The following is a 230,686-nucleotide window of genomic DNA, read 5'->3' on the forward strand; positions in this document are numbered from 1 at the left end:
GCTGCTACCAAATATATTCTTGATGGTGACTGGAAAAAATATATTCTCATTGTTCTGCTTGCATCAACATTTCATCAGAGTGCACTTGTTCTGATACCAATATATTTTTTAATTCGAAGAAAAGCTTGGTCAGGAACAACGTTTATCCTTCTTTTTTTAGCGGTACTTATCGTGATAGGATTTAATCAGTTTTCTGAAGCTTTCTTTGCTGCGATAGGGGATACTCAGTATGGTCATTATAAGGATTTTCATGAAGGTGGTGCCAACATCCTTAGGGTTGCTGTTGATGCTGCACCGCTTATACTTGCGTACTTTGGTAGAGAAAGACTTAGAGAACTTTTTCCAAAGAGTGATTACATTGTAAATATGGCATTATTGGGTGCAGTTTTTATGCTTATTTCAACACAAAACTGGATTTTTGCAAGGTTTGCTATTTATTTTGGCTTGTATCAATTAATATTAATTTCTTGGGTTGTAAAGCTATTTACTGAAAAGGATCAGAAGTTTGTCTACTATGCAATTTTAGTATGCTATTTTATTTATTTTGTTTACGAGCATATCATTACTTTGGGGATTATTTATAAGAGTAATTTTTTATGATTTTATCATTTCTTTATAGGAATCTAAAAGTAATCAAGGGAGGTTTATGTTAAGAGATATGGACAAAATTCCTCGTATTATCCACTACTGTTGGTTTGGAGAAAAAGAAAAACCTGACATAGTTAAAAGATGTATAGATAGTTGGGAAAGGAATTTATCGGAATATGAAATAAAAGAATGGAATGAAAATAACTTTGATATAAATTGTAATTCATATGTAAGCGAAGCTTATAAATCGAGAAAATTTGCGTTTGTCAGTGATTATGTAAGAGTATATGCTCTCTATAAATTTGGGGGGATTTACTTGGATACTGATGTCGAAGTATTCAGACCATTTGGAAATATGCTACATCATGACTCGTTTTGGGGATTTGAGCAAGAAAACTACATTGCTACAAGTACAATAGGGGCAACTAAAGGAAATGAGCTCATAAAAATATTTTTAGACTCATATAAAGAGAAAAGTTTTATTAAAGAGGATGGAAGTTATGATGATTTGACTAATGTAGCTATCGTAACAGAAATATTAAAAGACATGGGATTAAAAACAAACGGAGAATATCAGGAAATAGAGGATATAGGAGCATTTTATCCGCAAACATATTTTTCACCATATGATTATATCAATTGCAGAAAATTTATAACTAAAAACACATATGCTATGCATCATTTTTATAAGAGCTGGTTGCCACCTAAGGCGAGATTGAAAAGTAACATAAAGGTAATAGCATCTAAAGTTATAGGTGGAGAAAATATAGCTAGAATTAGAAAATTAATTTCAAGAACTTAGGAGGCGAAAATGAAAACTGTATTAATAGCCTCTTTTGACATGGAAGTTGGAGGCGTAGAAAGAAGCTTAATAAGCATGCTTGAGAACTTTGATTACAAAAGGTATGATGTTGATTTGATGTTATATAGGCATCAAGGTGATTTCATGGGTTTAGTTACGAACAAAGTAAACTTATTAGATGAAATTTATCAGTATACAACTTTTAGAAAATCAATAGGCGAAATTTTTAAAGATAAACAGTATAGTATCGGAGTAGCAAGAATTTTATCTAGGGTAAATGCTGATTTTACAGGAAAAACAAAAAGAATAACAGAACCAGGATATTATCAGATGCAATTAATGTGGAAGTATGCTTTACCATTTCTTCCAAAAATAGATAAGGAATATGATGTGGCCATAAGTTATTTGTGGCCACATTATTTTGTAGCAGATAAGATTAGAGCTAAAAAGAAAATAGCATGGATTCATACAGATTATTCTACAATAGAGCCAGATATAAATATGGATTTAAAAATGTGGAATAAATTTGATCATATTGTAGCTGTATCAGAAGAATGCAAAAATTCGTTTTTAAAAAAATATAGTAAATTAGAAAATAAGGTTGTTGTAATAGAAAATATTACTTCTCCAGAGTTTATTAGAAAAATGGCTAATGAAAATATAGAGAACCCTATGATTAACGATAACAGATTTAAAATTATCACAGTAGCCAGGTTGTCTCATGCAAAAGGAATTGACAATGCTGTCAGAGCTTTAAGGATGTTAAAAGATAAAGGCTATGACGATATCGCTTGGTATGTAGTTGGATATGGCGGAGATGGAGCAATGATCAAAGAATTGATAAAAGATTTGAAACTTGAGGGTGATTTTATGTTACTAGGGAAACAAACAAATCCATATCCATATATGCAAGAAGCTGATTTATATGTACAACCATCTAGGTACGAAGGAAAGGCTGTTACAGTAGGAGAAGCTCAGATACTTTCAAAGCCAGTTATAATAACGAATTATACAACAGCAAAAAGTCAGGTAAGTGATGGGTTTGATGGATATATTACAGAATTGTCTATTAAGGGTATAGCAAACGGGATCGAAAAGTTGTATAAGGATTCTATTATGAGAAACAAGTTAATGGAAAACTGTAGTAAAACAGATTATGCCAATAATTATGAATTAGATAAGTTGTATGAAACCATGGATAGCTAAAGTGAAACGACGTATTTAAAATTCGAAAATACAAATTCGAAAGGAAGTAAAGATGGCTCCAAAAGTAAGCATTGTAGTACCTGTTTATAATAGTGAGAAGTATTTATCTGAATGTCTAGAAAGTATACTCAATCAAACTCATACAAACATTGAAGTTGTAATTATAAATGACGGCTCAACTGATCAAAGTGAAAAGATAGTTAATAAATATAAAATGAAAGACGACAGAATAGCGTATTACTATCAAGATAATTGTGGACCATCTGAAGCGCGTAATAAGGGGATTTTAAATTCAACAGGAGAGTATTTAACTTTTATTGATTCTGATGATACAGTTGAAAAATACTATATTGAATTTTTACTAAATAAAATGATCAGCTCAGAAGCTGATTTAGTTTGTTGTGGTTATAAAGATATTTCAGAATATGGGGTATTGAATTGTATAGATTTTAATTTCAATACTAATGTCTCTCTATATTCTTTCATAGATATGGTATGTAAAGGAACAGGGGGGGTTTTGTGGGGGAAAATATATAAAAAAGAAATAATTATTAATAGCGATTTGAAGTTAGATAAAAATATATTTATGTGTGAAGATTTAGTATTTGTTCTACAATATGCATCTCAATGTCAGTATTTTTCTTCAATAAAAGAGCCCTTATATAACTACAATAGATGTAATCAAAATAGTATAAGTTCTAACATTTCCATAAGTTATATTCAGAATTATATTACTGTTTGTAAGAGGATAGATGAGATATTTATCTCTATTAATTTAGATGAACAAAAAATAAATGAGATAATTACAAAGAGAATTCAAAATCTTGTAATGACATTAGTGGAGAAACAGAGTATTGAAATAAGAGTTATTGGTATGAAGAATGCCATTGCTAATATAATGAGAATTTTATCTATACCATATATTAAAACACATATAGGTGAATTTTCAACTAATAGTATTTTTTATAAGCCATATATTTTTTTAATTAAAAACAGGCTTATACGGACAAGTATTATTTATGGAATATATCTAAATACGTTAAGAAATGTTAAAAGGAGAATAAAAATAGGAAAGCAAGTGAGGGCATGAAAAAAAAATTATTATTTGTGATTGATTCGCTAACTATTGGTGGAGCAGAAAAAAGTTTAATATCTTTATTGAATTTGATAAATTCTTCAAAGTACGAAATTGATTTACTGTTATTTAAAACAGGTGGGGACCTGGAAAGTTATGTTCCAAAGAACGTAAATATCTTACCAGTTCCAGAATATTTTCGGTATATAAATAATGAAAAAGTCCATCTAAGTAAAAGTGCAATCTATCTTTATTATAGAATAAAAACTTCTTTAAGTTTGAGAGTAAATAATTACAAGAAAAATTTTTTACATAGTGAGCAAGTAGTGTTTAGAAGTATAAAAAAAATAATAGCTCCAATTCAAAAAAAATATGATGTAGCTATAGCTTATAGTCAAGGAATGCCCACATATTTAGTTGCGAATAAAGTCACCGCGTCAAAAAAAATAGCTTGGATTAATACAGATTATATCAATACATTGTATGACAAAGAACTTGACTATGAATTCTATAAGAAGATAGATAAAATCATTGCAGTTTCTCAGAATACTAAAGAGTCATTAATGCGGCTTAGAAAAGAATATGCCGATAAGGTTGATATGGTTTTAGATATAATAGATCCAAATATGATTTATAAAATGTCCGAAGAAAATGACGTTAATGAATTCGACAAATCATTTGTAAATATTTTAACAGTTGGAAGGCTAGTGGCCGTAAAATCATATAGTACAGCTATTGAGGTAGCTGATTTATTAAAGAAATCAGGATACAAGTTTAAATGGTTTGGAGTTGGAGAGGGGCCTGAAAAAAAGAAACTTCAAGAATTAATAGATGAATACCAATTGAATGATTGTTTTATACTACTTGGAAAGAAACTGAATCCATATCTCTATATGAAGAATTGCGACATATATGTTCAAACATCTGTAAAGGAAGGATTTGGTCTTACAGTATGTGAAGCTAAGATATTAAAAAAGCCTATTGTATGTACTAATTTTTTTACAGCTAAAGAAATCATTAATCATAATGTAGATGGTTTATTAGTAGAACATAATATAAATAGTATATACAATGGAATAAAAAAGTATTTAGATGATAGTATTTTTAAAGAAAAAATAATAACAGAATTAAATTCCCAAGAACCTTATAGCTCAGTAAATCAATTAAGTAAATTCTATGAACTGATAGAAAATTAATGAGTGGTGATAATGAAATGAAAAAGATTTTTGTAGATGTCTATTTAATGTTTAATTTAGGAGATGATTTATTTCTAGATATTCTTGCAACGAAATACCCGCACTGTAAATTCACAGTTAATTATCTAGGTAAAGATTACGATCAATTTATTTCTCGATACTGCAACGTTAGTAGAAGAAAGTATACAATTCTTAATAAAATTGGGCAACATCTTAAAATATCCGATTCTATAACGAACTATGATAAGGTAGCAGAGGAGCATGATGCATTACTATTTATAGGTGGTTCTATTTTTAGAGAAGAGAAATATCATAACTCATTATATCAGGATAGAATGAGAATGGTTCAGGAATTTAAGAAAAGAGACAAGCCAGTATTTATATTAGGTGCAAATTTTGGACCTTATGAGACAGAAGAATTTTTGAATGATTATAAAAAATTTTTTAAGCTATGTGATGATGTTTGTTTTAGAGATGTATATTCATATGAATTATTTAAGGATTTATCACAGGTTAGATATGCACCAGATATTGTTTTTCAAATGAATATAGATGAATATAAAACTGTACTAAGTAAATGTACAGTTGGATTTTCAATTATAGACGTTAGACATAAACATGGGTTATCAATTTATTATAATGACTATATAAAAAGTACCGTAAAGACAATAGAGTTATTGGTAAACAGGGGATATCAATGTTATTTAATGTCTTTTTGTGAACAAGAGGGAGATTTAGAAATAATAAATACGATTAAATTATATCTTTCTCCTGAAGCATTAAAAAACATTATTATTTATAACTATAAAGGAAACCTAAAAGAAGCTATCAATCTGATAGCTTCTTTTAAGTTTTTTATTGCTGCAAGATTTCATGCAAATATATTAGCGTTATTACTAGGTACTGGAATTATGCCTGTAATATACAGTGAAAAAACCACTAATATGCTGAAAGATATTAACCTTAATCGTATTTTGATAAATATGGAAGAACTTCATTTGCAGTATGATGAAAATATTATAAATAAATCATTCCATAATAAAGCTAATCTGGAATTTATATCAAACAATGCTAAGAACCAGTTTGAAAAATTAAGTGAGTTTCTAGATATGGAAACATTTAAATTGGAGGGAGTATGAAAAAGAGGATTATATTTGTGATTATAAATATGAATGTGGGTGGAACTGAAAAAGCATTGCTTAATATGATAGCAGAGATACCAAAAGATAAGTACGATATAACGATTTTAATGTTAGAAGAGCATGGTGAGTTTTTAAACTCCATTCCTAGTAAAGTTCATGTTGAATATTTAAAAGGATATAGGAATATAAAAGAGATATTGAATGAGCCTCCTCATATAGTTTCTTTGGATTTTCTTAAAAAAGGAAGAGTAATAAAGGCTTTAAATATAGTATTCTTACATTTACTATCGAAATTTATGAAAGATAGAAGTATTTTCTTTAAATATGTGTTGCGTGATTACCCTGTAATTGATAATGAACATGATGTTGCAGTAGCTTATGCAGGACCCATGGACTTCATAAGCTATTTCGTTGTAAATAAAATAGCAGCAAAAAAGAAAGTTCAATGGGTACATTTTGATATTACAAAAATTTCTTTTAATAAAATATTTTCATCTAAAATATATAATAAGTTTAATAAAATCTTTGTTGTATCAGGTGAGGCTAGAAGTAAGTTAATTAATACGATACCTTCTTTAAAAAATAAAACGGAAGTATTTTCAAACATAGTATCTCCAAATTTAATTTATAACCAAGCAAAAGAAGGTAAAGGGTTTGATGATACATTTACCGGGTTAAGAATATTAACGGTTGGTAGGTTAACAAATGAAAAAGGTCAAGAGTTAGCTATACGAGTATTAGCAAAACTAATTTATGATGGGTATAAAGTGAAGTGGTATTGTGTAGGAGAAGGAGCTTCAAGGAAGAAATATGAAAAGCTAATAGAAGAATATCATCTAAAAGATAAATTTGTTTTATTGGGGTCGGATGCCAATCCATACCCTTATATGAAGCAATGTGATATATACGTACAACCATCCAGGCATGAGGGATATTGTATAACACTTGCTGAAGCTAGGTGTTTACATAAAGCAATTGTAACTACAAATTTTACTGGGGCAAAAGAACAGATAAAAGATGGGAAAACGGGATTGATTGTGAATGTTGACGAAAATGACATTTATAAAGCGGTGAAAAAACTGATAAACAATCATGATCTATGCGAATATTTTTCTGGAAATTTAGCGACGGAAAATTTTGATACGACATTTGAAATGAAAAAACTATATGAGCTGTTTTAAATCAAATTATCAGGGGGGGAATATATGGAATGTTTTAGGAATGAAAAAAGAATTGTATTTGTAACTAGAAGGATGATAATGGGAGGTATAGAGAAGGCGTTAATTTCTATGCTAGAGTTTATGCCGAAAGATGAGTATGATATAACGGTTTTAGTGATGGGAAATGGTGGCGAACTTATAGATGAGATACCTAATCATATAAAGGTGAAATGTTTATATGGTAACGAGAAATCTATTATAGAAAAGATATGGAATTATACAAAGAAGGGTAAATTTATTAATGCATTTAGAATAGGCTGGTATACAGTTTTAGCTAAAAAAGCTAAAACTGTATATGAACAAGAAATGTATCAATCTAAAATGTTACCAATTGCGGAAACTGAATATGATTTTGCAATTGCATATCATACTCCGGCATCATTCCCGGTAGTGTATGTAATGAATAATATAAAAGCTAAAGTTAAAGCTGCATGGATTCATAGTGATATTTCTCAGTATGAAAGAGAATTACAACCATATAAAGATTTTTACCGAAGATATGACAGAATATTTTGTGTATCTAAATTTGCAATGAATAAATTTGTTGAAGTGTATCCTGATTTAAAAGGAAAAGCATCTGTATTTTATAATATTCTTGATCAAAAGAGGCTGAACTTAATGTCAGTTAAAGATGAGGGTTTTAATGATAAATTTGATGGTATACGTATACTTACTGTAGGAAGACTAACATCACAAAAAGGACAAGATATAATACCTAGTATCCTAATGAAATTAAAGTCGAAAAATTATAACATTAAATGGTATTGTATAGGCGATGGTGAAAGTCGTTCAAAGCTAGAAAGTATGATAAAGAAATATGGTTTAGAAGAATATTTAGTTCTATTAGGAACTAAGAATAATCCTTATCCCTATATAAAACAGTGTGATATATATGTACAGCCATCAAGACACGAAGGGTATTGTATTACACTAGCTGAGGCAAGAGCATTTAATAAGCCTATTGTAACAACTGATTTTGTTGGTGCTAGAGAGCAGATTGAAAACGGGCAAGATGGGTTGATAACAAAATTTGATGAAAATGAAATTTATAGTGCAATGGAGAAGTTGATTAGTAATAATGCTTTATGTGACAAGTTTAGAAGTAACTTAAACAGAAAAAGTGTCAATACCATAGAAGAAATTAATAAAATATACGATTGTTTAAGCTAAATGAAAGGTAGTTATTATAATGAAAAGTCAACTTAAAGCAGGTGCAATATTATCATATATAGCATTGTTTGTTAATAGTGCCATATCAATAATATATACTCCTATCATGTTGAAATTGCTTGGGCAATCAGAGTATGGCCTATATAGCTTGGCTACTTCTGCAGCAGGATATGTAGGAGTTTTAAATTTTGGATTAGGTAATGCAGTGATTAGATATACAGCAAAATATAAAACGCTTAAAGATGAGCAAGGGTGCTCCAATTTGTATGGAATGTTTTGTATTATGTATGGTGTATTAGGAATTGTAGCATTACTATCAGGACTAATTTTAACAATAAATGCAGACAGAATATTTTCAAACTCATTAAGTATAGATGAGCTTAGTAAACTTAAAGTATTGATGGGAATCATGGTAATAAATATATCTATAGGGATAGGGTTGGGTTTTTTCAGCGTCGTTGTATTAGCATATGAAAAGTTTATTTTTCAAAAGGTGATAAGTATAGTGAGTTCCATTATAAGTCCTCTCATAATGTTACCCATTCTTATGATGGGATATGGATCTGTGTCTATGACAGTTGTAACTACTATACTTAACTTTATAGTAATTTTAATTAATATATATTATTGCTTTAGAGTTCTAAAAATAAAAATAGCATTTAAAAAGTTCGAAAAAAAATTATTAAACGAGATAATAGTATTTTCAGCATTTATCTTCTTTAATTTAATAATAGATAAGATATATTGGTCTACAGATCAAATTATACTTGGTATATTTAGTGGTACAGCGGCAATTTCTGTATATACAATAGGGGCATCTTTTACTGGCTATTTCTCAGGTTTCTCTACAGCTATATCCAATGTATTTTTAAGCAGAGTTACAGGAATGGTTACTAAAGAGGACTCGGGTACAGAAGTATCAGATTTATTTATCAAGATAGGAAGAATTCAATATATTATATTATCATTTGCTTTAAGTGGATTTATTGTATTTGGACAGGAATTTATCATTTTATGGGTCGGTAAGGAATATAGTGATGCTTTCGTTATAGCTATTATAATTTTAGTTCCTATGATAGTATCTTTAATACAAAGTATGGGAGGAATCATACTTCAAGCAAAAAATATGCAAACATTTAAATCGGTAATTTATGCTATTACAGCTATAGTTAATATTATTATAAGTATAATATTTGCTCAATGGTGGGGAGCTATAGGCTGTGCTCTTGGAACGGCTGTAGCATTTACTATAGGGAATATAATTATTATGAATCTGTATTACTGGAAGAAGATAAATATAGACATCCCTAAATTTTGGATTAATATTTTTTATATGAGTTTTCCTTTTATGATAAGCTTAGTCTTTGGAAGAACAATAAATAAGTTAGTACTTGTTGACAATTGGTTTGTATTTATTCTTAAAATTATTATATTTTCTATAGTATACGCTCTGTTAATGTGGTTTACGGGAATAAATAAATATGAAAAAGATTTGTTTATAGTGCCTTTTAAAAAGGTAATACATCGGCTTGGAAAATGGAAATTGTATAACGCAAGTTAATGAAGTTAATAAATGATGGATAGTTCAAAGATGTGAAAATTTTATTACTTTATATTAGCTATTAATATAGAAATACAAAAACTACTATATTCTTATAAAGTTCGAAAAAAATTGGTTTATTTCTTTGTTCATTTATTTTGGCTAGCATAATGTATTATGTAATTAAGAAGCTAATTATGAAGTTAGGTAGAATTTTGGCTTCTGGAATTAGTATAGATTTAAAGATTAAAGAAGGTAACAAGTAAAGTGTTAAAGAACGTAAAAATGTTGAAGTATATAATTTAAAGTAAAAAAACTAATAGACCATTGCTAATTTGTTCTTTATAGTGAATATAACGATCTTAATAAAGGAGGAAATAGGTAGGATAATTTATGGAGGGATTTTATGAGTAAGGTAAGTATAGTAGTACCTATTTATAATGCTGGGACAAACTTCATAAATGTATAAAATCAATTCTTAATCAAACTTTAAAGGACTTTGAATTAATTTTAGTGAATGATGGTTCAACAGATAAAAGCTTGGCTATTTGCAAGAAATATCAACAAAAAGATAAACGAATAACTGTGATAAGTAAGAAAAATGAAGGAAGTATTCCTATAAGAAGAAAAGGTGTTGAAGCAGCAAAGTCTAAGTATGTAATGTTTGTTGATGCAGATGATATGGTCAATGGATATTTGATACAAGAGGAAGTAATTGACGAGTACTATTACGATACTACAGAAAAAATTACAATGGAATTAGTATTATGCAACTAAATACATTTAAAGTATGTTTATTAAATTTATTTAATAGCAATTTTAATGAATCTGAGATAAAAGATTTAATTCAATCTTATGTTTCAAATGATACTCTAATTAAATGTGTATCTAATGAGGGATCAATAAAATTTTTTCCTAAAGATTATTTAAATGCAATAAGAAATAAGGATTCAGAATATCTATATCAGCTAGGGGGAAATATGTATAAAAGAGAAAGATCAAGAAAATTTCTTAAAAGTATTTTATCTAAATTCTGTTGAAGCAAATCTTTATGAATGTAAAAAAGGTATGTTGTTAAATATCACTTTAAAAATATAAAAAAGTTTTCTCGGCGTTTTTGATGAAAATGTCCAATGAAGTGAATGTTATTGATTCTATTCGGAGTAAGGATAAATTGGCTATTTTATATGTCCATTTATGAATTTTAAAAGGTAGTTTGTGACACCATTCCTCTAAATGTAGCATTTACTATATTATAAAACTTAGAAGGAGTGGGGAATTTTGCCTATCGGGGGTTGTTATATTATTGAACTGGATCGATGGGGTATCAAAAATGATGGAACGCTACCTATAGAAACAACTCAAGGAATCAATAATGCATTTATGTGGGCAGAAAATAATGACTTTCAAATAGTCATTCTACCAAAAGGCAATTATCTTATAGATAAAAATTCGACATTAATACTTCGAAGCAACACATATTATAAGTTTTATGATTGTCTATTTATTAAAGAAGCTAACAATCTTAAAGAATATACTGTAATAGTATGTGATAGCATTAAAAACGTAATAATAGAAGGTGCGACAATAAAAGGTGATAGAGAAACACACGATTATTCAAGTGGTGGTACACATGAATGGGGTCACGGTATCGAATGTAAGAACTCATGTTATAACATCTTGATAAAAGACTGTGAGGTGAGTGAATGCACAGGAGATGGATATGTGACATCTATGGATTTTTCCACAATAGGTGGGGTACAGCACCCAGCCCATTTTGCAAAAGGAGATATTAATAGTCAAGGGAATCTAGACACTACAAGAACTAATTATACAACAGTAACAAAGTTCTTTGATGTTACTGGGGAGTTGGTGAAATCTGTTGGTTATTTTTATTATTCAGGAGACGGATATGGTGGATATGGGAATGGATGTAACTTAAATAAAATTATTATAAAGGTACATTTTTATACAGAAAATGGTTCATATTTAGGCTATAGAAATACAAGGTCTTATGAATTTGTATATCTAGATTCAATGCCTGTAGGGACAACGAAAGTAAGATTTTCATTTCTGCAAAATTATGACTTAATGAATGGTAATTTACATTATGTACTGTGTGCCAAAATTCCACAATATATATACTTTGTTAATTGTAAATCTCACAAAAACAGAAGACTTGGAGCCTCAGTTAATGGAGGAAGATTTATAACGTTTGATAGTTGCGAAATTTTTAATAATAGCAATCCTATGAATAATTCAATAGGTTGCAATCCAGGTTATGGAATTGATATTGAAGATGGATATATGACCAATCAAAAGATAACTATTAGAAACTCTAATATATATGATAATAGAGCTGGAGCGTTTATATGTGTTAGTACTAGAGGTGTTTATATAGAAAATAATAAATTTAAAGGAAATGTTAATTTATCAGGAAGTGGCGATGACTATTTATCCGTAAATAATATGTATTATGGGTCTATTGCAGGTAGATCTATAACAAGTGGAGTTGAGACGGATGGAACATTTTGTGCATTTAGAAATGATTCTATATTTGGTCAAGCTTGTAGTATCACTGGGGGAAACACCACTTTAGATAATTGTGTTTTTTCAAAAAGTACTGTTTCTTTAGATGGAGAAACAGTGAAAGTTAGTAACTGCAAATTTACTTTTGATGACCCTGACAAAGACGGGATATTTGGTTTTAGAAGCAAAAATTTAGAGATACGTGATTCGTTATTTGATATTAGAAGGGCTAAGGGACTAGTATCAGCTAGTTACGCTCAAACTGAGAATGCTATATTTTCTCATGTAAAGTTTCTAACAAATGAATGTAGTGGTGGACATTACGTAGGAGCTAAGAATCTAATTGTAGAAGACTGTGAGTTTATTCATAGTGGTAACGTAGCTAATTATAGTCGTATGATGGCATCTGAATCCATGAGGGTTGAAAATACTATTATTAAAAATCAATCTTTTAGGTTTGATGGAGGCGATATCTATGGTATTGAGAGATTAGCTAAAAATACAGGTTATACCACGCATAGTTTTAGGAATAACCAAATTATTTGGGATGCATCTTACGGACTAGCAGTCCATGAAGCAAGAGGATCGGGAGTTTCATTTATTTATATCCCAAGATTAGAGATTACGGGTAATAAACTTGAAGTTAATGGGAAAATTAATTCTCTTGGTTCTCAGCAAACTCTTAGAGTCTTTACTGAGAATTATTTAAATCTTTCTAATAACACAATTGTTACTACCAATGATACTGGTATTAATACTATAGGGACTATTACTATAGAAGGTGCATATCGGAAACCAGGCTCAACACTAGCAATTCCAAAAACGCTTATAGTGGCACAAAATAATAACAAAATTAATTCAGATATTATATTCACTACAAATGTAAATTCACAATTAGAAAAGAATGTATTAGGAAACACCTTGTTAGCTTCTCTAGTTTCATCAGAGCCTACATTCGGTAAATATAGTCGTGGAGAATTGTTGTACAATAGTACTCCGACTGCCGGTGGATATGTTGGATGGGTTTGCATAAATGCAGGCACAGCAAATAACAACGCGTGGATAGCGAATAAAGGATATTCAATCAATAGTTTGGTGAATAGTAATGGAAAAGTTTATAAATGTATAGTAGCAGGAACTAGTGGTATAATTGCACCTTCACATACTAGTGGTATAGCTACGGATGGTAGTATAACATGGCAATATGTGGATATCTTAGCTATATTTAAAACATTTGGATTAATTTCAAGCTAGAATAAATTTTGTTCTAGCTTTTTTATTTAAAGCAATTTGGTCATTAAAATATTACATACTGTATTCTTACCAATACCACTTTCAAGTAAATCTTGTTGAAATAGGAGATAGTACATTTATATACAGGTATGGAGGAATGTATAAAAACTAAAATATAGACATGAAAGGAGTGCAACTGCTACGGAGATTTCAAAAAATGACACGAAAATGCTAAAAGGAGTAGCTATTTTATTCATGCTGCTCCTTCATTTATTTTGCCAGAAAGAGGTTAATGGATTGTATGAGACCTTTTTAATAGTTAACGGAGTACCTTTAGTTTACTACATAGGATTATTTGGGGATGCGTGCGTTCCGATATATTGTTTCGTAAGTGGATATGGATTATTTATGGTGTACAACAAGGAACAGACATCTAACGTAATGAAGAACTTTACACGTATTTTCAAGCTACTGACTAATTTTTGGATTGTGTTAGTCCTGTTTGTTGCCAGTGGTTTCTTTGCAGGTAAGGCAGAATCTTTCCAAGGCGGCATAGCTGAATTTTTTCTCAACTTTTTTGTATTATCAAATTCATATAATGGTGCATGGTGGTTTTTACAAACATATATTATTCTTGTTTTTTTTGCACCTTTTTTCACTAAATTAGTCAGAAAATATAATTCATTGGGGTTGCTAATCATTCTTGGTGCTATATATTTAATAAGTTATATTCAGCGTATAAAACATGTTTTCGATTTTGGGGATTATATAGTCCTAAATGCATTTGTCAATGCTATGGTGTTGGTTGGTACATCTTTATTACCATTCATTGTTGGTTCCATTTTTGCAAAAGAAAAAATGTATTCGAAATTATACAATATGTGTTACAACTTGTCTTATAAGAATACACTTTGCACTATTGGTATAGTCATGTTGGTAGTCATCCATTCTTTTTATGAATCTATGATCATAGCACCTTTTACAGCTATTGCGTTTATATGTTTCTTCAATCTTATGAATAAGAGCAGATTCATACAAAAGGTATTTACCTTTTTTGGTGATCACTCAACAAACATATGGTTAACTCATATGTTTTTTTATATGTCAATTTTTCCGGAACTTACATTTGCACCTAGATATCCTATCTTAATCTTTGGTTGGTTGATAGTACTGTGCCTTGGTTCATCATATGTAATAAATGTCCTATATAAACCTATAATACGAATTATTGACAAAAAGAGTTTCATTGTGCGTGATAATGAAAAAGCAGTTGGTTAGGATTACTTAACTTAAACTAATAAACTATAAAATTTTTAAATAAGTGTACAGCTCAACAAACGAATTGAGCTGTTTTTTGTTTTTTAATGCAAGAATCTAGGAAGCTTCAGGAAAAGAGGATATTCAAAGAATGATAATAACTTTGGGAGGAAAGAATATATGAAAATTCTAATCACAGGCGGAGCAGGCTATATCGGAACTCATACGTGCGTAGAATTGTTGAATGCTGGATATGAAATCATCGTGGTAGACAATTTTTCAAATAGTAAACCACAAGCTTTAAATCGTGTTCGCGAAATTACAGGAAAAGATTTTCTATTTTATCAGGCAGATTTATTAGATAAGGCTGCATTAGATACTATTTTTTCTGAAAATCAGATTGATGCTGTTATTCATTTTGCAGGATTAAAGGCAGTTGGTGAGTCAGTTTCCTTGCCACTTTGGTATTATGAAAATAATATTACAGGCACTCTTAGACTATGCGAAGTCATGAAAAAGTACAATGTAAATAAAATAGTCTTTAGTTCATCGGCTACAGTATATGGAATGCCGGAGAGAGTTCCGATTTCTGAAGACTTTTCACTTGGAGCAACGAACCCTTATGGGCGCACGAAACAGATGATCGAAGAAATGTTACGTGATCTGTATGTGTCTGACCATGATTGGAGCGTTGCTCTTTTACGTTATTTCAATCCGATTGGAGCGCATAAAAGCGGACGAATCGGAGAAGATCCAAGTGGTATTCCAAATAATCTTATTCCATACATTACACAAGTAGCTGTTGGAAAGCTAAGTGAGCTAAGCGTTTTTGGTAATGACTATTCAACGCAGGATGGTACAGGTGTGAGAGATTATATACATGTTGTAGATCTTGCGATTGGGCATTTGAGAGCTCTTGGAAAGGTATTGGGTTCTAATGGGGTAGAAGCATATAATTTGGGAACTGGTCATGGTTATAGTGTATTAGAAATGGTTACTGCCTTTGAAAAAGCATCAGGTAAGGGAATTCCATATAGAATTGTAGATCGTCGCCCGGGTGATGTAGCTATTTGTTATGCGGACGCAACAAAGGCCAAACTAGAGCTGGGATGGGTTGCTGAAAAAGGAATCGAAGAGATGTGTGAAGATTCATGGAGATGGCAGTCAAATAATCCAAATGGTTATGAGGAAGAAGTCGATACACTAACGGTAAATGGTGTGACAGAATAAAATAATTATTAATGAGGTTTACTTTGTTTAATAGTAGAAAGTAAAAGCTAATTTAATTGGAAACAGCCGAACTTTCTATATTCAATCATATTTTACGAAAGCAGGGTTAAATATGAATATTTCTGAGAAATTAACTCAACAACAATTCCAGGAGATACTTATGCATATATACAAAAGAGGTCAAGAATCAAAAAATGTGGAGGTAAAATGTTTAATAGAAGAAATTAAGCAGCAACTTATTTCGATTATGCATATGAAAAATTAACGGAATATTTCCAAAAGGTGAAATTTAAAATATTCATGAGGCTTATTGTGGAATTATATAACGATAGTCTTTCATATTATTTATCTGTAAAAAGGCATTCACAAGAATCTTAGTTAGGGGTCTGGTCTAATGAAGCGACTTTTTGATTTAGTGGTTTCTTTATTTTTATTATTGTGTTTTTCTTCCGTTATCTTTGTAGTAGCTGTTCTGATTAGATTGAAATTAGGATCTCCTATATTATTTAAACAACAACGTCCAGGGCTACATGGAAAATCATTCTACCTTTATAAATTTCGTACAATGACTGATGCAAGAGATAGTAATGGTACACTCTTACCTGATCAAATTAGGTTAACCTCATTTGGGAAGTTTCTTAGAAAATATAGTTTAGATGAATTACCACAGCTTATAAATGTTGTAAAAGGTGATCTAAGTTTAGTCGGACCACGACCGTTATTAATGGAATACTTACCTTTATATTCTAATGAACAAGCTAAAAGACATCATGTAAAACCTGGAATCACTGGATGGGCACAAGTAAATGGGAGAAATAGCATTTCATGGGATGAAAAATTTAAATTGGATGTATGGTATGTTGAGAATCAAAGTTTTCTTCTAGATATAAAAATTTTATATTTAACCTTTAGTAAAGTCTTAAAATCAGAAGGTATACAAAATGGAAATCACGCAACTATGCCAATTTTTAAAGGGGATATAGAACATGATTAAAAATAATATGAATATCTTGTTTACTAGTTCAGGTAGGAGAGTAGCTTTAATAAAAAAATTTAAGGAAGCTTTTGCGCAAGAAAAAATTGATGGGAACATAATTACTGCTGATTTAAAAGAAACTGCCCCGACTGTTTACTTTGGCGATAAGCATTTTATTGTTCCAAGAGTAACGGAAGAAAATTATGTAGAAGAGCTATTACAAATATGTCAAAAAGAAAATATTAGCCTAATCATTCCATTAATTGATACTGAATTGATTCTTTTAGCAGAAAATAAGCTGATTTTTGAAGAAATTGGTGTGAAAATATTAGTTTCCAGTAAAGCACTAAATGAGATAGCTAATAACAAAGTAAATACTTATAACTTTTTTATTTCTCATAATATTATTACTCCTAAAGTATATAGTGATGAAGAAATTTACAGGAAAGAGTATCAATTCCCGTTATTAATTAAGCCACATGATGGAAGCTCTAGTAAAGGTGTTACAAAAATTAGGAATGAAAATGAATTGAATTTTTTCAAAGATTATATACCTAACGCGATGATACAAGAGTATGTTTCAGGAGAAGAATATACAGTAGATGTAATGGTGGATTTTGATGGTAATATTAAAACCATTGTTCCTAGATTACGTATAGAAACGCGAGCGGGTGAAGTAAGTAAGGGTGTTACTAAGAAAGATCATAAAATTATCAAAGCTGTGGAAAATGTAGTTAAAAATTTGCCGGAGCCTGTTGGCTGTATTACTATGCAGTGTTTTAAAAAGGCAGATGGAGAAATAACGTTTATTGAAATAAATCCCCGTTTTGGAGGAGGAATTCCATTATCAATAGAAGCAGGAGCAAATTTTCCTTTATGGACAATTAAAATGTGTCAAGGAGAAGTTTTTAAAGAAAAAGATTTCAGTTGGAAAGAAAACTTAACGATGCTTAGATATGATGAAGCAGTCTTTACGGAGAGTATACAACATGTTAATTAAGGCGATTGTTTTTGATATGGACGATACTTTATACAAAGAAAAGGATTATGTGATAAGTGGTTTTAAAGCAGTTAGCAATTGGTTTAAAGAAAATTATGAGAAAACTGGATTTTATAATACTGCAATTCAATTATTCGAATCAGGAGAAAAAAAGTTTGTTTTTAATAAAACGCTGGAGAAATTAAATATTCATTATGATGAGAGGTTAATTAGCGATATGTTAGAACACTATCGATCTCATGAACCGGATATCCAATTGTTAGAGGAAGCGGATTGGATACTAAATAATTTAGTAAATACCGTTAAAATTGGACTTATTTCAGATGGATATTTAGTTACCCAAGAAAAAAAGGTCAATGCATTAAAGCTAAAAGAAAAGTTTCATTCAATAATTCTTACTGATAGATTTGGGAAAGAACATTGGAAACCAAGTCAAATTCCTTATGAACAAATAAGTAAAGAACTTCAAGTTCCTCATCATCAGTGTGTTTACATTGGAGACAATTTAAATAAAGATTTTATAACTGCTAAGAAACTGAAGTGGACAACAGTCCATATTGATAGGGAAGATGGTGTCTACTATAACCTTGTAGTTGAACAAGATTATAAAGCTCATTATACAATTGATAACTTAAGAAAACTTTCAAATATACCTGTATTAAAGCATATGTTTTTAGATACGTAAAATCTAAGTATGTATAAAAGGTTGTGATTACGTGCAAACGGTTAAAAATAAAAAACGAATCTATCTCTCTTCTCCGCATATGAGCGGTAATGAACAAAGATATATTCAAGATGCGTTTGATACAAATTGGATTGCGCCTCTTGGTCCAAATGTAGATGCATTTGAAAAGGAACTTGCATCTTTTGTTGGAACAAAGGATGCTGCAGCGGTTAGTTCAGGCACTGCTGCTATTCATTTGGCACTGCGGTTATTAGATGTTCAAAAAGGGGATAAAGTGTTTTGCTCAAGTCTTACTTTTGTAGCAAGTGCAAATCCAATTGTTTATTTAGGAGCTGAACCTATATTTATTGATTCAGAGCCCGAAACATGGAACATGTCACCTCAAGCATTGGAACGTGCGTTATGTGATGCGGATAAAGAAGGGGAATTGCCAAAAGCCGTTATCGTTGTTAACTTATATGGGCAGAGCGCGAAAATGGATGAAATCCTTTCGTTATGCAATGAATATGATGTTCCTGTAATTGAGGATGCAGCAGAATCCCTTGGTTCTACATATAAAGGAAAACCAAGTGGAAAATTCGGAAAATTCGGTATTTACTCATTTAATGGCAATAAAATCATTACAACTTCTGGTGGGGGAATGCTTGTTTCAGATGACGTGGAAGCATTAGAGAAAGCGCGGTTTTTAGCAACTCAAGCAAGGGATCTAGCGCCTCACTACCAGCATAGTGAGATGGGTTATAATTATCGAATGAGTAATATATTGGCCGGTGTTGGAAGAGCTCAATTAGAGGTGTTAGAAGATAGAGTGAGAGCTAGAAGATTCATATTTGAACGGTATTACCAAGAACTATCTAGCATACCTGGATTTTACTTTATGCCTGAACTAGAAAACACTTGCTCGAATCGTTGGCTTACAACTTTAACGATTAATGAAAAAGAAGCAGGTATATCTATAGAATCACTATTGGGATCCTTGGCTGAAGAAAATATTGAAGCTCGTCCTGTTTGGAAACCACTTCATATGCAGCCGCTTTTTGAAGGAATGAAATATTATCCTCATAGCGAAAATAATCATGTGTCTGAACAATTATTTAAAATGGGTATTTGTCTTCCTTCTAGTTCCAACATGACAGAGGAGGATCAACGAAGGGTCATTCAATGTATCAAAAACGCTTTATAAACTAAAGCACCTTTTGAATGGTATGTGTACACTCAGAAGGTGCTTTTATATGAATTATTACTTTTGAAATGGAATTAAATACGAATAAAAGTAGTTGGATGTATCTTCTTCTCGTGATGTTTTCTTTTTTTATAAAACTTTTCCTTTAGTTGAATATCAAGGCAATCTCTATAGAGAATATAATTATAAGTATACATAATCTTATGGTAATTGCTCTTTGTCTTTGTATATGCAAGTGTTAAAAGTGAAAACATAGTGCGGAACCTCCTTGATAAACTTTATGAGCGCAAAGAAGTATGTATTCAATGATGTGTAACTCATTAGCTATTTTGCGTTACTATTTCTTAATAACTTTATTTATGATGATTGTACATTTCTTTTTAAAGAATAGTATTTTTATATTGAGTTTCTTGTTACAAAAATACTTTATGACCATCAGCCTTTTATATCTTAACAGTTTTTAGAAGAAGGGTAAATCTTAGTCTTCCTTATAGGAAATTGTATGATATGAAAAAATGGGGCTAAGGAGGGGTATAAACGAATGATTGGGAAAAATATTTATCGATTTCGAAAAAATAGGGGGCTTACTTTATCTGAACTAGCAGAAAGGGCTGGAATTTCTAAATCCTATTTAAGTAATATTGAAAGAAATATAAACCAAAATCCATCTATCCAAGTGATGGAAAAGATAGCGTTGGTATTGGAGGCAGATCTCAATACATTACTCGAAGCGAAAACATATGTAGAAAAAAAGCAGCAGATTGAAAGAGAGTGGATTGATTTTGTTTATGAATTAAAAAAAGCAGGGATTGATAAAGAGGAGCTTCGGGAATACAAAATTTTAATTGATTTCATTAAATGGCAGAATTCAGGAATAAACAAGTAAGGGAATTGTTCGTTTTTGTTATTGGTAGTTTCGTTATTATTACAGATTTTATGCTATGTAGTGTACTGCAAAACTTATCTCCATACAGAAATTGCAGGCTTCTCCTTATGACAACCCGAAGTTCTTATCCGCCTAAACGTGTCTTACAAAAGTAGTTTCATTATGTTGACAGTAGCACTCTGCCTATTTTTTTACTTCTATCTTTTTAGTTTGAATGTGGTGAATTTTACTTCATGTAAAATTGTAAGCGTTTTTTTTATTGTTAATCTTACCAGTAATACCCCACCTCAAAATTCGGAAGAAAGTAAAGAAGTTAGGTGGGGAGTAAACTGCTGGCGTGTGCTTGATTGGGCGGACTTTGATTCCATAAGGATGGAGCCCTAATGATGAAAGTTTTGCTTTTACAAAATAGAGTTTTTATTGCTTCTCAACTCTCTAACGACATAATATAGTGTGTAAAAAGTTATACCCCCTCTTTTTATATAACCTTACATATTCAAAGAAAAGGTGCCTCTCCTTATTATTTGATCCCAACTCGAAAGAGAGTTCTATTTTGGAAGGAAGTATCCAGTTGTATATCGCTATTAGACGATGTTTAATTGTATCAAAATCTAAAAAGTTGAAGTAAGCAAAATTTATGTATTGCTTAAATGATTTAAAATCTCTGTCTCTGATTGCGTTGTATTCCCACCATAGATTGCCTTTTCTTTTGAGAGGGAGCTGTTTTATATTTTCTAATTGTGGAAACAAAGTATAGACAATCGCTAAAGTTCTAATGAGTCTTTTTAAAGTTTTGTGAGAAGCTGCTTCTTTAAATAAAACGGTATAATCTAGTTTGTCATGCAACATGTATATCATTTGAATCATATCTATAAAATACTTTAAAGAATTCAAATTATGCTTCCAACCATGAAGGCAAATCATATAAAAGGTATGATAATCAGATAGTTCTTTTATATGATTATACGATTTTAAAGATTTTGCTTGATTCCAAAATTCTTCTATTTGAAGATTGGATGTGTTTTCTTTTAATAGATCCCAATGTATCTCAACCGTTAGCGGAATTGTTGATCCAGGCAATGCCTTACTAAAGCTACAATGAAAATGAGAAGGGATATATTCTTCTTCAACTGTAAATCCTAGCGATTTTATGCAATCAATCGCTTTTTTTAGATCGTGTGCTTTAATTAATAAATCAATATCTGATGTAGATCTAGCACCTATGTGACCAAAATATTTTTCTGCAAATACTACACCTTTAATTGGAATAACATCAACTTCAATATCCTCAAATTTGTTTAGAATTTGTTCTGTTTGGTTTTTAATAAATAAATTTAGGTATAATGTTTCATTGTATTTTTGAGTCAACTGTTCTTGAAAAAAAAGGGGTGTTTGATTAAGTATCCCTTGTTGTTTTAATAAATAATAAATTTGGGAGTGAATTTCAAAAAACTCAATATCCTCCATGGCTTGCTTATAAAATTCTTCGTCAGTTGGTACAGGAATTTGTGGATTATATAATGCTTGTATTAAATGAACAATCAAAGATTTCAGCCCCTTTCTGTTTAGATCAATATTAATTTAAGCATTTAAAGTTATAGTATTGTTTTCTTTTAACTGTTGAGAAACTTGCATATAATATAAGTTACGATATAGTCCGTCTTTTACTACGAGTTCCTCATGGCAGCCTGTTTGCACAATTTTTCCCTCGTCCATTACGATAATGAAATCTGCATTTTGAATCGTTGATAATCGGTGTGCGATGACAAGTGTTGTTCGATTCATCATTAATCGATCTAAAGCTGTTTGTACTTGCTGTTCAGTTTTGCTGTCTAGTGCAGATGTTGCCTCATCTAACAAGAGAATAGGTGCATCTTTTAATATGGCCCTTGCTATGGCAATTCGCTGTTTTTGTCCCCCGGACAGTTTTATACCTCTTTCGCCAATTTCTGTGTCATATCTATTCGGCAGAGACATAATAAACTCATTGATGTTAGCAGCCTTTGCAGAATCGATCATTTCCTCCTCAGTAATAGTAGTACCTGGACGTGCTAATAGAAGGTTTTCCTTTATTGTTCCTCCGAAAAGGAAGGTTTCCTGAGGAACATGGGCAATTGAACTTCTTAGTTCAGAAGGAGAGAGGTTTTCAATTGGCATATCATCAATCAAAATGCAGCCAAATTGCGGTTTATAAAAACCTTGCAGTAAATTAAATAGAGTTGTTTTCCCTGCACCGCTTAAACCGACAATTGCAGTTACTTTTCCTGCTTGAATCTGTAAATTAAAATGATTCAATATTTTTTGTTGTTCATCGTAGCTAAACGTGATGTTTTGGAACTGAATTGACTTTATTACCGGTTTAGCTGGGGAATAGGTTGCTACATCCGTAGATTCAGTTGGTAATTCCAAAATCTTTAGGAGCCTTTCTACAGCTGTAATTGATCTTTGGAAGCCTGCCCATTGACCTGCTAGTCCTGTTAACGGATATACTAAATGATTAACTAGATTGATAAAGGTTAATAACGAGCCTACTGACATGACTCCATCTGAAACAAAATATGCGCCTAAACAGAGACTGATAAGAAATGTGAAGGAGCTTACAGCTTGTCCGCCTGCATAAAACCATCCACCTAGTTTTGTGTTATTTAATTCTAGAGAATATAGCTGTTGATTTTGCTTGGTGAATTTTTTATATAGCAATTTTTCCATTGTAAACGAACGAATCACAGAGAAGCCAAGAAAAGTTTCGTTAAGCAGGTTATTCATAGTACCTAGTAGGCTATGTATGAGTCTACTGTTTCGCCGAAGTAGTAGACCGAAAACGATACCTGATAGTGCTGCGAGAGGCGCAACTAATACACTTAATAAAGCTAATTTCCAATTGATATAAACTAAATAAATAAAAACAGTAATATAAATAAGAGGAAGTCTAATCAAGTTAATAAGACTCCTTCCTATAACTCCATTAATGTTATGAATATCATTAGTAAAGTGAGATAATAATTCTCCTGAACGGAGGTTAGAAACATCTTTGGCAGGGAGTAGTAATATATGTTTAAATAATTGTTTTTTTAAATCTCTTTTCACACCGTTTGTTGCGACAGATTCGAAGTAAGTATCAAAAAAAACTGATGTAATACTCATGAATGTTAGGATACATGCTAGCGGAACTAGCCATTTTATACGCTGAAAGTCGCTTCTTACAGCTGCGTCCAAAATATTTCCAAAGAGCCAAGCAAACGTTAAAGTAAGGAAGATATCAATAAATAGCAAGAAAAGGAGAACCATATACGCTGTGCGATGTCTCATAATATAAGGCCTTAATAAGGAAAAGGTTTTTTGTATGTCTTCCATTGTAAAGTATTGTTTCATTGTATTTAGTATCGCCTGTTTTTTTCGTCCGATCATATGAACCTCTAATTTTATATTTTTTTATAAAATGTATTCTCTGTCATAGATATGAAAATTGATAATGTTTATGCCAGAGAATTCAATTGTAAAGATAACAATGAACACTCTGGCAGACATGTATTTATCCCGCATTAACGGGCAGTATGCCTCCCACCTCAAGATTCAGAGAGAAGCAAAGAAGATAGGTGGGGAATAACTGCCTGTAAAAGCCCGATTGGTTCAACTAACCGTCAGTGGGGGATGAAAAAAACTCCCCACTGACGGAAGTTTCACTTTATTATTTAATTGCCTTTTCCACCGCCATGGCCGCCGCCATTCCCGTGATGCGGACCTGTATATGGAGGGTTTGGATAGTGTATTCCTCCATTTCCGTGTCCTGGGTGATCTACATTACCCTGCCCTTTGTTCCAGCTTTGGGCGGTTTCAAAGCGGATAGGTTGACTGCTTAATACCATAGGACGAGAATAGGATTTTTTTCTATTTTGATTCTCTGTCTTCATCGTTTTACCCCCTAAAATAAAATGTAGCGCTTGTTGTTCATTATAAAGAACGAGAGATGCGAAGTAAAGATACATAAAATGATATTTTCTAAATTTTTTATTATATCAATAAGTAATTATTTCCCATATCAAGATTGTCAGGAATCAAAGGAAATATATGTGGAATAGATACTACTGGAATGTACCGCTTTGTCATACTTTTCATCAATAAGGATGAAAAACCACCCATTGATAGAAGTTTCACTTTATACTTGTATTTCATTACTGCAAAATAAAGAATTTGTTCGTGGTGCTAGATTAAAAAAAGAAATGAAGGGACTAAAAAAAGAGTACAAACCATATGGGAATTTTGTAAGTTTCTAAGTTGAAAAGAGTAAGGGATAGCATAGAATGTTTCAGTAGCTATATCTATTTTGAATCATATAAAAATATATTTACAAACAGAATATCGGTGTTTAAAATGAAAATAAATTCATTATATAGAACAAAATAAAGTTTGTTGTTCATCTTAACGAATTAGATGTAAGTTTTTACTAAAGGAATTAAAATTTTGTCACACGTATAAACCAATATAAAATATAGGAGTTCATGCTATGGAAAATATATTAGTTCAAATAGGAGAACATATAGTTTCAATCTATTCTACATCTGAAAAGTTAATGGATTGGATAAAAACACATTTTCAAATTGCTGAAGGAAATCATGTTGCAAAAATTAACTCACCAAATTTATCTATTCGTATTGAAGACAATTATGGAGTTCCTTTTGTGGATTATCATGTAGAAATCTGTTCCGGTTCAGACAAGATTACGTACCGACGTGCTGATTATGTCATAGATGTTAACAGTGTATATAATGAAGCAACGATTTCAGTTTATGATGAACTAGCTTTAAAACACGCTTTACATAATCTATATAGCGCTTTTATCGTCCATAATCGTTGGGGACTGTTAATTCATTCATCTTGTGTGGATCATCAAGGAAAAGCTTATCTATTTAGTGGTCAATCGGGAGCAGGTAAATCGACAGTTGCTAAGTTATCAGCCCCTAGACCGCTTTTATCTGACGAAGCCACTATTGTGAAAATAAATGAGAATGAAATTAAAGTGTTTGATTCTCCATTTCGAAGTGAATTAACGACATCTTATGTTCATCAATCTTGTCATCTTTCGTCAATTTATCTTCTAATTCAATCGTTGGATGTGAAAGCTTTACCAGTGAAAAAGTCAGACGCTATGTTAGGAATAATGGATAAAATTTTTTATTGGCACCATGACTCTTTAGAAACAGCAAAACTATTGGATATGTGTAAACAATTAGTAGAAAAAATTCCAGTTTACAATATGTATTTTCAAAAAAATGATAGCTTTTGGGAGATGATATCATGAATCTAAAATACGAATGTACAAAAAACATAAATATTGTAGAAATTGATAATGAGTGGATTGTCATGGATACAGAAAATTTTACGGTAACAAAAGTAAATGCTATCGGTGCTTATATTCTAGAGGAAGTAAGAGGACAAAGAGAGCTTGAAGACATCATTTGTAATATTGCAGATAACTACGATGTTGATTTAAATACAGCAAGATCAGATGCATTGGTTTTTCTAGAAGAATTAAAAGGGATAGGTTTAATCCAGGATGAAAGAGCATAGCCTTCCAGTTTCAGGTATAAAATATTTGCTTCAAAAGCAAGGGTGGGTTGATATTCCTTCCTCTGGAGTCAGCATGTATCCTCTGATTAAAGAGGGGGATATTTGTAGGTTTATCCCTTTAGGGAGTAAGGAAGTAAAAAAAGGTGAAGTTCTACTATTTGTATCGAATCAAGGACAGTTAATAGGGCACAGATATTACGATAATTTTGTTGAAAAGGGTGTGCTTTACTATGTATGTAAGGGAGATACGAATATTTCCGTTGACTCCCCTATAAAAAAATCTCAATTAATAGGGAAGTTAGTTTTCATTAAAAAAAAGAAATTTCAACTGAATTCCCAAGGTTTCATAGCTCAATTATGGGGAGGTATTGTCTTAACCTTCCCTAGTTTGCCGAGGGGTTGTAAAAAATATCTTGACTTACGGACAAGATTGAGGATATGGAGCAAATAGAAAGTTCACTATAATGAACTTAATACTTGAGAAAATATTATCTAAAAATTCCGTTTATTAATTGACTTAGAAAAGGTAAAGTGATAATTTTATCTTATATAAGTTCTTTTTATAGAACAAAATAACTATATAATAAAAAGTAGATAGTAATATTAATTCGTAGCATTTAATTGGTAATTTACTGAAGAAAAAACTTAAGTTCTTTAAAAAGAACAAAAATAACGTAACACAATGCAGGAATTCAACCACATATTAACGGTTATTTATCTAAATAGGCTTTTATTTACTTGTTGCATAACGGGAGGAAAAAATGAGTGCTATAACAGGGATTTTACATTTTAATGATGAGCCTATATCGATTGAGCACGGTACAAGATTAATGAAGGATTTGCAAAAATATCCTGCTGATGATGTTCAAATATGGCACAAAGATAACGTCTTCCTCGGTTGTCACGCACAATGGATTACACCAGAGTCCATTGGTGAACAAATGCCTTTTTATGATTACGAAAGACAATTAGCAATCACAGCAGATGCCATTATTGATAATCGTGATGAGTTATTTGAAAGGCTACAAGTGGATTATGCCGATAGAAAAAGGATGACAGACAGCGAATTAATCTTGCTCTCTTATCAAAAGTGGGGGGAAGAAACTCCTAAGTATTTAGTAGGCGATTTTGCTTTTATGATTTGGGATGAGAGAAACCGAAAACTATTTGGAGCAAGGGACTTTTCTGGGAGTCGGACTCTCTATTTTTATCGTGGCCAGCAACGATTTGCTTTTTGTACGCTTATAAAGCCGTTATTTACTTTACCATATATCGAGAAGGCCCTGAACGAGCAATGGCTTGCTGAATTTTTAGCCATACCAGTGAATTTCGAATCGGTAGATCCTTCTTTAACAGTTTATAAACATATAGAACAGGTACCTCCTTCGCATATTATCTCGGTGAAGGACGGCAGAGTAACGCTTTTGAGATATTACACACCGGTTGCTGGAGAAATGCTCCGGCTCAAGTCAAATGAAGAATATGAAGAAGCATTTCGAGAGGTATATCAAAGTGCGGTAAAGGCACGTTTACGCACGCACCATCAAGTAGGAGCTCATTTGAGCGGAGGACTGGATTCAGGTTCTGTTGTTAGCTTTGCTTCAGGAGATTTACGCAAGGAGAATAAGAAATTACATACGTTTAGTTATGTCCCGGTAGATGGCTTTGTAGATTGGACACATAAAGGTAGAGTAGCTGATGAAAGACCTTTTATTCAATCGACTGTACAGCATGTAGGAAATATAAAGGATCACTATTTGGATTTTGCAGGAAGAAGTCCCTTATCAGAAGTTGATGATTGGCTTGAAACATTGGAGATGCCATATAAATTTTTTGAGAATACTTTTTGGTTAAAGGGGGTTTATGAAGAAGCACATCAGCAAGGAATAGGTGTACTTCTGAGTGGACAAAGAGGTAATTGGACAGTATCATGGGGCCCTGTTTTAGACTATCAAGCTATGCTTTTGAAAAGGCTGCGTTGGATTCGCTTTTTCCGTGAGCTGCATTTATATAGTAGAAACATAGGGGTAAAAAAATCGAGAGTCTTCGCAGTAGTAAGAAAAAAGGCATTTCCATTTTTAAATCAGGTATTTTCATCTGAAGAACAAAGCCTTTTTCCAGTAATAATCAATCCAGAATTTGCAAAAAAAATGAATGTTTTAGATAAACTCAAAGAGCATGATATCGATATCACTGGTTCCTCTATTTCAACTGCATATGAAATGAAACAGCAACAGTTTGAGCAATTGTATTATTGGAGTATAAATGGGACGTATGGAACGAAATTATCTCTACGTTACTCTTTATGGGATCGTGATCCAACGAATGATTTACGAATGATTCAATTTTGTTTATCAGTTCCGGAAGAGCAATATGTCCAAAATGGTTTAGATCGGGCGCTTATTCGAAGAGCAACAAAAAACTATCTGCCTGATAGGGTTAGGTTAAACCAACGGGTTCGAGGTGTTCAGGGAGCAGATGGAGTGTATCGTATGGCTCCTGCTTGGAATAAATTTATTGAGGAACTTCAACAGCTTAGCACAGATCCTATAATCTCTGAATTTCTAAATGTAGAAGTAATTAAAGCAGCAATTTTAAAGATTCGAGAGGAACCGCGGCCAGAATACGCGTTTGATTTAGACTTTAGAATTTTAATGCGTAGTTTAATCGTTCATCGGTTTATAAAAAACTTTACTTGAAAGGGGGTGATACCATGAAAAAAGAGTGGCAAAAACCAGTACTAGAAGTACTTGATATGAACATGACTATGGCTGGTCCTGGACATAAGGTTCCTGACGCAGTTCAGCCTGATCCTGATGATCCTGTGAAGTATAGCTAAATTATGAAAAATTTTAAAGCCCTTATATAGCTTGAAACCATATAAGGGCTTTAAAAATAACTTTGTTGAAAATGTGGAGTGAACATGATGATAAATACCGTAAGAAATGTGGCATATAAAGCTTTCGGATTAAGAATAGTAAGCGAAATTCCTCTACCAGAATTACCTCAAATGAGTGAACAGAAGGATATGGCAGATATCACAATTGAAATTGCCGATTTATCTGGACAATGGCGTAAATATACTGCAGAGCAACAACAAAGGTTTGTTGTTGAAGAAAATGTAGTGATGTTTCAGGTCCCTCATACTGCTATATTTTCTATACAAGAAGGAAAAAAAATTATTTTTTCACCTATACTGGGGGCGGAAGAAGATAAAATACGGCTTTATATTCTTGGAACTTGTATGGGAGCGTTATTAATGCAGAGAAAAATACTCCCATTACATGGAAGCGCGATAGCCATTGATGGAAAGGCTTATGCTTTGGTAGGTGATTCAGGGGCTGGAAAATCAACTCTTGCTTCAGCATTTTTGTGTAAAGGATATCAACTTTTAAGTGATGATGTGATTGCTGTGTCCCTTTCATATGAAAATTCTCCATTTGTTATGCCGTCTTATCCGCAGCAAAAGTTATGGCAGGAAAGCTTAAATGAATTTGGAATGGAAACAACACACTATCGTCCGTTGTTTGAAAGAGAAACGAAGTATGCTGTACCTGTATCTTCCCAATTTTTTGCTGATCCACTACCTCTTGCAGGTGTGATTGAACTAGTTAAAACGGAGAATGAAAGCATTAAAATTCTTCGAACTGAAGGACTTGAGCGTTTGTACACCTTATTTCGGCATACATTTCGTAACTTTTTAATCCCACGTTTAGGATTGATGGAATGGCATTTTGCAAATTCTGCAAATATGGTAAATAAAATTGATATGTTCCAATTACAACGTCCGACTTCAAGGTTTACAGCTCACGAACTTGTGTCTCTCATTTTAAGTTCTTTAAATAAAGGAGGAATATAGATGATTAATGCTCAAAAGATTTCCTTAGAGTGCCAGGTTGTACAAAGTAAAGGAAACATCGTAAGCGATATGGATGGAGAAAAAGTAATGTTGAATGTTCAAAAAGGAAAGTACTACAATTTGGGTGAAATGGGAGGAGAAATATGGGATCTTATTGAAGAGCCAATCACGGTTGCTCGTTTGGTTACTACGTTAATATCCAATTATAATGTAGAACGAATAGAGTGTGAAGAACAAGTTCTTTCCTTTTTAGAACTTTTATTCAAAGAGAATTTAATTCATATTGAAGATTAGTTTTATATCTTTTTACTAGATTTGTTAGGAAGGGATTCATGAACATTGTGAAAAAGTTAAGAATATTTTTATCGTTGAATACGAAAACAAAGCTTTTATTTTTAGAGGCTTTTATTTTTTTAGGGTGGGCTCGTTTTCTTAAAAGTATACCATTTTCTAAAGTTGCACCTTCTTTAGGCGATCACATGAATGAAACACCTTTTACTCACATTCAGTTACACAGAGAGGTATTAAAGAATGTGTCTCATGCCATACATATTATGAGCCGTTATACGTTTTGGGAAAGCCAATGCCTTGTTAAGGCGATAGCTGGGATGAAGATGCTCGAGAAACGTCAAATTGAAAGTACTCTTTATTTAGGAACCGCTAAGGATGATAATGGAAAATTGATTGCGCATGCCTGGTTACGTAGCGGTCCTTTTTATGTTACTGGATCGGAAGGAATGGAGAAATTTACTGTCGTTGGAAAATTTGCAAAGAGGATAAGCGAGGAAACTACTAAAGGAGAATACAATGAGTAATGATTTTAGTATCGATGTGGAATTTATGTCTAAGGAATTAAAATTCTTGCTTGAGGTTTTGAAATTGAAAGATGACGATGTCATGCCAGTGAACAGCAATAAATGGTTTATAGACATTGATTGGAATAAATTTCTTGAACTAGTAATGCATCATCGCGTCTATTCATTGATTTATTCAAAGGTGAAAAAGATAGATGAAAAATTGATTCCTTCACATGTTGTTCAAACTCTGTATCGATGGTTTAAAAAAAATACGTTTCAAATGCTGCATTTAAGTGCTGAAATGGAACAAGTAAGTAAACTGTTTACCGAAAATGAGATTCGTACCCTTTTTTTAAAAGGACCAGTGCTTGCTTATGATCTGTATGGAGATATCTCTTTGCGGACATCCTGTGATTTGGATATTCTGATTCCTATTCATAAGCTAGAAGAAGCAGAAAGCCTTCTTTTAGAGCAGGGTTACGTGAAAGATGAGTATATTCAAACGATATTAAATGATTGGAAATGGAGGCATCATCATATAACATTTTTCCATCCTCAAAAGCAAATTAAACTTGAAATTCATTGGAGGTTAAACCCTGGTCCTGGAAAGGAACCAAGTTTTGAGGAATTGTGGGAACAAAAACGAAAGAGCACACTTACGAGTTATCCTGTGTACTTATTAGGAAGTGAGGACTTGTTTCTATTTCTTGTTTCTCATGGTGCACGTCATGGATGGTCAAGACTGCGTTGGTTAGTAGATATAAACCAAATGGTGAAGCAAGAGCTCAATTGGAAAAAAATTAACGAACTATTTAAAAAATATCAATGCGGGCATGTAGGAGGACAAGCACTAGTTCTTGCTGCGGAGCTCTTAGATACAAGAATTACGGAAGAAATGAAAATGTTGACAAATCAGAGAAGGTCAAGACAATTGGCGCAAGATGCGCTATTTTATATTAAACAAATGATAAATCTGCATACAGATCCTGTTCCAGATGAAGTAGCTGCGTATCACAGTCGACATTTATTTTCATTAATGTCAAATCGACAAAAGTTTTTATTTATTATGAGTTATCTTTATCCTTATCCCATTGACGCTAAAACGTTACCACTACCTAAACCCCTTCACTTTTTGTATTTTCCTTTACGTCCTTTTTTATGCTTCTGGAGGAAAACAAGGAAACACGCTTTAACATAAGGGGGGATAAAAATGAAACATATTTTATATTTTATGAAGCAATTGCATTCTTTTTCAGGAAGAATTCTTTATGTAAATCTTTTTGGAATGGTTTTGATTAGTTTGCTTGAAGGTATAGGGCTTCTTTTATTAATTCCTATGATAAGTATGAGTGGAATTGTCAATATGGGGGGAGAGGATTCTCCCATTTCGTTTATTTTTAAATTTTTGCAGGAAGCTCCTAAAGCAACTAGTTTATCTTTTATTTTAGGTATATACATTTTAGTAGTCGTTAGTCAAAACCTTTTACAAAGAAATTTAACCATTCGGGATGTGAAAATTCAACAAGGCTTTACTCGGCAGTTAAGATTGGATATTTATAGTGCTATTTTGCAGGTGAAGTGGAGTTTTTTTCTAGAAAAAAGGAAAACTGATCTTATAAACACATTAACTTCAGAATTAGCACGTGTCAGCTATGGGATTAATCTTGTTTTGCAGTTTTTAGCTTCTATCGTTTTTACCTTCATACAGATTTGCATTGCTTTCTGGTTATCTATTCAAATAACTATATTTGTTTTATTTTGTGGTTTGTTCTTTTCAATCGTTTCTCGTATTTTCATTAAAAAAGCCAGAATACTAGGGAGCAAAACATCTGAGTTAGCGCAAAGTTATCTTTCGGGTATAACAGACCATTTTAATGGGATTAAAGATATAAAAAGTAATACTTTAGAAGGGTCACAGTTAATATGGTTTCGCTCCTTAACGAGAAAAATGACTGACGAACAAATTGAATACATGAAAATAAGGTCAGCTTCTCAGCTTTTTTATAAAATTTCATTGGCTGTTCTAATTGTAGTTTTTATTTTTTTATCTGTGACGTTGTTTCACGCCCAATCAGAGCAATTATTGTTAATCATTCTTATTTTCTCTAGACTATGGCCAAGATTTACAAGCATTCAATCCAACCTGGAACAACTAGCTGCAAGTATTCCCGCTTTTAAGTCTTTAATAGAATTGCAGGAGGAATGCAAGAAAGCAGCGGAATTGCAAGATATAGAACAACGTTATAAACATGTAAAACCAATGTCTATAGAAAAAGGGATTGAATGTCGGAACGTATATTTCCGTTACAATCAAAAAGAATCCTTATATGCTCTTCAAAATGTTAACTTACAAATTCCATCTAAATGTATGACAGCTATAGTCGGACGTTCGGGTGCTGGAAAAAGTACATTGATTGATATTTTAATGGGACTCATGCAGCCGGAAAAAGGACAAGTATTAATAGATAGTACTCCTCTCACAAGTGATAATTTATTGTCATTAAGAAGGTCCATTAGCTATGTACCGCAGGATCCATTTCTATTTAATGCAAGTATAAGAGAAAATTTGTTAATGATTGAACCGGATGCAAGCGAAGAACAAATTTGGGAGGCGCTGGAATTTTCAGCAGCAGCTGAATTTGTAAGGAGGCTTCCGCAAGGGCTTGATACATTCATTGGAGACCGCGGAGTTCGACTTTCTGGAGGGGAACGACAGCGACTCGTACTAGCTAGGGCTATTTTACGAAAACCTTCAATTCTCGTTTTGGATGAGGCAACAAGTGCGTTAGATACGGAAAATGAAGCGAAAATTCAAGCTGCACTAGAAAGGTTAAAGGGAACAATGACCATTATCGTTATTGCTCACCGTTTATCAACGATTCGAAATGCCGATCAGGTGATTGTATTAGATGGGGGAGAAATCGTTCAAAAAGGAGCCTTTATCCAATTGGCAAAAGAAAAAAGAGGTATGTTTAGTAAACTGTTAGGAACTCAGACAGAAATGAGTGTCTAAAGATAGGAAGAAGTGAAGGTGATTATTAGCAGCAGGTCTTGACGGAATTAAAAATACACTAGCGGTACCACCTGCAGTAGATCGCAACACTTATGTGATGACACCAAAAGAACGTGAAAAAGCAGGTATCATGGATTTACCAGCTACATTAGCACAAGCACAAAATGAATTAAAATCAAATGAAATCATTTGCGGTGCGTTAGGTGATCATTTACTTGAGCATTTCATCGAAGCAAAAGAAATTGAGTGGGATACGTTCAGAACACAGGTTCACCAATGGGAACGCGATCAATATATGACTCTTTACTAAGAGTTTCAACCCCTTGATACATTAGGTATTAGGGGGTTTTTGGTTGCAAAAAATGGTGTGCTGAAGGTTGAAAAAATTTCTTGGTGAATTGATGTTTTATCATATCTGGCGAGAAGACCCCCACCTCAAGCGCGAAGCGGTAGGTGGGGGTAGTTCAATTACTATTGGTGCATTTCTAGGTATTTGGACAGATTATAAGACAAGCCTTGTATATGATGCGAGAAGAGTGGATGGTCCTTTTTTTAATGTTCTTTATTATAGTAGAAGAAAAGATAGTTTCATTTCTGTATATAGCAGAAGTTAGTATTGTAGCGTTAGTAAGTATAATGATAGGGGAACGAACTAACAAATATTTTACGAGTTTGTTAGTTTTATGAAAGTAAATAGAGTTTAATCATTTAGATTTTACTTTCATCATTTACTTCAATTGATATCAATTTTCTCGTTGGGGGTACCTGTTTTCATTAGGTTGATGAACATGTGGCGAAACTCCTAAAAGCGATTCGCGATAGCTTACGATAAATTATATTTTTTAGACACCTGAAAGAGTGCTTTTCTACGTGAGTTTATACTGTATTATAAAAATAGAAAGATTTAGTTAGGGTCCTCATTTGCCGTTGATACTTTCTCATAATTTTAACAAGTTTCACATAATGTACACAAATTCACTATATGCACTATGATAATATAGAAATTGTAAGCAGTTGGTAAATAATGTGTTATTATGCCCTGTTTTTATATGTCTATCGGCTGATCCAAAATATGAGTTATGTAATAATATTATTTTAGAATGTAACGGAGATGATAAAATATGACGACCTGGTTTATACTTTCGTTGATTCTTTTTTTTGCTATTAAATTAATAGTGACGAGTCTTCCAACCTCTGTTGTGGAATCGTTTGTCAGCAAATTTGAATTGCATCCAAAACTTAATGAAGCTGCTGTCACCGTAACCATCGACGGAAAATGCTTAGAAGGTGAAGATAAAATTCAAGTTATTAATCATTTTAACGAAGCGTTATTTTTAGAGAAATATTATTTTCCTCCACAGAGCAGCGGTACTCCATTGGTCATTGATACTAAGAGGGGCAAAAAAGACGTTAGGTTTTCTATATACAGTTACAACGATCACGTTGATGTGTTCAAACAGAACAAGAAGAAAGTAGTTGCGTATAGCCTGCGTTCCGATAGCCTTCAAAAAAGTCCTATGTTAGTAACGGGAGATGTAGTTTAAAAGGATCGTCAAAGACGGTCCTTTTTAAATAGAAATTTTATTTTCTTTGTTTTGAAGTATTAAACATTTTTGGAAGAGTCACAAAGCGTGCACCTTTAGATGTAAGGTCAGGAATAAATTGATCAAGGGCATTTACAGAACCTTGTAGTTTCCCACCTGGTGCAGAGTGTTGCAAGAGAATACTTCCAGGGAAGGTATTTCCTAATACTGTGTTAGTAATTACCTCAGCGTTTAACCCTTTCCAATCTAATGTATCGACACTCCATTGAATAATCATAAAGTTTTGTTCAGTAGCCCACTTAACTTGATCTTCATTTATAATGCCATAAGGCGGACGGAATAGTTTCGGAGAATATCCTATTAGTTTTTGTAATATGTTTTCTGTTTTTAAAATTTGTTCATGATATTGCTCATCACTTATTTTTGCCAAGTTAGGGTGGTTATAAGTATGATTCCCCACGATGTGTCCCTCGTTAACAATTCGTTTTACAACTTCAGGATATCTTTCGGCATTTTCACCTAGCAAAAAAAATGTAGCTTTTACACCATATTTTTTTAACTTATCTAATACTTGTGGAGTATATAGGAGATCGGGACCGTCATCAAATGTGAGAGCAACTTCGGATTTATTATAAGGTCCTGCAAAAGCGTATGCATATTCTTCAACCCAAGGAAAAGGAGTCCATGATCCTCTCGTTGCTGCTTCTTTGGATTGAATCTGAAAAGGAAACGGGGCTTGTGATGAAACAGGAACTGATTTCATATAATCTAAAGGATAAGATGGGTTATGAATTGATGAATATGAAACCATTGAAGGAAGAACACAAGGCGAAATATGATTGTAGGGAGTGCCCTGAAAGGGAAATATTACTTTGGGTGGATAAAAAGAATACATGATTGAAATACCTCCTTAGAAAAGATAGAAATCTCTCTAAAACTTTTATATGCCAATAATTACAGTTTGGTTAGGGAAGAAAAAAGTGTGAGTAGTTTGTTTTTCACCCATATTTATGGGTGATAAGATTTATATCTCAATGGGGCGGGAGAGATAAAGAACCCCTCAACTACCTAATTTTTACTTTATTTTATAAAAATTGGAATAGTACCTTGTAATATTCAGTACTGAATGGTATATTATGGTTAATTAAGTACCTTGTATTGAATAGTACTGAATTGGGAAGGAGGATTGCCTTTGAACGTTCAATTTAAAAAAGGTGTATTGGAGCTTTGCGTTCTTGCGCTTGTAAGGAAACGAGATTGCTATGGCTATGAATTAGTTCAGCAAATTTCAAATAAGTTTTTAATATCAGAAGGATCAGTGTACCCATTGTTACGTCGTCTGACGAAGGAAGGGTACTTTCAGACATATTTAAAAGAATCATCGGAAGGGCCTCCGCGGAAATATTATCAGTTAACAGATCAAGGTGCAGAGCAACTCTATACGCTTGTGACAGAATGGCGTGATTTTGCAAGGGGAGTACAAGAAATTATTGAAGAGGTGTAGCGAATGACTAAAGAACAATTTTTTCATGAATTATCAGAACACCTTAGAAGATTGCCAGAAGAAGAACGGAACGAAATTTTGTATGATTACGAGGAACATTTTCGATTTGGAATAGAAGAAGGGAAAACAGAAGCGGAAATTATAAAAGCGCTCGGTTCGCCTAAAACAATTGCTAAGGAAACGTTAGCGTCTCATCGCTTAGAGCAGGTGAAGCATAATCCAACTTTTTCTAATGTAGCAAGAGCGATTGTGGCAATCATTGGACTCAGTTTTTTAAATTTAGTTGTTGTATTAGCCCCGTTATTAACAATCGGAAGTCTTATTTTCACACTTTGGACAGTTAGTGCTGTATTTGTTTTATCACCTTTACTTGTGTTAACAAAAATTATTTTTGCTCAAATTTTTATTTTATCTGATGTATTCGTTTCTATTCTACTCTTCGGTATTGGTTTACTTTTAGGGATTGGTGCTTATTATTGTACAGTTTGGTTTAAAACGCTTTTTGTCAAATACGCCAATTGGAATTTAAAAGTAATTAAAGGGGAGTAGATAAAATGAGGAAAATTGTATTCATAGCACTTGTTTGTATTGTGATTGGAGGAATTGGTTTATTTTTTGCAGGATCAGCTTTTTTTATGAAATCTGTGACTGGGTCAGCGGAAACAAAGAAATTGGAACAGAAACAATTTAAAAATGATCAAATTAAAAATATCAACGTTGACACAGATGTAGGAGATGTTGTGATTGAAAAAGGAAAGACTGATTCATTTGAAGTTCGGTATAATGGTAATCAGGAAAAACGAAAGTTAGACGTAAATGAGAAGGGCGAAACGCTACAAGTGGAAGTGAAAACAAAAAAGAAACATATATTTGATTTTTCTTTTTTTTCATTTGGTTTCAAAGGTGAAAGTTTAATAGTCGTTGTACCTGAACGCGTATACAATCAAATTGAAATAGAGACAGAGGCGGGAAATATTCAAGTGCGAGACATTCAAAGTGAAAATGTATCCGCACATACAGCAGCAGGTGAAGTAGAAATGAAGCAAATAAAATCGAATAACGTGAATACTTCATCTAGCGCGGGGGATATTGTTTTGCATAAAGTAGAAGGAAAAGTACTTGCAGAAGCAACAGCAGGAAATATAGAGGTAACGCAGCATAACCCGCAATATAGTATTGAAGCGGAGTCAGCAGCAGGAGATATCAATATTCAGCTACAGGAAGTACCGAAAGATGCCGTTGTAAAGGGCTCTTCTCATGCAGGAGATGTAAAGATTTTCGGGAAAGAAAATAAAGAAATTACATTAGGGAACGGAAAGGTACAGATTAGCGGGGAAACAGCAGCAGGAAATGTAAAAATCAAGACGAATTAAAAACAGACCAGCTCAGCTGGTCTGTTTTTAGTGTAAATGACGATAGACACCAATTACTTTTCCGATAACAGAAACGTTATCTAAAATGATAGGCTCTAAAGAAGAGTTTTCTGGCTGCAAACGGAAATGATCTTTTTCTTTGTAAAAACGTTTTACCGTAGCTTCATTGTCCTCTGTTAAAGCGACAACGATCTCACCATTGTAAGCAGATTGCTGTTGGCGAACAACAACTAAGTCTCCGTCAAAAATACCGGCTTCAATCATACTATCTCCGGAAATGCGTAACATAAATACTTGATCTGAGCCTGAAACGAGGTTTGCCGGAAGTGGGAAATGTTCTTCTACACTTTCAACTGCTGTAATTGGTGAACCAGCTGTAACTTTCCCGACAATCGGTACGTGAACGACTGGTTGTGTATCCGTTTCGATGTTATCGTTTCCTAAAATTTCAATGGCTCTCGGTTTTGTTGGATCGCGGCGAATGTATCCTTTTTCCTCTAAGCGAGATAAATGTCCGTGCACAGTAGAGCTAGAAGCAAGACCGACTGCTTGACCGATTTCACGTACGGAAGGCGGATAACCTTTTTCTTGTACTTTTTGTTTAATGAAGTCGAGAATGTCTTGCTGTCGTTTCGTTAACTTCTCCATGTTTTTCACACCTCGTTTTCTTTAAATTTTCTTACTTGTATTATAACATGTGAAAAAACATTCTACAAACATAAGTTCGAACGAATGCTTAGTTTGTGATACACTATGATGTGAAAAGTGAGATAGAGAAGAGGGTATGAAATGAATGCGATTATTTATGCACGTGTGAGCACGACGAAAGAAGCGCAGGAAACATCATTAGCACGCCAAAAAGATGAATTATTGCATTTAGCTAAGCGGTATCAAATGAATATCGTAAGAGTAGTAGAAGAGAAAGCGAGCGGATATAGCATAGAACGAGATGGTATTTTGGAAGTGTTAGATACTATTCGTGATGAACAAGTTGATGTGCTTCTCATCCAAGATGAAACACGTCTTGGGAGAGGGAATGCGAAAATTGCCTTAATGCATTGTTTACACAAAGAAGGAGTAAAAGTATATACACATGCACATAATGGCGAATTGCAGCTTTCTGACGCAGATTCAATGGTACTTGATATTATTGGTATAGTAGAAGAATACCAGAGAAAGATTCATAATTTAAAGATTAAACGTGGAATGAAGCGAGCTGTAGAAAATGGATTTCGTCCAGAGAAAAACTTAAAGAATCGTCATTTAAGCACAGGGCGGGAGAAAAAAGAAGTACCTATCGAAGAGATTGTTCGTCTGCGCCGCAATGAATTAACATTTGAAGAAATTGCAGCAACGCTTCGTGGTTTTGGTCATGAAGTATCAAAAGCGACTGTACATCGCCGGTATGTAGAGTATACGAAGCAATTGCTTGATAAACAAGAGTAACTATTGTATGATAATAATCAGTTTTTAGTAGAAAGGGGATTCGAGATGCTAAGTCACGAACTCATTGAACGCATTAATTTCTTAGCGAAAAAAGCAAAAGCAGAAGGTTTAACGGAAGAAGAGCAACGTGAGCGTCAATCGCTCCGTGAACAATATTTAAAAGGTTTTCGTCAAAACATGTTAAACGAATTGAAATCAATCAAAGTTGTTAACGAAGACGGTAAAGACGTTACGCCGAAAAAGTTAAAAGAATTAAAAAAACAAAATAAAGCAAAGTTAAATTAAAAGATGGGCGCAGCCCATCTTTTTTAAGTTTGATAGGAAAATTCATTATTTAACAACTTTCCAATTATGATTAGTCATCGCTTCGATTGTTTTTCGTTCTAATATGTAATTTGCAATGAGCTCAGACATATCAATTGGTATATCTTTTATAATGGGCTTATTTTGATACATTACGTAATTTCCGCCACCACTTGCACGATAATTGTTCATGACAACGTCATACTCTTGATGCAAGTGAATAGGAGACCCTTCATATTGTAGGGAAACGACTCTTTCCCCAACTGGTTTTGAAATGTTTAATATGTATGAAATTCCTTCCCACATATCGTAATTATAATGCTGCGGTTTTGGTTTGATATATGCAGGGTTTACAATGATATTTCCATCTGTATCTAACGAGAAATATTCGGCAGATAGTTCAAGGGCCTCTTTTATATCTTTTCCTGTAACACGAATGACCTTTAGGGTATTGGGATAAATATAATTCGAAACAATATCTCTCATTGTAATGCGGTTTGGAAAGCCGGAAGATTCATTATGAAACAAGCTTGTACAAGAAATATTCACTCCAGCTACATCCATCTGTACTTTATTTATAAATTCGATGAAGGGATGATCTTGCAAACGAGTTTGCATCGCATTGCGAATCAGCATATCACCAATAATAGTACCAATAGGTTGATCTAACCAACGCTGAGTTTGATTTTCATATGTAGATGCCAGTGAAAGTACCATTTCGTCTGCTGGAACATTTTCCGCAGATAACAATTCAGAATAACATTCCTCAACAATCCACTCGGTATTATCCTTTTTTAAGGAGACGTGTACTTTTCCTAATGATTTCCCATTGCTGCCCGCCTGTAAGACGGTTACTCCATTTATTTTTGTATGAGCAATATAGCGATGTTGGTGTCCTGTTAACAATACATCGATTCCTTCTACTTCTTGACATATTGCATATCCTTGATTTTCACCAGTTAAAACTTCTGTTGGCTCTCCAGTTTGCAAATCTCGTTCAAACCCTCCGTGATATGACACAATAAGTAAATGAGGTTGTTCCTGTTTACGAATATAAGAAATCCACTTTTTTGTTGATTTTAATGCATCTTCAAAAGTTAAATTTTCAATATGTTGTGGTTGTTCCCAGTTTGGGATGTAGTGAGTTGTAACCCCTAGTATCGCAACTTTTATATCAGGATGTATATGTTTAATGATATAGGGTTTTCCAAAGTAAGGCTCCATTGTTTTTTTATCTAAAATATTAGCAGCTAGGTAGGGCATTTTTGCATTTGTAATTGCTTTGTTTAATATGTCCATTCCATAGTTGAATTCATGATTGCCGATAATTGCTGCATCATAGCCGATATGATTGGCGATGATAGACATTGGGTGTTCTTCATGCTGCATATATTTGGCGTAGTAATAAGTAAACGGAGTTCCTTGAATGAAATCACCGTTATCGATCAAGATTACATGTTCATTTTGGGTACGTTCTTGCGCAATACGTGTTGTAAGTTTTGCTAATCCGAATTCTGCTTTTTCGTTATTTTGATAGTGAATAGGGTAAACCGTACCATGTACATCACTTGTTAGTAAGATAGTTATATTTACTACATGATTCAGATTCAATAGTATCAACCTTCTTTATTGTTATCTTATGATAAATCATAACAAATAATTTTAATAAAATATTTATGGCTATTATTGATTTCATTCTTAATTCAATTCGCAAATAGATTGTATAAATCATTTGTATCCTACTTGAAAAACGTCTTCTATTTTGGGTTAATAACTGAATAGAAAACGTTTTTTATATTTTTTATCTTTTTGTGTTGACTCTAACGTTACGTCATACTTTATCGTATGTACTAAGGGAGGGCAAAATGATGACAATGAAAGTAAAAGAAGTAGCAGATTTAGTTGGTATTAGTGTGCGCACACTACATCACTATGATGAAATTGGGTTATTAACTCCTGAGGAGACGACCGAATCTGGTTATCGCCTTTATTCCAACGATAATTTGGAGACATTGCAACAAATCCTGGTTTTTAAAGAACTTGGCTTCCCTTTAAAGAAAATTAAAGAAATTATCAATGATCCTTCATTTAATCGAGAAGAGGCACTCGTTTTGCATCGTAAAATGCTGCTTGAGAAGCGCTTTAGACTCGATAAAGTGATTGCAACGATTGATAAGACGATTCAACATACGAGAGGAGAAATTCAAATGACGAACAAAGAAAAATTTGAAGGCTTTGATTTTAGTCAAAACCCATATGAGCAAGAAGCACGTGAAAAATGGGGAAATGAAGCTGTTGACAAGGCAAATAAAACAGCAGCAAACATGACGAGAGAAAAACAAGAAGAATATAATGCAATCTATAGGAAACTCGCGGCACTTCGTAATGACTTACCTGAATCAGAGCAGGCCCAAAAAGCAATTAAAGAATGGTATGATTATTTGCAGAACTTTGGTCATTATTCATTGGATGCATTTAAAGGTCTAGGGCAAATGTATGTAGATGATGAACGTTTTACAAAAAATATTGACCAATTCGGTGAAGGTTTGGCTGAGTTTATGCGTGATGCGATGGCAGTGTATGCAGATCGTAATAAGAAGTAAAATGTATGTATACAATTTTAAAGGTCCTATTCTCCATTTGGGAGAATAGGACCTTTTGTTTACGAGATAAGAAAAAGTTGGTTTTTATATTAGGAGATGTAGTGTGGTTATCAATTGTAATCAAAATACGATATTTTAATTCATAAATAAAAAATGCGGGAAAAAATATGTGTATCATTTCGGATGCAATGTTTAAAGATAATGAGGGGTTGTATGTAATTATTGATTAGTGACAAGCAATAAAGAATCCAAGGGTTTAAGAAAGGTTTGGACATAAGAGTATAGCAAATATACATTGTGAATTTTAGTACGTTTTTTGAACAAATCCGAAAAAACATCAACATATTTGTCCGTACATGTTGTATAATCTTGCAAGGAAAGATATCATATAGATGTGTAAAACGAAAACGTTTTCTACTATAAACGAAGGGAAGAATAGCATGTCATATTCAATCGAACAACTTTCTATCAACACGATTCGCACATTATCCATTGATGCGATTGAAAAAGCAAACTCTGGTCACCCAGGAATGCCAATGGGTGCAGCACCAATGGCGTATACAGTATGGACGCAATTTATGAAACATAATCCAAATAACCCAACGTGGTTTAACCGTGATCGTTTCGTATTATCTGCAGGTCATGGTTCAATGTTATTATACAGCTTACTTCATTTATCTGGTTATGATGTAACAATGGATGATTTAAAGAATTTCCGCCAATGGGGAAGCAAAACACCAGGTCATCCTGAGTTCGGTCATACACCAGGTGTAGACGCAACAACAGGTCCACTTGGACAAGGTATTGCAACAGCTGTTGGTATGGCAATGGCTGAAAGACATTTAGCAGCGAAGTACAATCGTGATGAGTATAACGTTGTTAACCACTATACATACGCAATTTGCGGTGATGGAGACTTAATGGAAGGCGTTTCTGCTGAAGCATCTTCATTAGCGGCTCATTTAGGATTAGGCCGTCTTGTTGTGTTATATGATTCTAACGATATTTCATTAGATGGCGATTTAAATCGTTCTTTCTCTGAAAGTGTAGAGGATCGTTATAAAGCATACGGTTGGCAAGTAATTCGTGTTGAAGATGGGAACGATATCGGAGCAATTACGAAAGCGCTTGAAGAAGCAAGGTCTGACGAAAAACGTCCAACATTAATCGAAGTAAGAACAACAATCGGATTCGGTTCACCAAACAAATCTGGAAAATCAGCTTCACATGGTTCTCCACTAGGTGTAGAAGAAACGAAATTAACAAAAGAAACATATGCTTGGGCATTTGAACAAGATTTCCATGTACCAGAAGAAGTATATGAGAACTTCCGTAAAACAGTACAAGATGCTGGACAAACAGCAGAAGCTGAGTGGAACACAATGCTTGATGATTATGCAAAAGCATATCCAGAATTAGCAGCTGAACTGCAAACAGCAATGAAAGGTCTTCTTCCAGAAGGTTGGGATAAGAACTTACCAACATACGAACTTGGTTCAAAAACAGCAACTCGTTCATCTTCAGGACAAATTATTAATGCAATTGCTGAATCTGTACCATCATTCTTTGGTGGATCTGCAGACCTTGCTGGTTCTAACAAAACATACATGAACAAAGAAAAAGACTTCACAAGAGAAGACTACAGCGGTAAAAATATTTGGTACGGTGTACGTGAGTTTGCAATGGGTGCAGCAATGAACGGTATTGCACTTCATGGCGGTTTAAAAACTTACGGTGGTACGTTCTTCGTATTCTCTGACTACTTACGTCCAGCAATTCGTCTTGCTGCGTTAATGCAACTGCCAGTAACATATGTGTTCACACATGATAGTATCGCAGTTGGAGAAGATGGACCAACGCATGAGCCAGTTGAACAGCTTGCAGCTCTTCGTGCAATGCCAAACGTATCTGTTATTCGTCCTGCTGATGGTAACGAATCTGTTGCAGCTTGGAAGTTAGCGTTAGAATCTACAAAAACACCAACAGCATTAATCTTAACTCGTCAAGATCTTCCAACATTAGAAGGTGCTAAAGACGATACGTATGAAAAAGTTGCGAAAGGTGCATACGTAGTTTCTGCAAGCAAAAAAGAAACTGCTGATGTAATTTTACTTGCAACTGGATCTGAAGTAAGCTTAGCAATTGAAGCGCAAACAGCATTAGCACAAGACGGTGTTGACGCAGCTGTTGTCAGCATGCCGTCTATGGACCGCTTTGAAGCACAATCTGCTGAATATAAAGAATCTGTATTACCAAAAGCAGTAACAAAACGTTTTGCAATTGAAATGGGTGCTACATTCGGATGGCATCGTTACGTTGGTCTTGAAGGAGATGTACTAGGTATCGATACATTCGGTGCTTCTGCTCCTGGTGAAAAGATTATGGAAGAATACGGATTCACTGTAGAAAACGTTGTTCGCAAAGTAAAAGAAATGCTTTAATGATTTTGGAAAAATCTCTCCGGCATGGAGGGATTTTTCTATGTAAAAAGATTTATACCGCTACTTTGGGGGCAGTAAGACCTTGATTAGGGAGAGTTTTCCATAAGTAGGGGATGAAGAAAATCTCTTACTGATCGAAGTTTCAATTTATTCGACAGAAAAAGTTTTTTCTTTCTCCGCAGTCAGACAATCATTGCATATTTGTTTCTATATAATGAAAAGAAATAAAGTTGTCCAATGCGGGAGGGAAAATATGAGAACGTATGAACTGTACTTAATTCAAGAAGATGTTACGAAGTCGTATTTCGGTCGTGAGTTTTTATTGTTTGATTTGTTTGCTCGCTTTGCACAGTCTCGTTCCCTTTCAGAAAAGAAAGTGTTGTATAAACAAATGAAGTATATTACATTGCCCTTACAAGTAATGAAATTACATCATAAAATGGAACAGGCACTGCGAACATACGGGAAATATGAAAGAAATGAGCATACGCATATTATATCTAATGGAAATGTGTACGGGGAAGTGAGTATTAAGCCGCAGTATATTCGAATGCATACTTCTGAAAATGTTGAAATGGAAACAGCTATTTTTGAAGTGCTTAGAAAATGTGAATTAACATTTCTTGCGATGGATTATGAGAGTAAACAATACGGATGGTTAAATCCTCTCAAACAAGTGCGTACTTATATATAAAAAATGTCGAATACAATCTTGTCTTATTGAAAAGGTTTTAGTACACTGTAAGGTAGACAACATGAAGGAGGAAAATATATGTCAATTTGGGTAGTTGTTCTAGTGGGCGTATTAGCACTAGTAGCAGGCGTTGCGTTAGGATTTTTCATCGCACGCAAATATATGATGAACTATTTACAAAAAAATCCACCAATTAATGAACAAATGTTAAAAATGATGATGATGCAAATGGGACAAAAACCATCCCAAAAGAAAATCAATCAAATGATGAGCGCAATGAATAAACAACAACTGAAATAAGCGCTATAAAAGGCACTCGATAGGAGTGCCTTTTTATTTTGTTTTCTAAAGTTGTTTTAAACTTTAAAAAATTCAGTAATTTTGATAAACTGAAAACATCGCTCATTTGGGATAGGAGGTATATAATGAAAGTTTTTTTTGACTTAGCATGGTTTTTTAAACAAGAGAAACGAGCGTACATAACTGGTATTTTTTTATTGTTTGGCGTTGCTCTTCTTGAGCTTGTGCCACCAAAAGTGATCGGCATCGTTGTTGATGAAATTAGCAATCATTCATTAACAGCTGAGAAGCTATTACAATGGGCAGGGATTTTAATTGGTGCTGGGGTGACGATGTATATTTTGCGTTATGTGTGGCGCATAATGATTTTCGGTTCTTCTTTAAAGTTAGCCCGTCAATTACGTCAAAAACTGTATAAGCACTTTACTAATATGAGCCCATCATTCTACCAAAAGCATCGTACCGGTGATTTAATGGCACACGCAACAAATGATATTCAAGCAGTTCAGCAAACAGCTGGCGCTGGGGTGTTAACGTTTGTAGACTCATTAGCGGTGGGCGGGTGTGTTCTTGTTGCGATGGGGGTTACGATTAGTTGGAAGTTAACATTACTCAGTTTAATTCCGATGCCAATCGTAGCGATTGCGACAAACTATTATGGAACGTTGTTACATCGTCGTTTTCATAAAGCGCAGCAGGCTTTTTCGGAAATCAATGATAAAGTTCAGGAAAGTATGAGTGGAATGAAGGTAATTCGTTCACTTGGTCAAGAAAAAGAAGATTTACAAGCATTTCGCGATAAATCGGAAGATGTAGTACAGAAAAATATTCTTGTTGCTCGCATTGATTCATTATTTGACCCGACAATTTCTTTAATTGTAGGTTTTTCTTTCTTAATTGCAGTGTGTTATGGTTCTGTATTGGTTGTTCGTGGTGAGCTTACGATAGGAGAACTTATTACGTTTACTTCTTATTTAGGGACGCTCGTATGGCCGATGTTAGCGTTTGGGTGGCTATTTAATATTATGGAGCGTGGGCGTGCTTCTTATGATCGTATTCAAAAATTATTCATGCAAGTATCAGATGTTGTGAATAGAGAAAAGGCAAGCGAAGAAGTAGCAAGTGGTAATATCGAGTTTGATATTGAGGCATTCTCGTACAAGAAAAATGAAGTGATAAATCTACAAGGGATTCATTTTTCTTTACAAAAAGGGGAAACTTTAGGGATTGTAGGACGTACTGGAGCAGGAAAAACAACATTATTAAAGTGTTTAATTCGAGAATATGATCATTTTGATGGAGCGGTACGAGTTGGAGAAACCGATATTCGAGATATGACGTTACATGCTATTCGTTCCGCTATTTCGTATGTACCACAAGATCATTTCTTATTTTCTGCAAATATAGGAGAAAATATCGCATTTGGAAAACCGGATGCTACCTATAAAGATATTGCACATGCAGCTACTATTGCATGTATTCATGAGGATATTACGAAATTTCCAGAAGGATATGAAACAGTGGTTGGTGAACGCGGCGTTTCTTTATCAGGTGGCCAAAAACAGCGTATTTCGATTGCGCGTGCATTATTAACAAATGCTGAAATTTTAATTTTAGATGACTGTTTATCAGCAGTAGATGCAAAAACAGAAGAAACGATTTTAGCGGCGTTAAAGCGTGAACGTGAAAATAAAACGACTATTATTACAGCGCACCGCCTAAGTGCTATTCAGCATGCAAATTTAATTCTCGTTATTGACGATGGGAAGATTGTACAGCGTGGAACGCACGAAAGTTTGATGCAACAAGACGGCTGGTATAAAGACATGTATGAAAGTCAACAATTAGAAGCACTAGTTGAGAAAGGAGGGGTATAATGAACGAGAAAAAACGAAGCGATCTATGGCGTCTATTATCTTATATGAAGCCATATAAAAAACTGCTGACACTAGCGTTTTTATTTTTAGTTGGTGCAACTGTAGCGGAAATGATGGGCCCTTTTTTAATTAAGGAATTTATTGATGAACATTTAGTTCCGAGGAATTTTGAGCAAAATGTATTAGTGACGTTATTTGTTGTGTATATAGTTTTTCATTTATTAAAAGTCCTTTTTACGTATTTGAATTTATTATATTTCCAAAACATTGCCTTCAAAATTGTGCAAGATATGCGTGTAGAAGTATATGAACATGTTCAAAGTTTATCGCTTAGCTTCTTTGATCGTACACCAATTGGAACGCTCGTTTCTCGGATAACGAACGACACAGAAGCGATTAAAGATTTCTTTGTAAGTGTATTATCTACTTTTGTAAAAAATATTGTATTTTTAATCGGTATTTTAATATCTATGTTTCTACTTAACGTGAAGCTTGCCTTATTTTCATTACTTCTTATTCCAACTATGATTACGATTATGGCTTTTTATCGTCGCAAGAGTTCAGTCTTTTATTTAGAGCTTCGCAATCAATTAAGTATATTAAATGCAAAATTGAATGAATCTATTCAAGGTATGAACATTATTCAAGTATTCCGCCAAGAAAAACGGATGCGTAAAGAATTTGAAGAAGTAAATGAAAAACACTACGGAGCAGGACGTCGCAATTTGAAATTAGATGCACTGCTTTTACGTCCGGCGACCGATCTTGTTCATATTTTGGCAATTGTATTGGTGTTGACGTTGTTTGGAATTGATGCAATGCATAGTCCTGTTGAAGTTGGTGTATTATATGCTTTTGTTAACTACATTCATCGTTTCTTTGATCCAATAAACGAAATGATGATGAAATTGTCTTTCTTCCAGCAAGCAGTTGTGTCATCATCGCGTGTGTTTCATTTAATGGATGAAAAAGATTTAGCACCAGTACAACAAGGTAATGGAACTCCTTTCATGACGGAAGGGGAAATTGAGTTTAAAAATGTTACTTTCTCTTATGATGGAAAACGTGACGTACTGAAAAATGTATCTTTTCATGTAAAACCTGGGCAAAATGTTGCTTTTGTTGGGCATACAGGTAGTGGGAAAAGTACAATTATGAACTTATTGATGCGTTTTTATCATGTTAATCAAGGGGAAATTGTAATTGATGGGGTTCGGTTAGAGAACTTTCAAGAGATGGAAATACGAAAACGTATCGGTCTTGTATTACAAGATGCTTTCTTGTTTGCTGGAACAGTTAAACAAAACATTCGCATGTACGATGAAAATATTACAGATGAAGAAGTGGAAGAAGCTGCAAAATTTGTGCAAGCAAATACATTTATTGAACAGCTATCAGATCAATATGATACAGAGGTAGTTGAAAGAGGAGCGGCGTTTTCAAGCGGTCAAAGACAGCTTGTAGCATTTGCGAGAACTGTTGCTACAAATCCGAAAGTATTAGTGCTAGATGAGGCAACAGCGAACATCGATACAGAAACAGAAGAAGCAATTCAAACAGCATTGCAGCGTATGCGAAAAGGGAGAACAACCATTGCGATTGCACATCGTTTATCGACAATTCAAGATGCTGACCAAATCTTTGTGATGCATGATGGTCAAATTGTTGAGAGAGGAACACATCAAGAATTGTTGACGCAACAAGGGTTATATTACAATATGTATTTGTTGCAGAATAAAGGAAGCCTTCAGAAAGCCTTGTAAGAACAAGGTTTTGAAGGCTTTATTTTTGTTGAAATGAGCATATTGAATTTAATACTGGATCTCTAGAGAGTTTTCATCTTATGTTTAAAAGAATTTAAATATTTGTTTTTTGTTCATTCATTACTGAACAATAAGGATTGCATGAAATGGGGTAATTTGTATTTTAATCGAACGCATATTCTTTGGATGGGTTGAAATATGGTATAAGTAACTTAATTATAGGAGGAGGAGAACTTGACGATACATCGTTCACATATGCTATTATTTATTAGTTTTTGGATCGCTTTATTTATCTCAGGAATACAGCCGAAAGATTTGTTTACATGGTGGCTAGAAGTATTACCAGCTATTATTCTTATATTGATTTTAGCAGCGACATATCATCGATTTCGATTTACAACGTTTACGTATGTTTGGATTTGGTTCCATATGCTTATATTACTTATCGGTGGACATTATACATATGCAGAAGTACCTCTCTTTAATTGGTTACGTGATACGTTTCATTTAGAAAGAAATTATTATGACCGCGTAGGCCATTTTGCGCAAGGTTTCGTTCCTGCTCTTTTAACACGTGAGGTTCTCATCAGAGTGGCAGAAATTCAAAAAAGAGGATGGTTATCAGTCCTTGTAATTGCTGTGTGTTTAGCATTTAGTGCGCTATATGAATTGCTGGAATTTTTAGTTGCGAAATTGACAGGAACGGCAGCAAATGCCTTTTTAGGTACGCAAGGAGATTCGTGGGATACACAGTGGGATATGACCTTCGCGCTAATAGGTGCAATTTTAGCTTTATTGTTGTTTAGGAATGTACAAGATAGAAAGATGGAATAAGAGATATTAATATGTATTACATATTAATTATATATGTAATACATATTTCCCATATAAAGAAGATTACTATACTATATTAGATGTAACATTCGAATGTTTGATGTATTACCGGTAATATCCCTATCCCTTTTCTAAAAATGCGAACTAGATTTACCCTTTTTCCGCATAATTTTTCATAGATTGTACGGAAATATTGTTCGATATCCATTATGGAACGTACATAATGGAAAAATCCCGATTTCTTAGAAGATGCCCCTAATCTTCATGTGATAATGTGTACGGAAAAAACATAAATATTTTCTCCGTTTACAATCGGAAAAAAAAGAAAGCTGGCCATTTTGGTCAGCTTTCTTTTTTTTCTGCAATGATTTCCTCTTTTATAATCTCTGTTTTCAATAATAATGCTTTTCCAAAACGGCGCTGACATTCTTCAGTTATTTTTTTAACTGCCAATGTGTTAGAAGAAGCAGCAACAGTTACTAATGTTTGTCGTGTTCCTCGATTTTCCTCACAAAACACACAATCCACAACATACTTAGAAACTTTCACAGAATCCTTCCTTTCTGTTTTTTTAGGAATGCGCTGTCTTTGAAGTTGCTGAAAGTATTCGATAGATTACAAGTTTTTTCCTCTTTTTTCGAGGAGAAGTTAGGTAAAAGACAGAATAATATGTATGGGAGGGATAGAGGATGAAGCGTTGGATTGGAGCAGCAGCAATTTGTATCAATGACAATAAAGAAGTATTAATGGTATTACAAGGAAAACGAGAAGAAGAAAAACGTTGGTCTGTACCCTCAGGTGGATTAGAAAAAGGAGAAACATTAGAAGAGTGTTGTATACGTGAAGTATGGGAAGAAACAGGGTATCATATTGAAGTTATTGAGAAAGTACATGAAAAAACAGGTGTTACATTCGATATTCCTGTACACGTACATTATTATGTTGTGAATGTAGTAGGGGGAGAAAGAAAAATTCAAGATCCGGATGGATTGATTTATAAGATTGAGTGGAAACCACTTCAAGAACTTAAAAATATTCCCCTTTCATTTCCGGAAGATTATGAGTTACTACGAAGGTATGTGAATATTTAGTGTATATGTTAGGAAATGATTGAGGCGAGAAATGTGAAAATGCCTATAGAGATAATTGAATATTGAAAGGGATAAAAGAAAACGTATATTAGAATTCTCTTGTATACGTTTTCTTTTATTTTTACGCATTTCGAAACGTGATAAGAGAGCTGAACTTGTTTCTAATGTTAATAACGTTGATAAGCTTACGATTTATTGGTAAAAGGTTTGGAGATTTTACCGTGGGATTTTTTAAAAATATTTGTCTAATATATAATTCTTATGTTATTAATTTATTATATATATTAATAAAGAAGGGTGTTCTATATGGAATTACGGCATTTACAATACTTTGTTGTTGTAGCAGAAGAGCTTCATTTTGGAAGAGCGGCAGCTCGCTTACAGATGACGCAGCCACCGCTTAGTCAACAAATTCAACAATTAGAACAAGAAATGGGAGTTACACTATTTTCAAGAACGAAACGAAGAGTAGAGTTAACAGAAGCAGGGGAATTGTTTTTAAAAGAAGTGAAAAAAGCTTTTATACAAATTGATAAGGCAGTCGAAGTTGCCCAACGAGCACAAAGAGGAGAAATTGGATCGCTGTCTATTGGTTTTGTTGGGTCAGCAATGTATGATATTTTGCCGCCAATCGTTCGAGAATATCGAAAAAAATTTCCGAATGTATCTGTTGTCCTGCATGAATTATCTACACCAGAACAAGTAGATGCACTTCACGATAATCGAATTGATGTCGGACTATTACGGCCACCTATTACAAGTCAATTATTACAATTGGAAACAATTCAGCATCTTCCTTGTACACTTTGTTTACCGAAGACGCATCCGCTTGCGAATAAACAAGCAATATATATTGAAGATTTGCAAAAAGAATCTTTTGTTTTCATTTCACGAAATGTTTGGCCAACATTATATGATAATATTCTCTCTTTATGCCGTGATGCAGGGTTTAGTCCGCAAATTGTACAAGAGGCAACAGAGTATCAAACCGTGGTAGGACTTGTTGCTGCTGGAATTGGGATAACGGTAATACCAGTGTCTGCAAATAAATTATACCAATCAGAAGTTGTATACAAAGAAATATGCGATTCTAATTTTGTTGCAGAATTAGCAGTTGCGTATCGAAAAGCAAATATAAATCCAGAATTACAAGAGTTTTTGAAAATAGCGAAAGCAAGAGAAACGAACGGATTTACAAAATGACGAGAAAAATGACAAAACTGTAAGAATGTACTGAAGTATGTAAGGAAGTTCGATGTTTTCCTCATTCTTTTTTTATTATAGTAAAAGAGAAGAAAGAATAAGGAGATGTCATGCTCATGATGATACATATGTTTATAAAAATAAAAAAACGTGGGAGGGAAGGTAGATGACATTTTCTCAACTCGCGTTTAAAAATGTTAGTCGAAATATGCGTGCATATGCTGCTTATTTTTTAAGTAGTGCATTTTCGGTTATGATTTTCTTTTTATATGCTTTATTTATTTATCATCCTGATATTTATGAAAGTAAGGAATTTCCAAATGCTGTGCGGCAAGGAATGCTTGTTGCAGAATACATTATTTATTTCTTTTCTTTTTTCTTTATTTTTTACTCTGTTAGTTCATTTTTAAAGGTTAGGAATAAAGAGTTTGGTATTTTTGTTATTCATGGCATTACAAAGCAGCAATTAATTCGGATGATTTTCTTTGAAAATATGATTGTCGGTATAGGTGCTCTCATAAGCGGTATTGCTTTAGGTTTTTTATTTGGAAAGTTATTTTTTATGTTAGCAAGTACAGTGATGAACTTAAAAAGTTTGCCGTTCTATATGCCATGGCAAGCTATGAAATTAACAGCGGTTGTGTTTTTGGTATTGTTTTTCATTGTTGCTTTTATGACAAGTTTATTTGTGCAAAGCAAAAAAGTGATCGCGCTATTAAAAGGGAATAAGAAGCCCAAACCTGAACCGAAAGCTTCTATTCTATTATCTATAGTAGCAGCAAGTTTGATCGCAATTGGATATATTTTATCTATGGCAGCAACTCCTGGTATTATCATGTTTTTATTGTTACCTGTTACAACAATTGTAATTATTGGTACTTATTTTTTATATTCACAACTTAGTGTATTTATCATAAGGTTTTTAAAACAATGGAAACATATATATTGGAAGAAAACAAATTTATTATCCTTTTCTATGTTAGCCTACCGCATGAAAGATAATGCACGTATGTTCTTTATGGTAACGATTGTGTCGACTGTTGCTTTTTGTGCCATTGGAACGTTTGCTGCTTTTTTAGAAACACAAAAGAATGAAACGATGAATAACATACCATTTGCTTTTAGTTTGATGACTTATAATGAACATCAAGCACAGAAAGAACAATATGAAAACGAAATTGAAGCTACTTTTCAAAAGGAAAAGATTATCTATAAAAAGGTCAGTGCGCAGTTGAGTTTTCAAGCGATTTCTAATCAGACGCAACCAGCCGTTATTATGAGCCAGGCTGATTATAATACATTTGCAAAGCAGCTTGGTTATGAAACGGTGGCATTAACAGGGAATGAAATAGCTCGTGTTCCTTCTTTTGGGCAAAGTAATTTTATTGATACTTCTAAAGAATCAGATGTAACGTTACAAGAAAGCGGAACACAACTGTATATTTCTTATGTGGTGCAACATAATATTTTTTCAGGCGGTGTATTTCCAGGTCAAATCTTAGTTGTTTCTAATGAAATGAAACAATTGATTACAGAGGGGCAGAAAACAGTAAGTTATACAGCGTATGAAGTGAAGAACTGGGAAGGAACGACGCAAGTAGCAGCGCAATTAGAGAAACAAATAAACCAAAAAGGGCAATATGAATTCTCATCACGCATTACAACTTATAATGAAATTAAACAAATGACAAGTATTATTTTATTTATCGGTTTGTTTGTCGGAGTGATATTTTATTTATCTGCTGTCAGCTTTTTATATTTTCGTTTATTTACTGATTTAGAAACGGATAAACAATATTATAAATCACTTATGAAACTAGGTATGGACGGGGATGAAATGAAACGAATTATGACCGTACAAATGGGAGCATTATTCTTTATTCCGATTCTCATAGCTGTATTGCATACGAGTGTTGCTTTAATGACGTTGCAAAAATTATTCGTAACAGAGATTTTTCGTTCATCACTTATTGTTATTGGGATATTTTTATTCGTTCATACATGTTACTTTTTACTCTTAAGAAGACGCTATTTTTTACAATTGAAAAAGCAAATTATGCGATGAAAGCAGCGATGTTACTTTGTAACATCGCTGTTTTTAACTTCAATACAATATGTATATACGTGTTCATTTTCTTTGATAAGACGTTGTATAGAACGATCATCTTCAAGAGAAGTTGCAGATCCTTCTATTTTATTTGTGTTAAAAATCCATGCCCCAAGAATAATCTTTTCGTTGTACTTTATTGTTTTTCCTTCACGAATCGATGTGAAAGTAGATGCATTTCTTTCTGGAAATATCTCTTCAAAGAATTTATACGAATCTCCAGAAATATTCATAAACCACTGCTGAACTTCACGTGTGCCGTTCTCATATTGAAATGTTTGCTGCCCGAAAGCAAGTTTTATTTTTTCTTTTTCAAAATGGGATGAAGAAAGTCCGCCGATTTCTTTTACTTTTGTTCCGTCTTTATAATACTCAATGGTTGTACGAATTTCGTCTTGTTTGTTTGGAAGGGTTGCTTCATAGATATATATGTTTCCTTGTTGAATGGGAGTTAAGTTTAAGATTTGTTCTTCTTGTTTTGTTAATTTGTACGGCTTAACAAATGGATGCGTATGATTTGTACAACCGCTAATAAGGAGTATCAGCAGCATGGGAAGAAGAAAGAACCTTTTTTTCATGTCATCACCTCAGCTTAATATATTATACGTACTGTGAAATATTTCCTTTAAATAGATGATAGAGGTGTTGCAATTATTAATACATATATCGAATAAATGTATGTATTTTTCAATCTAAGTCTTAAGGCTTAGATATAATTCCTATTGGAGGTCGATGCGAAGGCATATATCATTTTATATACTAATTTGTGGTATAGGAAGTTGTACGGAGGAGTTGTTATGTCGTTATTTCAATTAGCAAAGAAAAGTATACAGGCACATGCGGCAGAACGGTTACAACATTTTGTTTTTATAGCTTGTAGTGTGATTGTATATTTTCTTTTAGTATCCATTCAATATAATGAAGCAGTTGTAGGGGCAATAAAGCATAAATTATTTTTATATTATGGATCAACAATAGCCTTCAGTTTTTCATGTCTTTTCATACTGTATGTACATGCTCGTTTTATGAAAAATCGTCAAAAAGAATTACAATCGTATCGATTCACTGGTATGAAGCGAAGACAACTAGGTCTTATATTGTGCTATGAACAACTTATGATAGGGGGAGGAGCACTTGTTTTTGGGCTTCTTCACGGTATGTTATTTTTAAAGTTATTTACTGTTATTATTATGAGATTAACGGGTAGTCATGGAATAAGTAGTGCACCGATTACAATATATGGCCTTTTGTATACAGCTATTTTATTTATTATTATGATTTTACTGACGGCGGGGCAATGTTATCGATGTGTGTATCAGTTGACTGTTGTAGATTCATATAACGTGAATGACAAAGTATGAATGCTTTATATGTAAAACATGACATAAAGTGAAACTTCCATCATTGTTTTTTTTCATCCCTACTGATGGTTAGTTGAACCAATTGTTCTTACTGTCCGTTAATGCGGGATAAAATGAAAACCGGACTTCCTAGAGAAGTCCGGTTTTTTATGCTGCCACTTTTTTATGTGTATGCTGCCTTGTGGATCGTCCACGTATTTTATATGCAATTTGAGGAATTGTAATTCCTACAAGGATAAGTGCAACACCAAGCCATTGTGAAGTCATTACAGCTTCTTTTAAGAAAAGCACCGACATAATGGTTGTAACTGGTAGTTCAGCGGCGCCTAAAATTGTTGCTAAACCAGAGCCGATTTTTGGAATTCCAATTGTAAATGTAATGGTGGGAATCACGATACTAAATGTCCCTAATGCTAACCCGTATTTCCATAATCCGTTTGTAAGTGCACCATTGTATATAAACGTTGGTGGGAAAGCAATCATTACTAATGTTAATGCGCCGGCCATAAGCAATACGCCGCGAGGTAATGATGGAACTTCTACTGCCACTCTTCCGCTCACGAAAATATAAAAAGCAAATGCAATTGCTGATAATAATCCAAAGAAGATACCTTTCATATCAAAGCTTCCTGCTGATTGCTCGAGTAATCCGCTTGAAAGAAATGTTCCAGTTAGTAAGAAAAGGACAGAAATCAATTTCTCTCTAGAAGGAAATGTTTTTGTTGCAACTGCTTCAATGATAATCCCGATCCAAACGAATTGGAATAGTAAAACAATAGCGATAGAAGCTGGTACAGTTTGTAATGAACCGTAATAAAAAATACCTGTTAAGCTAGCTGATGTGCCTGCGATAAATAAAATAATCATTTGCTTTAATGGTACACGATGCCTAGAGATTAATAATGTAATCGCAAGTAAAATGAGCCATCCGAACAAATATTGACTTCCGATTACTTCTCCTAGTGTAAATCCTTCACTGTACGCAAATTTAACAAAGATTGCTAAAATACCGTAACTGCATGCTCCTAATAAAACGAGTAATGAATAACGAAGCACCCTATATTCCTCCAATCTATTTTATTAGTAACTATGTTCCAGAACGAACAAATATAGCTAGATGGAAGTATACAAAATTAAAAATGTAGGGTCAACTGAAAGAAAAGTGTGACATTTTATAGAATAATAATAAAAGTATGATATTTATGCATAATGATGAAAAAAGAGGGATATATTGCTTGAGAATATAAGAGGAATATGAATATAACTTTCATTGCAAAAAAATATTTTATAATAATAAATGAAGTGAAATATATAAATCAAAATTAAAAAACGACATAAAAACCTCTTTCTTTTTAGGTGGGCAAGAGCATCTAATGCATAGCAGCGACTTATATGTTGAAAAATCAAAATGGATTTATCCCGCATTAACGGGCAGTAAGCCTCCCTACTGATGGAAGTTTCACTTTATATAAACAAAGCAAATATCAATATAATGAATAGAATTTTATGATATTCATAGTGATAATAGTAAGTTCATGAATTTTTCATGGTATTCGCTGTGAATTTTGCTACAATATAATGAGAAGAGAGGAGGCGGAATATGCAAGACATTAATATCTTTTTAGCGTTTGGGGCAGGTTTTTTATCATTTATTTCTCCATGTTGTTTACCGCTCTATCCAGCATTTTTATCGTACATAACAGGGATGTCTATTTCTGATTTAAAAGAGGAGAATGCCATGCTTCGTAAACGGAGTATGTTGCATACAGCATTTTTCTTAATTGGGTTTTCGATTATTTTTATTGCAATCGGTTTTGGAACAAGCTTTGTAGGGACATTTTTTGTAGATTATCAAAATCTAATTCGCCAATTAGGAGCTATTTTTATTGTTGTTTTCGGTCTCATTATAACAGGAGTGTTTAAACCAACATTCTTAATGCAAGATAAAAAAATTACATTTAAAAGTAGACCGAGTGGTTACTTTGGCTCTACTTTAATTGGAATCGCATTTGCTGCGGGATGGACACCTTGTACAGGACCGATTTTAGTGTCAGTTATTGCACTTGCTGCGACAAATCCACAATCAGCGATGTTATATATGATTGCTTACATACTTGGTTTTGCAATTCCATTCTTTATTTTGTCGTTCTTTATTACAAAAATGACTTGGATTAAAAAACATAGTGCATCGTTCGTTAAAATTGGCGGTTATATTATGATTGCAATGGGTGTATTACTTTATTTTAATGGTCTTACAAAAATCACTATATTCTTTTCGAATTTATTTGGGGGATTTAAAGGGTTTTAGTTTTTTTTATAGAAATGTTGGAAATACTAAAAGTAGAGCATATACTGAGACTATATTTTCGATATTTCCAAAACAAAGGGTGAGTACGAATGAATTTAGCTCTTTTATCAAGTATTATGGCGGTTTGTATGGCTGTCGGAGTCATGTTTATTCGCATAAAAGCAGCAAAAAAACCAGCAACATTGAAAAAAATTGTACTTCCACCAATCTTTATGAGCACGGGAGCAATTATGTATCTTCTCCCAGAATTTCGCCTAACAGCGCAAGAAATATTAGAAGCAATTATTGTAGGGTTAATTTTTTCTATTTTTCTTATTAAAACGTCAAAATTTGAAATACGAGGACAAGAGATTTATTTAAAACGCTCTAAAGCGTTTATCTTTATTTTAATCGGTTTACTTGTTGTTCGCATTGCGTTTAAATCGTATTTAAGTGCGACGATTGATGTAGGACAATTAAGTGGAATGTTTTTCTTACTTGCGTTTGCGATGATTGTATCATGGCGCATTGCAATGTATCGTTCGTTTACGAAATTACAAAAGGAAATGGAAAAACAATCTGATTTTTATAATGAAAAAGATATAAAATTAACGTAAAAACCTCAAGAATTCTTGAGGTTTTTTATCATATCTGGCGATTCATCACCCCCCACCTCAAACGCGAAGCGGTAGGTGGGGATAGTTCAATTTGCTAGCAATGATTGATAACGTGAGTAGTCAATTTGCTTTTCTTTTAATTTTTTTATTAAAAACTTATGATCCCGTTTTGGTGTTGCTAAAATATATCCTTTAATGATTAAATCTTCTGTTATTTGTGATGCTTGTTCTTCTAAAGCAAGTGCACCAATTTTACCAGCAATTTTAGACCGAGCGACGTCGCGAAATAGCTCTGGAACAGGGCTGACAAGTTCTTCTAATAAAGCTTTTTGCTCAGCTTTCCATAAATGTCTCGTTTCATCGATATAATGTTGTTCCCAATCTAAAATGGACATGCCATCTTCTTTTGGTAGTCGTTTTAAGAATTTTCGGAACATAAAATATCCACCAATGGACATGAGTCCTAGTAAAATAACTGTCCATATGACAATAAACCAACTGAACCATCCTTCAAGCAACATAATTCCCCCTTTATGTTATTAGAAACCGATTCTTTTATGCTTATTATAAGCAGTGAGATTCATAGAAAGCAAGAAGGCTTGACCTATTGGCCAAGCTTTCTTATACAAAGTATAATTGTTCAATTCGGAATGTTTCTGTATCATCTTCGAAATATTCGATGATTAGCGTGCCAACTTTGCGATTTTTATCCTCTGTAGTGAAAATAGAATAAGAAGTAAAGCGTGCTGTTGATAAGCCGCTAATATGTGTAGGAAGGGCAATGTATTCGTTGTTTTGAAAGAAAGTCATAAGTTCAATGTCTTCAAACTGCTTGCGATTTTCAACCGCTGCTCCAGTATAACGCTTTTGCAATTGTTTCAATGTTTCGTTCCATGATCGTACCTTTGTGTCGTATACCATTGTTCAAGCTCCTTACTGTATGTAGTAAAAAGAACATATGTTCCTATATAGTATACTCCTTTTAAAAGAAAAGGAAAAGCAAAAAATAATGTAAGCTTGGTTTTTCAAGCTTACATAGCGGAAAAATACGTTCAATTTAATCTCTGTTTTTTATTATAAGACAGATAGAAAAAGGAAACAAGGAGAGATGTGTTTTGTTGATTGTTTTGAAAATTATGTATAATTTAATAATAAAAGATTTATAGGGGGAGTAAATTATGAAAATAATTGGCCTTATTGGAGGAATGAGTTGGGAGTCATCTGCCCAATATTATCGACTTATTAACGAAGAAGTAAAAAACAAATTAGGGGGGTTACATTCAGCAAAGTGTCTTTTATATAGTGTTGATTTTGAAGAAATTGAACGCTATCAATCAGAGGGTGATTGGAAACAAGCTGGTGAAATGTTGGGGGAAGCTGCATTTTCATTAGAAAAAGGTGGAGCTGATTTCATTGTTATATGCACAAATACGATGCACAAAGTTGTAGATGACATACAAGAAAAAATCAATATTCCTATTTTACATATTGCCGATGCTACAGCTAATCAAGTAAAAAAGAGAGGAATTATCACGGTAGGTTTACTTGGGACAAAATATACGATGGAGCAAGATTTTTACAAATCACGATTAGAATCCAATGGTATAAAGGTTTTAGTACCAAATGAAAATGATAGAAAAATTGTAAATAAAGTAATTTATGAAGAATTGTGTTTAGGAAAAGTGTGTCAAAAATCAAGAGATTACTACAAAAAAGTAATTGAACGCTTAGTTTATAACGGAGCTGAAGGAATTATATTGGGTTGTACAGAAATTGGATTGTTAGTAAAACCAGAGGATTCTGGAGTTCCATTATTTGATACGACTTTCATACATGCCGTTGAAGCTGTTAATAAATCTTTAGAAGATTGAGTGAATCTAACTCCAATGAAAGGAGGGATTGGATTAATGATTGAACAAAAGGAGTATTGGAATAATAGGTTTAAAGAATGATAAACAATTTTGATAAAAAGGATGAAGGAAATGAGAAGTATTATATCATTACAAGGATTTATGGCGAGTGGAAAAACAACGTTAGCAAAAAGGTTAGAACAAAGGGGAATGCGAATCATATACGAAAACCCATATCCAATTGTCAAAAAGAGAAAAGAACTGCGGTTAGATATTGGTACAAAAGAAGGATTTATCGCAAATCAGAAGCTTTTTATTGAGGCGAAAATAGAAGAATTTCAGCAGCTACCTAATGGTATTATCATTTTTGATCGTGGACCAGAAGATATTGAGTTCTATACCTTATACTATCCAAAATTAATAGGGAAAGATTGGGATATGGAAAAGGAAATGATAAATGAATTAAGGGAGTTACGGAAATGTCGTTCACAAGCCATTTTTTATTTAAGCGCTTCAAAGGAAGTATTGCAAAAAAGAAAAGAATCTGATGATATAAGACAACGAAGTACATTTGAAGAACAAATGAAATTAATAGAAATAGAGAAAAGTTGGTATGAACAATTTCCAGTCACGTATTTGAATGTGGATGCAAAGTTAGTAGAGGAAGTGGAGCACTATTTTATAAAATGGTTAGGAGAGCGTGGAGGGGCATAAAAGAAAGCTGTCTTTTTCTAGAAGAAACAGCTTTGCTAGTATAGTATTATTTTAATTATTTTCTACAGCGATAAACCGCTACAGCCTTCGGATCGCGCCATATGCCGTTATGATGTGATAAATCCTGTTCTATTTCAACTTGTAACCACTTTTTCATCTCTGTATGTAAGCTAAAATCATCTGGAATATTTAGTGATGGAAACATACTTGCTATATAATTTATAATTGGTGCAGATTCATGGAAAAGAAGAGAGTTGTGAATAACAGTTTCCTCAACAATAGGAAAAACTGCGCTCAATAGTTCTTTACCGTTTTCTAAACAAAATGGACTAGCCGTAGGTGACTTTTCAGGTAACTCAAATGCGAGTAACATTCGGTTGCACATGTCTTCTATGCGTGGTAATGATGCATAGGAATTTGTTGTAGCTAGAAAACCACCATCTGGACGGATAATATTTTTAAACCCTCGAATAGTGTTTTCGACATCGGGTACATGATACAACATGTGACGTGCAATAACCCAATCGTAAAAATTATAGGGAAAAGGGAGTTTCGTCGCGTCTCCAATTACCCATTCAATAGTTTTTTTATTGCTACTATTATTTTTTTCTTCTTGAATCATAGTGGGAGATTGATCTAACCCTGTAAGCTGACCTTGGTGACCAAGTTTTTGTAATGTTATAAGAAATTTTCCAGTTGCACAGCCAATATCTAATATTTTTTCTTGTCCTGTTAATTGCAATTGAGAGATTACTATTTTATCTAAATCTACTTGTTTTTCTTCATATTTTAGATGTGTATCGATTCGTACTTGCAGATGGTCATTCACTGTATATTGACGTTTTACATCATTTAACTTTTGTGATTCCACTTGTATGCAAAAATTTCGAATGGCATGAGTTAATACTTCTGTTTTGTTAAGACCTTCATATGTCAAAGCTGCATCAAATCTTTCTAACAATTCTTCACAGATTCTAAAGTGAATATCTTTTCTTTTTACCATAGGACCCCTCCTGTAATCAGCTAAGGAGAATATAACATGCGTCAAATTTTGCTGTAAATAAATTGTGTACACAATTGTAGATTGCTTTTGTAAAAATTTGTGTGATGAATAATTTTTACTAAAATTCTCACAGTAAACCATTGACGATTTAAACGTTTTCATATATTCTTAAATTAAGAAATATTTAAACAATTCAAAAGAAAAGAGAGAGTCACATGCTTCTTCATGGAACACAACGAATTGGTCGCATGGCGATGCTGCTTGCACTTGCGGAGGAACACGAGAGTCCGATTTTATCTCTTCCGAAAGGTTGGAAATATTGTACAGGCAAAGTCGGTTCAATGAATTCGCAAAAAGTTGTTGCTGCAATGGAAACAGCTGCACGTAGTAACCATGTTATTGAAACAGACGTTTACAGAGAAACACATGCGCTTTACCATGCAATTATGGAAGCGTTGTACGGAGTAACGAGAGGACAGATTCAGTTAGCAGACGTTCTTCGTACAGTAGGGCTTCGATTTGCGATTGTGCGCGGCACACCATACGACGGTGAAAAAGAAGGCGAATGGGTTGCTGTTGCACTATATGGTACGATAGGTGCGCCTGTGAAAGGATCAGAGCATGAGGCGATTGGATTAGGTATTAATCACATATAAAAAACTGCCCATAGTTAATTAGTTAAGAGGGGGCCTTACTTTTTAAGACATTAGTCTGTCTTAAAAAGCTAAGGTCCCCTTTTGCTTTTTTTAAAAGGAGGAAAATCATGATTACATTAACTGGACATTCATTAACATTGCAGGAAATGAAACGAATACTGTTTGAAGGAGAACAGGTAACTGCTTGTCCAAATAGTATGCAAAAGGTTACAGAGTGCCGACAAGCTGTAGAGCAAATTGTTGAAGAGGGTAAAGTCGTTTACGGCATTACAACAGGCTTTGGAAAATTTAGTGATGTACTGATTCAAAAAGAAGATGTGAAAGCACTTCAACATAATTTAATTCAATCTCATGCATGTGGTGTTGGGGAACCTTTCTCTGAAGAAGTGTCACGCGCTATGCTTGTGTTACGCGCAAATACAATGTTGAAGGGGATTTCTGGTGTTAGACCACTTGTTGTAAATATGCTTCTTGAACTTGTGAATCGTCAAATTCATCCCGTTGTTCCGCAGCAAGGTTCACTTGGTGCGAGCGGGGATTTAGCACCGCTTTCTCATCTTGCTCTTGCTTTATTAGGAGAAGGGGAAGTGTTTTATAAAGGTGAGCGTGTTCATACGATGATCGCTTTAACAAAAGAAGGATTAGAACCAATCACATTAGAAGCAAAAGAAGGTTTAGCGCTTATTAACGGAACACAAGCAATGACTGCACAAGGAATTGTAGCGTATTTAGAAGCAGAAGCAATCGCTTATCAAGCAGAATTAATTGCTTCGATGACAATTGAAGGATTACAAGGCATTATTGATGCCTTTGATGAAGATGTTCATCTTGCACGTGGATATAAAGAGCAAGTAGAAGTTGCAAGTCGTATTCGTAATGTGCTTCATGATAGCAAACTTGTTACGAAGCAAGGGGAACTTCGTGTACAAGATGCATACTCACTTCGTTGTATTCCACAAGTGCACGGAGCATCTTGGCAAGTGTTGAATTATGTGAAAGAAAAGTTAGAAATTGAAATGAATGCTGCAACAGACAATCCGCTTATTTTTGACGGTGGTCAAAAAGTAATTTCTGGTGGTAACTTCCACGGACAGCCAATTGCGTTTGCAATGGACTTCCTAAAGGTAGGAATGGCAGAGCTTGCAAATATTTCTGAACGTCGTATTGAGAGACTTGTTAATCCGCAGTTGAATGATTTACCACCGTTTTTAAGTCCAGAACCAGGTCTTCAATCCGGTGCGATGATTATGCAATATGCAGCAGCAGCACTTGTTTCAGAAAATAAAACATTAGCTCATCCAGCGAGTGTAGATTCTATTCCATCATCAGCAAATCAAGAAGATCACGTAAGTATGGGAACAATTGCGTCGCGTCATGCACATCAAATTATTCAAAATGTACGTCGCGTGTTAGCAATTGAAACGATTTGTGCGATGCAAGCAGCTGAGTACCGCGGCATTGAACAAATGAGCACGCAAACGAAAGCGTTTTATCACCAAGTTCGCCAAATTGTACCATCTATTAAAAACGATCGTATTTTTTCAACAGATATTGAAAACACGGCTCATTGGTTAAGAACAACAAATTGGACAATGGACCGTATGAATGTAAATGCAACACTATAATAAGGGAGAGATTACAATGGAAAATGTAAAACAAACAATTCGCGCGCCAAGAGGTACTGAATTAAATGCAAAAGGTTGGGTACAAGAAGCAGCACTTCGTATGCTTATGAATAACCTTGATCCAGAAGTAGCAGAAAAGCCAGAAGAACTTGTTGTATACGGTGGTATTGGCCGTGCTGCTCGTAACTGGGATAGCTATCATGCAATTGTAGAGTCTCTTAAAAATTTAGAGAGTGATGAAACGTTATTAGTTCAATCTGGGAAACCAGTGGCAATTTTCAAATCTCATGAAGATGCACCGCGTGTCCTTCTAGCAAATTCAAACCTAGTACCAAAATGGGCAACTTGGGAGCATTTCCGTGAACTTGAACAAAAAGGTTTAATGATGTATGGCCAAATGACAGCAGGTAGCTGGATTTATATCGGTACACAAGGGATTTTACAAGGAACTTATGAAACATTTGGTGAAGCAGCACGTCAACACTTTGGTGGTTCATTAAAAGGAACATTAACAATTACTGCTGGTCTTGGTGGTATGGGCGGAGCGCAGCCACTTGCTGTTACGATGAACGGCGGTGTTGTGATTGCAATTGACGTGGATAAACGCAGCATCGATCGCCGCATTGAAAAGAGATATTGTGATATGTATACAGAATCTCTTGAAGAAGCATTAGCTGTTGCAAAAGAATATAAAGAAAAGAAAGAACCAATCTCCATTGGATTATTAGGTAATGCAGCTGAAATTTTACCAGAGCTTGTAAAACGCGGCATTACACCAGACTTAGTAACAGACCAAACATCTGCGCACGATCCGTTAAATGGTTATGTTCCAGTTGGTTATTCATTAGAAGAAGCGGCAGTGCTTCGTCAAGAAGATCCAGAGCGCTACGTACAATTATCAAAGGAAAGTATGACAAAACATGTGGAAGCAATTCTTGATATGCAAAAGAACGGTGCAATTGCGTTTGATTATGGTAATAATATTCGTCAGGTTGCATATGATGAAGGCTTAAAAAATGCATTCGATTTCCCAGGATTCGTTCCAGCATTTATTCGTCCGCTATTCTGTGAAGGAAAAGGACCATTCCGCTGGGTAGCACTTTCTGGTGATCCAGAAGATATTTATAAAACAGATGAAGTTATTTTACGTGAATTTGCTGATAATGAGCATTTATGTAATTGGATTCGTATGGCACGTGATCAAGTGGAATTCCAAGGACTTCCATCCCGTATTTGTTGGTTAGGATATGGAGAGCGTGCGAAATTTGGCCGTATTATTAACGAAATGGTAGCAAACGGTGAATTATCTGCACCAATCGTTATCGGTCGTGATCATTTAGACTGCGGATCTGTTGCTTCGCCAAACCGTGAAACAGAAGCAATGAAAGATGGCAGTGATGCTGTAGCTGACTGGCCAATTTTAAATGCGTTAATTAACAGTGTAAACGGCGCAAGCTGGGTATCTGTTCACCATGGTGGCGGTGTTGGTATGGGATATTCTCTTCATGCGGGAATGGTTATTGTTGCGGATGGAACGGAAGCAGCAGCAAAACGAATTGAGCGCGTCTTAACTTCTGACCCTGGAATGGGTGTTGTTCGTCACGTTGATGCTGGATATGACCTTGCAGTGCAAACAGCAAAAGAAAAAGGCGTCAATATTCCGATGATGAAGTAAGGAGGAGAAACCATGCTAGATATTTTATTAACGAATATTGGTCAATTATTAACAATGGATCAAGAAGATGGACTACTACGGCGGGAAGCGATGAATACGCTTCCTGTCATTGAAAACGGTGCGGTAGGTATTGAAAATGGTATTATCACATTCGTAGGCACAATGGAAGAGGCGAAGGAGTTACATGCAAAAGAAGTTGTGGATTGCGAAGGGAAAATGGTTTCACCGGGTCTTGTCGATCCGCATACACATCTTGTATTTGGCGGCTCTCGTGAAAATGAAATTGCTCTCAAACTACAAGGTGTACCATATTTAGAGATTTTAGAAAAAGGCGGCGGAATTCTTTCCACTGTAAATGCTACAAAACAAGCAACAAAAGAAGACCTTGTTGAAAAGGCAAAATTCCACTTAGATCGTATGTTATCTTTTGGGGTAACAACAATGGAAGCGAAGAGTGGTTATGGATTAGATGATGTAACAGAGTGGAAACAATTAGAGGCGGCAGCGCAGGTTCAGAAAGAGCATCCAATTGATGTTGTGTCAACGTTCTTAGGGGCTCATGCAGTGCCAAAAGAATATAAAGGAAAATCGAAAGAATTTTTACAATGGATGCTTGATTTGTTACCAGAAATTAAAGAAAAGCAATTAGCAGAGTTTGTAGATATTTTCTGTGAAACAGGAGTATTCTCTGTTGAAGAATCAAAAGAATTTTTACGCAAGGCGAAAGAACTTGGTTTTGATGTGAAAATTCATGCGGATGAAATTGATCCCCTTGGCGGTGCGGAAGCGGCTGCTGAGATTGGTGCTGCATCAGCTGACCATTTAGTGGGAGCATCTGATAAAGGGATTGAGATGCTAGCAAATTCCAATACAGTTGCTGTACTGCTGCCAGGTACAACATTTTACTTGAATAAAGAAAGTTTTGCTAGAGGCCGTAAAATGATTGATGATGGTGTAGCAGTAGCTTTAGCGACTGATTTCAATCCTGGCAGCTGTCCGACAGAAAACATTCAACTCATCATGAGTATTGCGATGTTAAAGTTAAAATTGACACCAGAAGAAGTATGGAATGCTGTAACAGTAAACTCAGCGTATGCAATTAATCGCGGTGATGTAGCTGGAAAAATCCGTGTTGGACGTAAGGCGGACATCGTATTATGGGATGCATACAATTATGCGTACGTACCATACCATTACGGCGTTAGTCATGTAAATACAGTATGGAAGCAAGGAGATATTGCGTATACAAGAGGTGACAAGGTGTGGAGCAAGACCACTATTTAAAGAAAAATGCAAAGTTTATTGACCGTGAAGTAACGAAATGGAGCGATATGATTAAGAGATGGGATGAAAGCGAAGAAATCTTCGGAGCAGCATTAATTGGTGCTCCGCTGTCAAAACCATCCATTAGTCATTCGGGCGCATGCTTTGCACCGAACACAATTCGAGCGATGTTAGATGCTTATAGTACGTATGCAATTACAGAAGAGCATGATATGAAAGATAGCGTTCTGTATGATTGTGGTGATATTACGATGCATGTCACGGATTTAAAAGAAAGCCATGCTCGCATTGCAAAAACGTTAGAAAGTCTTACAAAGTCGAATCCACAGATGGTACCGATTGTTCTTGGTGGAGATCATTCCATTAGCTTTCCAAGTATAAGTGGTTTTGCAAGTAGCAAAGGGAAAGTTGGGATTATTCAATTTGATGCTCATCATGATTTACGTAACTTAGAAGATGGCGGACCTTCAAATGGGACACCGTTTCGTAGTTTATTAGAGAATGATGTTATTACAGGGAAGCAACTCGTGCAAATAGGGATTCGAAACTTTTCTAATGCCCGTACGTACCATGAATATGCAAAAGAACATGGAGTAACAGTATATACAATGCAACATGTTAGAGAGCGTCATATAAAAGATATTATTACAGAAAGTATTGAATTACTGCGCTATCAAGGTGTTACATCTATTTATATTTCTGTTGATATGGACGTATTAGATCAAGCATTTGCACCAGGGTGTCCAGCAATTGGGCCGGGTGGTATGGATAGTACCACGTTACTTGATGCAATGACAGTACTTGGGCAAGAACCTCTTGTGGCAGGTATGGATATTGTGGAAATCGATCCAACACTTGATTTTCGTGATATGACAAGCCGCGTGGCAGCACAGGTGATTATGAGCTTTTTATTGGCTCGCGAAACGGTGCGTAAACAAATAAATATATGAGAAAAGAGAGTTAACTCAAAGTTTCGTTTTAACGGAATTTTGACCGTTAGCTCTTTTTTCTTTTGGATTACATTTCACTCGTATTGGGACATAGTACATAGTTCTTTGTTATCTAGAAATACTAAGAATAATATTTAAAGGGAAATGGAAGGAGATGCTCTTATGGACTACAAAATATTTAGAGCTATTAACCGGTTAGTTGGGCGTTATCCATCTGTAGATGCCATTATGACGATGATTTCTCAAAAAGCGCGTTATATGTATGCTCTTTTATTAATCCTAATGTGGTTTCGTGACAGGTTTTATAAAAAAATTACGATACAGGCATCAATCTCTGCATGTATAACGTTACTTATTAATTTTTTCATAAAACAATTCTATTTTAGAGCTCGTCCTTTTTTGAATCATAATGCGCATCTATTACCTCCAGTTCCACCAAGAATGAATTCTTCATTTCCGAGTAAACATACGATGCTCGCATTTGCCGTTGCAACGTCTATCCTTTTTTATAAACGTATGCTTGGGTGCTTTATGTGGCTATTAGCATTTTTAACAGGATTTTCACGTATTTGGAGTGGACAGCATTATCCATCTGATATTATCGGAAGCGCCTTAATAGGGAGTCTAACTAGTATTGTTGTTAACGTTATTTTATGGTTATGGAATTCTTTTGTTTTATGTATTATGCATAGCTACAATCGTCTTTGTACGTTCGTAAGATTGCGTTAATCATGAATGGAATATGAAATGCGTATTATCTTGTTAGAGTAGATTCTAATTATTAGGAAGTTAGTGGAGTATGAATAATTGAAATATAAAAAAATGATAAAGCATTGCTTACTAAAAGAAGAGCAAATAGGAAAGTAACTTTTCTGTTTGCTCTTCTTATTTATCTCGCTATTCGTGGGCAGTAAGACCCTCCACCTCAAGCGCGAAGCGGTAGGTGGGGGTAGTTCAATTCGGACATAATAGGTAACCGAATATCTACAGTTGTTCCTTTATTTAATTCACTTGTAATGTGTAATTTTCCATTATGTTCTTCGATGATTTTATAACACATCATTAAGCCTAATCCAGTTCCTTTTTCTTTCAAACTATAGAAGGGTTCCCCTAAACGTGAAATGCGATCTTGTGGAATTCCGCAGCCTTCATCTGTGATGTTGATTAATATAGAATGATTTTCTTCCTGCATAGTTTCAATGAAAATATTACCTCCGTGAGGCATTGCTTCTATGGCGTTTTTCAAGATATTGATAAATACTTGTTTGAGTTGATTTCCGTCACATTGAATTGTTGGCAAAATGGATGCGTGATTCATGATAATATGTACATTTTGCATCATTGCAGTTGGTAAAATGAACGTTACCACTTCTTCAATTAATTTTTGAATTTGGCAAGATTGTATAGATACAGTTTGTGGTTTAGACATTGCCATAAATTGATTCGTAATCGATTCCATTTGAGCAATCTCACTTAACATGACATCAACATACCATTTGCTGTTTTCACTAATATCAGGTTCTAGCAATTTTAAAAAACCTTTTAAGGAGGTTAATGGGTTTCGTATTTCATGAGCAATTCCAGCGGTTAGCTGTCCAACAACTGCTAGTTTCTCAGATTTTCTCAATAATTGTTCTGTTTTCTTTAAATCTGTAACATCTTGTCCCATAATGACGATTCCTTTTCGAGATCCATCAGGATGAAAAAGAGGTACTTTTATAATATCAAGGATGAGCGGGCCGGAGCTAGAATCTATAATCATTTCTTCATCACGTATGCTCTCTTTTTTTTGCCATGCAAATTCATCAGATTTTTCACAGTATAGGAAGGAGTTGCGATATAGTTCATTATATTGGATTAACTCGCTATCTTTTTTGCCGCGATATGGCACATTTTCAAAATTTAAACTAGAAATAGCGTAATCATTTGCTTCAAGCCATCTGCCTTCTTCATCTTTAAAAAGAATAAAAGCTGGCATCGCATTTATTAATGTTCGTAAGCGTTTTTCACTCTCTTTTAATGCATGCTCCATTTTTTTACGTTCTGTAATATCTCTTAAACTACTTACAAAAGCTACTACTTCTCCGTATGTGTTTACAATAGGAGAAATAAAGTTACTTACATTAATTAAATTCCCGTTTTTGTGCTGTCTAAGTGTTTCTTGTGATGTGAAAAGTTTGTTATTAGCAAGTTCTTGATAGATCTTGTTGTATTTTTCTTTTGAAAAATCTGGGATAGTAGGTATTGTTTCTCCGAGCATCTCTTGTTCAGTCCAGCCGAAAAGAGTTTCAAAAGCTTTATTTGCTTTCATTACCCGAAGTTTTAAATCAAGAACAACAATGGCATCTACGGTGTTTTTTAGAAGTGAGTCTAGTTGTTGTTTTGTTAATGTAAAATCTTCTTTTATTTGTTTTGTTTTCATGATATCTTTCATTATCACATATGCTCCGACGAGCTTATTATCTACAAAAAACGGTGAGTTTTTTATAATCATATCCATGAGGTACCCATTTTTATGAATCATAGATAATTTATATTCTTGTTGCTTTCCATTCATTATATTTTCAAAAGGTTGTAAATTTTGTTCTGTATGTTGTGGAGTAATGAAAGAATAGATTGTCATCTTTTCCAATTCTTTAACTGTATATCCTAGCATTTTTTCGGCTGCAGGATTAGCGTGTAATATATTACCTTGTAAATCGACAGATAAGATACCATCGGGATTATGCTTGAAAAGAGATGTGCAATGCTCTTTTGTATTTATACATTCTGTCATTTTATTTTTTGTAATAGTAGAGCGTCTTTTTGGATGTATACTTTTTTTAAAAGACGTAAACTGTTTCCTTCGCATTCATTATTCCCCCGGATTATATTCTGTATATGTATGATGATTTTAGATAGATGATATACTATGCTACATGTTTTATTTTAAATATATAACATTACTAATGTTATATCCTTTAAGAGTATAGACATGCTAATTATGAATAGTCAATTTTTATTGTATATTTCTAAATTATAAGTTTAATTTTTTGTTAACGGTTAGTAAGTCTTTATCTTTAAGATTATGAGAAAACAAAGAAGATAGGCAGGGGATAATTACCTGTAATCGTCCGATTGATAGGAGTTTTTCATTAGCTTGGATGAAAAAACAATCTAATGAAAGATTCACTTCATAACTGAAAATACGAGATGTTCTTTCGTTTTTCTTATATATCTTCATAATAAGTATGTAAGTTATTTATAAAACACTCTTTGATATAATAAGGATAGTAAAGGGGAGGGGATTATTATGACGTTTAAGATTCAAGGGATTGATCATGTACAATTAGCAGCACCAGCAGGATGTGAAGAAAAAGCACGTACGTTTTATGGAGACATACTTGGATTAGAAGAAATTCCAAAACCTGAAGAACTAAGAAAGCGAGGAGGCTGTTGGTTTCAATGCGGAAATCAAGAGATTCACATTGGAGTAGAACAAAATTTTTCTCCTGCAAAAAAAGCCCATCCTGCTTTTTATGTTCAGCACATTGAACGTTTTCAAGATGATCTAACGCAAAAAGGGGTTTCTGTTATAGTCGATACAGCACGTCCTGATGTTACAAGATTTTATGTATCAGATCCATTTGGAAACCGCATTGAATTTATGGAGCGGAAAGAAGCATAAATAAAGTGAAACTTCCATCAGTGGGGTTCTTACTGTCCGTTAATACGAGGTAAATTTATTGTAAAAAAGCGAGATGGATAATATTCCATCTCGCTTTTAACCTCTTCTAAATAACCCTAATACTTCCACTGTTTCTGTAATGTTTACAAACGCTTGCGGATCAACTTCAGAAATTATAGATTTCATTCCAGCTAGTTCTTCTCGAGAAATTACGGTCATTAATACATGTTTTTTCTCATTTGAGTACGCACCTTCTCCGTCGAGTAAGGTAATCCCACGCACAAGACTGGAAAGAAGCTTTTCTTTCATTTTTTCTGCGTGACTTGTTACAATCATTAGAGTAATTTTTCGATGTTTTGTGTGAACCGCATCAAGTACTTTTCCTGTAACAAAAATAGATAATAAGCTGTTTAAGGCAGTATCCCAATCGAAGAAAAATCCAGAAATAATGATTACAATCGTATTAAGTACGATTAAGATTCCGCCAAGCTGAATATCTTTTTTACGTGAAAGTAACATACCGATAATATCAAATCCACCTGTTGAACCAGCGCAGTTGAAAACAAGTCCAATACCCGCACCGGCAATTACACCACCAAATAACGAAGAAAGTAGTGGATCGGATGCCACTGCATGCACAGGAATAACGTATAATGCTGCCGAAAGTGTGATAACTGATACGATTGTGTAGCCGATAAATCGTTTGCCAAGTCCAATATACCCTAAAATAAGAATAGGTAAGTTTAATAAAAAGTTTACTATTCCAGTATTAAATGGGGTTAAGATTCCAATGATAATTGCAATTCCACTAATCCCACTGCTTAAAATCTTGTGGGGGATAAGGAAAAGATTAAAAGAAAGTGCTACAACTAAAGACCCTAAAATCACTCCAAGTAATCGATACATATCTTTCCCGTCCTTCACTAAAAATGCTCTATATACAAACTCACATTAATTCAAAATTATATATGAGTTTGTAATATTTGAGGGAAAACAGTTTATTTAGGGAAATTAGATTAGTTTGAAAAATGGAAGCGATTTCTGTTCTTGGAAAGGGGAGAGGATAAATATGAAAATTCAAGTGTTTCAGCAAAAGAGTCCGTTGAAAAGAGAATGTGAAGATGCACTGATTTGTAATGAAGGTTTAAAGCTATATGGTGTGTGTGATGGGGCGACGCCGCTTATTGAGTTTCAAGATGAGAATGGGCATAACGGAGCATATTTAGCTTCGCATTTGTTTCAGCGACACTTTGAATCTATTTCAGATGTGGATTTCTTGCAAAATGAAGTTGCTAAAGCAAATCAGTTGTTGCAAGAAAAAATGCAATCCTATCATATTGATACAACAAAAAAAGATAAACTTTGGTGTACGTGTATTGCCGCTATTTATATAACAGATAAAACGATAGAATATGCGCAGCTTGGAGATTGTATGATTGTTGCTAAGTTTTTTGATGGAACAGTGCAAGTACTTACGGAAGACACTGTGAAAGGGATTAGTAAACGGGCAAAGCAAAAGCGTGAAGAAGATCGTCAAAAAGGACTTTCTGTTCCGAGTGAAGCAATATTTGATGATAGAAAGGAGCAATTAAGCTACAATCGTTATATGGCAAATATTCCAAACGGATATTCTGTTGCAAATGGGATGAGTGAAGTAGTCTTGTTTATTCAGCAAGGGAAACTCTTACGACAAGAAATTACAAATTTATTTATTTGTTCAGATGGCTTGTTTCACCCAGAGTGGCAGCTAGAAAAAAGTGCACAATTTGTGTGGGAACATGGTATTACACAATACGTACAAATAATAGAGGAATTAGAAGCGAAACAGTTTGTTCGTCCAGATGATAAAACAGCAATTATCATTCGTCTGTAAAGGGTGAGACTATGCATATTCAAAAAGCAAATCTATCTTTTCGTGATCCGCTGCAACCATTGCAAGCTGTTAAACAAATTATTATTCATCATACAGCGGAAAATGGATGGGATATATATAAAACGCATGATTTTCATCAAAATAATCAAGGTTGGAGCGGAATTGGCTACAATTATTTTCTTGAAGAAGATGGTACTATTTATGAAGGTCGAGGACTGTATATAGGAGCTCATGCGAAAGGATATAATACTGAGAGTATAGGGATTTGCATGTCTGGTAATTTTGACGACTATGATCCAACACCAGTACAAATGCTTTCTTTGCATTGGCTATGTAAACAGTTAATGCGTCAGTTTTCTTTGTATAGTGACCAGGTTCTTGGTCATCGCGAGTTAGATGGGGTAACAAAAACGTGTCCTGGAACACGTTTTTCAATGACAGAGTTGCGCAGCATTCTATCCCGCATTAACGGGCAGTAAGTCAGAGAGATGCGAGGAAGATAGGTGGGGGATAACTGCCCATAAAAGCTCGATTGGTTCAACTAACCATCAGTAGGGGATGAAAAATCCCCACTAATGGAAGTTTCACTTTATCTAATAATGAAAAAGGAGATTTATAGCATGATTTTTATGAAATTACCAAATGAGAAAAAAGAAACACTTGTAGAACATATTCAACAGTTTTTTGAAGAGGAAGGGCTAGAAGAGATTGGTCGTTTTCAAGCGGAACGTTTAATTGAAGAAATGATAAAAGAACTAGGGCCGCATATATATAATCAAGCGATAGGAGACGCTAGAAAGCTTGTCGCAGATAAACTTACAAATTTAGAAGAAGATTTATATGTATTAGAAAAGCCAGTTAGGTAGCCAGCTGAATATATTTAATTTCGTGATTCGCTCGGTCAAGCATCCGGGTTTCAATTTTATCAATATCGAATAATTGAATTTGCGCTTGATTATAAAACACCACATGTAAGTTTACACAAAGGAAAGAGGCTAACTCACATTTTAGTGAGTTAGCCTCTTTTTGTCCAAATTGCCTTTGTATAAGCAATTTCCATTCCAGTTCGTTCCATATTATTTTGGCTAATGCTTCCGAAGCGTGCTTGCCCAACGACTAACTCGCAGCCTAATTGTTTGGCGGCATTCATTCGATGTTTAAGTAAAGCGGTTTGACAGCCCTTTCCTTGCAAATGTGGTAAAGTAGCCGAAGCTGCCAGAGAAGCAATGCCTTTATTAGTATATAAAACACCAATTGCAGCTGGGGTGTTTTCAATAAGAGCTAAATAAAAATGCCAGCCTTCTTGTCCATATAACACTTTGTTATTTTGACTAACACCGTCTATGGTGAAAGTAGGCATGCCAAAGCTTTTTACATAAATATCTCCGAAGATGTGAAACTCATATTCTTCTAAATCTCGAACGATGATTTCATTTGAAATAGTATTTTCCGTTACGTCTCCATAAAGAGTGGTATGAAAGTCTGTTTGATAAAACCCTTTTTTGGACAAATACTCAAATAGTTCAGGAGTTGAATGAGCAGGAGTTATTTCAAAGCGACAAGGAATGTCTTGTTTTTTGTAATAATCGATTATCTCATCTATTTCCTTTTTATCAGTAAATGTTACACCTTTTACAGTATTGAAAGAAGGGCCTGGGATTCCTTTTGCTGAAAAGGCCATTGCACTTCCAAAAGTTTCGATATCAATTTCCATTGGGTTATTTTCTTGTTCTTGAATGGTTTTCAGTCTCGAATGCATCATATCTATTTCAGATTGCTCTAATCGTTTTGCTAACTCTACATTCATAACATGTTTCATATTTGTATCTATTCACCTTTCCTGATTATTAGAGATTTTGTTCACTATGTACCTAATACGCTATATTTTTTCTGCTTCCTTTTTAATTGTGTGGATTGTGAATAAAGTTTGATTAAAATCCTATAATTTAAACAGGATTTCTCTTTTTATGTTCTTGTCGATGATGTAAAACTCCAGTTTGTTACTCTACTATATGCCCTTTGTTGAATAAGAGTTGTTCTAGTAGGGGTAAATGCAGCATCTGCAAATTGTGCCACCATATGTCCAATAATGAATATAGCCCACAGGTAAACTGGTTCGTATATTCGGCTAAAAAAAGGTTTTCATAAATTAAGTTTTTTTGTCACAATTGAAACCCTCTATCCGTCTTGATTAATGAAAAGAATAGGAGGGATTTAAATGAATAAATTTGATGTCGCCATTATTGGTGGTGGGTTTGCTGGATTAACAGCTGCTCTTTTTCTAGCAAAGGAAGGTAAAAAGGTAGTGGTGCTTGAGAAATCAGACCGATACGGAGGACGGTCGATGACCATTAATAAAAATGGCGTTCTCATGAACCTAGGTGCACATGCCCTTTATAAAGGCGGTGAAGCAATGAAGATATTTGATGAACTCGGGATTACAATCAAGGGAAATGAACCGTCTACGGGTGCACATGTTATTTGGAAAAATGAGGTTTATCAAGTACCGATGGGTTTACGTTCCTTATTTTCGAAGCAATTTCTTAATGGTTTAGGGAAGGTCCGTCTTGCAAAGCTTATGTTTCATCTCAGTAAAATGGATGTGAATTCGGTTTCAAATGAAAGCGTGCAAGCTTGGGCAGAAAGGGAAATCATTGATCCAATGGTACGCCACTTCTTTTATGCATTATGTAGATTAACCACTCTAACATATGCTCCAAGTATACAGCTAGCTCGTCCAGTTTTGAGACAGATCCAGAGGGGTATGAAAGAAGGTGTTCTCTATGTCGACCATGGTTGGGAATCTATTGTAACCGAATTAAGGTCTAAAGCTGTTAGTCTCGGTGTTAAACTTCTTGAATCTATGAATATGAATAGTATTGACCACAATGGCCAAGTTGAACGAGTGAGTTGTACGAATGGAGAATCGTTTGATGTAGAAAGTGTGATTATTGCAACACCTCCTAACGAAGCATGTCGTCTTGTACCCCATGTTGAAAAAACCTCCCTGTATCGTTGGAAGGAGGAAGCAATTCCTGTAACTGCATCCTGCTACGATTTAGGATTAAAAACGTTGCCTAATATAAATCATCAATTTGTGCTGGGGCTTGACCAACCAGTCGCCTTTACAAATCAATCTAGGGCCGCGAAGCTGAGTAATAACGGAACATCTGTAGTTAGCCTGGTTAAATATCATGAATTGAATAGAATTTCGATAGATTCTCGAACAGATAAACAACAATTAGAACATACAATGGATTTGCTTCATCCAGGCTGGCAAAAAGAAGTGGTCGAACAGCAATATTTACCTAAAATAACCGTTGTGCATAATTTTCCTCATACCGGCAGAACGGAAAAACCAGGTCCAGCAGTTCCAGAAATAAAGGGCCTTTATATAGCAGGAGATTGGGCAGGAGACGAGGAATTATTGGTCGATGCAGCTGTTGCAAGCGCGAAACGTGCAGCATTACACATATTGAAAAAAGATTGGGTGTTAGTATGAATGAAGAGAAAAAGAAGATGGAATTAGAACAAATTTATCAAGATTACAAGCCACTGCTTTTTTCTCTAGCATATCGAATGCTAGGAAGTGTGATGGATGCAGAAGATATTGTTCATGAATCATTCGTTACTTTTGCAAAACTTAAAGATTCCAAGTCCATTACAAGCGTAAAAGCCTATTTGTGTAAAATTACGACCAATTGTTGTATTGATCACTTAAGGTCTGCTGCCCACAAGAGAGAAACTTATGTGGGCACATGGCTTCCTGAACCGATTGTAGAAGATTACCTTGATGATCCGGCTAATTCATATTTTATGAAGGAATCTTTATCCACCGCCTATATAATGTTGTTGCAACAGTTATCTGAAGTTGAAAGAGCGGTGTTTCTTTTACGAGAAGTCTTTCAATACGAATATGATGCGATTGCCTCTATGGTGGATAAAAGCAGCACAAACTGTCGGCAAATATTTCATAGAGCAAAGAAAGGCCTTGTATATGAACCGAATGTTTACCAACAAGATTATCAGCATTTTAGTAACTATGTAGAAAGGTTCACTGCGGCATTGCAAAACGGTGAAATTTCAGAAATGATTCAAATGCTGCAGAAAGACGCAATCTTTTATGCAGATGGTGGCGGGAAAGTTACAACTACACTTAAACCTATTTATACTGCGGATCGAATTACACGCCTATTCTTGAATGTAATTAAAAGGTTACCTGAAGGTGCAGTGTTCAAATTTAAAAAGGTTAACGGTGGACCAGGGGTTGTTATTATGATTAACGGTTACCTAGCCTACGTAGTTTCATTTGAGTTTAAAGAAGGGAAAATCAATTCCATTTACATGGTGGCGAATCCTGATAAGCTTAGCCGTTTAAACGAAAATATCTAAGGGGTTATCCAAAACATCAATAAAAAATGATGTTGGGTCAATCTTATAGTCTACTTACTTCATGATTTCGGGAGACCTAATAGCTACTATCAGATGCAACACATGTTTAAAACATTATAGTGTACCAAATCCAGCGATATTGGCATTAACAGTAAGATCCTTATTCAAAAAGGGCACTTTAATGGAATAAGGATTACAGAAATGATCAAACTTTTTTATAAAAGAATGATTCAATTGAATATAGAAAAAGCGTGTTTTGATCAATCTTTTTTCAAAATACGCTTTTTCCATCTGTTCTTTTATCAAGGTTTATAGGGCTAATTTAAACAAACTTTATTTCAAGGTCACAAATTGTTAGACCCTTTTAGTTGTGTTTGGATATATAAATGTTATATTGTTCTCGATTAAGCTATATGAGTATGGTGTTTTAAGAGTAAGCAGTAATGATTTAACACGGCTTTGATTACTTATAATGAAGGGGTTTCATGGTACTTTAACGAATGTAAATCTAGATAAATAGAAAAGAATGGGGGGATACATATGATAAAATATCCGTTTTTACAAAAAGGGACAACGATTGGTGTAACAGCACCTTCGTCTGGCGTAGATGAAGTGTTACATAATATGTTTAAACAATCTTGTGAAAGTATGGAAAGAAAAGGTTATACAGTCGTATGCGGAGAAACAGTTTGGACAGAAGAGAAAGCTAAATCCTCTAGTGCGAAAAAGAGAGCAAATGAATTTATTGAAATGATGCAAGATGAAAACATTGATATGATTATTCCTCCTTGGGGCGGTGAACTATTAATTGAAATACTAGAAGAAGTTGATTTTGAAAAGATAAACAAGAAATGGGTACTAGGGTACTCGGATACAAGTACCTTATTATTAGCAATAACTTTAAACACAGGAATAGCGACTGCTCACGGAACAAATTTAGTAGATTTAAGAGGTGAATACTCCGATGATACAACAGCGATGTGGCAAACTGTTTTATCAACGGAAACAGGTTCTTCAATTATCCAATATTCCTCAGAGAAATATCAAAAGAAATGGGAGCATAATAATCCATCTCCGTGTGTTTTTCATTTAACGGAAGATACAAATTGGAAAACAATTTCAAATAAAAATGTGAAAATTGCAGGTCGATTGTTAGGTGGGTGTATCGATGTCATTAGACATCTCATTGGCACTCCGTTTGGTAGAGTACAAGATTTTAGGCAGAAACACTTTAATGAAGATCCGTTCATTTGGTATTTTGAAAACTGCGAGTTAACTACTACTGATTTGCGACGTTCATTGGTTCAAATGAAATTAGCAGGTTGGTTTGATAATTGTTCAGGTATCTTATTTGGTCGGAGTGCTGCAAACCATCCAGTCAATGGTTATATTGCCGAAGATGTATATGAAGAACTTACTGATGAGCTTCAAATTCCAATTATTTATGATATAGACTGTGGTCATATGCCTCCGCAAATTACATTTATAAATGGAGCATTTGCAGAAATTGAAGTGGAAGCTGGTAAAGGAGTAATTATTCAGCACTTTAGGTAGCAATGTGGAAAGGAAATAATATGAATGGAATATAAAAATATTACGGAAAAATATCCAACACTCACTACTGAGCGATTACGTTTAAGACCGTTAACAATACAAGATGCTGCTGATGTATTTGAATATGCTTCAGATCCAGAAATTACAACTTATACGGTATGGTATCCGCATGAAGAATTACAGGATTCACAATTGTTTGTTCAGTCAATTCTACATCGGTATGAAAAAGGAGAAATGGCGGCTTATGGAATAGAGCTGAAAAAGGAAAAGAAAATTATTGGAACGTGCGGTTTTATCGAATATGACAAGAATCATCATAAAGCAGAATTGGCGTATGCATTATCGAAAAACTATTGGCGACAAGGATTTGCAACGGAAGCGGCGAAAGCATTTATAGGTTATGGCTTTGAAACATTACAGTTAAACCGTATTGAAGCAAGGTGTCATGCTAGCAATGTTCAATCAGAACAAGTGATGAAACACTTAGGAATGCAATATGAGAGAACGTTGCGAAAAGATATGTTTGTGAAGGGAGCATATCGAGATACGAAAATATATGCGATTTTGCGAGAAGAATATGATATACAAAAGGGAGAGTAATATAGAGCTTACTCTCCCTTTTGTTTTTAAAGGTGAAGGAAAAATTATCTAAACTTTCTAAAAATATTGACAAAAAACTCATTCTATTTTTATACTTAGCTAAGTTTTTACTAATTAGTAGGAATGGAGGGGCTATATGGAGAAGGAAGAAACACATTTTCAAGAAATTATAGAAAGAGAGAAAGGCTTGCACCGCGGACTATCTACGAAGCAGTTGTCTATGATTGCGATCGGCGGAGCAATTGGAACAGGGTTATTTTTAGGAAGCGGAATGGCTATTGGCTTAGCTGGTCCCAGTGTAATACTTAGTTATGGGATAGGGGCGATTATTGCTTTTTTATTAATGGGGTGTCTGGCAGAGATGACAGTAGCACATCCCACTTCTGGGTCATTTGGAGCATATGCTGAGCATTATATAGGTCCTTGGGCTGGTTTTACTGTGCGTTATGCATATTGGGCAAGTATTGTAGCAGCAGTTGGAACAGAAGTAACAGCAGTTTCAGTGTATATGAAATATTGGTTTCCTACTGCCCCTGGTTGGATTTGGGTTATCCTCTTTTCAGCGTTACTTATTTTTGTAAATGCTACTAGTGTAGGGTTATTTGGAACGATTGAATATTGGTTTTCGATGATTAAAATAGTAGCTATTGTTGGCTTTATTCTTTTAGGTGCTTACGTTGTATTTGGTACTAACACGAATCCAGAAATAGGAATTCAAAATTATACAAATGCCGGTGGATTTTTACCAAATGGTTGGTGGGGCATGTGGATTGCGGTTTGTGTAGCTTTATTTAGTTATTTAAGTATTGAAATGATTGCTGTAACGGCTGGCGAAGCAAAGGATCCAGAAAAAGCAGTTCCTAAAGCACTTCGTTCAACCATTTATCGATTAATTATTTTTTACATTTTAACATTGGCTTTCATGTTAATGATTGTTCCTTGGAAAGCTGCTGGTGTTGATAAAAGTCCTTTTGTTAAAGTAATGGAGCTATTAAATATTCCAGGTGCATCTGGCATTATGAACTTTGTTGTTTTAATCGCAGCTTTGTCTGCAATGAATAGTCAATTATATATTACAACGCGAATGATGTTTTCGCTATCTAGAGCTGGTTATGCACCAGCAAGGTTTGGTCAACTAAGCCAGAGAGGAGTTCCTGTTTCAGCCTTGTTCTTCTCAACAATTGGTATTGCACTGGCAACGGTTTTAACAATTGTTTCACCGGATCAAGCATTCATGCTCATGATGGGCATTTCAATGTTTGGAGCTATGTTTACATGGATGATGATCTTTATTATTCATTTATATTTTCGAAAAAAGTGGGTGGCATCTGGAGGAAGAAATTTACCAGTTCGGATGTGGGGATATCCATATTTAACTGCATTAGGAGCAGTGTTAATGTTTGCTATTTTAATAACAACTTGGTTTACTGACTTGTTTAAATCAACACTTACAACGGGTATTCCGTTTTTAATCGTAGTAACAGTAGGATATTTTGTTTGGAAAAAAGCAAATGAAAGAAAAATATTAGTGAACAAAGATGAAGTATCTGGTCATGTAAAGTAACAAGTAAAATAATAGTTGTGGTTTCTATTTTTTATAATTGTTGCTATAAAGTTTTTAAAAAATGAAAGCGCTTTTAAAGAGGGGGAGAAAAACTATGATGATGGATGTACCACTAACAATTAGCTCGATGTTAGAAAGGGCAGAGAAGTTATTTGCAAAGAAAGAAATTATTTCTCGTACACATAGTACAATTACACGGTTAACGTATAAAGAGCTAGGTGAGCGAACGAGACGCTTGTCTAGTGCATTGCAAAAGCTAGGTGTGAAGCAAGGGGAACGAGTGGGCACACTCGCGTGGAATCATCATCGTCATGTAGAATCATATTTTGCGATTCCGGGTATTGGCGCTGTACTGCACACAATTAACATTCGCTTATCTTCTCAACATATTTCTTATATTATTCAACATGCAGAAGATCGTATTTTGCTTATTGATGAAGATATTGTACCGCTTGTTGAGAGTATTCAAGAGGAATTATCAACTGTACAAGCTTATATCATCATGACCGATAAAAAAGAGCTTCCAGAAACTTCACTTCAACCTGTATACCACTATGAACAACTTCTTGAAGAAGGAAATCCTAATTTTCCGTTTTTAAAAGATATCGATGAAAACATGCCAGCTGGTATGTGCTATACATCAGCTACAACAGGCAATCCGAAAGGCGTCGTTTATACACATCGCAGTACTGTTTTGCATAGTATGACGCTTGGACTTGCAGATACAACGGCACTTTCTGAAAGTGATGCTGCTATGCCGGTTGTTCCTATGTTTCATGTAAACGCTTGGGGATTACCGTTTGCAGCAACATGGTTTGGATCAAAGCAAGTTCTTCCTGGACCGATGTTTACACCGAAGATTTTATTAGAAATGATGCAGGAAGAAAAAGTAACAATAGCAGCGGGTGTCCCAACAATTTGGCTTGGTGTGCTGCAAGAATTAGAAAAGAATCGTTATGATTTATCAAATATAAAACGAATTTTATGCGGCGGTGCAGCTGCACCGAAAAGTGTCATTGCTGCATTTGAACAAAAATATAATGTCCCATTTGTGCATGCGTATGGGATGACAGAAACAAGTCCACTAGTCACACTTGCACGTTTAAAAAGTTATGAATGTGAATTGCCATATGAGGAACAACTTACGATCCGTGCTAAGCAAGGCTATTTAGTACCTGGTGTTGAAATGAAAGTTATTGGGGAAAACGGAGATGTAGCATGGGACGGACAAGAAATGGGTGAGCTATGCCTGCGTGCTCCTTGGATTGCGGCAAGTTATTATAAAGATGAACGAACAGTAGAGGGATTTCGAGATGGGTGGTTATATACAGGAGATGTCGTTACAATTGATGAAGAAGGATGTATTAAAATTGTGGATCGAACGAAAGATGTGATTAAAAGCGGGGGAGAATGGATTTCATCTGTTGACTTAGAAAATGCTTTGATGGCGCATGAAGCAATATTTGAAGCAGCTGTTGTTGCAGTACCGCATAAACAGTGGCAAGAACGTCCTGTTGCATGCGTTGTTGTAAAACAAGATCAATCTGTTACAAAAGAAGAATTATATGACTTTTTAAAACCACAATTTGCAAAATGGTGGCTACCAGATGAGATTATCTTTATGAAAGAAATTCCGAAAACTTCAGTTGGAAAGTTTTTAAAGCAAGCACTTCGAAAAGAATTGGAGCAATATTATATAGAAGATTGAAAGTGAATGTTAACTATAGTTATATTTTAGTTGACAATATAAAAAGAGCAGGGTAACATATCACATATGATATGTTACCTTATTTTGATTTATAGTTTACAAACAGGAGAAAACATAATATGAATACAAGAAATTTAGTTTTTGTAGCTTTATTTAGTGCCATTATGGCAGTTTTAGGATTTATACCACCAATTGCTTTATCATTTACACCTGTACCGATTACATTACAATCACTTGGTGTCATGCTTTCAGGCGGTTTGTTAGGATCTCGTCTAGGGGCTCTTAGCCAATTGGTATTTTTACTTGTTGTAGCAGCGGGTGCGCCGCTGTTAGCTGGAGGACGCGGTGGATTTTCAGTTTTTGTGGGACCAAGTGCCGGTTATTTAATGGGATATGTAATCGGAGCGTTTGTTATTGGATATTTCGCAGAACGTCTTCGCAACGTATCATTTCTGAAAGTATTTTTAATTAATATTATTGGTGGTATTCTCGTTGTATATTTCTTTGGTGTTATCGTACAAGCCTTTGTGATGGATATAAGTGTAGTAAAAGCAGCGAAATTAAGTGTTGTGTTCTTACCGGGAGATATATTGAAAGCTGTATTTGCGGCAATTCTTGTTACGAGACTACAACGTTCATTGAAACGAACAATTTATAGTACAAATTATGAAACACGTTAAAACGTGTTTCTTTTTGTTATAGAAAAGGAAGTGGGATAGGTGGGAATTACAAAATCTTATGCAGCACATGCTCATTACCGTCCGAACAAAATTGCAATAAAAACAAAAGATAGAACCGTTACATATAAAGAATGGTATCGGTCTGTTTGCCAAGTTGCAAATTGGCTTCGCAAGGAAGAATCAAGTAATAAAAAGATTGCGATTTTGCTTGAAAATAGTGTGGAATTTTTACAAATTTTTGCTGGGTCTGCTATGGCAGGATGGATTTGTGTACCACTTGATCCAAAGTGGAATAGTTATGAACTTGAGGAACGACTACAAATCGTACAGCCTTCTATTATAGTTGTAGCGCAGCATAAACGTAACCAGTTGCCTCAAACAAATAGTAAAGTATTTTCTATCAGTACGTGGTCTGAAAGAATAATAAATGTTTCGATTACAGCAAATTGTGTAGAAAAGGTAGGAGAGTTACCTTTTTATATGGGATTCACATCAGGATCAACCGGAAAAGCAAAAGCGTTTCTTCGTTCACAACAATCATGGGTAGAAAGCTTTGCTTGTAATGTTCATGATTTTCATATGGAAAAAGAGGAGGCAGTATTGCTCGCAGGAACATTTGTTCATTCTCTTTTTTTATACGGTGCAATGAGTGCTTTATTTTTAGGACAAACGATACACATGACAGAAAAGTTTATTCCAAACCGTGTTCTTTCAATATTAGAGAAGGAATCTATTTCTGTTATGTATACAGTTCCAACGATGCTAGAATCCCTATACAAAGAAAAAAGAGTTATAGAACGAGAGATAAAGATTATTTCATCAGGTGCAAAATGGGAAGCTGAAGCAAAGCAAAAAATAAAACAGATCTTTCCAAAGGCAAAGCGATATGAATTTTATGGGGCGTCTGAATTAAGCTTTGTTACAGCACTATCACATCATGATAATGAAAATAAACCATCTTCAGTTGGAAGACCATGTCATAATGTAAAGATTAGTATTCGTAATAGGGACGGACAAGAAGTAGGGCAAGGAATAGTCGGTACAATTTATGTGAAGAGTGAACAGTTTTTTATGGGGTATATAATAGATGATGCACCAATTTGTCACGTAACAAGTGATGGATGGATGACAGTTCATGATGTCGGTTATGTTGATGAAGATGGATTTTTATATATTGTAGGACGAGAAAAAAATATGATTATTTATGGCGGAATTAACATCTTCCCTGAAGAAATTGAACGTGTATTGCAGAGGCATCCAAATGTTGATGAAGCAGTGGTGGTTGGTAAGAAAGATGTGTATTGGGGAGAAAAACCAGTAGTACTGGTTAAAGGAGCGGTATCAAAACAAGAGCTGAAGCAACTTTGTTTAGGAAAGTTATCTTCTTATAAAATTCCGACAGAATGGTATTTTGTAGATGCAATTCCTCATACAAGCAGTGGAAAAGTTGCACGGGCAGAAGCGAAAGAAATCGTTGAAGAGCAGGGATTTATGTATGAATAGAGCAGTAATTGTTGAAGCAAAACGCACTCCGATTGGAAAGGTAAATGGAATATTTAAAGATTATTCTGTTGAAAAATTAGCGGCCCCTTTACTTACATATATAAGTAAAGGTATCGAAAAAGAAATCGATGATGTTATATTCGGAAATGTTGTCGGGCCTGGTGGAAATGTGGCCCGGTTGTCAGCGCTGGAGGCGGGCCTTCTATATACAGTACCGGGCGTGACGATTGATCGTCAGTGCGGAGCTGGACTGGAAGCAATTCGTATAGCATGCTATCTGATTCAGGGCGGAGCTGGAACTTGTTACATTGCAGGTGGAGCCGAAAGTGTAAGCACTTCACTATTCGAGAAAAGAGCACGCTTCTCACCTGAACATATTGGTGATCCTGATATGGGAGTTGCTGCAGAGTATGTAGCCAAGCGTTTCGGAATTACAAGGGAGATGCAAGATGCGTATGCATGTTTGAGCTATAAACGAACGTTAGGGGCATTAGAAAAAGGGTATTTACAAGAAGAAATTGTACCAGTTTCTCACATTACAGTAGATGAAACGATTAAACATGGTATGAATTATGAAAGGATTATAAAACGAACACGCCCTGCCTTTTTACAAGAGGGGACAGTGACGGCAGGTAATTCATGTGGAGTGAACGACGGAGCGTGTGCACTTCTTATTATGAATGAAAGGCAAGCTGAAAAGCTTGGTTATAAACCGGTGCTACGATTTGTGCATAGTGCCGTTGCTGGTATAGACCCTCATTTTCCAGGCAGTGGCCCGATATTTGTAGTGCAAAAGCTATTACAACAGACGAATCTTACAATGGAGGACATTGATTGTATTGAAATGAATGAAGCGTTTGCTTCTAAAATAGTTGCGTGCGCGCAAGAGTTAAATATTCCTTATGAAAAATTAAATGTAAACGGCGGAGCAATTGCTCTTGGACATCCGTACGGTGCATCGGGAGCAATGCTCATGACAAGATTATTTCATCAAGTACAAAGAGAACAGGTGAAATACGTGATTGCAACGTTAGGCATTGGCGGAGGAATTGGACTTGCGCTTTTATTTGAAAAGGTAAAAAGCTAGGAATCACAACATATGCTTTTTAAACTTAACGATTCAAGATGCGGATTATTATGTTCATTCGTATCATCAGTTACTTCATATTCTGAGAGAGAAGAAAAGAAACGCAAGAAGCTATTTATGCTTTTTGCGTTTCTTTTTGTATTTGAATGAGATGATTTAAAAATGCTTCGCCTGTAACAGTTGCTTTTCCACCGCCGCGTGCGCTTTTTTGATTACCTCCACCTTTTCCTTCTATAAGAGGAAGAGCTGTTTTTAAAAGAGTGTTCATGTCTTGCTCAACGGCTTTACCGCATACGCAAATGCATTGTAAATTTTCACCGTTTTGTGTAACAAAATATGTAATGATATGTACGTCTTGCTCTGTAATTATAGCTGCTAATTTAGCCAGTTCCTGCATAGAACGGTCTGTAAAGTTCACCGCAATTTGTTTTCCAAACGAAGTTTTCTCTGCTTGCTGCAGTAATTCATTTGCTTCCACAGTGAGTAGTTTTTCGTTCGCTATTTGCAGCGCTTTTTCATTTTCTTTTTGAGAGGAAAGAAGCTGATTTATTTTGTTTGGAATAGCGTCTTCTTTACTATGTAATTGCTGGGCTGCGCTTTTTACGAGAGCTTGATTGCACTTCATAAGTTCGATTGTACGCCAGCCGCAAACGAATGTAAGACGAATATTTCCTTTATGACGCTCCCAATCGATAATTTGAATCGGACCAACTTCACCAGTTTGTTTTGGATGTGTACCGCCACAGCCGTTATAATCAAGATTTTCAATAATCACAACACGAATGTTTTCTGTTACAGTCGGTTCCTTGCGAAGGGGAAACTGTTTTGCTTCTTCTTGGTTTACCCATTGAACTGTAATGGGACGATTTTCAAATACAATTTGATTAGCAAGGTAAACAGCTTCTTCGGCTGTTTCCAAAGAAAGGTCGGAAGTTTCTAAATCAATTGTTACGATCTCTCTTCCTAGGTGAAAACCAATTGTTGGAATATTAAAGTTATCCCAAAATATGGAAGACAAAATATGTTGTCCAGCGTGTTGCTGCATATGATCAAAACGACGTTTCCAAGAAACATATCCTGTTATTTCATTTACATGTATCTCTTCCGTAATGTAATGACGAATTTCTCCATCTATTTCCTCCACATTTATAACAGGAATTTGATTTAATTGTCCTGTATCATGTGGCTGACCACCGCCCGTTGGGTAAAAAGCTGTTTCTGTTAATACAACATATATATTACCATCGTTGTCGTGTGCTTGTTTTGTAATCTGAGCTGTGAATGTTTGTAAGTATGCGTCTTTGTAATACAGTTTTGGGTTCACGTCTATACTCCTTTCAAATGTAACTATTTTCATTGTAAAACAATACGTATCACTTTCCTAATATTTCATAAGAAAATTTCTCTTTTTTAGAATTTTCTTGCTATAATAAGGGAAAGGTAACATAACGGGGGTGGATGATATGTTATATGAAAATGGGGTAAGTAAACTGATTCATCTAAGTACAAATATATCTGAGCTATACCGAGAATTGCATGAAATGACCCGTCATTTAACAGAATGTAACCGAGAAAGTGTCACGTTTGATCGGTTATATGTGAAAGAATTGCTATGGAAGAAAGAAGATGTAGTCTCTATGTATGATCAGCTACTTATTCAAATTTGTATTAATGAATGTTTTGATATGAAAAGTTGGATAGCTGGAGAATATAGCTACACACATGAAGAAGTAGAGAGTTGGGTGGCTGAATTTAACAGTAAACATAATGTAGACATTGTATTAGAGGCAGTATTAAAAGAATTACAGTTTACATATGGCATTGACATGGAGCTGAAACGAACAGCTCGTGTTTAGGGAAATGAAAATCATGTTTTCAAAGGAAGCTGCTTTTCAGCTTTCTTTTTCTTTGCATTGCATTTGTAGATAGAGAAGGTGAAAGAGATGAAGGGGAAGTTACAACACATTCATCCTATAGGGATGAATATTATTATTGGAACATTATTTGCAAGATTTGCAACATCGATGAGCATTCCATTTTTAGCAATTTACTTGACGAATGCAAAAGGAATATCAGCAGGAGTTACAGGAGCCATTATTGGAACGAGCGCATTAGTAGGTGTATTTGCAAGTTTTATTGGCGGGAATTTATCAGATCGTTTTGGGCGAAAAAAGATTATGCTATCTTCTATTATTGTTTGGATTCTTGTATTTATTGGATTTGGATTTGCAGAGCATGTCGTTGCATTTTTTCTGCTAAATGCACTAAATGGGATGTGTCGTTCATTTTTTGAGCCAACGTCTCGCGCTTTATTATCTGATTTAACAAAGCCGGAGCATCGTTTAATGGTGTTTAACTTACGTTATGGTGCTATTAATGTTGGTGTTGCGATTGGGCCACTTGTTGGTCTTCAGATTGGCAGCGCTGAATCAACAACACCATTTTTTATAGCCGCTATTATGTATGCTCTTTATACAATTGTGCTCGCATTACAATTTCGAAAGTATCGCATTGGAGAAGAAAAAACAGAAGAGACAGAACGAGTTACTTTTATGGATTCCCTGCGCATTATAAGAAAAGACATTGTCTTTTTAGTTGCGTTAATTGGAATTATCATTAGTACAGCAGGATATGCACAGTTTTCATCAACGCTTTCTCAATATTTTGCGAACTCCCATCTATTTGAAAATGGAGTGAAATTGTTTTCTTATGCATTAACATTAAACGCAATTACTGTAGTAATCGTTCAGTACCCACTCATTCAAATTTGTAAAAAGTATACACCACTCGTATCCATTATGATTGGTACATTACTTGTTAGTGTAGGATTATGTGGATTTGGATTTGCTGAATCAATGTGGACTGTTTTCGTTTGTACGATCATATTTACAATTGGAGAAGTATTAATGTTTTCCATGACAGATGTGTTTATTGATCAAATTGCTGTTGCAAATTTAAAGGGAACATATTTCGGGGCAATGGGATTCTCAGGAATCGGAGCTGTTATTGGGCCATGGTTTGGCGGACTTCTGTTAGATTATTACGGTTATCATAATGGTTTTACGATTTTTACAATTTTGGCGGTGCTTTCAATGCTTGCATTTCCAATTTTGTTGTTGACAAGGAATTTGCTACGTAAAAGAACGATAGAAGAAAAATGGGAAGCACAAATGTAATACGCGTATGTACGAAATAAGGTTTTATGAATAAAGGAGGCTGATCATTTTAAGAATCAGCCTCCTTGTATTATTGCCAGTGCAATAGTAGTTCAAAGGTGTTAATCGCTTTCAAATCTTCCGTTACTTTCTGCTTTATGCCGCTATTCGCGGGCAGTAAGACCCCCACCTCAAGATTCAGAGAGAAGCAAAGAAGATAGGTGGGGGATTACTGCCCGTAAAAGACCGATTGGTTCAACTAACCATCAGTGGGGAATGAAAAAAACCCCCACTGATGGAAGCTTCACTTTATTTTGCAGAAAGGATATGTCTTATATCATGTGTTAGATTTGCATATGACTATTCTGTAAAGAGGACGGTTCGTTCTGTTAATTGTGCTGTTTCTGTTTTAGAAATGTGAATGGTAAGAAGACCATTTTCAAGAGAGGCTACCATTTTTTTATATATGATATTGGTTGGTAAAAAAATCATATGCTGTAAGGCAGAATTATTATAAGATATGTTAATTTGTAGGCCTGTCTCCATCTTTTTAATTAGAATATTTCGCTCTACTATGTTCGGAATGTCGGCTTCTAAAATATATTCTTGTTCTGTTTCAAAAAGGTCAACGTGAATATCGTTTTGAGAGGGGGAATTTGCGTATAAATCGGAGCAAAATTGATTCATCCATTCTTCAAAGCCATCAACATGAAAAAGGCAGTCTTTTTTCTTTTTATTGCCCATTGTAAGAAAACCTCCATAAAAATTCATTCATATTACGATATTCACTTTGAAAATAGAGGTGAAAAAGAAAGAGGAAATGTGCTTAAAAAGAAGAGAAGATTTTAGAAATATATGATAAATATATGATAAAAAGACAGTGCGCATGCACTGTCTGCTTTGTTACATATCGTGGTGAGCATGATTTTTTTGACGCGTATGTTTTTGGTTTTTTACTTTGTGTGATCCGCTTAACGGTTCTGGTTGACCACCAGAAACTTGCCCTTGCGGAGAATTTTTACGAATGGATTTGCTGTTGTTTTTCTCCATTATAATACCCCTCTTTTTCTTGTGCTCTAGCGGTTATTCAAATGAACGGTAGAGCTCGATTAGCGAAATGAATTAGCTGAAGGAAAGTACCTAGTCTAAAGTTTCGCTCTACATTAGGATGAGAAAACTTCATAAATTTATACGAGAATGTTTTTTGAGGTAAAGGTAAAAGATAATGGAGAGTAATAAAAGAAAGGGGAATGGTTATGCCGTATCACAAAGATAAGCAACAAGCATTTCAAGCTGCACAGCAAGGAACAACGGATGCAGAAAATGTATATAACAACATTGTAAAAAACGATCCAAATTATGCACAGGATTTAAAACATTTACGTCAAGAAGTGCATGAAGCATATGAACAAATCCAAAATGCATTAGAAGTTGCTTCTGAAACACAGCGAAAGCAATTGCAACAATATGAACAAAATTTACAACATATTATGCAAAATGTGGAGGAAGTACGTGATTAATAGGTTGTTGAGTGGTCTCAGCAGCCTTTTCACATAAGACAAGCTAATGATGATTAAGAAAAAATGTATTATAATTAGTTGTTTTATTGTTATGTTAAGTATGATAGGAATTGAACATGTTGATGCAAAAATGTTAATGAGAAAAGAGTTAGAACCAACTGGCTATGTAACATGGGAAGTACCAACTCATGAAAAAATAATGGCAATCACTTTCGATGATGGCCCGGATCCTACATATACACCTCAAATTTTAAAGATATTACATCAATATAATGCTGAGGCAACCTTTTTTATGATTGGATTCCGAATTCAGGGTAATCCATATTTAATTGAACAGGTGTTAAAGGAAGGACATGAAATTGGTAATCATACAATGAATCATTTGTACGCACGCAGTGAAGCTGGACAAAAACTCGAAAATGATATTCTAGATGGGAAACGGTATTTACAAAAATGGGTAGATAAGCCCCTCCTTTTTCGTCCGCCTGGTGGGTATATTAATGAATCGGTGTTTAAAACGGCAACAGAAGCAGGATATCAAATCGTGTTATGGTCTTGGCATCAAGACCCGAGAGATTGGTCTAATCCTGGAAAGGATAAGATTGTAAATCACGTTCTAAAAAACGCGAAAAGTGGTGATATTGTCTTATTGCACGATGGAGGAAGCGATAGAAGCCAAACTGTCGAAGCTCTAAAAGAGATTTTACCAGCCTTGCAAAAACAAGGGTATCGATTCGTGAAAGTGTCAGAGTTATTAAAGTACAAGCATTGAAAAATCCCAAAAGATTATCTTTTGGGATTTTGTATTATTGATTCTTTTTACGCTTTTTATTATTTTGACGCTGAGCCGCTGTTAATGGCTCATTTGAAAATTCTTCATTATACCCTGTACCTTGTCCTTGTGCAGAGGCTGCGTTCATTCCTGGAATGACATGATTGGCTTTACGTTTTCCCATGATTATACCCCCTAATTGACTATAAGAGCCTGAAGAGTTCCATTTACTTTTTATAAAGAAAAACGCTTTCTAAAAAGCAGTTTCACTTTATAGAAATAGTATCTGTTAACGAGTAATTTACTATGCAGTAACGAAGTTATAAAGAAAACTTATGAAAAACTATAAGTTTCTTCTTATTTACTTATCCTTTAAGTTGTAATAATATATTATCGTAAGGTATTGAAAAGTTTGTCTACATTTTATATTCAGACAATTTCAGTCACGTTTAACAGGGGGGTAACCATAATGGTAAAACACAATCCATTTCACGCTCGTGCAACATTTGAAGTAGATGGAAATACGTATCACTATTATAATCTGAAAGCGCTTGAAAACGCAGGGGTAGGTAATGTTTCTAAGTTACCATATTCAATTAAAGTATTACTTGAATCAGTACTTCGTCAAGTTGATGGCCGCGTTATTAAAGAAGAACATGTTGAAAATTTAGCGAAATGGGGAACGAAAGATATTCAAGATATCGATGTACCGTTTAAACCATCTCGCGTTATCTTACAAGACTTTACAGGGGTTCCAGCAGTTGTTGATTTAGCTTCTCTTCGCAAAGCAATGGCAGATATGGGCGGAAATCCTGATAAAATCAATCCAGAAATTACAGTTGATCTTGTTATTGACCACTCTGTACAGGTTGATAGAGCGGGTACATCAGATGCGCTTCAATTTAACATGGACTTGGAGTTTAAACGTAATGAAGAACGTTATAAATTCTTAAGCTGGGCACAAAAATCATTTGATAACTACCGTGCAGTTCCACCAGCAACAGGTATCGTTCACCAAGTAAACCTTGAGTATTTAGCGCCAGTTGTTCATGCGGTGAAAAATGCTGAAGGTGAACTTGTTGCATACCCAGATTCATTAGTAGGAACGGATTCTCATACAACGATGATTAACGGTATCGGCGTTCTTGGATGGGGCGTTGGTGGTATTGAAGCAGAAGCTGGAATGCTTGGACAGCCTTCATACTTCCCAGTACCAGAAGTAATCGGTGTGAAATTAACGGGTACACTTCCAAGTGGTACAACAGCAACAGACGTTGCACTAAAAGTAACACAAGTATTACGTCAAAAAGGTGTAGTTGGAAAATTTGTTGAGTTCTTCGGCAGCGGTTTACAAAGCATGCCATTAGCTGACCGTGCAACAATTTCTAACATGGCACCAGAGTACGGTGCAACTTGTGGATTCTTCCCAATCGATGATATTTCATTAGATTACTTACGTTTAACAGGAAGAAGCGAAGAACAAATTCGCATCGTTGAAGAATATTGTAAAGCAAACGGCTTATTCTATACAGCTGATAGTCAAGATCCAATTTATACAGATCTTGTTGAAATTGATTTAAATACAATTGAGTCTAACCTTTCTGGTCCGAAACGTCCACAAGACTTAATTCCTCTTTCTAACATGAGAGATGAGTTCCGTAAAGCTGTTTTAGCGCCGGTTGGTAACCAAGGATTCGGCTTCTCAGAGCAAGAATTTGATAAAGAAATAAAAGTAGTATTACAAGATCAAGAAGTAACGATGAAAACAGGTGCAATTGCAATCGCAGCGATTACAAGCTGTACAAATACATCTAACCCATATGTGTTAATTGGTGCAGGCTTAGTTGCGAAAAAAGCAATCGAAAAAGGACTTAAAGTACCTAGTTACGTAAAAACATCATTAGCACCAGGATCTAAAGTTGTTACTGAATACTTAGATAAGTCTGGATTAACAGCTTATTTAGATCAATTAGGTTTCCAAACAGTAGGTTATGGTTGTACAACTTGCATTGGTAACTCTGGTCCATTAGCACCAGAATTAGAAGAATCAATTGCTGCAAATGACTTATTAGTAACATCTGTTTTATCTGGTAACCGTAACTTTGAAGGTCGTATTCATCCGCTTGTAAAAGCAAACTATTTAGCATCTCCACCACTAGTTGTGGCATATGCACTTGCTGGTACAGTTGATATCGACTTGAAAAACGATGCAATCGGTAACGATGTAAACGGTAATCCAATTTACTTTAACGACATTTGGCCAACAGCGACAGAAATCGAAGAAGTTGTACAAAATGTTGTAACATCTGAACTATTTAAGAAAGAATATGCACAAGTATTTAACAGCAACGAACGCTGGAATGAAATCCAAACTTCAAATGAAGCTTTATATACTTGGGATAATGATTCAACATATATCCAAAACCCACCGTTCTTCGAAGGGTTAGCAAAAGAGCCAGGTGAAGTGGAAACACTTTCAGGACTGCGCGTAGTTGGTAAATTTGGCGACTCTGTAACAACAGACCACATTTCACCAGCAGGATCTATCGGTAAAAACACACCAGCAGGCCGTTACTTATTAGAAAATGGTGTGCAGCCAGTTGACTTCAACTCTTACGGTTCTCGCCGTGGTAACCATGAAGTAATGATGCGTGGTACATTTGCGAACATCCGTATTAAAAACCAAATCGCACCAGGTACAGAAGGCGGATTCACAACGTACTGGCCAACAGGCGAAGTGACATCTATCTATGATGCTGCAATGAAATACAAACAAGACGGAACAGGTCTTCTTGTTATCGCAGGTAAAGATTACGGTATGGGAAGCTCACGTGACTGGGCTGCAAAAGGTACGAACTTATTAGGTATTAAAGCAGTTATCGCAGAAAGCTTCGAGCGTATTCACCGCAGTAACCTTGTGTTAATGGGTGTATTACCATTACAATTTAAAGATGGTGAAAGTGCAGAAACACTAGGTCTTACTGGTCAAGAGTCATTTGAAATTCAAATTGATAAAACAGTAAAACCACGCGACCTTGTAAAAGTTGTTGCGACTGACTCAGAAGGAAACGAAAAACAATTTGAAGTAGTAGCACGCTTCGACAGTGAAGTAGAAATCGACTACTACCGTCACGGCGGTATCTTACAAATGGTTCTTCGTGAGAAATTAGAAGAGTCTAAGGTATCTAACTAAGTTGCAAATTTATTAGTTCTAAATGAACAATATTTTGTATAAAAATTGATTTTTACCAAAAAAAGAAGATGACTTTTGTCATCTTCTTTTTTCTTATGATTGTAAATTCTATTTCAAGCGATGTATATGGGAATGATGTTTGCATCTGCAAGTGCATCCTGGCTATTGGTGGGGGGACAGACATTCTTAGCTATGGGCATATTATGTGCAACTGCCAGTTTCCTAGTACTCCAAATTGTTCGTTTCTTAGTAAAAGAAAGCTCGGCTCCCGTTTGAGTCGAGCTTTTTTCCCCATGTTAAAACATACAACGGAAAAGTTCTTGTTATTATTTTCAGAATAAAGTCAATAGAGGGAAATATATGATATATTCATAATATCCAATCATTTTTAAGGGAGATGGGGAACATGACAAAGGAAAATCAAACAGCTGAAAATAAGGAACTAACGATTTTTAACCACGTTGGAAACACAATTGTAACAGAAGATAGGGAAATCCAAATTATTTCAAGATTAGAAGAGCCTCTTATTGTCGTGTTAGCGAATGTATTAAGCGATGAAGAGTGTGAAATGTTAATTGAAATGTCTAAAAATAAAATGAAACGTTCTAAAATTGGTGTTTCGCGCAAAATAAATGACATTCGGACGAGTAGTGGTACGTTTTTAGAAGAAAGTGAGGCTGCTACTAGAATCGAAAGACGGATCGCTTCAATCATGAATGTTCCAGTTGAACATGGAGAAGGGTTACATATTTTAAATTATACTGTTGACCAAGAATATAAAGCGCATTATGATTTTTTTACAGAAAACAGTGCGGCAGCAAATAACAATCGTATTAGTACCCTTGTCATGTACTTAAATCATGTAGAAGAAGGCGGAGAGACTTTCTTTCCAAAACTCAACCTTTCTGTATCTCCAAAAAAAGGAATGGCGGTATATTTTGAATATTTTTATCAGGACGCATCATTAAACGAGCTCACTTTACATGGCGGTGCACCTGTTATCAAAGGTGAAAAATGGGTTGCGACGCAATGGATAAGAAGAAGACCTTTATATTAAGATACCACTCAATTACGAGTTTTTTATGGTATTATACTGTGACAAAACTAAGTATACTCGAATGAAGTGCAAGTTTAGCATGGTAATTCATTAAAGTGTATAAAAGTTAATTTACAGCATAAGAAAAGGAGGATGACGAAAGTCATCTTCCTTTTTTTATGCTTGAAAATCATATTTCAAGCAATATATTCGTGATCAATGGATATCCTTAGATGGCTCGTGATTCCATATATCGATATCGAAATAATAAAAAATCTGAAATTCCGTCAGATCTTCTTTCGGTTATACCGTAAATCATTTCTTATCCTATCTTATTTACTCGTCATTTAGAAAATGGAATTAGCACAGAAGAGATCACAATTAAACAGTAATGGTACCATCATTCCACCATTCAATAAATGTCTGTAATGATGGGGCAACCCATGTTCTGCTATCATTTTCGTGATTCCAAACATATACATCATCTTTTTGTATGGCTCCATTTAATATTGCATATCCGAACAAATCACCGTTTCCTCCATCTGCAAAAAACAACAGACAATCAAAGGGCATATATAAATTCTTAAAATCATCAAACTTTCTTACATTCAGATTTTCTTCAAGGATTTGTTCAATTGACCAAATGAAAGGACAGTCATATTCATCGAACACACCATTCGTTTCATTCAATAGACTGGATAAATCGTTCGGTAATTCAACATTAAGTTTTTCTTTTATTTGGGATATTTCAGCTTTCGTTGCAGGGGATTTAAATTGAAAATCTGTTGAAATAGTATTGATAAAAGTCTTCCACATATTTAGCATCCTCACTTAAAAGTTTTTTCTGTATGTATGTTAATTTTACTTGAGAGTTTCATTATATGAAACTTCTATATTAAATCAATAGGGATATCAACAATGTTTATTAACAGAGCTAAAAATATAAAATGGTTTAATAAGAGAAAAGCATCCGATTTGTTCAACGAAAAATCGGTGGGAGAAAAAATTGGATGTTTTCAAATACACCATGAGGTGCTAGAGGAAGTGTCATTATGTATAGTGTGGTTGAAACCGCAAAAGAGAACAATTTAAGTTCCTATCATTATCTTCGTTATTTGTTTGAAACGCTCCCCAATATCGATTTAAATAATAAAGAGGAAATTGATAAAGTCTTGCTATAGTCAATGGATTTACCATCTAGTTGCAAAGGCCGAAAAAAGTGAAGTAAACAAAAGGTAACTCTAAAATCAATCTCTATGGTATTTTTTGGATTCTATTAACATTTACGGTATAGACATAATGATGTAATATATTGAATGAAATGAAGTTAATACATGAAGGATGGACATAAAATGGGAGATTTATTATTGATGATGATTGAACGCGTTGGTTTAATCGTTATTTTAGGATATTTACTTTCGCATATTAAGGCGTTCCGTTGGCTACTGTATAAGCAAGATAGCTATAAAGGTAGCTTTATGTTAATTGGCATATTTTCATTATTTACAATTGTAAGCAACTACACAGGGATTGAGATTTCTGGTAATACGATTATGAATGATAACTGGCTGCGGGGCGTCTCTTCTTCTAGTACGATTGCGAATACGCGTATTATGGGAATTGGGATTAGCGGGTTACTTGGAGGTCCAATTGTTGGAATAGGAGTAGGATTGATAGCCGGCATTCATCGTTATATGCTAGGAGGAACGACTGCATTGAGCTGTGCAATCTCTTCTATTTTAGCTGGGGTTGTGACAGGTTATATTGGCTATTTATATCAAAAATGGAATCGCGTTGTAACCCCTAAGTTTTCTGCGGTGCTTAGCATCTGTATGGTATCGCTGGAAATGATTATGATTCTTTTCATGATCGATGATGGCTGGAGTATTGTAAAAACAATTGCAATCCCAATGATTCTCGTAAATGGTTTCGGAAGTTTTATTCTATTGTCAATGATTCAGTCCATTTTACGACAAGAAGAACATGCGAAGGCATTACAAACGCATAAAGTATTGCGCATTGCTGATAAAACGCTTCCGTATTTCCGCCAAGGATTAACGGAAGAATCATGTACGCATGTGGCACAAATTATCCACAGCTTTACAGGAACAGATGCAGTATCTTTAACAGATACAGAGAAAATATTAGCACATGTTGGATTAGGATCTGATCATCATATTCCTTCTCATAGCTTAATTACTGAATTGTCAAAAGAGGTATTAAAGACCGGGAAAATTATGAAAGCAAAGTCGCGCGAAGAGATTAATTGTCAGCATGAAGAGTGTTTATTACAAGCGGCAATCGTGATTCCACTCACATCTCGTGGAAAGACCATCGGTACGTTAAAGCTTTATTTTAAAAATCCCAATTCATTAAGCCCCGTAGAGGAAGAGCTGGCAGAAGGATTAGCGAAAATCTTTTCAACGCAGCTTGAACTTGGAGAAGCAGAACTGCAAAGTAAATTGTTGCAAGATGCGGAAATAAAGGCGCTGCAAGCACAAATTAACCCGCATTTTCTCTTTAATGCGATTAATACAGTCTCTGCTTTATGTCGCACAGATGTAGAGAAAGCAAGGAAATTATTGTTACAGCTAAGCGTGTATTTTCGCTGCAATTTACAAGGTGCAAGGCAGCTTCTCATTCCGTTAGAACAAGAATTGAATCATGTGCATGCGTATTTGTCGTTAGAACAAGCAAGATTTCCGAACAAATATGAGGTGAAAATGTACATTGAAGACGAGCTGCATAATATTTTGCTTCCACCGTTTGTGTTGCAACTATTAGTGGAAAATGCTCTTCGTCATGCATTTCCTAAAAAACAGCCTCTATGCCAAGTTGAAATTCATGTTTATGCCAAGAAAAACAGCGTACATTTCAAAGTAAAAGATAACGGTCAAGGGATTGAACCGGAGCGATTAGAGCAGTTAGGAAAAGCAATTGTATCGTCAAAAAAAGGAACGGGAACAGCATTATATAATATTAATGAACGGTTAATGGGGTTGTTTGGAAAAGATACAACGCTTCATATTGTCAGTGAACTGGAAGCAGGGACGGAGATTTCCTTCACGATTCCAATTCAAAGAAAAGGAGGCAGCGATATTGAAAATATTAGTAGTCGATGATGAAATGTTGGCGCGGGACGAATTAAAATATTTATTATATCGAACGAAAGAGGTCGATATAATTGATGAGGCAGACAGTGTAGAAGAAGCGTTAGAGAAGTTGATGGAAAGTAAACCGGATCTTGTTTTTTTAGATATTCAGTTGTCGGATGATAATGGATTTGAAATTGCTAATATACTAAAGAAGATGAAAAATCCACCTGCTATTGTATTTGCAACGGCCTATGATCAATATGCCATTCAGGCATTTGAAGTAGATGCTTTAGATTATATTTTAAAGCCGTTTGACGAAGAGCGCATTGTCCAAGCGATTAAGAAATTTAAAAAACGAAAACAGCATGAAATGGAGGAGAAACAAGAAGTACATGCGTCAGATGTATCTAGCAGAATGAAAAAATTAGCGCTGCCGATTGATGAATCGATTGTATTAGTGAATATAGAAGATATCGTATATACTGGATTGTTGGACGGAAAAGTAATTGTGAAAACGATTTGTGATACGTATGTGACGTACGATACGCTTGCCATATTAGAAAAGAAATTGCCACAAATGAATTTTCTGCGTGTGCATCGCAGTTTTATCGTAAATGTAAATCATATTTCTGAAATCCAGCCGTGGTTTAACTCTACGTATAATTTAATTATGAAAGAGGATTCAAAAGTACCTGTAAGCCGTACTTATGCAAAAGAATTAAAGAAGCTGCTTCGTATTTAACAAGCAGCTTTTTGCATTTCATCCTTCTTTTTCTGTAACTGATTTCATATATTTGACGCTCTGTGTTGTAAGTGCTTACGGAATCGTTTACATCCTATACAATAAAGCTATCAAATCGAAAGAGGTGCAAGGATGGTATGAAAAAATCATCTGTTAATCCGTGGCTTGTTGTCCTCGGTACAGTCATTGTACAAATGGGACTTGGAACGATATATACATGGAGCTTATTCAATCAGCCTTTAGTGAGCAAATACGGCTGGGGTCTTAACGCTGTTGCTATAACCTTCTCAATTACTAGCTTTTCTTTAGCATTTTCAACTTTGTTTGCAGGTAAATTACAAGAGAAATTGGGACTTCGTAAACTCATTATGATAGCCGGATTAGCATTAGGAATTGGCTTGATGCTTAGTTCGCAAGTTTCCTCATTACTAATGCTTTATATACTAGCAGGAGTTGTTGTAGGTTACGCAGATGGTACAGCCTATATTACTTCACTATCCAATTTACTAAAGTGGTTTCCAGAGCGTAAAGGTTTAATTGCTGGTATATCTGTCTCTGCATATGGTACGGGTAGCCTAATTTTTAAATACATTAACGCAAAGTTCATTGATTCAGTTGGTGTATCACAAGCGTTTTTATATTGGGGCTTAATTGTTACAGTTATGATAGTGGTAGGCGCTTGTCTTATCCATCAAGCCGCTGAACAAGGTACAGTTCATGAAACAAAAAGTCGTGACTATACAACAAGAGAAATGCTAGGTACAAAACAAGTTTATCTGTTATTTATCATGCTATTTACATCATGTATGAGTGGCTTATATTTAATTGGCATGGTAAAGGATATTGGTGTTCAACTCGTAGGGCTTAGCGCAGCAACAGCAGCTAATGCTGTCGCTATAGTTGCGATCTTTAATACGGTTGGCCGAATCATTTTGGGACCATTGTCAGATAAAATCGGCCGTTTAAAAATTGTTACCGCAACGTTTGTCGTTATAGCTACGTCTGTCTTTGTTCTTAGTTTTGTGGATTTAAATTATGGCATTTATTTAGCCTGTGTAGCAAGTGTTGCTTTTTGTTTTGGTGGAAATATCACTATTTTCCCAGCCATTGTTGGTGATTTCTTCGGTCTAAAAAATCATAGTAAAAACTACGGAATCGTGTATCAAGGCTTTGGTCTTGGAGCACTTGCAGGTTCCTTTATCGGTGTAATTCTAGGTGGATTTAAACCAACTTTTATGGTGATTGGCGTATTGTGTGTCGTGTCATTTATTATCGCGATTTTCATTCAACCACCTAATCAGCAAAAAGAAAAACAAGAAAATTATCGCAGTGTAGCGTAAGCATTTTAAATTTTTATTACATTCTAAAAGTAAACGTAAAGTAACTCCAAAATATACAATAAAAGTTGATTTTGGAGTTATTTTTTGTTTACTTCACTTTTTTCCCTTCTGTGAATCAGGTAAAGCCTTTAAGGCTTCATCAAACTTCCGTCTGGCATGTGCCCAACATCCTACAAGGGTAACATCTGGTACTTGATGATAACCACTATATCCATCTACTTGTAAATACCCTTGGAAACTAGCTAAAAACTGATATATCAACAGTTTAGAAAATTTTACATCCTACTAAGTTATATCCTTAAAAATACTTTTTTGGTACAATTTAGGTGTATAGTGAATGTTGTAAAACGTATTAGGGAGCGTGTTTTGTTGAACGGGAATCAAAAATATAGCGGACATTGGAGAAGTTTTATTCTTTTTACATGTATCGTTGGTTTTATTGTTGGTTACTTTTCTGTTCTTTCAGATAACTTACCAGATGTAAGTGAGGGTGTTACATACCTTAAATTTTTCATTTCGTATTTAGCAGTCATGATTAACTCTTTACCCATGTGGTTTATCCTTGCCATGTTTGTTGGCTATATATTTGCAAGGGATGTTCAAAAAGCTGTATTACTTGGCGCCCTCTATACAATCACTGCCATTACATTTTATTTTGTGATTGGCTATTTTTATCAGGACGTACTAGTAACGATATCATTTCAAGAACAAGCAGTTGCATATGCGACTTGGTACGGAGCGTCAGCTATTGGCGGTATTTTAGGCGGAGTTTTAGGGTTTTTTATGAAAAAAACATCGTATGCATTACTACCTTTAGCTGTAGGGTTAATCTTACAATTATTTGTAAACGGTAAAAGTAGCTGGAGTGACGTTGTTGGTATTGCACAAAATATTACCTATTGTCTAATGATAGGAAGCATTGTTATGTATATAGTCATTGTGAAATGTAATGCAGTTCCTGTAAAAAGAAAAGAAGAACGGATGTAGTTATCTTTGATTTAACTCAAATTATAAAACATACAACAATAAGAATTCGATTCTTTTCGCAATTGTTGAACTTATTGGTTTCATAAGTTGTATATATCGAGAAAGGGAAGGCACATTTCGCCTTCCCTTTTCTTATGTTTGCAAATCATGTTTCGAGTGATATGTTTGTGGTCTCATATGCTGATATCGTAATTTTATTTCTCTATTGTAGCGATAGCTAAACAATAAGCTCTGTTAAAGCACAATGTTGATTTTTGCCTTTTTCTTGTTCAACGAAGCAGGTTAGTTGAACAAGAAGGAAAAAACAAACTTTGAATTGAAATTATTAGGGTCAATTTCAATGAAAGGAGAGATCTGTTCATGGAATTATCAAGGTCTCAACTACTAGCTTTAGAGCATATTGGAAAGTATGCAAGGAACCATAAACATGAGGCTAAAGCAACAATTAATCACATACTTAAAATGTCTAATATCTCGGATAAAATATTTGAAAATGCTGTTGTAAATTTAAAGTCTCACACAAAGATTGGTCTACATTTTCATCCAGATAGACCAGATTCGACTATGAAAAGCGTTGCTGAAGCACTGCTTGAGCAGGGAATATATAAGAGCCAGTTTGAAACATTTTTATCTAATGGCAGCGTATCCGCTTACCCTGGTGGTGAACGCGACCTTTGGGAGAAGAGAATTTTTGGAGGAGCATATCAACTGGAGGGCGTAACCAATAACCAACGGCCTAAATATGGGGCACTAAATTTGATGTTACATCCAGATGGGCCTGCTCCGCGTTTTGGATCATGTTATTTTCTTCTATCTCCTGAGGCCTCTTATCGTTCCACATACACGTATTTGGATTCGCATCAAGACCCAAAAGAAAAGGGTACTTATGAAGAATTTGACATCATTTTGGCTGCTCTCTTGGAAGAGGTGTTCTTAAGAGATTTTGCTATTGGTGAAAGAAACCTGACGCCAGCAAGATTAATCAATCACTTGCTGGTTAATCTGGAAAGGCCGTTTACGGACCTAGCAAACAAAGAGCCAAACCGCAATCTTAACCACTATATTGAAGCCCAGGTTCATGGGGATATTTCTCTTAAAGAAGACGTGGAAATGCTTGTTGCAGATCCTTCATTCAAGGACACTCATGTAGGGAGAACCTTGGAACAAATATGCCTTAAGTATTCCATTGATCTTTATTGGCACATGGGCTTTGTACTTATGGTAGATGAGGTTCCTGTAGATTTTAGAGGTCCAACAATGCCTTCATTGGCAAGACGCATTGCACGAAATAATTTTATCGATGCGAACATAATTGGATCTGCTGTAATGGACTTGAAACGCAATCCAGTATCTTGGAAAGATCGTGGAACTTATAAGGAGGTGCTTCAGGAATTAAAACTATTGTGGCACGTTTTAGTGAGATATGGAAAGCCGAATCGAAAATTGAACTAGAGGGTGCGTAAGTTCAAGGAGACATACAAGAGGACCAAAAAATTGGTTCTTTTCTTTTCTTTTCTATGAAATATCAACAATAATCTTTAACCGAGCGAAACAATAGAAATTTAGAATGAAATTTGTGTCTGTTAGAAAATCAGGCGTTAATTTTATTTCACATTGATGAGAAAATATCATACGAAGATTTCCCTGAGGTGGAATCAGGTGAATATGCGGCATGGTATTTTCAATCTGGCGAAGATATTCAAAGTTGGGGTTATGGACTATACAATGATAAGGTAAACGAACCGAATATTAAGGATGCTTACTCACGAATGTTTAGTACAATAGAGTCCATAAAAAATAGGAAGTTATAATAAATGATAACCGCTTTGATTTATGGCAAAGCGGTTTCGTCGTTTCCTTATTTGCAATTATTTATTGAGCTCTATCAGGATATCCTGTACACGTTCTTTTTTAAAAACAAACTTGAAGGATTGATTGTCCTTTAGTGAAACTTGAATTGCTCCATTTAGCACACCGTTTACTTCTTTGCATTCTGTTATATCGGAACGGTGAATTCCAATAGCGAGCTGAATTTCCGAATTTATTTGTTGTTTATATACAAGTAATTTTTTGTTTGTTATCGCTAATACTATTGGCATATTCTCTTTCGTAAGCCAAGAAATTTCAGGAAGAAGTTTCATAACCCAATTAGTAGGGGCGGTTCTTCCTGAAATGACATCAACAATCTGCTCGTTGTGTTCTAAATCTTGTTTCACTCTTTCTTGATACTTAACTATAATACTCATTTTTATTTCTCCTCTCAAACTGCAATTTTTTGTTTCATTCATAAAATTTATAATGCTTTCTTCTTATTGTTTTTTCTTAAAGTCTTTTAAAGGGTTCCCATCGCTTAGTTCAACGAAGAAAGGAAAAAGTAATAAAAAGAGGCAACGTAAAATTTCACTTGAAAAACGAAAGATTTCGGCTGAAAAATATTGTTTTTGATTACAATACTGAAAATCTTTTCCATCATTTTTGAAAAAAAGAGACCATATATCTTTTGATTTCATCTCGTCTTACAATTTGTACAACGAGTCATAACACTACTCTTATTTTCCACACTTTATGTGGCTTCTAAAATATTTGATCTAAAATTTAGATTATGCTCATTCGTTTTACTGTTCATATTGAGCTAACCATTTATTGAATATATCCATAAACTTGTGAATGATAGCTAAATTGACCACCATAATTATAAAGCCTAAAATTGAATACAAGACAATTGTATCTAATGGGAATAACTGTACTATATGCTTAATGATATAAATACAGATAGGTAAACAAATAATGCTTGTAATAATAGCAGGGACATATTTTCTTATGATCAATGTTTGAAAGCAATGTATTACTAGATGTAAAGTAAATGCAATAAACAAACCTACCCATAGGCTATACCAATTCATCACATAGGAAACAATTGTAATTATACTAATTAAAATAAATTCTTCTGCCACTCCAAGGGCGAAAGATGATGTTGTAATATTATCAAAATGAGGTAATAGTCTTTTTGATAACGTAGGAAATCTTTCACATAAATAGCGTCTGTTTTTCCTTATCCATGGTTGTATGAAAATTATTTCTTCAAAATCGTGAAAAATAAAAAGTATTGGAAAAAGCCATACCATCACTTCTATATTATTCATTGTCATCCCCCCTAAAATCCTATTATATAAATATTTTTTACATTTTATTACAAATTTGTAGTGCATTATAGTTTGTTTATAGATTAGTTATAGCATTAATTTCAATATAAAATAGAATTGCTTTCATAATGGAAATCTATATAAGGAAGATGGATTTGTGATGAAAAGTCAAATGTATAAATGAAGAGAGGGAGATATTCTTAAACTTATTAATCTTTCAGCATCAGTTGTTTGGGATTATGATGAGAGTGAAATCAACACCATTATGTCAGTAGATACTGTGTATGGACATAAAACAGAACATGGAAGCGCTTTAAAGCAGCAACCCTGTGACTAAGCTCGAATGGAATGATTGAAGCTATTAAGAAGTCAAACGGCATCCTTAGCCATACTATATTGTCACAAAAAAAAGTGTTGAATAATTCAGTATATTCAGTATAATTAACTTGTAACTACAATAACGTTTTTAGTTACAAGGGTTATACTGCTTAATCTCTAATAGAAGATTCCCCATAAATCAAGTAGTAGAAAAAAATTTTGTACACCTTTGTATTCGGTATCCCCCACTAAAATGTTTCTTTCAAATAAACAGGAAGAAGGAAGTGATAAGATGAATCAAATGAATACACTCTCTCTATGGACGGCGACTGCAAACAGCTATGCGAAAGGAAAAACTCTAGAAGGAAATGAAGAGGCGGATGTTGTCGTTATTGGTGCTGGTTTCACAGGTCTTTCCTCTGCTTATCATTTGCAAAAGTTAGGAAAGAATGTCATTGTCCTAGAGCAAGAAACGATTGGATACGGCGCCAGTGGTCGTAACGGTGGGATGGTATTGCCAGGCTATAAGCCAACGATGCAGCAGCTTACCAAAAAGTATGGTCCCGACGAGGCTAGACAGCTAAACGATCTCTCCTTGTTTAGTATTGAACTGGTAAAAAACATTATTGACGAACATCAAATCAACTGCGACTTTAGAAATACGGGTCACATTGTAGCGGCTTACAAAGCCAAACATTTTGAAGAATTGAAACTTGAAAGCGAATATTTAAATAAAAATTTCGGGTACGAATCAAGAGTGCTTGATCGAAGTCAATTGCATCAAGAGATCGATTCCCCAGTTTATTATGGTTGCTTAGTCGACGACTTGAGTTACTCGTTCCAGCCACTGAATTATGCAATTGGTTTGGGAGAAGCAGCTAAATCGATCGGTGCAAGAATCTTTGAGCATTCTAAAGCATTATCCATCGAGTACGGTCAAACTAGTGTGAAAGTTGAAACAGAAAAAGGTTCTGTTATTGCGAAAGACATTATTGTGGCGACAGATGGTTACTCTGGAAAAATCATGAATGAACTGAACAAAGGCGTACTGCCAATTTCGGCGCGTATTATTGCAACTGAACAGCTTCCAGAGTCATTGTTGAATATTGTTATTCCTAAAGATCGCATGGTTTTTGATACGAGTAGTTTCCTTTACTATTTCCGTCGTACACCAGATAATCGAATCGTATTTGGCGGTGGCGATATTCGTCCAAACTTAGATGACGGTGTGTATCAAAAAGTTTACGATGCGATGGTAAACTTGATGCCAAAACTGGCAGGAAGCAAAATTGAATACCGTTGGGGTGGATTTATTGGGGTTACAATTGATACATTCCCGGTTATCGGCAGATCCAAAGAAGGCGCATATTTCGCAACAGGTTATACAGGCCACGGCGCTTCTCTCTCGACATTGTTTGGTAAGTTATTGGCACAATGGATTGTTACGGGGAGTGCAGGCGGATATCGATTTGAAAAGGAACGTCTAAAATCATTTCCGTTCCATAATCAGAAAACTATGCTTGTAAATCTAGCGCATATTGGTTTCAAACTGCATGATATTTTTGCGTAAAGGAGAGGTACTTGTGAAAATTAACATGTTCATTGATGGGAAATGGGTAGAAGCGTTATCCGGTGCTAGAAGAAACGTTATGAATCCAGCAACTGGAGAGGTGATCGCATCGTCTGCTGATGGGTCAGAAGACGATGCAAAGGTGGCAGTCAAGGCGGCTCGCAAAGCGTTTGACAGCGGGATTTGGTCGGATTTATCGGCTGATGAAAGAGCAGAATATCTCTATAAGATTGCAGATCGTCTTGAAGAGAAGGCGGCTGAAATTGCACGTTTGGAAACTGCAAATAACGGTAAGGTTATACGTGCAACAACCTATGTGGATATTCCGGTTTCGATTCAATGCTTCCGCTATTATGCTGACTTGATCAAAGGCATGAAAAAAGAATCTTACACGCGTGCTGATTCTTCGGAAACAATTATTATTCATGAGCCAATTGGTGTTTGTGGGCTTATTGTACCTTGGAACTTCCCACTTATGTTAGCTGTTTGGCAAATTGCTCCTGCACTTGCTGCCGGAAATACAATTGTAATTAAGCCTGCGGAGGTCACTCCTGTAAGCGTATTTAAATTATTTGAAATTATTGAGGAAGTCGGGCTTCCAGCCGGAGTGGCAAACTTGGTATTGGGACCTGGATCAAAAGTTGGGAATGAGCTTGCCGAGAGCCATGATGTTGATAAGATTGCCTTTACCGGCGGAACAAAAACAGGCCAAAGTATTATGCGCGCAGCTGCGGGAAATATGAAAAAAATGACACTTGAACTGGGAGGTAAATCTCCACTTATTGTGTTCGACGATGTGGATTTTGAAAATGCAGTCGAGAATGCGATGTTCGGTATTTTCCACAATGCTGGGCAAGTTTGTTCAGCTGCATCCCGTCTGCTTGTACAAGAGACAATTTACGATAAGTTTGTTGAAAGATTGGCCGAGCGTGCAAGCAAAATTGTAGTTGGCAACGGGGAAAGCGAGAACATTGAAATGGGAGCGCTTACAAATGAAGCTCATATGAATGACGTTTTACATTACATCAAGAGTGGAATCGAAGAAGGTGCAAAATTAGTTTGTGGTGGTAAGCGCTTAACAGAAAATGGGCTTGATCGAGGATTTTTTATTGCACCAACGATCTTTGCTGATGTAAACACGAATATGCGTATTGTTAAGGAAGAGATTTTTGGTCCAGTCCTTGTTGTACAGAAATTTAAAGATGAGGAAGATGCAATCCAAAAAGCGAATGACTCCATTTATGGATTAGCTGGAGCTGTATTTACTGAGGACATGGATCGAGCAAAACGTGTCATTAGTAAATTGCGCGCGGGCATTACTTGGATTAATAGTTATCACCTCGCTTATGTTGAAGGGCCTTGGGGGGGATATAAGCAAAGTGGAATCGGCAGAGCGTTAGGTGCTGTTGGGCTGGAGCATTTTATGGAAATGAAGCAAATCAATATTCATCAACATGTCAAGCCTGTAGGTTGGTATGCAAATTAATTTGGCTTAACTTGCTGTATAAACTATTTTTAGGAGGGTATGAGTATGGAAATAGCAGGAAACCGTCCCTCATCGAAGAAAGAAACAGCAGAAATGATGAATAAGCCAGTAAATGATTCAGCACTAGGAACCAAAAGTATTCCTTTATTATATTTACGGTTTGCTTTGGCAGGAATTATGGCGAATGCGATTCTTGGAGTGGTATCGATTGTCGATGGCTATTTCGTCAGTGGCTTTCAGGAGCTGGAAGTGGAAGGAATCGGAATTGGATTTACAATCATGGTAATTACCCGCATGCTTGGCGTTCTTTTTGGTATAGGAGCCGGAGCGGTCATTTCGCTTCGGCTTGGAAAAGGGAAAATCGAAGAAGCTAGGAGTATTATGGGACAAACTTTATGGTTTACTCTTCTCATCTCCACTTTGCTAGCTGTACTTGGATTGGTCTTTGAAAATCAAATCATGACTTTATTCGGAGCAAGTCATGATGCACTTCCATATGCGGTGAAATATAGCCGACTATTGTGGATTTCATTGCCAATAACGATATTGGCGGTTGTACTAAGTATTTTTACCAATATCGATGAAAAACCTGTATTATCAATGAACAGTTGGTTAGTTGCAGCGGTTGTTGCCGGAATTACAGAATGGATTATGGTAGTGAAATATGACATGGGCATGATGGGTTCCTCGTGGGCGAATACAATTTCACAATCGATCCCTGCTTTACTCATCTTTTATTTTTGGTTCGGTAAAACAAAGCTTAAGCCAAAAATAAAAGATATGATGATTAATCTTAAGACAATTGGTGAGGTGGCTTGGACAGGCTTTGCATCTTTTTCGAGTCAGTTCATGATGTTTTTTGCCATTATTATCTTCAACAACTTACTGCAAAGCTACGGTGGTGGACTGCACGTTGCCGCTTTCACGATTCAAAACGGTTATATTACAAATCTGCTCGCCTTAGCAGCACTCGGTGGGATGACGGGACTTCAACCGATCATTAGTTATAATTACGGCGCGGGCAATCTTGCTCGCGTTAAACAAGCAATTAAGATTGGACTCATTTTTACGGTTGCTTTCTTTTTGATTGCGACAGCTTTACTAATCATTTTTGCAAATCCGATTGTATCATTTTTTTCCGGCGGTAATCCTGAATTGCAGAAACTGGGCATTTGGACGACAGTTGTATTCAACTCTTTGTTTATGCTTAATGCAGTCAGCTTGCTTATATCCGGTTATTTCGAATCCCAAGAGAGAAACTGGACTGCAACGTTTATTAATGTGAGCAAAATGCTGTTGTTCTTATTCCCGTTTCTCTATATTTTCCCGAAATTCTGGGGTGTAGAAGGTATATGGTACGCAGGTCCTGCTGCAGAAATTCCAGGCGTTCTCATTGCCATATACTTTATGAAAAAAGAGTTCAAACGTTTAAAAGATATGAATGTTAAGACAGTACGTTTATAGAACCTATTCCTTCAAAATTACCTAAAAGAAAGAGAGATGATTATCATGTTTTTTGCAAAAAAACTTACAGCAGAAGAAGTACAACAATTAGGTGTTGACACTTGGGAAGCATGGGTAGGCGAACCTAATAAAGGAACTTGGCATGTAGAAGAGCAGGAAGTTTTCTATGTGACAGACGGTGAGGTGTTTATTACTGTTGATGGAGAAAAGTATCATATTACAAAGGACTGGGTCGTTTCTTTGGCTAAAGATCTTGTTTGTGAATGGGATTGCCCAGAATTTTTGAAAAAGAATTATAAAATGAACCATGAGTTCAATTTGAAATAATGTGAAATTAGGAGCGGTATTCAATCATCACAGCCGTATACTTTTCCTAAATATTTGTGGGTTATGGTACACAGCGCCGTTATCCGACCTTGTGGCATATGTGATTGCTTCTTATTTTACGTAAAAAATTCAGAATATTTAAACAACTGATGTTGTTTGCTAATGAATATAAATCCAAAATCCGACATTGCTATCTCAAGTAATGCTGTTTTTACAGGCCTTACGGATAAGCTCATCCCTGCTTATATCGCTATTATTAATAATAAGATCGCAGCCATTGGTTCCGAAATCTTAACGATGGTTGGTTGATGGAGCTATCGTTTTTCAAGATGATGCAAGAAGGCCCCTTTATAAAGACAAAAAACGGGTGGAGCAAACGTTCCTTTCCCGTTTTTTAATTAGACCATTATTATGATTTATTTTTGACTAAGCCGAACAATAATACGTCTACAATAGAAGAGAGTGCTTCCGGTAAGGTAATATTATTTTCCATGTAAAAACGTTGATCAAAGATTGAATTTGTAGCATCTATAATCAACTTTATGGCGAGTGCTGTATTGATTTCATTGAGTTCACCTTGTTGAATACCTTCTTCGATTAATAAACGCAGAGCTTCCCACTCGTTCAAAGCAGCATTCACTTTTGTCCATTGTTCGGGGTAATACCGTTTCATTTGTTCTAATACTTTAAAGTCATAAAATTCAAAATGGGAAGGCATTGCAGTACAAACCCCTCTGATTTTCTCAATTAGGCTTAAAGATGTGTCTTCCATGATTTGTTCTGTTTTTTCGTTTACTTCAGATAATGTTTGGTCAATGATTAATTCTAAAATTTCAGTTTTTGAAGAAAAATGTTGATAGAGGTATCGCTTGTTTACACCAATACGGTTTGCTAAATCATCCATTGTGAACTTCATGCCTTTATCATGAATCTCTTCAATAAAAGCTTTTATAATGCGTTCTCTCATTCCTAGTACTCCTTAAATTAGAAATTTGTTGAAAAGGTTATCTAAACTAAGTTACTCAACTTTCGCACCTTGAAAATTATTTTTAACCCTTGTCTGTGTCTGTGCCATATTCTCTATTGGGACATTTCCCTTATTGACACATAACACCTTTTTTAGCAGGGGGGAAGGAAACAAACTCCCAATTAAAAACGGAAAGGTACATATCTTCCATGATACAGCACAACTTCCTGTCCGAAAAGGCACTTAACTCTACTATTCCATAACGTAGGATCCTTTTTTGAGCCAATTTGGCATTGCATATCGTTCGAGAATGCGAGGTTAATCACGTCATATTCGTAGGTACACGTCACGGTTCAATATACTGTCAATCTAATCAAACACAACACGCCGGTCACGTTCCCGGAAGGTCTCCCGTGCAAATGAGAGATTCTGCATTACATCAATAGGGCATATAAAAACAATTTTGAACTGGAATCCCCCGGCACCGACATATTCTTCACCACTAAATTAAAACAGCTACCCGAGCCAAGGTCCCGTGGTAGCTGTTTTGGTTCATCCTTCCAATTCTGGCACCCGGTTGTTTGCTTGCATTTTCATGATAGTTGGATATATCTCCTGAACAAACAATACATCGATGGGTACAGTATAAGGATACTTGGTTCACCAGAGACAGATAAAAATGTTTACCTTGTCCGATCACCTATCGATTGAACAAGATAAACATTTACTTTTACGCTTAATGCTTCATTGCCTTGGGACTATCCAGCTTGATAGACAATCTCTCCGTCAATAATCGTCATGTGAACAGGAAGATCAGCGATATCGGCAGGATCAGCTTGCAAAATGCTTCCGTCCAGGATCACTAGATCGGCTAGTTTTCCAACTTCGATGCTCCCTTTGTGTTGTTCGTCAAAGCTCGCGTAAGCTCCATTCCATGTGTAAGCCTGGATCGCTTCTGTTACGGAAACAGTTTGATTGCTTCCAATCTCCTGTCCCTGCTTGCTCTTCCGGTTCACCGCCGCTTGAATTCCGAATAGCGGACGATAATCGGTCACTGGGCTATCGGAGCCCGCTGCTGCAATGATGTTATTTTTAAAAAAGTCACGAAGTGGATACATTTGATTCACCCGCTCTCCGTAGTTATGGACGTATCCATTTCCATATTCATAGAAGAAAGCAGGGTTAGGTATCGGGATGACGCCAAGCTGTTTCATCCGTTCAATTAGATCCGGTTCTGAAATCCCTGCATGTTCAATACGTGGTCGGGCATCTGGGCGAGGATATTCCTTCAGGGCGGCCTCTATACAATTCAATACCATTTCAATTGCACGATCTCCCTGCGCATGGGCTGTAATCTGAAATCCTTTCTTATGAGCCTCTACTAATTGTCGGTTTAGTTCTTCCTGTGTATAGTACAAAATACCGTAATCCTCTGGGTTACTTGTATACGGCTTACGGGTTGCAATGGTCGGACCGCTGCTGCTACCATCCGTGAACAGCTTTGCAGGTCCGATTTTAAACCGGTCATTCCCTAGGCCTGTTACCATTCCAGCGTTAATCATACTTTCCAAAAATAATTCGGGGTTGTCTAATGCGCAGACCATCGCATAAATGCGCACTTTGACCAAGCCTTGACGAACCGCCTCATGCATCGCTCGAAACCCTTCGGAGTCATTGCAACCTGCATCATGGATACTGGTAATCCCAGCCGCTACAAAATCGGCAGACGCTAACGCCAAGGCTTGGGCTATTTCTTCTTCGGAATAGGTTACTTTATTGGCAATTTGGAAATGAGCCGTTTCAATTAAACGACCTGTAAGCTCTCCCTCGGCGCTATGTTCAATCATCCCACCTTTAGGATCGGGTGTATCCTTGTGAATACCGAGGATTTCCAGTGCTTTTGAATTGACCACCGAAATATGATTACACGCGCGTATAATGATAATCGGGTGTTCCCTTGAAATCTGATCCAATTCTTCTCTAGTCGGATACCGCTGTTCCGCGACTTTGGTCTCATTGAAACCCCAAGCCCGCACCCATTTTTCTGCCGGGAGCCCGGACGCTTTTTTACGTAAATCCTGAAAAATATCCTGCAGGGAATGAATATGGGTAGCTTTGCAACTTACCCCCAGCTTGTCTATGCCATACGAGGAAATGTGCAAATGTGAGTCGATAAATCCCGGCAAGAGGCTTTTCCCTTTCAAATCAATTACCGTTGTCTGCGGACCGATAAGACGCTTAATCTCCTCTGAGGTACCGACGGCGATAATCCGGTTCCTTTTTACCGCAATCGCTTCTACTATTCGATTCTGTTCATCTACCGTAATAACCTCGCCATGAAGAAATGCGATGTCTGGCATTCTTAAACCCCCTTATTCTCTTGTAAAACCGCATTATTATCATTGTACAACTCATGCCAATATTTAAATTATTATGTCTTAGATTGGTGTATTGTTCTTGAGCGTCCTCTAGTTTCTCATCGATCATATTTGCGATAATAGGCAAATTGCTCTTCCTGTTTATTTGAAAGAAACATTTTTGTGGGGGATACCGAATGCAAAAATGTATAAAAAATTTTTGCTACTACTTGATTTACGGGGAATCTTCTATTAGAAATCAAGTGGTATACCCATAGTAACTAAAAACGTTATTATAGTTACAAGTTAATTATACTGAATATAAAGAATTATTCAATACTTTTTAGATCTGGTGCAAGGAATCTAACAAACTTGGACATACTGTGTAGATTTACAATGAAAAGTGACCCATCCCTAAAATAAAAAATACAATTCTCTTATAACGAAATGAGAGGAGTTTAAGCAAGGGGGCAACCATTCGAGCACTAAAACAAGAAGGACATTCTATTCGATCTATTATCAAATTATTAAATGTCTCAAGAAATACAGTAAGAAAAGCATTAAAAGCAGAGAAAGGCCCTATTTATTAAAGGAAAGAAAAAGAAGATAAGTTAATTGTTCCATTCGAAGAGATAATTCGAAAATATGTAGGTGAAGGATTAATGGGAACTGTTTATTCGGATCTACTTATCATAGTGTGAGAGTTTTGAAAATACTTTTTATATGGGTTAAAAGGTAATAAGAGAATTTAAGTTGAATAAAAAGAGAGTGTAGAATTTTCTATTCAAAACAATTTGCATCAATTTACTTGTATACAAAAACTCGGTTGGTTAACCTGGTAAAAGGAAGGTGTAATTTTGAAGAAATTTATCTTAGTATTACTACTCTTGGTTAATGTTTGCTATATGGTAATTTATTTTACTAATTTCGAAGTTTTTGCTCCCAACTCTGTATGGATCGTCTTTTTTATCATTAGTTTATGTCTATCTATTCTTTATTTATATCGTTCGAGAAAACAATCTGGCTATAATTCATATTTAGCAATTGCAGTTTTAGTTACAGGTATTAGTTCTTTAGGTGCTTATGGTTTTCGATATTTTTTATCTCATCTTATGGGGTAACAGTTATTCAACTATCGAGTGCTGAATTTAATAGTAAAGGCATTTAAAAAAGTTTGTAGTTAAATTTATCGAAAGCTTTTTTGTGCTGTTTAGTGCGTAATTCTCACTGCGGATTTATATGCTAAAGAAGTTTGTTATGTTTCTTCATAGAAAAAAGCAATCGGTTGAATTATAAAATTTGAAATCAAACCCCATAGGCCAAACATAACGAATTTATTAGCGGTTTCAATGGAACTCATAAAAATTAAAAAACAAATTAGTACATAAACAAGAAAGTATATCAAAAAAGATTTTTAGTTACATGTAATGTTGTATCGCAGTGTGTACAAACAAGCTTGTAGAAGTTGTTTCATAAAAAGACGGTTTTCTTTTCTATTTTGTTACGGCATTTAGGACACGTCTTCATTTTTATTTCATCTCATCACTGCCTAATTTAAAAATCGTAGGATTCTTTATATAAGTAAGAAAAGGGGCAGAATAGACTCATTCTTTTCTTTCAAATATATACGATGATTATAATTGAAAATTCTAACTTAATAAAAATGAAGCCTTTACTAAAGGCTTCATTTTTGTATCATAAGAAGTATATTTTTCCTAGTAGGAGGAGCATAAATATAGCCACCCAAAAGGTAAGCATAAATGTAGCTTTTTGTTTTATTTGATAAGCTCTAACTGCTTGAAGTACGGTCATTACAAATAGTAGAATCATTAAAATATTGGAGCTGATTGATTCGGTGATAAAACCATAAACAGAGACAATAAGAACAGCTACAGCACTTAATAATGACAAGGTTTGAATCAGTTTTGATAATGTCATCATATATCCCCTTTTTGGTGAATGATTCCATAATATATATTCAATTAGACAAATCGATATCCCTAAAAGATATTTATGACAAAGAGCCATGTTTTTCATTATTTCCATTATCAATATTCCATCAATGTATACTGGCATTTTTCATACTTTGTAATCTTATTAGGTCTTCAGAGTTACTTTCATCTGTCCTCAAAGCGTAGATGGACGAATTTCAGCATCTTGATAAGATCAACGATTCGTACCATTACACGTGTGCTGCCTTCCCATTGTTTTTTTGTAGGTATTCCTTTAAAGAATGATTCACAGCTTAATACCTTTATCTTTGGTGACCATTTTTCCAGAGATTTTGGATTATTGACGTAAAAGTACATCATGGCGCCTTTGTTGCCAGACTTTTGAACTGTGCGGTTTGAAAGTTCCAGTGCAAATTTTGATTCCGCGTCGAAATATAACTCGCCGCTAGGAAAGCGCTGTGCCATGCCTTTTTGTTACATATGGCTGATCCGATAAAAATGTTGCAGAAAATGATTCATTCAGTCGTTGATGAAGGTAATATCATATGTTTTGAACCGCACTGGATTTCCAATATGTCTTCGTACAACCTTAACAAACACGACCAATCAGAAATTATTCAGCTTGGTTTTCTTCAAAAACTGTTCGAGGAAGATACAAAACGAAATGGAAAAGATGGAAACATCGGGAGTAAGTTACCGATCTATCTGAGCGAATTAGGTGTAAAAAATATTGATTGCCGAGTTAGTGATAAGGTTAATTTTCTTGATTCTAATATAAATGAAACAGATAAACAGAGATTATATGATTCACTTAAAGAAGAAGGATTAGGTGCAGCTCCTACTGAAAGGAAAGAATTTATTGAGAACTTAATAAATCGAGGGGCTACATTTACTGAAGCACAGGATCAGTATGAAGCAGAACTACGATTTTCTAAAGTATTTAATATTAATTCCTCTTTAATCTACGCTCCAAGTATGAAAATTACTTTTGGAGTGGTAAAAAAATAAGAAACATAGGTTTTAGAATTCAAAATGAAGAAAATTGCTTATTTATCATATCTGGCGAGCAGACCCCCATCTCAAGCGCGAAACGGTAGGTGGGGGTAGTTCAATTTATCTATCAAGATGGGATGGACGAGGCCCCTATGATCTTAATTCGCACTAATGTGCTATTTTCCCTATTTTTAGCATCACTTGGCTTCTTATGTTTCGATATAACCAAAATCGTGTAAGATAAGTTATGACTTTACAAATAGCACGGCCGATTTTACTTGTCGGCCGTGTTTTTATATGTTTTGGTCTATATTCATTGTTATTAATTTTGAATCAAAAAAGGAAATTACCATTTTATGTAGAAAATGATAATTCTATAAATTGTCATATTATTTTGAAAGGAGGTGTACACTATGAAGTTCGGCAGTATTCTTATTGGAATGATTATTCCGTTTGCAGCTATTGTTGGTGTCTTACCATTTATTGCATCATCTGATATAAGCATCATGGGGTTCCCAATCATTTATTTTTGGATTTTTTTATGGCTGCCGCTTACCTCGCTTTGTCTTTGGTTATCTTGGATGTTGTATGATCGTCATAATCTGAAGGGGGATTTATAGAAAAGGGGGATACCATATGTCACTTATTATTTTTTCTGTTATCATACTTTCTACTATTCTGTATGCTGTATATTCAAGAGAGAAGAGTGAGCAACTTAGCGTAGAGCAATATTTAGTAGGAGGCCGACAATTTAACGCTATATTGCTATTTTTCTTAGCTGTGGGTGAAATCTACGGTGTAGGTACGATTTTAGGATTTCCAGGTGGTGTATATGCAAAAGGGCCAAGTTATGGAATATGGTTTTTAGGGTATATCTTATTGGCTTATGCTGTCGGCTATTTCTTTGCACCTTTAATTTGGAGGGCAGGTAAGCAGTACGGTGCTATGACCATAGCGGATATTTTTAAAGGTCATTACTCGCACCGAGGTCTGGAATTGACTGTTACCATAACAGCCCTTATTTTTTTGATTCCATGGGCTCAATTACAATTCGAAGGGCTGGTTGTTTCTTTAAATGCACTGGGGTTTCACTTATCAGCTCCTGTAGCGACTATTATCGCTGGAGTTATGGCTTATATATACATATCGGTATCAGGTGTCAAAGCACCGGCTATTATTTCTATCGTAAAAGATATCCTGATGTTTCTTGCTATTGTGATTGTAGGCGGAGCAGTTTTACACAAGGTTGGCAGTGTGTCCCACCTATTTGAAATGGCGAAACAACAGGGGGCTTTAGTCAAAGTTGACAAACCAATGGATATGAACTTTGCCATTTCAACTATCATTTTTCAAGCATTTGCATTTTATGCAGTTCCTCATGTTACAGGTGTATTTTTTACTGGTCGTTCTGAACGAGCGGTAAAAAAAGCACAGATTGTCATGCCGCTCTATATGTTCATGTTTCCGTTTTTAATTATCATCTCGTATTTTGCTCTGGCTACAATACCAAATCTAGACAAACCTAACAGTGCATTTATGGCTACGGCAATTTCTCTGCTGCCTCCATGGTTAATTGGCGTCATTGCAGCAGGAGCAGTGTTATCAGGTATTGTAGTGCTATCTATGATTAGTCTCGTCATTGGTGCTTTAGTTTCCCGTAATCTTATAAAGAATATATCGGAACAAGCGCAGCTAAAATCAATTAAAGCTGTGGTCATCTTATACTTACTGCTATCTATGGCCATAACGATTTTTGCTCCTAGCTTAATGATATCTCTTGTTAATACAGCTTATTATGGATTTGGACAGATTCTTCCAGGATTTATCGGTGTTTTCTTTATCCGTAAACTTACTCCAATTGGAATTGCTGCAGGTATTCTTGTCGGAGATGTGGCGGTACTTGGAATGAGTATAGGGAAAATTAGTATTTACAATATAAATATCGGCCTTATTGCTCTTATATTAAATGTAATCGTTGCATATGCAGTCAGTGTGTTATTTAAAAGTAATCCAATCTTCGTATCTCCTATCACAAAACAAGAAAATTCTAGTCAGCCTTCAATTTCGTCACAAAAACATGTGGGGAGCTAATCTTAAATATATTTTTTGAAATTATAGGAAGCTGATATAATGCAGCTTCCTATTTCAATTTAATTTTGTATTGGTATATGCTTGATTTTCTAAAATATATTCCAATCAGAGAAATAATGATTAAGGCAACCATAAAAGGACAAAACATCAATTGTATCCAATTAATCTCCATTCTCCAGCCTCCTTCAATAGCATGCATATTTCTATACTTCAATTTACAGTTAAAATCCTTTAGGTATGATAGAAATGTATTTTTTACTCCTGTGAAATTCATATTATTAGGATTGTCTATAGTAAAATATTGATATGTAATAGGAGATATATAATAAGAATCTGATAACGGGTTTGGGGAGGGATTTGAATGTCAGATAAAATTATTGTAGTACCTTATAAAAGTGAATGGCCAAGAGAATTTCAAGATCTAGGTAATTCGCTAAGAGTTGTTTTAGAGGACGTTGCGATAAGAATTGACCATATTGGTGCTACATCAATACCTGGTTTAGCGGCAAAACCAATTATTGATGTACAAATTTCTGTAAGAACATTAGAATTATTGGATTCCTTTAGGGAACCTCTAGAAAGTTTAGGGTTCATTCATAGGGCGGATAATTCAGATCGTTCTAAACGTTATTTTCGTGAAGCCCCTGGTAACAAGAGAACGCATATACATGTGAGACGCGAAGGGAGTTGGCCTGAGCAACTTGCGCTCTTATTTAGAGATTATATGCGCAATCATCCAGAAGACTGTAAACGATATGAAGACTTAAAATATAAACTAGTTAAAGAATACGTAAATGATCGAGGTATGTATACGGAAGCAAAAGATCCTCTAATTTGGGAGATTCTTAGAAAAGCGGATAAATGGAGTCAAAATACGGGATGGATGCCTCCAAAATCAGATGCGTAACAATCGCTTAAGTAAGGGGGCGAAAGAATGGTTAAAACTGTTATTTTCGATTTAGATGGAACTCTATTAGATAGAGATAGTTCTCTTAAACTCTTCATTAAAGATCAATATAAGAGGTACATCAATGAACTATAAAACATGTACCTGAAGAGCTATATATAAATCGATTTATTGAATTAGATAATAAGGGCTATGTTTGGAAAGACAAAGTATATGAGCGATTACTCCAAGAATATGTTATCTCTAGTTTAACTTGGGAGCAGCTGTTAGAGGATTACATAAGCAACTTTCAACATCACTGTATTCCTTTTTCTAACATGGAGCACGTATTACAAGAGCTTAAAAATAGCGGGATATTATTAGGTATGATTACAAATGGATTCACTGAATTCCAGTTACTGAATATTCGTGCTCTAGGGATTGATAAGTACATGGATATCATATTAGTTTCAGAGCAAGAAGGCCTTAAAAAACCTCAAGCTGAAATCTTCCTAAGAGCTTTAGAAAGATTAGGTGTCAGTCCTGAAGAAAGTGTATATGTAGGTGATCATCCAGAGAATGATGTAGTAGGAGCTCGGAATGTAGGAATGCATGCAATATGGAAGAAGGATACATATTGGGGAAATCCGTTTACAGATGAACATGTAATCGATGATTTAAAAGAGTTATTATCCATAGTTAATATTGTTACTAGGGAACTGTGACAAAGTTATTTGATAAATACCCATTTTGTATTAAAAAATAGGAAGCTGATATAATTCAGCTTCCTATTTCGATTTTTCTGATTTCTCCATTAATCTCGATTGATATGTTTTTCCCCAATTCCTCATTTGGACAATAATCGGCTCTAGCGTTCTTCCGAAATCAGTTAAAGAATACTCTACTTTAGGGGGAACCTCTGGGTAAACTTTTCTATGTACAATTCCGTCATTTTCTAGTTCGCTTAATTGTAAAGATAACATTCGTTGTGTAATGCCGGGGATTAATCTTCGTAACTCATTGAAACGCTTTTTTTCATCTAATAGATGATACAAAATAACACCTTTCCATTTTCCGCCGATAACATCTAGTGTTATTTCAACAGGACAACCCTCCTGGCAACCATAACCGCTTTTTCTATTCCTCATAAAACAGCACTCCATAGTAATATTTATTGATGGTAACAGTAACACTAATGATACTATACTACATGAATGTGCCTTCTTACATAATTTAATTTTGCAATTTATAATGCAAGGAGAAGACAAATTTTATTAAACGGAGGAAATGAACATGAAAGCAATTGGTTTATTAGAATATTTACCAATCGAAAATGAGAACAGTTTGATTGATATTGAATTACCAAGACCTATACCGAAAGGAAGGGACTTACTCGTTAAAATCCATGCCATTTCTGTTAATCCCGTTGATACAAAAGTTCGAGCGCCAAAAGATAAGAAAGAAGAAGAGCCAAAAATACTTGGATGGGATGCTAGTGGCGTTGTTGTAGAAGTTGGGGAAGAGTGTACATTATTTCAACCGGGTGATGAAGTTTTCTATGCAGGGAGTATTACAAGACCTGGTACATATAGTGAATATCATGTAGTAGATGAAAGAATTGTTGGAACAAAACCGAAAAATTTAACTCACGCACAATCAGGTGCTATACCTTTAACAGCTATTACAGCGTGGGAAGGAATGTTTGAACGTTTAGCAATTGATTTTAATAATAAGGAAAAGAACAAATCCAAAAATATTTTAATCATTGGCGGCGCAGGTGGTGTAGGATCTATTGCGATACAATTAGCGAAATGGGCGGGCCTTAATGTCATTACAACAGCCTCTCGAACTGAAACGAAAGATTGGGTGAAAAGCTTAGGTGCTGATTATGTGATCAATCACCATAAATCATTTAAAGAACAATTGTCACAGATTGAAATAGCAGAAGTTGATTACATTTTTTGCTTAAATAATACAGATCAACATTGGAATGGCATGGCAGAAGTAATCAAACCACAAGGTGGGATTTGTTCTATTGTAGAAAATGAGAAACCATTAGCATTAGGTTTATTAAAAAGTAAAAGTGCTACATTTGTTTGGGAATTCATGTTTACACGACCTATGTACCATACAGAAGATATGATTAATCAACATCTCTTATTAAATCAAGTTAGTGAATTGCTTGAGCAAAATACGATTAAGACGACATTAAAAAAGACGTTATCGCCAATTCACGCTGCTAATATTAGAAAAGCGCATGCGATGATTGAAACAGGAAGTACGGTTGGGAAAATTGTATTAGAAACATTTTGAAACTATAAATGAATAGTGATATATGGAAAATGGAGCTGTATGTATTACGGCTCCATTTTTACATGGATGAAAATGTATCCCGTTTATCTTTTCCGAAAATAAACGGCCTGTTCTTTTCTAATTTTATAGGATCGTTCATATATATATTATTTCAGAGAAAACACCTTGTAAGTAATATTTAATTGCTGTAGAAGAGTGAGTTTTTTCACCTTCAAATTTTTTATTGTGATTAGGAAGGAAAACGAGGGGGCGGTGAGAAAAAGCTTTTAAGAGGTGCAATTTACATGTATCTAGCGGGAGGGAATTGTATGTATATTTTTATTGGGATTGGAATTTTAATTGTGATCCTTGTTTTTTTATTAGCAGAAAAATTCGCTCCAAACTCGGTTATGATGGTGAGTTTTCAAGGGAAACAACTGAAAAAATTCCTTATAGGACTTACGATTATTTCTACCTTTTGTATTGCTTACGGAATATATCATAAAATGACATATAAACTCCCGTATATTGATATTACAATAGATAATGAGAAATATACTGTTTTTGGAAAAATTGGAGAGTTAGGGTATTATTCGGATGCGTTGATTAAAAAAGGCCAAGAAACACAAATGTATATCATACTTTGGGAAGACATTCATCCAGCGGATGTTCGAATATTCATCACGTATCCATCTGGCAAAGAAGAAGTTTGGGAACCTAAAATGTCTCTGCTTACGGCTAGATCTATACAAGACTTGAATCAGAAATTTAAAATAAAAGAAGTTTATGAACTGTCTCCTTATACGTTTAAAGAATCTGGAAATGTAAAAATAACTTTAAAAAATGGAGCAAATGTGATTGGAAGTATGCCTGTGAAAGTGAAAGAATCAAAATAATGATTCTTGAATTAACTGTAAGCGTCAAATATTCCCCACCTACAATTTGTCATTAACTCCTGAGATAATCTCCTTACATACTACATGTGGAGGTTTTTTTATGAAAAGACACCTATTAAAGAAAGAATGGGAAACTTATATTCAAGACTATAAAAGCAGTGGATTATCAAACGTTTCCTGGTGTCAAAAACAGAACCTACCAGTTCATTGGCTATATTACTGGCTGAAAAAATTATCACCTGAAACTGAAGATCAAAATAAAAATGAGCGTGTGAATTGGATTTCTATGAATGTCCCTGTCGTAGAAGAAAACATACACATCGCGAGGTGCTAGAGGAAGTGCCACCATGTATAGTGTGGTTGAAAGCGCCTATGTTGAAAAATAGGCGCTTTCTTTAATAATTTTAATTAACATTTTTTAGGTTCAACTTGTTGTTTAATTGCAAGTGATTTAGGCTTCATATTCACACAACAGATGCTCACAACAATGAATAAGAGTCCAACAAAAAGACTAAGGGTAATTGCTTCATGTAAAAAAATAGCACTCGTTATAATCGCAATAAGTGGAATGAGAAATGTATAGGCTCCCACTTTGCTTGCCTCTCCTGAGCCGATAAGTGTAAAGTAAGCTAACCAGCCCAATGCAATAACAAAGATAGAGACAAACAATAATATAGATGTAAATGGCACGTTCCAAACAATACTAGACCAGCTTTCAAATTCTGATCCAAACCCGATTAAGAAAAAGCCACCAATAATCAGTTGAAGTGTAACCATCCAAATTGCGTTTACACGATTACCGGTTTTTTTAATGAACACCGTACCAAGTGCCCAGCCAAGGGAACAGCCTAAAGCGAGTAATATTCCAACGATAGAAATATGACCACTTAAACCACTCGAACTTATAACAGCCACACCGGAAAATCCAAGAATCAAGCCGAAGATTTTTAATCCATACATTGCTTCTTCGAGCCAAATCCAAGAGAAAATACCGAGCAGCACTGGCTGAAGGAAAACGATAGCTGAAAACAGGCCAGCTGGCATATATTCAAGTCCTATAGTCTGAAGTCCATAAAATAATATGTTATTAAGTAAAGCGGAAATAAAGTATAAATGCCATGTTTTCTTTAAGTTCAACTCTTTATATTTTGGCAAGGCAAAAATAAGTAGGATGAATCCGCCTAACACTGTTCTCATTCCCGCAAACAACACTGGCGGCGTATAATGAAGAGCGAATTTTGACAAAGGCCAATTGATTCCCCACATGATGACAAGAAATGTGAGAAGTAAGGCCATTCTTGTTCGCGAAAGTTGTGTCACGTTATGACCTCCTTGTTGTATTTCATTTCACTATGATATGATATTGGACATAATAAATAAAATGAATCTTTTTTATAAGGAGTATAAGTAATTAGTTATGACCATTACGCAACTTCAAGTATTTGTAAAAACCATCGAAATGGGAAGTTTCACGAAAGCTGCTCAAAGTCTGAATATGACACAACCAGCTGTGAGCCACGCTATATCTAGTATTGAATCAGAATTAGGCGTCACACTAATCATTCGTGATAAGAGAAAAGGATTAATTCTTACTGATGTCGGGAAACGCATTCTTATTCATATTCGAGAGATTTTGAATGGGATAGAAAAGGTGGAACAAGAAGTAGCTGCAGAAAAGGGGCATGAAGTAGGGACAATTCGTATTGGAAGTTTTCCGAGTGCTTCCGCATATTTCTTACCTAAAATCATTAACATCTTTCGGCAGAAATATCCGAACTTAGAGCTGATCCTTTATGAAGGAACACTTAAGGAAGTAGAAGGTTGGTTATTGTCTCGCGTCATCGATATCGGGATAGTTATCCTTCCAAATGAAGAAATGGAAATTATCCCATTGACCAGGGGGAAAATGGTTGTGGTTCTACGAGATGATCACACCCTATATAAGAAATCAGCTATTACAATACAGGATTTGAATAATGAACCAATCATTATTTTTAAAGGGGGATATGAACCTCCGATTATCGATATGTTTAAACAAGCCGGAGTACCGCTTCGCATTGAATATGCAGTTTCTACCGTAACGACATCACTAAATATGATACAAGAAGGGCTAGGGTTGGCCATCTTAGCTGAATTATCCTTATCTAATCTCCCCCCGAATGTTCGAACTCGAGAGCTAGAACCACAAGTTTGGAGAGAAATTGGTCTAGCTGTCCCTTCATTAAAGGAATCATCGCTTGCAGTCCAATTATTTATTGAAGAGGTGCAAGAGCTGTTTTCTTTGTAAAATAGGCTTATCCCTTATATGAAGGGGGAGCCTTTTCTTTATAATTTTCTGTCCAAATTGTACGAGAAATGGAAGTTTAAAAGTAAACGTCAAGTAGCCCTAAAATATAATACATGAGTGGAGTATTTCGGGCCTACTTTTTGTTTGTTTCATTTTTTATTGGTACTCTGCATATAGACGGTAAATCAGATGAACACGGCAAGACTTTGTCTATTTCTTCTTTATTCATTAGATCTATGTTTGGTAGAGTTTCAAATAAATAGTGGAGATAATGATAGGGACTTAAATCGTTCTCAATTAACTGTGGATACAATTTGCTTCTTTTTATACGGCGTCTTCTTTTTAACAGGAGTCAGTGAATTTACTGTTGAATTTACAGGAAGTAGGGATTGCAAACGTACGGTGTTACTTAAAATCAAGGGAAAATAGAAATGAGAAGAAGGGAATGAATATTGGAGGGATTGGATTGTTCATAAGAGAGGCAACAGAAAAAGACGCAGAATGCATTTTATATATTCGAAAAAGCATTATATCCCAAAATGAGTTTTTTCTAGTTACAAGCGAAGAATTTCATGTAGATATTGAAATGCAGAAACAGAGAACAATAACAAATAGTCAACAAGGCGGTGTAACATTTGTTGCAGAAGACGGTGAACGTATTGTTGGTTTTTTAGTGTTTACTAGAAACTCAATGAAGCGCTTAAATCACACCGGCTCATTTGGAATAGGCATTTTAGATAATTATCGTAATCAAGGTGCAGGAACAAAAATGCTTTTACAATTAATAGATTGGGCAAAAACACAAGATGGCATAGAAAAAATTTGTTTAGGTGTTATATCAACAAATGAAAGAGCGATAAAAGTTTATGAAAAAATAGGCTTTAAAGAAGAAGGAAGAGAGAAGCAGCAAATTAAATTTGAGAACGGACAATATGCAGATAATATTATAATGGCATTGCATTTACAATAAAATCGTTTCATTCACTTCATCGGCGTATTGTGCCATATGCTAATTTTTACATAGTTTATTTCGAAGTATTGTATTATTTAGCTAGGAGGGTGATTTTATTTGGAAATCAAGATAAAAAAACAAGATTTTGATTTATTAACATGTGCTGATCTTAGTCAAAGATGCTTTGAACCTCTTATTAAAACTTATAAAAAAAGAGTAGTGGAACAGACTACCTTGAGTAGTTATCAGATTAAACAACAGTTTTATGAGCAATTAACTGAAGGTCAACGAGCGTTATTTATGTTCTATGCGTACTATAATCACGTAAGTAAATCACTTACCGAATTCTACTGGTGGAGCGCATATTTTATGGCTCAACCTCAAAGTTGGGCAGCACTCAAAGCTGGGATAAGGTATTTTAGGGATGAATCAATGCTTTCACTCTTAGAGAAAATTGAAAGAGAACTAAAGTATTATAATCATCCTGAGACATTAGAAGACTTTTCAATCACACGTGAAGAACTAGATAAAAACAAAAGACTTCAGGCATCTATCGAATCTCTACATATTATATTTGAAAATACTTCTCCATTTACCGTAAAAAAAATAAACAACCATATTGAAAAAAATTTACAAGATTTTGTTGAGATTAAGGGTTAATTTTTTAATAGAATTTTAAATATCTTTATTGCCACTAATCACATTGTATTACAATATATTCAACTCCCTTCTTTTTTAATAATGTCACTATGTAAATATATATTCTTTTATTTCAATTATCTTAAATATAGTTATTAATATAATGATGAAAAATAAAGGAGGATTTCAATGACATTCCCAACTCTAGAAACCGACCGTTTAAGTTTAATTGAGATAAATCAAACGTATAGCCAAAATATATATGATATTTTTTCACTTGAAGAGGTAACACGTTATTATGGTATGAATTGTTTTCAAGAGAGGGAGCAGGTTGTTCGAATGATTGATTCTTTTTCGAAAAATTTTCAAGAAAAACGTGCAATTCGTTGGGGAATCGTTGTGAAGGAAACGGGGGATTTTGTCGGTACAGTAGGTTATAATAATTTACAACTTTGGAGTAAACGAGCTGAAATTGGTTACGATATTCATCCTTCTTTTTGGAGAAAAGGATATGCATCTGAAGCTGTTAAAACGGTTTTAGAATATGGTTTTCAAGAATTAGATTTATTTCGTATCGGAGCTATTACCTATCCTGAAAATGAGGCATCATCTCATTTATTATTGAAAATAGGTTTTCAGAAAGAAGGATTATTGAGAGGTTATATTTATCAAAATCATCATTCAAATGATGCTTTAGTTTATTCAATTTTGAAAACAAATGGGGAGAAAGAGAGGAATCTCTAATATTAATCTTTCTCTGAGAATAGAAAACTACAAAAAATGAAAAGAAGAGGAGATATTTTGAGTCAAAATAAACAAGTTCAAACAGAAAAAGGGTTATCAACTATACAGAAAATGAAAAAATGGGCTAAAAACTTAAAGAAACAACTTCTTGTACTGTATTTAGCATATCGAGATGAAAGAGTCCCTTGGTATGCTAAGTTATTTACAATGCTTGTTGTTGCTTATGCTTTCAGCCCTATTGACTTAATTCCAGATTTCATTCCAATATTAGGGTATCTTGACGATCTCATTCTTGTTCCTTTAGGCGTTTACTTGGCGTTAAAGCTTATCCCTGAAGAAGTATTAGAGGATTGTAAAAGGAAGATAGAAGGACAATCATCTATGAATAAACCTAAGAATTGGATAACAGGATTTCTTATCATTATCATTTGGCTAATTGTTTTCGTATGGATTGTAAACCTTGTTTTATCCTATATGAATTATTAAAGTGTCCTCGTTTTTTGTTGATTCCTTGTTACTAATAGATTTAATTAGATATCTAACACGAGTAAATATTACTTATGTGGATTTGAAATAAAGTCGTACCGTTTATAAAAAATTGCACCTTTATACCCCTTTAGATAATCTAAAGGGGTATATTTATAGTAAAAAGGAAAAGAACATCTGGAATTGAAAGATCGATTAAGGAACTGTTGAGTGACAATAAGTTGTTTCGTTAAAGGTTCATATTGTTGAAGATGAACTGTGAATAAAAATCAAAATACATAGTTAAGGAAGTGGATGGATGAATTTATTAACTGTTACTGAGGAATTTTTTAATTATGTAAGGGAGTTTTTACTTTTAAGATTTATACTATTTGCTTTGGTCCTCATGACTTTGTCCTTTGTCATAAACCGTATTATTGATTGGTTCTTTAGGAAGTCAAGCTTTTTTGATGAAGAAGTAGAACAGACGATTCAAAGTGTAATTCGTTCAATTTTAAGGTATGGAATTTTAATCAGTCTTGTTTTTTATCTAATTAGTCAATTTGTAGATATAAAAGGTATTCTTGCAGGTGCAGGGATTGCCGGAGTTGTCATCGGTTTTGCTGCACAACAGATGCTAAAAGATGTTATATTAGGGTTCGCAAGATTAACGGACAAAGAGTTTCGTGTCGGCGATTTTGTTACTTTTAACGGAACAAGTTCAGGTACCATTGAGGAAATTGGTATTCGCTTTATGCAAATTCGTGAATGGTCGGGAAAACTCCTTACCATCCCACATGGAGAGATTAGAACGATACAAAATTTTAACAAAGGCTGGATGCGGGTTCTTGAACGGATTACGGTAAGTTATCAGGAAGATCCTACAAGAATAAAGGAATTGTTAGAAAAAGTATGTGTTATCTGCAATGAAAAATTGGAACAAAGCCTATATAGGATAGAGGACGAGGCTGTTGAATCATTTCAATATGTTGGTGTTACAGACTTAAATCCAAATCTTAAATATGTTGGGTATGAATTTTGTATTGTAGGTTTGGTTAAACCTGAGGAGTATTTTGAAACCTCCAGGCAAGTAAGGTTTGAACTAATGTCTATATTCCATGAGAATCAAGTACAAATGCCAGCAGCGAATATGTTCGTTCATACTGAAAAATTACAGGAGATTCCTGGAGAGCAGCTTTCACCAAGCAGGTAAAGAAAACTAGCTGATTGGAGAACCTAGGTCAGTTCATGAGGTGTGATTGGAAATTATATTTAGAATTTGGGTTTGTAGACCGGCAGATTTCGATGAGCTTAAGGGGTTAAACAATTCCTCCTAAAAAAAAGTAACTTCCGCACTCGGGCGCAATTCTGTAGCGAGAATTGTGCTTATTCTTTATGTATCGGGACAAATTCTTGAATAACTAATTGTGGAAAAAATAGCAATTTGAGATGGTGCGTTAGTGGAATAAGGAACATTATGTTAAGTGACAAAAAGTTGTTTAATTTACAATAAAGTCGCTTAAAAAATAATAAAGTTGTTTAATTCCTATTAGACTAACAGGCAGGTTAGTTGAAGAGTGTTAGTTAACTTGTGTTCAACAATTGGGCCAGTTTGTTGAGAATCTCGCTCAAAGAGAGTTGGTTATTTATGTTAAAATATTGCGAGTGAAATCAGGTTCTTAACGATTTTATCAAGTATCAAGCAAAATAATTCAGAAACGAAGAAGGGACAGTACTAACATGGAAAACATATCAAATGTAGATAAATTGGAGTCAATAAAATCTTTACAATCAACAATCAGTAAACTCGAAAATGCCTTGTCACAGATGACTCAGAAAGGCGCAAATACTACCTTAGTAAAGAAACGACTCAAAGCTGTTTGCATCGGCTTAGCAATGCTAGAAAACGTCTGGAATCAAAGACCCCATCATTACACCCAGGAAGATTTAACAGAAGCTCGCAATGTTCTTACTGGTTTGCTTCCATCAATTGAGAACATTTATGTTAAGTCAAAGGCTGGTAGTCCCCAAAGAACGCTTTTAGAAAGAAGAATAAAAGCATTGAAACTAGCTATTCAAGTGATTGACAATCTTTCTAATAAATAACTTATCTAACTAAATAGAGTAACGGGTGCTTTAGTTCAATAAGAATTTCCGTAGTCTTTTCAGAATAAATTAGTTAAAAAGAAAAGACTACATACTATACGCGAAAGAGTATAAAACAGAGGAATTATATAAGGGGTTAATTGGTTTTGGAGGAGGACATAGCCCATAGCGGGAGGCGTATCCGCAGATGTGAAGCATCGAGGATCTTAAAAATAAGAATAATCAACTAAACAAAGGATTATAAATTAAGTAAAAATAATCAGCTATCTAGACAAACGAGTGAGTTATTGACTAATATATGTTTCATTCAAAAAAAGTTTTAGACTAAAGAATAAAGTAATAGACTGTTAAAAAATAGTTGTAGATGTTAACGAATAATAAAGTTGTTTAAAAATATGGTACGGAATTGGATTTTTCATACCATATTGTCTTTTTGTGTCCTATAATAGAAATATTTTGATATTTGTTTAGTTAACAAAAAAGAGAGACCAAATGTTCATAATGGGTTCCCTTTTGAGGTGCAAACATTGCAAATCACATCACATTTTTTGTCACTAATATCAATGCAATTCTCAATGGAATTCTCTGAGTAAATAACATCAATAAACGCAAAGAAGGGATAGACATTAAGCTATCCCTTAATTTCACTGTCGACTCCCGGTAGTTTTGTTGTCTGTTTTTATAGAGTATCTTCGTCGCTTTTGTACTCCAAAATATCACCCGGCTGACAATTCAAAGTCTTACATATCGCTTCTAATGTTGAAAAACGAACCGCTTTTGCTTTCCCATTTTTCAGAATGGAAAGATTCGCCATAGTAATTCCAACCCTCTCCGAAAGCTCCGTTACGCTCATTTTTCGTTTTGCTAACATCACATCAATATTAATAATAATTGTCATATCCTCCACCTCAGACCGTCAAATCATTTTCTGATTTTATGTTAATCGCTTCTTGTAGAAGCCGTTGGAGGATAGCAGCAAAAACGGCGATAACCAACGAAGCAAAAATGATGATGAGTCCCATTAATGCAATAGGAGGGTCAACTTTCTTCGCTATAAAATGAAAGAGTGGCAAACCTAATACATACAAACCACTGATTGTAATCGCACAGCACTTTATGTTCTTTAACGCCTTTACAGATAATTCCGAGAACGCTGTGTTCTCGTCAATGTACCGTAAAAGATTGAAAGCCTGATAGAGAGCAAAGTAAAAAGGCACAGCCGCTCCATACATCACGATGAAAACGAGATATTTCATTGGGGCAATATTTGGATACGATTTTGCTGCGAAATTCGCCATATGGGGCACTAAAAATATACATAAAGCAAGAACCGGTAGTCCTATAATAAAAATAATGACTTTTAAGAAAGTCGTTGAACTTCGTTTAACATTCATTTAAAACACCTCACTTATTTAATGACAACATGATTTTAGCATATGATTTGTCGTTTTACAATAAATTAATATTGTTTCTTATTATATTATTATTGTTATTGAAATATCCTTTTAATTTTGACAAAAATAAAAAGCATTTCTCATTACAAAGAAATGCTCTTACTTTAAAATGTTAAATTTACAACTTGTTCAACAAAACTTCCAAATAGTTTAATAAAGTAAATCAACAACGAATGAGGACAAACATTAGGACAATGAAGAAGTTATTAAAAAACCTACATAAAAAATCGAATACGCTAAAACCACAAAAGGCATCTGCTGTTTCTCAGTGGATGCCTTTTTAGTATTAAGAATGTGGGGACAGATTTCATAAATAATAATGGCAATAGTTAAATTAGGTATTCCACTCCTATTTTACTTTTGGTTGCCATACCCTATGTTCAGTAAGCAGTTTCTTTCTTATTATTTAAAAATCTTCCGCAAAATTTTAATTTTGTTCTTATACGGTGGAAATACAAGCCCTAAGTCTATCTTTGAGCTTTTCTTTAAAATGCTTTTACGATGTGTAAAAGTATCAAAACTATGTTTTCCATGATAAGCACCGAACCCTGCATTTCCTACTCCACCAAAAGGCAAGTGGAGATTCGCCATATGTGACATTGTATCATTGACGCATCCTCCCCCAAAAGAAATTCGTCCTAATACCTGTTTTTCAACATTTTTATTTTCAGTAAACACATACAAGGCTAACGGTTTGGGATGGTTGTTAACCATATGAATGACCTCATCTAAATCATTGTACTCGATAATTGGTAAAATTGGTCCGAAAATTTCTTCTTTCATAGCTGCATCATCCCATGACTTTACTTCAAGAAGTGTTGGTTCAATATATAAATGACTTCTAGATGAATTTCCACCAAATACTATATTATTTTGGTCTTGTTCTACTATAGAAATAAGTCTATCGAATTGTCTCTCATTGACAATTCGACCATAATCATTGCTTTTTGATACATCTGATCCATAAAAGCTTGTGATGATTTCTTTCATTTTTGAAATCAGTTTTCCCTTGATAGATTTGTGTGCAATAACATAATCAGGTGCAATACAGGATTGCCCAGCATTTATGAATTTTCCCCAGATAATACGTTTGGCTGCTATATCGAGGTTAGCTGTTTTATCGACAATAGCTGGTCCTTTTCCACCAAGTTCTAATGTTACTGGTATAAGATTTTTCGCCGCAGCTTCCATGACAATTTTTCCAACTGGAACGCTACCAGTAAAAAAGATATAGTCAAATGGTGCATGAATTAATAAAGAAGTTGTTTCGATGTCTCCTTCAATTACACGAATATATTGCTTATCAAACGTTTCACTTATTATTTTGTTAATTACAGCTGAAACGTTTGGCGCATTTTCTGAAGGTTTGAGGACTACACAATTTCCTGCCGCAATTGCCCCAATAAGAGGTTCCATTAATGATTGGAATGGATAATTAAAAGGTCCAATAATTAGCACTGTACCATATGGCTCTTTTATTATGTAACTTTTGGAAGGCGCAAAATGAATAGGTGTTTTTACTTTTTGAGGTTTCATCCATTGTTTTAGGTATTTCATAATAAAATTGATACTGTTAAATGCGAAACCAATTTCTGCAGCATATGCTTCAAACTCGCTTTTGTGTAAATCTTGATATAATGCGCTCAGCACTTGATTTTCATATTTTTGAATAGAATTTTTTAATTTTTCTAACTGTTCAAGACGGAATTGAAGACTTCTTGTATAATCATTATGGAAAAATTGTCTATGCTCTTGAATAAGTTGTTGAATATTATCAACCATTAGGGAAATCCCTCCAATAGCAAGTAAGTAAATCTTGAACCATACTATTATTTTCTATGCTCATCATCTCCATAGTTTCTTTAGTATGGGAATCCTAAAGCCTAATTTACTTATTTGTAGTTCTTTTCAATCCAATTGATAAAAAGATATTGCATGCTTATTTCAATAACTATTAAGAAGATGTGAAATGAGTAATGATACATAATAAAAAAGGTACAATGCACTAAATGGTACGCTTAAAAGAATACTGCCGTATTAAATAGCCGCTCCGCAAATCATTCCGATAAACAATGATTCCAGGGCTACAAATAGAATGGAGTCTCTGTAGTAGAAATCTAATATGTAAGTAAATTGGCCTGGAAAGTTTGCGTAAAAAATCCAAAGTAAGATAATTCATGTATTTATAGTAATAATAAAATCTTTTCCGAAATGTACTGTTATAAATGTTCTCCAGTTGCGATATTGTAAAACTCTTACAGTTCTTATTACGAGAAATATAAGAGCGAAGAATCCAGCCCAAGTAATCAGTATTTGTGTGATTTCTGAAATGGGAATCACTCCTTTTGGGTATATGTCACATATGTAACGATTGCTATTGCATTAATGAACATCATGGTTCGAAGTAATTTGTACATGTTTCTTGAAAGTGACTCTCATTTTACAAAAAATGTATTCGATAGATGGGATAATTTTTCCTGCTCTAATCATGTATTGAAATATGAGTAAATACGAAAGAATAGAATGAATATTCACTCATTTATGGTAATATATTGTATAATTTGTAATATAGAACTGCTAAGGGAGAAAATTATGATGCATGAACATTTTGTAAGGGTTGTGGGAAATGGTCAACCAATTATCTTTCTGCCAGGAACAGGTTGGTCAGGTGATATAGGATTGCATATAGCTGATTCTGTAAAAGATTTTTACCAAGTGCATATGATTGATTTGCCTGGTATTGGACAAAGTCAAGGTTTGGATGGAGTTATAAAACTAGAAGATGCTGCTGCATGGTTACATCGTTATATTACTAAGCTGAATATGGAAAAAGTTATTGTAATTGGACATTCATTGGGAGGAGCCATCTGTTTGGCTTATGCTTCTCATTATCCATCTCTAGTAGAGGGACTTATGTTATTAGACATAGGGTATGATAAAATACCGCTGTTTCCTGTGGAGATGTTTGGGAAATTAGGATTTATGGTTCCGTTTATTAGTTTTTTACATAGGCATTTTGGTAATAAGGTATTAGGGAAAGAAGAAGATGCAACGTCAAGAGAAGACAGAAGAGAGAATAAAAGCCCAAATAGAAAAACATGGATTTCCAGATAATGAGTACATAAGACAAGCGATAAAAAATCAACAACCAGCTAATACAAAGGGTATTAGTTTACTGTTAGCACTATATCGAGCAAATCTTCCTAAAATGTTAACCACTGTACAGGTTCCGAGTATATTGCTTTATGGAAATCGAAGTCAAGAGCCTGTGAATTTACAAAATAAGATTAAGAGGAATATTGCGCATGTTAAGAAAAAGCACCCTAGTATTGTTATTCAAGAATTAGATGGTGGACATTATGCTCATTTGCAAGATGAACTTGCGTTAAGTAAAATGAAAGCTTTCATTCACTCTTTGGAATAAACATGAGATTACTATATTTAATTGTCTTAAAATACAATTGCATGTGCCAAAAGGGAAGGGAAACAATGTTAGGAAAGATTTTTAATGAATTAGGGTAAAACGAATCTGTTTTTGATAGATTATAGAACTTGCTTTAAAAGGGAGCAAGTACATAATTTTATAAACGGGAGAGGGAGAAAGCGGTATGTCGACAAATAGAAAAATTGGTGTAAGTTGTTTATTGCTGAGCAGCTGTGCGGCACTAAGTAGTTTCTTATTAAAAGGCATCCTTCCTTATTCAGGGATTATTGGTTGGACGTTATCTGTTGTTTTTATTTTAGCTAGTGCTCATTTCATTGGGAAGGATGTAAGTGAGTCGTAGCTTGTAATATTTATCTTAGATTTACGTCTTTAAAAAAAGAGATCCTTACTCGATCTCTTTTTTATACTTCTATTCACTTTGACTTAATTGATATACATATTTGAAGGAGTTTTCAAAGTTGAATTCTTTTACTTGGGTTATTTTGTTTGTTTTTGGATTATATGTAAAAATTTTAACCGTATTGTAACCGCCGCTTTTAGGATCGGTGTTTCTAACAACGAATGTATTCTCTCCAATTTGGATCATATTGTTTCTGTCATATACTTCATTATTTGTAGGTGGAACGTCTTGATGGTTTGAAGAAGTCTTAATCACTTTGACTCCACCCGAAAATAATGTAATGATGATGAGTATAACAAGACATACCCTTATCATTCGTAATTCTTTAGTAATTGGATGCTCTTCCATATGGTTCACTCCTCATACTTTCTAGATTTATTAATATGTATGACATTGTTTTAGAAATAAGTATTCGTATGTAATGAAGTGCGGTATTTGATTGAGTAGAACTAGAAAACATCTGCTTTTTCTTATTGTGAGGATTGTAATCTTAATTTTTTTGTATAATATACTTTCTTTTCCATAGAGAATATTTCCATCTTTGTCCGTATAAGCTAAAATAAAGTAAAACTTTCATCAGTGAGAACCATGGAGACAAAGATAAAATATAAGGAATGGTGCATATGTGGCGAAAAATATCGATTGTTGTTGTGTTATTATGTTTAGCTGGTTATGCAATTTATGAGCAGTTTGGAAAAGAGAAAGTACAAGTAGCAGATAATCAAAAGCAAAGTACAGAGGATGTAAAAGAAGCAATTGCACAAAATGGTATTGAAATTGGAAAAATAGCGCCTGATTTTGAATTGTCCAAGCTTGATGGTACAAAGGTGAAGCTTTCTGATTTAAAAGGCAAGAAAGTTATTGTGAACTTTTGGGCAACGTGGTGTGGTCCATGTCAGCAAGAAATGCCAGATATACAAGCATTTTATGATAAGTATCAGAAAGATGTAGAAGTTTTAGCGGTGAATTATACAGTGTCAGAAGGGGCTGAAGGAAAAGAGAAAGTACGGAAATTTGCAGAAGAGAAAGGGCTTACTTTTCCGATTCTTCTTGATACAGATATAAAAGTAACGACTACTTATAAAGTCATTACAATTCCAACATCATATTTTATTGATACAAAAGGAGTTATCCAGGATAAATTTATCGGACCGATGACGGTGAAGGAAATGGAGAAAAGAGTCGCGAAATTAAAATAAAGTGAAATTTCCATCCGTGGGGATAAAAGATGAAAATAGGAATGGTATATGTGCCATTCCTATTTTCTATTTAAAGGCTAATTGAGCTTCTTTCATTATGTTAAGTTATAATGTAAATAAAAAGTTAAGGAGAAGATTATGGGGAATTTCACAGGTAATTATGTTGTAATCGATTTTGAAACAACAGGATTTAATCCTTATCAAGATAATATTATTCAAATGGCTGCGATTCGGTATCGAAATCATATATGTACCGATCAATTTGTTTCGTATGTAAATCCAGAAAAGATGATTCCGAGCCGCATTACAATGTTGACAGGTATTCAGAATTTTGATGTTGCAAGTGCTCCGACAATTGATATAGTATTACCGGAATTTATTGCATTTATTGGAGAAGATACGATCATTGCTCATAATGCTTCTTTTGATATGAGGTTTTTAAAGAGTAATATGGAACGATTAGGACTCGGTACACCAAAAAATATAGTGCTGGATACACTTAGTTTAGCAAAACGATATATAAAACATGTACCAAACCATAAATTAGAAACACTGAAACGATTTTTACATATTCAAGTACGCTCTCACAATGCATTAGATGATTGTTTCACTTGTGCGGCCGTATATCAAAAATGTGTAGAAGAGAAGAACGGAAAAGAGAAGAAGGTGACTTCTCAAAGTCTAACAAAGGAAGAAGGAAGAGCCTATGAGATCGTAAAAGAAATATTGGAAAAGCATAACAAAGATACAACGGTTATTCGTCATGTTTGTGTTGGCAATTATCTGGATATCAAAGCACTTTATTCATTTGTAAGAATTAAGCTAAAGGGAAGAAAAAAATACGTATTAACGAATAAAGGACAAGAGGAGATAGTAGCTGTGTATCCGACTGTTACATGTGAACCTGCTACGAAAAGTGAATTGGGTGTTACAAGAATCATGATTGATCAGCCTGAGGATTTGATTGCTTTTGAAGTCCTCATTCTTGCCGCGTATGAGGAGGGATTGCAAACTTTGCAGCACTCATAAAGTGAAACTTCCGCAAGTGTGGGAATTCCACACTTGCGGAAGTTTGTATTGTAATTAAATGGATTAACTATGCTAAAAAATAAAATTTTCTCATAAATCTGATTAGGGAGTTTTTTAACTGTTCATACTAGTAACACGAAAGAGAAAGGGTGAACAGTATGAGAAGAAATCGACGAAGAACGTTTGAAGAACTTGTGATGGAAAATAAGCGGCAGCTACTTAATGATCGTGATGCAATTGAACGGATTGAAGAAAAATTAGAGAAGCGATTTGAAACGCGTATTTTCAAACAGGCTGAATAATTCTTATAGCTAGTATGATACTAGTTGTAAGGAGGCGATATTATGGGTAATCCAAAGAAACATCCACAAGATTTTGCTCCAAACCAGATTGGAACACAATCGAGAGCAGCTGGTGGTAATAAAGGAAAACAAATGCAAGACAAATCAGGGAAACAACCGATTGTTGATAACGGTTAAAGAGAGGGAGAATGGAAGCATTCTCCTTCTTTTTTTGCATACATAATTAAAGATATTTTTTACAAACTAATGTTGTATGTATTTTCAATAAAGGAGGAAGACATGATGCCAGAACAAAACAAAGCAAATCCAGATGATCGTAGCGATAACGTTGAGAAATTGCAAGAGGCGGTATATAACACAATTGAAAATATGAACGAAGCAAGGGAAGCTGCTGAGTTTTCTAATGCGCAAGATCGCGCAGCAATCGAAGCGAAAAATGAGCGCCGCATGGAAAGTATTGAAGGAATGCGAAAAGAAATTAAAGAGGAAGCTGCATATCGTAATAAGTAAGAAAAGGCTGACAATTGTCAGCCTTTTTTTGTAATGGAAAAGTTTTCTGAAAGGAGTCGCCAATTTTGCGGGAAAGGTAAGCCGATTTTCCAATAACTGATACCGCGAATTCCTTGTTCTTTTATTAAATTAAACTTACTTTGAACAGACCTAGCATCTTCAAACCATACTTCATGCTTCACTCCGTTTTCATCGTAATAATTGAAATGCGGAGCTTGGGAAGTGAAATCGTATTGAATTGGGACATTATATTTCCGGGCAAGTGCAACAGCAGCAACAGAGCTAACTGCTTTTGCAGGAGGATTTCCTTCTTTGAATGGAAGAATCCAATCAAATCCGTATAAGTTTTGTCCCATCATAATTTTACGTGGCGGCATTTGCGATTTTGCGTATTGAATGACTTGTTTTACAGGACCAATTGGAGAAACTGCAAGGGGCGGTCCACCTTGCCATCCCCAGTCGTATGTCATAATGATAACGAAATCAACAATTTCACCTTGTGCCTTATAGTCCTGAGCTGCAGCTGCACCTTTTTGAGTTGAACTTGTTTTTGGGGGGAGAGTTGTACTGAGCGTATATCCTTTTGGTAGACGTGTTTTTACTTTGCGTAAAAATTGATTATATACTTCGCGGTCTCCTGGTGCAAGGTTCTCAAAATCAAAATGAATGTCACGCATTCCATATTTTTGTGCTGTTTGTAAAATATTTGTAATGAGCGTATTTTGAATTGTCTCATTGCGTAAAAAAATGCTTGCTAATTCAGGGCTGAAACTTCCATTTTCAAGATTTGTAATAACAAGCATCGGAATCGTTTGCCCTTGTTTTGCAATTGTGACGATTTCAGATACTTGTGTAGGTTCTTTCAGTGTTCCGTCACGCTTTGCCTCAAAGCTAAAGTAGGCCAAGTAGGTTAAATATGGATTGATAGCTTTGGTGGAAGTAACTAAGCTTTCTTTAATCGGAATTGTAGATGGCTGTAAGTAGGCAATAGATTCAATAATTTTTTTTGTCCCTTTTGGTACATATAGCTGCTGTCCGACTTGGAGTGCGGATTTTAATGATAAATGATTCACTTTTGCTAAACTGGCGAGAGGTACATTGTAAGTTAAGGCAATTTTATATAAGCTATCGCCAGGCTGTACATAATAAGTATTTCCTTCCGTATTCACGATCAATGCTTGCCCGATGACGAGTGTTTGAGCTGGATTTAGTCCATTATCTTTTACAATTGTTTCTGGTGTGGTTCCGTACTTCTGTGCTAATTTATATACGTTATCACCGCTTTGTACAGTTATAATTTGTAGCATATGCTCACTCCTTTAAGGAAAAAGATCCGCCGCTTCTATTTTATTTTCAGTTTCTCTGTATTATGATTAAAGGTGTAGAAAGAAATGCAAGCGAGAAGGAGACAAAACTATGTTTGTAGCAGAACACGAAATTGACATTCGTTATGCAGAGACGGATCAAATGGGTGTCGTGTACCATGCGAATTATTTAGTATGGCTAGAACTTGGGCGTACGAAATTAATTCAAGATTTAGGATTTTCATATGTTGAAATGGAGAATGATGGGATTGTATCTCCTGTACTTGATTTGCAAATTACATATCGAAAAGCAATGCGTTATGGAGAAAAAGCAATTGTGAAAACGTGGGTGGAGTCTGTGAGTCCACTACGTGTTGTTTACGGCTATGAAATTTATAATGAAAACGGCGAACGTTGTATTACAGCATCTACAACAAATATTTGTGCAAAAAAAGAAGGATTTCGTCCGGTATCCTTTAAAAAATTGTATCCAGAGTGGTATGAAACATACGAGAAGATAAAGAAACAATGAAAAAACGTGGCTTAGGCCACGTTTTTATTTTTCATAATGAAATTGTGGGAAATCATCATCATTACTGAATGTAACAGATAAATCATGTCCGTCAAAGAACCATTCATCATCGCCTTCAATAAAGAAAGTAATACCATCTTCTTGAATTTGTACAGCAGGAGTAGCTGGCTCATCTTTACGAATTCCTAATGAAAGACCTTTTTGAACAGTGCTACATCCACCATATTGTACGAAAAAGCGAATGGCATCGCCTGTTTGTAAACCAAGTTCGTTTTTGTACCAGCTTACTGCTTCTTTTGATACTGAAATGTTCATCTAGTGTTCCTCCAACATAATCACTTTTTCTTTTAGTATAAAAAATAACGCAAAAAGACGCCATTTATATGCTTTGCGTTTTCTTTTTGCGTTATGTGGGTTACAATCTTACTTTTGTTTTTGTTGTTTCTTTGTTAATTTTGCTTTTGGTTCTGTTTTATTTATAATTCGTCCAATATTTGCACGGTGTCGATAAATAACCATACCAGCTAATAAACACATCGCAACAATGAAGATCTTATTCCCGTTTATAATTGCTGCAACAACAGCGGCAACAGCTGTTAACATAGAAGAAAGTGAAACGTATCTCGTCGTAAATAGTAGGGTGAAAAAGATAACAGCTAGTACCACAAAGGTAATTGGCGCGTAGCATAATAGTACGCCAGCAGAAGTAGCAACTGCTTTTCCACCGCGGAACTTTGCGAAGATTGGGTATACATGACCAAGTACTGCAGCTAATCCGAACCATAGAGGATGGATATGTAAACCGAAAATTATCGGTAGAGCTGTAGCCAATGTTCCTTTTAGAATATCAGCAATTGTAACAATGAAACCCGCTTTTTTCCCTAACGTACGAAATGTATTCGTTCCTCCTAAATTTCCGCTGCCATGCTCGCGAATATCGATTCCATAACCAATCTTTCCAACGACAAGCCCAGATGGAATCGAGCCAAGTAAATAGGCAACGATCAATAAAAGATATGTAAGCATAAGTTCAGTCTCCTTTATTCAAATGTGTTGATAAAGGGTAAAAAGAGTTTTTCCCGTATATTGTACCATACATTTGTAAAGAGCACATTTCTTTTTTATAAAGTGAAATTTCTATTAATAGTGGGTTTCTCATTTTTCACTGATAGAAAGCATTCACTAATGAAGCTCTTATTTATTCATAAGTTGAGGGATAAATAAAAAAGGTTCGATGAATGTTTAAAAAATTTTCACAGAATGTTACATTTTTCACATACCCGCCCTTACTATATGTAGTATCATTTGGATAGTGAATTAACAAGATGTTGTTGGGGGTTAAGAAATGAAGCAAGTAATGGAAAAGAACAATGAATATGAAGAGAATCTAAAGGATATTTTTACGAAAATTGTTTATGCAAATGAACAAGATTTAATGCAAGAAAATGCGAATGTTGACGGTCGGTCTCCGATGGGAGTGATGGGGAAATTTGCATCTGAGAGTGCAAAGTATTACGCGGTCGAACAATTACTTTCTGAAGAAGTGAAAAAAGCAATTAATCAAAATATTTTATATCCGCATGATTTAGATTTTTATGCAACAGGTACGACAACTTGTTCGCAAATCCCATTAGCTCAAATGCTTGAAAATGGGTTTCATACAGGGCACGGATATATGCGACAGCCGCAAGATATTAAAAGTGCGTTGGCACTTTCTTCTATTATTTTTCAAGCGAATCAAAATATGCAGCATGGTGGTCAATCATTTGCGCTGTTTGATATAGATTTAGCACCGTATGTGAGAAAAACGTTTGAAAGAAATAAAAAACGTTTAGCTACATATCCATTAACAGTTAAGCAAGTAGAAGAGTTTGCGTGGAAAGAAACAGAAAATGATACGTATCAAGCATGTGAAGCATTTATTCATAATTCGAATAGCATGCATAGCAGGGGCGGTGGACAAGTTCCATTTATTTCAATTAATTACGGAACGGATACATCAAAAGAAGGAAGATTATTAATTAAACAATTGTTACGAGCGACGCAAGCTGGATTAGGAAAAGGAGAAACGCCCATTTTTCCTATCCAAATATTTAAATTAAAAAAAGGTGTGAATTTTGAAGAAAAAGATCCGAACTATGATTTATTTGAACTAGCATTAGAAACAACAGCAAAACGACTGTTTCCCAACTTTTCATTTTTAGATGCCCCATTTAATGCTATACATTATGATGGTCGTCCTGAAAGTGAAGTGTGTTATATGGGATGCCGTACTCGTGTTATGTCCAATATTCATGGGGAAGAAACAGCGATTGGAAGAGGGAATTTATCGTTTACATCTATTAACTTAGTGAAATTAGCGTGTATGAGTGGATCAAAAGAAGCATTTTTTGAAGCTTTAAATTACTATGTTGACCTTGGTATTCGTCAATTATTGGAAAGATTCTCTTATCAATCAACGAAAAAGGCAAGAGATTTCCAATTCTTATATTCACAAGGAGTATGGCGTGGTGGTGAAAAACTTCAGCCTGAGGATTCTGTTGCTGAAATTTTAAAGCAAGGTACATTAAGTATTGGTTTTATTGGTCTTGCAGAATGTTTAGTTGCTTTAACGGGAAAACATCATGGGGAAGATGAAAAATCATGGAAGCTCGGATATGAAATTATTGAATGTATGAGAAAGAAGATGGATCAAGCAACGGAAGAACATCAGTTGAATTTTTCATTAATTGCAACTCCTGCAGAAGGATTATCAGGGAAATTTATTAAGAAAGATCGAGCTGAATTTGGAACAATTACAGGTGTAACAGATCATAACTATTATACAAATTCATTTCATATTCCTGTTTATTATCCTATTCAAGCCATTGATAAAATTCGTTTAGAAGGACCGTTTCACGCGCTTTGTAATGGTGGACATATTACGTATATTGAATTGGACGGAGCGGCTGTTCATAATCAAAAAGCATTACAGCAAATTGTGAAAGCAATGGCACAGTATGGTGTAGGATATGGATCTATTAATCACCCAGTCGATCGCTGTAAATGTTGCGGTTATCACGGGATAATTGGGAATGAATGTCCAAGCTGTGGGAATGAAAATGAACGTGACTTGGAAAGAATTCGCCGCATTACAGGATACCTTGTAGGAGATATGTCAAAGTGGAACAGTGCGAAGCGTAGTGAAGAAGCGGATCGGGTGAAACATAAATGAGAGTAATGAATATCATTCATGATAGTATTGTAGATGGGGAAGGATTGCGGACAGTCGTATTTTTTGCGGGCTGTCCGCATCGTTGTTTTGGCTGCCATAATCCACAGTCTTGGAATATTAATAATGGAACTGAGGTTACAAAAGAGGAAATAATAAAAGAGATTGAAAAAAATCCTCTTACGGATGTAACATTTTCAGGTGGAGATCCATTTTTTCAAGCTGCTGAAGTAAAAGTAATAGCAAAAGCGGTAAAAAAAATGAAAAAAAATTTATGGATTTATACAGGCTATACATTAGAGGAGATACAAAATTCACGAAATAATGATATGATAGAGTTGTTACAGTATGCAGATGTATTAGTAGATGGAAGGTTTGAGCTAGAGAAACGAGATCTTACACTACCGTTTCGCGGAAGTTCAAATCAACGTATTATTCGATTGAAGGAGTAAAAGGACGGGATAGAATTGAATAAAACAGTTTTACTTGTTGAAGATGAAAGAAGATTGCGAGAAATTGTTAGTGATTATTTTCGTAATGAGGGCTTTGAAGTGATTGAAGCTGAAGATGGAAAGCAAGCATTAGAACGTTTTGCTGAGCATACAGTGGATTTAATTATATTAGATATTATGCTACCAGAAATTGACGGCTGGTCTGTATGTAGACGTGTAAGAAAAGAATCAGCGGTACCGATCATTATGTTAACAGCTCGTTCTGATGAGGATGATACTTTACTTGGTTTTGAATTAGGAGCAGACGAATATGTAACAAAACCGTTTAGTCCAAAAATTTTAGTTGCACGTGCCAAAACATTATTAAAACGTGCGGACGGTGCGTTAGGTCAAGCTGAGGAGAATATACTTTCCCTTGCAGGTATCGATGTGAATCGTTTGTCGCGTACTGTAATGGTAGACGATGAAGAGATTACGTTAACGCATAAAGAATTTGAGCTGCTTGTTTATTTAATGGAGAATAAAGGGATTGTATTATCTCGTCAACATTTATTAGATCAGCTTTGGGGATATGATTACTACGGAGATGATCGTACAGTAGACACTCATATTAAGAAACTTCGTAATAAATTAGGAGATAAAGCAACTCATATTGGTACAGTTATTCGTGTAGGATACAAATTTGAAGAGTAAATATTTGCTTCTATTTATACATCTTTATAATTGCATGTACAATTTTTATGTACTTGACAATTATGAAATATAATAGTATTTTTTTGTTTGGATTTCACGATAAGTTCACAGAAAGAACACAAACCGTGATTATACTAAAAATACGATTTAAGCAGAGAGGGGATAAGTAGAATATGGGATACTATGATCAAAAAGAGATGAATGAAGCCTATACAGAAACAGTAAAATCACGCAGCAAAAAAGGATACTTTTTTACAGGAGTTGTCGGTGCTGTTATTGGTGCAGTTACGATTAGTTTTGCAGTACCGTATATGCCTTGGATAAATAACAGCGTGGTTTCACAATCAAAAATAGAGGGAACAGCAGTTCCTGTTTCTAATAAAGCAAAGGGTGAAACAGACCTTGCAGGTATGGTTGAAGGAGCAAAAGATGTAGTTGTAGGTGTAATTAATTTCCAAAAAAATGTAGATCCATTTTCGCCTCAAGCAGGCGGACAAGAAGCTGAAGCAGGTTCAGGATCAGGTGTTATTTATAAAAAAGTTGGAGATAAAGCACTTATTGTAACGAATAACCACGTTGTAGAGGGTGCAAATAAATTAGAAGTGAAGTTAAGTGATGGAACGAAGGTTGACGCAAGGCTAGTAGGAAAAGATCCATGGTTAGATTTAGCTGTCGTTGAGATTGATGGAAAGAATATTAATAAAGTTGCAACTCTTGGAGATTCAGATAAAATTCGTGCGGGAGAACCTGCGATTGCAATTGGTAATCCGCTTGGCTTCGATGGAAGTGTAACAGAAGGTATTATCAGTAGCAAAAATCGTGAAATCCCAGTTGATATTAACGGGGACAACCGTGCTGATTGGCAAGCACAAGTTATTCAAACGGATGCTGCGATTAACCCAGGGAATAGCGGTGGTGCATTATTCAATGAAAATGGTGAAGTAATCGGTATTAACTCTAGTAAAATTGCACAGCAAGAAGTAGAAGGAATTGGCTTTGCGATTCCAATTAATGTAGCAAAACCAGTACTTGACTCTCTTGAAAAATATGGTGAGGTAAAACGACCTGTTATGGGTGTTCAAGTAATGAGTCTTGATGAAATCCCAAGTTATGCATTATTACAATTTAAATTACCAAAAGATGTAACAAATGGAGTTCTGTTAAGACAAGTTGATCCAGCATCACCGGCAGAAAAAGCAGGATTGCAGCAATATGATGTTGTTGTTGGCTTGGATGACCAAAAAATAGATAATGCAGTTGAATTCCGTAAATATTTATACGAGAAGAAAAAAGTTGGCGATAAAATAGAAGTGACAGCATATCGAAATGGTGAGAAAATCAAGAAAACAGTAACATTAGCTGATAAAAGTGGAACGAATTAATAAAGAAAGTCTCTTTCATGTTGAAAGAGACTTTCTTTATCGGCTATACTAAATTAACAGGAGGGATTACATATGACAATTGAAAATCCAACTCGTGCGGAAATTGGAGAGATTTTAAAGAATAGTAAGACTATTGCAGTTGTCGGATTATCTGATAATCCAGATCGTACTTCTTACATGGTGTCAAAAGCGATGCAAGATGCAGGGTACCGTATTATTCCTGTTAATCCAAAGGTTAGTGAAGTATTAGGAGAAAAAGCGGTAAAATCATTGGCTGAAATAAAAGAGCATGTTGATATCGTCAATGTATTCCGTCGTTCTGAGTTTTTAATGGATGTTGCCAAAGAGTTTGCTGAGATTGAAGCGGATATATTTTGGGCACAATTAGGTATACAAGACGAAGAAACGTATCGTTTTTTGAAAGAAAAAGGCTATACTGTCATTATGGATCGTTGCATTAAAGTTGAACATGCAATGACAAGATAAAGTGAAACTTCCATCATTGGGGGCGGTTCGCTTCCCAATGATGGAAAGCTCTCACCAATCGGGCTTTTACGGGGAGTTATTCCCCGCCTATCTTCCTCGCTTCGGGGGATACTGCTCAAGAATAGCGGGATAGATCGTATTTGTGAAGTTTATTGAGCTCCTATTCATTAGGGAGGAGCAGATGGACGAGGTGTTCATCGTGAAGTTTTTTAAAGGTTGTTTTTGGGGATTGTTGCTTGTCACTCCATTTTGGATTATTATCATTTTGTTGATTATAAAATGGTGGAGTATGTAGTTGTTTTTGGAATACATATCCATGTTTCGTTGACAAACGATTACTTTTCTGAAATAGTAGCGTAGAGGAATCCTTGTGACAAGCAAGGATTTTTCTTATGAAAATAGTATATAAAAGAAATAACGTAACTTGCCAAAAGTGAGTAAAAGGCGTTATTCTATAATAGAAAACATATGTTCTGATTTTTTGGGTAGGAAAGGGGCAAGGAGTTTGGCTAAGCGTCAGTTTCAATATGATGAAAATGCAATTCAAGTGCTAGAGGGTCTTGAAGCCGTTCGGAAACGCCCGGGTATGTATATCGGGAGTACGGATAGCCGCGGATTGCATCATTTAGTATATGAGATCGTAGATAACTCCGTTGATGAAGCATTGGCGGGATTTGGCGATGAAATTAAAGTCGTAATACATAAAGATAACAGTATAAGTGTAGTAGATAAAGGGCGCGGTATGCCGATAGGAATGCATAAGCTTGGAAAACCGACACCAGAAGTCATATTAACTGTACTCCATGCTGGTGGTAAATTTGGACAAGGCGGTTATAAAACAAGTGGTGGTTTGCACGGTGTTGGCGCATCAGTTGTAAACGCGTTGTCCGAATGGCTTGTTGTTACAATTAAACGAGATGGTTACGTATATGAACAACGATTTGAAAATGGTGGTGTTCCGGTTACGACACTTGAGAAAATCGGAAAAGCAAAAGATAATGGAACAACGATTCATTTTAAACCGGATCGAACGATTTTTAGCACAACGAACTATAATTATGAAACGTTATGCGAGAGATTACGTGAATCAGCATTTTTATTAAAAGGTATGAAAATTGTACTTCAGGATAAACGTAACGATTTGGAAGATGTTTTTCATTATGAAACGGGGATTGAAGCGTTTGTTTCATATTTAAATGAAGAGAAAGACTCTTTACACCCAGTTGTATATTTTACTGGAGAGCAAAACGGAATTGAAGCAGAATTAGCTTTTCAATTTAATGATGGGTATTCTGAGAACATTCTTTCCTTTGTGAATAATGTACGTACGAAAGATGGCGGTACGCACGAAGCTGGATTTAAAACAGCGATGACACGCGTATTTAACGAATATGCACGTAAAGTTTCTTTGTTAAAAGAGAAAGATAAAAATTTAGAAGGAACGGATATTCGTGAAGGATTAGCTGCAATTGTTTCCATTCGTGTTCCAGAAGAATTGCTTCAATTTGAAGGACAAACGAAAGGAAAGCTTGGAACAAGTGAAGGGCGTTCAGCTGTTGATGCTGTTGTGTCAGAGCATTTAGAGTATTTTTTAGAGGAAAATCCGGATGTGGCAACGCTTCTTGTGAAAAAAGCAATTAAAGCAGCGCAAGCCCGCGAGGCAGCGCGAAAGGCGCGTGAAGAAGCACGCAGCGGCAAAAAGAAAAAACGTTCAGAAGGAACATTGAGCGGAAAGCTGACACCAGCGCAATCACGTAATCCACAAAAGAACGAGCTATATTTAGTAGAGGGTGATTCTGCAGGCGGTTCTGCAAAGCAAGGCCGTGATCGTCGCTTCCAGGCTGTTCTTCCACTGCGTGGTAAAGTTATTAATACAGAAAAGGCAAAGCTTGCTGACATTTTTAAAAATGAAGAAATTAACACGATTATTTATGCGATTGGCGGCGGTGTTGGAGCGGAATTCTCGGTTGAAGATATCAATTATGACAAAATTATTATTATGACGGATGCCGATACAGATGGTGCGCATATTCAAGTACTGCTATTGACATTCTTCTATCGTTATATGAAGCCGCTAATTGAGGCAGGTAAAGTATTTATTGCACTTCCTCCTTTATATAAAGTGAGTAAAGGAAAGGGGAAAAGTGAAGTCATTGAATACGCTTGGTCTGATGAAGAGCTTGATGGTGTCACGAAAAAGGTCGGAAAAGGTTATATTCTACAGCGTTATAAAGGTCTTGGTGAAATGAATGCGGACCAATTATGGGAAACAACGATGAATCCAGAGACGCGCACGTTAATTCGCGTTAAAATTGATGATGCTTCACGAGCAGATCGCCGGGTTGCTACATTGATGGGGGATAAAGTAGAACCGCGCCGTAAATGGATTGAGCGCAATGTTCAATTTGGTATGCAAGAAGAAGGAAATATTTTAGAAAATGAAATGATTATAGCAACGGAGGTGGAATAACATGCAAGCAGAGAAGTTTCATGACCTCCCGCTTGAAGATGTGCTTGGTGACCGCTTTGCACGTTATAGTAAATATATTATTCAAGACCGTGCACTTCCAGATGCACGAGACGGTTTAAAACCAGTACAACGTCGTATTTTATATTCTATGTATGTAGAAGGAAATATAAATGATAAGCCATTTCGTAAGTCTGCCAAAACAGTTGGTAACGTAATTGGTAACTATCATCCGCATGGTGATTCGTCCGTGTATGAAGCGATGGTACGTTTAAGTCAAGATTGGAAAGTACGAAATGTATTAGTTGAAATGCATGGAAATAATGGTAGTGTCGATGGTGATCCGGCAGCGGCGATGCGTTATACAGAGGCTCGTTTATCACCAATTGCTTCTGAGTTATTACGTGACATTGATAAAGAAACAGTAGAATTTGTTTCAAACTTTGATGATACAAGTGAAGAGCCAGTTGTATTACCAGCTATGTTTCCGAATCTTTTAGTGAACGGATCTACGGGAATTTCAGCTGGTTATGCAACAGAAATTCCACCACATCATCTTGGAGAAGTTATCGATGCAACAATGTTGCGAATTGATAAACCAAACAGTACTGTAGATGATTTATTAACGCTGATTAAAGGGCCAGACTTCCCGACAGGGGGGATTATCCAAGGGCTTGATGGGATTAAGAAGGCGTATGAAACAGGAAAAGGGAAAATTATCATCCGCGGAAAAGCGGAAGTTGAGACGATTCGTGGTGGGAAGCAGCAAATCGTAATTACAGAAATTCCTTACGAAGTAAACAAAGCAAATCTTGTTAAGAAAATGGATGAGCTACGTTTAGATAAAAAATTAGATGGAATTGCTGAAGTTCGTGATGAAACGGATCGTACAGGTCTTCGTATTGTTGTCGAATTGAAAAAAGATGCAAATGCAGAAGGTATTTTAAATTATTTATATAAAAATACAGATTTACAAATACCATATAACTTCAATATGGTAGCAATTCATAATCGCCGCCCTACATTAATGACATTACCAAAGATTTTAGATGCATATATTGGGCATCAAAAAGAAGTTGTAACACGTCGTTCGCAATATGAATTGCGAAAAGCGGAAAATCGTCAGCATATCGTGGAAGGTTTGATGAAAGCTTTATCAATCTTAGATAAAGTCATTGAAACAATTCGTGCTTCTAAAGATAAACGTGATGCGAAAAATAATTTAAGTGCAAGATTCTCCTTTACAGAAGCACAATCAGAAGCAATTGTATCACTGCAATTGTACCGTTTAACAAATACAGATATTACAGCATTAGAAAAAGAGGCCGAAGAGCTACAAACGAAAATTACAGAATTACAAGCGATTTTACAAAGTGAAAAAAGACTTCTTCAAGTGATTAAATCGGACTTAAAGAGAGTAAAGAAAACGTATAGTGATAATCGTCGTGCTGTAATTGAAGAAGAGATTGAAGAAATTAAAATTGATGTGGAAGTGATGATTCCACATGAAGATGTCATCGTTACTGTAACGAAAGAAGGATATGTAAAGCGAACTGGTTGGCGCTCGCATAATGCATCGAACGGAAAAGACTTCGGTATGAAAGAGGGCGACATCTTACTCGAACGCTTCGATACAAATACAACCGCGACAATTCTTTTATTTACAAGTAAAGGAAACTATATTTATCTTCCGGTATACGAAATGCCAGATATTCGTTGGAAAGATCTAGGTCAGCACGTTGCGAATATTGTGTCGCTTGACCGAGATGAAACACTCGTCTTTGCAACTGTTGTTCCGAATTTTGATGAAGAGAAGCGATTTATTACGTTTGTTACTAGAAACGGAATGATTAAGAAAACAGAATTAAATCAATATAAAGTGCAGCGTTATTCACGTGCATTTGTCGCGACTAATTTAAAGAAAGATGATGAAGTCGTCGATGTTTTTGTTACAGATGGAACACAAGATATTCTTCTTGCAACGCACGGCGCATATGCACTTGTTTTCAATGAAGAAGAAGTGAGTCCAGTTGGCGTACGGGCAGCTGGTGTAAAAGGAATGAATGTGAAGGAAGATGACTACGTTGTATGCGGTCTTCCTATCAATTCTGAAAAAGATCAGCTCGTTCTCATTACGCAAAGAGGTGCAGTAAAACGATTAAAAGCGACAGAAATTGAAAAATCGACGAGAGCAAAACGGGGTCTTGTGATCTTTAAAGAATTGAAAAAGAATCCATATCGCATCGTCGGTGTAGAAGTTGTTCGTGAAGATGAAGTTGTTTGTATGCGAACAGAAAAGCAGATAATAGAAGAAATTGATCCGAATACACTTCGTAATAAGGATCGTTACAGTAACGGAAGTTTATTAATAGATGTAAGTGATGTTGGTCTTGTTGTGGAAACATGGCCACAGAAAAAAGAAAAGTAAGAAAATGCCCGACTCATTATATGAGTCGGGTGTTTTTGTCTAAATTTGTCTGAAGAATAGTAGTTGTACAAATAAAACACTTCCATTATTATTTAACTAAATATTTTAAATATTTAGAAAAAACTAAAATGGGGGTATATGGGTGATAAAAAAGAAAAATTTTGCTTTTGTTCTTTCTGCAGTGTGTATGTTTGGCTTATTAACAGGATGCAGTGATAAAACAAATGGTAATGCTGATACAGCAAGTACGGGAGGTGGGGGTGGAAAGGTAATAAAAATTGCGACTCAATCACCGCTCTCTGGTGGTTCTGCAACGCAAGGGGAAGCAATTAAACTTGGTGCACAACTGAAAATAGAAGAACAAAAAGAAGAGTTTAAAAAATTAGGATATGAACTAAAATTTGTGCCATATGATGATCAAGCTGATCCGAAAAAAGGTGTTGCGAACGCACAGATTATTGGTGCGGATAAAGAAATACTTGGTGTCGTTGGACATATGAATTCAGGAGTTGCAATTCCATCTTCTGAAGTGTATGAGAAAAACAATGTTGTTATGGTATCACCTACAAATACTGCTATTGAAGTAACGGATCGTAATTTGAAAGTAGTAAATCGTATATGTACAAGAGATGATTTTCAAGGCCCTGCCGGGGCAGAGTTTGCGTTGAAAACACTGAAGGCAAAAAACGTTTTTATTATTGATGATAAAACAGCTTATGGAACAGGTTTAGCTAAAGCATTTAAAACAGAAGTTGAAAAATTAGGTGGAACAATTGCAGGTTATGAATCTATTACGGTCGGAGAAAAAGATTTTAACGGTGTGTTAAATAAAGTACTCGCGAAAAAACCTGATTTAATTTACTTTGGTGGTCTATATGCAGAAGGTGGACTGTTAGTGAAGCAAGCACGTGAAAAAGGCCTTACAATCCCGTTTATGGGCGGTGATGGTATGGATTCAGCAACGATGGTAGAAATTGCAGGTAACTATATTGAGAACACGTATTACACTTCTATCGCTGCTGACCCGAAAACAACGGAAAAAGGAAAGAAATTTGCGGATGATTATAAGAGTAAATTTAATAAAGAGGTAGAAGGATATTCGGCTTATGGGTATGATGCTGCGGGTGTACTCCTGCAAGGAGTGAAAGATGCGATTAAAGCAAATAACAACAAAATGCCAACTCGAGAACAAGTACGCGATACTGTTCGGAAAACAAATAATTTTGAAGGAGCGGTAACAAACGTAGGGTTTGATGGCAAGGGGGATAATAAATTTGCAAAAGTATATATTTATAAATTTGCAGAGCAAAAATATCCAGGAAGACAAGAAGGCGAAGTAGAGAAAAAGTAAGGTGATATGGGTACGGTGCTTATGTTCCGTACCTTTTTTAGAGAAAAATAAAAAGGGAGGAATTTCTATGTTCGGTGAAATAATGCATACACTTCCTCAAGTGCTAATTGACGGATTAACACTTGGTGCAGTGTACGCAGTTGTTGCGTTAGGATATACGATGGTATATGGGATATTAGAACTTATCAATTTTGCTCATGGAGAAATTTTTATGACTGGTGCTTTTATTGGCACAACAATTTTTCTTGTTTTTATGGGATTTGGTTGGATGACGGTTATGCCTGCTCTGCTAGCATTGTTACTTGTTTTAGTCGCAACATCTCTTATAACGGGTTTTCTTGGGATGGGGATTGAAAGGGTTGCGTATCGACCGCTTCGAAAAGCACCAAAACTTATTACGTTAATCACAGCAATTGGTGTTTCTTTTCTGCTACAAGATATCGTTCGTTTTATTGCTGAATTAAAAAAAGGAAATTACATTATAACAGGTCCTACTTTATTCAACGATCAAATTACAGTACAGACTTCAGCGATTATGTCTTCTTTTAATAATGCTCAACTTAAAACATCTTCACTTATTCTACTCGTTCTTGCAGTTATTATGATGCTCTCTTTAGACTTTTTCATTAATAAAACAAAGTGGGGAATGGCGATGCGTGCTGTTGCGCAAGATCGTGATACTGCTTCATTAATGTCAGTAAATGTGAATAAAGTGATTTCCCTTACGTTTTTTATTGGTTCCGCACTTGGCGGAGCAACAGGTGTACTGTTTGCTGTGCAATATGGAACAATAGATCCGTACATTGGCTTTATTTTAGGGTTAAAAGCTTTTACAGCAGCTGTTTTAGGGGGAATTGGTAATATTCGAGGTGCAATGGTTGGCGGTATATTGCTTGGACTTCTAGAAATGTTCGCGGCTGCAAATTTATCCATTTTATCTTCTGGAATATTGGGAGCTGAATATAAGGATGTATTTGCCTTTGGAATTTTAATTCTCGTTTTAATTTTTAAACCAGAAGGCATTTTCGGCAAAGCAGTTGCCGAGAAAGTGTAGGTGATCATAATGACAAAGTGGTTAGAAATGATAAGGAAAAATACGAAGCTGCAACTTATATTATTAGTCCTTTATATTGGTATAACGGCTGCAAGTTTATATTTTGCACAAAAGTCAGTAACGGCATTTTTACTATTATTATTGTCTCTTTTATTATTGTATTACACAAATTTGCACGGTAAATGGAAATGGTTGATAGGGTTATTTGTATTAGTCATATTGCTTCCATTCACAGCAAGCGGCGGGCCAGCCTATCAGTCTTATATGGAAGTAGCGACATTAGTTGGGATTTATATAGCAATGGCGCTAGGATTAAATATTGTTGTCGGCTTTGCGGGATTGCTAGATTTAGGATTTGTCGCTTTTTTTGCAATCGGAGCTTACACATACGGTATTTTTGCAACAGCTCAAGCAAATAACTTTATGCCATTTGGTCAATATCCATTGTCAGGAGAAAGCTTTTGGATTTTTATTTTACTAGGCGGTTTTATTGCAGCAGTATTTGGAGTTTTACTCGGTATCCCGGTTTTACGTGTGAAAGGCGATTATTTAGCGATTGTGACACTTGGATTTGGAGAGATTATTCGTATTATTTTTAATAATTTAGATAAACCAATCAATATTACAAACGGTGCAATGGGTTTATCTTCTGTAAAGCCACCTTCTTTATTTGGGTTTACATTTTTGCAATCGAGTCAAGTGTATTATATTGTGCTCGGTATTTTACTACTCGTGATTTTTATTGTAAAACGACTAGAGTTTTCGAAAATAGGCCGTTCTTGGAAGGCAGTTCGTGAAAATGAAATTGCCGCTCAAGCGATGGGAATTCCGCTTGTGAAAACAAAGCTGCTAGCGTTTGCAATTGGTGCGTCATTTTCTGGAATGATGGGTGTTGTCTTTGCAGCAAAACAAACTTTCGTCGATCCAACAAGTTTTACGTTACTAGAGTCGATTACGATTCTTGTTATGGTATTACTTGGTGGTATGGGGAGTGTACCAGGAGTTATTTTAGGCGCAGCAGTTATGACGATTTTAAATTTACAAGTACTTACTGAAGTAACAAACTGGCTAAATCAATTGAACTTAAGTGGAACGATTGCGATCCCAGATGCACTTTCTCCAGCAAAGATGCAGCGCTTCATCTTTGGGGGAATTTTAATCTTATTTGCTTTGTATCGCCCGCAAGGACTCATACCTGCAAAAAATCGGAAATTTAATGAAGAGCAGCTGAAAAAAGGTAGGACAGAACAAATCGAATCGCAAACACAAAAAGAGAACGTATTTGGAGCCTAGGGGTGAGAATATGACGATTTTAACAGTTCAAAATATTACAAAACGGTTTGACGGGCTTGTTGCAGTGAAAAGTGTTGATATGAAAGTAAAAAAAGGATCGATTACAGCTGTAATTGGACCGAACGGAGCAGGGAAAACGACGTTCTTTAATATGGTAACAGGCGTGTATAAGCCCGATGAAGGGGACATTCTACTTGGTGAAAAAAAGATAACTGGTTTGAAGCCGCATGATATTTCAAAGCATGGTATTGCTCGTACGTTTCAAAATATTCGTCTTTTTAACAATATGACGGTACTTGAAAATGTGATGGTAGGGCTTCACAATCATTTGAAAAGTAATCTTTTGGGAATTTTGTTACATTTTCCAGGAGTAAAGAGAGAAGAAGAACAAGCGCAGCAAAAAGCGTATGAGCTTTTAGAATATGTTGGGTTAGCTCATTTGTTAAATGAAGAAGCGCAAAATTTATCGTACGGTGCACAGCGGCGCCTTGAAATTGCTAGGGCGCTCGCGGCAAAACCGCAAGTCTTATTATTGGATGAGCCAGCAGCTGGGATGAATCCAAAGGAAACGAAGGAGTTAACAGCACTTATTTATCGTATGCGTGAAGAGCTGGACGTAACAATTGTATTAATTGAACACGATATGAAACTTGTCATGGAGATATCTGAGCATATCATTGTGCTAGATCATGGTGAAAAAATTGCAGAAGGAAGACCGGAAGATATTCGTAACAATCCAAAAGTTATTGAAGCGTATTTAGGGAAAAGCGCAGTGTTAGAGAAGTAATGCGGGATAAAGTGAAACTTCCATCAGTGGGGGCCTTACTGCCCGTTAATGCGGGACAAAGCAAAGAGCATGCTACAAAATCGCTTGAAAAAAATAAAAAGGAGGGAAGTATTTTGCTAGAGCTTACAAATATTAATGCGTATTATGGTGGCATTCACGCGTTAAAAGGAATTAATATTTCTGTAGGAAAAGGCGAAATTGTAACGCTTATTGGATGCAACGGAGCTGGAAAATCAACGACATTAAAGACGATTAGTGGTCTTGTTATACCGAAGTCAGGAGAAATTTCATTTGAGGGGAAACAAATTACGAAACAATCCCCGCACGTAACAGCTTTATCTGGAATCGCTCATGTACCAGAGGGGAGACGTATTTTTTCACGTCTAACAGTAAAAGAGAACCTAGAGATGGGAGCATTTTCAGTAAAGGATAAAAGAATAGTGAAGGAACGGATGGAGCGTACCTTTCACTATTTTCCAAAGTTAAAAGAACGGCTAGAACAAAAGGGCGGTACGATGAGTGGTGGTGAACAGCAAATGCTTGCAATTGGACGTGCGCTCATGAGCCAGCCTCACATACTTATGTTAGATGAACCTTCAATGGGACTAGCGCCAATTATTGTTGAGCAAATCTTTGAAATTATTTCAGAGCTTAATAAAGAAGGAATGACGATTCTACTTGTTGAACAAAATGCGTATCAAGCGTTGCAAATTGCACATCGTGGATATGTGATTCAGACAGGGGAAATTAAAATGGTAGGAGAAGGAAAATCATTGATGCATAATGAATTTGTGAAAGAAGCGTATTTAGCATAATATGAGGGCTACCCTAAGTAGGGTGGCTCTTTGTCATGTTAATCTATGTTACCGTTATTACTAAAGCGTAATTTGTAAAAAAGCAAAATATTATGTAGAAAAAAGATAAGTTGATATAATAAAAGTTCATCATATTCCATACATAATTGGGAGGGGTTTTATGAACAAAATAGGTGTTGGTATTGTAGGTTACGGTTTTTCTAGTACAACCTTCCATATTCCATTGCTACAAACAATTGAAGACTACGAAATTCGTGCGGTTGTTTCTTCACAAGAAGAGAAAGTAAAAGCATCATTTCCACATGTAGAAGTTGTGACAACAATCGATGAGCTTGTTATGCAAGAGAGCATAGATCTTATCATTATTACATCTCCTAATACAACGCACTTTGAATATGTAAAAAAGGCAATTCTTCACGGTAAACATGTTGTTGTTGAAAAGCCTTTTGTTGTTACTGTTGAAGAAGGGGAAGAGTTAATAGCACTAGCGAAGCAGTATGGTATTGTGTTAAGTGTATATCATAACCGCCGCTTGGATAACGATTTCAGAACGATTCAAAAACTATTACAAGATGATAAAATTGGTAAAGTTTATACGTATGAAGCTCATTTTGATAGATTTCGTCCGCATGTTCGCGATCGTTGGCGTGAACATAAATTACCAGGATCAGGGATGTTATTTGATTTAGGCTCACATCTTATTGATCAAGCGTTACATCTATTTGGTATGCCGGAAGCAGTTTATGCAGATGTTATCAATCAGCGCCCAGGGTCGCAAATAGATGATTATTTTCATATTATTCTTCATTATGAAGAAATGCGTGTTATTCTTCATAGCAGTAGTCACGTTAAATATGCAGGTCCTCATTTTAGCATTCACGGTGAAAAAGGCTCGATTGTTAAATATGGAATGGATTCCCAAGAGGAGCAATTAAAGACTGGTAAGAAACCTGGTGATGTAGGCTATGGAGAAGATGCTATGCATATGTATGCTATTCTTTCTACAGAGGAACAAGAAATTCGTGTTCCAACAGAAATAGGGTGTTATGAGAACTATTATAAAGGTGTCCGAGATGCGATAATGAAACAAGAAATGCCACCTGTTACTGCTGAGGAAGCCCTAAATGTGATTCGTGTTATTACAGCTTGTTTACAAAGTAGTCAGCAAGGAATGATAGTGAAATGGTAGAGTCAGTGCATGCGCTGACTCTTTTTGTATGTTAGCAAATCATGTCGGAATTTTACGAGAAAACGCTAACGATTTTTATTGTACAACCTTTATGTATAGATTAATATTTTAAATATTAGAAATATTATAAATTTAGGGGGAGTACTGTGAAGAAAAAGATATCGCTTTTGTTATCAGGTGTTTTATTAGCGGGAATGATGGCGGGATGTAATGCGAATTCAGCTTCTACTAAAACTGAAACAAAGGAAAGTAAAGTAATTAAAATTGCTTCTGAATCCCCTCTTTCTGGTGGATCAGCTGCTTTTGGAGAAGCCATTAAGCTTGGAACGCAGCTTGCAGTAGATAAACAAAAAGAGGAGTTTAAAAAACTAGGTTTTGAATTGCAATTTGTTCCGCAAGATGATCAAGGTGACCCGAAAAAAGGGGTTGCTAATGCTCAGTCTGTCGCAGCTGATAAAGAAGTATTGGGCGTTGTAGGACATTTAATGTCAGGTGTATCTATTGCCGCTTCTGAAACATATGAGAAAGCAAATCTTGTTATGGTATCGCCATCGAGTACGGCAGTTGAATTAACAGAACGTGGATTAAAGACTGTTGCACGCCTTGTTGCAAGAGATGATTTCCAAGGTCCGGCGGCAGCGAAATATGCGCTTGAAACAGTAAAGGCAAAAAATATTTTTGTAATTCAAGATAAAACAGCTTACGGTACAGGGTTAGCTGATGCATTTAAAAAAGAAGCAGAAAAGCTAGGAGCAAAAATTGTCGGTTATGAAGGGATTACAGTTGGTGAGAAAGATTTTAGTGGTGTGTTAAACCAAGTTGTCGCGAAAAAGCCAGATCTTGTTTATTTTGGTGGTATGTATTCAGAAGGCTCCGTTTTAGTAAAACAAGCACGTGAAAAAGGGGTTACAGCACCAATTATGGGTGGTGACGGTATCGATTCTCCAACAATGGCAGAAGTTGCAAAAGATGGATTAAAAGATACGTATTATACAACAGTAGCGACAGCACCAACGGTAACAGAGAAAGGGAAAGCATTTGTGACAGAATATAAAGAGAAGTTCAAAAAAGATGTGGAGGCATACTCTGCATATGGATATGATTCAGCTGGTGTTATTTTACAAGGAATTAAAGATGCCATTAAGAAAAATGATGGTAAATATCCAACGCGTGAACAAGTACGCGATGCAGTTCGTACTATAAAAGAATATGATGGCGTTATTACGAAAGTAGCTTTCGATGATAAAGGTGATAACAAATTTGCAAAAGTTTATATTTATAAGTATGAGGGTGCGAAATATCCAGGAAGACAAGACGGAGAAGTAAGCAAATAATGAAAAAAAACCCGGCAGAGGCCGGGTTTTTTTAGTTTGGATTAGAAAGTCCATAAAAAAACATTGTGAGGATTTCTTTTGTTTGTTGTTCACGATGTTCACCAACTAAGTGTGCAACGAATTGATCACTCATTTTAGAAAACGTATTGATATATAACAAAATCATATCTTTTGAAAGATTGGGGTTAATTTCTTTTTTCTGTTGTGCTTCTTCTATAAAGTGAAGAAAAAGGGGAAGCGCTTTATCTTTTTGATATGTAAATAGAAAATTACGCAATTCTTCATCTGTTTGCATTGCTTGTTCAATCATTTCAGGATGTAAACGGTTCACACTTTGTAATTTTCGAGTCATAATACGATGTATTTTTTCTTGAAAAGATAAGTCGCTCGTTAACAGTTCTTCATAATAATGAACCTCTTGAATGGTAAACTCTTGAATGAGTTCGCGAAATAAAGCATCTTTACTTCCGAAGTGATTATATATTGTAACTTGTGAAACGCTTGCTTGTTTTGCAATATCTTCTATTTTTACATCTTTAAATCCGAATTTAGAAAACAGTTCTAGTGCAGCGGCTTTAATAGCCTGCTTTTTCTTCTCTTTCACCTTTTCAAAACCGTTCATATGAATCACCTCCACTTAAATATACAAGATGATAAGAAAGGAAACAATATTTTTGAAATATAGGCTTTATAAAATTTCAAAAAATGTTGATTCTCTTATAACAGAGGAGTATAATATTTTTGAAATATGGTATATAAAATATTTCAAAAAGAGGTGATCTTATGTTAATTGTTCAAAACGTCACGAAACAATTTTCAAACGGAAAAGGCTTATTCGATGTTTCATTTCAAGTAAAAGAAGGGGAAGTATTTGGTTATTTAGGACCAAACGGAGCAGGGAAATCAACAACAATTCGTAATTTAATGGGATTTATACAACCTACTTCTGGAACAGCGACGATGTTTGGATTGGATTGCTGGAAGGATGCGGCTGATATTCAAAAAAGGGTTGGATATTTACCAGGAGAGATTTCTTTTATAGAAGGAATGAATGGATTGGGATTTTTGCAACTTATGCAAGGAATGCGTGGTATGAAAAGTAATGGCCGACGTGATGAATTAATTGAGCGCTTTCAGTTTGATGTGAAAACACCCATTCGAAAAATGTCTAAAGGAATGAAGCAAAAAGTAGGGATTGTAGCAGCCTTTATGCACGATCCAGAAGTGCTCATTTTAGATGAACCAACTTCAGGTTTAGATCCGCTTATGCAGCAGTTATTTGTTGATCTTATATTAGAAGAAAAACAAAGAGGAAAAACAATTTTTATGTCGTCTCATATTTTTACAGAAATTGAACGGACATGCGATCGTGTAGGGATTATTAAAGACGGAAAGTTACTTACAGTAGAAAATATTCATGATTTGAGAGCAAAACAACGGCAAGTTCTTGATGTGACAGTATCTTCACAAGAACAATTGCAAGAATTACAGAAAACGGCACTACAAATTGCTAGTGTGCAAGGGAATACAGCTTCGATTATTGTACAGGGAAACTATAATGAACTTCTTCAAACTTTAGCGCAACATGATGTAATTGGTTTTCAGATGAGAACAATGGATTTAGAAAATGTCTTTATGCATTACTATGATGAGGAAGGAGCAGATCGGTTATGAGTAAAGCGCTATTTGTTGCTAGTTTAAAAGCAAATGCCAAAATGATTTTGAACTATGCTATTGGTTCAGTTCTTTATTTATGGTTACTAATTTGGATCTTTCCATCATTCTCATCTGTAAAGGGATTAGATGAAATACTGAAAGCGATGCCTCAAGGGGTATTAAAAGCAGTGGGATTTGAAAAAGGGATTGAACAATTGAATGATTTTTTAGCTGGAGAATATTATGGTTTAATCTTTGTTTTATTGTTGATGATATATAGTATTTTAGCATCAACACAACTAGTTGCTCATCTAGTTGATAGAGGATCAATGGCTTATTTATTATCTACATCTGTTTCGCGTACAAAGGTAATTTTGACACAAGCATCTGTCTTAATTATAGGGCTATTTACGATCGTTATAGCTACTTATCTTGGCGGTTTAGTCGGGGCAGAATGGCTAATTGAAAAGGTATCCCTTGATAAAGTATTATTTTTTAAACTCAATCTTCTTGGTGGACTTGTATTTCTTGTTATTTGTGCATATTCATTTTTCTTTTCCTGTTTATTTGATGATGAAAAGAAAGCGTTAAGTATTTCTACAGGTATAACAGTATTGTTTTATGGATTTGATATGTTAGGGAAGTTGAGCGAGAAATTGGAATGGATGAGAAATTTATCTATATTTAACTTGTATCGACCGCAAGAAATTGTTGATGGAAGCTATAATATATGGCCGCCAAGTATTGGTTTACTTATAGCAGCTATTATTCTTTTTATAATTTCTGTTATTGTTTTTAAGAGAAGAGATTTGCCTTTATGATGATCTAATAAAAAGAAGAGGTGAATTGGCTTTTTTAGGTAGACAGTAAAAGAGTTTATCTGATGTGGTGGACTGGTATTATCCCTTTTAGGTGAATATTATGAAACAGCAATTAAGAAACCTTACCGCTTTATTTAACGTATTTCAGAAAGAAGTCCCCATCTTCAAGCACGTAACAGGCAGTAGCCTAGCGGTAAGGTGGGGATGAATTTCGGTTAGGCACAGTCTAACTCATTTGTAAAAACAACCAATTGTTATTATGGTGGATACATTCTAATTCCAATATCTTCACTTCAGATTCGCTGGGAGGGACGAATGAATTCGCTCTCTGTTGTACCACAAACAAAAAAGGCTGCTTAAAAACAGCCTCACATATGTTGGTACCATGCTTTTTACTTTCTGTTTTCAACAAACGGCACCAAACGTATTCTCCCTAATCACTAGTTCCTAATACATCTGTGTTTGGAGGTTCATACCCCATCTGACGTATCATGGCTGAAATCTGTCCCTTGTGATGGAATTCGTGAGTGATTGCATGCGTTATCAATTTACCAGGTGTAATTGATAACGTTTCTCCTTCTTCTCTCCAAGGGATCTCCCTCTGAATCGGCTCATCCATGTGATGGGCAAGTACTTCAAATACCTCATTTACAAGAGAATCTATATGTTCAAAGCGTACTTTTATTTCGATCAAACTGAGTTGTTGCAGGTCTTCCTTTGAAGTGAGCGGTTTCTTCGTTTTTAATAAAACAAATGAGCCAAGCCAAGCGTTATAACAGTCTGCTATGTGTACCATTGTATCTCGCACGCTTTGCCAACCGAACCCCATTTGGCGAGTAAAGTCATTTGGTTCTAGTTCTTTACAAAAGTCAAGAAGTACGGATCGAGTCTGTTTGACCCATTCATATTCGTTTTTATGCATTACATACGCTCCTTTATTTGGTGTTTAAAAAAATTATTCCATACTTAATGTCCTAATCCTTCTTCTAACTATCCTGCTTCGTTTGTTCAATAAGAAAAATCAATAATGTTCTTTAACAAAGCCAAAATTTTAATAAAGAAAATGAAAAGATGCAGTAACAGTTAATGGCGATGGATTTTCCACACTGGAAGTTATTTTGTAAAAAGGATTAGCGTTTTTGTTTAGTATCGATCGCTTTATCCCGTAAAAGCCCGATTGGTTCAACTAACCATCAGTGGGGGATGAAGAAAACCTCCACTGATGGAAGTTTCACTTTATATTAGAAGTCCGTAATTATATAGTGTAAGAAATAATAAGAGTGTTGCTATTGTTACGAAGAGTAAAAATAAAATTGTCAGACAAAACATGAGAAAGTTTTGCTGGAAATACAAGAGAATAAAATGAAAGAATCATAAAGAGGATATGTATAAGAATGCAATATATTGTAAATCATTGTTTTATATGTTTTTTTAAAAAAATAGTAATAAATAGTAATAAATAAAAGGATTTAAGCATCCATACAGTAAGGGGATGCCTTTTTTCTTGAGTTATTTTACAGAATGATTATAAATATTACTGTAATAAAATAATTTTTTAAATTTTTTTAATAATACCACTTTACAAAATCAAAAAAATTAGTAGAATATTAATTAATAGAAATTTTCTGATAACTATATAGAAACATAAAGTTATCAAAAAAGTTTCTCACAAGTAGTATCGTACATAAAATTAGGGAGGGTACAAAATGAAAAAGATTAAAAAAATCTCAGCTGTAGTAGTGCCAGTGTTAGCAATGAGCGTGGCTTTAACAGCATGTTCGGGATCAGGGGACAAAAAAGCAAGCACAGAGCCAAAAAATGAAGAGAAAAAAACAGAAGGTAAGTTAGCATCAAAACAAGTGTTAAACTTACTAGAAACGCAAGAAATTCCGTCTATGGACTCTTCTAAAGCAACAGATGCAGTATCTTTCCTTGCTTTAAATAACGTAATGGAAGGATTATATCGTCTGGATAAAGACCAAAAACCAACTCCAGGTATGGCGGAATCGTATAAAAAGAGCGATGATGGCAAAACATATACGTTTAAGCTTCGCAAAGATGCGAAATGGTCAAATGGTGATCCTGTAACAGCGAAAGATTTCGTATTTGCATGGCAACGTTTATTAGATCCAAAAACAGCTGCTGAATACGCATTTATTATGTATGATGTGAAAAATGCACAGGCAATCAACGAAGGCAAAGCACCAGTTGATTCTTTAGGTGTAAAAGCTGTTGATGACAATACATTAGAAGTGCAATTAGACAACCCAGTGCCATATTTTATTGAATTAACAACATTCGGTTCTTTCTATCCGTTAAATGAAAAGGTTGTAAAAGAAAAAGGCGATAAATACGGTTTAGAAGCAGAGAACTTAGTATACAACGGTCCATTTGCTATGACAGAATGGAAACATGAACAAGGTTGGAAGCTGAAGAAAAATGATCAATATTGGGACAAGAGCACAGTTAAGTTAGAAGAAATCAACTTTAACGTTGTAAAAGAATTATCTACTCGTGTTAACTTATATGAAAGCGGCGAAGCTGATCGCGTTGCTTTAAGTGCTGAATATGTTGATAAATATAAATCGAAGAAAGATGAATTTGGAAGCTATTTAGAGCCATCTACATTCTTCTTACGATTAAACGAAAAACGTCTGAAACAACAAGACACGCCGCTTAAAAATGAGAAACTTCGTCAAGCAATCGCAAAATCATACGATAAGAAAGCGTTGGCGAACGTAATCTTAAATGATGGTTCTAAACCAGCTGACTATCTTGTACCAGCTGACTTCGTAAAAGGTCCAGATGATAAAGATTTCCGTACAATTAATGGAAATGTAAAATCTGTATCATATGATCCGAAAGAAGCGAAAAAACTTTGGGATGAAGCGAAGAAAGAGTTAGGTAAAGACGAAATCACACTTGAATTATTAAACTACGATACTGATAATGCGAAGAAAATTGGTGAGTACTTAAAAGAGCAATTAGAGAAAAACTTACCAGGCTTAAAAATTAACTTGAAAAACCAACCATTTAAGCAAAAACTAAAACTAGAAACAGATCAAGACTTTGATATCTCTTACGCTGGTTGGGGTCCTGACTATGCAGATCCAATGACATACATCGATATGTTTGAAACAACAAACTCTCATAACCAAATGAGTTACTCAAATAAAGAGTATGATGACATTGTTAAAAAAGGTAAAACAGATTTATTAACACAAGAGAAAACTCGTTGGGAACAACTTGCGAAAGCTGAGAAGATGTTACTTGATGATGCTGCAATTGCACCGCTGTACCAACGTGGAACTTCTTATTTACAACGTCCAACTGTACACAACATTGTTAAGCATAATGTTGGTGGTGATTTCAGCTACAAGTGGACATATATCACTGAAAAAGAAGATAAATAATTATTTAAAAAGAGGATGCGGTAACGTATCCTCTTTCTCTATGTGCACATTTTGAAGTGTAATGAATACATATGCAGTACTACAATAAATAAAAACATTCATTAATGAATGTTGTCATTTATGATAGTCAATCCGACTAATTAAGTTTTTCCGGGCAGAAATCTTCTATCTATATCCTTTGTTTTTCTGAATATGCCCGTTAAATGTGAGATAGAAGGAGATGTATATGAAACAATATTCTTATTTAGATTTCCTAGCAGCGTTTGGTATTGGCAGTGCACATCCAGGAGGTTTTACGTTAACAAAGCAATTATTAGCACAGCTTTCATTAGACCAGCATACAAAATTATTAGAGATTGGTTGTGGAACAGGCAGGACAGCTTCCTATATTGCGAAACAGTATGGCTCTGCTGTAAGTGCAGTTGAAATAAATGAAACGATGATTGAAAAAGCAAAAAAAAGATGGTATAAGGATGGAGTAAATATTGAGCTCATTGCAGGGAGTGTAGAGGCACTACCGTGTCGTGATGAAATGTTTCATATTGTATTAGGAGAATCCGTTCTTGCGTTTACAAATAAAAGGAAAGCGATAGATGAATGTTACCGTGTATTACAATGTGGCGGGACGCTGCTTGTTATTGAATTGGTAATTGAGCAACATTTACCAGTACATGAGGAAAAAAATATAGTAACTTTATATGGAATGGAACAACTGTTAACAGCACAAGAATGGGTTATACTCTTTAAACAGGCAAATTTTAAAACAGTACGTGTACTTGGAGGCGGAACCATTGCAACAACGATTTCTGCACATGTAGAAGAGCCAGAGTGGGATATATCAGATTTTATTTCACAAGATTTGTATAATGCATGGATTGCGCATGAACATATTTTACATCAATACAAGCATATATTAGGGCACCGGATTTTTATTTGTCAAAAATAAAGTGGAATTTTGATTAATGGTGGACTTCATTCTCCGTAAAAGCCCGATTGGGCGGGCTTTCCATCAGTGGTGGATGAAGAACCCTCCACTGATGGAAGTTTCATTTTATTAAAAAAAGCCAACAATATGTTGGCTTTTCTTTAAATGAAAAATAAAGCAGCTAATGAAACACCGAAAATAAATCCAAGACCAAGTTCAACGGCTCCAAATCCACCAAATCCACCAAACCCACCAAACCCACCAAACCCACATCTACATTCATCAAATCCACATCTACCACATCTACGAGATCTACCAGATCTACGAGATCTACCAGATCTACAGTCATCAAATCCAAATCCACAATGGTTACATTCACCTAAACCACCGCAGAAATCACAGCCGAAGCTACCACCAAAGCCAAACCCGTGGTCAAATCGTTTGCGATGAACGGGTTCAATCCATACTGATTCATCTGTTAGATCAACAATTCTTCCAATATGGATATTGCCTTTATAATCTTCAATACGTACGACTCGCCCATAATAACGCCGACATGTATGAAAATGTTTATGAGAACTCATATAATTTTGCCCCTTTCTCTTTCCAATATTACGATATGATAAAGGGACAAGAGCGGCTTGTACGTTTGTCTATTCCATCATAATTGCAGTGAAAAACGGGAATGATAAGGAAAGATTGTTTTCTAGTAATGAAAAATGTTACTCCCTGTTAGAGTGAGATAAAAAGGAGAGAAAAAAATGAGTCATTCAGATACATTTCAAACGTATGAAGTGTCATGGAATGCATTAACGGATGCACTTCGAAAAGAGATGACACGTCAAGTAGGAGCTGATATTATTGATACCATTGTCTGTGATTTACAAGATGGCTTTGAAGTGTATACATATATACAAGGAGATCTTGCGTTTGAATATAAGGAAGCACTTGAACGAAAATATGGCACAGATAGCAAATTTCCTAACATATTAACAGTATTACTATTGGCGGATATCTACAATGTAAAAGAAAGTAACATTCGTCTTCATGCTGATCACAAAGAAAATCCAGTTGTAGAAGTATACGTAAAACAATGAGAGTGCTTGTAGATTGCACTCTCATCTTTGTTATAATAAAAGATAGAAAATTAAGAAAAAAGGTGAAATTATGAAGCGAGTGCAGTTACGTGAACTAGGAGTGAAAATTGGAAAATATGATGTGGGAAAATGGAATGCTATTACTGATGTTGAAGGTGTCTTAGTGGGGCATGTTACTTTGAAGGAAGAAATGCATATTCGTACTGGTGTCACGGCGATTTTACCGCATGATGGAAATATATTTCGTGAAAAAGTATTCGCTAGTTCTTATGTTATTAATGGCTTTGGAAAAACGATTGGGACGATTCAAATACAAGAACTAGGTGTACTTGAAAGTCCGATTATGCTGTCCAATACATTTGCAGTTGCTCCAGTATTAGAAGGGACATTACGATATTTGCTAGAGCGGAATGAGGAAATTGGTGATACAACTGGAACTGTAAATATTGTTGTTGGAGAGTGTAATGATGGATATTTACATGACATTCGAACGCTTTATGTAAGACCCAAGCATGCAATTGAGGCCATTACAAACGCAAAAAATGGTCCAGTGGAAGAAGGATGCGTGGGAGCTGGTACAGGGATGGCTTGTTTTGGATATAAAGGCGGAATTGGTACAAGCTCACGCATAATAACTTTTACAAAAGATACGTATACGGTGGGTGTTTTAGTTGTTACGAATTTTGGGAGAAAAGAAGATTTATATATTCAAAAAGAGAACGAAGAAACTTTGCCGGATGGCTCTATCATGATTGTTATCGCAACCGATGCGCCGTTAAGTGATAGACAATTACATCGCATAGCAAAGCGAGCAACTTTTGGACTTGCAAAGGCGGGTTCTTACGGAGCGCATGGGAGCGGGGATATTGTTATTGCCTTTTCAACAGCACATCGTATTTCTCATACGCCAACTACAGAATCATTGCAGTATCAATTTTTGCGTGAAGATGGGAAAGAAATTTCTCATTTATTTGCAATGACAATTGAAGCCGTAGAAGAGGCAATTTGGAATGCTTTATGTATGGCAGAAACGATAGAAGGTAGAGGAAAAAGAAAATTAGAGGCGATATCTTATGAAAATCTAAAAAACATACTAAGGTTAAAATAATTTAATTATGTAAACTAATATAAATTATAGAGCGGAGCTTTGGTTATTACTATTACATACAAACTCTAAAGTATAAATGTCAGTTTTTTTATTACTCTATAGAAACCGATATAATTAAAACCGGATATATATGGCATAGGAAGTTGAAATGTACTTTAATGAGAAGTGGCAAAAATATTGGGTGAGAAAGTAAATTATGATGAAAATTAGAAGAAAATAAAAAACTGAAAATGAGCAGTTTTTTATTAAATGATTGTTTACATAATAATATTATATTCTCGTTCGTTTTTCGAAATACAAGTCATATCTTGTATTTCTTCTCATAAGTTTAAACATAGGAATTTGTCTACAAAGGTGGCGAAGCTTCAACATGCATATTCGAATCATAGCCACATCTATTTTGTTTTTACTACTCATATGTATTTGTCCTTTTTCTAGTTTAGCGAAAGGAGAAGAAGCGAGGCAGCGTGTTGTTTCACTTGTGTATGATGATTCTGGTAGTATGCGTAATAATGATCGCTGGAAGTATGCAAATTATGCATTGCAAAGTTTGATTGCATTGTTAGATGAAAAAGATACGTTTTCTTATGTACCAATGAGTCATCCATCGCAAGAAATAACAGTTTCTCTAGCGAATAACAAACGGCAAGAGGAAATTGAAAAGATTCAAACATGGAATGAACATGTTAACACACCTTTTCAATCAGTGGAAACAGCTATGCAATCTATTAAGAGGCAAACTCAGGAAAATGCCAATCGTGAATTTTGGCTTATTATTCTAACAGATGGAGCGTTTAATGAGCTAGAAAAACAAGATGATAGTGGAAAAAAAAGGATTTCAGAAACGCTCAGTACTTTTAAAAAAGAAATGGAAGCAAAAAACATTTCTTTACATGCAGTATTAATTACAATGGAAGAAAATTTAGGGGCGCAAGAACAAGCACAAATGAACGTCTTTAAAGATATTTGGAAACACCAGATAAATGGAATCGTATTCCCAACAAGTGGAGAAGATGGTGTTATCCACAGCGTCAACCAAGCCGCTGCTTTAATAGCGAATCGTGATCCATTTTCATCAGTAGAAGAAGCGGTAAAAACAAATATAGTAGGAAACAAGATTGAAGTTAAAACACCATTTCCGTTAAAACGAATTACGCTTGTTGGTCAATCTTCTCAAAACATACCGTATCGTGTCCAAAATATACAAGGATCACTCAATTTACAATCAAGATTTTCGATTCAAGCACCGGCGGGAATGGGATTATATGGTGGAATTACTCATATTATGCCTAAAAACAATGCTGTAATGGAACCAGGAACATATATGGTAGAAATTGATCAAGCAGTGACAAAGGAAAATATGAAAGTACTAGTAGAACCAGCGTTAGATTATACCGTTTCCATATATGAAAAAGGAAAGGACCCGAAAAAAGAAATAGAACAAATCTATGAAAATCAAACAGCAATTATAGAAGCAAAACCAACAAATGTACCGGTAGATGCTTCATATTTTAATGCTCAAATAGAAATAAATGGTCAAATGTATTCGATGCAATGGGATGGGAAACGAAAAGTCTTCTACTATGAAACGAAGATAGGGAGAGACGCTGTGCATGGAAATGTGCACATGAATATAAAAGGGTTTTATCGCCAAACGAAAGAATTTCGCATTCAATCCGTTCCAAAACCAAAACTATCATTAAAAGTTGTTACAACGAATTATAAAGAAAAAGTAACAAATTTAGAGCATAGCGCACCATTTATTATACAGCCACTATTAAATGAAGAATCAATGTCAGAAGCAGAAGTAAGGGAATTGTTGAAAACAGTAACAATTACATTTCATAAATCTATCAACTATGAGTTAAAGCAAAATAGAAATCAAATATATGTATATCCTCGTCCTTATTACTCCAACACATTTAATTTTACAGACACCGGCATCATAGAAGCTACCATCACATTACGAGATTCACAATCGCAAAAAGTTAGTAAACAAATTTCGTTGTCTATTATTGACGTTCCTTTTTTAGAGCGTTATGCGACTATTTTTCAGTTCGTTTTACCATTTAGTATAATCTTATTCATTATTACAATTCTTATTGTTGGATGGATAGTTCGCCCGCGTTTTCATAGGAAAGCGCTTATGTATTATGAATGGGACCAATCTATTGCGGAAGATTGGTTATATAAATCTGAACCAGAGCCACTGCGAACGAAATGGTGGAATCATTATTTTGGTATTCCATTTCGAGCGGAGCGGAAAACAGTGCAATCTGTTACGTTTATTGCAAAAAAGGGCTCAAAATCTATATTTGTTACGAAAGATTCTCAAGTACCAGGCATGGTGATTGATGGTATGGTCCTAACTGATGAAGAAGCAGGACGCGAGTATAAAACGTTATATCCGAACGAAATGGTTGTTATTGATCGCGGTTATGGAAAAGAAGTATATAGATATGAATGTGAATAAATAGGAAGGTGGTTCACATGGATTTTCAAGTGCCAACAATTTTAATTGGACTCGGGGGAATTGGAAGTACAGTTACGCATGATATTTACCGAAAGCTACCGAAAGAACGGCGTAAAAAAGTAGCGATGCACGTATTTGATACAGATATTAATACGTTAAGTCACTTTCAGCATATTCGTAAATTTGTGACACAAACGAGCTCTAGTAAAACACCGCGCGAATATATGGCGGAAGATCCAACGATTCCAGATTGGTTTCCGATTGACCCGACTGTACTAGATAAACCATTAACAGAAGGTGCTGGTCAACTTCGGGTTATTTCTCGCCTAGCACTTCGCGCAGCGATGAAGGAAGATAAATTAACAGCTTTTTGGCAAGAAATTGAGAAGATTTTTCCGGTAACAAGTGATACAACAGAATACGGTGTTCGCGTTATTATTGTTACGTCATTAGCAGGTGGCACAGGTTCCGGTATGTTTTTGCAAATCGCTCTATATTTACGAGAAATGCTTCGGAAAAAGTTGCAACATCACAACATTTTAATTCGCGGTGCTTTTTTACTTCCTGATGTTCTCGTCAAAACACGCACAATAAGCGGAAAAGAATTTGAAACGGTGCAGGCAAATGGATATGCATCATTAAAAGAATTACACGCAATTACTTTAGGATCTACAGGAGAATTATCACGCCGCGGGGGCGTTACAATTGAGTTAGAATATCGTCCGGATCAAGTAGATGAAGACGGACGCACAAATCACACCATTATGCAGCATCATTTACCATACAATTATTGCTTCTTATATGATTATGAAAATTTACATGGTCACCATCTGCATAGTTTGTCTGATTATATGGAACAAATGACAAATACAATTTATTTACAATTATTTAGTCCGATGTCAACGAGTCATTTTGCACAAGAAGATAATCAAATTCAACAACTTGCTGATTCAAATGGTAAAGCTCGTTATTGCGGAGCAGGAGCTGCAAAACTTATTTATCCATACGAAAATGTTCTTCGTTACTGCGCTTTAAAATGGGCAGTGCAAGGGCTAGATGAATCGTGGCTTCATTTAGATCGACTTTTTCAAGATAAGAAAAGCCGGTATGAGCAAGACGTTCGCCGCGGTATGCAGCGTGAAAAGCCCGAGCGAGGAAAAAGTTTCTTAGAAGATTTAGAACATTTGGCGACTCGTCCAGAACAGGCGCATGTGTTTTATAAGCAAATGTATTATGAAACGCGCGAAGGAGCAGAAGGCGGAAAAATTGGTATATCAAAATCAAAATTATTTTTAGAAGCGGTAGAAAATTATGTGCAGCGTACGGTACAAAAAGATGAAGAGTTAAATCGCTTGCAGCGAGAGTGTAAAATTTCAGCTGCAAAACTGAAAATTGCTGAACAAATGAAAGGTGAAGTGGCACGGGTGGACCATGCTGTACGCTTATATGCGTATGCGATACCAAGCCGTGTACATGAGCATGTAACAACATTGATATATGATATGGTTGAAACTGATCGATTTACACCAAGTGGTTCAGAAGGTCAGTCATATCAGTTGAATACATGGTTTTTAAAGAAAACAGATCCTGTTCATCCTGTCGCTGCACGTTACATGTTATATGAAATTCGTAAATTGTTAACCGAAAAAATGAATCGTCTGCATGAAAATAATGAACAGAAACGCAGTCTTATCCAAAATTATGATAAAAAATTTAATGTGAGCAATATTGAAGGAACGGTAACAGCTGTTAGACGTGTTGAACTGACGCAGCAACAAGGTTGGTTTGGAAAAATGTTTCATAATGAACAGCGTTTATTTCGAAAAGAATTTCAAGATATTGCGACCCAATATGTACACAAGTTAAATGAATATCGAAAAGAAATGTTATTAGAGCTTGTTTATCAATCTTTATATCAGGCTGTAGATAAAATGATTCAATATTGGGAGCGTTTCTTTGATAATTTACAAGAAACTCGTGAAAATTTATTATTAGACATTCAAAAACGTAGTAAAGAATTTGAGGGAAAAACAAATCCAACAAATGTATACGTATTAGCAGATGAGCGAATGCAGGAAGAAATGTGGAACGATATTCATCACCATGTAAACAATGGTGTGCTGCCAAAAGAGATATCTGCTGAAATTTATATGAGTTTATATCGTGAATATTGCAGAGGAGCGCAGGCTGAGGAAGGACAATCACAAAAAGTAGAAGATTTTTATCGGAAACATATTTTAACGTATTGTGAGCAGGAATTGCAAGATCGCTACCGAGATAAATTAGAATTAAATATTATTGAAGCACTGCGAAAAGAAGCGGCTATTCAAAAGCGTGATATGACAGAGTATGTAAGTGAGAAAATTGAAGATTTGCTGCATCTTGCAAGTCCATTTATACCGAAAGTTGCGCATCATCGTGAATTGCAATATTGGGGTATTCATCCGCTTATTCATCAAGAGTTAAATGAAGAGACGCTACAAGAGATGTTCCAGGAAAAAGAAACAGTTGATGAAGCTTTTTCACCGTATGAAATTGTATGTTACCGTGCGCATTACGGATTGTCGCTGCAAGATTTTCCGAAATTATCGTCTGGGCATATTGCAAACGGTTATGTGAACGAGAAGGGAGATTACTTTCAGTCTTATTATCGCCGCGTAAATAAATTAAACGTTCGTAAATCGAATTTAACACCGCATCTTGATAAGTATTGGCACTTACCTGCTTTTATGCCAGACTTAAATGTAACACAAACGAAGCTGGATTATGATAAGTGTAATCGTGCTTTATTGTATGCATATATATATCGTTGGATTAGTCTTGCTGCTGTGGATGGTCAGTTCGTTTACCAATATAACGGAGTGGGCCGAAGTTCTCTTATTCAATCGATGGGGAAAAATGTAACAAATGAAGGATATAAATTGCACCGTGCATTGCTTCATAATCCATTTATATATGAAAATATTATTTCTCGTTTTGAAGAAGAACAGGGAAAAGCATTGCAGCACGGAGGACATTTATATACACATTCATTTGTATTAGGTGCGCAAGATATAAGATGGCTTCGAAAAGAACATGTTCATAATATCTTAGATGTTATCTTGATGTACGATAAGGAAGCGAAATATGATCCGACGTTAGAAGAAACATCTGATGAACTGTTACGATTACTTGTTGATGAAATTGAACAATATTTTAAAGCTTATTACGGGACTGGAGCGGAAGTAGCAGCAAAAAAAGAAGCGACTTTATTTGTAAAGCAACTTTGGAATCGCTCATATGCAAAAGAATTTGTAGATCCAAACAGTGCACCGTATAAAAAATGGTTACATCTTCTTAACGTTCAAATAGAAGAGGAAGATACAAATGCGAATGTTTAAGAAAAGATAGGGAATCCTTAACTTTGGAATTTATTATTTGGAAAAGAGGGATTCTGATGCCGTTTCTTGGAAGTGTGTATCAAGTGTTTGGTCTATATTCAGAAATTTATCGTGCGATGATTTGTATGGAGGAGAAAGAGAGTCAATCAATTCATGAATGTATCAGTGGAGATGAGAGAGAAACTGGAGAAGAATAATAAAGAACATGCAGCAAACTGTTGCATGTTCTTTTCGTTTTCTTATAGTTTTACAACATTCTTAGGTTTTGACCTCTGTTAACTTGTTTGAATGCAATTTACTGTAACATTACTATCATTTTGTACTTCGTACATTCAAATCCTTTTTCACTATTAAACCATTTTACTGTCTTGATTGTTTTCATATAAAAAACTTTTATAATATTACTAAAGATGTGTTTCCAATTTATATGAACCGAGCAAATATAAGCATATATTTAAATCTGTTATCGTTTTTACGTTAAAATGGAAGATAAGAACAGTAAATGTTCATTATCGTTTTTGAAACCTCAAAACAACGAAAGCCCTACCTCTCTTTCGTCCTTACGGCTCCGATGACCGTGCCAGTATGAATCGGGATATCCAAAAACAATGCTTGGATAAATGAACCTCATCGTATACTTAGAAGTATGAGAATAAAAAGTGGTGAGAATAATTCATTTAGAGGAAAAAGAATTTTTTCTTAGAGGGTAATGTTCCTATAATCAAATCGTATTTGCAATCATATCATATTGAGGTACATAAAGCAAAAAAAAAAAACAAAATAGATGTAGGCTATTTTGTCGTTTTAGGTATCTTATATAATTTAAAATCAAGTTCAAAACGGTTTTAAAAGGATTTCTTTACCTAGCCGACTTTCGTATTTAACAAATCAATTGCCTGATTTTCAGTAATTCCTTTAATTAAACTTAATTCACTAATTAAAATTTTTTGTGCGTTGTCTAACATTTGTTTTTCACTTGTATTAAGTGCCCTTACTTTATTCCTACGTATTAAGTCGCGAACTACTTCAGCACCTTCTTGTATTTCACCCGTCTTCATTTTCTCCATGTTTTGGGTATATCTTTGCTTCCATGAGAGTGAATCATCTGATTCGCCGTACTGCAAAATAAGTAATACATTTTCTAATGTAAGCTTATCGGCAATTAATCGTATACGTAATTGTATCATTTTTTTCATCGGAATCATTACTTCCATATTACTAATTGGTATTCTTATTACATAATATTTTTGTTTTTCTCCTAGGATTTCTTTTTCTTCTATGGCTTCAATCACACCTGCTCCGTGCATTGGATACACAATTTTATCGCCAATTTGAAACAAATAATCCACCTCCATATGGTAACCTTTCTAAGTTTATCATATATAAGATGATAAGTAAAATTATTTATAATATCACAAAATAATTATCATAGTCAATATTTTTTGTTTGATTAGATAAAATCATTGTTACATATTTATAAAACTAAAAAATAAAATGAGTGTATAATAAATTGAACCTCCTATCAGTGGAGGCTTACTGCCCGTTAATACGGGATAAATAATTGATTGGAAAAATGTATGAAAGAGGTTTAATAATATGCTGAAATGGGGTTATTTTGTAATTATTAATGTTCTCGCTTTTATGATGATGGGACTAGATAAAAGAAAAGCAAAGAAGAAGCAGTGGCGTACGCCGGAGAGTACGTTGTTTTTAGTCGCAGCAGCAGGGGGAGGAATTGGAGCTTGGATTGGGATGTATATGTTTCATCATAAGACACATAAAAATAAGTTTGTGTTTGGTATTCCATTCCTTGCGGCTGCGGGAGCATATATCTTTTGGATATTATAGTAAGGTGGTCCGTGTGAAAAAGTTATGTAGCGGAAAATTGTAAAAAGGTAGAAGGACACTTTATAATGAAGAAAAAAGAAAAGAGGGGAGTCAAATGGAAGCGCAAAAAAAGGGGATTATATATGCGGCAAGTGCATATATGATGTGGGGAGTTCTACCGCTTTATTGGAAACTGATAGATGAAGTTCCTGCAGAAGAAATTTTAGCTCATCGTATCGTTTGGGCATTCGCTTTTATGTTACTTGTTTTATTGATTTGCAAACGTTTTGGTCAATTTACGAGTGAGCTTGTGCAACTTTTTAAACGTCCTAAATTATTCATGTCATTAACTGTTGCTTCTATATTAATTAGCGGGAACTGGTTTGTGTACATATGGGCTGTTAATCATAATCATGTGATTGAAGCAAGTCTAGGTTATTATATTAATCCGCTTGTTAGTATTTTACTTGGCACGCTCGTTTTAAAAGAAAAACTCAATTTTTGGCAATATGTTGCCGTAGGGTTAGCGGCATTTGGGGTTGCAATTTTAACAGTTCACTATGGATCCATTCCGTGGATTGCGATTTCGTTAGCATGTACATTTGGTTTATATGGTTTATCAAAGAAATTATTAGATTATGATTCAATGATTGGGCTTACGATGGAAACGATGCTTGTAATGCCGATTGCTCTTGTATATTTAGGAATGTTAGGTGTTCAAGGAATTGGTTCGTTTGGATCAGTTTCGATTACGTCGACGTTACTTTTAGCTGGTGCTGGTATTGTTACTGCATTACCGCTTTTATATTTTGCAAAAGGTACAAAGCTTATTCCGTTATCAATGGTCGGATTTTTGCAATATATTGCACCGACAATCAGTCTTGTATTGGGAATTTTTGTCTTTCATGAACATTTTACAGGGACTCATATGATAGCATTTTTCTTTATTTGGATTGCGTTATTTACATTTTCGATAGCGAAAACGAAATTTATGTTAAATAAGCAGCCGAAATTTATAAAAAATAAATCTGCAAAAGTTTCGTAAAACGGCATAGTATTATGTATGCCGTTTTCTTTATAATGTAAGTAAGGATATTCCATTATAAGCGGTGAGGTGCGAATTATGGAGACAATTTTACATAACAACCCATTAATGTCTGCAGTGATTGCTTGGTTCTTAGCACAACTTACAAAAGTTATAATCACTTTAGTAAAAAAGAGAGAATTTGATTTTGCACAGTTTTTTGCCTCTGGTGGAATGCCGAGTTCTCATTCTTCCACTGTCACAGCGTTAGCAATAGCAATTGGGATTGAAGAAGGAATTACGAGCTCTGTATTTGCAATTGCGACGATTTTTGCGATTATTGTCATGTATGACGCATCAGGAGTAAGACTTGCTGTAAGTAAACAAGCAAAAATTTTAAATGACTTTTTTCATGGAAGACAAACAGAGTATAAAAAATTGAATGAACTTGTCGGTCATACGCCATATCAAGTCATTGTCGGGGCAATTTTAGGAATTGTTGTTGCGATTTGGTATTGTTCGTAAGCAAAGTGAGGAATCAACTTCACTTTGCTTTTTTGTTTTACACATATTTACGTATGTTATTGAATATTGTATATGGATTCAATAAAGAGGGGGGACATCTATGCTGCTGTATGACAAAGTAAAACAGGAAATGGAGAGACAAATTACAGCGTTACGTACGATGCAGCAAAGAGATGGAACATGGCGTTTTTGCTTTGAGGGATCCCCATTAACTGATTGTCATATGATTTTATTATTACGTACGTTACGAAGAGAAAAAGAAATAGAGCCATTTGTGACAAGACTAATTTCTTTACAAGCAAATGAAGGGACATGGAAATTGTATGAAGATGAGCTGAATGGAAATCTTTCAGCTACAATTCAAGTGTATACTGCATTGTTAGCTTCTAGGAAATTTAAGAAAGAAGACTATATGCTGCGCCGTGCAGAACAATTTATTCTTGAACAAGGTGGCATTACAAACGCTCATTTTATGACGAAGTTTATGTTAGCCTTACATGGGCAATACGATTACCCTGCATTGTTTCATTTTCCCATGACTTTTTTCTTTCTACCGGATCATTCCCCGTTTAATATGTATGAATTGAGTAATTCTGCACGTATTCATTTCGTTCCTACGCTCATTTGTATGAATAAGAAATTTGTAATAGAAGAAAATATTATTCCTAATCTTAGTTACATAGTGGGTGCGAATAAATCAAATTGGTTTCATAATAAACGCTCTTCTGTTTTGCAAACAATTTTATCAGAAGGGAAAACGCTCATTTCGTATCCATATTCTCTTCATCAAAAAGGATATAAAGCAGCGGAACGTTTTATGCTAGAACGTATAGAAGGAAATGGAACACTTTACACTTATGCGAGCGCTACTTTTTATATGATTTACGCTCTCCTTGCTCTCGGTCATTCTAGACATTCTCCTATTATTGAGAAAGGTGTATCAGGGATACAGTCGTACATATGGAATACAAAAAATGGTGCCCATTTGCAAAACTCACCTTCAACAGTGTGGGATACTGCTCTTTTGAGTTATGCTTTGCAAGAAGCAAATGTGTCAGAAGATGATGCGATGATTGAACGAGCAAATCGCTATTTATTAAAGAAACAGCATACTTCTTATGGGGATTGGCATGTTCATGCACCTTCTTTACCTCCTGGCGGATGGGGATTTACCGATTCGAATACCATTGCGCCAGATTGTGATGATACAACAGCGGCGCTACGTTCACTTACTTACATTGCGAAGAAAGATAAGAAAGTAAAACAAGCTTGGAATAAGGGGATACAGTGGATTCTTGGAATGCAGAATAAAGATGGAGGCTGGGGAGCGTTTGAGAAGGATGTTGATAAGCATATGTTTGCGCATGTTCCTCTCGATAGTGCAGAAGATATGATTCTTGATCCGTCTACAGCAGATTTAACAGGGAGGGTGCTTGAGTTTTTTGGAACTTATGCGCCAAATAAAATAAGTGCATATGATTTGCAACGGGCAATGCAATGGCTCCTCCGTAATCAAGAACAAAATGGTTCTTGGTATGGAAAATGGGGAGTTTGTTACATATATGGTACATGGGCTGCTGTAACAGGACTGCGAGCAAACGGATTGCCAGCGAATCATCCAGTATTAGAAAAAGCAGTGCGATGGTTAGAGGAGATTCAACATCATGATGGCGGATGGGGAGAATCGTGTAAAAGTAGTAAAGAAAAGCGGTTTATTTCAATACCTTTTAGTACACCTTCTCAAACGGCATGGGCTTTAGATGCCCTAATCGCTGTACATGATACGGAAACAACATATATTCAAAAGGGAATCAATTATTTGCTAGAGCATTCTTTAGAACATATTGAATATCCAACTGGAGCAGGATTGCCTGGGGAATTTTATATTCGTTATCATAGTTATCATCGCTTATTTCCCTTACTTACCTTTGCGCATTATGTGAAAAAATACAAAAAATAAACCGAGAATATGTCCTCGGTTTATTTTTTGTTTGGTTGGTGTTTTTGACGTGCATCTGCAGCATCTGCACGAGCTTGAGCTTCTAAGTCATCTTGGTCAGCGAGTTCTTGAGAAAACTCAACATCAATTCCATCGGACACTTTGTTTTGCTGTAAATTCTTTTTTTTCATCTCACACAATCTCCTTGTGTTATGCTAAGTTTCAATTATAGTGTGACACAAATAGACTTTTTTATGCAAAAAAGGAGAATGAAATACATAAGACGAAATATATAGAAAATACATAGAAAAAGCGAGGGAGAAGGATGAATTTTTTAGAGGGGAAAACAGCTGTTGTTACAGGTGCAGCACAAGGGATTGGAAAAGAAATTGCACGTGTATTTGGCACTTTAGGAGCGAAAGTATTACTAAGTGATATTAATCAAGAAGCTTTAAACAGTACGACAACACAGTTATTGCAAGAAGGATATGATGTAAGGGCGTATGTTTGTGATGTAAGCAGCCATACGGATGCAAAATCGCTAATTGAGTATGCGATTCAAACATACGGTGCATTGCATATTTTAGTAAATAATGCTGGAATTACACGAGATGCAATGTTGCATAAAATGGAAAAAACAGCATGGGAGCAAGTATTGCAAGTAAATGTAACGGGTGTATTTAACTGTATGCAACCAGCACTTTTGTACATGCGTAAACAACAATATGGACGTATTATTAATATTTCTTCAATTAGCTGGCAAGGAAATATTGGTCAAGCAAACTATGCTGCTGCTAAAGCGGGTGTAATTGGGCTTACAAAAACAGCATCAAAAGAAGCAGCTGGATTTGGTGTTACATGTAATGCAATTTGTCCTGGATTTATGGACACCGATATGACGCAAGCCATACCGGATAAAGTAAAGGAAAAGATGATTGCAGCCATTCCAGCAGGGCGAATCGGAGCACCGCAAGATATTGCACATGCAGCTGCCTTTCTAGCATCAGATTTTGCTTCTTACATTACTGGGGAAGTGCTAAATGTAAGTGGGGGGTTACAAGTATAAAAAGGAGTAAGGCTGTCAGTTTGTTAGAACAAGGAAAAGGTCTTGCCAATTGGCAAGACCTTTTTTTAGTTTAAGTTAATCCAAACGCTTTTTACTTCTGTATAGTTATTTAACGCGTAAGAGCCCATTTCACGTCCAAGACCTGACTGTTTATAACCTCCAAACGGAGAGGCTGCATCAAAGACGTTATAACAGTTTATCCATACTGTTCCAGCTCGTAATTTACTTGCAACATAATGCGCATTCTTCAAGTTTTCTGTCCACAAACCGGCAGCTAATCCATATGCTGATTTGTTAGCGCGTTCAATAACCTCATCAATGTCATCAAATGGCATTGCAGCAACGACAGGACCAAAAATTTCTTCTTTCGCAATCGTCATTTCATCTTGTACAGCTGCGAAAATTGTTGGAGCAACATAATAACCGTGTTCGTAAGGTTTATTTCCGCCAACTAATATTTCTGCTCCTTCATTTTTTCCCTTTTCAATATAGCCCATCACTCGATTTTGTTGTTCTTCTGATACGAGGGGACCAATGTTTGTTTGTGGATCTAATCCAGATCCTTGCGTTAAGCTCTTTGAATATAAGGCAAGATCTGCGACAACATTATCATACATTTTCTTTGGTATGAACAAGCGAGATCCAGCACAACATACTTGTCCTTGGTTAAACATAACACCAGAAAGTGCTGCTGGAATTGCACGAGATAAATCGGCATCAGGTAGAATAATATTTGGTGATTTACCACCAAGCTCTAATGTTACGCGTTTTAATGATTGGGATGCTTCTTTCATAATGTGTTTCCCAACTTCAGTTGAGCCTGTGAAAGCAATTTTATCAACGAGAGGATGACTGACAAGAGCTTGACCAGCCGTTTCACCGTATCCAGGTATAATGTTAATAACACCTTTTGGGAATCCAGCTTCTTCTATCAGTTCAGCTAAATATAGTGCGGAAAGAGGAGTTTGTTCTGCTGGTTTTAGTACGACGGTACATCCAGTTGCTAGTGCTGCTCCCAGCTTCCACATCGCCATTAAAAGCGGGAAGTTCCATGGGATAATTTGACCAACAACACCAACGGGTTCATGGCGTGTATAATTAAAATAATCTCCTGAAACAGGAATTGTTTGACCGACTAATTTTGTTGCCCATCCAGCATAATAACGCATATGTTCAATTGCAAGAGGAATATCTGCAGTTGTTGTTTCTTGAATTGGTTTTCCGTTGTCTAATGTTTCAAGTTGTGCAAGCTCATCTTTATGTTTTTCCATTAAATCAGCAAGCTTGTACATGAAACGGCTACGTTCAGCACCGCTCATGCGTGACCATGGTCCTTCATCAAACGCTTGACGTGCTGCTACGACAGCTTTATGAATATCTTCACGTCCGCCTTCATATACAACAGCTAACGTATCACCAGTTGCTGGATTTGGTGTTTTAAATGTTTTTCCGGAAGCGCTTTCAATAAAGGCCCCATTTACATATAGTTTCTTTGTTCCTTGTAAAAATTTCTCTACTTTTTCATGGAGATTCACAGCTAGTTGGCTCATTATATAACCCCCTTAAAAATATATAATGTAAACGCAGTAAAATACTGCATTTATTCCAAATAAAAGAGGAGTTGCCGGATAAAGCGAAGCTTCTATCAGTAGAGGTTTTTCTTTATTTCCCACTGATGGAAAGCTCTCACCAATCGGGCACATGCCAGTAGTTATCTCCCATCTATCTTTTTTGTTCTCTCAAAATCTTGAGATGGGAGTTTTACTGCCCGTTAGTGCGGGATAAACTAGGTGAAGGACATCCAATTTCAATCGTAACTTAAAAAATCAGAAATTTCAATCTTATTTATGTTACAATTGTTAAAAATATGTAATTTTGTGATGTAAGTTTAATATTATGCACAAGAGATATTCATTTTGCTTTTTTTATAGGAAAAACGATACAAACAATGGTACAATAATACATCGTGAAAGGAGGGGGAAGAAATGAATCAACATCATGATGATCCGCGTTTTCGCATCGCACATCGTGAAGCGTGGATCGGAATTGGACTTGCTGTTATCAACTTTCTATTATGGTACGGTTTCGCATATGGATTAGGTAGTGGCAATCCAAAAGAATATACATATGTACTAGGGTTTCCAGCCTGGTTCTTTTATAGTTGTATAGTAGGATTTATTGTAATGGTTTTACTTATTGTATTTGTTGTCCGTTTCGTATTTCAAGATGTTTCGTTTGATGAGGAAGAGAAGAGTGAGGAATGAAAATGAACTGGTATGTAATTATTCCAATGATTTTATGTTTTATTGTTGTGTTTTTGATTGGTATATATGCGTCGAGACGTGTTCAAACGACCGCGCATAACAAATTTTTGCAAGAATATTTTCTGGGCGGACGCGAACTTGGTGGATTGTTATTAGCGATGACGATGATTGCGACGTATGGTAGCGCAAGTAGCTTTATCGGTGGGCCTGGAATTGCATACAACATGGGGCTTGGCTGGGTATTGTTGTCGGCTATTCAAGTTGTAACGGGTTACATTGTACTAACTGTACTTGGAAAGAAATTTGCGATTACTGCAAGAAAAATGGAAGCTATTACGTTAATTGATTACTTGAAAGGAAGATATAACAATAAAGCTGTTGTTATTTTATCAGCATTATGTATTATTATTTTCTTGTTTTCGGCAACTGTTGCGCAGTGGGTTGGCGGTGGAAGATTAATTGAATCGTTAACAGGTCTTTCTTATACAACGTCTTTATTTCTTTTTACGTTTTTTGTACTTGTTTATGTTTTGATTGGCGGATTTCGTGCTGTTGCGCTTTCAGATACAATACTGGGTCTTATTATGCTGCTCGGTACGACAATTATTTTAATTGGTACGATTATTGCAGGTGGTGGTATTTCAAATATTATACAAGAACTTGTACAGATCAATTCGAATTTAATTACGCCATTTGGAGCAGATGGGAGTTTGACAAAGGTATATGTGTCTTCATATTGGATCTTGATTGGCGTTGGAGTGGTAGGGTTACCGCAAATTAGTGTACGTGCCATGTCTTATAAAAATTCAAAAGCGATGCATCAAGCTTTAATTATCGGTACTGTTGTCGTCGGTACAATTATGATTGGTATGCATTTAACCGGTGTATTTGCCCGTGTTGTTTTACCGGGAGTGAGTGTGCCTGATAAAGTAATGCCATTGCTTGCGATGAAAGTATTGCCTCCTTGGCTTGCTGGTGTTTTCTTAGCAGCACCAATGGCAGCTATTATGTCGACAGTTAACGCATTGTTATTGCTTGTGAGTTCTTCCATCATTAAAGATATTTATGTAAATTACATAAACGAAAATGCTGCTGCTCAAACAGTAAAAAGAGGAACGCTATGGATTACAGCGATTGTTGGATTACTTGTTTATGCTGCAGCGATTAAACCGCCTGATTTTTTAATTTGGTTAAATTTATTTTCCTTTGGTGGTTTAGAGGCAGCGTTCATTTGGCCGCTTGTGCTTGGGTTGTATTGGAGAAAGGGGAATGCTGCCGGGGCACTTGCTTCTATTGTTGTTGGAGTTGGCTCTTATATGGGATTTCATCTGTTTCTCCCTAATCCTTTTGGTGTTCATACAGTCGTATTTCCAGTATGTTTAGCATTTATTGCTTATATTATAGGAAGCACGTTGTTTTCACGTAAGCTACAACAAATTTAAAATCTTTACATAAAAAGAGCAAGAGTTGTGTCTTATCAAGACCTAAATTAACAAAACGATAAATAAAGGACAATACATATTTTATATAACTAATATGTATTGTCCTTTTTATTAAATTAAAGCACCCGTTAGTTTCTGTAGTCCTTAAAGAGATGATGTCAGCAAATGGGAAACGTAAGCCTACTGTCTTTAAAGCATACCATGATCGTAAAGTAGAAGAAGGAATGATAAAGAAACAGGAAATTGGTCATCTTTGTTTTAGAATTGCAAATTTATTTTATACACTTTTTAAAAGTGGTCAGAAATACGATCCTCAATTATATGCTGCTGCTTGTGGAATAGAGTGGGATGAAGCATATAAATTAGAAGGAAAACAAGAACCTGTGTTATTGAACTAACGGAGCAGGTTAGTGGGAGATGAAAATTCACCTATCTTTTAAACCGATGTACATCAATTCTGGGAATTGAAATGGCAAAAGAACCATATAAAGTTATGAAAGGAGGAGAGTCATAAAATGCAGATAATGAATAAAAATTTTCGTGTGAGTATGGTTTATATTATGACCAATAATGAAGTAATGAATCAAATCATTGCCTTTTACAGGGACATGAATGGTATGCTCACCTTTGTGGGTTCCTACCCGACTTATGGCAGAGGTACTGGTACAAAGGAAGTCTCCACTGCAACAGCAAACGATGGCGTCGATCCCCTTGCGTCACAAGGTTCCCTGACTCTGTCCCGTGATGGACGTTTCCTACTTGCAGTTAACGCAGGCAGCAATAGTATTAGTAGTTTCATCATCACCGACAGCGGAGCACCCGTTCTCGTGGATGTGAAGCCATCAGGAGGTGCTCAGCCCAATAGCGTAGCTGTATTTGGTAATCTTCTCTATGTTTCCAATGTAGGTAATGCCGCTAACAATTTTGCATCCAATATCACTGGTTTTCGTATAGATGATAACGGACGCCTTACTCCTATTCCCGGATCAAGCCATTCTCTTAGTACCTTCAATGCTCAGCCGGCGCAGGTTCTCTTCACTCCAGATGGCAGTAAAATTCTTGTCTCCGAGCTTACATCAAACCATCTTAGTATATTCCATGTAAATAAAAATGGTACGATTACAGGACCAATCGTTAATGATTCTTATGGTCAAGGACCATTGGGAGCCTATTTTCTATCGTCTGGAATCCTCTTAGTTACAGAAGCAGTTTCAAATGCGCTGTCCTCTTATTCATTGACTAACGATGGTATCCTTCATGTGATCAGCGGCTCTGTACCAAACGGATATAAGACCGCTTGTTGGGTTGTAACAACGAGGGATGAACGTTTTGCATACACTACCAACACCTTAAGCGGCACCATTTCCACCTACCGAATCGATCCCAATGGAGCACTGTCGGTGGTAAGGCATATTACCAGTACACCAGCAGGTACAGCTACAGGTCTGCCGATAGATGCTGGAGTGAGTAAAGATGGCCGCCATTTTTACACACTGAACGGGAATCAGGGTACAGTCTCAGTATTTCATATCCAAGATGATGGTAGTCTTGTTAGATTGCAGGTTGCTGCTTGGACTAACTTTCCTTATTTCGGATCGCAAGGTTTAGCTGTTCTTTGATTCTATTGGATTCACTATATTTGGTGGAATAGAAAATAAAGGATGATTTTTTGGACGGTAGTTATCAAATAGACGAAGGAGGCAGAAAATAAGACGATATGGAAGAGAGAGACCTACATCATCAAGTTACTGGTGTATTTTTCACAATTAAAACTCAAAAAAAATAAAAAATTAGTGCATAGTTGTAAATCAAAGCTATCAATTGACAGCTTTTTTTTGTGCTAATGGGGCAGGTTGGAAAGTAACAAACAAGAATACTATGATTAGGTATTATCCTTTTTTCATTTGGGTACTAATGTAAGAAAGTAAGTTACTTTTACAGCTTTTATATAAAAACAAGAATGTAAATAATTGTACTTAATCAAACGGGGGCCTTTCTTGAATAAGCAACAATAGGTTATTCATTTCCCTAAATCCATTAAAATTCCAAAAAAACCTGCTTTTTGATCGAAATCAGGAATTATTGGTATTTTAATGATTATAGTTTATTTTGCAAACACTACACTACATTGAATAATAAACTCAGAAATTAACCTTTGATTTCAGTTACAGTAATTCCTTCAATATTTACATCAAAAGTTATAGTAACAGGACCTTCTGGTGGATTATGTGGACCTGTATAAGTGTCGTATTTAACTTTCACTATAAAATCAAATTGAGAAAATCCACCTTTTCTTCGTGTAACCTCTAATATTTCTGCATTCCATAATCCATAACTACGATTTGGGAATTTTTTATTAATCGCTTCTCTGGCATAAGGGTCTAACAATACTAAAAAAGCATCATAAAAATCAGTATGTTTTTCTCCGACACTGATTTTCTCGGTTTCAGTGCTTCCTTGATTCGGTAAGATTAATCCCAAAACTGACGATGTTATCATAAAGGCGATGAAACTGTATTTCATACTATTAGGCTACCTCCTTATTTCATCAGGTAGCCTTTCCACTTGATAAAATAATATGTGTTAGTTGAAGAAATAACACTAAAATAACATTTGGCACTTTATATTATATGTGCCTATAAACGTCTGCGTAACCCACCTTTAATTGTTCTCGCAACTGCTTGTTTTCGCCTTCCAACATCTTAATGCAATGATGGCAACTTTGTAGTTATCGTCCATCTCACGTTCTTTTTCATGAAATAGTTTTTGGGAAAAATAATCGTCTGGCATAATATGTCCAACGTTGTTATAACCTGCTACTAAAATAAATTTTGTTAAAAAAATCATATTTTGTTCATGCCCTTTTTCGTATGGGATAAAAAATCGTTTATATTTTACTTCTGTACACTTTTTTTCAGTCATATAGTAATAGCAATTGATAGGATGGAGTTGAACGCCTTGAAAAAAGTGCTGTTTCTCGGAGATCCTGGTATTGATGATTCATTAGCAATCATGTATGGGTTATTACATCCTGATATTGATATTGTTGGTGTTGTAACAGGATATGGAAATGTTACTCAGGAGCAGGCGACGAGTAATGCGGCTTATTTATTGCAAATAGCTGGAAGAGAAGATATTCCAATTATTAATGGGGCAAAAATTCCTTTATCAGGAGAATTTATAACATACTATCCAGAAATACATGGACCAGAAGGCTTAGGTCCTATTCGTCCACCTGAAACGATTAAAGCGAATGTGAAACCGTTTTGTGAGATATTTGAGATTATTAAAAGATATAAAGGAGAGCTTATTATTGTTGATGCGGGCCGTTCGACAAGCTTAGCAACGGCTTTTATTTTAGAGAAAGAATTGATGAAAAGCGTAAAAGAGTATTACATAATGGGTGGGGCATTTCTTGTTCCAGGAAATGTTACCCCTGTTGCAGAAGCAAATTTTCACGGAGATGCGATTGCTTCAAATTTAGTAATGCAATATGCTGAGAACGTTTCATTAATTCCGCTGAACGTAACAAATGGAGCAGTCATTACTCCTGATACTGTTACATATATTACAAAGAATACAAAAATAAATTTTAATAAATTAATCGAACCAATTTTTAATTATTACTATAAAGCCTATAAAAAATTAAATCCGAACATAGCTGGAAGTCCAATTCATGATGTTGTAACAATGATGGCTGTTGTTAATCCTTCCTTGATAGAATATGTATATCGTCGTGTTCAAGTTGATATTGATGGTCTTGCAAAAGGTGAAAGTATTGCCGACTTTAGACCACAGCCAAGGGCAGAAGCGATGAAAAAATGGGTGAGGATTGGCTGGAAGTTACATTATAAAAAATTTCTTGAAGATTTTATTCGGGTTATGACGTAGACAGTATGCAAGTTTACAAGTTACAATAGAGGCGATCTTTTCATAGATCGCCTCTATTGTTTTGCGAATGAATTATATATAATAGATTACAAGACAAAGTTTAGGAGAGGAATTCCATTTGAGGAAAATAGGATTATGTATAGCAATACTTTGTTTATTCGTATTTATTATCTCAGGTAATTTTTTTGTGAAAAAAGTATGGAGTTCAAACTATGATGATGCACAATATGTTGCGTCATTTGTAGAAGAAAATAAAGATCAAAAAAACAGCGCATTGCTAGTGAAACGAAATGATAAATTGGTATATTCTATAAACCCTAATGTTGTATTACCTGTAGCGAGTACGATGAAGCTCATTGTAGCGTTGGAGTTTACAAAACAAGTAGGGGAAGGGAAAATTGATCCAAATGAGCTTGTGTCGATGGACGATATTAATCGTTATTACGTTCCAAAGACGGATGGCGGTGCTCATGAGAGATGGCAAAATGTTTTAATGAAAAAAGGACTTATTGAAGAAAATGCAGTTACGTTAGAACAAGTAGCAAGGGGAATGATGAAATTTAGCTCAAATGCAAATACAGAATATTTAATGGAGCGCCTTGGTATAGAGAATATTAATGAAAATATAAATAAATTAGGATTACCATCACACCAGCCATTATTCCCAATTGTTTCATCTTTATATATTCCAGGCTATTTATACAAAGAATTACATGTTCCAAAGCAACAATTAGCGCATACGTTAAGAACGATGCCGCAAGAAGAATATTGTCGTTATGCGATGTTAATACATGAGCGTTTAAAACAAAAAGGTCTGCAGCTGCAAAATGAAATTCCGCTTTTCTTGGGAGAAAAGTACGACAAAATTTGGTCAGATAGACTCCCGGCTGCTTCTGCAAATGACTATATGATTTTATTAGAGAAAGCAAACCATCAAAAAGGTTTCACAAAAGAGGAAGAAAAAGAATGGTCACAACTTGTGGAATCAGATATGCAAGGGAAAAAGTATCGTCAACATTTTCGACATGCAGGTCAAAAAAATGGGTATACACCATGGTCTTTGTCTAAAGCTGTATATGCAACAGACAAACATGGAAACTGCACAGAAATTGTCTTTTTGGCGAATAATGTAAATGAGGAAGACAGTGCTGAATTACGTAAACATTTACTTAATTTGCATTTTCAAATATTGCAAAGTGATAAATATAAAGCAACTGTTATTAAGTAAAACCGATGTGTATGCATCGGTTTTTTTCTTTGGATAAACACATTTTTTTAGTAGCTGGGTATGATGATTAATAATCAATAAGCGAGAGGAGCTATTTGAAATGCGGGAGGGAAGCGAGGAGTTTTTACAGCGAGAAGGTGTAGTCTTTCCAGGGAGAACATATGCTGATTATATATTACAACATATATTCTGTTTTCAGCGGAATTATTTATTGGATGACATGTTTCGTATTCACCATGCACATGTCATTATGTTGCAGGAGGAAGGTTTGCTACAAAAACAAAATGCTAAGCAGATTGTAGCGGCGGTAGAAAAAGTAAAAACTGTCCCATTAGACGAGCTAGTATACAGCAAAGAGTATGAAGATCTCTTTTTTTTAGTTGAGCATCTGATTCAACAAGAAGCAGACAGTGATATTGTTAGCAATATGCACATTGGGCGAAGCCGAAATGATATGGGGGTGGCGATGTATCGTATGAGCTTACGACGTTATCTCCTACAATACATCGAGCATTTTATGCTACTGCAAGAGAGTATTCTAGAGCGAGCTGAGGAGCACATGGAAACGATTATGCCAGCATATACACATACACAACCAGCGCAGCCAACAACATTTGGTCATTATCTGCTTGCTATTTATGATGTGATGCAACGTGATGCGGAGCGATTATGGAACGCTTATCATATTGTAAATCAATCTCCTTTAGGAGCAGCGGCGCTTGCTACAACTAGTTTTCCAATTAATCGAAAGCGCGTTGCGGATCTTCTTGGTTTTTCGAAGGTAATTGAAAATTCATACGACGCGATTGCAAGTACAGATTATTTATTAGAAACAAGCGGCGCGCTTATGATAATGATGACAAATATAAGTAGATGGCTTCAAGACTTTTTATTATTAGCTACGAAAGAGTACAACGGTATTACAATTGCAAATCCCTATGTGCAAATTAGTAGTATTATGCCGCAAAAACGCAATCCAGTATCAATTGAACATGCAAGGTCTCTTGCGAGTAGCGCTTGGGGAGAAGCATTTACTGTTTTTCAAATGATTCATAATACACCGTTTGGAGATATTGTCGATACAGAAGATGATTTACAGCCCCATTTATATGAAGGATTTGAGAAAGCGCTTCGAGTTATTTGTGTAATGAATGCAGTAGTGCGTACGATGACAGTTGAAAAGGAAATATTACAAAGTCGTGCAAAAAAGCATGCAATTACGATAACTGAATTAGCTGATACATTAACTCGGCAGTATGATGTTCCATTTCGCCGTGCTCATTATACAGCAAGCTATATAGCTAAACTTTCAGAAGAACAGAAAAAAGATTTACACGAACTAAATATTGTCGACATTAATATGTATTTACAAAAGGAATTACAGGTTGTATTAACAAAAGAGGAGTGGAGTGAAATAATTTCACCGCATTCGTTTGTTGCAAAGCGAAATGTATACGGTGGACCGAGCCTGCAGCAAATGCAGCGAATGATTAAAGAGAGAAAAGAAAATGTTTCAAAGCAGGAAGAGCGGCTAGAGAATGTGAAGGAACAACTTGCTGAAGCTGAAAAACAAGTCAATAAACTTGTTGCAACTATCATTCATTCATAAAATAAAGAAGGATTTAACTTATAAATCGCTAATATATCACTATATATTTCGAAAGAAAGAAGAGATTATAGTGATACGACTAAATGTATATACGAATTTTGTACAATTTAAAAATGATATTCTACCTTTTTTAGAAACGTATGAGCAAGAGAATAATTTAATATTAGGTGTGTTACGGTCCTCGCAGCTTCCCTTATTTATGGCAACGGCTACAAAAGAGGGAGAGCTTGTATTCGTTATGCTTCAAACGCATCATCAGCAAGCCATTGTAGCAAAGTCTGCGCCTTTAGAAAAGGATGATATAAGAGAAATTGCACAACAACTAGCGATTGCATATCCTGATGTGCCCGGATTAATTGGAGAAAAACAGATGGTAGAGTGTTTAGCAGAACAACTTGCGGATTTTCAAAATAAATCGATTCAAATCAAAATGAAGCAAGGGGTATATGGGTTAAAGTATGTAAAGAAGAGAGCCGGAAATAATGGGGTTTTCCGTCGAATAGAATTAAAAGAACAAGGTTTGATTGAAGATTGGATATATTGTTTTTGTGAAGAAGTAAATTTAGCAATTACAAGGGAAGAAGCGGTGCATACTGCTGCTGAATTAATTGAAAGTCAGCGCTTGTTCGGATGGGAAATGAAAGGACAGTTAGTTTCGATGGCAGCTATTACAAGACCGACGAAACGTAATGTCACAATTAATTTTGTATATACTCCGAAGATAGAACGGAAAAAAGGTTATGCTTTAAACTGTGTATCAGCACTCAGTCAATATATGTTAGACAATGGGTATGCGACGACCTCATTATATACTGATCTAGCTAATCCTACATCTAACAAAATCTATCAAGAAATTGGTTATGAACTAATTATGGAGTCAGTTCTATTATTTTTAAAATCTAAACAATAGAAAAACTCGCTACTAGCGAGTTTTTTAATTTTCATCAATGCGTACAATGCCGCCTTGCTGAAAGTTATCTGTTTCTAATAAATCAATAACGGCTTTTGCTACATAATTTGGTGAAAGTAAATGGTCATCTTCTTTCAAGGCTAAGAAACGGTCTACATTAATAAAGTCTTCTTTTGATGTTTGTCTAATTTCTGTTTGCATCTCTGTATCTACAACACCTGGCGCAAAAGAAATAATTTTTACAGGATATCCTTTATCGGTTTCTTCTGCTGCAATACATTTTGTGAACATATTAATACCAGCTTTGGCGGTGCAGTATGCTCCCCAGCCAAAGTATGGTTTTTGTCCAGCACCAGAAGAGATGTTAATGATACGTTTGTCTATATTCCAGTCTTTCGTATGTTTCATAAAGGCTGAAGAAAGTAACATGGGAGCTACTAAATTTACATGGACATTTGCAATTAATTGCTCACTTTCTGAACGCTCAATTGGTTTCATTGGTGCTAACATACCGGCGTTATTAATAAGGTGAATAGAAGAAACGGTTTTTACATCAATGTTCGAAAAGATACTTGCCATCAATGATTCAATTTGATGAATCTCTTGTAGATCAAACGAATAAAAATCAAACGGAATATTAAGAGGTTGTGCTTGTTCAATAAGTTGTTCGTTTTGTTTACGTGATATAGAGATGAGTTTCGTTTCTTGTTCTAATAATTGTGTAGCAATTGCTTCACCTAATCCTCGGGAAGTTCCTGTTAATATTACATAACGCATATATCTAAATCTCCTTTCATTATATATGTAATAGTATAAGATATTCTTTTTTAATACGCGAAAATAAAGTGAAGCTTCCATCAGTGGGGGTCTTACTGCTCGTTAATGCGGGATAAACTAAACTGAACGGAATTAATGCGTCTACATACAATAGAGTAATAATGTATTATTTCGAGGAGGAGTAGGTATGTACTATGCAACCCCTAACTCATATAATCATTTATATCGGGTATATGAGGGAACGTATAACCAAGTATCACAAGCTATTTTAGAAGCTATTAAAGGCGAAGCTGCTGCGATTGATTTTTATAGTCGGCTTGTAAAGGAAGCACCAAATGCAAGACATAAAAAAGATATTTTACACGCATTAGAAGACGAAAAAGTACATTTACAACAATTTATACAATTGTTTACAACACTAACTGGACAGCAGCCAACGTATCAAGTGGTGCAAACTCAATATTCTTCTTATAAAGAAGGATTAGAACGTGCATATGAAGATGAACTAGAAGCGTATGAAGATTATCGAAATGCTTATTTATTAACGCAAAACTTAGCCGTTCGAGATGTTTTCTTTCGGGCGATGACAGATGAAATAGAGCATGCAATGCGCTTTGGTTTTTTATTATCTTCTTTATCATAACTTAAGGATACTAGACAATTTTGTCTAGTTTTTTTCTTGCCATCGCATTCGTAAAAATACATCTATGAAAATTCATAATTTATGTGTATCAATAAAAAGATTGACAGTACCTTCTGATTTCAGTATTGTATTCAAGTATGTGTTTAAATCAGGAGGGTTTTATGGAAAAGCAAACTACACATCATGTGAAAATGACAACAGCAGATCCGTCTGCACTTGGCTTATTTGGACTTGCAATGGTTACACTTGTTGCGTCCTCACAAAAACTGGGCTTAACAAGTGGCATCTCATTTGTAGTGCCATGGGCAATCTTTTTAGGAGGTTTTGCTCAATTATTTGCATGCATTAACGATGCAAAGCATAACAATACATTCGGTACAACTGCGTTTGGTGGATTTGCATTGTTTTGGTTTGGCGTTGGGACTTCATGGTTAATTCAACTTGGAGTATTTGGTGAAAAATTAGCAGCAACTGTGGATCCAAAGCAACTTGGAGTAGCATTTGTTGGTTACTTAATTTTCAGCTTATTTATGACAATTGGCGCAATGGAAACACATAAAGTATTATTTATGATTTTTGTACTTATTGATTTCTTATTTATTGGTCTTTCATTTAGTACTTTAGGTGTTATGCCACATGCGATGCATAAATTAGCAGCAATTTCTGAAATGCTTATTTCACTGCTTTCATTCTATGGATCAGCAGCTGCAGTATTAAATACGCACTTCGGAAAAGTTGTATTACCTGTTGGTAAGCCATTTGGTATCTTCAAAAAATAAAACATAGCAGCATGAATGAAACAGAAAAAAGCAGTTAAGTATCTGTAAGATACTTAACTGCTTTTTGTTTCGTTAGAAGCAACAGCGGATGTTCCTGTAACTTCCGCAATCTTTGAAGCTTCAGCTACGTGACCATCAATTGTTACATCCACTTTTTGATTGTTATTGGCAGTTACAACCCAGCAGTTCGGAAGATAACGAGACTTATGAGATAAAGTGGAAGGGATGTTTAATATATCTCCTAAGGCATACATAGTTGCAGAAGAACCACCATCCATAGCCATCGCGTTTTCAGCGCCCTCGTCATATAAAAGATCCTGACAATCTTTTAAAGAAGCGCCAATGCTGTGAGGTTGTCTACCATCTACGATAAGAAACATAATTGAGCCATCTTTTTTTTGAGCCATAATGCTTCGTGGACCATATCCCCAGCCTCCATCATTTGTAAGCATTTTTTCGCCATTTACGATAAGTTGGGGCATAAAACCAGCTGCAGAAACAACATTTTTATTCAGCAATTGCTGTGCAGAGTAATCACCTGTTACCATTTGTCCATATTTTGTTAAGCCGGTAATAATAGTCGGTGAATTTATATCTTTTGGTGTATGGATGACTTGTCCGTTCTCGATAACAATGCCTAGCCCCTCTTTTCCGCCCCCATGTCCCGTTTCATCTGAAAATCCACTTGCATTTACTGCAGTAATTGCGTGATTTCGCTTCGCCATCACGTAAATTTTTTCACCAACATCGCTACCTTGTGTACCTTGCTGTGTTACAAGTTTTACATTAAGAGGATTGCTAATTGTCATGAGCTTGCCTTCAAAATAATGATCCGCGTATTTTTTTTGAATGGTTTCGATTTTTATATGAAGCGGCATATGTTTTTTCGCTTCTAATTGCTGTTTTGAAAGTTTCTGAAAGCCAAGAGATTGGCTGTTTTTCCACTTTGGATTATTAATGGAATTTGAAATATCATCCAGTTCTTGTTGTGATAAAAAGGTAAATTTTGCTAAATCGCGGTGTTGCGAAGTTAGAATACTTTCCGCAGCAATTACACGCAATTTATGTCCATACGGAGTACCAAACAAAATACCAGCACCAATTAAAATGGAAATAAGTAATAAAATGGAAGATACCTTAATCACTTTTGTTAGATATTTTTTCATTCTGAAAACTCCTCTTATATAATTCATTCTTTAGTTTTTTGTATGAGAAATTCGTTTTTTTATTTGATTTGTTTATTTACAATAGAATGATATGAATAATTTGACAAGAGGTAAATATGAATGTATATCGTTAAATTACGATAAAAACGGTCAGATTAATAGCGACTGAATGAAAAAATAGTGAGCGGCTGGCACATTAATAACAAGAATGAGCATTATGTGGTGGGAGAACAGGAACAAAGACATGTAAGATAATTCAATAGAAAAAATAAAGAAGTGAAAGGTATTAAACCAGCCAATTGATGAAGTTACGAAAAAACATGAAATAAACATTTGCTTTTATTCTAATAAAGGTGTATAGTGATATTAAACCATTTTACTTTTAATACCATAGAGATTTAAATAAGCTGTAACTTAAGAGGGGATAGCAATGTTAAATCTTCTCTGGGTTGCAGTTTTTTAATGTCTAATTATTATTTGTAAAGTGGTTGAAAATGGACATGTACATGAATGTACATATTTTAGGAGGATTTTTTCATGCAAAACGGTAAAGTAAAATGGTTTAACGCTGACAAAGGTTTCGGTTTCATCGAAGTTGAAGGTGGAGAAGACGTATTCGTTCACTTCTCAGCTATCCAAGGCGACGGCTTCAAGACTTTAGAAGAAGGTCAAGAAGTTACTTTCGAAGTTGAACAAGGTAACCGTGGACCACAAGCTACTAACGTAACTAAAAAGTAATCGAAATGAAAGAGAAGGGAATCCCCTTCTCTTTTTTTAGTACCCTAAAATAGAGAATATTTGCGATATTGTATTGTTAATACATATTAGAGATTGGGGATATAATGTTAAGAAGAGATAAGGAAGAGGTATGTAGTATGTATGAACCAAAATATTATATTGTATTTGATATTGAGCGGAATTTTAGACCTTACCAATCAGATGCTCCAACGGAAATTGTTGATATTGGAGCTATTAAGATTGAAGCAAGTACAATGAGCATTATCGAGTTTTTCTCTTCGTTAGTGAAACCATCGGCATCTATATCTCGTCATACAACAAAATTAACAGGAATTACAAAGCAAGATGTAAAAGGTGTAGAAAAATTTCCTAAGGTAATTGAGAGATTTCGTGAGTTTGTTGGAGAAGATTATATGTTTGTAACGTGGGGGAAAGAAGATTACGGATTTCTAACGGAAGATTGTGTACGATACAATGTGGAATGCCTTGATCTTGGGAAGGAAAGAAGATTTGATTTACAGAGATTTGTATTTCATGCATATAAAGAATTATTCCTAAATCCACCAAGTTTGAAACTTGCAGTGGCACAATTGGCTTTAGAATGGGAAGGAAAACAGCACCGTGCCTTCTCGGATGCCAAGAACACCGCGAATATATTTCTCACAGCGGCTAAGCAAAAGGATATTCATAAACGATACAAGAGAAATGTGGAACTCATACTCGTAAAAAATGGCTCTTTAACTGATAAGGGTAAAAAGAAAATGAAAAGATGGGTATTTAAAGAGGTAAAGAAAAACGGAAATTCTCACTTGACATGGGATACATTCATAAATAGTAAGACATGGGAGAATGTATCTGATCAATATCATTTCAATCGTACGACCTTACTACTGTTACAAAATTACTTCAATACTGCTTTGAAGAAAGCTAAACAGCAACTTCAAGTATTGGCTGCAATGAATAATAATAATCAAGGGAATAAAACATAATAGAATTTATAAGAAGAGCGGGAATTCTGGGATAGTATTCCCGTGAAGGCGACGGTAAAAGAAATGGCATTATGATTTGCTATAGAAGGAATTTTTCCCTCCGTTAATGCGAGATAAACATGCACATTAAGACCAAAGGACAAGAAAAACCTAATACATCCCCATCATACAGATTTTTCATATCGATACAAAAGGATAGAAATGTAAATTTGTGAAGATAACAACTCCTATTGTTATCTTCGATAATGAAAAGTTGCTCCTTCTTGAATCTAAGAATAACCCACAAATGATAAGCTGTAAAATACTCATCCATACTATGAACTGTAGAAAATCTCCATTCAATGAACGCAGCAATTGAATAAATAATGAAAATGGCCCAGTAAATAAATGAATGGAGTGAAAGCGAAGAAATCTTCCTATTTATTTAAAATGAATGACCTTTTTAATTTTTGCTATATTATTTTTTCATGTATTTTAAAATAATATCTACTAAAAGAATATATGAATGGAATCAATTTATAAAAATAATATATTGGTCTAGGTTACATATGTAAGTGATGAATCATAGAATGTGAGATGATATATAAATTTACGAAATCTTAATGAAGGGACAATAAAATGAAAGCATACTTTAACAAAAGAAGAGTAAGTAGACGTGATGTGGAAAAATATAAGCTCATTGGGGATGGGAAGGATGGGGAAGTATATCAATTAACCAATGATAAATGCGTGAAAATATTTTTTCTGGAAGAAACTCAAAAAAAAGAGTTGAAAGCTTTGGTAATTGGACAATCATCACCTATTATTCCACGACTTTATGAATATGGAGAAAATTATATTGTTATGGAGTATATACATGGAATTTCACTTGCACGTCACTTGAAAAAAGAAAAAAAAATCACAGAAGAATTAGCCAGAAAAATATTAATAATGTTAAATGAATTAAAAAACCTAGGATTTACTAGATGGGACACGGAAGTGAGACATGTTTTAATAAATGAAGAAGGTCAGTTAAAGGTCATTGACCATAAGAGAGCTTTTACTTCAAATAGTAAGGTTCCTACTAAGTTATTAGAGGGGTTTAAAAAAATTGGACTAGCACAGGATTTTTTAAAGCATGTGAGGAATATACGGCCATCGATTTATAATAAATTGAGGGATTATCAGTAAAACGAAGTGTCTTGGATGATATATTATTGTTTTTGAATATTAAAACCACCGCTATGTTTTTGTTTTTCAGAATTTTCAGTTGGTAAGAATGCCATTAAAGGATAGGTACGGGGAATAATTACTAATATGTGCTTGGTTGGCAAGAGTTTTCCATCAGCGAGGATTAAAGGAACCTTCAGTGATGGGAAATTTTCTTTATCATATAAGGCAGAAGCATATAAATCTCAATAGATTATAAGGCTTGAATATTGCTTGTTAGTAATAAATAAAAGCGGGTTTTCCGCTAATGACGGTTTCTTTTTGCGGTATTAATCATAAATTAAGAAGTACAAGGAGTGAGAATACTAATGAAAGAGTGTATTTTAGTCATTGGCGCACATCCTGACGATGAGTTATTAGGATCTGGCGGAACTTTAAAAAGATTAGTAGATGAAGGACATCAGGTAATTTCAATTATTACTGCTCTAGGAAGAAAAGAGGAAGCTCATCACATACAGCACCTAGGTCGGTGTGCAAATAAGGCGATAGGTATTGAAGAAGTGATATTCCTCCAGAATGCTAATTTAGAATTGGAATTAATTCCACTGCATCAATTAACGAAAGAAATAGAACACTTAATACAGATTTATAAACCGAACAAAATCTTCACCCATCATTATGGAGATCTCAATATTGACCATCATATTACTTTTCAAGCGGTTTTAACTGCGACTCGACCTCTACCAAACCAACAACCGATAGAATTAATTACATTTGAAACCGTTTCCTCTAGTGAGTGGAATATCCACACGAATGATAAATCTTTCAAACCTAATTATTTTGTCAACATTACAAATCAAATGGATTCAAAGATTGCGGCACTCAAGCATTACGATGTAGAAATGAGAGATTTTCCTCATCCTCGTTCATACGAAGGAATTCAATATTTAGGAAGAGTTAGGGGAATGACGATTGGTGTACCATACGCCGAAGCGTTCGAAGTAGTAAGGAGGGTCTGGGAATGAAAATGAAACTTGAGTTTCCGTATCCCTATGTAATCAAATCATTGGATAAATATTTTGGAATTCGATCATTTTCAACACAAAAAAAGAAGAGTACAAAGCAAGAACGTTATACAAATACAGAGTCGAAGAGGTCTAAAAAGAAAAATCTTTCTATATTAATTGCTACGTTTTGGGACTATCCTCATACTGGAGGATTATCTAATTATATTACGGCACTTAGTGAAGGTTTAAGACAACAGGGACATCACGTCGACATTATCTCTCCTAATCAATTTTCTAAAAGCCGAGTAGAAAAGATGCGTGAATCGGTTGTTCCCGAATTAAAAAATTTTTTTAACACACGTTATGAAAATTATAATAGCACAATTGTTAGAAATCAAAGAAATATGTATATCTATGAAAAAATGTTACTTGATAATATTAACTTTAAAAAATATGATATCCTCCATGCGCAAGATTTGTTTACAGCTAATATATTAGGAAGAATTAACGAGTACTATGGGAAAAAATTATTATTTACCCCCCATGGAATGTATACTTTTAACCGGCTGAGGTTTGGCATATTTCAAAAAGGTTCGCTGGAAGAAGTCTATTATACAGTATTAGAAAAAAAGGCTATTGAATTTGCCAATCACCTTATTATTCTCAGTGATTCATTTCGGCGTCCATTAATGCAGTTGGGGGCAAAGCGAGAGAACATGACAACTGTGTTGACTGGCATTGATTATCCTGATAAGTATCATACAAAAAATACATCAGCGCATAAGAAACTCGTTATTACATGTGTCGCTAGATTAGGCCCAAGAAAAGGCCATAATGTATTACTTGACGCTCTTTCACAAATGGGAAGCAAATATACTGACAACGTTAAAGTGCTCATTGTCGGAGATGGTGAGATGAGAGACAAGTTAGAAGAACAAGTCGATGATTTGAATCTTTCCATGGTGGAGTTTTTAGGGGCAAGAGATGATGTGCCAGACATTTTAAGTAAAACTGATATTTTTGTACTTCCAACTTTAAATGACAGCCTGCCTATTTCTATTATTGAGGCTATGCATAGTGGGGTTTGTGTCATTTCCACACCATTAGGAGGTATACCTGAACTGATTAACCACTCTAAGACAGGTATCCTTGTTGATGCAGGAGATACAAATAAACTGGCACGCGCATTAAAATTCGCCATTGAAAATCAAAAAGCTCGAGAGCAGTTGGGTAAAAATGCAAGAGAGTTCGCTAAGAAGCATTTAACTAGAGAGACAATGGCAGCAAATATCGAAAAAATCTACAAAAAGTATTTAGGTGAGGAAGAACTCTATGAATCATGAACATGCAGCGGTTGTACTAGATTTAAGCGCTAATGGAATTGGAATTATTAGAAGCTTAGCGAGAAAAGGAATCAAGGTTTATGCATTTGATGTAGAGAAACCTTATAAAATAGGAAAATCACGCCTCGCTTCATGTGGAGTATGCCCAAGCCCTTTATCTGAAGAAAAGGAATTACTCACTTTTCTAATCAACTTGGCTAAAGAATTTAAATTGAAACCCATTTTGTATACAGGTGCGGATGATTATGTGGTATTCATTTCAAAATATCGAATGGAACTGTCTAACTACTATTTATTTTTGTTCCCTGAACATTCGTTGATTGAAGAAACACTGAATAAACATAAAATGTATGAACTGGCAGTCAAACATAATATTCCATGTCCTAAAACGTATGTGATTAAGAAGCAAGAACAATTGGAAGAAGCAATATTGAGCCTCGACTTCCCATGTATATTAAAGCCGGTTTTGGGGCATGAGTTTCGAAAAAAGATAAATCAAAAGGCCATTCTCATACAGAATCCAGACCAACTTAGAAATGAGTATAAATTGTATCGACAGCATGGAAAACTCATCCTTCAGGAACTCATTCCTGGCGACAATCAATGTTTTTATAAAGTTGCCACATTTTATGACGACAACATGGAGTTACTAGCGTTATTTTCTTTACAAAAAAATCATCAATTTCCAGCTGAATTTGGAACAGGAGCTCACATCGTTAGTAAACAAGTTCCAGAATTGGTGGATATATGCTTACCTTTTTTTGAAAATATTAACCTTAAAGGTATTGCTATGGCAGAGTTTAAAAAGGACCCTCGCGATGGTGTTTATAAGTTTATTGAAATAAACCCTCGCTTTTGGTTAACGCATAGTCTGACAGGGGCTGCCGGTATCGATTTTGTTTACATGTATTATTTATATTTAACCAAGCAAAATCCAGTGCCGAGACTTAAACAAATAGATGGTGTCAAATGGATCTATCTTGTGCGGTATTATTTAACATTCCGCCATAAGAAAAAAAGAGCTGAAATGACGTTTAAAGATTTTTATGAAGGGTTGCGAGGCAAAAAAGAGTTTGCTTTGTTTGCATGGGATGATCCAATGCCATTCATTAGAAGCACATGGTCTCATTTGATAAACGCCTGGAAACGAAAGCGAAAGGAATGAAAACATTGTACGAGGCAAAAACATTATCCTATCATTTTGAAAAGTTAAAAATTGCAGAAAAACTCTCTTATTCAATGGATAAGAGAGTTGTAATAGATTCCGATAAAATAGAGTGTTTAAAATCAACAAGAAGAAGTAGCATATACAAATTATTTATTCGAACAAAAGCTGATTACTATCCTATCATTTTAAAAATATATAATTCAGCAGATTACAAAAATGAAATAGAGATTAATATATATGATAGAGCTTATCCTATATTGAAAGAATTTCTTCCTAAAATATATCATATTGAACAAAATGGAAATGAAACTTGGATATTCATGGAATTTGTACGCCAAGTACGCGGTCAGATTACCTTCTCTCCGAAGCATTTTGACTACATTATCCCTACTGTTGCCAAACTTCACGCACACACATTTGAAGACAAGATTAAAAAGCATAAAGATGTTTGGGAATCTTGGCTCCCCATTTATGAATCGAGCCAAATGAGAAATGATCGAACAAAATACATTGGAAAGACGATTAATTTTCTTGATGATGCGATGAAAGACGACCGGTTAAGGGAGATCATTAAACCTTATTATAAATCTCTAGTAAAAATATGTAATAAGGGACCGGATTTTTTCCCCGAACTATTTAAAAATGGTTCATCGATAACGCATGGTGATCTTCATATGCAAAATATTTGCAGCAACAATGTGACACTAAATGCACCATGGAATATTCAATTTATTGATTGGGAGTCAGTTAAATATGCACCCGTCTGGTTTGATATGGTTGTTTTAGTTGAAATATTATTAGGTTTTAGAAAAGATTGGCAGAGCAATGCAGAAGAAATTCGTACACATTGTGTGGAATTCTATGCAAAAGAAATGAAGAAGAAGGGTATTAAATTTAAAACCGCTCCAATGGACCTTTATAAAATGGCATATTTGCAGAGAACATTAGAAAAAGGACTGCATACCCAGCTACGAAGAATATTTGATAATCGCGGCGGTGAGTTATTGCCGTATCACCTTGAAAAAATTTCAGCCTGGGGAAGAGAATTAGGCTTATAACATATATAAAACTTTCATCATTAGCTGAGTTAGGGGGAGATACTTCTGAATACAACACAGGAAGAGCAAAATGAATGTATTTGTCCCTTCCATGCGAGCCTGCTAAAAGTTATGGATGAATATTATCAAATAGATAGTAAAAAAAATTATGTAATCAAACCGTTTCAGACGTTTGGAATCAAAAAAGATAGTATACCAAGTAAAACGAAAAAATTAAAAATTCTTTATGTAACATTTTTAAAATATCCCAATACAGGGGGATTATCAAACTATATTACTTCCTTAAAAACAGGTTTTGAGAAGTATGGTCATGACGTAGATGTCATCTCTCCTACTCAAATGACAGCAGTTCATCTAGAACAAGACATTCCGCAGGCTGCTAAACATGCAAGGGATTTTATGTTACAACGATATGGTACAGCTAATGAAAAAATTATAAAAAACACGAGCTTTTTGAACGTGTTTAAGTCTTTCTTAAGGGAAAAAAAGCTAGAACAATATGATGTGTTTCATGCGCAAGATTTATTTGCTGTCTTTTTATTAGGACAACTAAATCTAGAATATAAGAAACCTCTTTTTTTTACACCGCATGGGCATTTTACAGAAAGTCGATTAAAATTCGATAAAATAAAAAAAGGATCAATTGAAGAAGCGTATTTTAGTGAAATTGAAAAACAGGGAATAAGAGCATCCGATCAAATCATAACGATCAGCAATTCCTTTCATTCTCCTTTAAAAGAATACGGGGCAAAGGCAGAACAATTGATTACTGTTCATACAGGTATACCTTTTCATCAAAATTCTATATCTAAACAGAAGTGTAATGATAACCTTGTAATTTCCTGTGTTTCTCGTCTTTCTCCTAGAAAAGGCCATGACATCTTTTTGAAAGCGCTCTCGCAAATTCAAAAAGATTTGTCTAATGTAGAGGTATGGATTGTTGGTGATGGTGTTATGAGAGAAAGATTAGAAAACCAAGTGCTACAACTGGGTCTCGATAATATTAGGTTCTTTGGTAGAAGAATAGATATACCAGAAATTCTTTCCTCTTCTGTAATCTATGTGTTACCTACCATTAACGATAATTTTCCTATTTCAGTTATTGAAGCTATGTTTTCTCGTCAAGCTATTATTACAACAAATTGCGGTGGCATACCAGAAATGATTCAAAACGGAAAAACAGGGATCATTTGTGACCCAGGCAATGTGCAACAACTTTCCGATGCTCTTAAATTGCTTTTAAGCAATAAGAGTCTTCGTGAACGATTAGGAAGAGAGGCTCAGGCCTATTCACGACAACATCTAACTCAAGATGTGATGGTCTCAAAGATAGAAAAAATCTATCACTCTTTTATGAGCGATATGTAGAATCTGTATTGAATGCCTTCATAGAAAGATGATGACTCAATCTATGAAGGAGAATTATTCTGAATCAAGAATGTGAAAATATTAGTTATAATTACTTTTGCTAATGGAATAGAGAGCTTTTGCCATGAGGCATCGGGGTCAATTCGGCTAATGGTAAGTATATTTTAAAGATACTATATTAAAAAATCCAACTTTTCTATTACAATGTAATTGAATGAGAAAGGCTGAGATTCTTAATAACTATAAGGGCGTATTTCTAGATTGCCAAATACAAAAGACATTTTAGTATCACTAAAATGTCCTTTATTTCACGACTTCCTTGCAATCCGCTCTACTACTTTCTCTAACTCATCAGGTTTCAAAAACTCAATAGGGGAGAAACCTTTTTCAAACGTAAGCGAATCCGCCTCAATCATCAGTACATATTTATCATTAATCTTCGCAATATGAATCTGGTCTCCAAAATCCGCAAGTAAGGCTTTCACAGAAATATGGTCTGCCTTTAGCTTTAATTCAATCTCAGGGGTATGCTCCACAATTTGTGCGGTAGCTTCCATTACTTCTTCTGTTGTGAAATGCTCCATAATTTCACGCTTTGGGCTCGCTGCCCATACTTCCATCGCTTGGTCGAATTGTTCCCGTTCTTCTGTACCTTCTTCAAATACATCTTCAATTTGGTCGTATACCATATCCATAACTTGTGTTTTCATAATTTCTGGCATGGAACGCTCGTATTCTACGAATTTTAAGAAGTCTTCGAAGTAGCGAGCGTGTGATGCTTGGTGGATTTTTAGTTCGCCTACTTCCACGATGCCTTCTTCTGGCATGTACGGATATTGAATCGACTTCATGTTTTTCGTTGTGATTGCCATTTCGACGTTTCGGATTAGTGTTGCTTCATCAGAAATAGAAGCGACTTTTGGTTCGAAGTCACATTTCATTACAAAGACGAACGGATCGTCGAAGTATTTGCGAAGCTTTGCTTGGGCAACGAGAAATACACCGCCGCGTACAGCGCTTGTATCAATATATGTATAAACGAGCGGTTCATTTACATCCTTGAATGTTTCTTTCGTTTCTGCAAAGCGAATGCGGTTAAATAGGTTGTAGTTCGGATTCGAATCTAATTCGTGCCCAACTTCAACGATAAAGCGGCCTATTTTTGTTGGGACTTGTTCACTTTTGGGATGACGGTCTACTTTTCGTTTTGAGATTTTTAATAATTCGCCGTCTAGAAAGTCTTTTAGTGAACTGTCCTCATATTCTTGTGCATCTAACGTTTGAAAATGTTTATAACGTTTATCTGCTTGTTCACCTTGTCCGTCTACTTGTACGACGTAAAAGGAAAGAAAATTGATTTCAAAATCCATGATTATCACCTTGTTTCATTTCATTAACTCTTTTCAGTATAGAGATGGAGAAAACATTCGTCAATTTAAGAAAGGAAGGGGAAGCCCTTCCTTTCATATTTTTTTGTTTTACATATTAAAATCCATCTTCGTATGGTGTAAATGAAAGGTTTAATTTGTTTTCAACAACGCGTAGACGTTGATTTAGTCTATTTAAGCGGCGTGATTGACGTTCTACAACTTGTTGAAGTTGGTTTACTCTTTTCTCTAGCTCATTTACACGGCGTTCTAGCTCACGGCTGCCACTACCTGGAAATGAGATGGGAATTGGAAATTGACGATTTGGGTCGTATGGATCGTATTGCTGCATAGGTTCTATATATTGTTCATATTGTGGTTGTATATCGTATTGTTGTGGGATATAAGGAGTATATGGATTGTAAGGATACATAGACAACCTCCATTCTATAAATTGATTGAATTTATCATACTGTATGTGCGGGAGTGGATGGCTGACACGGCGGACACCTATTATGATAGGTCACCTTTTCTTTTTGTATGGCTATTAAACAGTTAACCTTAAAATGAGTCATTATTTATTATAAATATACGTATTATAAACATAGTAAAATATTGATCGATAAAAATTGTTTCTAATGAGCTCGTTGGTATATAATGGATAAAAAGGGTGAGATAAAATTTTTAACAAAGTTAAAGATTTTTTAGTAAATATATGTAGACATTTAAGAAAGAAAAGAGTAGTTTAAAGTATGATGGAAATGTAATGATAATGTAATAAAAGTAATATTGTGAAATAATGTGATCATACATAGACTTGTTTGAATTAGAAATAGAAAAAGATAGAGAATAAAAGGAGAGAGTAGAGTGTTAAAAAAGGTTCGAGGTTTGATGTTAGGGGCACTATGTATAGGCGTGGTTAGCGGATGTAGTCCGAAGGCTAGTGAGGTTACATTAGTGAGTGGTGCAGGTGAGAATGTTGCACAAGCGAAGGAAGAAGTAAATAAAAGTATAAGTTTAGTAGATGGAAGAAGTGGAACAGAAGTAAAAAAACTAGATTTAGCAAGTTTAGGTTATTTTGAAGATGAGAAGAAATTTAAAAAGGAAGTTACTAAGGTTGTTAGTGAACTTGGAAAGAGTATCGATACAAAGATGGTTCCTTCTCGTATGACAAGTGATGGTACATGGATAGAAGGGAAACCCTCTTATGAATTAATGGAAAAAGAGTTAATAGATCAATTGATGAATGTAGGATTGTGGGATTCTTCTTATCAGCTGCCGATTGTAGAGAAAAAGCCTGTAGCAAAACCAGAAGATGCAACTGGCAATGGAGCAGTTTTAGGAAGATATGAAACGAATTTAGGAGGTTCTACTGGTGGTAGAATAGAAAATATTCGTTTGTCTGCAAGCACTGTCAATGGAGTTGTATTAGGAAAGGGAGATAGATTTTCCTTCAATGCTTTAATAGGTGATACAACACCTGATAAAGGGTACCAATTAGGAAAAGAGATTATAGATGGTAAATTAGTAGATGGATATGGCGGTGGTGTATGTCAAACTTCTTCTACACTGTTTAATGCTGCAGATCAAGCAGGGTTAACAATGGTAGAGAGATCAACACATTCCAAACAAGTAGGCTATGTACCTAAAGGTAGAGATGCAACGATTGCGTATCCTTATTTAGATTTAGTATTTGAAAATCCAAATGATACTCCAGTTAAGCTTGTGATGTACATAGAAGGTCAGAAATTAATCGCAGAGGTACGCTCTGTTAGATAAATGTAGTACAGCATTCCTTTAAAAAAGTGTGAGTCGAGGGAATTTGAAAAGAGAACAATAGCGGATTGTAATGAATAACAAAAAAGGTGCTTCTTATGTAAGCACCTTTTTGTTATGAAATTCATTGAGGTTTTGTATAGTTTAAATCCCAAATTACACCGAAGCAATCTTTTACTTTTGCGAATTTTGCTCCCCAGAATGTATCTTGTAGTTCCATTAGTACAGTCCCTTTTCTGATTAGCGCATTGTAAATCTTTTGAATTTCATCTTCGTTATCTAATTCAAGAGCAAGTGAAATATGGTTTCCTGCTTCAATAGTTTGACCTAAAAATGCATCTGAAACCATGAAGAATAAACCGTCTTTTCTAAAGCGAGCGTGCATAATTCTGTTATCAACTTCTGGTGGAGTCGGAAAATCAGCATCGCCAAACGTTTGTATTCCTTCGATCTCTCCCTCAAAAACTTCTTTATAGTATTCTAATGCTTCTCTTGCATTGCCGTTGAATGTAAGGTATGGAGTGGCTTGTTGTTTCATTTGTAACGCTCCTTTAATTTTTTTATTAGTTATTTTTACTTGTTGTATTCAGACTCAGCAATTTTTTTTACACGGTTGACAAAGTCAATAGCAACTTGATTTGTTGCAGATTGCATAAATAACTCAGCTTGTTCAGTTAATGCTTGATTTGTTGCGGTATATTTAAATACTGTTTGATCTTTTTCTGTTTTTTCTAATTCATATGTAGCGGTAATATCGAACATATTAGCAAGAGTAAATCCGATTTTTAATTTTTTGTGTTCGGGTGTATTTACATAGTCAAGCGTCTCAACATCATACTCTTGAATTTCGTCGCCTTCTTTATATTTCTGACGATAAATACTTCCGACAATTGCCGCTGTTTCTTTTACAGGTGTATTTTCTATGACATGGGGCATTAATTTTTGCATTTGAGTTAATGAACCATTTAAATACGAAAATACATGGTTAATAGGTGTGTGAATTATAATTTGTTCTGTCCAACTTTTCATATCATCCCTCCTTTATCAAGTGAATTAATTTAATTATATAATCGAACATAGGTTCTGGTCAAGGCGATTTAATTTGAGTTATGTTGTACTATGTGATGTAGTGAAAAATTATAAATTAACAGCAGTAGATGGTGGGTTTATAGTCATTGATCCGAGTAGGATTTCTGTACAGTTTGAAGTAGAAAATGAGTTGTACACATTTTATAAAGCAAGAAAAAAAGACTTCAGTGCTAAGCTGAAATCTTTTTCTGTTCGTACTCATCTTTTTATTCGGGTTATTCATCAAATATTTGTTTGAAATGATGGTTCATATGGTCAATATAATCCGTAACTAGCCACTCCAATGTTACTATGTTTTGATCTTCTGTTTTACATGGGAGCTTCCATTGTTTTTCTGTAACATTAGTTAGAAGTTTTACGATTCGTTTATCGGAAATTTGGTAAGAAAACCTCATCTTCAAAACATGCAGGGCATAGCCTAGTTTAAGGTGGGATGAATTGCCGTGGCATTCGTGAAAATGTTTTTGTATTAATCCGAATATATGTTCTTTTTTACTGTTTTGTAGTATCATGAAGGAAAGGAGGAGGTGAAAATCATGACGAAAGAAAAAGAATATGCAACCTATCAAATTTGGATTAAGAAAGGTCATAAATTGCACGTCTACTTCATGGAAATGTGTCAAAATGCAAAAAATCTTTACAATACAACAAACTTCTATATTCGCCAAGTGTATACGGCCTTACGTACTAATCAACCATTACAGCCACTTCAACAAGAAGTCCTCCATACATTACAAATGTACATTGAAACTATGAATGAAAATCAACTTCGTGCGTATCGAAAACGCGTACAAAGGGAGAAAGAAAAACCTGTGAAAGAACAAAAAGAAATCAAATGTAATTTGTTTACATTCCCTACAAAAGAGAAATCGTTTTTATCGTATAACTTCCTAGATTGTTTGTTTAAAACAATGAAACAACAAGATTATATGAATTTGCCAGCGCAAACGAATCAAGCAGTTATGAAGAAGTTATATCAAAACTGGAAATCATTCTTCGCTTCCATCAGTGCATACAAAAAACATCCTTCCACATTTACGGGTAGACCTCGCATTCCAAAGTATATTAGATTAGCTGTGAGAGAAATTGTATTTACAAATCAAGTGTGTAAACTCCAAGAGAAGTACATTCGTTTTCCAAAAACAAGCATAAAATTAAATATTGGTAAATTGTTTGGGCGGATTGGCAATTTCAAAGAGGTACGTGTTTCTCCTGCTTATGGGAAATTCAAGGTGGAGATTGTAACAGAACAATCCGAACCGTCACCTGAGTATGTAGACAACAATCGCTATATGAGTATTGATTTAGGAATCGATAACATTGCAACTATTACAACGAATACAGGGGCCAATCCTGTGTTAGTAAAGGGCAGTGTCATCAAAAGCATTAATCAATACTACAACAAGAAAAAGGCTTATTTAACAAGTATTCTTCGTCATGGGAAAGAACCAAAAGAAGGACCACACACATCAAAGCGTTTAGAGAGACTTCATGAAAAACGGTTTCTCAAAATAAAAGATATCTTCCACAAAATGAGTTACCACATTGTTCAGATAGCGATTCAACAGGAAATCTCTATGATTGTGATTGGAAAAAATACATCATGGAAACAAAACAGTGAAATGGGAAACCGACAGAATCAATCCTTCTGCCATATCCCACACAATCTACTCATTGAAATGATCACCTATAAAGCAAAACGAAAAGGTATTATTGTACAAGTAGTGGAAGAATCGTATACAAGTAAAGCATCCTTTCTAGACAATGATGCGATCCCCACTTACGGTGAGGAAGACATTCCTGTATTCAGTGGGAAACGGATCAAACGTGGCTTGTATCGCACGAAAGAGAATAAACTACTGAACGCAGATGTGAATGGTTCCTATAACATCTTAAAAAAAGCAGTTCCAAAGGCGTTTGCCGATGGAATAGAGGGGTTGTGCCATCAGGCAGCTGTGTCAACTCCACTCGTGTTAAGCATCTCTTGAAGGTGATACACGAGAAACCCCCACTTCAAGATCCGAAGGAGATAAGTGGCGGGAGTTTTCATATTATGAACTTTTAAGGGTGCTAGTTTCTTTTTCATTGAAATGATCCTTTGAGATAGGTGATTTTGTATTTTTTGATTTTGTAATTTAGATTTTGTCTTGGAATTCCTAATTGTTCACTTGCTTTTGTAATATTTCCTTGGGACTTATGTATTGCTTGTTCGATCATTACTCGTTCAAGATGCTCAATTTGTTCCGGCAGGCTTTTAGAAAAAATCGAATGCTCTTGAGCAGATGGTTGATTGACTTGCTGGATCATTTTGTTTTTAAAAGTAGGAGAAAGATGTTCAAATGAAATGGCACTTTCATCGTAAATCAGGTTCAAAGCTCCTTCCAACGAATGCTCCAATTGTCTGACATTACCTGGCCATTGGTAGTTCATGAAAAATTGATAAACATCTTCATCAATCCCTGTAACATTAACACCTAAGGCAGTCGAATGTTTGTTGATAAAATACTCTATTAAAGTAGGGATATCTTCTTTTCTATTTCGTAATGGGGGGATTACAATATTTACTACCGCTAACCGATAATAAAGATCTTCCCGTAGTTTGCCATTGGCTATAGCCTCAAGAGGATCCTCATTAATCGTAGTAATAACTCGAACATCAATATCTAAAACTTTAGATGAACCTAAGCGTTGAAGTTTTCTTTCCTGTAAAACACGAAGTAACTTTGCTTGAAGGTTCGTTCCCATAGAATTAATCTCATCAAGCAATAAAGTTCCTCCATGCGCTTCTTCAAATAATCCTGCTCTATCTGTCGCTCCGGTAAAACTCCCTACACTGGTTCCAAATAACAGTCCTTCAAGCAATGACTCAGGTAATGCTGCACAATTTTGAGCTATAAAGGGCTTGTTTTTTCGCGGGCTTTCATTATGGATGCTTTGAGCGAATAATTCTTTTCCCGTACCAGTCTCACCGAAGATTAAGACGTTTGAATTAGACCGTGCAGCTCTTCGGGCTTGTTCAGCCGTCTGCCTCAATTGTTTGCTTGAAAATATAATATTATCAAATTGGAATCTTGTATTGTTTTTTCGAGCTAACATAGAATTGGAAGGAGCAGAACTTCTTTTTGTTTGTTTTTGTAATTGAAAAATGGTTTCAGTTAGCTGTTTTTGTTTTGTAATATCTGTTGCAATCTCTAAAGCACCCACTTTTTTATTTCCTAGAAATAAAGGAACAGTTTTTGAAAGAGTTGTGACCGATTTTCCATTGGTAGTAAAATGATTTTCTCGTTGGCTGAGTGTCTTCCCTGTGTTCAATGCCGTAAGAAGAGTGCTGGAATTTTCTTCTATTGGCCAGGTATCCACAATTCTTTTATTTCGTACTGATGCAGGTTCAACGGTATCAATTTCTCCCATTTTTCGATTGTAAAATATAATTTTTCCTTGTTGATCGATTGCCGTGATGCCTTCTTCAAGTTGATCTAATATTACTTCGTATAAATGCCTGGTTTCATTCATTTGTTGAAGTTGATATTGCAATTGTTGAAGCTGGGTATTGTCTTTGAGATTAAGAAGATAGTAGACAGTTTCAGGATCGATTTGGATAACTGAAGTATTTACAATTAATTGTCGGGTACCAATAGAAAGTGAGATGCCTGTTTTATCTTTTTTAAATTGAAAGCTTTTTTTAAATTCTTCTGAAGGGAAAATTTCATGGATAGAAGTTCCGATTAAGTTACTTGGACTTGACGAAAATAAACGTGCAGCAGATCGATTTAAAGAATGAATTTCTCCTTGTTCATCAGTGAGAATCATACAATCAAAACTGGAATTCCAAACCTTATATAGGGGAAGAAAGGAAAAATCAATCATTGCATTCACCACCTTTATAAATATTCAATAAAACAGAGAAAATATAAATAATCAGAATATTTTCAATTATACCAAGGTGATGATCTGATTAAAACGGTTCGTATAAATTTTTTGCTGACGGTCATAGAAAAATATTTTTCTATGAATTTTTTTCGTTTGGAGAATATTTTTCATATTTATATTTTATAAAATTCGAAGAAACCCTTAATATAATTGGTATTTTTATTTGGCATGAATGTTGCATAGAGAATAATTGAAAAGATCAGAGGAGGTTATTTATGAATAAAGTATCATTACAACATATTCATGCTATTGATGTACATGCTCATCCTTTTGTTGGTAATCAAGAACCTTACACAGTAGAGGAGTTTGTTAGGAAACTATCTTTATCTGTTATACCTACCCGCGCGACAAACAACTATATGCAAAATAAGAATCAACCTTTTCCGGGAATTAATATGTGGGTTCAGATTTTGATTCAACGACTTGCAAAATATTTTTCATGTGAGCCTAACTTGATGGATGTAGTAAATAACAGAAATAAATATGCTGGTGATTTTAGGGGATATACAAGGAATTTGTTTCAGGACGCTAAGATTACTGGAGTTGTAACTGATTTTGGATATCCAATGCCGATGTTAAGTAAAGATGAGTTTGCAGATCTGTGTGGATCAAAAATATGGGAAATTCATAGAATTGAACCTGTTATGGTTCATTTATGCAAAGAATGTGACCGTTTTGAGGAATTTATTGAAAGATATCGTATAGATTTAAGACAAGCTTTACAGAAGTCTGATGTTATCGGTTTAAAATCGATTATTGCTTATAGAAGTGGACTGGAAATCTCAGAGATGAGTGAACAAATGGCTCAGGATCAATATGGAGAATTTCAAACGAACGACCGAGCAGAGGTGAAAGCTTTTCGTGACTATTGCCTTCATATTGCGATGGAAGAATGTACAGCTGCAGATAAAGTTATGCATATCCATACTGGTATTGGAGATGGGGAAGTTGTTTTGCCGAAAGCGAGTCCGAGTTTTTTAATAAACATGCTTAGGGATAAAAAATACATCGATACTAAGGTTCACCTTGTTCATGGGGGATATCCTTGGGTTGAGGAAGCGGCTTTTATTGTAAGTATTCTCCCAAATGTTTATATGGATATTTCGTTGCAAAATCCTTTCGCGGGTCATGGAGTTCAACGAATTCTTTCTCAAGTGTTTGAATTTGCTCCTTTCGATAAAGTTATGTATGGGTCAGATGCTTTTACTGTGCCTGAAATGAATTGGTTAGGAGTGCATTTATTTAAGGAATGTTTTGAGAAAGTTTTAAATAATTGGGTTGACTCTGATTATATGAATGTGGAAACAGCCCAATGGATTGGCGAAATGGTTTTGTTTAGGAATTTTGAAAAGGTTTACAAAAAGAACCTGCAATTTAATCTTTGATAGAAGGAGGAGCTAGAGATGTCAATCGAACAATTCGGTTATAAACAGGAATTAAAAAGGACATTAACATTTTGGGATCTTGTATTTTATGGGCTGATTTTTTTGGTTCCTATCGCTCCATTTGGTGTGTTTGGCTATATCTCTGACACTTCGAAGGGTATGGTCGCCCTAACTTATATCATTGGTATGATCGGAATGATTTTTACGGCCCTGAGCTACGCTAAAATGTCCCAAGCTTTTCCGATGGCAGGTTCCGTTTACACTTATGCACAAAGAGGGATTAATGAGTATGTTGGTTTTCTTGCCGGTTGGGGAATCTTGCTAGATTACATTCTTGTACCTGCTTTAACTTACGTTGTCAGCGCAGTTTCATTAGCGGGAATGGTACCAGAAGTGCCGGTTTGGTTTTGGTTGGTTCTCTTTATTTCCTTTAATACCTTCATTAATATTCGCGGGGTAGAATTTACCGCAAAAGCAAATAAAATTATTTTGGTTTTACAATTTATGGTTTTAGCTATTTTTCTTATATTCGGGCTGGTTGCTTTATATAAAGGAGTAGGCGGTACTAGCTTTACAATTAAACCTATATATGATTCTAGCAAATTTAATCTACACATGGTTATGGGAGCAGTTTCAATAGCGGTGTTATCTTTTTTAGGTTTTGATGCCATTTCCACACTTTCCGAAGAAGTAAAAGGGGGTAACAAAATTGTAGGTAGAGCTACAGTTCTTACTTTGTTGATTGCAGGCGTATTGTTTATATCTCAAACCTGGGTCGCAAGTGATCTTATCCGTGGATTGAAAGTTGAAAATTTAGATACAGCTTTCTATCAAGCTGCTGAATTGGCTGGGGGTATTTGGTTAAAGAATTTGACACTCATTGCGACAGTATTTTCTTGGGGAATCGCCAGTGCACTTGCATCTCAGGCAGCCATCTCCCGACTTCTTTATTCCATGGGGCGGGATCGTAAATTGCCTTCTATATTCGCAAAAGTTCATCCGAGATTTCAAACACCATATATTAGTACTTTCCTAGTGGCTATTGTTTCTTTTTCTGTAGGAATGGCGTTTGAAAATAACATTGGGATGTTAACGAATATTGTTAATTTTGGAGCGTTGATTGGTTTTCTTATATTGCATATTTCAGTAATTAATCATTATATCATTCGTCAAAAATCAAAAAAATTTATACAACACCTTGTATTTCCTCTTTTTGGGTTAATTATTATCAGTTATGTAGTGTATGGAATGGATCGGCTTGCGATTGAAATCGGATCTGTTTGGCTTCTTATAGGGGCTATATATATGTTTGTGCTTCAAAAAGTGAAAGCAGGGAAGATAGAAATTGAAAAAGGGGGGGCTGAACACATTGAAAACCATTGAAAAACAAGACATAGAATTGAGTAAGGAAATGACAGAACAGTTGACTCGTATTCGAAGGCATATTCACCAATATCCAGAACTTTCTTTTCAGGAATACGCTACGTGCGAGTATATCATTTCGTGCTTACAAGAATGGAAGATTCCGTACGAAAAAGTCGGAGAAACAGGAATTGTCGTTGATATTATCGGAGAAATGGGAGAGGGATTGCATATTGGGGTGCGGGCAGACATCGATGCGTTGCCGATTGAAGAAAAAACGGGTCTTTCTTTTTCTTCTCAAAATCATGGAGTCATGCATGCTTGCGGGCATGATGGTCACACCGCTATTTTATTAGGAACAGTCTATCAGTTATTTCAATTCAAACATAGATTTAGTGGACGAGTCCGTTGTATTTTTCAACCGGGTGAAGAAGCGGATGGCGCCGCAGAAGAAATGATACAAAAAGGCGTGATGGAAAATCCTTTGATCGATGAAATGATTGCCCTTCATTTATGGCCTCATTTACCATTCGGAACAGTTGGTATCAAATACGGTGCAATTACTGCCTCTTGTGATAATTTCATGATTGAAATAGTGGGAAAAGGGGGACATAGTGCACGTCCGCACCAAGGTATTGACGCTATAGCCATTAGCGCTAATGTTCTTCAGGCCCTTTCTCTTCTTGTCACGAAAAGTCATAATCCTATTGAGCCGGTAGTGATTCATGTCGGGAAAATTCAAGGCGGGACGGCAAGTAATGTAGTTGCTGATCAGGTAGTACTAGAAGGCACAACAAGAACCATAACTATGGAAACGAGACAGAAGATAAAATCACAAATTATTCAACTGGTTGAAGGTATAGTGAATTCGTATGGAGCCAAAGCCAATGTTACATATACATATAGCCATCCGCCGGTGATAAATGACGAATCATTAACTCATAGTATTGAAGAAGGAATAAATGAATTATTAGGTGCGAATGCAGTTTATGTACTGAAAGATCCCTCAATGGGTGCAGATGACTTTGGCGCATTTGCTGTAAAGGTTCCGAGTACCTATTTCCGATTAGGTATTAGACAAACGGATCAGCCTTGTTATGATTTACATCATCCTGAGTTTCAATTTGATGATCAGATTATTGCAGTTGGCGTTAAGGTCTTTACTTATAGTGTACTAAGAAGATTACTAAAAGGGGGACAATCAACATGTTAACAAAAGAAAACGTTTTAAAAATCGTCGAACAAGAAAATATTGAATTTATTCGAGTGGAATTTTTAGACTATGCCGGTATGACGAGAGGAAGAACGATCCGTACCTCTCAACTTAACAGCGCAATGGAAAAAGGAATTAACTTTAGTACAGCAATTATGAGTTTCGATTGTTTTGATGAATATATTCCCAACCCTACGTATGGAGCAAACGATGGAGATTTCTTTGCGGTACCTGATTCAAGTACCTTCGCTATCCTTCCTTATCGGAAAAATACAGCAAGAATGCTTTGTGATTTAGTTGACGAAAACGGAGAGCCATGGGAGGGATGTCCAAGAAGCGCATTGAAGCGTCTGCTTTCGGAAGCGGAAACACTCTTGGGCGGAAACATGTATATGGCATTTGAACAGGAAGCTTATTTACTGAAAGAAATAGATGGGAAGCTTGAGCCGGCAGATAAGAGCCATTGCTTTTCTACAGAAGGCATAGATATTCAAGAAGACTTTGTTCAAGATGTTGTTTGTTCCTTGGAAAAGATGGGTGTTCAAACAGAACAAATTTCTAGTGAGTATGGCCCTGGGCAATTAGAGATAAATTTGAAATACGCTCCTGCTTTGAAAGCGGCAGATGATCAAGTAACATTTATGCATTTATTTAAACAGATTGCTAGGGACAAGGGGATGGTCGGCACATTAATGCCTAAACCGTTTCAACACTTACCGGGCAATGGACTGCATGTTCATATTAGTATATTTGATAAAATTGGTGAGAACATCTTTCAGGATGCCACAGATTCAAGAGGGTTAGATATGTCTGAAAAAGCGTACCATTTTATAGGGGGGCTTCTAAAACATGGAGCATCTTTAATTGCAATCGGAGCCCCTAGTATTAATTCGTATAAACGGATGCAGTCAGGATCTTGGGCACCAGCCCACATCTGTTATGGAGCCAGAAATCGCTCGGTATTAGTAAGAATCCCTGACAAAGCAAGGGCAAGAAGATTTGAATTTCGAGGTGCTGATGGAACGTGCAATCCATATTTACTTGCAGCCTGTTTAGTAGCTTCAGGCCTACATGGGATTCAAAACAGAATGGATCCAGGTGAACCGATGGATGTGGATATAAGTAAGTTAGATGATCTTGAATTAAAAGAAAGAGGAATTTCCTGGGGACCGAGAAACTTAAATCAAGCAGTAGGCCATTTAGCAGAAGACACGATCTTGGCTGAAACTATTGGAAGATCAATTTGGGAGGAATTTATTAAAATTAAAAGATCAGAATGGGATAAATATATTAGGCAAGTAAGTGATTGGGAATTAAGGCTATTCTCTTCCAGATTCTAAATAAAAGGACACGGTTGGAAAGGGAATATGTAAAGGGTCAGATCATTACAAAAAAGCTCCTATTATATGGACTCTCATAATCCTAAAAAATAGTAAATATACTATGAGATAAGGTTTCTACCTTATCTTTTTTATTTTAAGTATAAAGATTCATCTTTATATCTGTCCGGTTAATTCTATATGTGGTAATCTTTTGTATTTGATTAACGTGATATAAAAGAAATTTAGTAAGGCGCGAATTCCTAGAGAAGTAGCGTCTTTTTTATCCCGTATTAACGGGCAGTAAGCCCCCCACCTTAAGATTCAGAGAGAAACGAGGAGGGTAGGTGGGGGATAAAAAACCCCCCACTGATGGAAGTTTCACTTTATGTGTTAAAGAGCAGACTGGTTACAAAAAGAGGAATAATAAGGTATTTTGTCGAATGAGTTTTCGTAAAATAATGAATTGAAAAAAGTTAATACGTATTACAGTAGACATTGTAGCTAAAAAAGGAGTATTTACATTGGACAAAATAAAAAAATTATCAATTCCAAATAACGTAAGAGTCATTGTTATTTCAGATATTCATGGAGAATTAGAACTTTTCAAAGCGTTATTAGAAAAAGTTAAATTTAGCATAGAGGATTACTTGATCATAAATGGTGATCTTTGTGAGAAAGGCAGTAACAGTAAAGGTGTTGTAAGCTATGTAATGGAACTTTCAGCTAATAATCCAAAGGTTCATGTTATAGAAGGAAATTGTGATACTTTAGTTGAGGAGCTTTTAAATGAAAATCCCCAGTTAATAAACTATTTATGTACGAAGCGACATTCTATATTGAATGAATGGTTTGAGTACTTAGGATATTCTGTGAGCGAAGATACAAACATCCGAGAGGTAAAGGAAATATTAACAAGTCATTTTTCAAAAGAAATGAAGTGGCTTACAGAATTACCAACTGCTATTGAAATAGAAAACTATATTTTTGTTCACGCAGGGCTAGAGGACATAGAGAATTGGAAAGATACAGATCGAGATGTTGCTATTACACTGCCAGCATTTTTACATAAGTCACATCGTGCGAACAAATATGTAATAGTGGGACATTGGCCAGTAGTTAATTATTCTTCAGATGTGCCAGTTGATAATCCGATTATAGATCAAACCAAAAAAATAATTGCAATCGACGGTGGAAATGCCATCAAAGAAACTGGTCAATTAAATGCATTTATTATTCACAAATCATCTAGTAAAGATATATTTTCGTATACATATATAGATCATTTTCCAAAATGCAAAGTGTTAGAAGACTTTCGTGCAGAGCCTATGATGGTTGGTTCTATTACTTATCCACGATATGATGTTGTTCCAGTTGAAAAAGGTGAACACTTCACTTTGTGTAAACAACTAGAAACAAAGCAGCTGCTTTACGTTAAAAATGAATATCTTCATCAAAATGAAACGGGGCATTTTACTGCAAAAACAGATGTGTCTTGCGCGCAAATAAGCGTAAGTAAAGGGGATATTGTGTCTGTAGTCGATGATAGCTGTACAGGATATAACTTGATAAAAAAAGATGGTGTAGTCGGCTGGGTAGCTAAAAATATTTTTGGTTAAAACAAATAAGTTACGTTATATATGAAAAGGGGAATTATGAATTGGTTCATCAGATGGAAATAGAAGAAGTGAAAAGAATTGACGAAGATATTGAGGGGCTTTCAGAGCTTTTGAGAGTAGTAGTAGATGACGGGGCATCAATAGGTTTTTTACCGCCAATGAAACAAGAAGAGGCGATAAAGTACTGGGAAACCGTGTTAAGCCCTGAAGTTATACTATTTGTTGCAAGGATAAACAAGGAGGTAGCAGGCAGCGTACAATTGCATTTAAGTACGAAGCAAAACGGAAGTCATCGGGCTGAAATTGGAAAATTAATGACTCATCCTAAGTTTAGGCGTAATGGAATTGGACGTGCACTGATGCAAAAAGCAGAAGAAAGAGCGAATCAAGAAAATAGATCTTTGTTAGTATTAGATACAAGAGAAGGAGACCCTTCTAATAAACTATATACATCATTAGGCTTTGTTGAAGCGGGGAAGATTCCTCGCTATGCTGAATCGGCAAACGGAGAATTACATACAACGGTTTTTTATTATAAATGTATTTAGTACCTTTTTATATTTCCGTAGTCTTTTCAGAATAAATTAGTTAAAAAGAAAAGACTACATACTATACGCGAAAGGGTATAAAACCGAGGAATTATATAAGGGGTTAATTGGTTTTGGAGGAGGACATAGCCCATAGCGGGAGGCGTATCCGCAGATGTGAAGCATCGAGGTGTAGCCTTGGAATAAAGTTTGATCAAATTGAAATTAATAGCCTTGATAAACGAACAAAAAGAAAGAGCGTGTTTTTGAAAAAAGATTGATTAAAGCACGCTCATTATATTTTCAATTAAATGATTCTTTTATAAAAAAGTTTGATCATTTCTATGATCTTTCCTCCATTAAATCGCCCTTTAATTAAATAACGACTTGTTTCTATTAGCTGGTTTAGTTAAAGAAGGCCCCAAATGGGTATGTAGTCAACATAAGCAATGTTATTAGCAATGAAAAAGGATCTTCATTTGAAGATCCTTTTATAATATCTATAAATCATTATTTAAAATTTCCCACATTTTACACATTTACCTCTGGTTTGCTTCTGATAATTCCAGGTAGCTCCAGTGATCGCGATACCCAGCAACAACCATCCTCCATATACTATAGATACCAACAAACCTTCGTCATCGAAAGACATTGGTCCATTCGAAAGACCTAATACCTCCAAAAGAGATCCCAATATTGCCAAAAATCCCATTGAAACTGTCATAGATGCAGCAACCCAACCTCCGGTGATTAGAATGAATCGAGGAACTTTTTTCCCAGCAACAAACGGTACCCACTTAGGAAAAATACGCCCCCATTTTTGTACAAGAGCAAGACAAAGCAATGCACAAGCGCCAAATACTAGCATTTCTCCATAAGCAGAATGTTGACTGAAATTTTGGCCACCTCCTAGGGTGCCACCGAAGGACCAATAAAGTTTCAATAATGGATATGGAAAAGATAGTACAAACGCAGCATAGCCGAACCAAATACGGTCAGGTTGGGTTTTCACTGAAGGCCCTTGACCACATACAATGCATGCCCCTCGGGATATACGTTGAAAAGAGAGAGTTGCTGCAGCAAGCAGTATGGCAGCTATGAGGCTAATGGTTCTGGTTGCAAATCCTGGCCAATCCACAACAGGGGGCAAACCGGGGATTCCAAGTACAGCAGCTGTTCGTAATATGTCAAACACAATACCGCCTGATGACCAGACTAACATAAAACAAGCTCCCCATGTGCTAATTAGCAAAAGAAAACGTGGCGTTAAACTTTCACGCTGCCAGTTAATAGATAGTACTAGTGCAATCATTCCTAAGATTGAAGCAAATACCGTAATTCCTACTGGAGCAAATCCCATTGTGTAATCCGGTGCTTCAGGTAAAAAGGATTTCAATATAATTGCGAATAGTGTGATAGAACTTGCTCCAATTGCAAACCACGCTTTAATATTCGATTGAACAACCTTGGTTTTACTGTCCACCTTGGTAACTTCTTCTCCATTGAAATTAATCATTAATGAATCACCTCATTTTATTTTTCAAGATTGTTACCAACCTTTTTGCTTTTACTATAATTCCTTTGCGATAATCAACAATGAAGGCAGATCACTAAGGACATTTTCAATCCCTTACTTCTCGGTTATTAATTTAAGTTTATATAAAAACTTCAGTTGCTAACATAGCCTCAGGGAGTATTTTCCAATACAGCTATGGTCTTAAGTAAATTTTAAATATCAAGACTTCAATTTTTTCAAAACGGTTTAACTTTGTTATAAACGGTTCAACTTTATTTCAATGCTGCATTAAGACTTAAAAAACTAATTTTCTGTAAGTGTTTTAAGAGATAAAAAACAACTGTTTACGGTATAAGAATAGTGCTATTATCAAGAGGGATTTTTTACTTCCCCTTAGGATAGCACTACACTACATTCGTTAAGTTTTTAGTGCAATCTTTGATGAAAAATTTAAAAAATAGTGTAGTGCTTTGAGAAAAAAGAAAAATCTTTAAACAAAAGAAATCTCTACTTCCGAAACAAATAGTGGGGATTTTTGGCATTTTAATGGACTTAGGGAAATGAATAAAAAATCGTTGCTTATTCAAGAAAAGCATCTGTTAGTTCAAGTGAAATTCTTCACAATTTAAATATAAAAAATTACCTCCTGCTATTTATTAAAACCTTTACCCAATTAATGAAAATTATTATTTAAAGTAGTCCCTATTAGTCACCATGTTGACATATTTTTAGAAAACATGGTATTCTAAAATTGTCAACATGGTGACTAATGTAGAGGGGAGCTAAATATGGACATCAACTTTTTAATGAAAGAACTACATTTTATGCAGCAAAGTTACGCAACTTTGTTTTCGGTTGTCAATAAGGTTCAAACTCGAGGGGACGAATACATGGAGATATTAACTGCCCGACAACACATGGCTCTGATTGCTATTGCACATTTACCAAGTGAAAGCACTACACTTATTAATATCGCTAAAAAGCTAGGTACAACAAAGCAAACCGCTAACAAGTTGACTACAAGCCTTGTGAAAAAAGGTTATGTTAAAACTATGCCGAGTAAAATGGATAAACGTTCTATCAATATCGAGATTACCCCTGAAGGAAAAAAAGCGTTAATTGCTTGTTCGGAAAAGTCTACCTATTTTTTAGCGGATATGTTTCACGATTTCACAACTGACGAAATTAAAACATTTTGGAGATTATTACAAAAGCTCTATCGCTTCGACGGCGAAGAACAAGACGGTTTTGAAGAAAATGCAAATCTTGAAGTTGAAGAGCAGGCACAGTTAAACTCAGATAGTTATCAGGAAAAAGTTTTGGCGGAGTTTTCAAAACGTCGATATGGGGGTGCGAATTGTGAGTGAATCCTATATTAGTAATATTCTTCATCAGAAAGCAAAAGATACTGAGAATAAGATTAAAGAAAAAACCTATTATGTTAAGAATACAGTCCGGCAATCTATTTCTCAGGCCAAGCATAAATTTCACCGCAATAAGAAACTAAACTGGGTTGGCAATTGTGTATCAATTGCTATTGCGCTACTCATCATCGCCGCTTCTTGGCAAACCGCAACAAATTGGCTATTTTGGATAGGTGTAGCAAGCATTGTAAGTAATGCCTTATTGCTCATTATTAACGTTATCAAAAAATGATCTAAGAAAGGAATACATACTATAGGTACTATTGTTTCAATTTATTATTATGAATAGCAGATTTTAAAATATTCCCTGTTTTATATAAAATTATTGAGAAAATCTTACTTTCATTAGGTTTATAGAAATTAGAAAGGTAAAATATTATCTCTTCTAGAATTATTCGTACATTCGAAATAACTCAAGAAGAGGAGAGTGATCGTTTTGTTAAAAAAAGTTGTCGCGGTTGCAACGGCAATTCCGTTGGTTTTTGGTATTATGTCCACTGCTTCTGCAATAGAGGAAACACAAGTAAAGGTACAGGCAGTTTCGCCTCAAGTACAGGCAACCGAATATTTAAAAGCGAACGCTGCTCAGTATTCTTTAAAGGCGGATTTATCAGATTTGCAATATGTTTCTACGACAGATACACAGGTGGCATCTTATGTTAGATTTCAACAAACAGTAAATGAATCTCCTGTGTTTTCTAGGCAAGTAACCGTTACGCTCAATAAAGGAGGACAAGGTATACTAGCAGTTTCAGATTATCTTCCTGTACAGAGCGTCAAGCAAATTAAGCAGAAATTGAGTGAAAAGGAAGCAGAAGGCAAATCTAGTCAGTATATTGAAGCTGACGATCCAAGTCTATGGGCTCCGACTACGCGTGAATTCGGATATATGGTCGAAGAAGGTGTAGCAATTCCGGTGTACCGGATTGTTATCCACTCTCATAAGCCGTTTGGTGCGTGGGAAACATTTATTGATGCGGAAAACGGAAAGCTGCTTAAGAAAAAAGACTTAAACCGAAAAGCAGAAGGGCAAGGAAAAGTGTTCCTGCCAAATCCTGTAGCAACGAGTGGAAGTTTGGTTGGGCTGACTGACAATAATGATGCAGACTCTACTGCATTGAATAATCAACTAAAAACGGTCACTTTAAAAGGACTTAATGGATCAGGATATTTGATTGGAGACTATGTGACGATTACGTCGAAAGTAAAAACGTATTCTGCCTCTCTTCAATATAATTACACACGTTCAAATGATAGATTTGAAGATGTTATGGCATATTATCACATTGATACTTTGCAACGGTATATACAACAGCTAGGCTTTAATAATATTAACAATCGTTCTATTAAAGCGAATGTGAATACATATAAAGCCGATAATTCTTTTTATTCCCCTTCGACTAAGGCGCTGACATTCGGTTCCGGCGGAGTTGATGATGCGGAAGATGCAGGGGTTATTGCTCATGAATATGGTCATTCCATTCAAGATAATCAAGTTCCTGGGTTTGGGAATTCTTCAGAAGGCGGAGCCATGGGAGAAGGCTTTGGGGATTTCTTGGGAGCTACTTATGAAGATGCTGTATCAAGTACAAATTATGGAAAAGCGTGTATCGGAGAATGGGATTCGACTTCTTATTCAAATACGAACCCAACTTGTCTTCGCAGATTGGACGATAATAAAGTGTATCCAAAAGACATTGTAAATGAAGTTCATGCGGACGGCGAAATTTGGTCGCAAGGTGAGTATGATATGGCGCAAGCTTTTGGCCGCGATATTGCAACAAAAATCATTTTGCAATCGCATTGGTCCCTTACTCCTAACGCTACGTTCCGTGACGGTGCGAGAGCGATTAAACAAGCGGATGCTCTTCTTTACGGAGGACAGCACGGCGCGGAAATTGATCGTATTTGGACAGCGCGGGGCATCAGTACGAATTAGGAATTGTCAGGAGTGTTTTGTCTAAGTAGGTCATGTTGTTTTCAGTGAAGCAGAATTTTATTGTTAACAAAGAGCGCATTGTAATAGAAGATAAGACAACAATGTATACTTGTCATAGTGATACGTATGAGAAGCCGCTGACAAATGTAGAGGGAAATTGAATGGAATTCTAGAAAATAAAAGGATATCGACATTTGTTGATATCCTTTTTGATATTGTTGAATTGGAAAAATATCGGATAAATGTGTTGACAAAAACCAATTGTGTAACTAATATAGTTACATCTCGTCTGTTATTCTATACTCTTATTTATTGAAGTAATTGAACAAGGTATAAGGAATTTGAAACATAAAGTGAAACTTCTATATAATAGGGTTTTTTCTTTATCCTGCATTAACGGGCAGTAAGACCCCACCTCAAGTTTGAGAGAGAAGCGAGGAAGATAGGTGGGGGATCACTACTGCCCGTAAAAGCTCGATTGGTTCAACTAACTATCAGTGGGGGATGAAAAACCCTCCACTGATGGAAGTTTCACTTTATCCCGCGTGTTAGTGGGAAGATAAAAAAGGGGGTTATATGATTGCAAACAGAATTACAAATGAAAGTACAAGTCGTAAAAGATAAGCGAATCATCCTAGCGATTATTCTTGGAAGCTTATCTGCGATTGGTCCGCTTTCTATTGATATGTACCTTCCGGCTTTTCCAGCCTTAACAAACGATTTGCATGCGACAAGCGCACTTACGCAGTTAAGTTTAACTGCATGTTTGTTGGGAATTGCGTTAGGTCAATTGTGGGTTGGTGCATGGAGTGACCGTCAAGGGAGGAAAAAACCGATTGTAATTGGTCTTGTTATTTATGCAGCTGCTTCCTTCTTATGTGCGTTGACACCGTCTGTATGGTTGCTCATTGTATTACGCTTTATTCAAGGTGCAGCCGGTTCAGCAGGAATTGTACTTTCTCGTGCTATTGTGAGGGATTTGTACACAGGATCTGAGCTTACAAAATTCTTTTCTGCTTTAATGCTAGTAAATGGAGCAGCCCCGATTTTTGCGCCTATTATGGGCGGACAAATTTTAAACTTTGCTTCTTGGCACTGGGTGTTTATTGTGTTAGGTGTATTAAGTGGACTTATGTTATTAAGTGTTATTTTTATTTTGCCAGAAACGTTACATGAAGAGAAAAGAACAGCAGGCGGATGGGGAGAGAGTTTATCTCATTATAAACGTTTATTACAAGATCGCGTATTTATGGGATATGCACTTTCTCAAGGGTTTATCACAGCAGCCATGTTTGCTTATATTTCAGGATCACCATTTGTTATTCAGAATATTTTTGGTGCTTCGCCGCAATTATATAGCTTATTTTTTGCGATTAATGGTTTTGGTATTATTATTGCATCTCAAGTTACAGGGCGCTTGGCAGGGCGGATTAAAGAACGTACTTTATTAGTAGCTGGACTTCTCTTTGCATTGCTAGGAGGCATCACCCTTCTTCTTATTATTTTGCTGGCACCTTCTTTAATAGGAGTGTTAATCTGCTTCTTTATTATTGTTTCTAGCGTAGGGATTGTTGGGACGACTGGATTTACGTTAGCGATGCAGAATCAGCAGAAAGCAGCAGGAAGCGCCGCAGCTTTATTAGGACTTTTACCTTTTATATCTGGCGCTGTAGTAGCACCTTTAGTTGGTATTCAAGGAGAACAGACAGCTGTACCGATGGGAATTACAATTGTTTGTTGTCATATCGGTGCAATGCTTAGCTTTATCATTTTAACAAGGCGAAAAAATAATTGAAAATTTTATATACAATATTGGGAACTTTTTAGTTTGATTGTACGTGTAAGGTTAAATGTGCAGGAAACTTATAGAAGAATAAATAGTAGCTAGCTTTATGAAATTGATGTTAATGAGAATTAAGGTACAATATATGGAGGAGGATTTTATATAGAATTCTCCTTTATACATAGATAGAGGTGAAAAAAGATGATGCTGCAAGAGATGGCACTTCGTATATTTGTAGCTATATTGGCAGGAGCACTTATTGGAACAGAACGCCAGTGGCTTCATCGTATGGCAGGATTAAGAACGAATGCTTTGGTTTCATTAGGAGCATGCTTGTTTGTTTTATTGTCAGTTATTGTGACAGGGGAATCTAGTCCAACCCGGATTGCAGCTCAAGTTGTTAGTGGAATTGGCTTTTTAGGCGGGGGTGTCATTATTAGAGATGGCTTTAGTATTCGTGGCTTAAATACTGCTGCAACATTATGGTGTTCTGCAGCTGTGGGGACTCTTGTCGGAGCAGGTTTTCTAACAGTAGCTATACTAGGGGCGTTTGGAGTTTTATTAGCTAATATTTTCCTTCGTCCAGTTGCATTATTTATGAATAAAAAATCAACTGATAAAATGCCAGAGAAAATGAATTATGTGTTATCTGTAACGTGCTCTAATAAAGATGAAGTGCATATTAGGTTGTTGCTAATGCAAATGCTAAATACAGAAGGAATTGAGTTAAGAGAACTATATAGTGAAGAGATTGAAGAAGGTAAAAAAATAATGATTCGAGCAGTTTTACATTGTGATGCTAAGAAAATAGCTTTTATTGAAAAAGTAGTGAATGGTCTTAGTTTAGAAGCAGGCGTTACAGCTACCGGATGGAAAGCTATTTCTGGACAAGAGGTTGATTAATGTTTTTTTATAAAATTAAAATAATAAATTTGGTACATGTCAAAGGCCAAATATTTAAAGTGGAAACGCCATCATGAAATGATGAATCAACACATGCACTGTGTTGATTCATTTTTTATTTGAACTTCATTTGAAATTTTTAGATTATTCTGTATAATGTAAAACAAAACTTTTTAAATCCTACAGTGAGGCGGTAAAAGATATGAAGAATGTGAAAGAAATGATCAAAATTGAAGATATTCTCGTTGCGTATAATACGTTAAAAGATGTGATTCGAAATACATCTTTAGAGCGAGATCCTATTCTATCAGAGAAATATCAATGTAACGTATATTTAAAACGAGAGGACTTACAAGTTGTTCGTTCTTTTAAAATACGCGGTGCCTATAACTGTATTAGCAATTTACCGATGGAAGAGTTGAAAAAAGGAGTTGTATGTGCTAGTGCGGGTAATCATGCACAAGGTGTAGCTTATACATGTCATAAATTACAAATTCCAGCAAAGATTTTTATGCCAAATACAACACCAAGTCAAAAAGTATCACAAGTGCGCTTTTTTGGAGGAGATTACGTAGAGGTGATGCTGCAAGGAGATACATTTGATAGTTCTTATGGGGAAGCAGTAAAATATTGTGAAGAGCAGGGATTAACATTTATTCATCCGTTTGATGATCCACATGTGATTGCAGGACAAGGAACGATTGGTGTAGAAATTCTACATGATACGGATTGTACGATTGATTACATGTTTATGGGAATTGGCGGAGGAGGCTTAGCAGCTGGAGTTGGAACATACGTAAAAGGAATTAGTCCTTTAACGAAAATTGTTGGGGTTGAACCAGAAGGTGCTGCTTCTATGAAAGAGGCGTTTGCGCAAGGAGAGGTTGTTAAGCTTCCGCATATTGATTCGTTTGTGGACGGAACAGCGGTCAAACAAGTTGGTTATCTTACATATGAAGTTTGTAAACGTGTACTAGATGACATTGTCGCTGTACCAGAGGGGAAAGTGTGTACGACATTACTTGAACTTTATAATAAAAATGCAATTGTTGCAGAGCCGTCTGGTGCCCTGCCAATTGCAGCGCTTGATTTATATAAAGATGAAATTCGTGGAAAGACGGTTGTTTGTATCGTCAGCGGCGGCAATAACGATATTGATCGGATGCAGGAAACGAAAGAGAGATCGTTAATTTATGAGGGACTGAAGCATTATTTTATTATTAATTTTCCACAGCGTCCCCGTGCTTTGCGTGAATTTTTAGATAACATTCTCGGGCCTAATGATGATATCACCCGTTTTGAGTACACGAAGAAGAACAATAAAGATAATGGTCCGGCTTTAGTTGGAATTGAACTTCAGCAAAAAGAAGATTATGAGCCTCTTATTAGACGAATGGAAGAACAGGGCGTACGTTATATGGAAATCAATCACAATCCAACATTATTCAATTTATTGATCTAAAAGGGGTATTGAAAATGAATTTAGAAAAAAAGAAGTCAGGTGAAGAAGAAATAGCAGAACTGAAAGAGCTTGTGAAAGAATTGCACGGTTCCATCCATCAACTGCAAGCAGAAGTGCAGCAACTGCGGCATGAAAGACCAGTTGTACAAATGAAAAAGGGAATTGAATGGACGCCAGCAATGATTGGGCAAGTTGGAGGTTTAATTTTAGGTGCTCTTGCAGTTATAGGTATCTTTTGGTGAAGAAGAAAGGTTTGCAGCTCATGCTGCAAACCTTTTCTACATTAAATAACGTAAATAAATATACACGTGTGATAAAAGTAGGGCAACAATGGTTAATGGTAACCCGATTTTTAAGAATTCCATGTAAGAGAAACCGTATCCTTCCCGTTTTGCAATTCCTGCTACAACGACATTGGCAGAGGCACCAATTAGCGTACCGTTTCCTCCTAAGCAAGCTCCAAGAGATAATGCCCACCATAGTACTTCAATTTGCGGAGAATCCGGTGA

At 35.2% G+C, this 230,686-nt stretch carries 219 protein-coding genes and 9 pseudogenes (2 of these 228 only partly in view); 173 read left to right on the top strand and 55 right to left on the bottom strand.

The window, feature by feature from the left end; all coding sequences use genetic code 11:
* The 18 genes from ACTDJC_RS14105 to ACTDJC_RS14190 all read left to right on the top strand — a co-directional run.
* Positions 1–600, top strand: the 3' portion of a protein-coding gene (locus ACTDJC_RS14105) for an EpsG family protein (RefSeq protein ID WP_440603780.1). Its footprint begins 462 nt before the window's first position; 600 of the gene's 1,062 nt are visible here — the last part of the coding sequence; the start codon falls outside the window, past its left edge; it ends in the stop codon at positions 598–600.
* Positions 601–646: 46 nt separating this feature from the next.
* Positions 647–1,390: a glycosyltransferase family 32 protein gene (locus ACTDJC_RS14110; protein WP_440603781.1), complete on the top strand. Its 744-nt coding sequence runs from the start codon at positions 647–649 to the stop codon at positions 1,388–1,390.
* Between the two features lie 9 nt (positions 1,391–1,399).
* The gene (locus tag ACTDJC_RS14115; RefSeq protein ID WP_440603782.1) at positions 1,400–2,596 is read left to right on the top strand and encodes a glycosyltransferase; all 1,197 of its coding nucleotides are present in this window, start codon (positions 1,400–1,402) and stop codon (positions 2,594–2,596) included.
* 52 nt (positions 2,597–2,648) lie between these two features.
* Positions 2,649–3,686, top strand: coding sequence for a glycosyltransferase family 2 protein (locus ACTDJC_RS14120; RefSeq protein ID WP_440603783.1), 1,038 nt, complete (start codon positions 2,649–2,651; stop codon positions 3,684–3,686).
* On the top strand, positions 3,683–4,867 hold the full coding sequence (locus ACTDJC_RS14125) for a glycosyltransferase (RefSeq protein WP_440603784.1): 1,185 nt from the start codon (positions 3,683–3,685) through the stop codon (positions 4,865–4,867). Before ACTDJC_RS14120 ends, ACTDJC_RS14125 begins: the two co-directional genes overlap by 4 nt.
* Positions 4,868–4,884: 17 nt before the next feature.
* Positions 4,885–6,006, top strand: a complete 1,122-nt coding sequence (locus ACTDJC_RS14130) for a polysaccharide pyruvyl transferase family protein (protein WP_440603785.1) — start codon at positions 4,885–4,887, stop codon at positions 6,004–6,006.
* A complete protein-coding gene (locus ACTDJC_RS14135; protein WP_440603786.1) occupies positions 6,003–7,190 on the top strand; it encodes a glycosyltransferase in 1,188 nt (395 codons plus the stop codon). Before ACTDJC_RS14130 ends, ACTDJC_RS14135 begins: the two co-directional genes overlap by 4 nt.
* 24 nt (positions 7,191–7,214) lie before the next feature.
* Positions 7,215–8,399: a glycosyltransferase gene (locus ACTDJC_RS14140; RefSeq protein WP_440603787.1), complete on the top strand. Its 1,185-nt coding sequence runs from the start codon at positions 7,215–7,217 to the stop codon at positions 8,397–8,399.
* A 19-nt stretch (positions 8,400–8,418) separates the two neighbouring features.
* Positions 8,419–9,960: a lipopolysaccharide biosynthesis protein gene (locus tag ACTDJC_RS14145; protein ID WP_440603788.1), complete on the top strand. Its 1,542-nt coding sequence runs from the start codon at positions 8,419–8,421 to the stop codon at positions 9,958–9,960.
* 453 nt (positions 9,961–10,413) lie between these two features.
* Positions 10,414–10,716: a glycosyltransferase family 2 protein gene (locus ACTDJC_RS14150; protein WP_440604003.1), complete on the top strand. Its 303-nt coding sequence runs from the start codon at positions 10,414–10,416 to the stop codon at positions 10,714–10,716.
* Positions 10,717–11,220: 504 nt separating this feature from the next.
* A complete protein-coding gene (locus ACTDJC_RS14155) occupies positions 11,221–13,722 on the top strand; it encodes a right-handed parallel beta-helix repeat-containing protein (RefSeq protein WP_440603789.1) in 2,502 nt (833 codons plus the stop codon).
* A 207-nt stretch (positions 13,723–13,929) separates the two neighbouring features.
* The gene (locus ACTDJC_RS14160; protein ID WP_440603790.1) at positions 13,930–14,979 is read left to right on the top strand and encodes an acyltransferase family protein; all 1,050 of its coding nucleotides are present in this window, start codon (positions 13,930–13,932) and stop codon (positions 14,977–14,979) included.
* A gap of 159 nt (positions 14,980–15,138) precedes the next feature.
* Positions 15,139–16,188 (top strand): UDP-glucose 4-epimerase GalE, encoded by a 1,050-nt coding sequence (galE, locus tag ACTDJC_RS14165; RefSeq protein ID WP_440603791.1) that lies wholly within the window; start codon positions 15,139–15,141, stop codon positions 16,186–16,188.
* A 394-nt stretch (positions 16,189–16,582) separates the two neighbouring features.
* A complete protein-coding gene (locus ACTDJC_RS14170; RefSeq protein WP_440603792.1) occupies positions 16,583–17,182 on the top strand; it encodes a sugar transferase in 600 nt (199 codons plus the stop codon).
* 7 nt (positions 17,183–17,189) lie between these two features.
* Positions 17,190–18,164: an ATP-grasp domain-containing protein gene (locus tag ACTDJC_RS14175; protein ID WP_440604004.1), complete on the top strand. Its 975-nt coding sequence runs from the start codon at positions 17,190–17,192 to the stop codon at positions 18,162–18,164.
* The gene (locus tag ACTDJC_RS14180) at positions 18,154–18,849 is read left to right on the top strand and encodes an HAD family hydrolase (protein ID WP_440603793.1); all 696 of its coding nucleotides are present in this window, start codon (positions 18,154–18,156) and stop codon (positions 18,847–18,849) included. Before ACTDJC_RS14175 ends, ACTDJC_RS14180 begins: the two co-directional genes overlap by 11 nt.
* A gap of 31 nt (positions 18,850–18,880) precedes the next feature.
* The gene (locus ACTDJC_RS14185) at positions 18,881–20,032 is read left to right on the top strand and encodes a DegT/DnrJ/EryC1/StrS family aminotransferase (RefSeq protein ID WP_440603794.1); all 1,152 of its coding nucleotides are present in this window, start codon (positions 18,881–18,883) and stop codon (positions 20,030–20,032) included.
* Positions 20,033–20,573: 541 nt separating this feature from the next.
* A complete protein-coding gene (locus ACTDJC_RS14190) occupies positions 20,574–20,918 on the top strand; it encodes a helix-turn-helix domain-containing protein (RefSeq protein WP_440603795.1) in 345 nt (114 codons plus the stop codon).
* A 435-nt stretch (positions 20,919–21,353) separates the two neighbouring features.
* On the opposite strand, the gene ACTDJC_RS14195 is transcribed toward ACTDJC_RS14190, so the two are convergent.
* From ACTDJC_RS14195 to ACTDJC_RS14205, 3 genes are all read right to left on the bottom strand, one after another.
* The gene (locus tag ACTDJC_RS14195) at positions 21,354–22,463 is read right to left on the bottom strand and encodes a nucleotidyltransferase family protein (protein ID WP_440603796.1); all 1,110 of its coding nucleotides are present in this window, start codon (positions 22,461–22,463) and stop codon (positions 21,354–21,356) included.
* Positions 22,464–22,499: 36 nt separating this feature from the next.
* Entirely contained in the window at positions 22,500–24,326 is a 1,827-nt protein-coding gene (locus ACTDJC_RS14200; protein WP_440603797.1) for an ABC transporter ATP-binding protein, read from the bottom strand.
* A gap of 284 nt (positions 24,327–24,610) precedes the next feature.
* Positions 24,611–24,829 (bottom strand): hypothetical protein, encoded by a 219-nt coding sequence (locus ACTDJC_RS14205; RefSeq protein WP_440603798.1) that lies wholly within the window; start codon positions 24,827–24,829, stop codon positions 24,611–24,613.
* Between the two features lie 593 nt (positions 24,830–25,422).
* On the opposite strand from ACTDJC_RS14205, the gene ACTDJC_RS14210 reads away from it, so the two are divergent.
* The 12 genes and pseudogenes from ACTDJC_RS14210 (at position 25,423) to ACTDJC_RS14265 (ending at position 35,699) form a co-directional block, all read left to right on the top strand.
* Complete coding sequence (locus ACTDJC_RS14210) at positions 25,423–26,217, top strand: hypothetical protein (protein ID WP_440603799.1); 795 nt, start codon at positions 25,423–25,425, stop codon at positions 26,215–26,217.
* Positions 26,214–26,486, top strand: coding sequence for a PqqD family protein (locus ACTDJC_RS14215; protein WP_230575518.1), 273 nt, complete (start codon positions 26,214–26,216; stop codon positions 26,484–26,486). The genes ACTDJC_RS14210 and ACTDJC_RS14215 overlap by 4 nt, the downstream gene beginning before the upstream one ends.
* Positions 26,473–26,937, top strand: coding sequence for a S24/S26 family peptidase (locus ACTDJC_RS14220; protein ID WP_440603800.1), 465 nt, complete (start codon positions 26,473–26,475; stop codon positions 26,935–26,937). Before ACTDJC_RS14215 ends, ACTDJC_RS14220 begins: the two co-directional genes overlap by 14 nt.
* Positions 26,938–27,247: 310 nt before the next feature.
* Entirely contained in the window at positions 27,248–29,185 is a 1,938-nt protein-coding gene (locus ACTDJC_RS14225; RefSeq protein WP_440603801.1) for a lasso peptide isopeptide bond-forming cyclase, read from the top strand.
* Between the two features lie 14 nt (positions 29,186–29,199).
* Positions 29,200–29,325 (top strand): paeninodin family lasso peptide, encoded by a 126-nt coding sequence (locus ACTDJC_RS14230; RefSeq protein ID WP_440603802.1) that lies wholly within the window; start codon positions 29,200–29,202, stop codon positions 29,323–29,325.
* 87 nt (positions 29,326–29,412) lie between these two features.
* Positions 29,413–30,345 (top strand): aldolase, encoded by a 933-nt coding sequence (locus tag ACTDJC_RS14235; protein WP_440603803.1) that lies wholly within the window; start codon positions 29,413–29,415, stop codon positions 30,343–30,345.
* Complete coding sequence (locus tag ACTDJC_RS14240; RefSeq protein ID WP_230575523.1) at positions 30,346–30,639, top strand: lasso peptide biosynthesis PqqD family chaperone; 294 nt, start codon at positions 30,346–30,348, stop codon at positions 30,637–30,639.
* A gap of 38 nt (positions 30,640–30,677) precedes the next feature.
* Positions 30,678–31,160, top strand: a complete 483-nt coding sequence (locus ACTDJC_RS14245) for a lasso peptide biosynthesis B2 protein (RefSeq protein ID WP_440603804.1) — start codon at positions 30,678–30,680, stop codon at positions 31,158–31,160.
* Entirely contained in the window at positions 31,153–32,340 is a 1,188-nt protein-coding gene (locus ACTDJC_RS14250; protein ID WP_440603805.1) for a nucleotidyltransferase domain-containing protein, read from the top strand. The genes ACTDJC_RS14245 and ACTDJC_RS14250 overlap by 8 nt, the downstream gene beginning before the upstream one ends.
* A 12-nt stretch (positions 32,341–32,352) precedes the next feature.
* On the top strand, positions 32,353–34,155 hold the full coding sequence (locus ACTDJC_RS14255) for an ABC transporter ATP-binding protein (RefSeq protein ID WP_440603806.1): 1,803 nt from the start codon (positions 32,353–32,355) through the stop codon (positions 34,153–34,155).
* Positions 34,156–34,177: 22 nt separating this feature from the next.
* Positions 34,178–34,465, top strand: a pseudogene (locus tag ACTDJC_RS14260) (type I glutamate--ammonia ligase); the annotation flags it as partial.
* A gap of 811 nt (positions 34,466–35,276) precedes the next feature.
* Positions 35,277–35,699: a YfmQ family protein gene (locus ACTDJC_RS14265; protein WP_098311105.1), complete on the top strand. Its 423-nt coding sequence runs from the start codon at positions 35,277–35,279 to the stop codon at positions 35,697–35,699.
* A gap of 37 nt (positions 35,700–35,736) precedes the next feature.
* Here ACTDJC_RS14265 and ACTDJC_RS14270 read toward each other — a convergent pair whose 3' ends face one another.
* The gene (locus ACTDJC_RS14270; RefSeq protein ID WP_098311104.1) at positions 35,737–36,594 is read right to left on the bottom strand and encodes a peptidoglycan-N-acetylglucosamine deacetylase; all 858 of its coding nucleotides are present in this window, start codon (positions 36,592–36,594) and stop codon (positions 35,737–35,739) included.
* 297 nt (positions 36,595–36,891) lie between these two features.
* On the opposite strand from ACTDJC_RS14270, the gene ACTDJC_RS14275 reads away from it, so the two are divergent.
* The 3 genes from ACTDJC_RS14275 to ACTDJC_RS14285 are packed head-to-tail and all read left to right on the top strand — an operon-like array spanning position 36,892 to position 38,576.
* Positions 36,892–37,203, top strand: a complete 312-nt coding sequence (locus tag ACTDJC_RS14275; protein ID WP_377884101.1) for a PadR family transcriptional regulator — start codon at positions 36,892–36,894, stop codon at positions 37,201–37,203.
* A gap of 3 nt (positions 37,204–37,206) precedes the next feature.
* Positions 37,207–37,752 carry an HAAS signaling domain-containing protein gene (locus ACTDJC_RS14280; RefSeq protein ID WP_440603807.1) on the top strand — a complete coding sequence of 182 codons (546 nt, stop codon included), beginning with the start codon at positions 37,207–37,209 and terminating at the stop codon, positions 37,750–37,752.
* A gap of 5 nt (positions 37,753–37,757) precedes the next feature.
* The gene (locus ACTDJC_RS14285) at positions 37,758–38,576 is read left to right on the top strand and encodes a DUF4097 family beta strand repeat-containing protein (protein ID WP_440603808.1); all 819 of its coding nucleotides are present in this window, start codon (positions 37,758–37,760) and stop codon (positions 38,574–38,576) included.
* A 27-nt stretch (positions 38,577–38,603) separates the two neighbouring features.
* Here the strand turns inward: ACTDJC_RS14285 and lexA are convergent, their stop codons facing one another.
* Entirely contained in the window at positions 38,604–39,224 is a 621-nt protein-coding gene (gene lexA / locus ACTDJC_RS14290; protein WP_098311100.1) for a transcriptional repressor LexA, read from the bottom strand.
* Between the two features lie 141 nt (positions 39,225–39,365).
* Between lexA and ACTDJC_RS14295 the strand changes: the two genes are divergently transcribed.
* Positions 39,366–40,022, top strand: coding sequence for a YneB family resolvase-like protein (locus ACTDJC_RS14295; RefSeq protein ID WP_440603809.1), 657 nt, complete (start codon positions 39,366–39,368; stop codon positions 40,020–40,022).
* A 45-nt stretch (positions 40,023–40,067) separates the two neighbouring features.
* Positions 40,068–40,307: a DUF896 domain-containing protein gene (locus tag ACTDJC_RS14300; RefSeq protein WP_098311098.1), complete on the top strand. Its 240-nt coding sequence runs from the start codon at positions 40,068–40,070 to the stop codon at positions 40,305–40,307.
* Between the two features lie 45 nt (positions 40,308–40,352).
* On the opposite strand, the gene ACTDJC_RS14305 is transcribed toward ACTDJC_RS14300, so the two are convergent.
* Positions 40,353–41,936, bottom strand: a complete 1,584-nt coding sequence (locus ACTDJC_RS14305) for a bifunctional metallophosphatase/5'-nucleotidase (protein ID WP_440603810.1) — start codon at positions 41,934–41,936, stop codon at positions 40,353–40,355.
* A 257-nt stretch (positions 41,937–42,193) separates the two neighbouring features.
* On the opposite strand from ACTDJC_RS14305, the gene ACTDJC_RS14310 reads away from it, so the two are divergent.
* The 7 genes from ACTDJC_RS14310 (at position 42,194) to ACTDJC_RS14340 (ending at position 50,837) form a co-directional block, all read left to right on the top strand.
* On the top strand, positions 42,194–42,928 hold the full coding sequence (locus ACTDJC_RS14310) for a MerR family transcriptional regulator (RefSeq protein ID WP_440603811.1): 735 nt from the start codon (positions 42,194–42,196) through the stop codon (positions 42,926–42,928).
* 440 nt (positions 42,929–43,368) lie between these two features.
* Positions 43,369–45,369, top strand: coding sequence for a transketolase (gene tkt, locus ACTDJC_RS14315; RefSeq protein WP_440603812.1), 2,001 nt, complete (start codon positions 43,369–43,371; stop codon positions 45,367–45,369).
* Positions 45,370–45,622: 253 nt separating this feature from the next.
* Positions 45,623–46,063 carry a sporulation inhibitor of replication protein SirA gene (gene sirA, locus ACTDJC_RS14320; protein ID WP_440603813.1) on the top strand — a complete coding sequence of 147 codons (441 nt, stop codon included), beginning with the start codon at positions 45,623–45,625 and terminating at the stop codon, positions 46,061–46,063.
* A 78-nt stretch (positions 46,064–46,141) separates the two neighbouring features.
* Positions 46,142–46,363 (top strand): YneF family protein, encoded by a 222-nt coding sequence (locus ACTDJC_RS14325; protein ID WP_098309636.1) that lies wholly within the window; start codon positions 46,142–46,144, stop codon positions 46,361–46,363.
* Positions 46,364–46,488: 125 nt separating this feature from the next.
* Positions 46,489–48,240, top strand: a complete 1,752-nt coding sequence (locus ACTDJC_RS14330; protein ID WP_440603814.1) for an ABC transporter transmembrane domain-containing protein — start codon at positions 46,489–46,491, stop codon at positions 48,238–48,240.
* Entirely contained in the window at positions 48,240–50,003 is a 1,764-nt protein-coding gene (locus tag ACTDJC_RS14335; protein ID WP_440603815.1) for an ABC transporter ATP-binding protein, read from the top strand. Before ACTDJC_RS14330 ends, ACTDJC_RS14335 begins: the two co-directional genes overlap by 1 nt.
* A 255-nt stretch (positions 50,004–50,258) precedes the next feature.
* On the top strand, positions 50,259–50,837 hold the full coding sequence (locus ACTDJC_RS14340; RefSeq protein WP_440604005.1) for a DUF2238 domain-containing protein: 579 nt from the start codon (positions 50,259–50,261) through the stop codon (positions 50,835–50,837).
* Between the two features lie 342 nt (positions 50,838–51,179).
* On the opposite strand, the gene ACTDJC_RS14345 is transcribed toward ACTDJC_RS14340, so the two are convergent.
* The gene (locus tag ACTDJC_RS14345) at positions 51,180–51,386 is read right to left on the bottom strand and encodes a DUF3903 domain-containing protein (RefSeq protein WP_440603816.1); all 207 of its coding nucleotides are present in this window, start codon (positions 51,384–51,386) and stop codon (positions 51,180–51,182) included.
* Between the two features lie 140 nt (positions 51,387–51,526).
* Between ACTDJC_RS14345 and ACTDJC_RS14350 the strand changes: the two genes are divergently transcribed.
* The 3 genes from ACTDJC_RS14350 (at position 51,527) to ACTDJC_RS14360 (ending at position 55,196) form a co-directional block, all read left to right on the top strand.
* Positions 51,527–51,928, top strand: coding sequence for an NUDIX hydrolase (locus ACTDJC_RS14350; protein WP_440603817.1), 402 nt, complete (start codon positions 51,527–51,529; stop codon positions 51,926–51,928).
* Between the two features lie 306 nt (positions 51,929–52,234).
* A complete protein-coding gene (gene alsR / locus ACTDJC_RS14355) occupies positions 52,235–53,131 on the top strand; it encodes an acetoin biosynthesis transcriptional regulator AlsR (protein WP_440603818.1) in 897 nt (298 codons plus the stop codon).
* Between the two features lie 166 nt (positions 53,132–53,297).
* On the top strand, positions 53,298–55,196 hold the full coding sequence (locus ACTDJC_RS14360) for an FtsX-like permease family protein (RefSeq protein ID WP_440603819.1): 1,899 nt from the start codon (positions 53,298–53,300) through the stop codon (positions 55,194–55,196).
* 11 nt (positions 55,197–55,207) lie between these two features.
* On the opposite strand, the gene ACTDJC_RS14365 is transcribed toward ACTDJC_RS14360, so the two are convergent.
* A complete protein-coding gene (locus ACTDJC_RS14365) occupies positions 55,208–55,816 on the bottom strand; it encodes a hypothetical protein (RefSeq protein ID WP_440603820.1) in 609 nt (202 codons plus the stop codon).
* A gap of 219 nt (positions 55,817–56,035) precedes the next feature.
* Between ACTDJC_RS14365 and ACTDJC_RS14370 the strand changes: the two genes are divergently transcribed.
* Positions 56,036–56,599 (top strand): FtsX-like permease family protein, encoded by a 564-nt coding sequence (locus ACTDJC_RS14370; protein ID WP_440603821.1) that lies wholly within the window; start codon positions 56,036–56,038, stop codon positions 56,597–56,599.
* A 147-nt stretch (positions 56,600–56,746) separates the two neighbouring features.
* Here the strand turns inward: ACTDJC_RS14370 and ACTDJC_RS14375 are convergent, their stop codons facing one another.
* Complete coding sequence (locus tag ACTDJC_RS14375) at positions 56,747–57,655, bottom strand: EamA family transporter (protein ID WP_440603822.1); 909 nt, start codon at positions 57,653–57,655, stop codon at positions 56,747–56,749.
* Positions 57,656–58,199: 544 nt separating this feature from the next.
* Here ACTDJC_RS14375 and ACTDJC_RS14380 point away from each other — a divergent pair.
* Both ACTDJC_RS14380 and ACTDJC_RS14385 read left to right on the top strand, forming a co-directional pair.
* Positions 58,200–58,907 (top strand): cytochrome c biogenesis CcdA family protein, encoded by a 708-nt coding sequence (locus tag ACTDJC_RS14380; protein ID WP_230575554.1) that lies wholly within the window; start codon positions 58,200–58,202, stop codon positions 58,905–58,907.
* 89 nt (positions 58,908–58,996) lie between these two features.
* Positions 58,997–59,503, top strand: a complete 507-nt coding sequence (locus ACTDJC_RS14385) for a CcdC family protein (protein WP_440603823.1) — start codon at positions 58,997–58,999, stop codon at positions 59,501–59,503.
* An 86-nt stretch (positions 59,504–59,589) separates the two neighbouring features.
* On the opposite strand, the gene ACTDJC_RS14390 is transcribed toward ACTDJC_RS14385, so the two are convergent.
* Positions 59,590–60,021, bottom strand: coding sequence for a DUF2621 domain-containing protein (locus ACTDJC_RS14390; RefSeq protein WP_440603824.1), 432 nt, complete (start codon positions 60,019–60,021; stop codon positions 59,590–59,592).
* A 103-nt stretch (positions 60,022–60,124) separates the two neighbouring features.
* Positions 60,125–60,424 carry a hypothetical protein gene (locus ACTDJC_RS14395; protein ID WP_440603825.1) on the bottom strand — a complete coding sequence of 100 codons (300 nt, stop codon included), beginning with the start codon at positions 60,422–60,424 and terminating at the stop codon, positions 60,125–60,127.
* Positions 60,425–60,681: 257 nt separating this feature from the next.
* On the opposite strand from ACTDJC_RS14395, the gene ACTDJC_RS14400 reads away from it, so the two are divergent.
* Both ACTDJC_RS14400 and ACTDJC_RS14405 read left to right on the top strand, forming a co-directional pair.
* Positions 60,682–61,374 (top strand): aspartate/glutamate racemase family protein, encoded by a 693-nt coding sequence (locus tag ACTDJC_RS14400; protein ID WP_440603826.1) that lies wholly within the window; start codon positions 60,682–60,684, stop codon positions 61,372–61,374.
* 102 nt (positions 61,375–61,476) lie between these two features.
* Entirely contained in the window at positions 61,477–62,067 is a 591-nt protein-coding gene (locus tag ACTDJC_RS14405) for an AAA family ATPase (RefSeq protein WP_440604006.1), read from the top strand.
* Positions 62,068–62,122: 55 nt separating this feature from the next.
* Here the strand turns inward: ACTDJC_RS14405 and ACTDJC_RS14410 are convergent, their stop codons facing one another.
* Positions 62,123–63,070 carry a class I SAM-dependent methyltransferase gene (locus tag ACTDJC_RS14410; RefSeq protein WP_440603827.1) on the bottom strand — a complete coding sequence of 316 codons (948 nt, stop codon included), beginning with the start codon at positions 63,068–63,070 and terminating at the stop codon, positions 62,123–62,125.
* A 215-nt stretch (positions 63,071–63,285) separates the two neighbouring features.
* Between ACTDJC_RS14410 and hutP the strand changes: the two genes are divergently transcribed.
* The 6 genes from hutP to ACTDJC_RS14440 all read left to right on the top strand — a co-directional run bounded on the left by hutP (position 63,286) and on the right by ACTDJC_RS14440 (position 69,989).
* Positions 63,286–63,726 carry a hut operon transcriptional regulator HutP gene (hutP, locus tag ACTDJC_RS14415; protein ID WP_035437001.1) on the top strand — a complete coding sequence of 147 codons (441 nt, stop codon included), beginning with the start codon at positions 63,286–63,288 and terminating at the stop codon, positions 63,724–63,726.
* Between the two features lie 107 nt (positions 63,727–63,833).
* Positions 63,834–65,351, top strand: coding sequence for a histidine ammonia-lyase (hutH, locus tag ACTDJC_RS14420; RefSeq protein WP_440603828.1), 1,518 nt, complete (start codon positions 63,834–63,836; stop codon positions 65,349–65,351).
* Positions 65,352–65,367: 16 nt separating this feature from the next.
* A complete protein-coding gene (gene hutU / locus ACTDJC_RS14425; RefSeq protein ID WP_440603829.1) occupies positions 65,368–67,026 on the top strand; it encodes a urocanate hydratase in 1,659 nt (552 codons plus the stop codon).
* Between the two features lie 12 nt (positions 67,027–67,038).
* On the top strand, positions 67,039–68,310 hold the full coding sequence (gene hutI / locus ACTDJC_RS14430; protein ID WP_440603830.1) for an imidazolonepropionase: 1,272 nt from the start codon (positions 67,039–67,041) through the stop codon (positions 68,308–68,310).
* Positions 68,289–69,260 (top strand): formimidoylglutamase, encoded by a 972-nt coding sequence (gene hutG, locus ACTDJC_RS14435; RefSeq protein ID WP_440603831.1) that lies wholly within the window; start codon positions 68,289–68,291, stop codon positions 69,258–69,260. The genes hutI and hutG overlap by 22 nt, the downstream gene beginning before the upstream one ends.
* 162 nt (positions 69,261–69,422) lie before the next feature.
* Complete coding sequence (locus ACTDJC_RS14440; RefSeq protein ID WP_440603832.1) at positions 69,423–69,989, top strand: undecaprenyl-diphosphatase; 567 nt, start codon at positions 69,423–69,425, stop codon at positions 69,987–69,989.
* A gap of 196 nt (positions 69,990–70,185) precedes the next feature.
* On the opposite strand, the gene ACTDJC_RS14445 is transcribed toward ACTDJC_RS14440, so the two are convergent.
* Positions 70,186–72,111, bottom strand: coding sequence for a PAS domain S-box protein (locus ACTDJC_RS14445; RefSeq protein WP_440603833.1), 1,926 nt, complete (start codon positions 72,109–72,111; stop codon positions 70,186–70,188).
* 441 nt (positions 72,112–72,552) lie between these two features.
* On the opposite strand from ACTDJC_RS14445, the gene ACTDJC_RS14450 reads away from it, so the two are divergent.
* Entirely contained in the window at positions 72,553–72,927 is a 375-nt protein-coding gene (locus tag ACTDJC_RS14450) for a VOC family protein (protein ID WP_440603834.1), read from the top strand.
* A gap of 96 nt (positions 72,928–73,023) precedes the next feature.
* Here the strand turns inward: ACTDJC_RS14450 and ACTDJC_RS14455 are convergent, their stop codons facing one another.
* On the bottom strand, positions 73,024–73,833 hold the full coding sequence (locus ACTDJC_RS14455) for a YitT family protein (RefSeq protein WP_253630012.1): 810 nt from the start codon (positions 73,831–73,833) through the stop codon (positions 73,024–73,026).
* A 163-nt stretch (positions 73,834–73,996) separates the two neighbouring features.
* On the opposite strand from ACTDJC_RS14455, the gene ACTDJC_RS14460 reads away from it, so the two are divergent.
* The 4 genes and pseudogenes from ACTDJC_RS14460 to ACTDJC_RS14475 all read left to right on the top strand — a co-directional run.
* Positions 73,997–74,800, top strand: coding sequence for a protein phosphatase 2C domain-containing protein (locus ACTDJC_RS14460; RefSeq protein ID WP_440603835.1), 804 nt, complete (start codon positions 73,997–73,999; stop codon positions 74,798–74,800).
* A gap of 11 nt (positions 74,801–74,811) precedes the next feature.
* Positions 74,812–75,279, top strand: coding sequence for a peptidoglycan recognition protein family protein (locus ACTDJC_RS14465; protein WP_098306956.1), 468 nt, complete (start codon positions 74,812–74,814; stop codon positions 75,277–75,279).
* A 141-nt stretch (positions 75,280–75,420) separates the two neighbouring features.
* Entirely contained in the window at positions 75,421–75,666 is a 246-nt protein-coding gene (locus ACTDJC_RS14470; RefSeq protein ID WP_440603836.1) for a DUF2164 domain-containing protein, read from the top strand.
* A pseudogene (locus ACTDJC_RS14475) lies at positions 75,667–75,771 on the top strand (tryptophan 2,3-dioxygenase); the annotation flags it as partial.
* 44 nt (positions 75,772–75,815) lie between these two features.
* On the opposite strand, the gene ACTDJC_RS14480 reads toward ACTDJC_RS14475, so the two are convergent.
* Positions 75,816–76,619 (bottom strand): GNAT family N-acetyltransferase, encoded by an 804-nt coding sequence (locus ACTDJC_RS14480; protein ID WP_440603837.1) that lies wholly within the window; start codon positions 76,617–76,619, stop codon positions 75,816–75,818.
* Between the two features lie 399 nt (positions 76,620–77,018).
* Between ACTDJC_RS14480 and ACTDJC_RS14485 the strand changes: the two genes are divergently transcribed.
* From ACTDJC_RS14485 to ACTDJC_RS14525, 9 genes are all read left to right on the top strand, one after another.
* The gene (locus ACTDJC_RS14485) at positions 77,019–78,302 is read left to right on the top strand and encodes a phytoene desaturase family protein (RefSeq protein WP_440603838.1); all 1,284 of its coding nucleotides are present in this window, start codon (positions 77,019–77,021) and stop codon (positions 78,300–78,302) included.
* A 17-nt stretch (positions 78,303–78,319) separates the two neighbouring features.
* Complete coding sequence (locus tag ACTDJC_RS14490; RefSeq protein ID WP_440603839.1) at positions 78,320–79,192, top strand: RNA polymerase sigma-70 factor; 873 nt, start codon at positions 78,320–78,322, stop codon at positions 79,190–79,192.
* Positions 79,193–79,732: 540 nt separating this feature from the next.
* Complete coding sequence (locus ACTDJC_RS14495; protein ID WP_440603840.1) at positions 79,733–80,746, top strand: S66 family peptidase; 1,014 nt, start codon at positions 79,733–79,735, stop codon at positions 80,744–80,746.
* Between the two features lie 24 nt (positions 80,747–80,770).
* Positions 80,771–81,346 carry a GNAT family N-acetyltransferase gene (locus ACTDJC_RS14500; protein ID WP_440603841.1) on the top strand — a complete coding sequence of 192 codons (576 nt, stop codon included), beginning with the start codon at positions 80,771–80,773 and terminating at the stop codon, positions 81,344–81,346.
* Between the two features lie 136 nt (positions 81,347–81,482).
* The gene (locus ACTDJC_RS14505) at positions 81,483–82,910 is read left to right on the top strand and encodes an amino acid permease (protein WP_440603842.1); all 1,428 of its coding nucleotides are present in this window, start codon (positions 81,483–81,485) and stop codon (positions 82,908–82,910) included.
* 94 nt (positions 82,911–83,004) lie between these two features.
* Positions 83,005–84,618 carry a long-chain fatty acid--CoA ligase gene (locus tag ACTDJC_RS14510; RefSeq protein ID WP_440603843.1) on the top strand — a complete coding sequence of 538 codons (1,614 nt, stop codon included), beginning with the start codon at positions 83,005–83,007 and terminating at the stop codon, positions 84,616–84,618.
* 119 nt (positions 84,619–84,737) lie between these two features.
* Positions 84,738–85,298 carry a biotin transporter BioY gene (locus tag ACTDJC_RS14515; protein WP_098306970.1) on the top strand — a complete coding sequence of 187 codons (561 nt, stop codon included), beginning with the start codon at positions 84,738–84,740 and terminating at the stop codon, positions 85,296–85,298.
* 39 nt (positions 85,299–85,337) lie between these two features.
* Positions 85,338–86,801 (top strand): acyl-CoA synthetase, encoded by a 1,464-nt coding sequence (locus ACTDJC_RS14520; protein WP_440603844.1) that lies wholly within the window; start codon positions 85,338–85,340, stop codon positions 86,799–86,801.
* Positions 86,794–87,888 (top strand): acetyl-CoA C-acyltransferase, encoded by a 1,095-nt coding sequence (locus ACTDJC_RS14525; protein ID WP_440603845.1) that lies wholly within the window; start codon positions 86,794–86,796, stop codon positions 87,886–87,888. The genes ACTDJC_RS14520 and ACTDJC_RS14525 overlap by 8 nt, the downstream gene beginning before the upstream one ends.
* A gap of 115 nt (positions 87,889–88,003) precedes the next feature.
* Here ACTDJC_RS14525 and ACTDJC_RS14530 read toward each other — a convergent pair whose 3' ends face one another.
* Positions 88,004–89,212: an alanyl-tRNA editing protein gene (locus tag ACTDJC_RS14530; protein ID WP_440603846.1), complete on the bottom strand. Its 1,209-nt coding sequence runs from the start codon at positions 89,210–89,212 to the stop codon at positions 88,004–88,006.
* A gap of 139 nt (positions 89,213–89,351) precedes the next feature.
* Here ACTDJC_RS14530 and ACTDJC_RS14535 point away from each other — a divergent pair, with 139 nt between their 5' ends.
* Together ACTDJC_RS14535 and ACTDJC_RS14540 are read left to right on the top strand one after the other, a co-directional pair.
* Positions 89,352–89,744: a hypothetical protein gene (locus ACTDJC_RS14535; RefSeq protein ID WP_098306998.1), complete on the top strand. Its 393-nt coding sequence runs from the start codon at positions 89,352–89,354 to the stop codon at positions 89,742–89,744.
* 87 nt (positions 89,745–89,831) lie between these two features.
* Positions 89,832–91,064 carry an MDR family MFS transporter gene (locus tag ACTDJC_RS14540; protein WP_098307000.1) on the top strand — a complete coding sequence of 411 codons (1,233 nt, stop codon included), beginning with the start codon at positions 89,832–89,834 and terminating at the stop codon, positions 91,062–91,064.
* A gap of 339 nt (positions 91,065–91,403) precedes the next feature.
* On the opposite strand, the gene ACTDJC_RS14545 is transcribed toward ACTDJC_RS14540, so the two are convergent.
* Positions 91,404–91,787: an Hsp20/alpha crystallin family protein gene (locus ACTDJC_RS14545; protein WP_098307002.1), complete on the bottom strand. Its 384-nt coding sequence runs from the start codon at positions 91,785–91,787 to the stop codon at positions 91,404–91,406.
* Between the two features lie 159 nt (positions 91,788–91,946).
* Positions 91,947–92,093, bottom strand: coding sequence for a small acid-soluble spore protein P (locus ACTDJC_RS14550; protein ID WP_098307004.1), 147 nt, complete (start codon positions 92,091–92,093; stop codon positions 91,947–91,949).
* A 206-nt stretch (positions 92,094–92,299) separates the two neighbouring features.
* Between ACTDJC_RS14550 and ACTDJC_RS14555 the strand changes: the two genes are divergently transcribed.
* Positions 92,300–92,563: a hypothetical protein gene (locus ACTDJC_RS14555; RefSeq protein WP_098307006.1), complete on the top strand. Its 264-nt coding sequence runs from the start codon at positions 92,300–92,302 to the stop codon at positions 92,561–92,563.
* Between the two features lie 91 nt (positions 92,564–92,654).
* Positions 92,655–93,335, top strand: a complete 681-nt coding sequence (locus tag ACTDJC_RS14560) for a polysaccharide deacetylase family protein (protein ID WP_375337703.1) — start codon at positions 92,655–92,657, stop codon at positions 93,333–93,335.
* 34 nt (positions 93,336–93,369) lie between these two features.
* On the opposite strand, the gene sspO is transcribed toward ACTDJC_RS14560, so the two are convergent.
* Positions 93,370–93,519: a small acid-soluble spore protein O gene (gene sspO / locus ACTDJC_RS14565; protein WP_098307008.1), complete on the bottom strand. Its 150-nt coding sequence runs from the start codon at positions 93,517–93,519 to the stop codon at positions 93,370–93,372.
* Positions 93,520–93,804: 285 nt separating this feature from the next.
* Between sspO and acnA the strand changes: the two genes are divergently transcribed.
* Together acnA and ACTDJC_RS14575 are read left to right on the top strand one after the other, a co-directional pair.
* The gene (acnA, locus tag ACTDJC_RS14570; protein ID WP_440603847.1) at positions 93,805–96,528 is read left to right on the top strand and encodes an aconitate hydratase AcnA; all 2,724 of its coding nucleotides are present in this window, start codon (positions 93,805–93,807) and stop codon (positions 96,526–96,528) included.
* Positions 96,529–96,934: 406 nt separating this feature from the next.
* A complete protein-coding gene (locus ACTDJC_RS14575) occupies positions 96,935–97,585 on the top strand; it encodes a 2OG-Fe(II) oxygenase (RefSeq protein ID WP_098307012.1) in 651 nt (216 codons plus the stop codon).
* Between the two features lie 360 nt (positions 97,586–97,945).
* Here ACTDJC_RS14575 and ACTDJC_RS14580 read toward each other — a convergent pair whose 3' ends face one another.
* Positions 97,946–98,380, bottom strand: coding sequence for an SMI1/KNR4 family protein (locus ACTDJC_RS14580; protein WP_440603848.1), 435 nt, complete (start codon positions 98,378–98,380; stop codon positions 97,946–97,948).
* A 176-nt stretch (positions 98,381–98,556) separates the two neighbouring features.
* On the opposite strand from ACTDJC_RS14580, the pseudogene ACTDJC_RS14585 reads away from it, so the two are divergent.
* The 4 genes and pseudogenes from ACTDJC_RS14585 to ACTDJC_RS14600 form a co-directional block, all read left to right on the top strand.
* Positions 98,557–98,745 (top strand): annotated as a pseudogene (locus ACTDJC_RS14585) (transposase domain-containing protein); the annotation flags it as partial.
* Positions 98,746–98,916: 171 nt separating this feature from the next.
* A complete protein-coding gene (locus tag ACTDJC_RS14590; RefSeq protein ID WP_440603849.1) occupies positions 98,917–100,686 on the top strand; it encodes a LytS/YhcK type 5TM receptor domain-containing protein in 1,770 nt (589 codons plus the stop codon).
* Positions 100,661–101,401, top strand: coding sequence for a LytR/AlgR family response regulator transcription factor (locus ACTDJC_RS14595; RefSeq protein WP_440604007.1), 741 nt, complete (start codon positions 100,661–100,663; stop codon positions 101,399–101,401). Before ACTDJC_RS14590 ends, ACTDJC_RS14595 begins: the two co-directional genes overlap by 26 nt.
* A gap of 137 nt (positions 101,402–101,538) precedes the next feature.
* Positions 101,539–102,741: an L-lactate MFS transporter gene (locus tag ACTDJC_RS14600; protein ID WP_440603850.1), complete on the top strand. Its 1,203-nt coding sequence runs from the start codon at positions 101,539–101,541 to the stop codon at positions 102,739–102,741.
* A gap of 99 nt (positions 102,742–102,840) precedes the next feature.
* On the opposite strand, the pseudogene ACTDJC_RS14605 reads toward ACTDJC_RS14600, so the two are convergent.
* Positions 102,841–102,993 (bottom strand): annotated as a pseudogene (locus tag ACTDJC_RS14605) (IS66 family transposase); the annotation flags it as partial.
* Between the two features lie 117 nt (positions 102,994–103,110).
* On the opposite strand from ACTDJC_RS14605, the gene ACTDJC_RS14610 reads away from it, so the two are divergent.
* Both ACTDJC_RS14610 and ACTDJC_RS14615 read left to right on the top strand, forming a co-directional pair.
* The gene (locus ACTDJC_RS14610) at positions 103,111–103,728 is read left to right on the top strand and encodes a hypothetical protein (RefSeq protein WP_440603851.1); all 618 of its coding nucleotides are present in this window, start codon (positions 103,111–103,113) and stop codon (positions 103,726–103,728) included.
* Positions 103,729–104,088: 360 nt separating this feature from the next.
* Positions 104,089–105,180, top strand: a complete 1,092-nt coding sequence (locus tag ACTDJC_RS14615; RefSeq protein WP_440603852.1) for a DUF3626 domain-containing protein — start codon at positions 104,089–104,091, stop codon at positions 105,178–105,180.
* Between the two features lie 416 nt (positions 105,181–105,596).
* On the opposite strand, the gene ACTDJC_RS14620 is transcribed toward ACTDJC_RS14615, so the two are convergent.
* Complete coding sequence (locus ACTDJC_RS14620) at positions 105,597–105,974, bottom strand: hypothetical protein (RefSeq protein WP_440603853.1); 378 nt, start codon at positions 105,972–105,974, stop codon at positions 105,597–105,599.
* Positions 105,975–106,343: 369 nt separating this feature from the next.
* Positions 106,344–106,871: an HXXEE domain-containing protein gene (locus ACTDJC_RS14625; protein WP_440603854.1), complete on the bottom strand. Its 528-nt coding sequence runs from the start codon at positions 106,869–106,871 to the stop codon at positions 106,344–106,346.
* Positions 106,872–107,442: 571 nt separating this feature from the next.
* Between ACTDJC_RS14625 and ACTDJC_RS14630 the strand changes: the two genes are divergently transcribed.
* From ACTDJC_RS14630 to ACTDJC_RS14645, 4 genes are read left to right on the top strand one after another with little or no spacing between them, the layout of a single operon-like run.
* Entirely contained in the window at positions 107,443–108,759 is a 1,317-nt protein-coding gene (locus tag ACTDJC_RS14630) for an NAD(P)/FAD-dependent oxidoreductase (RefSeq protein WP_098311171.1), read from the top strand.
* 13 nt (positions 108,760–108,772) lie between these two features.
* Entirely contained in the window at positions 108,773–110,245 is a 1,473-nt protein-coding gene (locus tag ACTDJC_RS14635; protein WP_440603855.1) for an aldehyde dehydrogenase family protein, read from the top strand.
* Positions 110,246–110,290: 45 nt separating this feature from the next.
* Positions 110,291–111,709 carry an MATE family efflux transporter gene (locus ACTDJC_RS14640; RefSeq protein WP_440603856.1) on the top strand — a complete coding sequence of 473 codons (1,419 nt, stop codon included), beginning with the start codon at positions 110,291–110,293 and terminating at the stop codon, positions 111,707–111,709.
* A gap of 45 nt (positions 111,710–111,754) precedes the next feature.
* A complete protein-coding gene (locus ACTDJC_RS14645) occupies positions 111,755–112,036 on the top strand; it encodes a cupin domain-containing protein (RefSeq protein WP_440603857.1) in 282 nt (93 codons plus the stop codon).
* Positions 112,037–112,445: 409 nt separating this feature from the next.
* On the opposite strand, the gene ACTDJC_RS14650 is transcribed toward ACTDJC_RS14645, so the two are convergent.
* Both ACTDJC_RS14650 and ACTDJC_RS14655 read right to left on the bottom strand, forming a co-directional pair.
* Entirely contained in the window at positions 112,446–113,003 is a 558-nt protein-coding gene (locus ACTDJC_RS14650) for a TetR/AcrR family transcriptional regulator (protein ID WP_429710106.1), read from the bottom strand.
* Positions 113,004–113,761: 758 nt separating this feature from the next.
* Positions 113,762–115,363 (bottom strand): amidohydrolase, encoded by a 1,602-nt coding sequence (locus tag ACTDJC_RS14655; protein ID WP_440603858.1) that lies wholly within the window; start codon positions 115,361–115,363, stop codon positions 113,762–113,764.
* Between the two features lie 464 nt (positions 115,364–115,827).
* Here ACTDJC_RS14655 and ACTDJC_RS14660 point away from each other — a divergent pair.
* Positions 115,828–115,950 (top strand): annotated as a pseudogene (locus tag ACTDJC_RS14660) (helix-turn-helix domain-containing protein); the annotation flags it as partial.
* A gap of 1,105 nt (positions 115,951–117,055) precedes the next feature.
* Here the strand turns inward: ACTDJC_RS14660 and ACTDJC_RS14665 are convergent.
* The gene (locus ACTDJC_RS14665) at positions 117,056–117,298 is read right to left on the bottom strand and encodes a hypothetical protein (RefSeq protein WP_098311177.1); all 243 of its coding nucleotides are present in this window, start codon (positions 117,296–117,298) and stop codon (positions 117,056–117,058) included.
* Between the two features lie 179 nt (positions 117,299–117,477).
* Positions 117,478–117,777, bottom strand: a pseudogene (locus ACTDJC_RS14670) (class I SAM-dependent methyltransferase); the annotation flags it as partial.
* Here ACTDJC_RS14670 and ACTDJC_RS14675 point away from each other — a divergent pair.
* The 5 genes and pseudogenes from ACTDJC_RS14675 to ACTDJC_RS14695 form a co-directional block, all read left to right on the top strand.
* Positions 117,766–118,320: pseudogene (locus ACTDJC_RS14675) on the top strand (class I SAM-dependent methyltransferase); the annotation flags it as partial. The pseudogenes ACTDJC_RS14670 and ACTDJC_RS14675 sit on opposite strands and share 12 nt — an antisense overlap.
* A gap of 398 nt (positions 118,321–118,718) precedes the next feature.
* Positions 118,719–118,925, top strand: coding sequence for a DUF3311 domain-containing protein (locus ACTDJC_RS14680; RefSeq protein WP_098311182.1), 207 nt, complete (start codon positions 118,719–118,721; stop codon positions 118,923–118,925).
* A gap of 16 nt (positions 118,926–118,941) precedes the next feature.
* Entirely contained in the window at positions 118,942–120,396 is a 1,455-nt protein-coding gene (locus ACTDJC_RS14685; protein WP_440603859.1) for a sodium:solute symporter family protein, read from the top strand.
* 361 nt (positions 120,397–120,757) lie between these two features.
* Positions 120,758–121,303, top strand: coding sequence for a GrpB family protein (locus ACTDJC_RS14690; RefSeq protein WP_440603860.1), 546 nt, complete (start codon positions 120,758–120,760; stop codon positions 121,301–121,303).
* A gap of 27 nt (positions 121,304–121,330) precedes the next feature.
* Positions 121,331–122,007 (top strand): annotated as a pseudogene (locus ACTDJC_RS14695) (HAD family hydrolase).
* A gap of 63 nt (positions 122,008–122,070) precedes the next feature.
* Here ACTDJC_RS14695 and ACTDJC_RS14700 read toward each other — a convergent pair.
* Entirely contained in the window at positions 122,071–122,430 is a 360-nt protein-coding gene (locus ACTDJC_RS14700; protein ID WP_440603861.1) for a winged helix-turn-helix transcriptional regulator, read from the bottom strand.
* 145 nt (positions 122,431–122,575) lie between these two features.
* Between ACTDJC_RS14700 and ACTDJC_RS14705 the strand changes: the two genes are divergently transcribed.
* From ACTDJC_RS14705 to tnpA, 3 genes are all read left to right on the top strand, one after another.
* Positions 122,576–123,595 carry a zinc-binding alcohol dehydrogenase family protein gene (locus tag ACTDJC_RS14705; protein WP_440603862.1) on the top strand — a complete coding sequence of 340 codons (1,020 nt, stop codon included), beginning with the start codon at positions 122,576–122,578 and terminating at the stop codon, positions 123,593–123,595.
* Positions 123,596–123,903: 308 nt separating this feature from the next.
* Positions 123,904–124,470 carry a hypothetical protein gene (locus tag ACTDJC_RS14710; RefSeq protein WP_440603863.1) on the top strand — a complete coding sequence of 189 codons (567 nt, stop codon included), beginning with the start codon at positions 123,904–123,906 and terminating at the stop codon, positions 124,468–124,470.
* A 100-nt stretch (positions 124,471–124,570) separates the two neighbouring features.
* Positions 124,571–124,804, top strand: coding sequence for an IS66 family insertion sequence element accessory protein TnpA (gene tnpA, locus ACTDJC_RS14715; protein ID WP_098311189.1), 234 nt, complete (start codon positions 124,571–124,573; stop codon positions 124,802–124,804).
* 74 nt (positions 124,805–124,878) lie between these two features.
* On the opposite strand, the gene ACTDJC_RS14720 is transcribed toward tnpA, so the two are convergent.
* Positions 124,879–125,790, bottom strand: coding sequence for a DMT family transporter (locus ACTDJC_RS14720; protein ID WP_098311190.1), 912 nt, complete (start codon positions 125,788–125,790; stop codon positions 124,879–124,881).
* Between the two features lie 97 nt (positions 125,791–125,887).
* Between ACTDJC_RS14720 and ACTDJC_RS14725 the strand changes: the two genes are divergently transcribed.
* Positions 125,888–126,757 (top strand): LysR family transcriptional regulator, encoded by an 870-nt coding sequence (locus tag ACTDJC_RS14725; protein ID WP_098311191.1) that lies wholly within the window; start codon positions 125,888–125,890, stop codon positions 126,755–126,757.
* Between the two features lie 133 nt (positions 126,758–126,890).
* On the opposite strand, the pseudogene ACTDJC_RS14730 reads toward ACTDJC_RS14725, so the two are convergent.
* Positions 126,891–127,052: pseudogene (locus tag ACTDJC_RS14730) on the bottom strand (IS66 family transposase); the annotation flags it as partial.
* A 150-nt stretch (positions 127,053–127,202) separates the two neighbouring features.
* Here ACTDJC_RS14730 and ACTDJC_RS14735 point away from each other — a divergent pair.
* The 6 genes from ACTDJC_RS14735 to ACTDJC_RS14760 all read left to right on the top strand — a co-directional run bounded on the left by ACTDJC_RS14735 (position 127,203) and on the right by ACTDJC_RS14760 (position 131,663).
* Positions 127,203–127,727, top strand: a complete 525-nt coding sequence (locus tag ACTDJC_RS14735; RefSeq protein WP_253629973.1) for a GNAT family N-acetyltransferase — start codon at positions 127,203–127,205, stop codon at positions 127,725–127,727.
* Between the two features lie 99 nt (positions 127,728–127,826).
* Positions 127,827–128,369 carry a hypothetical protein gene (locus ACTDJC_RS14740; RefSeq protein WP_440603864.1) on the top strand — a complete coding sequence of 181 codons (543 nt, stop codon included), beginning with the start codon at positions 127,827–127,829 and terminating at the stop codon, positions 128,367–128,369.
* Between the two features lie 168 nt (positions 128,370–128,537).
* Positions 128,538–129,092 (top strand): GNAT family N-acetyltransferase, encoded by a 555-nt coding sequence (locus tag ACTDJC_RS14745; protein WP_440603865.1) that lies wholly within the window; start codon positions 128,538–128,540, stop codon positions 129,090–129,092.
* 57 nt (positions 129,093–129,149) lie between these two features.
* A complete protein-coding gene (locus tag ACTDJC_RS14750) occupies positions 129,150–129,578 on the top strand; it encodes a YkvA family protein (protein WP_440603866.1) in 429 nt (142 codons plus the stop codon).
* Between the two features lie 298 nt (positions 129,579–129,876).
* Positions 129,877–130,770, top strand: a complete 894-nt coding sequence (locus ACTDJC_RS14755) for a mechanosensitive ion channel family protein (RefSeq protein ID WP_253629970.1) — start codon at positions 129,877–129,879, stop codon at positions 130,768–130,770.
* Positions 130,771–131,297: 527 nt separating this feature from the next.
* On the top strand, positions 131,298–131,663 hold the full coding sequence (locus tag ACTDJC_RS14760) for a hypothetical protein (RefSeq protein ID WP_098311199.1): 366 nt from the start codon (positions 131,298–131,300) through the stop codon (positions 131,661–131,663).
* Between the two features lie 679 nt (positions 131,664–132,342).
* Here ACTDJC_RS14760 and ACTDJC_RS14765 read toward each other — a convergent pair.
* The 3 genes from ACTDJC_RS14765 to ACTDJC_RS14775 form a co-directional block, all read right to left on the bottom strand.
* Positions 132,343–132,561: a helix-turn-helix domain-containing protein gene (locus ACTDJC_RS14765; RefSeq protein ID WP_176524649.1), complete on the bottom strand. Its 219-nt coding sequence runs from the start codon at positions 132,559–132,561 to the stop codon at positions 132,343–132,345.
* 10 nt (positions 132,562–132,571) lie between these two features.
* Complete coding sequence (locus tag ACTDJC_RS14770) at positions 132,572–133,057, bottom strand: DUF2975 domain-containing protein (protein WP_440603867.1); 486 nt, start codon at positions 133,055–133,057, stop codon at positions 132,572–132,574.
* Between the two features lie 462 nt (positions 133,058–133,519).
* Positions 133,520–134,899, bottom strand: a complete 1,380-nt coding sequence (locus ACTDJC_RS14775) for an aldehyde dehydrogenase (protein ID WP_440603868.1) — start codon at positions 134,897–134,899, stop codon at positions 133,520–133,522.
* 813 nt (positions 134,900–135,712) lie between these two features.
* Between ACTDJC_RS14775 and ACTDJC_RS14780 the strand changes: the two genes are divergently transcribed.
* From ACTDJC_RS14780 to ACTDJC_RS14790, 3 genes are all read left to right on the top strand, one after another.
* Entirely contained in the window at positions 135,713–136,231 is a 519-nt protein-coding gene (locus tag ACTDJC_RS14780) for an alpha/beta fold hydrolase (protein ID WP_440603869.1), read from the top strand.
* Positions 136,164–136,541 (top strand): hypothetical protein, encoded by a 378-nt coding sequence (locus ACTDJC_RS14785; RefSeq protein ID WP_440603870.1) that lies wholly within the window; start codon positions 136,164–136,166, stop codon positions 136,539–136,541. The genes ACTDJC_RS14780 and ACTDJC_RS14785 overlap by 68 nt, the downstream gene beginning before the upstream one ends.
* A 184-nt stretch (positions 136,542–136,725) precedes the next feature.
* On the top strand, positions 136,726–136,902 hold the full coding sequence (locus ACTDJC_RS14790; RefSeq protein ID WP_253629967.1) for a hypothetical protein: 177 nt from the start codon (positions 136,726–136,728) through the stop codon (positions 136,900–136,902).
* Positions 136,903–136,971: 69 nt separating this feature from the next.
* Here ACTDJC_RS14790 and ACTDJC_RS14795 read toward each other — a convergent pair whose 3' ends face one another.
* Positions 136,972–137,310: a YmzC family protein gene (locus tag ACTDJC_RS14795; protein ID WP_440603871.1), complete on the bottom strand. Its 339-nt coding sequence runs from the start codon at positions 137,308–137,310 to the stop codon at positions 136,972–136,974.
* A gap of 275 nt (positions 137,311–137,585) precedes the next feature.
* On the opposite strand from ACTDJC_RS14795, the gene ACTDJC_RS14800 reads away from it, so the two are divergent.
* From ACTDJC_RS14800 to tlp, 5 genes are all read left to right on the top strand, one after another.
* The gene (locus ACTDJC_RS14800) at positions 137,586–138,161 is read left to right on the top strand and encodes a peroxiredoxin family protein (RefSeq protein ID WP_098309922.1); all 576 of its coding nucleotides are present in this window, start codon (positions 137,586–137,588) and stop codon (positions 138,159–138,161) included.
* Positions 138,162–138,299: 138 nt separating this feature from the next.
* Complete coding sequence (locus ACTDJC_RS14805) at positions 138,300–139,190, top strand: 3'-5' exonuclease (RefSeq protein WP_253629964.1); 891 nt, start codon at positions 138,300–138,302, stop codon at positions 139,188–139,190.
* A gap of 158 nt (positions 139,191–139,348) precedes the next feature.
* Positions 139,349–139,492, top strand: coding sequence for an FbpB family small basic protein (locus tag ACTDJC_RS14810; RefSeq protein WP_098309921.1), 144 nt, complete (start codon positions 139,349–139,351; stop codon positions 139,490–139,492).
* A 42-nt stretch (positions 139,493–139,534) separates the two neighbouring features.
* The gene (locus ACTDJC_RS14815; protein ID WP_098309920.1) at positions 139,535–139,669 is read left to right on the top strand and encodes an acid-soluble spore protein N; all 135 of its coding nucleotides are present in this window, start codon (positions 139,535–139,537) and stop codon (positions 139,667–139,669) included.
* A gap of 105 nt (positions 139,670–139,774) precedes the next feature.
* Positions 139,775–140,002 (top strand): small acid-soluble spore protein Tlp, encoded by a 228-nt coding sequence (tlp, locus tag ACTDJC_RS14820; RefSeq protein ID WP_098309919.1) that lies wholly within the window; start codon positions 139,775–139,777, stop codon positions 140,000–140,002.
* 17 nt (positions 140,003–140,019) lie between these two features.
* Here the strand turns inward: tlp and ACTDJC_RS14825 are convergent, their stop codons facing one another.
* Complete coding sequence (locus tag ACTDJC_RS14825; RefSeq protein WP_440603872.1) at positions 140,020–141,309, bottom strand: LysM peptidoglycan-binding domain-containing protein; 1,290 nt, start codon at positions 141,307–141,309, stop codon at positions 140,020–140,022.
* Between the two features lie 109 nt (positions 141,310–141,418).
* Here ACTDJC_RS14825 and ACTDJC_RS14830 point away from each other — a divergent pair, with 109 nt between their 5' ends.
* Positions 141,419–141,838: an acyl-CoA thioesterase gene (locus ACTDJC_RS14830; RefSeq protein WP_253629963.1), complete on the top strand. Its 420-nt coding sequence runs from the start codon at positions 141,419–141,421 to the stop codon at positions 141,836–141,838.
* A 24-nt stretch (positions 141,839–141,862) separates the two neighbouring features.
* Here the strand turns inward: ACTDJC_RS14830 and ACTDJC_RS14835 are convergent, their stop codons facing one another.
* Together ACTDJC_RS14835 and plsY are read right to left on the bottom strand one after the other, a co-directional pair.
* On the bottom strand, positions 141,863–142,153 hold the full coding sequence (locus ACTDJC_RS14835) for a HesB/YadR/YfhF family protein (RefSeq protein WP_440603873.1): 291 nt from the start codon (positions 142,151–142,153) through the stop codon (positions 141,863–141,865).
* A gap of 108 nt (positions 142,154–142,261) precedes the next feature.
* Entirely contained in the window at positions 142,262–142,864 is a 603-nt protein-coding gene (plsY, locus tag ACTDJC_RS14840; protein ID WP_440603874.1) for a glycerol-3-phosphate 1-O-acyltransferase PlsY, read from the bottom strand.
* Positions 142,865–143,195: 331 nt separating this feature from the next.
* Here plsY and ACTDJC_RS14845 point away from each other — a divergent pair, with 331 nt between their 5' ends.
* From ACTDJC_RS14845 to ACTDJC_RS14910, 14 genes are all read left to right on the top strand, one after another.
* On the top strand, positions 143,196–145,052 hold the full coding sequence (locus ACTDJC_RS14845) for an anaerobic ribonucleoside triphosphate reductase (RefSeq protein ID WP_440604008.1): 1,857 nt from the start codon (positions 143,196–143,198) through the stop codon (positions 145,050–145,052).
* Positions 145,049–145,501, top strand: a complete 453-nt coding sequence (nrdG, locus tag ACTDJC_RS14850; protein WP_440603875.1) for an anaerobic ribonucleoside-triphosphate reductase activating protein — start codon at positions 145,049–145,051, stop codon at positions 145,499–145,501. The genes ACTDJC_RS14845 and nrdG overlap by 4 nt, the downstream gene beginning before the upstream one ends.
* Before the next feature lie 15 nt (positions 145,502–145,516).
* Complete coding sequence (locus tag ACTDJC_RS14855) at positions 145,517–146,194, top strand: response regulator transcription factor (RefSeq protein WP_429718981.1); 678 nt, start codon at positions 145,517–145,519, stop codon at positions 146,192–146,194.
* A 173-nt stretch (positions 146,195–146,367) separates the two neighbouring features.
* Positions 146,368–147,576 (top strand): S1C family serine protease, encoded by a 1,209-nt coding sequence (locus ACTDJC_RS14860; RefSeq protein ID WP_253629959.1) that lies wholly within the window; start codon positions 146,368–146,370, stop codon positions 147,574–147,576.
* 72 nt (positions 147,577–147,648) lie between these two features.
* Positions 147,649–148,062, top strand: a complete 414-nt coding sequence (locus ACTDJC_RS14865; protein ID WP_098309911.1) for a CoA-binding protein — start codon at positions 147,649–147,651, stop codon at positions 148,060–148,062.
* A gap of 505 nt (positions 148,063–148,567) precedes the next feature.
* Complete coding sequence (gene parE / locus ACTDJC_RS14870) at positions 148,568–150,532, top strand: DNA topoisomerase IV subunit B (RefSeq protein ID WP_440603876.1); 1,965 nt, start codon at positions 148,568–148,570, stop codon at positions 150,530–150,532.
* A gap of 1 nt (position 150,533) precedes the next feature.
* On the top strand, positions 150,534–152,957 hold the full coding sequence (gene parC / locus ACTDJC_RS14875; RefSeq protein WP_098309908.1) for a DNA topoisomerase IV subunit A: 2,424 nt from the start codon (positions 150,534–150,536) through the stop codon (positions 152,955–152,957).
* A 142-nt stretch (positions 152,958–153,099) separates the two neighbouring features.
* On the top strand, positions 153,100–154,308 hold the full coding sequence (locus tag ACTDJC_RS14880) for a branched-chain amino acid ABC transporter substrate-binding protein (RefSeq protein ID WP_098309907.1): 1,209 nt from the start codon (positions 153,100–153,102) through the stop codon (positions 154,306–154,308).
* Between the two features lie 67 nt (positions 154,309–154,375).
* A complete protein-coding gene (locus ACTDJC_RS14885; RefSeq protein WP_098309906.1) occupies positions 154,376–155,362 on the top strand; it encodes a branched-chain amino acid ABC transporter permease in 987 nt (328 codons plus the stop codon).
* Between the two features lie 9 nt (positions 155,363–155,371).
* Positions 155,372–156,655, top strand: coding sequence for a branched-chain amino acid ABC transporter permease (locus tag ACTDJC_RS14890; protein ID WP_098309905.1), 1,284 nt, complete (start codon positions 155,372–155,374; stop codon positions 156,653–156,655).
* Positions 156,656–156,665: 10 nt separating this feature from the next.
* Positions 156,666–157,442, top strand: a complete 777-nt coding sequence (locus ACTDJC_RS14895) for an ABC transporter ATP-binding protein (protein ID WP_253629956.1) — start codon at positions 156,666–156,668, stop codon at positions 157,440–157,442.
* A gap of 113 nt (positions 157,443–157,555) precedes the next feature.
* Entirely contained in the window at positions 157,556–158,257 is a 702-nt protein-coding gene (locus ACTDJC_RS14900; RefSeq protein ID WP_253629955.1) for an ABC transporter ATP-binding protein, read from the top strand.
* A 160-nt stretch (positions 158,258–158,417) separates the two neighbouring features.
* Entirely contained in the window at positions 158,418–159,446 is a 1,029-nt protein-coding gene (locus ACTDJC_RS14905; protein WP_098309903.1) for an oxidoreductase, read from the top strand.
* A gap of 194 nt (positions 159,447–159,640) precedes the next feature.
* Positions 159,641–160,780 carry a branched-chain amino acid ABC transporter substrate-binding protein gene (locus ACTDJC_RS14910; protein WP_098309932.1) on the top strand — a complete coding sequence of 380 codons (1,140 nt, stop codon included), beginning with the start codon at positions 159,641–159,643 and terminating at the stop codon, positions 160,778–160,780.
* A 31-nt stretch (positions 160,781–160,811) separates the two neighbouring features.
* On the opposite strand, the gene ACTDJC_RS14915 is transcribed toward ACTDJC_RS14910, so the two are convergent.
* Positions 160,812–161,402 carry a TetR/AcrR family transcriptional regulator gene (locus tag ACTDJC_RS14915; protein ID WP_253629952.1) on the bottom strand — a complete coding sequence of 197 codons (591 nt, stop codon included), beginning with the start codon at positions 161,400–161,402 and terminating at the stop codon, positions 160,812–160,814.
* 161 nt (positions 161,403–161,563) lie between these two features.
* Between ACTDJC_RS14915 and ACTDJC_RS14920 the strand changes: the two genes are divergently transcribed.
* Positions 161,564–162,454 carry an ABC transporter ATP-binding protein gene (locus tag ACTDJC_RS14920; RefSeq protein ID WP_440603877.1) on the top strand — a complete coding sequence of 297 codons (891 nt, stop codon included), beginning with the start codon at positions 161,564–161,566 and terminating at the stop codon, positions 162,452–162,454.
* Positions 162,451–163,257 (top strand): ABC transporter permease subunit, encoded by an 807-nt coding sequence (locus ACTDJC_RS14925; protein ID WP_440603878.1) that lies wholly within the window; start codon positions 162,451–162,453, stop codon positions 163,255–163,257. Before ACTDJC_RS14920 ends, ACTDJC_RS14925 begins: the two co-directional genes overlap by 4 nt.
* Positions 163,258–163,690: 433 nt before the next feature.
* On the opposite strand, the gene ACTDJC_RS14930 is transcribed toward ACTDJC_RS14925, so the two are convergent.
* Positions 163,691–164,179 (bottom strand): DinB family protein, encoded by a 489-nt coding sequence (locus tag ACTDJC_RS14930; protein ID WP_440603879.1) that lies wholly within the window; start codon positions 164,177–164,179, stop codon positions 163,691–163,693.
* A gap of 784 nt (positions 164,180–164,963) precedes the next feature.
* On the opposite strand from ACTDJC_RS14930, the gene ACTDJC_RS14935 reads away from it, so the two are divergent.
* Positions 164,964–166,670, top strand: coding sequence for a peptide ABC transporter substrate-binding protein (locus ACTDJC_RS14935; RefSeq protein ID WP_440603880.1), 1,707 nt, complete (start codon positions 164,964–164,966; stop codon positions 166,668–166,670).
* Between the two features lie 226 nt (positions 166,671–166,896).
* Entirely contained in the window at positions 166,897–167,616 is a 720-nt protein-coding gene (locus ACTDJC_RS14940) for a class I SAM-dependent methyltransferase (protein WP_098309897.1), read from the top strand.
* Positions 167,617–167,756: 140 nt separating this feature from the next.
* Here the strand turns inward: ACTDJC_RS14940 and ACTDJC_RS14945 are convergent, their stop codons facing one another.
* Positions 167,757–168,179: a hypothetical protein gene (locus ACTDJC_RS14945; RefSeq protein ID WP_440603881.1), complete on the bottom strand. Its 423-nt coding sequence runs from the start codon at positions 168,177–168,179 to the stop codon at positions 167,757–167,759.
* Between the two features lie 177 nt (positions 168,180–168,356).
* On the opposite strand from ACTDJC_RS14945, the gene ACTDJC_RS14950 reads away from it, so the two are divergent.
* The 5 genes from ACTDJC_RS14950 (at position 168,357) to ACTDJC_RS14970 (ending at position 175,850) form a co-directional block, all read left to right on the top strand.
* Entirely contained in the window at positions 168,357–168,692 is a 336-nt protein-coding gene (locus ACTDJC_RS14950; protein ID WP_253629948.1) for a hypothetical protein, read from the top strand.
* 70 nt (positions 168,693–168,762) lie between these two features.
* Positions 168,763–169,800, top strand: coding sequence for a DmpA family aminopeptidase (locus ACTDJC_RS14955; protein ID WP_440603882.1), 1,038 nt, complete (start codon positions 168,763–168,765; stop codon positions 169,798–169,800).
* A 370-nt stretch (positions 169,801–170,170) separates the two neighbouring features.
* Positions 170,171–172,273 carry a vWA domain-containing protein gene (locus tag ACTDJC_RS14960; RefSeq protein WP_440603883.1) on the top strand — a complete coding sequence of 701 codons (2,103 nt, stop codon included), beginning with the start codon at positions 170,171–170,173 and terminating at the stop codon, positions 172,271–172,273.
* Between the two features lie 17 nt (positions 172,274–172,290).
* Complete coding sequence (locus ACTDJC_RS14965; RefSeq protein WP_440603884.1) at positions 172,291–175,653, top strand: tubulin-like doman-containing protein; 3,363 nt, start codon at positions 172,291–172,293, stop codon at positions 175,651–175,653.
* Between the two features lie 56 nt (positions 175,654–175,709).
* Positions 175,710–175,850, top strand: a complete 141-nt coding sequence (locus ACTDJC_RS14970) for a phosphonate ABC transporter permease (RefSeq protein WP_098309891.1) — start codon at positions 175,710–175,712, stop codon at positions 175,848–175,850.
* A 666-nt stretch (positions 175,851–176,516) separates the two neighbouring features.
* On the opposite strand, the gene ACTDJC_RS14975 is transcribed toward ACTDJC_RS14970, so the two are convergent.
* Positions 176,517–176,993 carry a CarD family transcriptional regulator gene (locus tag ACTDJC_RS14975; RefSeq protein WP_440603885.1) on the bottom strand — a complete coding sequence of 159 codons (477 nt, stop codon included), beginning with the start codon at positions 176,991–176,993 and terminating at the stop codon, positions 176,517–176,519.
* Positions 176,994–177,252: 259 nt separating this feature from the next.
* Between ACTDJC_RS14975 and ACTDJC_RS14980 the strand changes: the two genes are divergently transcribed.
* The 4 genes from ACTDJC_RS14980 (at position 177,253) to shc (ending at position 180,989) form a co-directional block, all read left to right on the top strand.
* On the top strand, positions 177,253–177,501 hold the full coding sequence (locus tag ACTDJC_RS14980) for a DUF1294 domain-containing protein (RefSeq protein WP_098309931.1): 249 nt from the start codon (positions 177,253–177,255) through the stop codon (positions 177,499–177,501).
* Positions 177,502–177,595: 94 nt separating this feature from the next.
* Positions 177,596–178,525 carry an EamA family transporter RarD gene (rarD, locus tag ACTDJC_RS14985; RefSeq protein ID WP_098309889.1) on the top strand — a complete coding sequence of 310 codons (930 nt, stop codon included), beginning with the start codon at positions 177,596–177,598 and terminating at the stop codon, positions 178,523–178,525.
* 78 nt (positions 178,526–178,603) lie between these two features.
* Positions 178,604–179,029 (top strand): divergent PAP2 family protein, encoded by a 426-nt coding sequence (locus tag ACTDJC_RS14990; protein ID WP_098309888.1) that lies wholly within the window; start codon positions 178,604–178,606, stop codon positions 179,027–179,029.
* 100 nt (positions 179,030–179,129) lie between these two features.
* Positions 179,130–180,989, top strand: coding sequence for a squalene--hopene cyclase (shc, locus tag ACTDJC_RS14995; protein WP_440603886.1), 1,860 nt, complete (start codon positions 179,130–179,132; stop codon positions 180,987–180,989).
* Between the two features lie 20 nt (positions 180,990–181,009).
* On the opposite strand, the gene ACTDJC_RS15000 is transcribed toward shc, so the two are convergent.
* Complete coding sequence (locus ACTDJC_RS15000; protein ID WP_098309886.1) at positions 181,010–181,159, bottom strand: YfhD family protein; 150 nt, start codon at positions 181,157–181,159, stop codon at positions 181,010–181,012.
* A gap of 134 nt (positions 181,160–181,293) precedes the next feature.
* Here ACTDJC_RS15000 and fabG point away from each other — a divergent pair, with 134 nt between their 5' ends.
* A complete protein-coding gene (gene fabG / locus ACTDJC_RS15005) occupies positions 181,294–182,034 on the top strand; it encodes a 3-oxoacyl-ACP reductase FabG (protein WP_098309885.1) in 741 nt (246 codons plus the stop codon).
* 65 nt (positions 182,035–182,099) lie between these two features.
* Here the strand turns inward: fabG and ACTDJC_RS15010 are convergent, their stop codons facing one another.
* Positions 182,100–183,584, bottom strand: coding sequence for an aldehyde dehydrogenase family protein (locus tag ACTDJC_RS15010; protein ID WP_440603887.1), 1,485 nt, complete (start codon positions 183,582–183,584; stop codon positions 182,100–182,102).
* Positions 183,585–184,019: 435 nt separating this feature from the next.
* Between ACTDJC_RS15010 and ACTDJC_RS15015 the strand changes: the two genes are divergently transcribed.
* The 4 genes from ACTDJC_RS15015 (at position 184,020) to ACTDJC_RS15030 (ending at position 187,359) form a co-directional block, all read left to right on the top strand.
* Positions 184,020–184,298 carry a YhdT family protein gene (locus tag ACTDJC_RS15015; RefSeq protein ID WP_098309883.1) on the top strand — a complete coding sequence of 93 codons (279 nt, stop codon included), beginning with the start codon at positions 184,020–184,022 and terminating at the stop codon, positions 184,296–184,298.
* Positions 184,299–184,300: 2 nt separating this feature from the next.
* Positions 184,301–185,740 (top strand): sodium/pantothenate symporter, encoded by a 1,440-nt coding sequence (gene panF / locus ACTDJC_RS15020; RefSeq protein ID WP_440603888.1) that lies wholly within the window; start codon positions 184,301–184,303, stop codon positions 185,738–185,740.
* Between the two features lie 152 nt (positions 185,741–185,892).
* Positions 185,893–186,138, top strand: coding sequence for a hypothetical protein (locus ACTDJC_RS15025; RefSeq protein ID WP_255258140.1), 246 nt, complete (start codon positions 185,893–185,895; stop codon positions 186,136–186,138).
* 117 nt (positions 186,139–186,255) lie between these two features.
* Positions 186,256–187,359 carry a lactonase family protein gene (locus ACTDJC_RS15030; RefSeq protein ID WP_098309882.1) on the top strand — a complete coding sequence of 368 codons (1,104 nt, stop codon included), beginning with the start codon at positions 186,256–186,258 and terminating at the stop codon, positions 187,357–187,359.
* A 529-nt stretch (positions 187,360–187,888) separates the two neighbouring features.
* Here ACTDJC_RS15030 and ACTDJC_RS15035 read toward each other — a convergent pair.
* Positions 187,889–188,263: a DUF3888 domain-containing protein gene (locus ACTDJC_RS15035; RefSeq protein ID WP_440603889.1), complete on the bottom strand. Its 375-nt coding sequence runs from the start codon at positions 188,261–188,263 to the stop codon at positions 187,889–187,891.
* A 138-nt stretch (positions 188,264–188,401) separates the two neighbouring features.
* Positions 188,402–188,587 carry a hypothetical protein gene (locus tag ACTDJC_RS15040; RefSeq protein ID WP_218007851.1) on the bottom strand — a complete coding sequence of 62 codons (186 nt, stop codon included), beginning with the start codon at positions 188,585–188,587 and terminating at the stop codon, positions 188,402–188,404.
* 96 nt (positions 188,588–188,683) lie between these two features.
* On the opposite strand from ACTDJC_RS15040, the gene ACTDJC_RS15045 reads away from it, so the two are divergent.
* The 4 genes from ACTDJC_RS15045 (at position 188,684) to ACTDJC_RS15060 (ending at position 193,378) form a co-directional block, all read left to right on the top strand.
* The gene (locus tag ACTDJC_RS15045) at positions 188,684–189,631 is read left to right on the top strand and encodes a nucleoside hydrolase (RefSeq protein WP_440603890.1); all 948 of its coding nucleotides are present in this window, start codon (positions 188,684–188,686) and stop codon (positions 189,629–189,631) included.
* 127 nt (positions 189,632–189,758) lie between these two features.
* Positions 189,759–190,859: a serine hydrolase gene (locus ACTDJC_RS15050; RefSeq protein WP_440604009.1), complete on the top strand. Its 1,101-nt coding sequence runs from the start codon at positions 189,759–189,761 to the stop codon at positions 190,857–190,859.
* Positions 190,860–190,959: 100 nt separating this feature from the next.
* A complete protein-coding gene (gene argH / locus ACTDJC_RS15055; RefSeq protein WP_440603891.1) occupies positions 190,960–192,468 on the top strand; it encodes an argininosuccinate lyase in 1,509 nt (502 codons plus the stop codon).
* A gap of 70 nt (positions 192,469–192,538) precedes the next feature.
* Positions 192,539–193,378, top strand: coding sequence for a GNAT family N-acetyltransferase (locus tag ACTDJC_RS15060; protein WP_098309877.1), 840 nt, complete (start codon positions 192,539–192,541; stop codon positions 193,376–193,378).
* A 24-nt stretch (positions 193,379–193,402) separates the two neighbouring features.
* On the opposite strand, the gene ACTDJC_RS15065 is transcribed toward ACTDJC_RS15060, so the two are convergent.
* On the bottom strand, positions 193,403–194,155 hold the full coding sequence (locus ACTDJC_RS15065; protein ID WP_440603892.1) for a (S)-benzoin forming benzil reductase: 753 nt from the start codon (positions 194,153–194,155) through the stop codon (positions 193,403–193,405).
* A gap of 187 nt (positions 194,156–194,342) precedes the next feature.
* On the opposite strand from ACTDJC_RS15065, the gene ACTDJC_RS15070 reads away from it, so the two are divergent.
* Both ACTDJC_RS15070 and ACTDJC_RS15075 read left to right on the top strand, forming a co-directional pair.
* A complete protein-coding gene (locus ACTDJC_RS15070) occupies positions 194,343–194,798 on the top strand; it encodes a ferritin family protein (RefSeq protein WP_098309875.1) in 456 nt (151 codons plus the stop codon).
* A 161-nt stretch (positions 194,799–194,959) separates the two neighbouring features.
* Positions 194,960–195,577: an acetate uptake transporter gene (locus tag ACTDJC_RS15075; protein ID WP_098309874.1), complete on the top strand. Its 618-nt coding sequence runs from the start codon at positions 194,960–194,962 to the stop codon at positions 195,575–195,577.
* A gap of 53 nt (positions 195,578–195,630) precedes the next feature.
* Here ACTDJC_RS15075 and ACTDJC_RS15080 read toward each other — a convergent pair whose 3' ends face one another.
* A complete protein-coding gene (locus ACTDJC_RS15080; RefSeq protein WP_440603893.1) occupies positions 195,631–196,743 on the bottom strand; it encodes a phosphodiester glycosidase family protein in 1,113 nt (370 codons plus the stop codon).
* Positions 196,744–197,280: 537 nt separating this feature from the next.
* Here ACTDJC_RS15080 and cspD point away from each other — a divergent pair.
* Both cspD and ACTDJC_RS15090 read left to right on the top strand, forming a co-directional pair.
* Positions 197,281–197,481 (top strand): cold-shock protein CspD, encoded by a 201-nt coding sequence (gene cspD, locus ACTDJC_RS15085; RefSeq protein ID WP_035430809.1) that lies wholly within the window; start codon positions 197,281–197,283, stop codon positions 197,479–197,481.
* Positions 197,482–197,618: 137 nt separating this feature from the next.
* Complete coding sequence (locus tag ACTDJC_RS15090) at positions 197,619–198,470, top strand: exonuclease (protein ID WP_440603894.1); 852 nt, start codon at positions 197,619–197,621, stop codon at positions 198,468–198,470.
* Between the two features lie 177 nt (positions 198,471–198,647).
* Here ACTDJC_RS15090 and ACTDJC_RS15095 read toward each other — a convergent pair whose 3' ends face one another.
* Complete coding sequence (locus ACTDJC_RS15095; protein WP_429719621.1) at positions 198,648–198,890, bottom strand: DUF1361 domain-containing protein; 243 nt, start codon at positions 198,888–198,890, stop codon at positions 198,648–198,650.
* A 198-nt stretch (positions 198,891–199,088) separates the two neighbouring features.
* Here ACTDJC_RS15095 and ACTDJC_RS15100 point away from each other — a divergent pair, with 198 nt between their 5' ends.
* The 6 genes from ACTDJC_RS15100 (at position 199,089) to ACTDJC_RS15125 (ending at position 205,563) form a co-directional block, all read left to right on the top strand.
* Positions 199,089–199,640, top strand: coding sequence for an AarF/UbiB family protein (locus tag ACTDJC_RS15100; RefSeq protein WP_098309871.1), 552 nt, complete (start codon positions 199,089–199,091; stop codon positions 199,638–199,640).
* 347 nt (positions 199,641–199,987) lie between these two features.
* Positions 199,988–200,644: a PIG-L deacetylase family protein gene (locus ACTDJC_RS15105; RefSeq protein WP_440603895.1), complete on the top strand. Its 657-nt coding sequence runs from the start codon at positions 199,988–199,990 to the stop codon at positions 200,642–200,644.
* Complete coding sequence (locus ACTDJC_RS15110) at positions 200,641–201,969, top strand: glycosyltransferase family 4 protein (RefSeq protein ID WP_440603896.1); 1,329 nt, start codon at positions 200,641–200,643, stop codon at positions 201,967–201,969. Before ACTDJC_RS15105 ends, ACTDJC_RS15110 begins: the two co-directional genes overlap by 4 nt.
* Positions 201,959–203,134 carry a carboxylate--amine ligase gene (locus ACTDJC_RS15115; RefSeq protein WP_440603897.1) on the top strand — a complete coding sequence of 392 codons (1,176 nt, stop codon included), beginning with the start codon at positions 201,959–201,961 and terminating at the stop codon, positions 203,132–203,134. Before ACTDJC_RS15110 ends, ACTDJC_RS15115 begins: the two co-directional genes overlap by 11 nt.
* Before the next feature lie 5 nt (positions 203,135–203,139).
* On the top strand, positions 203,140–204,195 hold the full coding sequence (locus ACTDJC_RS15120; RefSeq protein ID WP_440603898.1) for a phosphotransferase: 1,056 nt from the start codon (positions 203,140–203,142) through the stop codon (positions 204,193–204,195).
* A 39-nt stretch (positions 204,196–204,234) separates the two neighbouring features.
* Positions 204,235–205,563 carry a glycosyltransferase family 4 protein gene (locus ACTDJC_RS15125; protein WP_440604010.1) on the top strand — a complete coding sequence of 443 codons (1,329 nt, stop codon included), beginning with the start codon at positions 204,235–204,237 and terminating at the stop codon, positions 205,561–205,563.
* A 308-nt stretch (positions 205,564–205,871) separates the two neighbouring features.
* On the opposite strand, the gene ACTDJC_RS15130 is transcribed toward ACTDJC_RS15125, so the two are convergent.
* Together ACTDJC_RS15130 and ACTDJC_RS15135 are read right to left on the bottom strand one after the other, a co-directional pair.
* Entirely contained in the window at positions 205,872–206,933 is a 1,062-nt protein-coding gene (locus ACTDJC_RS15130; RefSeq protein WP_440603899.1) for a DUF3900 domain-containing protein, read from the bottom strand.
* Between the two features lie 115 nt (positions 206,934–207,048).
* A complete protein-coding gene (locus ACTDJC_RS15135; protein WP_440603900.1) occupies positions 207,049–207,363 on the bottom strand; it encodes a hypothetical protein in 315 nt (104 codons plus the stop codon).
* A 434-nt stretch (positions 207,364–207,797) separates the two neighbouring features.
* On the opposite strand from ACTDJC_RS15135, the gene ACTDJC_RS15140 reads away from it, so the two are divergent.
* The gene (locus ACTDJC_RS15140) at positions 207,798–208,709 is read left to right on the top strand and encodes a VanW family protein (protein WP_440603901.1); all 912 of its coding nucleotides are present in this window, start codon (positions 207,798–207,800) and stop codon (positions 208,707–208,709) included.
* Positions 208,710–208,830: 121 nt separating this feature from the next.
* On the opposite strand, the gene ACTDJC_RS15145 is transcribed toward ACTDJC_RS15140, so the two are convergent.
* Positions 208,831–209,244: a VOC family protein gene (locus ACTDJC_RS15145; RefSeq protein ID WP_098310173.1), complete on the bottom strand. Its 414-nt coding sequence runs from the start codon at positions 209,242–209,244 to the stop codon at positions 208,831–208,833.
* Between the two features lie 35 nt (positions 209,245–209,279).
* Positions 209,280–209,735 carry an SRPBCC family protein gene (locus ACTDJC_RS15150; protein WP_440603902.1) on the bottom strand — a complete coding sequence of 152 codons (456 nt, stop codon included), beginning with the start codon at positions 209,733–209,735 and terminating at the stop codon, positions 209,280–209,282.
* Positions 209,736–209,808: 73 nt separating this feature from the next.
* Here ACTDJC_RS15150 and ACTDJC_RS15155 point away from each other — a divergent pair, with 73 nt between their 5' ends.
* Complete coding sequence (locus tag ACTDJC_RS15155; RefSeq protein ID WP_098310175.1) at positions 209,809–210,033, top strand: hypothetical protein; 225 nt, start codon at positions 209,809–209,811, stop codon at positions 210,031–210,033.
* A 298-nt stretch (positions 210,034–210,331) separates the two neighbouring features.
* The gene (locus ACTDJC_RS15160) at positions 210,332–211,783 is read left to right on the top strand and encodes an RNA-guided endonuclease InsQ/TnpB family protein (RefSeq protein ID WP_440603903.1); all 1,452 of its coding nucleotides are present in this window, start codon (positions 210,332–210,334) and stop codon (positions 211,781–211,783) included.
* A 94-nt stretch (positions 211,784–211,877) separates the two neighbouring features.
* On the opposite strand, the gene ACTDJC_RS15165 is transcribed toward ACTDJC_RS15160, so the two are convergent.
* Complete coding sequence (locus ACTDJC_RS15165; protein ID WP_440603904.1) at positions 211,878–213,662, bottom strand: sigma 54-interacting transcriptional regulator; 1,785 nt, start codon at positions 213,660–213,662, stop codon at positions 211,878–211,880.
* A 278-nt stretch (positions 213,663–213,940) separates the two neighbouring features.
* Here ACTDJC_RS15165 and ACTDJC_RS15170 point away from each other — a divergent pair, with 278 nt between their 5' ends.
* The 6 genes from ACTDJC_RS15170 (at position 213,941) to ACTDJC_RS15195 (ending at position 221,171) form a co-directional block, all read left to right on the top strand.
* Complete coding sequence (locus ACTDJC_RS15170) at positions 213,941–215,110, top strand: amidohydrolase family protein (protein WP_440603905.1); 1,170 nt, start codon at positions 213,941–213,943, stop codon at positions 215,108–215,110.
* Positions 215,111–215,128: 18 nt separating this feature from the next.
* Positions 215,129–216,493 carry an APC family permease gene (locus tag ACTDJC_RS15175; RefSeq protein WP_098310180.1) on the top strand — a complete coding sequence of 455 codons (1,365 nt, stop codon included), beginning with the start codon at positions 215,129–215,131 and terminating at the stop codon, positions 216,491–216,493.
* Positions 216,456–217,685, top strand: a complete 1,230-nt coding sequence (locus ACTDJC_RS15180; RefSeq protein ID WP_440603906.1) for a M20 metallopeptidase family protein — start codon at positions 216,456–216,458, stop codon at positions 217,683–217,685. Before ACTDJC_RS15175 ends, ACTDJC_RS15180 begins: the two co-directional genes overlap by 38 nt.
* Positions 217,679–219,025 carry a glutamine synthetase family protein gene (locus ACTDJC_RS15185; protein ID WP_440603907.1) on the top strand — a complete coding sequence of 449 codons (1,347 nt, stop codon included), beginning with the start codon at positions 217,679–217,681 and terminating at the stop codon, positions 219,023–219,025. The genes ACTDJC_RS15180 and ACTDJC_RS15185 overlap by 7 nt, the downstream gene beginning before the upstream one ends.
* Before the next feature lie 503 nt (positions 219,026–219,528).
* Entirely contained in the window at positions 219,529–220,623 is a 1,095-nt protein-coding gene (locus ACTDJC_RS15190; RefSeq protein ID WP_440603908.1) for a metallophosphoesterase, read from the top strand.
* 53 nt (positions 220,624–220,676) lie between these two features.
* Positions 220,677–221,171 carry a GNAT family N-acetyltransferase gene (locus ACTDJC_RS15195; RefSeq protein WP_098310242.1) on the top strand — a complete coding sequence of 165 codons (495 nt, stop codon included), beginning with the start codon at positions 220,677–220,679 and terminating at the stop codon, positions 221,169–221,171.
* 493 nt (positions 221,172–221,664) lie between these two features.
* Here the strand turns inward: ACTDJC_RS15195 and ACTDJC_RS15200 are convergent, their stop codons facing one another.
* Entirely contained in the window at positions 221,665–222,633 is a 969-nt protein-coding gene (locus tag ACTDJC_RS15200) for a hypothetical protein (protein WP_440603909.1), read from the bottom strand.
* 821 nt (positions 222,634–223,454) lie between these two features.
* On the opposite strand from ACTDJC_RS15200, the gene ACTDJC_RS15205 reads away from it, so the two are divergent.
* From ACTDJC_RS15205 to ACTDJC_RS15235, 7 genes are all read left to right on the top strand, one after another.
* A complete protein-coding gene (locus ACTDJC_RS15205) occupies positions 223,455–224,033 on the top strand; it encodes a MarR family winged helix-turn-helix transcriptional regulator (protein WP_098310183.1) in 579 nt (192 codons plus the stop codon).
* The gene (locus tag ACTDJC_RS15210; protein ID WP_375337668.1) at positions 224,026–224,322 is read left to right on the top strand and encodes a hypothetical protein; all 297 of its coding nucleotides are present in this window, start codon (positions 224,026–224,028) and stop codon (positions 224,320–224,322) included. The genes ACTDJC_RS15205 and ACTDJC_RS15210 overlap by 8 nt, the downstream gene beginning before the upstream one ends.
* Before the next feature lie 258 nt (positions 224,323–224,580).
* The gene (locus tag ACTDJC_RS15215; RefSeq protein WP_098310245.1) at positions 224,581–226,029 is read left to right on the top strand and encodes a M36 family metallopeptidase; all 1,449 of its coding nucleotides are present in this window, start codon (positions 224,581–224,583) and stop codon (positions 226,027–226,029) included.
* A gap of 598 nt (positions 226,030–226,627) precedes the next feature.
* Entirely contained in the window at positions 226,628–227,824 is a 1,197-nt protein-coding gene (locus tag ACTDJC_RS15220; RefSeq protein WP_440604011.1) for a multidrug effflux MFS transporter, read from the top strand.
* A gap of 189 nt (positions 227,825–228,013) precedes the next feature.
* Positions 228,014–228,715, top strand: coding sequence for an MgtC/SapB family protein (locus ACTDJC_RS15225; protein ID WP_440603910.1), 702 nt, complete (start codon positions 228,014–228,016; stop codon positions 228,713–228,715).
* 202 nt (positions 228,716–228,917) lie between these two features.
* Positions 228,918–230,177 carry a threonine ammonia-lyase IlvA gene (ilvA, locus tag ACTDJC_RS15230; protein ID WP_440603911.1) on the top strand — a complete coding sequence of 420 codons (1,260 nt, stop codon included), beginning with the start codon at positions 228,918–228,920 and terminating at the stop codon, positions 230,175–230,177.
* A gap of 14 nt (positions 230,178–230,191) precedes the next feature.
* Positions 230,192–230,419 (top strand): hypothetical protein, encoded by a 228-nt coding sequence (locus ACTDJC_RS15235; RefSeq protein ID WP_098310186.1) that lies wholly within the window; start codon positions 230,192–230,194, stop codon positions 230,417–230,419.
* A gap of 36 nt (positions 230,420–230,455) precedes the next feature.
* On the opposite strand, the gene ACTDJC_RS15240 is transcribed toward ACTDJC_RS15235, so the two are convergent.
* A protein-coding gene (locus ACTDJC_RS15240) for an ArsB/NhaD family transporter (protein WP_440603912.1) crosses the window boundary here: on the bottom strand, positions 230,456–230,686 show its 3' end. It continues 1,191 nt past the right edge of the window; the window shows 231 of its 1,422 coding nt (coding positions 1,192–1,422); the start codon falls outside the window, past its right edge — the gene reads right to left on this strand; its stop codon occupies positions 230,456–230,458.

It is taken from the genome of Bacillus sp. GB_SG_008, from assembly GCF_052038115.1.
GTDB classification, from domain to species: domain Bacteria; phylum Bacillota; class Bacilli; order Bacillales; family Bacillaceae_G; genus Bacillus_A; species Bacillus_A rhizoplanae.

Coding starts and splice junctions, on each gene's coding strand:
- tlp (WP_098309919.1), top strand. CDS start 139,775: ATGCCAGAACAAAACAAAGCAAATCCAGATGATCGTAGCGATAACGTT.
- nrdG (WP_440603875.1), top strand. CDS start 145,049: ATGAGAGTAATGAATATCATTCATGATAGTATTGTAGATGGGGAAGGA.
- ACTDJC_RS14735 (WP_253629973.1), top strand. CDS start 127,203: ATGAATATTGGAGGGATTGGATTGTTCATAAGAGAGGCAACAGAAAAA.
- ACTDJC_RS14915 (WP_253629952.1), bottom strand. CDS start 161,402: ATGAACGGTTTTGAAAAGGTGAAAGAGAAGAAAAAGCAGGCTATTAAA.
- ACTDJC_RS15150 (WP_440603902.1), bottom strand. CDS start 209,735: ATGAAAAGTTGGACAGAACAAATTATAATTCACACACCTATTAACCAT.
- ACTDJC_RS14905 (WP_098309903.1), top strand. CDS start 158,418: ATGAACAAAATAGGTGTTGGTATTGTAGGTTACGGTTTTTCTAGTACA.
- ACTDJC_RS14445 (WP_440603833.1), bottom strand. CDS start 72,111: ATGCGAAGGAAACAGTTTACGTCTTTTAAAAAAAGTATACATCCAAAA.
- ACTDJC_RS14385 (WP_440603823.1), top strand. CDS start 58,997: ATGAATTTAGCTCTTTTATCAAGTATTATGGCGGTTTGTATGGCTGTC.
- ACTDJC_RS14220 (WP_440603800.1), top strand. CDS start 26,473: ATGAAAGAGCATAGCCTTCCAGTTTCAGGTATAAAATATTTGCTTCAA.
- ACTDJC_RS14265 (WP_098311105.1), top strand. CDS start 35,277: ATGACGACCTGGTTTATACTTTCGTTGATTCTTTTTTTTGCTATTAAA.
- ACTDJC_RS15075 (WP_098309874.1), top strand. CDS start 194,960: ATGGAAAAGCAAACTACACATCATGTGAAAATGACAACAGCAGATCCG.
- ACTDJC_RS14135 (WP_440603786.1), top strand. CDS start 6,003: ATGAAAAAGAGGATTATATTTGTGATTATAAATATGAATGTGGGTGGA.
- ACTDJC_RS14140 (WP_440603787.1), top strand. CDS start 7,215: ATGGAATGTTTTAGGAATGAAAAAAGAATTGTATTTGTAACTAGAAGG.
- hutP (WP_035437001.1), top strand. CDS start 63,286: ATGCTTCTTCATGGAACACAACGAATTGGTCGCATGGCGATGCTGCTT.
- ACTDJC_RS14535 (WP_098306998.1), top strand. CDS start 89,352: ATGTTATATGAAAATGGGGTAAGTAAACTGATTCATCTAAGTACAAAT.
- ACTDJC_RS14480 (WP_440603837.1), bottom strand. CDS start 76,619: ATGAAACATGTTATGAATGTAGAGTTAGCAAAACGATTAGAGCAATCT.
- shc (WP_440603886.1), top strand. CDS start 179,130: ATGCTGCTGTATGACAAAGTAAAACAGGAAATGGAGAGACAAATTACA.
- ACTDJC_RS15220 (WP_440604011.1), top strand. CDS start 226,628: ATGAAAGTACAAGTCGTAAAAGATAAGCGAATCATCCTAGCGATTATT.
- ACTDJC_RS14800 (WP_098309922.1), top strand. CDS start 137,586: ATGTGGCGAAAAATATCGATTGTTGTTGTGTTATTATGTTTAGCTGGT.
- ACTDJC_RS15235 (WP_098310186.1), top strand. CDS start 230,192: ATGAATTTAGAAAAAAAGAAGTCAGGTGAAGAAGAAATAGCAGAACTG.
- ACTDJC_RS14690 (WP_440603860.1), top strand. CDS start 120,758: ATGTCAGATAAAATTATTGTAGTACCTTATAAAAGTGAATGGCCAAGA.
- ACTDJC_RS14790 (WP_253629967.1), top strand. CDS start 136,726: ATGTCGACAAATAGAAAAATTGGTGTAAGTTGTTTATTGCTGAGCAGC.
- ACTDJC_RS14590 (WP_440603849.1), top strand. CDS start 98,917: ATGGGAGATTTATTATTGATGATGATTGAACGCGTTGGTTTAATCGTT.
- ACTDJC_RS14370 (WP_440603821.1), top strand. CDS start 56,036: ATGTCGTTATTTCAATTAGCAAAGAAAAGTATACAGGCACATGCGGCA.
- ACTDJC_RS14440 (WP_440603832.1), top strand. CDS start 69,423: ATGGACTACAAAATATTTAGAGCTATTAACCGGTTAGTTGGGCGTTAT.
- ACTDJC_RS14490 (WP_440603839.1), top strand. CDS start 78,320: ATGGAATTAGAACAAATTTATCAAGATTACAAGCCACTGCTTTTTTCT.
- ACTDJC_RS14955 (WP_440603882.1), top strand. CDS start 168,763: ATGAAGCGAGTGCAGTTACGTGAACTAGGAGTGAAAATTGGAAAATAT.
- ACTDJC_RS15040 (WP_218007851.1), bottom strand. CDS start 188,587: ATGATTTTTTTAACAAAATTTATTTTAGTAGCAGGTTATAACAACGTT.
- hutU (WP_440603829.1), top strand. CDS start 65,368: ATGGAAAATGTAAAACAAACAATTCGCGCGCCAAGAGGTACTGAATTA.
- ACTDJC_RS14145 (WP_440603788.1), top strand. CDS start 8,419: ATGAAAAGTCAACTTAAAGCAGGTGCAATATTATCATATATAGCATTG.
- ACTDJC_RS14295 (WP_440603809.1), top strand. CDS start 39,366: ATGAATGCGATTATTTATGCACGTGTGAGCACGACGAAAGAAGCGCAG.
- ACTDJC_RS14470 (WP_440603836.1), top strand. CDS start 75,421: ATGATTTTTATGAAATTACCAAATGAGAAAAAAGAAACACTTGTAGAA.
- ACTDJC_RS14170 (WP_440603792.1), top strand. CDS start 16,583: ATGAAGCGACTTTTTGATTTAGTGGTTTCTTTATTTTTATTATTGTGT.
- ACTDJC_RS14360 (WP_440603819.1), top strand. CDS start 53,298: ATGACATTTTCTCAACTCGCGTTTAAAAATGTTAGTCGAAATATGCGT.
- ACTDJC_RS14255 (WP_440603806.1), top strand. CDS start 32,353: ATGAAACATATTTTATATTTTATGAAGCAATTGCATTCTTTTTCAGGA.
- ACTDJC_RS14920 (WP_440603877.1), top strand. CDS start 161,564: ATGTTAATTGTTCAAAACGTCACGAAACAATTTTCAAACGGAAAAGGC.
- ACTDJC_RS14705 (WP_440603862.1), top strand. CDS start 122,576: ATGAAAGCAATTGGTTTATTAGAATATTTACCAATCGAAAATGAGAAC.
- ACTDJC_RS14865 (WP_098309911.1), top strand. CDS start 147,649: ATGACAATTGAAAATCCAACTCGTGCGGAAATTGGAGAGATTTTAAAG.
- ACTDJC_RS15185 (WP_440603907.1), top strand. CDS start 217,679: ATGTTAACAAAAGAAAACGTTTTAAAAATCGTCGAACAAGAAAATATT.
- ACTDJC_RS15030 (WP_098309882.1), top strand. CDS start 186,256: ATGCAGATAATGAATAAAAATTTTCGTGTGAGTATGGTTTATATTATG.
- ACTDJC_RS14655 (WP_440603858.1), bottom strand. CDS start 115,363: ATGCCAGACATCGCATTTCTTCATGGCGAGGTTATTACGGTAGATGAA.
- ACTDJC_RS14455 (WP_253630012.1), bottom strand. CDS start 73,833: ATGTATCGATTACTTGGAGTGATTTTAGGGTCTTTAGTTGTAGCACTT.
- ACTDJC_RS14910 (WP_098309932.1), top strand. CDS start 159,641: ATGATGGCGGGATGTAATGCGAATTCAGCTTCTACTAAAACTGAAACA.
- ACTDJC_RS14250 (WP_440603805.1), top strand. CDS start 31,153: ATGAGTAATGATTTTAGTATCGATGTGGAATTTATGTCTAAGGAATTA.
- ACTDJC_RS14180 (WP_440603793.1), top strand. CDS start 18,154: ATGTTAATTAAGGCGATTGTTTTTGATATGGACGATACTTTATACAAA.
- ACTDJC_RS14785 (WP_440603870.1), top strand. CDS start 136,164: ATGCAACGTCAAGAGAAGACAGAAGAGAGAATAAAAGCCCAAATAGAA.
- ACTDJC_RS14410 (WP_440603827.1), bottom strand. CDS start 63,070: ATGGTAAAAAGAAAAGATATTCACTTTAGAATCTGTGAAGAATTGTTA.
- ACTDJC_RS14620 (WP_440603853.1), bottom strand. CDS start 105,974: ATGAGTATTATAGTTAAGTATCAAGAAAGAGTGAAACAAGATTTAGAA.
- sirA (WP_440603813.1), top strand. CDS start 45,623: ATGAGAACGTATGAACTGTACTTAATTCAAGAAGATGTTACGAAGTCG.
- ACTDJC_RS15065 (WP_440603892.1), bottom strand. CDS start 194,155: ATGCGTTATGTAATATTAACAGGAACTTCCCGAGGATTAGGTGAAGCA.
- ACTDJC_RS14235 (WP_440603803.1), top strand. CDS start 29,413: ATGATAAATACCGTAAGAAATGTGGCATATAAAGCTTTCGGATTAAGA.
- lexA (WP_098311100.1), bottom strand. CDS start 39,224: ATGGAGAAGTTAACGAAACGACAGCAAGACATTCTCGACTTCATTAAA.
- ACTDJC_RS14645 (WP_440603857.1), top strand. CDS start 111,755: ATGTTTTTTGCAAAAAAACTTACAGCAGAAGAAGTACAACAATTAGGT.
- ACTDJC_RS15110 (WP_440603896.1), top strand. CDS start 200,641: ATGAAAATGAAACTTGAGTTTCCGTATCCCTATGTAATCAAATCATTG.
- tkt (WP_440603812.1), top strand. CDS start 43,369: ATGTCATATTCAATCGAACAACTTTCTATCAACACGATTCGCACATTA.
- parC (WP_098309908.1), top strand. CDS start 150,534: ATGCAAGCAGAGAAGTTTCATGACCTCCCGCTTGAAGATGTGCTTGGT.
- ACTDJC_RS14545 (WP_098307002.1), bottom strand. CDS start 91,787: ATGGGCAATAAAAAGAAAAAAGACTGCCTTTTTCATGTTGATGGCTTT.
- ACTDJC_RS14340 (WP_440604005.1), top strand. CDS start 50,259: ATGCTATTATTTATTAGTTTTTGGATCGCTTTATTTATCTCAGGAATA.
- ACTDJC_RS14160 (WP_440603790.1), top strand. CDS start 13,930: ATGCTAAAAGGAGTAGCTATTTTATTCATGCTGCTCCTTCATTTATTT.
- ACTDJC_RS15010 (WP_440603887.1), bottom strand. CDS start 183,584: ATGAGCCAACTAGCTGTGAATCTCCATGAAAAAGTAGAGAAATTTTTA.
- panF (WP_440603888.1), top strand. CDS start 184,301: ATGAACTGGTATGTAATTATTCCAATGATTTTATGTTTTATTGTTGTG.
- alsR (WP_440603818.1), top strand. CDS start 52,235: ATGGAATTACGGCATTTACAATACTTTGTTGTTGTAGCAGAAGAGCTT.
- ACTDJC_RS14485 (WP_440603838.1), top strand. CDS start 77,019: ATGAATAAATTTGATGTCGCCATTATTGGTGGTGGGTTTGCTGGATTA.
- ACTDJC_RS14400 (WP_440603826.1), top strand. CDS start 60,682: ATGAAAATAATTGGCCTTATTGGAGGAATGAGTTGGGAGTCATCTGCC.
- ACTDJC_RS14280 (WP_440603807.1), top strand. CDS start 37,207: ATGACTAAAGAACAATTTTTTCATGAATTATCAGAACACCTTAGAAGA.
- ACTDJC_RS14775 (WP_440603868.1), bottom strand. CDS start 134,899: ATGGTTGATAATATTCAACAACTTATTCAAGAGCATAGACAATTTTTC.
- ACTDJC_RS14725 (WP_098311191.1), top strand. CDS start 125,888: ATGACCATTACGCAACTTCAAGTATTTGTAAAAACCATCGAAATGGGA.
- ACTDJC_RS14270 (WP_098311104.1), bottom strand. CDS start 36,594: ATGTATTCTTTTTATCCACCCAAAGTAATATTTCCCTTTCAGGGCACT.
- ACTDJC_RS14245 (WP_440603804.1), top strand. CDS start 30,678: ATGAACATTGTGAAAAAGTTAAGAATATTTTTATCGTTGAATACGAAA.
- ACTDJC_RS14330 (WP_440603814.1), top strand. CDS start 46,489: ATGAAAGTTTTTTTTGACTTAGCATGGTTTTTTAAACAAGAGAAACGA.
- ACTDJC_RS14970 (WP_098309891.1), top strand. CDS start 175,710: ATGCCGTTTCTTGGAAGTGTGTATCAAGTGTTTGGTCTATATTCAGAA.
- ACTDJC_RS14510 (WP_440603843.1), top strand. CDS start 83,005: ATGATGATGGATGTACCACTAACAATTAGCTCGATGTTAGAAAGGGCA.
- ACTDJC_RS14710 (WP_440603863.1), top strand. CDS start 123,904: ATGTATATTTTTATTGGGATTGGAATTTTAATTGTGATCCTTGTTTTT.
- ACTDJC_RS14810 (WP_098309921.1), top strand. CDS start 139,349: ATGAGAAGAAATCGACGAAGAACGTTTGAAGAACTTGTGATGGAAAAT.
- ACTDJC_RS14890 (WP_098309905.1), top strand. CDS start 155,372: ATGACAAAGTGGTTAGAAATGATAAGGAAAAATACGAAGCTGCAACTT.
- argH (WP_440603891.1), top strand. CDS start 190,960: ATGCGGGAGGGAAGCGAGGAGTTTTTACAGCGAGAAGGTGTAGTCTTT.
- ACTDJC_RS15070 (WP_098309875.1), top strand. CDS start 194,343: ATGTACTATGCAACCCCTAACTCATATAATCATTTATATCGGGTATAT.
- ACTDJC_RS14325 (WP_098309636.1), top strand. CDS start 46,142: ATGTCAATTTGGGTAGTTGTTCTAGTGGGCGTATTAGCACTAGTAGCA.
- ACTDJC_RS14745 (WP_440603865.1), top strand. CDS start 128,538: ATGACATTCCCAACTCTAGAAACCGACCGTTTAAGTTTAATTGAGATA.
- ACTDJC_RS14365 (WP_440603820.1), bottom strand. CDS start 55,816: ATGAAAAAAAGGTTCTTTCTTCTTCCCATGCTGCTGATACTCCTTATT.
- ACTDJC_RS15115 (WP_440603897.1), top strand. CDS start 201,959: ATGAATCATGAACATGCAGCGGTTGTACTAGATTTAAGCGCTAATGGA.
- ACTDJC_RS15100 (WP_098309871.1), top strand. CDS start 199,089: ATGAAAGCATACTTTAACAAAAGAAGAGTAAGTAGACGTGATGTGGAA.
- ACTDJC_RS14960 (WP_440603883.1), top strand. CDS start 170,171: ATGCATATTCGAATCATAGCCACATCTATTTTGTTTTTACTACTCATA.
- ACTDJC_RS15135 (WP_440603900.1), bottom strand. CDS start 207,363: ATGTATCCTTACAATCCATATACTCCTTATATCCCACAACAATACGAT.
- acnA (WP_440603847.1), top strand. CDS start 93,805: ATGGTAAAACACAATCCATTTCACGCTCGTGCAACATTTGAAGTAGAT.
- ACTDJC_RS14560 (WP_375337703.1), top strand. CDS start 92,655: ATGTTAAGTATGATAGGAATTGAACATGTTGATGCAAAAATGTTAATG.
- ACTDJC_RS14580 (WP_440603848.1), bottom strand. CDS start 98,380: ATGTGGAAGACTTTTATCAATACTATTTCAACAGATTTTCAATTTAAA.
- ACTDJC_RS14815 (WP_098309920.1), top strand. CDS start 139,535: ATGGGTAATCCAAAGAAACATCCACAAGATTTTGCTCCAAACCAGATT.
- ACTDJC_RS15090 (WP_440603894.1), top strand. CDS start 197,619: ATGTATGAACCAAAATATTATATTGTATTTGATATTGAGCGGAATTTT.
- ACTDJC_RS14495 (WP_440603840.1), top strand. CDS start 79,733: ATGATAAAATATCCGTTTTTACAAAAAGGGACAACGATTGGTGTAACA.
- ACTDJC_RS14205 (WP_440603798.1), bottom strand. CDS start 24,829: ATGAAGACAGAGAATCAAAATAGAAAAAAATCCTATTCTCGTCCTATG.
- ACTDJC_RS14120 (WP_440603783.1), top strand. CDS start 2,649: ATGGCTCCAAAAGTAAGCATTGTAGTACCTGTTTATAATAGTGAGAAG.
- ACTDJC_RS14460 (WP_440603835.1), top strand. CDS start 73,997: ATGAAAATTCAAGTGTTTCAGCAAAAGAGTCCGTTGAAAAGAGAATGT.
- ACTDJC_RS14615 (WP_440603852.1), top strand. CDS start 104,089: ATGGAATTATCAAGGTCTCAACTACTAGCTTTAGAGCATATTGGAAAG.
- cspD (WP_035430809.1), top strand. CDS start 197,281: ATGCAAAACGGTAAAGTAAAATGGTTTAACGCTGACAAAGGTTTCGGT.
- ACTDJC_RS14990 (WP_098309888.1), top strand. CDS start 178,604: ATGGAGACAATTTTACATAACAACCCATTAATGTCTGCAGTGATTGCT.
- ACTDJC_RS14110 (WP_440603781.1), top strand. CDS start 647: ATGTTAAGAGATATGGACAAAATTCCTCGTATTATCCACTACTGTTGG.
- ACTDJC_RS14550 (WP_098307004.1), bottom strand. CDS start 92,093: ATGGAGAAAAACAACAGCAAATCCATTCGTAAAAATTCTCCGCAAGGG.
- ACTDJC_RS15170 (WP_440603905.1), top strand. CDS start 213,941: ATGAATAAAGTATCATTACAACATATTCATGCTATTGATGTACATGCT.
- ACTDJC_RS14240 (WP_230575523.1), top strand. CDS start 30,346: ATGATTAATGCTCAAAAGATTTCCTTAGAGTGCCAGGTTGTACAAAGT.
- ACTDJC_RS14845 (WP_440604008.1), top strand. CDS start 143,196: ATGGAAAAGAACAATGAATATGAAGAGAATCTAAAGGATATTTTTACG.
- ACTDJC_RS14755 (WP_253629970.1), top strand. CDS start 129,877: ATGAATTTATTAACTGTTACTGAGGAATTTTTTAATTATGTAAGGGAG.
- ACTDJC_RS15160 (WP_440603903.1), top strand. CDS start 210,332: ATGACGAAAGAAAAAGAATATGCAACCTATCAAATTTGGATTAAGAAA.
- ACTDJC_RS14640 (WP_440603856.1), top strand. CDS start 110,291: ATGGAAATAGCAGGAAACCGTCCCTCATCGAAGAAAGAAACAGCAGAA.
- ACTDJC_RS14115 (WP_440603782.1), top strand. CDS start 1,400: ATGAAAACTGTATTAATAGCCTCTTTTGACATGGAAGTTGGAGGCGTA.
- ACTDJC_RS15165 (WP_440603904.1), bottom strand. CDS start 213,662: ATGATTGATTTTTCCTTTCTTCCCCTATATAAGGTTTGGAATTCCAGT.
- ACTDJC_RS14680 (WP_098311182.1), top strand. CDS start 118,719: ATGAAGTTCGGCAGTATTCTTATTGGAATGATTATTCCGTTTGCAGCT.
- ACTDJC_RS14860 (WP_253629959.1), top strand. CDS start 146,368: ATGGGATACTATGATCAAAAAGAGATGAATGAAGCCTATACAGAAACA.
- ACTDJC_RS14885 (WP_098309906.1), top strand. CDS start 154,376: ATGTTCGGTGAAATAATGCATACACTTCCTCAAGTGCTAATTGACGGA.
- hutI (WP_440603830.1), top strand. CDS start 67,039: ATGCTAGATATTTTATTAACGAATATTGGTCAATTATTAACAATGGAT.
- ACTDJC_RS15225 (WP_440603910.1), top strand. CDS start 228,014: ATGATGCTGCAAGAGATGGCACTTCGTATATTTGTAGCTATATTGGCA.
- ACTDJC_RS14515 (WP_098306970.1), top strand. CDS start 84,738: ATGAATACAAGAAATTTAGTTTTTGTAGCTTTATTTAGTGCCATTATG.
- ACTDJC_RS14895 (WP_253629956.1), top strand. CDS start 156,666: ATGACGATTTTAACAGTTCAAAATATTACAAAACGGTTTGACGGGCTT.
- ACTDJC_RS14760 (WP_098311199.1), top strand. CDS start 131,298: ATGGAAAACATATCAAATGTAGATAAATTGGAGTCAATAAAATCTTTA.
- ACTDJC_RS15025 (WP_255258140.1), top strand. CDS start 185,893: ATGATGTCAGCAAATGGGAAACGTAAGCCTACTGTCTTTAAAGCATAC.
- ACTDJC_RS15035 (WP_440603889.1), bottom strand. CDS start 188,263: ATGAAATACAGTTTCATCGCCTTTATGATAACATCGTCAGTTTTGGGA.
- ACTDJC_RS14380 (WP_230575554.1), top strand. CDS start 58,200: ATGCAAGACATTAATATCTTTTTAGCGTTTGGGGCAGGTTTTTTATCA.
- ACTDJC_RS14765 (WP_176524649.1), bottom strand. CDS start 132,561: ATGACAATTATTATTAATATTGATGTGATGTTAGCAAAACGAAAAATG.
- plsY (WP_440603874.1), bottom strand. CDS start 142,864: ATGCTTACATATCTTTTATTGATCGTTGCCTATTTACTTGGCTCGATT.
- galE (WP_440603791.1), top strand. CDS start 15,139: ATGAAAATTCTAATCACAGGCGGAGCAGGCTATATCGGAACTCATACG.
- ACTDJC_RS14130 (WP_440603785.1), top strand. CDS start 4,885: ATGAAAAAGATTTTTGTAGATGTCTATTTAATGTTTAATTTAGGAGAT.
- ACTDJC_RS14805 (WP_253629964.1), top strand. CDS start 138,300: ATGGGGAATTTCACAGGTAATTATGTTGTAATCGATTTTGAAACAACA.
- ACTDJC_RS14795 (WP_440603871.1), bottom strand. CDS start 137,310: ATGGAAGAGCATCCAATTACTAAAGAATTACGAATGATAAGGGTATGT.
- ACTDJC_RS14935 (WP_440603880.1), top strand. CDS start 164,964: ATGAAAAAGATTAAAAAAATCTCAGCTGTAGTAGTGCCAGTGTTAGCA.
- ACTDJC_RS14600 (WP_440603850.1), top strand. CDS start 101,539: ATGAAAAAATCATCTGTTAATCCGTGGCTTGTTGTCCTCGGTACAGTC.
- ACTDJC_RS14780 (WP_440603869.1), top strand. CDS start 135,713: ATGCATGAACATTTTGTAAGGGTTGTGGGAAATGGTCAACCAATTATC.
- ACTDJC_RS14625 (WP_440603854.1), bottom strand. CDS start 106,871: ATGAATAATATAGAAGTGATGGTATGGCTTTTTCCAATACTTTTTATT.
- ACTDJC_RS15130 (WP_440603899.1), bottom strand. CDS start 206,933: ATGGATTTTGAAATCAATTTTCTTTCCTTTTACGTCGTACAAGTAGAC.
- ACTDJC_RS14225 (WP_440603801.1), top strand. CDS start 27,248: ATGAGTGCTATAACAGGGATTTTACATTTTAATGATGAGCCTATATCG.
- ACTDJC_RS14950 (WP_253629948.1), top strand. CDS start 168,357: ATGAGTCATTCAGATACATTTCAAACGTATGAAGTGTCATGGAATGCA.
- ACTDJC_RS14500 (WP_440603841.1), top strand. CDS start 80,771: ATGGAATATAAAAATATTACGGAAAAATATCCAACACTCACTACTGAG.
- ilvA (WP_440603911.1), top strand. CDS start 228,918: ATGAAGAATGTGAAAGAAATGATCAAAATTGAAGATATTCTCGTTGCG.
- ACTDJC_RS14405 (WP_440604006.1), top strand. CDS start 61,477: ATGAAGGAAATGAGAAGTATTATATCATTACAAGGATTTATGGCGAGT.
- rarD (WP_098309889.1), top strand. CDS start 177,596: ATGGAAGCGCAAAAAAAGGGGATTATATATGCGGCAAGTGCATATATG.
- ACTDJC_RS15175 (WP_098310180.1), top strand. CDS start 215,129: ATGTCAATCGAACAATTCGGTTATAAACAGGAATTAAAAAGGACATTA.
- ACTDJC_RS15080 (WP_440603893.1), bottom strand. CDS start 196,743: ATGAAAAAATATCTAACAAAAGTGATTAAGGTATCTTCCATTTTATTA.
- ACTDJC_RS14210 (WP_440603799.1), top strand. CDS start 25,423: ATGGAAAATATATTAGTTCAAATAGGAGAACATATAGTTTCAATCTAT.
- ACTDJC_RS14965 (WP_440603884.1), top strand. CDS start 172,291: ATGGATTTTCAAGTGCCAACAATTTTAATTGGACTCGGGGGAATTGGA.
- ACTDJC_RS14395 (WP_440603825.1), bottom strand. CDS start 60,424: ATGGTATACGACACAAAGGTACGATCATGGAACGAAACATTGAAACAA.
- ACTDJC_RS14940 (WP_098309897.1), top strand. CDS start 166,897: ATGAAACAATATTCTTATTTAGATTTCCTAGCAGCGTTTGGTATTGGC.
- ACTDJC_RS15045 (WP_440603890.1), top strand. CDS start 188,684: ATGGAGTTGAACGCCTTGAAAAAAGTGCTGTTTCTCGGAGATCCTGGT.
- ACTDJC_RS14555 (WP_098307006.1), top strand. CDS start 92,300: ATGCCGTATCACAAAGATAAGCAACAAGCATTTCAAGCTGCACAGCAA.
- ACTDJC_RS14465 (WP_098306956.1), top strand. CDS start 74,812: ATGCATATTCAAAAAGCAAATCTATCTTTTCGTGATCCGCTGCAACCA.
- ACTDJC_RS14630 (WP_098311171.1), top strand. CDS start 107,443: ATGTTTCTTTCAAATAAACAGGAAGAAGGAAGTGATAAGATGAATCAA.
- ACTDJC_RS14450 (WP_440603834.1), top strand. CDS start 72,553: ATGACGTTTAAGATTCAAGGGATTGATCATGTACAATTAGCAGCACCA.
- ACTDJC_RS15205 (WP_098310183.1), top strand. CDS start 223,455: ATGGACATCAACTTTTTAATGAAAGAACTACATTTTATGCAGCAAAGT.
- ACTDJC_RS14930 (WP_440603879.1), bottom strand. CDS start 164,179: ATGCATAAAAACGAATATGAATGGGTCAAACAGACTCGATCCGTACTT.
- ACTDJC_RS14300 (WP_098311098.1), top strand. CDS start 40,068: ATGCTAAGTCACGAACTCATTGAACGCATTAATTTCTTAGCGAAAAAA.
- ACTDJC_RS15215 (WP_098310245.1), top strand. CDS start 224,581: ATGTCCACTGCTTCTGCAATAGAGGAAACACAAGTAAAGGTACAGGCA.
- hutH (WP_440603828.1), top strand. CDS start 63,834: ATGATTACATTAACTGGACATTCATTAACATTGCAGGAAATGAAACGA.
- ACTDJC_RS14335 (WP_440603815.1), top strand. CDS start 48,240: ATGAACGAGAAAAAACGAAGCGATCTATGGCGTCTATTATCTTATATG.
- ACTDJC_RS14525 (WP_440603845.1), top strand. CDS start 86,794: ATGAATAGAGCAGTAATTGTTGAAGCAAAACGCACTCCGATTGGAAAG.
- ACTDJC_RS14835 (WP_440603873.1), bottom strand. CDS start 142,153: ATGAACATTTCAGTATCAAAAGAAGCAGTAAGCTGGTACAAAAACGAA.
- ACTDJC_RS14230 (WP_440603802.1), top strand. CDS start 29,200: ATGAAAAAAGAGTGGCAAAAACCAGTACTAGAAGTACTTGATATGAAC.
- ACTDJC_RS14665 (WP_098311177.1), bottom strand. CDS start 117,298: ATGACATTATCAAAACTGATTCAAACCTTGTCATTATTAAGTGCTGTA.
- ACTDJC_RS14945 (WP_440603881.1), bottom strand. CDS start 168,179: ATGAGTTCTCATAAACATTTTCATACATGTCGGCGTTATTATGGGCGA.
- ACTDJC_RS14650 (WP_429710106.1), bottom strand. CDS start 113,003: ATGAGAGAACGCATTATAAAAGCTTTTATTGAAGAGATTCATGATAAA.
- fabG (WP_098309885.1), top strand. CDS start 181,294: ATGAATTTTTTAGAGGGGAAAACAGCTGTTGTTACAGGTGCAGCACAA.
- ACTDJC_RS14830 (WP_253629963.1), top strand. CDS start 141,419: ATGTTTGTAGCAGAACACGAAATTGACATTCGTTATGCAGAGACGGAT.
- ACTDJC_RS14540 (WP_098307000.1), top strand. CDS start 89,832: ATGAAGGGGAAGTTACAACACATTCATCCTATAGGGATGAATATTATT.
- ACTDJC_RS14350 (WP_440603817.1), top strand. CDS start 51,527: ATGAAGCGTTGGATTGGAGCAGCAGCAATTTGTATCAATGACAATAAA.
- ACTDJC_RS14700 (WP_440603861.1), bottom strand. CDS start 122,430: ATGAGGAATAGAAAAAGCGGTTATGGTTGCCAGGAGGGTTGTCCTGTT.
- ACTDJC_RS15105 (WP_440603895.1), top strand. CDS start 199,988: ATGAAAGAGTGTATTTTAGTCATTGGCGCACATCCTGACGATGAGTTA.
- sspO (WP_098307008.1), bottom strand. CDS start 93,519: ATGGGAAAACGTAAAGCCAATCATGTCATTCCAGGAATGAACGCAGCC.
- ACTDJC_RS15015 (WP_098309883.1), top strand. CDS start 184,020: ATGAATCAACATCATGATGATCCGCGTTTTCGCATCGCACATCGTGAA.
- ACTDJC_RS15145 (WP_098310173.1), bottom strand. CDS start 209,244: ATGAAACAACAAGCCACTCCATACCTTACATTCAACGGCAATGCAAGA.
- ACTDJC_RS14505 (WP_440603842.1), top strand. CDS start 81,483: ATGGAGAAGGAAGAAACACATTTTCAAGAAATTATAGAAAGAGAGAAA.
- ACTDJC_RS14770 (WP_440603867.1), bottom strand. CDS start 133,057: ATGAATGTTAAACGAAGTTCAACGACTTTCTTAAAAGTCATTATTTTT.
- tnpA (WP_098311189.1), top strand. CDS start 124,571: ATGAAAAGACACCTATTAAAGAAAGAATGGGAAACTTATATTCAAGAC.
- ACTDJC_RS14215 (WP_230575518.1), top strand. CDS start 26,214: ATGAATCTAAAATACGAATGTACAAAAAACATAAATATTGTAGAAATT.
- ACTDJC_RS14575 (WP_098307012.1), top strand. CDS start 96,935: ATGACAAAGGAAAATCAAACAGCTGAAAATAAGGAACTAACGATTTTT.
- ACTDJC_RS14685 (WP_440603859.1), top strand. CDS start 118,942: ATGTCACTTATTATTTTTTCTGTTATCATACTTTCTACTATTCTGTAT.
- ACTDJC_RS14310 (WP_440603811.1), top strand. CDS start 42,194: ATGACAATGAAAGTAAAAGAAGTAGCAGATTTAGTTGGTATTAGTGTG.
- ACTDJC_RS14825 (WP_440603872.1), bottom strand. CDS start 141,309: ATGCTACAAATTATAACTGTACAAAGCGGTGATAACGTATATAAATTA.
- ACTDJC_RS14125 (WP_440603784.1), top strand. CDS start 3,683: ATGAAAAAAAAATTATTATTTGTGATTGATTCGCTAACTATTGGTGGA.
- ACTDJC_RS14285 (WP_440603808.1), top strand. CDS start 37,758: ATGAGGAAAATTGTATTCATAGCACTTGTTTGTATTGTGATTGGAGGA.
- ACTDJC_RS15000 (WP_098309886.1), bottom strand. CDS start 181,159: ATGAAAAAAAAGAATTTACAGCAAAACAAAGTGTCCGATGGAATTGAT.
- ACTDJC_RS14925 (WP_440603878.1), top strand. CDS start 162,451: ATGAGTAAAGCGCTATTTGTTGCTAGTTTAAAAGCAAATGCCAAAATG.
- ACTDJC_RS15195 (WP_098310242.1), top strand. CDS start 220,677: ATGGAAATAGAAGAAGTGAAAAGAATTGACGAAGATATTGAGGGGCTT.
- ACTDJC_RS14200 (WP_440603797.1), bottom strand. CDS start 24,326: ATGATCGGACGAAAAAAACAGGCGATACTAAATACAATGAAACAATAC.
- ACTDJC_RS14190 (WP_440603795.1), top strand. CDS start 20,574: ATGATTGGGAAAAATATTTATCGATTTCGAAAAAATAGGGGGCTTACT.
- ACTDJC_RS14175 (WP_440604004.1), top strand. CDS start 17,190: ATGAATATCTTGTTTACTAGTTCAGGTAGGAGAGTAGCTTTAATAAAA.